The organism is Streptomyces flavovariabilis, assembly GCF_000725785.1.
Taxonomy (GTDB): Bacteria; Actinomycetota; Actinomycetes; order Streptomycetales; family Streptomycetaceae; genus Streptomyces; species Streptomyces hawaiiensis.
On sequence record NZ_JNXD01000006.1, the window covers coordinates 1 to 228,467 of the forward strand.

Genomic DNA, 228,467 nt, shown 5'->3' on the forward strand with positions numbered 1-228,467 from the left:
ATGGCGATCATCAGCGACAGGCCGATCGCGGAGTCGTAGGAGTAGCGGCCGCCGACCCAGTCCCAGAACTCGAACATGTTGGCCGTGTCGATGCCGAACCCGGCGACCTTCTCCGCATTGGTCGACAGGGCCACGAAGTGCTTGGCCACCGCCTTTTCGTCGTCCCCGAGACCCTTCAGCAGCCAGGAGCGCGCCGAGGTCGCGTTGGTGATCGTCTCGATCGTGGTGAAGGTCTTGGACGCGACGATGAACAGCGTCTCCGCCGGGTCCAGGTCGCGCACCGCCTCGTGCAGGTCGGAGCCATCCACGTTCGACACGAAGCGGAACGTCAGCTCCCGCGCGCTGAAGGGCCGCAGCGCCTCGTAGGCCATCGCCGGGCCGAGGTCGGAGCCGCCGATGCCGATGTTGACGACGTTGCGGATGCGCTTGCCGGTGTGGCCGGTCCACTCACCGGAGCGCACCCGGTCCGCGAAGTCAGCCATCCTGTCGAGCACGGCGTGCACGCCCGGGACGACGTTCTCGCCGTCGACCTCGATCACGGCGTCCCGCGGGGCGCGCAGCGCGGTGTGCAGCACGGCCCGGTTCTCGGTGATGTTGATCCGCTCGCCGCGGAACATGGCGTCCCGCAGTCCGGACACGCCGGTCGCGGCGGCCAGCTCCTGGAGCAGGGCCAGCGTCTCGTCGGTGACGAGGTGCTTGGAGTAGTCGATGCGCAGGTCGCCCACGCGCACGACGTAGCGCTCGGCGCGCCCCGGGTCCGCCGCGAACAGTTCACGCAGGTCCGGCTGCGGCAGGGCGTCCGTGCGGTGGTTCTCCAGGGCGGTCCACTCGGGACGCCGGGTGAGCTTCGGGGAACCGGTGGGGGAGTCAGGCATGAGCAGGGGTCTCCTCGGTTGCCTCGCCGTTCAGGGCGATGGCGTACATCTCGTCCGCGTCGAGGCGCCGCAGCTCCTCGGCGATGAGTTCGGAGGTGGCACGGACCTTCAGCGCGAGGGTCCGGGAGGGCTGGCCGGGCAGGGTCAGCGTGGCCAGCGGGCCCTCGGGGCGGTCGATGACGATCTCGCCGTTCTCGGTGCCCAGGCGTACGGCGGTGACGACCGGCCCGGCGGTGACCACCCGGTCGACCCGCACGTGCAGCCGCGCCTCCAGCCAGCGGGCCAGCAGCTCGGCTGCCGGGTTCTCGGCCTCGGCCTCCACCGCCGCCGAGACGATCCGCGCCCGGGCCTGGTCCAGCGCCGCGGCCAGCATCGAACGCCAGGGCGTCAGCCGGGTCCAGGCGAGGTCGGTGTCACCGGGTGCGTAGGCGCGGACCCGGGCCTGGAGCGTCTCCAGGGGATCCTCGACGGCGTACAGGTCGGTGATCCGCCGCTGGGCGAGTGCCCCGAGCGGGTCCTTGGAGGGGACCTCGGGGGCGTCGACCGGCCACCACACCACCACCGGCGCGTCCGGCAGCAGCAGTGGCAGCACCACCGAGTCGGCGTGGTCGGACACCTCGCCGTAGGTCCGCAGGATCACCGTCTCGCCGGTGCCCGCGTCCGCGCCCACCCGGACCTCGGCGTCCAGCCGGGAGGACTGGCGGTCGCGCGGGGTGCGGGCGTGCCGCTTGATGACGACCAGGGTGCGCGAGGGGTGCTCGTGCGAGGCCTCCTCGGCCGCCTTGATCGCGTCGTAGGCGTTCTCCTCGTCCGTGACGATCACCATCGTCAGGACCATGCCCACGGCGGGCGTGCCGATCGCGCGGCGCCCCTGTACCAGCGCCTTGTTGATCTTGCTTGCCGTGGTGTCGGTCAGGTCGATCTTCATGGCCTGCGCCAGCTCCGTCCGTCTCGTGCGAGCATCTCGTCGGCTTCCTCGGGTCCCCAGCTGCCCGAGGCGTACTGCGCGGGCCGGCCGTGCGTGGCCCAGTACTGCTCGATCGGGTCGAGGATCTTCCAGGACTCTTCCACTTCCTGGTGACGGGGGAACAGGTTGGCGTCGCCCAGCAGGACGTCGAGGATCAGCCGTTCGTACGCCTCGGGGCTCGATTCGGTGAACGACTCGCCGTAGGCGAAGTCCATCGTGACGTCCCGGATCTCCATCGATGTGCCCGGCACCTTGGAGCCGAAGCGGACCGTCATGCCCTCGTCGGGCTGGACGCGGATGACGATCGCGTTGGAGCCCAGCTCCTCCGTCGCGGTGGAGTCGAAGGGGGAGTGCGGCGCCCGCTGGAACACCACGGCGATCTCCGTCACGCGGCGGCCCAGCCGCTTGCCGGTGCGCAGGTAGAACGGGACGCCGGCCCAGCGGCGGTTGTCCACCTGGAGCCGGACCGCGGCGTACGTGTCCGTCGTGGAGGACTGGGCGATGCCGTCCTCCTCCAGATAGCCGCGCACCTTCGTGCCGCCCTGCCAGGCCGCCGCGTACTGCCCGCGCACGGTGCCCTGCCCCAGGTCCTGGGGCAGCCGCACGGCCTTGAGGACCTTCAGCTTCTCGGTGAGCAGCGAGGCGGCGTCGAAGGCGGCCGGTTCCTCCATCGCGGTGAGCGCCATGAGCTGGAGCAGGTGGTTCTGGATGACGTCACGGGCGGCGCCGATGCCGTCGTAGTAGCCGGCCCGGCCGCCGATGCCGATGTCCTCGGCCATGAAGGTTCTGGACGGTCTCCTTGCCCAGGTAGTGGTCGATCCGGAAGACCTGCTCCGGGTCGAACACGTCGTGCACGATCCGGTTGAGCTCCTCGGCCGACGTCAGATCGTGCCCGAACGGCTTCTCGATGACCGCCCGGCGCCAGGCTCCCTCGGGAGCACTGGCCAGCTTGTGCTTCTTCAGCTGCTGGACGACCTTCGGGAAGAACTTCGGCGGCACCGAGAGGTAGAAGGCGTAGTTGCCGCTGGTGCCCCGGGAGGCGTCCAGCTCCTCGACGGCGGACCGCAGCTGCTTGAACGCCGTGTCGTCGTCGAAGTCGCCGGGGATGAACCGCATGCCCTCGGCGAGCTGCTGCCAGACCTCCTCGCGGAACGGGGTCCTGGCGTGCTCACGGACCGCGTCGTGCACCACCTGCGCGAAGTCCTGGTCCTCCCAGTCCCGGCGGGCGAAGCCCACCAGGGAGAAGCCCGGCGGCAGCAGGCCGCGGTTGGCCAGGTCGTACACGGCCGGCATCAGCTTCTTGCGGGACAGGTCGCCGGTCACGCCGAAGATGACGAGCCCGGACGGCCCCGCGATCCTGGGCAGACGGCGGTCGCGCGCGTCGCGCAGCGGGTTGCTGAAATCGGGGTCGGCGAGGTCCGTGCGCGGGGCGGCCTGCGTCTCGCCGCTCACCCCGGTCTGTTCGACCCCGGCCGCCTCCTGGGCCGCCCGGGCCTCCTTGTCCTCCTTGGTCCCCTTCGTCTCCTGTTCGGCCGTCTGGGGGATGCCCTCGCTCATTCCGCGTCAACTCCCTCGCTGTTCAAGGACTTGGTGACCGCGTCCAGCAGGTCCTGCCAGGCCACCTCGAACTTGGCCACTCCCTCGTCCTCCAGTTGCCGCACCACCTCGTCGTATGCAATGCCGAGCCGTTCGACGGCCGCCAGATCCGCGCGGGCCCGGTCGTAGCCGCCGGTGACGGTGTCGCCCCGGACGTCGCCGTGGTCGGCGACGGCGTTCAGCGTGGCCTCCGGCATGGTGTTGACCGTGCCGGAGGCGACCAGCTCGTCCACGTACAGGGTGTCCTTGTAGGCGGGGTCCTTCACACCGGTGGAGGCCCAAAGGGGGCGCTGCCGGTTGGCTCCGGCGCCTTCCAGGACCTGCCAGCGCTCCCCGTCGAAGACGTGTTCGTACGTCTCGTAGGCGAGCCGCGCGTTGGCCAGGGCCGCCCGGCCCTTCAGGGCGAGGGCCTCGTCCGTGCCCAGCAGCGTCAGCCGCTTGTCGATCTCGGCGTCCACGCGGGAGACGAAGAAGGACGCGACCGAGTGAATGCCCGACAGGTCGAGGCCGGCCGCCCGCGCCCGCTCCAGGCCGGCGAGGTAGGCGTCCATCACCTCGCGGTAGCGCTCCAGCGAGAAGATCAGCGTCACATTGACACTGATGCCCGCGCCGATCACCTCGGTGATCGCCGGCAGGCCCGCCTTCGTCGCCGGGATCTTGATCATGACGTTGGGGCGGTCCACCAGCCAGGCCAGCTGCCGGGCCTCGGCGACGGTCGCCCTGGTGTCGTGGGCCAGCCGGGGGTCCACCTCGATGGAGACCCGGCCGTCCCGGCCGCCGGTGGCGTCGAACACGGGCCGCAGGACGTCGGCGGCGGCCCGGACGTCGGCCGTCGTCATCATCCGGACGGCCTCGTCGACGCTCACACCGCGCACCGCCAGGTCGGCGAGCTGCTCCTCGTAGCCCGCGCCGGAGCCGATGGCGGCCTGGAAGATGGACGGGTTGGTGGTGACGCCGACGACGTTCCTCGTGGCGACGAGCTCGGCCAGGTTGCCGGACTCGATCCGCCGTCGCGACAGGTCGTCCAGCCAGATCGCCACGCCTTCGCCGGACAGGCGCTGGAGTGCTCCCGCGGTCGCGGTCGCTTGGGTCACGGTGATCATCTTCTTTCGTGCGGTCGGATCAGACACGGGCGGCGGTGAGTGATTCCCGCGCGGCGGCGACGACGTTCTCGGGGGTGAAGCCGTACTCGGCGAACAGCGTCTTGGCGTCGGCGGAGGCACCGAAGTGCTCCAGGGAGACGATGCGTCCCGCGTCCCCCACGAACCGGTGCCAGGTCAGGCCGATCCCGGCCTCGACGGCGACACGGGCCTTCACGGCCGGCGGAAGCACGCTGTCGCGGTAGGAGCGCGGCTGCTCCTCGAACCACTCCACGGACGGCATCGACACGACGCGGGTGGGCACACCGGCGGCCTGGAGGCGCTCGCGCGCCCCGGCGGCGACGTGCACCTCGGAACCGGTGGCGATCAGGATCACCTGAGGTGCGCCGCCCTCCGCCTCGAAGCGCACGTAACCGCCGCGCGCCGCGTCCGGGTCCGCTTCGTACGTGGGCACGCCCTGCCGGGTGAGCGCGAGGCCGTGCGGCGCCGGGGCGGTGGAGTGCCGCTTCAGGATCTCGGCCCAGACGATCGCGGTCTCGTTGGCGTCCGCCGGGCGTACGACGTTCAGGCCGGGGATGGCCCGCAGCGCGGCCAGGTGCTCCACCGGCTGGTGGGTCGGGCCGTCCTCGCCGAGGCCGATGGAGTCGTGCGTCCACACGTACGTCACCGGCAGCTGCATCAGGGCCGACATCCGCACGGCGTTGCGCATGTAGTCGGAGAACACCAGGAAGGTGCCGCCGTAGACGCGGGTGTTGCCGTGCAGGGCGATGCCGTTCATCTCCGCGGCCATGGAGAACTCGCGGATGCCGAAGTGGACGGTGCGGCCGTACGGGTCGGCCTCCGGCAGCGGGTTGCCCTTCGGCAGGAAGGACGACGTCTTGTCGATGGTGGTGTTGTTGGAGCCGGCCAGGTCGGCCGAGCCGCCCCACAGCTCGGGGAGGACCGGGCCGAGTGCCTGGAGGACCTTGCCGGAGGCGGCCCGGGTGGCGACCGCCCGGCCCGGCTCGAACACCGGCAGGGCGTCCTCCCAGCCCTCGGGCAGCTCTCCCTTGCTGACGCGGTCGAACGTGGCGGCCCGCTCCGGGTTCTCGCCCCGCCAGGCGGCGATCCGCTTGTCCCAGGCGGTGTGCGCCTCGGCGCCCCGGTCCAGCGCTCGGCGGGTGTGGGCCAGTACCTCGTCGGCGACCTCGAAGGACTGCTCCGGGTCGAAGCCGAGGAGGCGCTTGGTGGCCGCGACCTCGTCGTCGCCGAGCGCCGAGCCGTGGGAGGCCTCGGTGTTCTGCGCGTTCGGGGCGGGCCAGGCGATGATCGTGCGCATCGCGATGATCGACGGCCGCCCGGTCTCGGCCTGAGCCGCCTTCAGCGCCGCGTACAGCGCGTGCACGTCGACGTCGCCGTCGTCCTGCGGCGCGATCCGCTGCACGTGCCAGCCATAGGCCTCGTAGCGCTTCAGCACGTCCTCGGAGAAGGCGGTCGCGGTGTCGCCCTCGATGGAGATGTGGTTGTCGTCGTAGAGGAAGACCAGGTTGCCGAGCTTCTGGTGGCCGGCGAGCGAGGAGGCCTCGGCGGAGACGCCCTCCTGGAGGTCGCCGTCGGAGACGATCGCCCAGATCGTGTGGTCGAAGGGTGAGTCGCCCTCGGGGGCGTCCGGGTCGAACAGGCCGCGCTCGTAGCGGGCGGCCATCGCCATGCCGACCGCGTTCGCCACGCCCTGGCCGAGCGGGCCCGTGGTGGTCTCCACGCCCGCGGTGTGCCCGTACTCGGGGTGGCCGGGCGTCTTGGAGCCGTGCGTGCGGAACGCCTTCAGGTCGTCCAGCCCCAGCTCGTAGCCCGCGAGGTAGAGCTGCGTGTAGAGGGTCAGCGAGGTGTGGCCGGGGGACAGGACGAAGCGGTCACGGCCGGTCCATTCGGGATCGGCGGGATCGTGCCGCATCACCTTCTGAAAGATGGTGTAGGCGGCCGGTGCCAGGCTCATCGCGGTACCGGGATGGCCGTTGCCGACCCGCTGGACGGCATCCGCCGCCAGGAGACGGGCGGTGTCGACGGCACGCCGGTCGAGTTCGGTCCATGCGAAGCGGTCCGCTGTCTGCGTGCTCATCTTCAAGAAGTCCTCGATAGGAGCGAAGTTGCTGGTCTGACGTGTTCAAAACTAAAAGTCTGACTTTTTCGAGGGAAGGTCGTCGTGTGCCAGCCTGTGGTGAAAGTGGGACACCCCACGGCAGCAGCGCACGCGAGCGGGGCGGTACGAGGCGGACATGGCGGACAGAAGCATCCAAGGTGGCGACGGGATCGATACGTTCCCCTTCCCGGTCGAACTCAGCGTCGGCGGCGTCGGCATGCAGGTCGGCCCGATGAGCACCGGCCGTACCTGGCACGCCGACGCGCCGCTGGAGCGCGTGCACCGCATCGACTTCCACATCGTCCTGCTGTTCGGCGCGGGCCCGGTCCGGCACATGATCGACTTCACCGAGTACGAGGCCATGGCCGGGGACCTGCTGTGGATCCGCCCCGGGCAGGTCCACCGCTTCTCACGCACCAGTGAGTACCGCGGAACCGTGCTGACCATGCAACCCGGCTTCCTGCCCCGCTCGACCGTGGAGGCCACCGGCCTCTACCGCTACGACCTGCCACCGCTGTTGCGCCCCGACGCGGTCCAACTCGCCGGCCTGGAAGCCGCGCTCGCCCAGCTGCGACGCGAGTACGAGGACACGGTGACGCTCCCGCTGAGCCTGCACACCGCCGTCCTGCGCCACTCGCTGACGGCGTTCCTGCTGCGGCTCGCCCACCTCGCGGCGAGTTCGGCGGCGGCCCTGCGGCAGCGGTCCGACTCCACCTTCACCCTCTTCCGGGACGCCGTGGAACGGGACTTCGCCACCAACCACAGCGTCAGCGCCTACGCCGACGCGCTCGGCTACTCCCGCCGCACCCTGGTCCGGGCGGTGCGCTCGGCCACCGGCGAGACCCCCAAGGCCTTCATCGACAAGCGCGTGGTCCTCGAGGCCAAACGGCTCCTCGCCCACACCGACCTGCCGATCGGCCGGGTCGGCGTGGCGGTCGGCTTCCCCGACGCCGCGAACTTCTCCAAGTTCTTCCACCAGCACACGGACCAGACCCCGGCGGCGTTCCGGGCGGAACTGCGCTGACGGCGGCTCGGCGCAGCGAAGAGGGACCCCACGCGCGCGTGGAGCCCCTCTTCGCGCGTCCTCGGTGCCCGGACTCGCGCGTTCTCAGCGCCCGAAGGTGAACCAGTTGACGTTCACGAAGTCCGCCGGCTGACCGCTGGAGAAGGTCAGATACACGTCGTGCGTGCCCGTCACGCCGCTGATGTTCGCCGGGACGGTCCGCCACGACTGCCAGCCCCCGGTGCCGCCCACCGCGAAACTCCCGACCGGCGCGTTGCTCCGGCTGTCCAGCCGCACCTCGACCAGCCCGCTGACACCGCCGGCCGCGCCGCTCGCCACCCGGGCGCTGAACTGCCGGGCCGCAGTGGAGCCGAAGTCGACGCCCTTGAAGTGCAGCCAGTCGCCGTTGGCGAGCGCCCCGACGTTCCGGCCGCCGCCGGAGTCGGACGTCGCCTCGGTGATCACGCCGGACTGACCGTCGTAGGACTCGGCCTGGATGGTGCCGTAGGCGTCGCGGCCGCCGGTCGGGGGAGGCGTGGTGCCGCCGCCGGAGGACAGTACCTGCACGTAGTCGACGACCATCGCGTGGCCCGGCTGGGTCCCGGCGTCCGGGCCGCCGCCGAACGCGTCGGGGAAGCCGCCGCCCATCGCGACGTTCAGGATGATGAAGAAGCCGTGGTCGGTGGCGTTCTTCCAGGTCGTCGCGTCGACCTGGTTGGCGCGTACCGTGTGGAAGTTGACGCCGTCGAGGTAGAAGCGGATCTCCTCGACGCTCGTCGAGCGGTCCCACTCCATCCGGTACGTGTGGAAGCCTGCCTGGCAGGAGGTGCCCTGGCAGGTCGTCGAACTGCCGATGCCGCTGGTCTCGTTGCAGGGGCCGCCCGGCGAGGTGCCGCAGTGCATGGTCGCGAACACCGTGTTCATGCCCTGGGTGTTCTCCATGATGTCCAGCTCGCCGACCGCGGGCCAGTTCCAGTAGTTGCCGCGGTAGGGGCCGCCCAGCATCCAGAACGCGGGCCAGTAGCCCTTGGCCGCGGCGCCGGTGACGTTCGGCACCTGGATCCGGGACTCGACGCGGAGTGTGCCGCCGGCCGGGGGCTGGAAGTCGGTGCGGTTGGTCTCGATGCGGCCGGAGGTCCAGTTGCCCGCGGAGTCGCGGCGGGGCGTGATGCGGAGGTTGCCGTTGCCGTCGAGCGAGACGTTGTCCGCGCTGCTCGTCATCGTCTCGATCTCGCCGGTGCCCCAGTTGGCGGGGCCGCCCGGGTAGCCCCTGCCGGTCGCGTACTGCCACTGGGAGGTGTTGACGCCGCTGCCCGCGGGTCCGTTGAAGTCGTCCACGAACACCTGTGTCCAGCCCGGCGGAGGCGTCGGCGCGGAGGCGGTCGCGGACGGAGTGGCGACCGCGGAGGCGGCCACCGCGAGGCCGAGCGTGCTGACGACGGCGACGAACGCCCGCCGCAGGGGACGGCGTGTGTGGGGGGTGCCGGTGGTGTCGCTCATGTGGGGATGCCTCTCGGATCGGAAACGGGAGGGTGAGAGCGCTCTCAAAGTGCCGTCAATGTGCTCCACGCCGTCCGGGGCGTCAAGAGGTAAAGCCGGGAAAAGTGCGGGGCGATTGATGAGTACACCTCTTGAACGGGCCAGGGAGGAGACTCTGAGAGCGCTCTCGCGACCGTTGCCGGTCCTCCGAAATGTCGCTGTTGAACCAGGGCTCCCGGGGGCACTCGGGGTGGACGACGGACTACCGGTCGAGGCAGCAGGAGGCATTGTGGCCGTACGCCATCACCTCATCCGAGTCGGCCCGGGCGCCGTGTGGGACGTCCTCGCCGACGGCCACCGCTACGCGGAGTGGGTGGTGGGAACCTCCGCTTCCCACCCGGTGCGCGGACAGTGGCCGCGCACGGGCTCGGCGATCCGCTACCAGGTCCGGCTCGGCCCGGTGCGGCTCGACAACGAGACGGTCGTCCGCGCCTGCGAAGAAGGCGCCCGGCTGGAGCTGGAGGCCAAGGCCGGCCCCTTGGGCACGGCACGCATCGCGATCGAGCTGCGGCCCTGGGGCGAGCACTGCCTGGTGATCGTCGACGAGCATCCCCTGCGGGGCGCGGGCGGCCGGCTGCACAACGCCGGCTTCGAGGCGCTGATCCAGCTGCGCCACCGCGCCATGCTGGCCCGGCTGGCCCGGCTGTGCGAGGGCGAGGCAGGGCGGCCAGGAGGTACCGGGCGCGCCCTGGGCCAGGTGACCACGGGATCCAGCGCCGGCGGAGCAGGTCATGCCTGACGCCGTGGTGATCGGCGCGGGCCCCAACGGGCTGGTCGCCGCCAACGTTCTCGCGGACGCCGGATGGAGCGTCGAGGTGCTGGAGGAACAGCCCGAACCGGGTGGCGCGGTGCGCCACGACCGGGGCGTCGACCCCGCCTTCGTCAACGACCTGTTCAGCTCCTTCTACCCCCTCGCGGCCGCCTCGCCCGTCCTGGCCGCGCTCCACCCCGAGGAGCACGGACTGCGCTGGAGCCACGCGCCCAGCGTGCTGGCCCACCCCCTCACCGATGGCAGCTGCGCCGTCCTGGACCGCGACGTCGCCACCACCGCCGCGTCCCTCGACACCTTCGAGCCGGGCGACGGAGCCGCCTGGCGGCGGCTGCACGACGTGTGGCAGAGCCTGCGCCCCGACCTCCTGGGCGCCCTGTTCACCCCGTTCCCGCCCGTCCGGTCGACGGCACGGCTGGCGTTGCGGCTGCGGGCGGCGGGCGGACTGCGCATGGCCCGCTCCCTGGTGCTGCCGGTGCGGCGCCTGGGGGAGGAGGAGTTCCGCGGCCAGGGCGGGCGCCTGCTGCTGGCCGGCAACGCCCTGCACGCCGACCTCGCCCCCGAGACGGCGGGCAGCGGCGGCTTCGGCTGGCTGATGACCATGCTGGGCCAGACCTACGGTTTCCCGGTGCCGGTCGGCGGCTCGGGCGCGCTGACCTCGGCCCTGGTCCGGCGTCTGGAGACCCTGGGCGGACGGGTGCGCTGCGGGCAGCGCGTCGAGCAGGTCGTCGTCCGAGGCGGGCGGGCCGTCGGCGTGCGCACCTCGAGCGGGGACGCGGTCCCGGCCCGCCGGGCGGTGCTGGCGGACGTGTCGGTGCCCGCCCTGTACGGCGAGCTGGTCGACGCCGCTCACCTGCCCGCGCAGCTCCTCGACGACCTGCGGCGCTTCCAGTGGGACTTCGCTACGTTCAAGGTCGACTGGGCGCTCGACGGCCCGGTGCCCTGGCAGGCCGAGCAGGCGTCCCGGGCCGGTACCGTGCACCTCGCCGACGGCATGGACGAGCTCACCCGCTTCGCCGCCCAGATCGCCATGCGGCAGGTCCCGGACCGGCCGTTCCTGATCTTCGGCCAGATGACCACCTCCGACGCCTCCCGCTCTCCGCAGGGCACCGAATCGGCCTGGGCCTACACGCACATCCCCCACGAGATCCGGGCCGACGCCGCCGACGAGGGCATCACCGGCCGCTGGGACACCAAGGACCAGGAGCTCATGGCCGACCGGGTCGAACGCCAGGTGGAGCGCTTCGCGCCCGGCTTCCGCTCCCTGATCCGCGGCCGCCGCATCCTGGCGCCGCCGACCCTGGAGGCGCTCGACGGCAATCTCGCGGGCGGCGCCATCAACGGCGGCACCACCGCGATACACCAGCAGCTCGTCTTCCGCCCCCTGCCCGGCACCGGCCGTTCCGAGACCCCGGTGCCGGGCCTGTACCTCGCCTCCTCCGGAGCCCATCCCGGCGGCGGGGTGCACGGCGCGCCCGGAGCCAACGCCGCCCGGGCCGCCCTGCGCCGCAACCGGCCTCCCGGCCTCGCCGGCGCCCAGCGGCTCCTCGCCCGCCGCGACCGCACCGGAGCCAGGCGCTGACCGCGGCCCCTCGGGGCCGGGGCGGAGCCGTAAGGAAGGGCAGCCCATGGCAAGCAGCCCGCTCGCCGAGCGCACGATCGTCGTCACCGGAGCCGCCCGCGGCGTGGGCGCGGCGCTGGCCCGCGAACTCGCGCGCCGCGGTGCCCGGGTGGCGCTCATCGGCCATGAGAAGGCCGCCCTGGAGGCGGTGGCCGCCTCTCTGCCGGGCCCGGCCCTCGCCCTGGAGGCCGACGTCACCGACCTCTCCGCACTGGAGGCCGCGGCGGCCACCGTGCGGGACCGCCTCGGCCGTCCCTCGGCCGTGGTCGCGAACGCCGGCATCGCCGAGGGCGGCGCGCTCCTCGCCTCGGATCCGGCCGCCTGGCGGCGCGTGATCGACGTCAACCTCACCGGCAGCGCGCAGACGGCCCGGGCGTTCCTGCCGGACCTGCTCGACACGGCGGGCTACCTCCTCCAGGTCGCCTCCCTGGCCTCGATCGGCGCCGCCCCGCTGATGAGTGCCTACTGCGCGTCCAAAGCGGGGGTCGAGGCCTTCGCCCACTCCCTGCGGGCGGAGGTTGCGCACCGCGGGGTCGCCGTGGGCATCGCCTACCTCAACTGGACGGACACCGACATGATCCGCGACGCCGACCGGTACGACGTCCTGCGGGAACTGCGCCTGCACATGCCGCCGCCGGCCCGCCGCGTGTACCCCGTGGACGTGGTCGCCGCCCGCCTGGTCAGGGGCATGGAGCGCCGCCGTACGGCCGTGTACGCACCGGCGTGGCTGCGGCTGGCCCAGCCGATACGCCCGGCCATGCCCTCTGTGGTCCTGCGCGTGGCGCGCCGCGAACTGCCCCGCCTGGAGGCCACCGGCCCGGTCCGCTACACCGGGCCGCTCGGTGCCGGCGGCGATGCCGACCGTGCGGCCCGGCCGGGTTCCTGACGAGGGCGGTCCGGCCCGCCCGGACGGCCACGTCATGCCGGACACTGGTCAGCAGGGGAAGGGAGGCCGACCGTGCTGACCGGAGTCCGTGAACAACTGGGCCAGGCCCTGTTCCGCCGCGTCGCGGGCCCGAGCGGACCCGCGACCCGTGCCCGTATCCACCACACCCCCGGCCCGCGCTGGTTCGGGCCGGACCGGCCGATCCGCACGGTCCACGGTGACGCCTCGATGTTCATCGGCGGGCTGACCGCCCTCCTCCTGCAGTCGCTGCATCCGCTGGCGATGGCGGCGGTCGCCGGCCACTCCGGCTTCCGCGGCGACCCGTGGGGCCGGTTGCAGCGCACCAGCACCTTCCTGGCCGTGACGACGTACGGCACCGCCGCGGACGCCCAGCAGGCGGTCGACCACGTGCGCGGCATCCACGAACGGATCCGCGGCACGACGGCCGGGGGCGTGCCGTACCACGCGGCCGACCCTCATCTGCTCGGCTGGGTGCACGCCGCCGAGGCGGACAGCTTCCTGCGCGCCCACGAGCGCTACGGGGCCCGGCCGCTGGACGCCGCCGGCTACGACGCCTACGTCGCCGACACCGCGCGCGTCGCCGAGGCGCTGGGGGTGGTCGACCCGCCGCGGGACCGCCGTGAACTGGCCGAGCGCCTGGCCGCCTACCGGCCCGAGTTGCGGGCCACGCCCGAGGCCCGGGCAGCCGCCCGTTTCCTGCTGTTCCAGCCCCCTCTGCCCCTGGTCGTGCGGCCGTTCTACGGCGGCCTGGTCGCCAACGCCGTCACCCTGCTCCCGTCCTGGGCGCGCGGCATGCTGTGGCTGCCCCGGGTGCCGGTCGTCGAGGACCTCGCCGTACGCCCCACCGGCCGGGCCCTGACCCGGACCATCCGCTGGGCCATGACGCCACCCCGGCAGGCCTGACCATCGGAGCATGCGGTTCAGCAGCCGGTCCCGGCCGATGAGCCGGTGCTTCGGCACGAGTCCGACGTGCACCGCGAACGCCGTGCAGAGGAGGACCTGAGCCGCGAAGGAGGCCGTTTACAGGGTGGTTCTCCGTGTGGTCGGCCGCCGGACCGGACGGACGTCACCGAGCAGCAGCACGGTGACGCCCAGCACCACGTACAGGGTGAGCGGCGCGTCGTCGCCGAAGGGGTCGTAGGCGTCCTCCCCGCCCCGGCCGCGGCCCCGCCCCCGGCCGCTGTCGTCCACGTCGAGCAGGTATTCCACGGCGACTGCACGGCCAGGGCCGTGAACACCAGCCGGTGGAGCGTCTTCGTCACCAGGCCGTAGCCGTGCGGACCGTTGCGCAGGTGGGAGCCCATATCTCTCCAGATGCCCCATGGCGGGGTCCGGGCGAACCCTTGCCACGGTTCAGGGCTGCCACCCCAGCGCCCGCGAGATCCCACGCGCCGCCACCCGCACCGCCGGGACCAGGACCGGCACCTGGGCGTCCGCGTGGGGCACCACGATCGACACGGCGGCGGTCACCGTGCCGTCCGCACCGCGGACCGGCGCGGCCACCGACAGGGCGTCCTGCGTGACCTGACGGTCGCTCACCGCGATCCCCGACCTGCGCACCTCGGCGAGCGCCCGCCGCAGCCGCTCCGGTTCCGTGATCGTGTACGGGGTGAAGGACGCGAGGTCGCCCTCGCAGTACTCCTTCTGGAACACCGGGTCGCCGTGGGCCAGCAGGGCGAGTCCGACGCCCGTGGCGTGCAGCGGCCAGCGGGCGCCGACGCGGATGTGCACGCCGACCGCCGACCGCCCCGACAGCCACTCGGTGTAGACGACGTCCCGGCCGTCCCGCACGGCCAGCTGCACATTCTGGTGCGTCGCCTCGTACAGGTCCTCCAGGTACGGCAGCGCGATCTGCCGCAGGGCGAGGCCGCGCGGGGCCAGCGCGGCGAGCTCCCACAGCCGCAGCCCGACGTGGTAGACGCCGGACTCGTCCCGCTCCAGGGCACCCCACTCGGTGAGCGCGCCCACCAGGCGGTGCGCGGTGGTCAGGCTCAGCCCGGCCCGCCGGCTGATGTCCGTCAGGCACAGCGCCGGATGCTCGTGGTCGAAGGCCGCGAGCACGGACAGCAGCCGGTCGGGCGCGGTGGGGGCGGTCATGGCCGGGCGTCTCCCGGATGCGCGAGGTCGTAGGGGCGGGGGTAGGCCGTCGGGCGGTACGGAAGGTAGCGGGGCTCGGCCGCCGGGTCCTGCGCCCGCGCGCGGGAGTTGAGGGCGTCGGGCGACGCGTCCCAGCGGCCGGTGTCCAGGCGCTTCTCCAAGGTGTGCAGGGCGGCCAGTGTCTCGCCCGGGGTGAAGGTGCAGTGGCCCGGGGCGTCGACGTACGCCTGGCGAAGGAGCCCCGCGGAGCCCGCCGCGGTGGCGGCCCGCCGGTAGGCGCTCTCCGACTGCACCGGGATCAGGGCGTCACCGGTCGTGTGGATGGTGAGCTGGGGGTCGGTGAGCCGGCCGGAGAGCACGCTGGTGTTCCGCATCCACCGCAGCGCCGACGGGTCGGCGGAGATCCGGGGCGCCCGGCCCAGGGCCGAGAGGTCGGTGCGCAAGGACAGTCCCGCCTCCTTGTAGAGCTCTGTCACCTCTTTGTACAGCGGGGACCGTACGAGCATCGAGCGGTAGTCGACGCCCGTGTTCCACGACGGGTTGCCGCCCGCCCGGCTCTCGGCCTCCTGCCGCCAGCTGAACGCGGGCAGTTGGAGCAGGCCCCGGACGGCCGTGTACTGGTTGGACTGCGCGGTCGCCCAGTCGGTGGGGCCCGGCTCGGTCTGCGCTGCGTCGTTGTGGCCGGGAATGTTGTGCAGGGCGGCGGCCAGGGCGATCCGGGCCCGGCCCTCGGGGGTCCGCTGGGCCGCGTCCACCTTGGAGGTGAGCGCCTTGCCGGCGGCGACCGCCTCGGCCTGGTCCGCGAAGCCCGCGAGCCGGACACCGGAGTCCGGGGCGAGCAGCGTGCGCAGCGCGAACACCGGGTCCAGGGTGCTGTTCCAGTTGGCGACGCCGCCCTGCACCAGCCCGCACATGGACAGCGATCCGTCGAACCGGCCGGCGTGCCGCTCGGCGAGCATGCCGGTGACGAAGCCGCCGTACGAGGTACCCCAGGCAATGGCCCGCCGGGCCGCGCCGAACCTCTCGGTGAACAGGTCCAGCGTGGCGAGCTGGTCGGGCACCGCCTCGGTGACCGCCCAGCCGTTCGTCGCGTACGAGGAGCCGATCAGGGCGTAGCCCTCGGCCAGCAGCTTGTCGCGGGCGGCGGAACCCGGCGTGTTCTGGGCCGGGTTGGGGGCTCCGGCGGGCGTGTAGCCGTGACTGTAGAGCAGGACCGTGCCGTTCCACGAGGCCGGTACGTCCATCACGTACGCGGCTCCGGAAGGGAGCCGGCCCTCCAGGTGGGTGCCGGTGGCGGCGGCTCGCGCGGGCAGAGCGGTCACCGCCAGGGACAGGCAGACGGTCAGTAGAGCGAGGCGGATCCTCAACGCGGGGTTCCTTCCAGGGCGGGGGTGGCGGCGGGGGAGTCCAGCGCGTCCGTGTGCGTCTCGCGCAGCCGCCACACGGTGACCGCGGTGATGGCCGCGCCCGCGCACAGCAGCAGCGACACCGGGGTGCTGCCGCCCCCGAAGGAGGCCAGCAGGCTGCCCGCGATCAGCGGGGAGAACCCGGCGCCGATCAGGGTGGCGCCCTGGTAGCCGAGGGAGGCGCCGGTGTAGCGGACGCGGGTGCCGAACATCTCGGTGAGCAGGGCGCCGAGCGGGCCGTACATCGTGGACTGGGCGACGCCATGGCCGAGGGCCAGGGCCAGGATCAGCAGGCCGGGGGAGCCGGAGTCGACCAGGGCCAGCACCGGGAAGGCGAGCGCCGCCGAGGCGACGGCGCCGGCGAGGACGACGGGCCGGCGGCCGACCCGGTCCGACAGCACGGACGCCGCGGGCAGCACGACGAGGGCCACGCAGGAGGCGACCGTGACCGCGGTCAGCACCTGAGGGCGGGTGTACCCCTCGTCGACGGCGTAGGAGATCATGAAGCTCGTCAGCAGGGACTGGGCGGTGAACGCGCCGATGCCGACGCAGGCGGCCAGCAGCACGGGCTTCGGGCGGCGCAGCAGCTCCACGATCGGCGGCTTGTCCACCGGCTCCCGCTTGACCTGGGCGAACAGCGGGCTCTCGGCGACCTTCAGACGCACGAACAGTCCGACGGCGAGCAGCACGATGCTGAGCAGGAACGGCACCCGCCAGCCCCAGGAACGGAAGTCGTCGTCCGGCAGGGCGGCGACGAGGGTGACCACACCGGCCGACAGCACGGAACCCAGCGGGGCGCCGAGCTGGGTGAAGCTGGACCACAGCCCGCGCCGGGAGCCCTGCGTCTGCTCGGCGTGCTCGACGACCATCAGCATCGCGCCGCCCCACTCGCCGCCGATCGCGATGCCCTGCACCACACGCAGGGCGACGAGCAGCACCGGGGCCCAGACGCCGATGGCGTCGTAGGTCGGCAGCAGGCCGATGAGGAAGCTGCCCAGGCCCATCAGGACCATGGTCAGCAGCATCATCGACTTGCGCCCGATCCGGTCGCCGAAGTGGCCGAAGACGATGCCGCCGAGCGGGCGGGCGAGATAGCCCGCGGCGAAGGTCCCGAACGCCGCGATGGTGCCGACCGCCGGGTCGGCCTGGGGGAAGAACAGGTCGCCGAAGACGAGCGCGGCGACCGTGCCGTAGACGAGGAAGTCGTAGAACTCGACGGTCGTGCCGAGCAGGCCGGAGACGGCGACACGGCGCAACTGCCGGGAATCCGGGGATGGCTGAGCGGCTGACGGGGATGGCTGCACGGGGAGCTCCCTGGGGACGGGTCGCGGTTGGTCCGTGAAGTTATGCATCTATCGTGCAGCCGTCAATCATTTGCACAACATCAGTTCAGGCCGTCCTCCGCGATCCGCAGCAGCAGCGCGTGCAGGGCCTCCCGCTCGGCCTCCTCCAGCGGGCCCAGCAGTTCGTTGGTCACCCGCAGCCCGGCCTCGTCGGTGTCGCGCAGGAACGCGCGGCCGCTCTCGGTCAGGACGACGATCCGGCTGCGGCGGTCGTCGGGGGAGGGGCGGCGCTCGGCGAAACCCTGCTTCTCCAGGTCGTCGACCAGGCCGACGATCGCGCTCGGGTCGTAGCCGAGCCGGGTGCTCAGCTCGCGCTGGAGGGCGCCCTCGGCGGTGGCGAGGAAGCGCAGCACCGCGTAGTGACGCAGGCGCAGGCCCGACTCCTGGAGGCAGGCGTTGAAGAGCTGCCCCGAGCGCAGGCCCAGGCGGTACAGCAGGTAGCCCGTGTCCGCGTGCAGCCCGCGCATCCACGGCTCGTGGGCGTCGATGGGCTTCGGGGTGACGTTCTGGCGAGTGATGGCGGGCTCCCTGTGCTCGGCGCTTCCTGGAGATTCCAGCATCTCGCACCCGTAGGTCGCCAACAACTATTGACGTCAACAATTATTGCTCTTAGCTTCGATCTCGAAGTCGAACCCGTGTGAAGGGACCCACCCGTGCCCAGCATCGATCTCTCCGGCAAGGCCGCCGTCGTCACCGGCAGCGGCCGAGGCCTCGGCCTCGCCTACGCGCAAGCCCTGGCCGCCCACGGCGCCTCCGTGGTGGTCAACGACGTCGACGAGGCCGTGGCCGAGGCGGCCGTGAAGTCCATCGAGGAAGCGGGCGGCAGGGCCGTCGCCGAGGTCGTCCCGGTCGGCACCTCCGAGGCCGCCGAGCGGCTGGTGAACCGCGCGGTCGAGGAGTTCGGCCGGCTGGACGTCCTCGTCACCAACGCGGGCATCCTGCGCGACAAGGTGCTGTGGAAGATGACCGACGAGGACTTCGACGCGGTGATCACCACCCACCTCAAGGGCACCTTCACCTGCGCCCGCGCCGCCGCCGTCCGGATGCGCGAGCAGGGCGAGGGCGGCTCGCTGATCCTGGTCGGTTCCCCGGCCGGCCAGCGCGGCAACTTCGGCCAGACGAACTACGCCGCCGCCAAGGCAGGCATCGCCGCCATGGCCCGAACCTGGTCCATGGAGCTGGGGCGCGCGAACATCACCGTCAACGCGATCGTGCCGGTCGCCGCCACCGCGATGACCGAGACCATCCCGGCCTTCGCCCCGTACATCGAGGCCATGAAGAACGGTGAGCCCCTGCCGGACTTCCTGCGCAAGGGCGAGGGCTTCGGCACGCCCGAGGACTGCGCGGCCCTGGTCCCGTTCCTCGCCTCCGAGGCCGCCCGGGGCGTCACCGGTCAGGCCATCGGCATCGGCGGCGACAAGGTGGCACTCTGGTCGCATCCGCAGGAGATCAGGGCGGCCTACGCCGACGGCGGCTGGACCCCCGGCGCGCTGGCCGACGCCTGGCCCACCTCGGTCGGTGCCGAGCTCCAGTCGGTCGGCATCCCGGCGCCGAAGTCCCCGGAGGCGTGATGGACCTGGAGCACCTGGTCGCGATCGACGTCCACACCCACGCGGAGGTGTCGTCCAAGGGACACTCCTCGCTGGACGACGACCTGCACGACGCCTCCTCCGCCTACTTCAAGGTCGAGGGCAAGCGGAAGCCGACCCTGGAGGAGACCGCCGCCTACTACCGCGAGCGGAACATGGCCGCCGTGATCTTCACGGTCGACGCCGAGTCCGCCACCGGCACGGCGCCCGTCCCGAACGAGGAGGTCGCCGAGGCGGCCGCCGCCAACGCCGACGTCCTCATCCCCTTCGCCTCCATCGACCCCTTCCGGGGGAAGGCGGGCGTCAAGCAGGCCCGCCGCCTGGTCGAGGAGTACGGGGTGAAGGGCTTCAAGTTCCACCCCAGCATCCAGGGCTTCTTCCCCAACGACCGCTCGGTGGCGTACGACCTGTACGAGGTGATCGAGGAGACGGGCGCGATCGCCCTCTTCCACACCGGCCAGACGGGCATCGGCGCCGGAGTCCCCGGCGGGGGCGGGATCAGGCTGAAGTACTCCAACCCGCTCCACGTGGACGACGTGGCGGCCGACTTCCCGCACCTGAAGATCATCCTGGCGCACCCGTCCTTCCCCTGGCAGGACGAGGCCCTGGCCGTCGCCACGCACAAGCCGGGCGTGCACATCGACCTGTCCGGCTGGTCGCCGAAGTACTTCCCGCCGCAGCTCGTGCAGTACGCGAACACGCTGCTGAAGGACAAGGTCCTCTTCGGCTCCGACTTCCCCGTCCTCACCCCCGACCGCTGGCTCGCCGACTTCGCCAAGCTGACGATCAAGGACGAGGTCCGGCCGAAGATCCTCAAGGAGAACGCGGCCCGCCTGCTCGGGCTGACGAAACCGTAAGGGGCGTGACATGCGCAACGAGGGACTGGGGTCATGGCCCGCACGCCGGGCCCGCAAGACCCCGCACCGCACCGCCCTGATCCACGGCGACACCACCCGCACCTATGCCGGCCTGCACGACCGCACCACCCGCCTGGCGCACGCCCTTCGCGCCCGGGGCGTGCGCCGTGGCGACCGCATCGCCTACCTCGGCCCGAACCACCCCTCCTACCTGGAGACCCTGTTCGCGGCCGGCACGCTCGGCGCGGTCTTCGTCCCGCTCAACATCCGCCTCGCCGGCCCCGAGATCGCCTACCAGCTCGCCGACTCCGGTGCGAGAGCCCTCGTCTACGGCCCGTCCTACGCCGGTCTGGTCGCGGGCCTGCCCGGCAGCACGGACGTCCGCGTCTATCTGGAGGTCGGCGGCGAGTACGAGGCGGCCGTCGCCGAGGCGCCCGGGGAGCCGATCGACGAACCGGTCGGCGCCGACGACACCTGCATCATCATGTACACCTCGGGCACGACCGGCCGCCCGAAGGGCGCCATGCTCACCCACGGCAACCTCACCTGGAACGCGATCAACGTCCTCATCGACCACGATCTGGTCGCCGACGAGCGAGCCCTGGTCTCCGCCCCGCTGTTCCACACCGCAGGCCTGAACATGCTGACGCTCCCCGTCCTGCTGAAGGGCGGCACCTGCGTCCTGGTCGAGGCCTTCGACCCGGACGCCACCTTCGACCTCGTCGAACGGCACCGGATCACCTTCATGTTCGGCGTGCCCACGATGTTCGACCAGGTAGCCCGCCACCCGCGCTGGCCGGACGCGGACCTGTCGTCGCTCCGCATCCTCACCTGTGGCGGCTCCCCGGTCCCCACCCCGCTGATCGCCGCGTACCAGGAGCGCGGCCTGACCTTCCTCCAGGGCTACGGCATGACCGAGGCCGCTCCCGGCACGCTCTTCCTCGACGCCGAACACGCCGTCGCCAAGGCGGGTTCGGCGGGCGTGCCCCACTTCTTCAGCGACGTACGCGTCGTCCGGCCCGACCTGTCCCCGGTCGGCACCGGCGAGGTGGGCGAGATCGTGGTGCGCGGCCCGCACGTCATGCCCGGCTACTGGGGGCTGCCCGAGGAGACGGCCGCCTCCTTCGCGGACGGCTGGTTCCGCAGCGGGGACGCCGCCCAGGTCGACGAGGACGGCTACGTCCACATCGTCGACCGCATCAAGGACATGATCATCTCGGGCGGCGAGAACATCTACCCCGCCGAGATCGAGGACCAGCTCCTCGCCCACCCCGACATCGTCGAGTGCGCGGTGATCGGGGTGCCGGACGACAAGTGGGGCGAGGTGCCGCGCGCGGTCGTCGTGCCCCGTGAGGGCGCCGTCCTCGACCCCGACGAGGTGCTCGCGTCGCTCGCGGGCCGCCTCGCCAAGTACAAGATCCCGAAGTCGGTGGTGGTCGCGGACGGACTCCCGCGCACCGCCTCCGGAAAACTCCTCAAGTCCCGTGTCCGTACGCGCTACGGCAACCAGTAAGGATCCGCATGAGCATCACCGTCAACGGCCTCGACGAACTCAAGAAGCTCGCCGGCAGCGACCTCGGCACCAGCGAGTGGATCGAGGTGACGCAGGAGCGCATCGACACCTTCGCCGACGCCACGGGCGACCACCAGTGGATCCACGTGGACCCCGAGCGCGCCAAGGAGGGCCCCTTCGGCGCACCCATCGCGCACGGCTACCTCACGCTCTCCCTCTTCATCCCCCTGTTCACCGAGCTGCTCGACGTCCAGGGCGTGACGACGAAGGTCAACTACGGCCTCAACAAGGTGCGTTTCCCCTCCCCCGTGAAGGTCGGCTCCCGCATCCGGCTGGTGGCGAAGCTCGCCGAGGTCGAGGAGGTGCCGGGCGGCGTGCAGATCACCGTCGAGGGCGCCATCGAGATCGAGGGCGGCAGCAAGCCGGCCGCGGTGCTGCAGAGCCTGTCGCGGTTCTACGCCTGAGGCCGCGCGGGCACCAGGTCCAGAAGGCGTTCCGAGGCGTCGCGGGCGAGCGGTGAGAGCCGTTCGTGCACGGCCCGGAACGTCTTCTCGGCCTGTTCGGCCGGCCAGTCGTCCGGCAGGTGCTTGACGGGCAGCCGCGGATCGCACCGGACGATCTGCAGCCACTCCGTCTGGAGGCGCAGGCGCAGCACGAGGGCGTCGTCGGCGTCCGGCAGCTCGTCCTCCCAGGGCTGCCAGCGCCGCACGAAGCCCTCGTAGCGCCCGGCCAGGTCGGACAGCTCCCAGGTCTCCTCGATCATCTGGCCGATGTCCATGCCGGTGTCCGCGTGCGCCCGGAAGACCTTCACGTGGGCGGACAGGCCGAGCTCGGCCACCAGGGCCGACACATCGACCTCGCCGGGGGCGATCCACAGGCCGTTGAAGAGCGCGCCGAAGCCGCTCCAGGTCAGCTGGGAGCGCAGATCGTGGCGCTGGCGCTGCCACGACTCGGGCAGGGAGAAGCCGAGCAGCGTCCAGGTGCCGTCCCACCGCCGGTTGACGGCACCCGTCTGCCAGATCCGCTGCTCGCCGTCGCGCAGCACCGCCTCCGAGCGCTCGGTCAGCCCGAAGTACATACGACGGCCCTCGCGCTGGCGGCGCAGCAGGTCACGGCCCGCCATGCGGGTCAGCGTGGAGCGGGTGGCCTGCTCGCCGATCCCGGCGCGGGCGAACACGTCGATGACGCTGCCCGAGTACACGCACACGTCACGCCCGAGCACCTGGTCACCCAGGAACGTCAGCATGAGGGACTGGGGCCGCAGCGACTCTTCACCGGTCACGCGGCCCACCGTACCTCCGCGGATCAGTCCGTGACCTGCTGGTACCCGGGGTCAGGAACCCTCGACGTCGACGAACACGGGGTTCGAGTAGAACCACGTGTCCGCCCACGGGTCACCGTCCCCGGGCGGATGCGGCACCGGCCCGTGCGGGTCGACCGAGGCACCGAGCAGGCCGGTGCCGTGCCGGTTGCCGTCGCTGCCGCGCAGCCGGACGTAGAAGGACTCCCTGCCGGCGGTCAGCGGGATGCGCAGGGTGTAGGTGCCCTCGCGGCCCGAGACGTCCGCCGTCCGGACGACCCGGGTGTCCGGGGCCTTCCAGGTGTCACGGTCGGCGACCGGCCCGCGCACCGCGCCGCGGATGACGTCCACATGCGCCAACTCGGGCAGTACGCCCTGCGGGTTGGGCCGGGAGGCGGTCGTCACCGTGACGTTCAGCGTGAGCTTCTCGCCCTTGCGCACCCGGAGCCGGCCGCCGAGCGTCACGCCCCGGCCCCGCTCGCAGTCCCGGGTCAGGCGGACGTCGAGCCCGTCGAGCAGATGCCCGTGGTCCAGCCAGACCCGGCCCGCGCGCATCCCCGCCATGACCGCGCGGTAGCCGTAGCCGGTCACGCCCACGTGCGTACGGCTGAACTGGCCGGGCCAGAAGTCGCTGCCCGGCTGCGGGGTGTCCGTGTTCACCGGGTCGGGCAGCCTGCCGGTGTTGTCGAAGGTCCGGCCGGGCTGCCAGTCGCCGTTCTTCCAGGTGTCGAAGACGATCCGGTGGGCGTCGGAGTTGGTGGTGACCGAGAACAGCCGGCCCTCGGCCAGCATCGAGTCCCACAGACCGCCGACGGTCGCCGTCGCCCAGTCGAAGCCGCCGTACGTCAGGTAGGCGTCCGCCGGGTAGCCGGGCCAGGACTGCGCGGACGGCTTGTTCTCGTACTCGCCGCGGATCGAGGTGGCCCCCCGCCAGCCGGGGACGGCCGCGCCCTGGGCACCGGGAGCACCCTCCATGCCGATCATGATGTCCGGCGCCGCGTCCCGCCAGTTGCGCATCTCGTGCGGGGAGTCGATGCCCAGGCGCATGGGGTGGTTGGCGAGGACCAGGACGTCGTCGACGTAGCCCGAACGGCGTTGCTCGGCCAGCCACTTGAGGGCCTCGAGGGCATGCGCCTCGTTGCGGGCGGTGTCCGCGTCGGCGGGTCCGCCCTTGTCGTAGCCGAGGAGCTTGCCGTCGTAGGCGCTCTCGAAGCGGGTCAGTACGTCGACCTCGTGCGGGCCGGGCGCGGTGAACACCGTGCAGTGCTCGGCCGCCGGGATGTACCACTCCAGGCCCTGGAAGATCAGCTGACGCGGGTTCTCGGCACGCGCCCTGAGGATCTCCTCGTGCTCCAGCGCGGCGCCGAAGTCGGCGTGCCCGACGTTGGAGTGCTCGGTGAACACCATCCAGTCCAGGCCGTACTTCGCGCCCGCGGCGGCCAGTTGGGAGAAGGTGTACTTGGCGTCGTGGCTGTAGACGGAGTGGATGTGGTGGTCGCCGACGAGGTAGGCGAGGCGGGGATCCTCGCCGCCCAGCCGCCTGCCTCCGGCGGCCAGGGCCGGGGTCGCCGCCGGGCCGAGGGCGAACGCGGCACCGAACAGGCCCGCGCGGCGCAGGAGCCCGCGGCGGGACACGCCCTGCGGATCGAGGGCGGCGGGGGAGACGGACGGATCGGCCCAGGAGGGCAGTTGCTGCTCGGTCATGACGGATCTCGCGGGTTCTGTGAGGTCAGTGGTTCATGAAGGAGGTGACGGGCAGCGCCCGGGCGACGATCCGGACATCGCCGAGCCGGCCGTGGAGGATCTGGTCGATCTTGCCGCCGTACTCGTAGCCGCCGAGCAGCCACGGCAGTCCCACGGAAGTGATGCCGACCGAGGACGCCTTGGGGTTGCGGACCACCGGGCAGCCCTCGACGTACAGCGTGGTGTGCCTGCCGTCGTTGACGACCGCGAGGTGCCACCAGGTCTCCAGGGGCGTCTCCTGACCCCAGTTGGTGGCGATGCCCTGCTGGTCGAGCGGGCGCATCGCCCACTGCGGCTCACGGTCGTTGGACAGCGACAGCGTGGCCAGCGGTTCGTCGGGGTCGTCGGCGGTCTTCCCGGCGGCGCCGCCCGTGCCCGTGCGGGAGACCAGGCCCGACCAGGCGTGGTGGGCGGGGTCCCAGTCGGCGGGCAGCCGGTAGAACGCCTCGATGGTGTAACCGTCCTCGAAGGTGGCCTTGTTCAGCGGGGCGCCGTCGACGGTGCGCAGGTAGGCGCCCTTCAGGGGGGATGTGAAGCCCTGGAACTCCAGGCTGCCGTGGCCCGGCTGGTCGGGGTGGTGGTCGGCCGACCAGCCCAGCGTGCCGCCGCCGACGGTGACGGGGGAGAGGTCGTTGCCGCGCCCGGACAGGTCACGGACCGTGCCGACCGTGCCGTCGGCGGGCTTGTCGAAGCGCCAGTACGCCATCGTGCCCGGCACCAGCAGCTTCGAGGCGGGCCGCGCCGGACGGGCGGGCACGGGCGCGAAGCCGGAGAACCGCTGCTCGAAGTCGATCGCGACGGAGAACCGGTCGGCGTCGCCGCTCAGTTCCATCTCCTGCCGCTCCAGCTCGTTGATCCCCTTCCTGGCCCGGCCCAGGATCCAGGGGGAGACCGTCTCCACGTCGATGACGTCGCGGTCCAGGTCGAAGCGGTACAGGCGGATCATCGCCGCACCGCCGAAGTAGCGGTTCTGGTAATTCGTCAGATGCAGATGGACGTCGTGCCCGGCCGCGTTCTTCCGCGTCGCGCGGGCCGCCGGCCAGTAGTGGCCGTTGAGGGTGAGGAAGATCTGGTCGTGGTCCTCGATCAGCCGGTCCCACAACTGCTGCCCGTAGTCCGACAACGTGTCGTCCTCGACGACCAGTTCGTGCGTCGTGAGGATCACCGGCGTCCTCGGGTGCTTCGCCAGGACGTCCTCCGCCCACGTGTAGCCCTGCGGCGACAGCCGCCAGTCCAGCGCCAGCACCAGCCACTCCCGGCCGCCCGCGGTGAACAGGTGGAAGGAGTTGTAGCCGTCGGCGGAGGCCCCGCCGAACGTCCGCTGCCCCGTGAACCGCTGCGGCCCGAAGGCGTCCAGATAGGGGGTGGTGCCGCGCTGGTCGGTCGTCGACGACTTCACGTCGTGGTTGCCGGCCAGGACGCTGTAGCCGACGCTCCGCCGGTCCAGCAGCCGGAACGCCTCCCCGATTGCGGCGAACTCCTCCTTCGCACCGTTCTGCGTGAGGTCGCCGAGGTGGGACAGGAAGACGAGGTTCTCCTCCCCGCCGTGCTCCAGCAGATAGCGCAGCGAGGCCTCGACCGGCGCCTTGTCGATGCTCGGCCCGTCGAAGAGGTACTGCGTGTCCGGCATCACGGCGAGCGTGAACCGGCGGCTGTCCGGGTCGGGGCGCCAGGCCGCGGTCGCCGCCTCGGCGCGGGCGGCCGGCAGCGCGGTCATCGCCGCCGCACTCGCGCCGAGCAGCGCCGTCGCACGAAGGAAACTGCGTCTTGCGGCACCGGCCTGGGCCGCCTCGCCCAGGTCGTGGCTGTGCGAAGTACACACGGGTGCTCCATGAGGTGACTGAGAGGGGAGGAAGTCAGAGAACGCGCAGCGTCCAGCTCCAGCGATGGACTCCGGCCGCGACGAGATAGGAGGCGAAGGTGTCGGGTCCGCACGAGGCCGTGCCCAGCCCGCGGTGCGCCGCGTCGATGTGCACCACGCACCCGGCCCGCGGCACCAGTTCGTCGTGATGCGCGACGGCGGCGAGGCCGGCCGCGCGATGCCGGGTCACGGAGACCTGCCGGGGCCGGTCCAGCCGCACCGCGAGGCCGGTGGCGTCCGGCGCGGACAGCGTGAACCGCCGTACGCCGTGCCGTCCGCCGCTCTCCTGCGGCCGCAGATACGGCGTGAACAGCTCGTCCACCGGCAGACAGTGGTGGCCGACGGGCGCGCCCGCGGCCCGGTCCGGATACGACTCCCAAGGGCCCTGACCGAACCACTCCAGCAGGTTCAGCCCGGCGACCGTCTCGAACACCGACCCGACCCGGGCCACGTCGTGCAGCGCCTCGGGCAGCTCGGCGCACTCCTCGACGAGCAGCCCGCCCTCCACGGCCGTCAGCACCTGTTCGTGCCGGACGGTCCCGCCCTCGCAGAGGTGGTCGGACACCACGGCCACCCGGCCCGGGTCACGCCGTACGGAGACGACCTCGCGGGTGGGTGCGTGCAGTCCCCAGTCACGCCAGCGGGCCGCCATGCCGCCCAGTTCGTCGTTGTCGGTCGGCGCCCGCCACAGTGACAGCGTGGGAGCGGCCGTCAGCAGTGGATGGACCAGCAGCCCGTCCTCGTCGACCTCGACCGCGCGGCCGGCTGCCGGGGTGTGCAGCACCGCGGGTGCCGCCCGCAGCCGCACCTGCGGCAGGCACACGACCGTGCCGCGGGGCGCCCAGGGCTCGTCGCGGGCCGTCGTGACCCGCAGCGTCAGCCACGCCTCGCCGCCGTCCTCCGGCAACGCGAACGGCAGCGGCACCACGGCCGTCTCGCCCGGCCGCAGAGCGGGCAGTCCGGCGGGAGCCGTCAGAGAAGCGCCGTCGGCGAGGGACAGCTCCCACTCGCCGGACAGCCAGTCCAGGCCCCGGAAGTGCTGGTGGTTGCTCAGCACGACGCCCTCGTGCCGGAAGCACTCGATCCGCACCGGCGCGGCGATCTCCCGGTGCTCGAACATCACCGGCTTGGGGGTGCGGTCGGGGAAGACGACACCGTCGGCGACGAAGGCGCCGTCGTGGTCCGTCTCGCCGAAGTCACCGCCGTACGCCCAGCGATGGCCGGGCGCGGCGACACCGTTGCCGTAGAGCCCGGCGCCCCCGCGCCCGGCCGGTCTGCCGTCGTTCACACGCTGGAGGATGCCGTGGTCCCAGAACTCCCAGATGAACCCGCCCTGAAGACCCGGGGTGGCCTCGATGGCCGCCCAATGGTCCGCCAGCGTGCCGTTGCTGTTGCCCATGGCGTGCGAGTACTCGCACTGGATGAGCGGCTTGGTCTGCCGCCCGGACATGGCGTGCGCCAGGCAGTCCTGGAGCGGCGCGTACATCGGGCAGGCGATGTCGGAGGCCAGGTCCGGATCGGCCCAGCCGCGCTTGGCCGCGCCCTCGTACTGCACCGGCCGGGTCGGGTCGTGCCGGCGCACCCAGCCCGCGGCCGCGTCGTGGTTCGCGCCGTAGTCGGACTCGTTGCCCAGCGACCAGATGATGACGGACGGGTGGTTCTTGTCGCGCAGCACCATCCGCGCGACCCGGTCGACGAAGGCGCCCAGGTAGCGCGGGTCGTCGGCGATCTCGTGCGCGTGGTCGTGGGACTCGATGTCGGCCTCGTCGACGACGTAGAAGCCGATCTCGTCCGCCAGGTCGTACAAGGCCGGGTCGTTCGGGTAGTGCGCCGTGCGGATCGCGTTGAAGCCGAACCGCTTCAGCAGCACGAGGTCCGCGCGCATGTCGTCGTACGACACCGTCCGCCCGGTCAGCGGATGGAAGTCGTGCCGGTTGACGCCCCGGATGAACACGCGCTCGCCGTTGACCAGCAAATCCCGGCCGGTGATCTCGACGTCGCGGAAGCCGATCCGGTGGCGGGAGGTGTCGGCGACCGTGCCGTCGGCGCGGTGCAGGCGGACGGTCAGGCCGTACAGCTCGGGCGTCTCGGCGTTCCAGGTGCGTACCTCCGGCACGGCGGCCCGCAGCAGGGCCTCGCCGAGGAAGCAGGAGACGCGCTCGTCCTCGGCGTTGGCCCGGTCGAACTCCGCGTCCTGCGTGAGCAGCTGCCCGTCCAGCTCCCCGCTGACGTACCAGCCCTCGGGCAGCGCCCCGCCCGCGTCCCGCACCCGGCACTCCACCCGCAGGTCGCCGTCGCGGCGGGCCCGCACGGTCACGTCCGCGAGATGCAGCGGGTCGACGGCGTACAGCAGCACCGAGCGGGTGATGCCGCCGTGCCACCACTGGTCCTGGTCCTCGATGTGCGAGGCGTCCGACCACTTCACCACGGTCAGGCGCACGGTGGCCCGCTCCCCGGGGCGCACCAGGCCCGTCAGGTCGAACTCGGCGGCCAGGTGCGAGTCCTTGGAGATCCCGACGGGCCGCCCGTCCACATGCACCAGCAGCACGCTCTCGGCGGCCCCGACCTGGAGCACGATCCGCTGCCCGGCCCATTCCGCCGGAACGTCCACCGCTCGCTCGTACACGCCCGTCGGGTCGGCGGCGGGCACGCCCGGCGGGAACGCGGCGAACGGCATACGGACGTTGAGGTACCGCGGAAGGTCGTCCGTGCCCTGCATGGTCCACACACCGGGCACGTACGACGACGACCAGACCTCCCCGAGCGGGGCGTCCGGCGCGGGCAGCAGCTGGAAACGCCAGTCGCCGTCCAGGGAGACGGCCCCGGCCCGCCGGTCGACGGCGTTCATCGGCAGCCGCCCCCAGGAGGTCACCTCGGGAGCTTTCCAGGGGCGCAGGGCGATCAGGGGATCGGGGAGTGCGTCGGTCATGACCATTCCGAAGTCGGTGCGGGGGGCCGGGGCAGGGCGCGCCCTTGCAGACCCCAGGCGGGGTCGACGGGGATGCCGAGCCGGTCCAGGACGGTGGGGGCGATGTCGATGAGGCGGGGCGTGTCGAGCCTGGTGCCCGCGGGTGTCCCGGGCTCGGCGAGGATGACGAAGACCTCCCGCTCGGCGCGCGTGTCGCCGCCGTGGCCACCGGTGTCGAGGTGACCGTGGTCCGTGGTGACCAGCACGGTCCAGTGCTCGCCGGCGCGCCGCGCGTCGATCGCCTCCAGGAGCCGCCCGAGGTGGGCGTCCTGAGCGAGCAGGGCCCGGTCGTAGGCGGGGGAGAGCGGGCCGGTGGCGTGGCCGGCCTCGTCGGTGGCGCCGAAGTACACGAACATGACGTCCGGGTCGTCCACGGTGAGCCGGCGTAGGGCGGCGCGGGCGACGCGGCGGTCCGCGGTTTCGTAGCCCCTGGATTCGCCGTTGTGGCGCACACGTCGGCCGATGGTCCGGCCGAGGGCGCCGCGGCGGACCAGCTCCGGCCAGGACACCGCGGCCGCCGTGCGCAGACCGGGCCGGGCGAGGGCGGCGCGGGTCAGGAAGTCGGGGTAGCGGGCGTAGTCGGCACCCTCGAAGTCGTTGCCTGTGACCCCGTGGCGGTCCGGCCACACCCCGGTGAGGATGCTCGACCAGCCGGGCCCGGAGTCGGTGTAGGCCACACCGGTCGAGGGCCCGTCGTCGGCTCGGCCGTAGGGCAGCAGGCTCGTGCCGACGGAGCCTGCTGCCATCAGGGCGTGCAGCACCGGGGCGTTGGCCCGCGAGCAGGTCAGCCGGTCGTAGCGCAGGCCGTCCATGCCGACGACGAGCACCTTGGCGCGTCGGGCCTCGTCGTCGACGTCCGTCACTGGGTGTCTCCCTCGTGTGGTTTCCAAGAGCTCGGGACCACCGGCCGGTTCTTGGCCGCGCATCCGTGGTGGCTGGTCGCGCGGTTCCCCGCGCCCCTTCAGGGCGCGCCCCTGAAAGGCGTCAACTCCCCTGCACGGCCCCCTCCGTGGCGCCCGCGATGAACCCGCGGGCGAAGATCGTGAAGACCACGACCAGCGGTACGGACGCCATGAGCACACCGGCCATGACCATGCTGTAGTCGGTGGTGTGGCCGACGTGGAGCTGGGCGAGCGCCACCTGGAGGGTCAGGTGGGCGGGGTCGTTGAGAACGATGAGCGGCCAGATGTAGTCGTTCCAGGCGCCGACGAAGGCGTAGATGGCGAGGAAGGACAACGCCGGCTTGATCATCGGCAGCACGATGTTCCAGTACTGGCGGAAGAACCCCGCGCCGTCGATGCGCGCGGCGTCGAGAAGTTCGTCCGGCACACCGTTCTCGATGTACTGGCGCAGCCAGAAGATGCCGAACGCGTTGGCGAGGGCGGGCAGGATCAGCGCCTTGAGCGTGCCGACCCAGCCGATGTCGGACATGAGGATGAACTGCGGGAGGACGGCCAGCTGGAGCGGCAGCATCATGAAGCCCACCAGCATGGCGAAGAGCACCTTGCGGCCGGGGAAGTCGAACTTGGCGAAGGTGAACGCGGCAAGGGAGTCGACGAACAGGACCAGCACGGTGGTGACGGTCGCGACGACGAGCGTGTTCAGCATCGACCCGAAGAAGTCGATGGTGTCGAGGACGTGCCGGATGTTCTCCAGCAGATGGGAACCGAAGCTCAGCTTCGGCGGGCTCTTGTAGATGTCCTCGGTGGTGTTCGTCGCCATGACGATCGTCCACACGAACGGGAAGACGGAGACCAGGACGGCGAGGGCGAGGACGATGTGCGCGGTCAGGCTCTTGGGACGTCGTGACCGCCTCGGGACCACTGCGGTCATGACTTCCTCCCGCGCTGGACGACGCGCCAGTTGACGACGACCAGCACCATGATCAGTACGAAGAAGGCCCACACGATGGCCGCGCCGTAGCCGTAGTCGTTGTTGACGAAGGCCGACTGGTAGAAGTACAGCAGCGTGGTCAGGCCCGCCTGGCCGGGGCCGCCCAGGTTCGGGTTCGCGGCGTTGCTGCCGAACAGCACCTGGGGCTCGCTGAAGCTCTGCAGGCCGTTGATGGTCGAGATGATGACGGTGAACAGGATGATGGGCCGCAGGATCGGCATGGTGATCTGGAAGAACGTACGGATCGGGCCGGCGCCGTCCAGCCTGGCCGCCTCGTAGATCTGGGTGGGGATGGCCTGGAGACCGGCCAGGTAGATGATCATGTTGTAGCCGGTCCACATCCAGGTCATCAGCAGCGCGATGACCAGTTTGATCAGCCACGGATTGCTCAGCCACGGGACGGGTGAGATGCCGACCGTGCCCAGGATCGCGTTGACCAGGCCGAAGTTGTTGCTGAACACCGCGCCGAAGAAGATCGACACTGCGACGATCGAGGTGACGTTCGGTATGTAGAGGGCGATGCGGTAGAAGCCCTTGAAGCGGCGTACCGAGTGCAGCAGCGTCGCCAGCACCAGGGCGCCGAACAGCGTGGGAACGGTGGACAGCACCCAGATCACCAGGGTGTTGCGGATCGACAGCCAGAAGACCGGGTCGTCCCAGAGAAATCGGAACTGCTGCAGTCCGACGTACTGCACGGTGCCCAGCCCGTCCCAGCGCTGGAAGGCGAGGTACAGCGAGTAGAAGACCGGGAAGAACGAGAAGACGCCGAAGATCAGGAAGAAGGGCGAGATCGCGAGGTACTGCCGCCAGTGGGACAGCACACCGCGACGCGCCGGCCGCACGGTGCCCGCGGGCGGCGTGCGCCGCGGGCGGAAGCGGGCCGGGCCGGTTCCGCCATGGTGCCGGGGCACCGCGGCGGAACCGGTGACCGGAGGTGACGACACCTAGTTCACCCCCTGCCGCCGGGCGATCTGCTTGGCCTGGCTGACCGCGTCCTTCCAGGCGTCGTCGGGCTTCTTTCCCTTGGCCTCGATGCTGGACAGCTCGGTCATGAAGGGCGCCATGACGGCGGCGTCGGCGGGTGCCTCGTAGCTGGCCGGGATGGCCTTGGCGGCCGGGCCGAACACCTCGATGACCTTCTGGCCGCCGAAGAAGGGGTCGCCGCCCGTCATGGCCGGCATGGCGTACGCCGCCGGTGCGGCGGGGAAGATGGCGGCGTCGGTGAAGCCGCGGGCGTCGTTCTCCGGGCTGAGGATCCAGCTGATGATCTTGAATGCCTCTTCGGGGTTGCGGCACTGCTTGGGCAGGGCCAGATAGGAGCCGCCCTGGTTGGCCGGTCCTCCGGGCGTCGCGCAGACCCGCCACTTGCCCTTGGTCTTCGGGGCCGCCTGCTCGATGTCCAGGGCGTGCCAGGCCGCGCCGAGTTCGGTGGTCAGGCTCTTGCCGACGGCGGCGTTCCAGGTGTTGTCGTTGATCTTGGCGTCGAGGCCCAGCGTGTAGGGGCGGATCGCCGTGTCCCACGCGGTGCGGATGTGGTCCTGGTCGCCGATGAAGTGGTTGTCCTTGTCGATGAACCGCGCACTGCCCTGGCCGACCGCGATGTTGAACACCGAGCTGATGTTGTTGACCAGGTAGGTGCCCGGCACCTTCTCGCGCAGCTCGGTGCCGAGCGCGAAGTACTCCTCCCAGGTCCCGGCCCGGGCGGCGACCTTGTCGGGGTCGGTGGGCAGTCCGGCCTTGTCGAACAGGTCCGCACGGTAGAAGAGCGCGGTCGGGCCGATGTCGATGGGGAAGCCGATCTGCCTGCCGTCCTCGGTCCGGGCGAGCTTGGTCTTCCAGTCCAGGTACTGGGACGCGATCTTCTTGAAGCCGAGGTCGTTCAGGTCGAGGAAGCGGTTCGCGTTGGGCAGGAAGGACGCCATGTCCTCGCCCTTGATGCCGGTGATGTCGGGCACGGAGGCGCCCGCCGCGAGGGTGGTGGTCAGCTTCTGCTTGAAGTCGCCGCCGATGGAGGCGGCGGTGAGCTTCACCTGGCCGCTGAAGTGCGTCTTCGCCTCGGCGACCACCTTGTCGCTGAGTGCGCCGCCCCAGTACCACAAGGTGAGGTTCTTGCCGTTCTTGCTGCCGGCCGATCCCGATCCGCCGCCGCATGCGACGGTCAGGCCGGAGGCGGCCGCGGTCAGGGCGGCGGCCTGGAGGAAGCCTCTACGAGAAAGGTCCACGGGTCACTCCTGTTGTTCCTGTTCGACGTGCGGAGGGGTGGGAGGGGTCAGTGCCGCCCTGACGAGGCGCGCGGACCGACGGGGTGTGAGGACTCGGCGGGGTGACGGGGGCGTGGTGCACGGCCGGGCCGGGGTCGGCCGGAATGCGGTCGGCCAGGAAGCCGTAGGCCCGCCGCAGTTCGGGATCGGTCTGGGAGCGCCACCAGCGTTCGACGCCGTGCCAGCCGGGGGCCGCGAGGGCGCCGCCGTGGTGCCGGACGGACAGCCCGGCCGCGAGCACCGCGAACCGCAGCCGCTCCGCCAGCGGCCAGCCGCCGAGGGAGGCCGCGACGAAGCTCGCGCCGAAGACGTCCCCGGCGCCCGTCGCGTCCAGGACGTGGGTGTCCAGGGCCGGGACCTCGGCGTACTCGCCGGTGATCTGGTCGACGGCGAGGGCGCCGTCCCCGCCCCGGGTCACCACGGCGACCGGCACCAGCTCGGAGAGCGTGCCGAGCGCGGCCAACGCGCTGTCGGTGCGGGTGTAGGCCATCGCCTCGGTCTCGTTCGGGAGGAAGGCGTGGCACAGGGAAAGCTGGTCCAGGAGGGCCGTCGACCACTCCTGGGTGGGGTCCCAGCCGACGTCGGCGTAGATGTGCGTGCCGTTCGCGGCGGCCTTGGCGAGCCACTCGCGCGGCCGGGCCTCGATGTGCACCAGGGCGGCACGCGCGTCGGGCGGGTCGCCCATCAGCACGTCCTGCGAGTACGGCGGCTCCTGGCCGTGGGTGAGCAGGGCCCGGTCGTCACCGTAGGCGACGGAGACGGTGACCGGGGTCGGCCAGTGGTCCGCCGTGCGGGAGAGCGAGAGGTCGACGCCTTCCTGGCCGCCCAGGACGTCCCGGCAGTACGCGCCGTAGAAGTCGTCGCCGAACACGGTGGCCAGAGAGGTCCTGAGGCCGAAGCGGGAGGCGGCCACGGCGAGGTTCGCTATGCCGCCCGGGCCGCAGCCCATGCCCCGGGTCCAGATCTCCTCACCGGGCGTCGGCGGCTTGCCGAGCCCCGTGAGGACGAGGTCGTAGAAGAGCAGCCCGGTCAGCAGCACATCGGGCCGGTCATCGTCCACGGATGTGTCCTCTCGCTCACGGCTTCGACAGAGATCGTCAAAACTCTTCATCTCGGTGACCGGAATCGTGCGCTGCTCAGGAGAGATTGGTCAATACCCGAGCAGAACTGAGCATGGAAATGATTGAAGATGACGAGTAGTGTTCCCGCCGTGCTGGCAGAACGACGACACCAACTCATCCTGCGGGCCCTGAGGGCCGGCGGGCCCGCGGCCGTGACCGACCTCTCGGTGCAGCTGGGCGTGAGCCCTGCCACTATCAGGCGTGACCTGGTCAAACTGGAAGAAGACGGGCTGCTCACGCGCGTGCACGGCGGCGCCGTCGTGGAGGAGGGCGACCAGCCCTTCGCCGAGGTCGCCGGAGTGCGCGTCACTGAGAAGGACGCCATAGCCGAACGCGCCGCCGCCATGATCAGGGACGGCCAGTCGGTGCTGCTGGACATCGGGACGACGGCCTACCGCCTGGCCCGGCAGCTGCACGGCCGCCGGCTCACCGTGATCACCAGCAACCTGGTGGTCTACGAGGAACTCGCCGACGACGAGGGCATCGAGCTGGTCCTGCTCGGCGGCATGGTCCGCCGTGAGTACCGCTCCCTGGTCGGCTTCCTCACCGAGGACAACCTGCGCCAGTTGCACGCCGACTGGCTCTTCCTCGGTACCAGCGGGGTGCGGCCGGGCGGGCAGGTCATGGACACGACGGTCGTGGAGGTGCCGGTCAAGCGCGCCATGATCAAGGCCGGCGAGAAAGTGGTCCTCCTCGCCGACGCGGCGAAGTTCCCGGGTCACGGGATGGCGAAGGTCTGCGGTCCCGAGGACCTGGACGCGGTGGTGACGAACGATCCGGTCGACGCGGCGACGCGGGCCTCCTTCCAGGAGGCGGGCGTCGAGGTGGTCGTGGCGGGAAAGGTGCAGACGTGAAGTCTCTCCCGGCCGGGGCGGGGGGATCCCCGCTCCGGGCCGCCCCGCCATGCGGCCGGCCACGAGGCCCCGCGGCCTCACCACCGGCCGGGCCGGAACCGGCCCGGCCACGTGAAGCACGTTCAAGCAGGCGGCGCGCGCCCGACTCCCGCGACGCGCCCCACGTCGCCTGCCGAATCGGAGGAACCCGGTGAAGCTGACGATTCTGGGCGGCGGAGGATTCCGCGTGCCGCTGGTGTACGGAGCGCTCCTCCAGGACCACGCCGAGGGCCGGGTGACCCACGTCGTCCTGCACGACCTGGACGCCGGACGGCTGTCGGCGGTGACACGGGTCCTCGCCGAGCAGGCGGCCGGCGTCCCCGACGCGCCCGAGGTGACCGCCACCACCGACCTGGACGAGGCCCTGCGCGGCGCCGACTTCGTGTTCTCCGCGATCCGCGTCGGCGGCCTGGAGGGACGCGCGCACGACGAACGCGTGGCCCTGGCGGAGGGCGTGCTGGGCCAGGAGACGGTCGGCGCGGGCGGCATCGCCTACGGCCTGCGCACGGTCCCGGTCGCCGTCGGCATCGCACAGCGGGTGGCCCGGCTCGCGCCCGACGCCTGGGTCATCAACTTCACCAACCCGGCCGGACTGGTCACCGAGGCCATGTCCCGTCACCTCGGCGACCGGGTCATCGGCATCTGCGACTCCCCGGTCGGTCTCGGCCGCCGCATCGCCCGGGTGCTCGGCGTGGAGAACCCGGGCGAGGCGTGGATCGACTACGTCGGCCTCAACCACCTCGGCTGGGTGCGTGGCCTGCGCGTCGCCGGCCGCGACGAGCTCCCGCGCCTGCTCGCCGACCCCGACCTGCTCGGCTCCTTCGAGGAGGGCAAGCTCTTCGGCACCGACTGGCTGCGGTCCCTGGGCGCGATCCCGAACGAGTATCTGCACTACTACTACTTCAACCGGGAAGCCGTACGCGCCTACCAGCAGGCCGAGAAGACCCGCGGCGCCTTCCTGCACGACCAGCAGGCCCGCTTCTACGCCGAGATGCGCAACCCGGACGCCCCCGCCCTGACGGTGTGGGCCCGGACCCGCGCCGAGCGCGAGGCCACGTACATGGCCGAGAACCGCGAGAGTGCCGGGGCCGGCGAACGCGACGAGGACGACCTGTCCGGCGGCTATGAGAGGGTCGCCCTCGCGCTGATGCGGGCGATCGCCCGTGACGAGCGCACGACCCTGATCCTCAACGTCCGCAACCAGCGCACCCTGTCGGTCCTGGACGCGGAGGCCGTCATCGAGGTCCCCTGCCTCGTCGACGCCAACGGCGCCCACCCCGTCACCGTCGACCCGCTGCCCGACCACGCCACCGGACTGGTCTGCGCGGTCAAGGCCGTCGAGCGCGAAGTGCTGGCCGCCGCCGGCTCCGGCTCCCGCGCGACGGCCGTGAAGGCCTTCGCCCTGCACCCGCTCGTCGACTCCGTCAACGTGGCCCGCAGGCTGGTCGAGGGCTACACCGAGGTCCACCCCGGACTCGCGTACCTTAGGTGAACACCATTCGGTAAGCGCTTTCCCCCGCACTTCCCGCTTCCTGGAGACATCTCATGCACGACGAAAGCCGCCGCATCGAGGAGCGCGTGCAGCGCCTTCACGACCAGCGCATCAAGAACGCGGTCTACGCGGCCACCGTCCCCTTCGAGGTGGAGGCCTGGCAGGCCCCGGGGGAGCCGGTCCCGTTCGAGGAGGCCGCCGCCGCCTCCTACGAGCCGTTCGCGATGGGCACCCCCTGGGGCCCGCCCTGGGGCACCACCTGGTTCCGCATGCGCGGCCGGGTGCCGGACGAGTGGGCCGGCAAGCGCGTCGAGGCCGTCATCGACCTCGGTTTCGTCGGCGACTGGCCCGGCAACCAGGCCGAGGCCCTCGTCCACCTCACGGACGGCACCCCGCTGAAGGCCGTGAACCCGCTCAACCAGTACGTGGCGATCGCCCACCCCGCGCAGGGCGGCGAGAGCGTCGACTACCTGGTCGAGGCCGCCTCCAACCCGGACATCCTCGCGGACAACTTCTCGAAGACCACCCCGCTCGGCGACAAGCTCACCGCGGGCGACAAGCCCCTCTACACCTTCCGCGCCGCCGACATCGCCGTCCTCGACGAGGAGGTCTGGCACCTCGACCTCGACGTGCAGGTGCTGCGTGAACTGATGCTGGAGCTCGGCGAGCACGACCCGCGCCGCCACGAGATCGCGCACGCCCTCGACCGGGCGATAGACCTGCTCGACCTCGACGACGTCTCCGGCTCGGCCGCCGCGGTGCGCGAGGCGCTGAAGCCGGTGCTGTCCAAGCCCGCACACGCCAGCGCGCACACCATCTCCGGCGTCGGCCACGCCCACATCGACTCCGCCTGGCTCTGGCCGATCCGCGAGACCAAGCGCAAGACGTCCCGCACCTTCTCCAACGTCACCTCGCTCGCCGACGAGTACGACGACTTCATCTTCGCCTGCTCCCAGGCCCAGCAGTACGAGTGGGTCCGCGACAACTACCCCAGGGTCTGGGCCCGCATCCAGGAGTCGGTCAAGAACGGCCAGTGGGCGCCCGTCGGCGGCATGTGGGTCGAGTCCGACGGCAACCTGCCCGGCGGCGAGGCCGTCGCCCGCCAGTTCGTCCACGGCAAGCGGTTCTTCATGGACCACTTCGGCATCGAGACCAAGGGCGTGTGGCTGCCGGACTCCTTCGGCTACAACGCGGCCTATCCGCAGATCGCCAAGCTCGCCGGGAACGAGTGGTTCCTCACCCAGAAGATCTCCTGGAACCAGACCAACAGGTTCCCCCACCACACCTTCTGGTGGGAGGGCATCGACGGCACCCGCATCTTCACCCACTTCCCGCCGGTCGACACCTACAACGCCCGCTTCAGCGGCGAGGAGATGTCCCGCGCGGTCCGCAACTACTCCGAGAAGGGCGGCGCCTCCCGCTCCCTGGCCCCCTTCGGCTGGGGCGACGGCGGCGGCGGCCCCACCCGCGAGATCATGGAACGCGCCCGCCGGCTGGCCGACCTGGAGGGCTCCGCGAAGGTCGTCGTCGAACACCCCGACGAGTTCTTCGCCAAGGCCCGCGAGGAGTACCCGGACGCGCCCGTGTGGGTCGGCGAGCTCTACCTGGAGCTGCACCGCGCCACCTACACCTCCCAGGCCCGCACCAAGCAGGGCAACCGCCGCTCCGAGCACCTCCTGCGCGAGGCCGAACTCTGGGCGACCACGGCCGCCCTGCACGCACCGGGCTACAGCTACCCGCACGAGAAGCTGGACCGGCTCTGGAAGACGGTGCTGCTGCACCAGTTCCACGACATCCTGCCCGGCTCCTCCATCGCCTGGGTGCACCGCGAGGCCGAGGCCGAGTACGCGCGCGTCGCCCAGGAGCTGCACGCGCTGACCGCCGAGGCGGTGGCCGCGCTGGGCGGCGGAGACACCCGCGTCTTCAACACCAGCCCCTACGACCGCGCCGAAGTGGTCCGCGCCGCCGACGGCTCACCGGTGTATGTACAGGTGCCCGCGAGCGGCTCCGCGCCTCTCGCCGACACCGCGCCCCCGCAGCCCGTGACGGTGGACGGCCGGGTCCTCGACAACGGGCTCGTCCGAGTGGAGGTGGCCGAGGACGGCACCCTGTCCTCCGTCCGCGACCTGCGCGCCGGCCGCGAGGTCCTGGCCGAGCCGGGCAACCTGCTCCGTCTGCACACCGACCTGCCCAACTACTGGGACGCCTGGGACATCGACAAGCACTACAAGAACCGCTACACCGACCTCCTGGACGTCTCGTCCGTCACGGTCGTCGAGCAGGACCCGCTGATCGGCGCGATCCGTGTCGAGCGGGCCTTCGGCAAGGGCTCCACGATCACCCAGACGATCACCGTCCGCGCCGGCAGTCCCCGGATCGACTTCGAGACGGACATCGACTGGCACGAGGCCGAGAAGATCCTCAAGGCGGCCTTCCCGGTCGACATCCGCGCCCCGCACTCGTCCGCCGAGATCCAGTTCGGCCACATCCAGCGCCCCACCCACACCAACACCACCTGGGAGGCGGCCCGCTTCGAGGTCTCCGGCCACCGCTGGGTGCACCTCGCAGAACCCGGCTACGGCGTCGCCGTCATCAACGACTCGACGTACGGCCACGACGTCTCCCGCACGGTCCGCGAGGACGGCGGCACCACGACCACCGTCCGCCTCAGCCTGGTCCGGGCCCCGCGCATCCCGGACCCCGAGGCCGACCAGGGCCGCCACCGCTTCACCTACGCGCTGCTGCCCGGCGCGACCATCGAGGACGCCGTCGCCGAGGGGTACGCCCTCAACCTGCCGCTGCGGGTGGCGGAGGCGGCCGGCGCCCCCGAACCGGTCGTCTCCGCCGAGGGCGAGGGCGTCACCGTGGAGGCGGTCAAGCTCGCCGACGACGCCTCCGGCGATGTCGTCGTCCGCCTCTACGAGTCCCGCGGCGGCCGCGCGACCGGCACCCTGCGCACCGGGTTCCCGCTCGCGGGCGCACAGATCACCGACCTGCTGGAGCGACCGCTCCAGGACGCCGAGGTCACCGACGGCGCCGTGGCCGTCACGCTGCGGCCCTTCCAGATCCTCACCCTGCGCCTGCGAAGGGGCTGACCGCACGGCCGTGCAGCCGTGGGCGGGGATGCCGAGCCCGGCATCCCCGCCCACGGGAGGCAGCCACGCCGTCGGCAGCGCCGTGTGGCGCGAGGCGCCGGCGGCCGGGCCGAGGCTTTACAGGGGCAGCACCTGAGCCGCCGCCCCGACGGAGCCGACCGGCTCGGCCGACGGGCGCGCGGGGGCCGCCGGCAGCGGATCCGTCGCCTCCGGCCACTGCGGCAACGACACCGGCCGCAACGGACGCAGCCCCGACACCACCGTGTAGTCCTGGCCCAGGAACGGCGGGACCACCTCGCCCGGGTCCTCGCCGAGCGCCAGCTGCACGGCGGCCCACGGGGCGTTGACACCGCACAGGGACAGCTGGTGCAGTCCGCCGGCGGGGCGGGTGTTGACGTCCATGAGGACCGGCCGGTCGCCGAACATCCGGAACTGGATGTTGGACAGGTAGTGCAGACCGAAGCCCTCGGCGATCCGCCGGGCCGGCTCCAGCCACTGCTCGTCCAGGGTGAAGCCCCGGCGGCGGCCGTTCTTGGTGCGGCCCACCGCCAGCCGGACCCGGTTGTCCGGGCCGGTCAGGCAGTCCACCGACACCTCGGGCTGCTCCAGACGCGGCATCACCAGCCAGTCGACCGGCTCCTCGGTACCCCGCAGCGCCTCCAGCACCAGATCGAGCGGCACGTACGGGCTCGGGAACCCACTCAGATGCATCAGGGAGAAGGGCGTACGCGTGATCACGCGGAAGCCCACCCCGCCGGCCCCGGACGCAGGCTTGAAACACGCCTTGTGCCCGCCTGCCTCCAACTCCTCGACGGCGGTGACCAGTTCGTCCTCCGAGCGGACCCGGTACCACGGCGGCACCGGCACGCCGATCGCCTGGACCGCCTCGTAGGCGATCACCTTGTCGTGGAAGACGGCCACCGCCTCGGGCGGCGGCGCCAGCACCGCTGTGCCGGCCGCCTCGAACTCGGCGCGGTGCGCCACGATCGCCGCCTGGTGCAGCCGGGGCACGAACACATCGATGCCGTGCCGCGCGCACTGGTCCAGCGCGTACTCGACGTACCCGGCGGGGGAGAGGTTCTCGGGCTCCAGTTCCGCGGTGTCGGCGGCGGCCAGCACCGGCGAGTCGGGGTCGCCGTGGGTGGCGTGGATGGCGACGGCCCGGTCGCTGGGATTTCTCCGCAGCTGATCCATGAAGAACACGTTCTCCGCGTACGTGCGGTTGAGCCAGACGCGTACGCGAGAGACCATGCAGGCCGCCTTTCACGGTTTGCGGGCAGGGCTGAGCAGCCCGTGCCCGGGCAGGAGAATGGAGGGACACCAAACCGCCCCTGTGAAAGGGAAGTTCGTAGCGGTGGTGTTGGGCCAGATCATACGGCTTCGGCGGACCTCGTCGTGCAACGCGCGTGTGAAGGATTTCTCCGGCGACGGTCCCGGGGCCGCCGGGGCCGCTCTTGATCCCGGTCGCACGGATGTGATCTCTTGGAGGCGTCCGGGTGCGCGGAGGGGGCGAGGGATGACGTCGACGGCCGGTGACGCCGCACAACTGCTGGCCATCAGCGATCTGCACATCGGCCACCCGGAGAACCGCGCCCTGGTCGAGGGCATGCGGCCCGGGACGGACGACGACTGGCTGCTCGTGGCCGGGGACGTCGCGGAGACCGTGGCGGACATCCGCTGGACCCTGAAGACACTCGCGTCCCGGTTCCGCAAGGTCGTCTGGGTGCCCGGCAACCACGAGCTGTGGACCCATCCGAGCGACGCCGTCACGCTGCGCGGTGTGGCCCGGTACGAGTATCTGGTCGAGCTGTGCCGGGAACTCGGCGTGACGACACCCGAGGACCCCTACCCCGTCTGGGACGGCCCCGGCGGCCCGGTGGCCGTCGCCCCGCTGTTCCTGCTGTACGACTACTCGTTCCTGCCGGCCGGCTGCACCACCAAGGAGCAGGGCCTGGAGTACGCGCAGGGCACCGGGATCGTGTGCACCGACGAATTCCTGCTGCACCCCGACCCGTACCCGAGCAGGGAGGCCTGGTGCCGGGCCCGGGTCGCCGAGACCGAACGCAGACTCGCCGAGCTGCCCGGCGACCTGCCGGTGATCCCGGTCAACCACTACCCGCTGCACCGGCATCCGATGGACGTCCTGTGGCACCCCGAGTTCGCCATGTGGTGCGGCACGGACCTGACCGCCGACTGGCACCGCAGGTTCCGCGTGCACACCATGGTCTACGGCCATCTGCACATCCCCCGCACCACCTGGCACGAGGGCGTGCGCTTCGAGGAGGTGTCGGTGGGCTATCCGCGCGAGTGGCGCAAGAGGTCCCGGCCGCCGGGGCGGCTGCGGCGCGTCCTGCCGGGGGAGGGCGAGGAGCGGTGATCGAGGAACTGCTGCCGGAGGCCGTGGTCACCGTGGAGGCGTACGGCCACGAGGACGCGGAGACGCCGCTGTACCCCGAGGAGGCGGCGCTCCTGACACGTGCGGTCGCCAAGCGGCGCAGGGAGTTCGCCGTCGTGCGCTCCTGCGCCCGCCGCGCCATGGAGAAACTCGGTGTGCCGCCGCAGCCGATCCTGCCCGGGGAGCGGGGCGCCCCCCGTTGGCCGGCCGGGCTGGCGGGCAGCATGACCCACTGCGACGGCTACTGCGCCGCCGCCCTGGTCCGCGCCACCGACCTGGCCTCCGTCGGCATCGACGCCGAGGCCCATGGCCCGCTGCCCGAGGGCGTCCTGCCGTCCGTGTCCCTGCCGGCCGAGGCGGACCGGCTGCGCCGGCTCGCTGCCGAACGCCCCGACATCCACTGGGACCGGCTGCTGTTCAGCGCGAAGGAGTCCGTCTACAAGGCGTGGTTCCCCCTCACCGGGAAGTGGCTGGACTTCATGGAGGCCGACATCGAGCTCACCGCCGACGGCACCTTCCGCGCGACGCTGCTCGTGCCCGGCCCCTGGGTGGGCGACCGCCGCCTCGGCCACTTCGACGGCCGCTGGACGTCGGGGCGGGGCCTGGTCACGACGGCGGTATCGGTACCGCACGCCTGACCCCGCCCCGCGGAACGCGCCCCGGCTCCAGGCCAGAGGCCCGCCCCTCACATCCTGGAGTGCGCCCCCCGGAGTGCGCCCCCCGGAGTGCGCCCCCCGGACTCCGGCCCCGGCTGCCAACCCGCGGCCTGTCCATCCGCCGGGTGCCGGATCCGGTTCCGGCCCACGTCCTGGCCCACCGCCGGGCTCCGGACCCGGCGGCCCGCGGCCTGTCCATCCGCCGGGTCCGGGCCCGGCGCCTGCCCCACAGCCCGGCTTACATGCCGGGCTCAGGGCCCGGCTTCCGGCCCACGACTCGGGCGATGCGCCGGGCTTCGGGTCGGGGCTTCCTCTCCACGGCGTGGGCGATCCGCCGGGCTCAGGCCTCGGCTTCTGGTCCACGTCCTGGGCGATCTCCCGGGCTTCGGGCCCGGCTTCCGGCCCACGGCCCGGGGCATCCGCCGGGCTCAGGGCCCGGCTTCCGGCCCGCGGCTCGGGCGATGCGTCGGGCTACGGCCCCCGCTTCCGGTGCAGGGCCCCGGCCGTCCGCCGGGCTTCGGGCCCGGCTCGCGGCCCGCGACTCGGGCCGTCCGCCGGGCTCCGGGGTTCCGCATCCGGTACGTCGGGTCAGGGGCCCGGTTCCGGGCACCAGTTCTCCAGGAGGCGGAAGAACGCCTCCTCGTTGCCGGTCAGGCCGGCGCGCTTCAGGGCCTGTTCCGCCTCGGCGAGGACCACGGGCGGGACGAGCGGCGGGCCGCCCTCCAGGTCGAAGGCGGCCCGGACGGTGTGCAGCAGCCGCAGATAGGCCTGGACGGCGGTGCGTTCACGATCGGTCAGAACGGCGGTGGGCATCGGTCGGCTCTCCCCGTGTCGGCGTCGTCGGTCCCGCGCCCTCTCGGCGCGCACGCCCCGCACAGCGGTGGCGCACCTCCAGCTTGCCGCCCACCACTGACAATCCGGCCCCACCGCCCTCCGGTTCGCCCGCTCGGCGGAGGCGCACCGCACCATGGTGCCGCGGCGGGCGGGCCGTCAGCCCTGCGGTCCGCGATACCCCAGCGACGCCTCGATCCGCCCCGCCAGATGGTCCCGCTGCAACGGCCCGCGTGACGACGAACCGGCGAGCCACGCCCGGCACTTGCTGGCGAGCAGCAGGCCGAAGCTCTCGGCCTCCTTCTCGTCGTCCAGATCGAAACGAGTGCGCGCGGCGACCTTCAGGACGGTCGCCTGGAGGTCCGCCCCGTCGTCGAGCAGCCGGGCCGCGACGGCGGCGCCCTCGACGTGGTGGGAGCAGTGCCCGGCCTTCATGTGCCACAGCTCGTGGCCCAGGATCACCAACTGGTGATCGGGAGTGGTGCGTTCCTCGATCACGACGAGGTCCTGCTCGGCCATGTCGAGCCAGAGCCCGCTGGCGGTCCCGGGCGGGAACGCGGCCGTACGGAAGAGGACGGGGCGGCCGCGGCGTCTGCTCATGCCGTCGCACAGGGCGGCGTACAGCTCGTCGGGCCGTGCCGGCGCGGGGAGGGACAGCTCCGCGACCAGCTCGCCGCACAGGCGGCGCATTTCCTTACCGATGCCCACAGTTCTCCCCACGGTCACGACTCGGGCCGCTTGACGCTCTCCAGGAGCATGTCCAGCCACTCCGCGACCTTGTCGCGGTGCTGGTCGGTGGGCAGTTGCGCGGCCCGCCAGGCGATGCCGCGCACGCCGTGGTCCTGCAGCAGCCGCTCCAGCGGGTCGTCCGCCGCCGCGGCCGCTTCCCGCTCGCGGTCGGCGAGCTTCTGCAGCAGCTCCTGCTCGGTGTGCTGGAGGGCGCTCACGAGCGCCTCGGGGTCCTCGGCCGTCAGGAAGCCGGCGTGCACCCGGAAGAACCGCTGGAGGGCGTCACAGTGCTCCATGGTCGGCCGCCGGTCGCCGTTGATGAGGGCACCGGCCTGCTGGCGGGACATGCCCGCGCCGTCGGCGATCTCCTGCTGGGTGTACTTGCGCCCGTTGGGCTTGAGCCGGGTCCGGCGCAACAGGTCCAGGCGCTGCAGGAACCGGGCCTGTACATCGGGTTCGCCGGCCGGCCGGCCACAGAGCAGGGCCTTGACCACGGGGTTCGGGACCCCGGAGGCGACGGACAGCCGGCCGATGTCGAAGACTTCCGCCTGCGGTACGCCGAGCCGGTCGGCGAGCGCGCCGACACGGGAGACGACGGCCGGTAGCACGGCCGTCGGCGTGGCGCCCGGACCCTCGACGAAGCCACCCGTCACCGACAGATCTCCTACGTATCTCACAGGCTTCTCACAAGTGGATGCCGTGACCTACCCCGGCGTTAACTTCCCGGAGCGTAGCCGGTGCTTCGAACTCACATCCAGGTCTCGCCACAACTGTGGCCAATTTCAGCCGTCAACAGGCACGAAATGCCACGATAGTTGACACGCCTCAGCTCGGGGCAGCAGGATCGGGGCGCCGCGTCAAGGCCGCACAGGCAAGAGGGGTGACCTCCCGATGGCATATCAGGCAGGAGGGCAGCGGCCGGCACCGCGGCCCGTCCCCGAGACTCCCGAGGCCCAGGCCTACCTGGAGGACTACGCGGGGCTACTGGAGAGTGTCTCCTTCCCCTCGCTCGTCGTCGACCACTGCTGGGACGTGGTGCTGACCAACGGCGCCTTCCGGTCACTTTTCCGTGAGGTCGGTCCGCACCCGACGGCCATGCCGGGCGACAACTTCCTCAGGTTCGTACTGTTCCACCCCGACGCCCCCACGGTGCTCGGCGAGCACGAGGCGAGCTGGTGCCTGCCGATGCTCGCGCACTTCGCGCGGACCGTGGAGAGCCACGGCCCCGACCACGGTCTGCAGGCCATCCGCCGCGACATCGCCCAGGACCCGATCATGGAGGCCGCCTACCGGCACGGCCTGCCGCACTGGATCCGCGCGGTCGGCGAGGACGCCGTCGAGCAGGACGGTGCCGTACGGCCGCTGCTGCACCCGGATCCGCGCCGGGGCGCCACCGAGTGCCGGGTCGTCGTCGAGGCGTCCAGGACACTCGAGGAACTGGGCTGTGCCCGGGTCACCTTCGTCCTGCGCGAGACACGCCGCTCCGCGTCCCGGGAGCGCCGCACGGGCCGTACCGCCTCCCACCTGAGGGTCGTCCCCGCGGCCGACTGACCGCTCCCGCCGCGTTCGGCGGCCCTGGTCCGCACCCTTCCCAGAGCAGGTGGTGTGTGACATGGTACTGCCGTGAGCGAGTCGCTGACCTGCGATGTCGTGGTGGTCGGAGCCGGGGTGGTCGGCGCCGCCGCCGCCCTGTACGCGGCCCGCGCGGGCCTGGACACCGTCGTGGTGGACCGGGGCCCGGTGGCCGGCGGCACGACCGGAGCGGGGGAGGGGAACCTCCTCGTCTCCGACAAGGAACCCGGACCGGAGCTCGAACTGGCCCTGCTGTCGGCCCGGCTGTGGGCCGGTCTGGCCAGGGAGGCGCTCGGCGGGGCCGTCGAGTACGAGGCCAAGGGCGGTGTCGTCGTCGCCGGCACGGACCGGGCCCTGGCCGGCCTGGAGAAACTCGCCGCCGAGCAGCGCGCGGCCGGGGTCGAGGCGGTCCCGGTGCCGCCCGACCGGCTGACCGACCTGGAGCCGTACCTGGCCCCCGGCCTCGCGGGCGGCATGCACTACCCGCAGGACGCCCAGGTGATGCCCGCTCTCGCGGCGGCGCACCTGCTGCGCGCCGCGAAGGCCCGGGTGCTCACCGGCCGGGAGGCGACCGAGGTCCTGCGCGGCCCGGGCGGTGCGGTGCGCGGCGTGCGTACCGACCGGGGCGACCTGCACGCCCCCGCGGTCGTCAACGCGGCCGGCACCTGGGGCGGCGAGGTGGCGGCCCGTGCCGGAGTGTCGCTGCCGGTGCTGCCCCGGCGGGGTTTCGTCCTGGTCACCGAACCGCTGCCGCCCCGCATCCGGCACAAGGTGTACGCCGCGGACTACGTGGCCGACGTCGCCAGCGACTCGGCGGCGCTGCAGACCTCCCCGGTGGTGGAGGGCACCCCGGCCGGGCCGGTCCTCATCGGCGCCAGCCGCGAACGGGTCGGCTTCGACCGGTCGCTGTCGCTTCCGGTGCTGCGCGCGCTGGCGGCCGGGGCGACCGGGCTCTTCCCGTTCCTCGCCGGAGTCCGGGCCCTGCGGACCTACGCCGGCTTCCGGCCGTATCTGCCGGACCACCTGCCCGCGATCGGCGCCGACCCGCGGGCGCCCGGGCTCTTCCACGCCTGCGGGCACGAGGGCGCGGGCATCGGACTCGCCACCGGCACCGGGCACCTCATCGCGCAGCTCCTGACCGGGCGGACACCCGACCTGGACCTCGCCCCGTTCCGGCCCGACCGCTTCACCGAGGAGGACGAGTGAACCCGCTGGAGCTCGCGGGGGCCAGGCCCGGCCCCGCCTTCACGGTCACGTTCGACGGGCGGCCGGTCGAGGCGCTGCCCGGGCAGACGGTCGCCGACGTGCTGTGGGCGGCAGGGGTGACGTCGTGGCGTTCCACCCGGGGCGAGGGCCGTCCGCGCGGGGTGTTCTGCGGGATCGGCGTCTGCTTCGACTGCCTGGTGACCGTCAACGGCCGCCCCGGCCGACGGGCCTGCCTGGTGCCGGTGCGGCCGGGGGACGTGATCGGCACACAGAACGGCACGGGCCATGAGGAGGCGCGGCATGCGGACTGACCTCGCCGTGATCGGCGCCGGACCGGCCGGGCTCGCCGCCGCCCTGGCGGCCTCCGCGCGCGGCGCACGCGTCACGCTCGTCGACGCCGCGGATCGGACCGGCGGGCAGTTCTACCGGCAGCCCGCCACCGGACTCGGCGCCGGTCGCCCCGAGGCGCTGCACCACCGGTGGCGGACCTGGGAGCGGCTGCGGGACGGACTCGCGGCCAGTGCCGTACGCGTCCTGACGGAACACCATGTGTGGTGCGTGGAGCGGACCCCGGAGGGCTTCACCGTGCACGCGTTGCTCGGGCCCGCGCAGGAGGAGCCGGCCGAGGTCCGCGCCCGCGCCGTGCTCCTGGCCACCGGCGGCTACGAGCGGGTGCTGCCCTTCCCCGGCTGGACCCTTCCGGGCGTCGTCACGGCCGGGGGAGCCCAGGCCATGCTCAAGGGCGGCCTCGTGGTGCCGGGGCGCCGAGCGGTCGTGGCCGGGACCGGGCCGCTGCTGCTGCCCGTGGCGACCGGGCTCGCGGCAGCCGGCGTCGAGGTCGCCGCGCTCGTCGAGTCGGCCGCCCCGGGGCGCCTCGCCCGCCACGCCCCGGCCCTCGCCGGAAAGCTCCCCGAGGGCGCCGGATACGCCGCCCGGCTGCTGCGCCACCGCGTCCCGGTCCGCACCCGGCACACCGTCGTCGACGCGCACGGCGACGACCGGCTGACCGGCGTCACCGTCGCCGCACTCGACGCCGACGGGCGCGTCCGGCCCGGCACCGAACGGCATCTGCCCTGCGACACCCTCGCCATCGGCCACGGCATGCTCCCGCACACCGACCTCGCAGAGAGCCTCGGCTGCCGTCTCGACGGGCTCGCCGTGGCCGTCGACACCGAGCAGCGCACCGACGTTCCCGGCGTGTGGGCGGCCGGCGAGGCCACCGGCGTCGGCGGCGCCGCGCTCGCCCTCGCCGAGGGGCACATCGCCGGCTGCTCCGCCGCCGCCCGCCTGCACGGCACCGCCCCCGCCCCGGCCCCCGCCGCCCTCAAGGCCCGTACGGCGCTCGAGCGATCCGCGGCCGCCCTCGACTCCGCCTACGCGCCGCCCGCGCACTGGCCCGAGCAGATCACCGACGACACCGTGGTCTGCCGCTGCGAGGAGGTCACCGCCGGGGCCGTGCGTGAGGCCCTGGATCTCGGAGCGGGCGACGAACGCACCGTGAAGCTGCTCACCCGGGCCGGTATGGGCTGGTGTCAGGGCCGGATGTGCGGCACCGCGGTCGCCGGTCTCGCCGGCTGTGCCCCCAGCCCGGCCAGACGCCCGTTCGCCCGGCCCGTGCCCCTCGGCGTCCTCGCCCGGCAACACCCCCAGGAGGGACTGTCATGACCGACCACCGCCCCTGGCGCGGCGTCCTCGTCGCCACCGCGCTCCCGCTGAACGACGACCTCTCGGTGAACTACGACCGCTACGCCGAGCATTGCGCCTGGCTCGTCGGGAACGGCTGCGACGGCGTCGTGCCGAACGGCTCCCTCGGCGAGTACCAGGTGCTCACGCCTGAAGAGCGGGCCCGGGTCGTCGAGACGGCCGTCGCCGCGATCGGCGGGGAGCGCGTGATGCCGGGCGTCGCCGCGTACGGATCCGCCGAGTCCCGGCGCTGGGCCGAGCAGGCCGGCGAGGCGGGCTGCCGGGCCGTGATGCTGCTGCCGCCGAACGCCTACCGCGCCGACGAGCGCTCCGTCCTCGCCCACTACGCCGAGGTCGCCAGGTCGGGGCTGCCGGTCGTCGCGTACAACAACCCGATCGACACCAAGGTCGACCTCGTGCCGGAGTTGCTCGCCCGGCTGCACGGCGAGGGGCACATCCGCGGGGTGAAGGAGTTCTCGGGTGATGTCCGCCGGGCCTACCGGATCGCCGAACTCGCCCCGGAACTCGACCTGCTGATCGGTGCGGACGACGTCCTGCTGGAGCTGGCCGTCGCGGGCGCCAAGGGCTGGGTGGCGGGCTACCCGAACGCGCTGCCCCGCGCCTCGGTCGAGCTGTACCGCGCCGCCGTCGGCGGCGACCTGGACACCGCGCTGCCCCTGTACCGGCAGCTGCATCCGCTGCTGCGCTGGGACTCGCGGGTGGAGTTCGTCCAGGCCATCAAGCTGTCCATGGACGTCGTCGGACGTCATGGCGGACCCTGCCGCCCGCCGCGCGCGGCGCTGCTGCCCGATCAGGAGGCGGCGGTCCGTGCCGCCACGGAGAAGGCCGTCGCGGCCGGATCGAGCTGAGGACCGTGCGCAGCAGACTCGTCCTGCACGCCGTCGACTCGCACACCGAGGGCATGCCGACCCGTGTGATCACCGGCGGCATCGGCATCATCCCCGGCGCCACCATGAACGAGCGGCGGCTGTGGTTCCGCGAACACCGCGACGACGTCAAGCAGTTGCTGATGAACGAGCCGCGCGGCCACGCGGCCATGAGCGGTGCGATCCTCCAGCCGCCGACCCGGCCCGACTGCGACTGGGGCGTCGTCTACATCGAGGTCTCCGGGTATCTGCCCATGTGCGGGCACGGCACCATCGGCGTGGCGACCGTGCTCGTCGAGACCGGCATGGTCGAAGTCGTCGAGCCGGTCACCACCATCCGGCTCGACACCCCGGCGGGCCCGGTCGTCGCCGAGGTGGCCGTCGAGGACGGGGCCGCCAAGGCGGTCACCCTCCGGAACGTGCCCTCCTTCGCCGTCGGCCTCGACCGCAAGGCCACCCTCGCCGACGGCCGGACGGTGACGTACGACCTCGCGTTCGGCGGCAACTTCTACGCGATCCTGCCGCTGGAGCGGTTCGGCCTGCCCTTCGACCGGTCCCGCAAGGACGAGATCCTCGCGGACGGCCTGTCCCTCATGGCCGCCGTCAACGCCGAGGATCCGCCCGTCCACCCGGAGGACCCGTCCATCCAGGGCCTCCACCACGTCTACCTGGCCGCGCCCGGCTCGACCGCCCGCCACTCCCGGCACGCCATGGCCATCCACCCCGGCTGGTTCGACCGCTCGCCGTGCGGCACCGGCACCAGCGCCCGCATGGCACAGCTGCACGCGCGCGGCGAACTCCCGCTGCACACCGAGTTCGTGAACGAGTCCTTCATCGGCACCCGCTTCACCGGGCGCCTGCTCGGCACGACCGAGGTCGCCGGCCGCCCGGCCGTGCTGCCCAGCTTCACCGGCCGCGCCTGGATCACCGCCACCGCGCAGTACCTGCTGGACCCCGAGGACCCGTTCCCGGCGGGATTCGTCCTGTGAGCCGGCCCCCGCACCGCGACCCCGAGAGGAACCCCGACCGTCATGGCCCCGCAGCACACCCCCGCCCTGCCCGTGCTCGGCAGCAGGAAGCCCAGCCACCGGGAGCGGGTCGCGGACGCGCTGCGGGCCGCCCTGATCGCCGGTGAGCTGCGGCCCGGCGAGGTCTATTCGGCTCCCGGCCTCGCCACCCGCTTCGGAGTCTCCGCAACCCCCGTGCGCGAGGCCATGCTGGACCTGGCCAAGGAGGGCCTGGTCGACACCGTGCCCAACAAGGGCTTCCGCGTCACGGCCGTCTCCGAGCGGCAGCTCGACGAGTACACCCACATCCGGGCGCTGATCGAGATCCCCACCACGGCGGAGCTGGCCCGCACGGCCGACCCGGTGGCCCTGGAGGCGCTCCGCCCGGTCGCCCGGGAGATCGTCACCTCCGCGGCGGCCGGCGACCTCATCGCCTACGTCGAGGCCGACCTGCGCTTCCACCTCGGCCTGCTGGCCCTCGCCGGCAACGACCACCTCGTCGACGTCGTACGTGACCTCAGGCGCCGTTCGCGGCTCTACGGTCTGACGGCCCTGGTGGAACAGGGGCGGCTGGAGGCGTCGGCCGAGGAGCACCTGGAGATCCTGGACGCGCTGCTCGCCCGGGACGAGGAGGCCGTACGGGCCGTGATGGCACGGCATCTCGGGCACGTCCGGGGCCTGTGGGCGGCACCCTGACAACCAGGGCGACGGCCCGCCCACCGAGCGGTCGCCTCGTCGGCCTGCCGGGTCACAGGTCCAGCACGAGCCGCGTCCCGCGGCAGCGGGACACGCAGATGAGCATGGTCTCGCCCGCCGCGCGTTCATCCTCCGTCAGCACCGAGTCCCGGTGGTCCGGCTCACCGTCGAGGACGTCGGTCTCACACGTGCCGCAGGTGCCCTCGGTGCAGGAGTACAGCACCTCTACTCCGGCGGCGCGCACGGCGTCGAGCACGGACACGTCCGGCGCGACGGTGAGCGTCCTGCCGCTGCGCGCCAGTTCCACTTCGAACTCCGAGTGCCCGCCGCTCTCCCGCTCCTTCGGCTGGAACCGCTCGACGCGCAGGACCCCGGACGGGCACCGGGCCTCGACGGCGTCCAGCAGCGGCCCCGGGCCACAGCAGTAGACGAGCGTGCCCTCGGGCACGTCGTCCAGCACGCAGGACAGGTCCAGCAGGCCCGTCTCGTCCTCGGGTGCGATCGTCACACGGTCCCCGTAGCGGCCGAGTTCCCCGCCGAACGCCATGGACGCGCGGGTGCGCCCGCCGTACAGCAGCGTCCACTCGGCGCCCGCCGCCTCGGCCGCCGCCAGCATCGGCAGGATCGGGGTGATGCCGATGCCGCCCGCGACAAAGCGGTACCGGGGAGCCGGCTCCAGGGCGAAGTTGTTCCTCGGGCCGCGCACCCGCACCGGGGCGCCCTCGCGCAGCTGCTCGTGCACATGGGCCGAGCCGCCCCGCCCGGCGCTCTCGCGCAGCACCGCGATCCGCCAGGCCGACCGGTCCGCCGGATCGCCGCACAGCGAGTACTGCCGCTCCAGACCGGGCTCCAGCAGGACGTCGACATGGGCGCCCGGCTCCCAGGCCGGCAGTGGCTCACCCAGCGGATGGCGCAGGGTGAGGGCGAGCACGCCGTCGGCCGCGGACTCCCGCCGGCCGACGACGAGTCGGGCTTCGTACACGCTCATGAGCTGGTTCCTCGTGGCTCGTCGACGGAGTGCCCCTGCGGATGGGCGAGCATCCACTCCCACATCTCGACCGGGTCCTGCGCGGTGTGCTCACGGCCGCAGTGGCACGTGCCGTGCAGGGTGTCGGTGCCGGGCAGCCAGGCGATGCGGTAGATCTCGCCGGTCGGAGCCGTCACTGGACCTCCTCCACGGGCTTCTCGCCCTGCTCCACCAGCCGGGCGAGGATGCGGCGGGCGGCCAGGCCGCCGGTGTCGATGTTGATGCTCAACTCCTGGTAACCGGTGCGTTCGGTGCCGAGCGTCTTCTGCAGCAGGTTGAGCGCGGTGACGTCCTGCATCACGACCGTGTGGTTGTTGCCCCGCAGGAACTCGGTGACCTCGGTGTCGTCCGTCGCCCAGTCCCGGGAAACCGCCCAGAAGTCGTACACCTTGCCGTCGCCGGACGGCGTGATCGCGTAGGTGATCTCGGTGTGGAAGCCGTTCGGGTCGCTGCCGTCCTCCTCGGGCAGCACCCCGACCGGGGCGATACGGCTGTGCAGCAGATAGAGACAGGGGGCGTGGTACTCGATGTCCTGCCAGCGGGTGATCCGGCCCTCGATACCGGTCGACCTGGCGTAGAACGGCGGGCACTCGGCGTCGTCCATGTGCCGGCTCACCCGGACGATCCCGGCGCCCTCGTCGACCTCGGTGGTGATCGGCGTCTCGGCGACCTCGGGGGTGCCGATGTAGCCGCCGTGCAGATACGTCTCGTGGGACAGGTCCAGGAGGTTGTCGACGAGCAGGCCGTAGTCGCAGTCGATGGGTTCCATGCCGCGCACGGTGACCCAGCCGGGGGAGTCGAGGTGCCGGGCCCGGGGGAGGGACTGCGGGTCGGCGAGCGCCGGGTCGCCGATCCAGACCCAGATCAGCGAGTCCTGCTCGACGACCGGATAGGAGGCGACCCGGGCCGTGCGCGGCACCCGTTTCTGCCCCGGCACGTACACGCACGCACCGGACGTGTCGTACGTGAACCCGTGGTAGCCGCACACGATCCGGTCCCCGTCCAGGCGCGTCGGCGCCTCCGACAGCGGATAACGGCGGTGCACGCACCGGTCGTGCAGGACGACCGGCCTGCCGTCCTCCTCCGTCCGGTACAGCACGAGCGTCTCACCGAGGATCGTCCGGCCGAGCAACTCCCGTCCGACCTCGTGACTGTAGGCGGCGACGTACCACTGGTTCCTGGCGAAGGCGGTCATGTGAGGCATGGGCGTTCCCGTCCCTGTCGGCGGGGCGCCGTCGCCCCGCGTGCCGTGGTTGGGATCAGGGTCCTGACGGCTGTGGTCGCCGCGCAAGGCGGCTTCTGCCAGACGGAAGCGTCTGTGCGAAGGAGCTGTTCAGGGCCTTGCCGTCCACGCGGCTCGACCGGTGTGGCGGCGCCGCCCGCGCCCTGCTGCGGATGCCCGTACCGGGCGAGCCTGCTCCGCTGTGCCGGCCGCCCCCTCCGTGATCGGTACCGTGGTGCCGGGACGACGAGAGGGGCGGCGCGGCCGTGGGACCAGCTTCCCGCGCCGGTCGTCGGGAGACTCCGCGCGCGTCACGCTTCTACTTCGGCGCCGAAGTGATCGCCGACGCCTTCCCCGACGCGACCTTCGTCGCCACCCCGATCGTCATCGAGCACATCAAGCACTCCTACGAGGGCAAGCTGAAGGCCTGGGCGGCGCTCGGCCCGAACCTCCCCACCCGCCTGGTCGACCTCGAGCCGCTGACCGGCGACCTCACTCCTGGGAGGGGCTTCACATACCCGCCGTCTTCGAGTGAGCGGCATCGCGCCGGGCCCCGGCGGTGCGTCCGCTCACCGCCGCAGCGGGGTGTGAGCCGTCTCCGGCAACCGCAGGTACACCAACGACGACACCAGACAGAGCACCGCGACGTACCAGGGGAACAACCCCGAGTGCCCCAGCTCCTTGAACAGGGTGCCGACATACGGGGCCGTGCCGCCGAAGAGGGCCACCGTCAGGGAGTAGGGGAAACCGATGCCCGCCGCGCGGACCCGGGGCGGGAAGATCTCCGCGTTCACGGCCGCGCTGATCGAGGTGAACCCGGTCAGCAGCACCATCCCCGCGCACTGCACGAGCAGCAGCACGGCGAACGAGTCGCGCAGGGTGTGCAGCAGGGGCACCGTCAGCAGGGCGAAGCCCAGGCCGAAGAAGAGCAGCAGGGGGCGGCGGCCGAAGCGGTCCGAGAGCAGCCCGCCGAGCGGTTGCAGCAGCGCGAAGAACGCCAGTGAGATCGTGCCCGCGAGCAACGCGTCCGACTTCTCGATACCCGCGTTGAGTTCCGCGTACGTCGGCAGGTACGACGTCCACGTGTAGTAGGCGATGGTGCCGCCGGCCGTGATGCCGCCGATGAGGAGCGACTCGCGCGGGTGCCTGCGCAGCGCCTCGAACAGGCCGGGCCGCGGGGCCTGCTGCTGCTCGGCGCTGCGGGTCTCCTGCGCCCCCTGCCGGATCCAGAAGCCGACCAGACTCAGCACGGCCCCGAGCACGAACGGCACCCGCCAGCCCCAGCCGTTCATCTGGCCGTCGTTCAGCGTGTCCACCAGCAGCGCGGCGATGCCGGAGGCGACGAGCTGCCCCACCGTCGTCGACACGTACTGGAAGCTGGAGAACAGCCCGCGCCGGCCGGGGCCCGCCGACTCCACCAGGAACGTCGTCGAGGCCGCGAACTCGCCGCCCACGGACAACCCTTGGAGCAGCCGCGCGAGTACGAGGATCACCGGTGCGAGCACACCCACCGTGGCGTACGTCGGGGTCAGCCCGACCAGCAGGCTGCTGCCGCCCATCAGCAGGATGGTGACCGTCAGCGCGGCCCGCCGCCCGTGCCGGTCCGCGACCGCGCCCATGAGCAGTCCGCCGACCGGCCGCATGAAGAAGCCCACCGCGAACACCGCGAACGTGGACAGCAGCGGTACCAGCGAGTTGTCCGCGCTCTTCGGGAAGACCTGGTCGGCGATGTAGGTGGCCAGAAACGTGTAGGCGTACCAGTCGTACCACTCCACCGCGTTGCCCACGGAGGCGGCGAGGAGCTGGCGAACGGGCCGTTTCGTCGGCGGGGAAACCGTCTGCGTCTCTGTCACGCCCCTCACCCTCCCCCCGCGGCGCCCCGGCACACCCGGCGTACCGACGACTTTCACACGAGTGTCACGCGCCCCTTTCTTGTCGTTTGGTGTCCCTGAAACACTCCTTCCGCGCAGATTCCGTCACGTTCCGGCCATCCCGTACCTCAGGATGAGAGGTCTGTCCTACATGTCCGAAGTCAACCGGCGCCGCTTTCTCCAGCTCGCGGGTGCCACCACGGCCTTCAGCGCGCTGTCGGCCAGCATCCAGCGCGCCGCCGCCCTTCCGGCGAACCACCGCACCGGGTCGATCGAGGACGTCGAGCACATCGTCGTCCTCATGCAGGAGAACCGTTCCTTCGACCATTACTTCGGCACCCTGAGAGGCGTCCGCGGCTTCGGCGACCCCCGCCCGGTCACCCTCGACAACGGCAAGCCGGTCTGGCACCAGGAGAAGGACGGCAAGGAGATCCTGCCGTTCCACCCGGACGCCGACGACCTCGGCATGCAGTTCCTGGAAGGCCTGCCGCACTCCTGGCCCGACGGCCACCAGGCCTACAACGGCGCCAAATACGACCGGTGGGTGCCCGCGAAGGGCACCACGACCATGGCGTACCTGACCCGCGAGGACATCCCGTTCCACTACGCCCTCGCCGACTCCTTCACCGTCTGCGACGCCTACCACTGCTCGTTCATCGGCTCCACCGACCCGAACCGCTACTACATGTGGTCCGGGTACACGGGCAACGACGGCACCGGCGGCGGCCCGGTCCTCGGCAACGACGAACTCGGATACGGCTGGACGACCTACCCCGAGCGCCTGGAGCAGGCCGGCATCTCCTGGAAGATCTACCAGGACATCGGCGACGGCCTGGACGCCAAGGGCTCCTGGGGCTGGATCGAGGACGCCTACCGGGGCAATTACGGCGACAACTCGCTGCTCTACTTCGACAAGTACCGCAACGCCCAGCCCGGCGACCCCTGGTACGACAAGGCCCGCACCGGCACGAACGCCAAGGCCGGGGACGGCTACTTCGACCGGCTGCGCGCCGACGTCAAGGCCGGCAAGCTGCCGCAGATCTCCTGGATCGCTGCCCCCGAGGCCTTCTCCGAGCACTCCAACTGGCCGTCCAACTACGGCGCCTGGTACATCGCCCAGGTCCTCGACGCCCTCACCTCCAACCCGGAGGTCTGGTCGAAGACGGCCCTGTTCATCACCTACGACGAGAACGACGGCTTCTTCGACCACGTGGTGCCGCCGCTGCCCCCGAAGGACGCCTCCCGCGGCCTGTCCACCGTCGACGTCTCCCTCGACCTCTTCCCGGGCGACAGCAAGAACACCGCAGGCCCGTACGGCCTCGGGCCCCGGGTGCCGATGCTGGTCGTCTCGCCGTGGAGCAAGGGCGGCTACGTCTGCTCCGAGACCCTCGACCACACCTCGATCCTGCGGTTCATGGAGCGCCGCTTCGGCGTGCGCGAGACCAACATCTCGCCCTGGCGCAGGGCCGTCTGCGGTGACCTGACGGCGGCGTTCGACTTCTCCCGCAAGGACACGCGCCCCGCCCCGCTGCCCGGCACCGACGAGTACGAGCCGCAGGACCGCGAACGCCATCCCGACTACAGGCCGGCCCCGCCCGCCGATCCCCGCATGCCCCGGCAGGAGCGCGGTCTGCGCCGCACCCGGCCGCTGAAGTACGCCCCGTACGTGGACGCCTCGGTCGACGCGGCCGCCGGGAAGCTCACCCTCTCCTTCGCCACCGGAGCGAAGGCGGGCGGCGCCTTCCACGTCACCTCCGGCAACCGCACCGACGGCCCCTGGATGTACACCACCGAGGCCGGCAAGACACTCTCCGACACCTGGAACTCGGTGTACTCGGCGGGCGCGTACGACCTGACCGTGCACGGCCCGAACGGCTTCGTGCGCGTCTTCAAGGGCTCGAACGGGACGGCCGGCTGCGAGGTCACCGCCCGCCACACCGGCGACGACATCGAACTGACCTTCACCAACCAGGGCTCCGGCACGGCCCGGCTGAAGCTCTCCAGCGGCTACGGCGGCCGTCCCTCGGCCGTCACCGTCCGCCCGGGCGCGAAGGTGCGCCGGACGGTGGAGCTCGCCGCCGGCCGCCGCTGGTACGACCTGACCGTCACCGCCGACGGCGACAAGGCGTTCCTGCGGCGGTTCGCGGGTCACGTCGAGAACGGGCGGCCGGGGGTGAGCGACCCGGCGATCGTCACCGCGTAGCGGGAGTGAGGTGCCCCGGATCGTGCGGCCGGGGCACCAGCGCCGGTTCGGGCGCGGCAGAACCGGGTTCCAGCGCCAGGACGACGGCGACCGGATGATCGTCGTCCGCCGGGGCGGCCGCAGGTGCCGTCCGGCTGAGCAGCACCACACCCCAGGACGCCAGGCCCGCCCCGGCGAGCGCGAGCAGCACGCCCGCCGGGCCGCCCTGAAGGCGTTCGCCCAGCAGTGCCAGGCCGATCGCCGCGGCGGCCAGCGGGTTGGCGAGGGTCACCATCGCGAGCGGGCCGCCCAGACCACCCCGGTACGCCGTCTGCGACAGCAGCAGCCCACCGGCCGCGAAGGCCGCCACGAGCAGTGCCACGCCGACCACCTGGACGCTCAGCACCGGTCCGGTCCGGTCCGTCGCGGCCACCGTCACGGTCTGTGTGAGGGCCGAGGCGACCCCGGAGGCGAGGCCGGAGGCGGTCGCGTGCCGCAGCCCGGGGCGGGCGCCCGGCCGGGACAGCACCCCGACGAGCGCCGCGGTGGCGCCCGCCACCGCAAGCGCCTCGGGAACGCTCAGCACATCGTCCGGAGCCGGGCCGGACGCCGTGACCAGGATCGCGCCCAGGCCCAGCAGCGTCAGCGCGGTGCCCTTCCACTCGACGGCGCTCACCCGCCGCCCCGCGAGCCGCGCCCCCATGGGCACCGCCGCGACCAGGGTCAGCGCGCCGAGCGGCTGGACGACGGTCAGCGGACCGTACCGGAGCGCGACGATGTGCAGCAGCGCGGCGGACGCGTTCAGCCCGACCGACCACCACCAGGCGCCGCTGCCGAGCAGCCGCAGCGTGCCCGAGCCGGGGGAGCGGGAGGCGAGCCGCTCCTGGGCGACCGCGGCGGACGCGTAGGCGACGGCGGAGACGAGGGACAGGGCGACGGCGATCAGGACGGCGTTCATCGCCCGGCCCCCACGAGTGCCTGCTCGTCCCGCTGCGCCGGTACGAGGCCGCCCCGCGCCCGGCCGGCCGTGGTCGCCGTGCGGTGCGGCGAGCGAACCGGGAGGGGGGTCCCCTCGGACGAATTCCGGGGGAGGGTCACCGCGAGCGCGAGGCCCAGCAGGGCCGCCGCCGCCATCGCGTCCAGCCAGTAGTGGTTCGCGGCGCCGACGATCACCAGCAGCGTCAGCATCGGATGCGCCGGCCACAGCCAGCGCCACCGCGAGCGGGTCGCGGCGATCAGGCCGATCGCCACCATCAGCGCCCAGCCGAAGTGCAGCGACGGCATCGCCGCGAACTGGTTCGACAGGGAGTCGGCCGCGGGATCGCCGTACACCGACGGCCCGTACACCCGTGCCGTGTCGACCAGGCCGGTCGCCGCGAGCATGCGCGGTGGGGCGAGCGGGAACAGCAGGTGCAGCACCAGAGCGGCGGCGGTGACCGCGGCCAGCACCCGGCGGGCCCAGACGTAGTGCGCCGGGCGGCGCAGGTACAGCCAGACCAGGAAGGCGCCGGTGGCGGGGAAGTGGACGGCCGCGTAGTACGTGTTCGCGAGGTGTGCGAGTCCGTCCCCGTGCAGCAGCAGGGACTGCACCGCCCCCTCGCCCGGCAGATGGACCGCTCGCTCGAAGTCCCACACACGCTGCGCGTTGTGGAAGGCCTCGCCGGTGTGGCCCGTGGCCAGCTGCCGACCGAACTTGTAGACGAGGAAGAGCCCTGCGACGAGCAGGAGCTCCCGGACGAGCGGCGGTCGCGCTATCGCGTCGGACCCCGCCGGCGCAGGCTCGGTGCGGGCATTCATCCCCCGGCCCCTTCGGTGACGGTGGTGCTGTTATCGGTACGAGAGCGTACCGATACGCCAGTGTACCGATACGGTCGCGTACCGGTACACTGGCGTATCGATAGACGGAGAACACACCGCCGGCCGGGAATTTTCCGGCCGCCCGACGAAAGCCAGGAGCCCCGCCCATGACGTCGCAGGCCGCGGACCGGCCCGAGCCGGCCGGTGTCACGCGCCGCTCCAAGATCACGCCCGAGCGTGAGCAGGAGTTCTACGACGCCGTGCTGGAGCAACTGGGCGAGTGCGGCTACGCCTCCGTCACCATGGAGGGGATCGCCGCCAGCACCCGGTGCAGCAAGTCCACGCTCTACCGCCAGTGGAAGACCAAGCCTCAGTTCGTGGCGGCGGCGCTGCGTTCCCATCGGCGGACGCGCTGCATCGACACCGGCTCGCTCGCCGAGGACCTGCGGGAGGCGGCCCGGGCGGCGGGCGAGTTGTCCGGCCGGGACACCAAACTGCTCCAGGCGCTCGCCCATGCCGCCGGCCAGGACCCGGAGCTCCAGCGCGCGTTGCGCGAGGCGCTGGTCGAGCCGGAGATCGCCGCGCTGAAGGAGATCATCCGGCGCGGGGTCGAACGCGGAGAGGTGCCCGCCGACCATCCGGCGCTGGAGTACGTCCCGGCCCAGCTGCTCGGCGTCCTGCGGGTGCGGCCCGTCCTGGAGGGCGAGTGGGCCGACCCGGAGTACATGGTGCGGTTCGTGGAGGCCGCCGTGCTGCCGGCACTGGGCCTGACCTGAGACCCGGGCCGCCGTCCACCGGATGACCGGACGGTGACCCGATCGCGCCGACCCGTGGGGACGGGGGCGGCGCGCACCCCCCGGCCGGGTGGGGTTCCCCTGTGAGCGGCAGGGGCGCCCCACCCGGCCGACCGGGGTGTGCGGGAGTCTTTTCCCGGTCAGACGTCCTGACCGTTGCCGCTGCCCGTCGACGCCTTGATGCCCTTGGCGATCTCGTCGAGCACGGTCTCCTTCTGGTCCGCGTCGACCCCGAACCGTACGACGACCATCTGCTTCGCGTTCGCGGGGGAGGGGAACGCGAGTGACTCCACGATGCCGTCGGCGCCCTTGCTCGTGACGGCCTTCCAGCGGACCAGATAGCCCTTCTGCCCGGCCACGGTCACGGCCTTGGAATCCAGCACGTCGTGCGAGGTGATCCCGCCGTAGGACTTGCCGCCGTAGGACTCCTCGGCGTTCGCCGCGATGTCCGCCTTCGCGATCTCCTCGGCGGTATCGCCCTTGGTGCCGAGGGCCAGGGCCGGGGCCGAGTAGGCGCCGCCCTTCGTGCAGGTCGAGGAGGTGTCGCCGGGGCACTTGTAGGAGTCGTCGGACGTTACCTGCGCGCCGGCGTTGGCCTGCTGGCCGTACCAGCCCTTCGGAATCGGCAGACTGATCCCGCTGACCGCGTCGGTCACGGACCCGCTCCTGATCTTCGGCGGCTCGGACTGCTCGGGCCGCGGACTCTGCCCACCGGACCCGCCGCCGTCGCCGCCGCCGGACCCACCCGAGCCTCCGGACCCGCCCGGTCCGCCGAACGGCCCGCCCTGGCCCCCGGGGGCGCCCGGCCCCTGGGAGGTGGGCGAACCGCCCCCGCCGCCGCTGTCCGTCAGGGCGTACACGCCCACGCCGATGCAGGTGAGCACGACCACGGCCGCCGCGACGGCCGCGCCTATCCGCAGCCGCCGCCCCTTTCCGCCCGGAGGCGCGGCGGGATACGCGGGGTAGGCGGGATACCCGGCAGCCCCCGGGTACGCGCCACCGCCCGGCTGCCCGGCAGCACCTGAATACCCGACGACTCCGGAACCCCAGGCGCCGGCAGGCTGCCCTGTCCCGGGCGGCCCGGCGGCTCCCGGACCCCGGACGTCTGCGGGCTGCCCCGCTCCCGGCTGCCCGGCGCCCCCCGGCTGCCCGGCGGCTCCCGGGCCACCGGCGCCGGCGATCTGCTGCCCGTGTCCCGGCCCCTCGGAGGCAGCCGGTACTCCGTTTGCGCCGGTCGGCCCGGTTCCCGGCGCCGCGGCGGCAGCCGGTGCCCCGGTTCCCGGCGTTTCGCTTCCCGTTGGCTGTCCGGCTGCCGGTGTCCCGGTCCCAGCCGGCGCCCCGGCGGCAGCCGGACGGTCCGCCACTTCCGGGTTCACCGAGGGCGCCGTGTCGTCCGGGGCCGTCGACGCACCGCCGGGGGGCGTCTGGTCCGTCGATGCTGCGCCGGTGGCCGCCGGCCCTGTCGGGGGACCCCAGGTCGCGGGCGGCTGTGCCGGGCGGATGCGGTCCGTCCAGGCCTTGCCGTCCCACCAGCGCTCGGTGGCGGGCCCGTCACTTGTCTGTCCGGGATCGGCGTACCACCCGGGAGGAGTCTCCTGCGTCATGCCCCCACCGTATGAGGCGTCGGTGAAAGAGGCATGAGAGGAGTCGGAATCGGCTATTCCAGGAGCAGCCGCGTCGGCTGCCGAGCCGCCCGTGGCGGAAGCCGCAACCCGCCCCGGCCCGGGGTCACCGACCCCAGCACAGTGGGATGCCGGGCCCCCGTGCTCGCCGGTTCCGTGCCCGGCAGGCCGTGCAAAGTCAGAAACCCCAGCACCGCGAAGGCATACGCCTCCTTGGCGTCCGACGGCAGATTGAGGTCGTCCGAGGTCCGCAGGGCCACTCCCCGCAACAGCTCCGCGAGCATCGACATCAGGACCGGGTTGCGCGTCCCGCCACCCGAGGCGATCACCTCCGTCGCGCACACCCGCCCCACCGCGTCCGCCACCGTCCGGGCCGTCAGCATGGTCAGCGTCGCGACGACGTCCTCGGCCGGCAGCGTCCCGAACCCGGCCAGCGCGTCCCTCAGATGACCGAGGTGGAACAGCTCCTTGCCCGTCGTCTTCGGCGCGGGCAGCGCGTAGTACGGCTCCTCCAGCAGCCGGTCCAGCAGCGGCCCGTGCACCCGGCCCCGCGCGGCCAGCGCCCCGTCCGTGTCGTAGACCAGTGCTCCGCCGCTGAACCCCCGGGCCGCCGCGTCGATCAGCGCGCAGCCCGGCCCCGTGTCGAAGGCCGTCCCGTCCGGCGCGGTGAGGTTGGCGATCCCGCCGATGTTGAGCGCGACGGGCCTGCCCGGGCGGCCGCGCAGCCACAGCAGGTCGACCAGGCTGACCAGCGGCGCGCCCTGCCCGCCGGCGGCGATGTCACGCGGCCGGAAGTCGGCCACCACGGGCAGCCCGGTCGCCTCGGCGATCCAGGCCGGCTGCCCGAGCTGGAGGGTGCCGTGGACCTCGGCGCCGGCGACCCAGTGGTAGACGGTCTGCCCGTGCGAGGCCACCAGCTCGGCGCGCCCCTCGCACAGTTCGCGGTCGGCCCGGACCGCGGTCGCCGCGAAGGCCTGCCCGATCCGGGTGTCGAGCCGGCACACCTCGCCCAGCGTGGTGGTTCCCGGCGGCAGCGCGGCGGCCAGGACCTTACGCAGTTCGCCGTCGTACGGTTCGCTCACCGTGCCCAGTGGCTTCAGTACCAGACTGTCGCCGACGAGATCCAGCTCGGCCACCGCCGCGTCGATCGCGTCGTACGACGTGCCGGACATGAGACCGATCACCCGCATCCGATCACGTCTCCGATCACCCGCATCCCTTCAACCAGCCCTCTCCTCCGCCGCCTTGGCCACCGCGACGCGCCGCGTCGGCGGCAGCGTCAGAAGGGCCGGCACGCTCACCGCGCACGCCGCCGCCGCATAGTACGCGGGGATGTCCACGCTCCCCGTGCGCTCGATGGTCTCCGTGATGATGAGCCCGGCACACCCGGAGAACACCGCATTGGACAGCGCGTAGGCGAGTCCCAGGCCCGTGTATCGCACGCGCGTCGGGAACATCTCCGACAGCATCGCCGGGCCCGGCCCCGCCATCAGCCCCACCACCCCGCCCGCGCCGCACACCGCCACCCCCTTCACGGTGTTCGAAACGCCGGGCTCCTGAAGAAGGTTGAGCAACGGCACCGCGAGGACCGCCACCAGCACCGCCCCCGTCAGCATCACCGCCCGCCGCCCGAGCCGGTCGCTGAGCAGCCCCGCCGGCACGATGGTGGCCGCGAAACCCAGGTTGGCCAGCACGGTCGCCACCAGCGCCTGCTGGAACGTCGCGCCCAGCGAGCTCTGCAGATACGACGGCAGCACGACGAGGAACGTGTAACCGGCCGCGGCCCAGCCCGTGATCCGTCCCGCGCCCAGCACGACGGCTCTCACCACCTCGCGCCGGGGAGGGGTCTCCTGCGCCCGCTCCGCCACGAACGCCGGCGTCTCGTCCAGCCGCAGTCTCAGCCACAAGGCGCCCAGCCCCAGCGTGAGCAGGAACGGCAGCCGCCAGCCCCACGCGCCCAACTGCTGTTCCGTCAGCACGGTGGCGAACAGCGCCGCCGCACCCGCACCGGCCAGCAGCCCCAGCGCCACCGTGAACGACTGCCACGACCCGTACAGACCGCGCCGGCCCGGCGGAGCGAACTCCGTCATCACCGACACCGCCCCGCCGAACTCCCCACCCGCCGACAGCCCTTGGAGCACCCGCAGGAACGTCAGCAGCCAGGGCGCCAGGGCACCCGCCTGCGCGTACGTCGGCAGCACACCGATCAGCGCCGTCGCCACCGTCATCAGCGTGATCACGAGGACCAGTACCGGACGCCGCCCTACCCGGTCGCCCAGTCGGCCGAAAAGCGCCGCCCCGACGGGCCGGAAGAAGAACGCGAGCGCGAAGGACGCGTACGTCCTGACCAGAGCCTCGGCCTCGCTGCCGCCCTCCGGAGTGAAGAACCGCGCCGCGATGATCGTCGCGAAGTAGCCGTAGACGCCGAACTCGTACCACTCGATGAGGTTGCCCACCGACCCCGCGACCAGCGCACGCCGGCCGCGCCGTGTGTCCCGATGCTGCTGAATGAACGTCACATTCCGTGATTTCGCCCGCCGTTGACCCGAGCAGGGCTGGTGACGGGCCGGATGCGTCGCCCGGCCGCACCCGGTGTCACCCGTCACGGCAAGAGGTGCCCCGACCACCCTGCACTCAGGCAATCGGACGGCTACGCTCGACGTCTGTACGTCGTTCGGGCGACTTGGGGAGGTAGCGGGATGACGGAGGTACGGCCCACGGCCGCCGCCTCGGCTTCCCTGTGGGAGCGCGACGAGGAGGTCGCCGCCGTGGAGCGGGCGGTCGACAGCCTGTGCGCGGACCGTTCCTCGTCCGGCGGACTGCTGGTCTTCCGCGGCGAGGCCGGACTCGGCAAGACCGCGCTGCTGGCCGAAACCCGCCGCATCGCCGAGGCCCGCGGCTGCGCGGTCTGGTCGGCACGCGGCGGCGAGACCCTCAGGTCGGTTCCCTTCAACGTGGTACGCCAGTTGCTGCAGCCGGCCCTGGTGTCGATGCTGCCGGAGGAGGCCCGTGAGTACCTCGGTGACTGGTACGACATCGCCGGCCCCGCCCTCGGCATAGCGGACCCCGGCGACCGGCAGGCCGATCCGCAGGGCGTGTGCGACGGCCTGGTCGCCGCCGTACGCCGGCTCGCCCGCCGGGACTGGCCGCTGGTGCTGCTGATCGACGACGCCCACTGGGCGGACCAGGAGACCCTGCACTGGCTCGCGGGACTCGCCGGGCGCCTCGACGAGATGTCCGTCCTGGTCGTCGTCGCCCGCCGCCCCGGGGAGGCCTCCGGTGCGAGCGCCCGCCACCTCGACACCGTCGTCGCCGCCGCTGACGGCCCCGTCGCGAACCTGAGCGCCCTCACCCCGGACGCCACGGCCGGACTCACCCGCGCCACCCTGGGCGACCACGCCGACGCCGCGTTCTGCCGCGAGGTCTGGGCCGTCACCGCCGGCAACCCCTACGAGACCGTCGAGTCTCCTCGCCAAGGTGCAGGACAGCGAACTCGAACCGGTCGAGGCCCGGGCCGGCGAACTGCGCGAACTGAACCGCTCGGCCCGCGGCGGCGGTCTCGTCGCCCGCCTGGAGGAACTCGGCATCGACGCCACCAGGTTCGCCTGGGCCGCCGCCATCCTCGGCACCGGCATCTCCACCGACCTGGTCGCCAAGCTCGCCACCCTGCGCCCGGACGACGCCCGCCGCTGCGCCGAACTGCTGCGCAGCGCCCGCATCCTCACCGCGCCCGACCCCGCGACCGGCCGCAGCGCCGCCGGTGACCTGGAGTTCGTCCACCCGCTGATCGCGACCGCCGTCTACCACTCCATCCCCGACGCCCTGCGCACCGCCATGCACGGCATCGCCGCCCGGATCGTCTCCGACGAGGGACACGGTGCCGCGGCCGCCGCCCGCCACCTCCTGGAGGTCCACCCGGACGACGACGAGGAACTCGTCGGACAGCTGCGCGAGGCCGCCCGCGAGCACCTCGCCGTCGGCGCCCCGGACGCCGCCCGCCGCTGCCTGGAGCGGGCCCTGGAGGAACCGCCCCGGCCCGAGTCCCAGCCGCACGTGCTGTACGAACTGGCCGAGGCGACCTTCCTCACCGCGCCGGCCCGCACCATCGGCCATCTGCGGACCGCGCTCGGTATGCCCGGCCTCGCCGGCGACCAGCGGGTCGACGCCGTCTTCCGGCTCTCCCAGGCGCTCCTCCACAACGACCAGCTGGAGGAGGCCGTCCGCACGGTCGAGGCCGAGGCCGCCCGGCTCCGGCCGGGTCCCGCCCGGATGCGGCTGCAGGCCGCGCAGTTCATGTGGGAGGGGCTGCACGCCGGCGAGGCCACCTCGCCCGGCCGTTCCCAGCGGCTCGCCGACCTCGCCCGCCCCTGCACCGGCCGGGACAACTCCGAACGCGCCCTGCTCATCCTGCGCGGCTTCGACGCCCTCATGCACGGCGAGAACGCCGAGGAGGTCGCCGAGCTGTGCGACCGCGCCCTCGTCAACGGCCGGCTGGCCCCCGGACTCGGCTGGACGGACACCGAGTGGGGCATCGAACTGCTGCTGATGCTGGCCAACGCGTACGCCTTCACCGACCGCCTCGACCGCGCCGAGACCCTCTACAACGAAGCGCTGCGCGCCTACGAGACAGCCGGCTGGAGCGGTGGCCACCTCGCCCTGGCCCACGCCTACGTCGGGATCGGCCACCGCAGGCGGGGCCGGCTGAAGGAAGCGGAGGCGTCCCTGCGCGAGTCGCTGCGTCTCGCCGAGCGCGTCGGCCGCGGCCTGCCCCTGTACTGGTCCGCGACCTGCAGCCTGGTCGACACCCTGCTCGCCCGCGGCCATGTCGAGCCTGCCTGGGAGGTCGCCGAGCGGCACGGCTTCGCCCCGCCCTACCCGTCCACCATCGTCCTGCCCGACCCGCGCTCGGTGCGCGGCCGGCTGCTGCTGGCCGTCGGCCGCACCAAGGACGGCATCAACGAACTGGAGGCCGCGGAGAAGGCGGCGGCGGCCCGCGGCCACCACAACCCCGTGCTCGTCCCCTGGGCGGCCGACCTCGCCCGCGCCCTCAGCACCGAGGACCCGGCCCGGGCCGCCCGGCTCGCCGTCGACGTCCGGCGCCAGGCGGAGCGCTTCGGCACGGACACGGCGATAGGGGAAGCCCTGCGCTGCGCCGCGGATCTGGAGACCGGCCAGCGAGCGGTCCGGCTCTACGCCCAGGCGGTCATGTACCTGGAGGCCTCGCCCTGCCAGTACGAGCACGCGGCGGCCCGGATCGAGTACGGCATCGCCGCTCGCTCGGCGACCGACCTGCACCGCGGCCTGGACCTGGCGGTCTCGTGCGGGGCCGACGGACTGGAGGAGCGGGCACGCGCGGCGCTCCGGGCCGGTGTCGGCCCGGCGTAGTTCAGGCGCGGAGCAACCGGCCGGTCCCGGCCGCCAGGCGGCTGCGCACCTCGGGGTCGTACGCCGCCTCGTCCGCCCGCGCGGCACGGGTGCCGTCGAAGTAGCGGCCCGTACCCGGATCCCGGGTGGCCGGCGCGATCAGTCCCGGTGCGCCGTCGGCGACCGTGTGCCGGGGCGTGAAGCCGCCCTCGCGGACCATCGCGGTGTCCATGCGGGTCGCGGGGTGCAGCACGTTCACGGCGACACCGCTGCCGTCGAGCTCTCTCGGCGAGGGTGACCGTAGGCACGCGGAGCAGGACGGTGCGAGACCTGGCCGGGCCTACGACCGGCAGGGTCACCCTCCGGTCCTCATGAGGCGCCGTCCTCCTCCGCCAGCACCCGCTGGGCCGTCGCGAACGCCGAGTTCGCCGCCGGCACCCCGCAGTACACCGCCGTCTGGAGCAGGACCGCGCCGATCTCCTCCGGGGTGAGCCCGTTGCGGCGGGCCGCTCGGACGTGCATGGCCAGCTCGTCGTAGTGGCCGTGCGCGACCAGCGCGGTGAGGGTGATCATGCTGCGCTCGCGGCGCGACAGGGTCGGATCGGTCCAGATCTCGCCCCAGGCGTAGCGCGAGATGAAGTCCTGGAAGCGGGCCGTGAACGGGGTCTGCCGGGTCTGCGCCCGGTCGACGTGCGCGTCGCCGAGCACTTCGCGCCGTACGGCCATGCCCCGGAGGGCTGTCTGACCGAAGTGGGCGCGCAGCGCGGTCAGCACGGCCTCCGGGCACTGCGCGGGCGCCAGGTGCGAGGCGCCCGGCAGCTCCACGAGCGTCGCGCCCGGCACCGCGTCGGCGATCTCCCGCAGATGCGCGGGCGGTGTCGCGGGATCCTCGCGGCCGGCGATCAGCAGCGTCGGCACGGCGATCTCCGTCAGCCGGTCCCGCAGATCGAACGCCGCGAGCGCGTCACAGCAGGCGGCGTACGCGTCCGGGTCGGCATCCCGGTGGTCCTGGACCAGGCGCGGCACGGTGAAGCCGCCGGCGAACCAGCGTGCGTCGGCGCTGTCCGCCAGACCGGCCGGCCCCTCCCGGCGCACCAGCGCGGCCCGCTCCTCCCACGGCTTGGACCCGTTGAAGTGCGCCGACGAGCAGATCACGGCGAGCGACGACAGCCGCTCCGGATGGTGCACCGCGAGATGCAGCCCCACGGCCCCGCCCAGCGACACACCCGCGTACGCGAAACGCTCGACGCCGAGCGAGTCGGCGAGCGCCAGCACCAGTCCGGCGAGGTCACCGACCGTCGCGCCCCCTTCGATGAGACCGGCCGCCGAACCGCCGTGCCCCGGCAGGTCCCAGCGCACCACGCGGTGGGTGACCGACAGCTCGGGCGCCACCCGGTCCCACAGGGCGTACGACGTGCCGAGCGAGGGGCCGAGCAGCAGCGGGGGAGCGGAAGCGGGTCCTTCGGCGTGGTAATTCAGGAGGGTCAACGTCGCTCCAGAGCACGGTCGGTGAGAGTCCTGGCGGACCCCGTGTAGTGGGTGGGATCGAGGTCGGCGTCCGCCAACTCCGGTGCGTCGGCGAGCGGTTGTTCCTCGGAGGCAAGCCGGGTGAGGAGTTCCCTGGCGCGGGCGCGGCCCAGCACCGGGGCCAGCTCGGCGGACAGCCGCTCGGAGACGATCAACCCGTGCGTGAGATCCAGGTGTTCGCGCATGGCCTCGGGCCTGACCCGCAGTCCCTCCGCCAGTTCGGCGGCGTCCCTGACGGCCCCGCCGACCAGCCGCAGGAGGTCCCGCAGCGGCTCCCACTCGGCGTGCCAGGCCCCGGCCGGACGCTCGTCCTCCGCGGCCATGGCCCCGTAGAGCGTGGCCGCGAGCTGTGGTGCGCGCCGCGCGGCGGCGGCGATCAGGGTGGACCGTACGGGGTTGGACTTGTGCGGCATGGCGGACGAACCCCCGCCACCGCCCTCCACGACCTCGGCGATCTCGGTGCGCGACAGGGTGAGGACGTCCGCGGCGATCTTGCCGAGCGCGCCCGCCGCGAAGGCCAGACACCCGGCGAGATCGCCGATCGGCGTCCGCAGGGCGTGCCAGGGCAGCTCGGGCGCACGGAGGCCGAGTTCCCGGGCGTACGCCTCCGGCAGCCCGGCCGGATCGCTCGCGCCGTACGCCCCGAAGGCCGCCAGTGTCCCCGCCGCACCGCCGAGCTGGGCGGGCAGGGACTCCCGGACGGCCCGCAGCCGGTCCCGGGTGTCCAGCACCAGCGACCGCCATCCGGCGGCCTTCAGCCCGAACGTGGTCGGCACGGCGTGCTGGGTGAGCGTCCGCCCCGGCATCGCGGTGTCGCGGTGCTCGGCGGCGAGCCGGGCCAGGGCCTGTTCGGTACGGCCGAGGTCGGCGAGGACCAGGTCGAGGGTCCGCGCGGTGACCAGCATCGTCGCCGTGTCCAAGATGTCCTGGCTGGTCGCGCCCCGGTGGACATAGGGGCCGTAGGCCTCGCCCACGGCCTCGGTCAGATCCGCGACCAGGGGGATGACGGGGTTGCCGCCCGCGCGGGCCCGCCTGGCGAGGGACTCCACGTCGAAGGCGCCGGTATCGGCCGCCCCGGTCACCGCCGTCGCCGCCTCGGCCGGGGCGAGCCCCTTCGCGGCCTGGGCGCGGGTCAGTGCGGCCTCCGCGTCGAGCAGCGCCCGCAGATACGCCTCGTCGCCGGTGGCCGCCGCGGCCGCCGAGCCAGCCCATCCGGGGGCGAGCAGGCCGGTGTCGCCGGAGGGAGCTGTCACTGGAACTCCAGGAAGACCGTCTCGCCCTCACCCTGAAGGCGGATGTCGAAACGGTACGTGCCGCTCCCCTCCTCAGCGGCGATCAGCGTGTCGCGGCGGGCGTCCTCCAGCTTGGACAGCAGCGGATCGGCGGCGAGCGCCGCCGCGTCGCCCGGCAGGTAGATCCGGGTGTACAGGTGCACGAGCAGCCCGCGCGCGAAGACGCACACGCTGAGGTACGGGGCGTTCCGCCCCCGTGCGCCGGGCCGCAGCGTCCGGACGTACCAGTGGCCGTTCGCGTCGGTCTGGATCCGCCCCCAGCCCGTGAACTCCACGCCGTTGCGCCCGAGGAAGCCGCCCGAGGCCGGGTCACGCCGCATCGAGCCGTCGGCCGTCGGCAGGTTGCCCTCGGGGTCCGGCCCCCACAGCTCGATCAGGGCGTCCGGCAGCGGCTTGCCCTCGCCGTCGGTGACGTAACCGTGCACTGTGACCGTTTCCGGGTGCCCGAGGGGCGCGATGTCCTCGCCGCCGCGGAACGGCAGGGCGTGACCGTAGAACGGGCCGACGGTGTGCGAGGGGGTGGGCAGCACGCTCTCCGGCCGGCTGGTGTCGATCTTCGTCATGGCTGGTCAGCGCCCTTCTTCGATCCAGGTGGCGTGCGGGCCGTCCAGCACGATGTCCCAGTGGTAGCCCATCGAGAACTCCGGCACCGACAGGCTGTGGTCGTAGGTCGCGACCAGCCGCTGACGGGCCGCGTCGTCGGTGACCGACTGGATGATCGGGTCGTAGGGGAACAGCGGGTCGCTCGGGAAGTACATCTGCGTCACGAGCCGCTGGGTGAACGCCGTGCCGAAGAGCGAGAAGTGGATGTGCGCCGGCCGCCAGGCGTTGACGTGCTGGCGCCACGGGTACGGGCCCGGCTGGACGGTGGTGAAGCGGTAGTGGCCGTCGTCGTCGGTGAGGGTGCGGCCCACACCGGTGAAGTTGGGGTCGAGCGGAGCGTCGTGCTGCTCGCGCTGGTGGGCGTAGCGGCCCGCCGAGTTGGCCTGCCAGATCTCCACGAGCTGGCCGCGCACCGGGCGGCCGTCGCGGTCCAGGAGCCGTCCGGAGACGGTGATGCGCTCACCGATCGGCTCGCCGTCGTGCTGCCGGGTGAGGTCGTTGTCGATCTCGGTGATGTCCCGCTCCCCGAAGGCGGGGGAGGACAGCTCCACCAGCTCCGGGTCCTTGCTGACGTCGATGGTGACCGGCGGCTGCTTGGGGTGCCGGAGCACCGAGGACCGGTACGGCGCGTAGTCACGCCGCGGCTGGTGTTCGACGGGCTCCCCGTCGGCGAGCCGCTTCTCGTACGCGGCGTGCTGAGCCGCGATCTCCTGGTCGATGTCCTGCTGAGTGAGAGTCATGGGGGTCCTAGAGGAGGTTCGTACCGTTCTCGTCGGCGGGGCGAGGAGCGCGCCGCTGAGGGGCGCGGGGAACTGCGCGACCGGCCACAGGCGGCCCGCAGCCGAAAGGAGGGCTACCGTTCGAGGACCAGGGCGAGGCCTTGGCCCACCCCGATACAAAGCGTCGCGACCCCTACGCCGCCGCCCCGCCGGGCGAGTTGATGGGCCACCGTCCCGGCCAGCCGGGCCCCGGACGCTCCCAGCGGGTGTCCCAGGGCGATCGCCCCGCCCTGCGGATTGAGGATCGCGGGATCGAACTCGGGCCACTCGGCCACACACCCCAGCACCTGCGCGGCGAACGCCTCGTTCAGCTCCAGCACGGACAGGTCGCCGAACCCCCGGCCCGCCTTGGCCAACGCCCGGTTGACCGCCTCCACGGGCGCCAGCCCGAAGTAGTGCGGGTCGGTCGCGCAGACGCCCGTCGCGCGGACGCGGGCGAGCGGTTCGCGGCCCGTCGCCTTCAGCCCCTCGTCGTCGACGAGCAGCAGCGCCGCCGCACCGTCGTTCAACGGGGACGCGTTGCCCGCCGTCACCGTGCCGCCCACCTCGCGGAACGACGGCTTCAGCTTGGCCATCGCCGCCAGGGAGGCGTCCGGCCGGACGCACTCGTCGGCGGCGAAGTCCACCGGCTCGCCCTTGCGCTGCGCAATCGCCACGGACACCAGCTCACCGTCGAACAGGCCCTCGGCCCGCGCCCGCGCGGCCTTCTCGTGGCTGCGCAGCGCGAACTCGTCCTGCTGCTCCCGGCCGATCTTGTGCTTGTCGGCGATGAGTTCGGCCGACTCGCCCAGCGGGATCGTCCACTGTGGCTCCATCCGCGGGTTGACCATCCGCCAGCCGAGCGTCGTCGAGTACAGCCCGGTGTGCCCGGCCGGGAAGGGCTTGTCGCTCTTCGGCAGCACGTACGGCGCCCGGGTCATGGACTCCACGCCCCCGGCCAGCGCGATGGACGCGTCGCCGAGCGCGATGGCCCGGGCCGCCTGGATCACGGCCTCCAGGCCGGACGCGCACAGCCGGTTGACCGTCACGCCCGGCACGGACGTGGGCAGACCCGCGAGCAGCGCGGCCATCCGGCCGACGTTGCGGTTCTCCTCACCGGCCCCGTTCGCGTTGCCGAAGTACACGTCCTCGACCCGGGCCGGGTCCAGCTGCGGCGTGCGGCCGAGGAGTTCGCGGACGGCATGCGCGGCCAGGTCGTCCGGGCGCACGCTCGCGAGGCCCCCGTTGTAGCGGCCGATCGGCGTGCGGACCGCGTCGACGATGTAGACGTCCTTCACTTCAGGCCCTCCGGCACGGTCAGTTCGGCGTCGGTCCTGGCGACGATCTCCCCGGCGGTCACACCCGGCGCGGTCTCGACCAGGACGAGCCCGTCGTCGGTGACGTCGAGGACGCCGAGGTCGGTGATGATCCGGTTCACACACCCCTTGCCGGTCAGCGGCAGGGCGCACTCGGTGAGGATCTTGGGCGAGCCGTCCTTGGCGGTGTGCGTCATGACGACCACGACCGTACGGGCGCCGTGCACCAGGTCCATCGCCCCGCCGATGCCGGTGATCAGCTTGCCGGGGACGGCCCAGTTCGCCAGGTCGCCCCGCTCGGACACCTGCATGGCACCGAGCACGGCGACGTCGATGTGCCCGCCCCGGATCATCGAGAAGGACAGCGCCGAGTCGAAGAAGGAGGCGCCCGGCAGAACCGTCACCGTCTCCTTCCCGGCGTTGATCAGGTCCGGGTCGACGGCGTCCTCGGTGGGGTAGGGGCCGGTGCCCAGGATGCCGTTCTCCGACTCCAGGACGACCTCGACGCCCTCGGGGAGGTAGTTCGGGATGAGGGTGGGCAGGCCGATGCCGAGGTTGACGTACTGCCCGTCCCGCAGCTCCCCGGCCGCCCGTGCGGCCATCTCCGCGCGCGTCCAGACCATCAGGACCTCACCGTCCGCTGCTCGATCTTCTTGTCCGCCGCCTGCTCCGGGGTGAGCGCGAGCACCCGCTGCACGAAGACGCCCGGCAGGTGAACGGCGTCCGGGTCGATCTCGCCGGGCTCCACGAGTTCCTCGACCTCGGCGATCGTGATCCGCCCGGCCATCGCGGAGAGGGGGTTGAAGTTCCGGGAGGACTTGTTGAAGACGAGGTTGCCGTGCCGGTCGCCGCGGGCGGCGCGGACCAGGGCGAAGTCGGTGCGGATGCCCCGCTCCAGCACGTACTCCGTGCCGTCGAACTCCCGGACCTCCTTCGGCGGCGAGGCGAGCGCGACCCCGCCCTCACCGTCGTAGCGCCAGGGCAGCCCGCCGTCGGCGACCTGTGTGCCGACGCCGGCCGGGGTGTAGAAGGCGGGGATCCCGGCGCCGCCCGCCCGCAGCCGCTCGGCCAGCGTGCCCTGCGGGATCAGCTCGACCTCCAGCTCCCCGGCCAGGTACTGCCGGGCGAACTCCTTGTTGGCGCCGATGTAGGAGCCCGTGACCCGGGCGATCCGGCCGGCGGCGAGCAGGACCGCCAGGCCCGACTCCATCGCCCCGCAATTGTTGGAGACCACCGACAGCCCGGCCACGCCGCGCTCGTACAGCGCCCCGATCAGCACGTTCGGCACACCGCTCAGCCCGAAACCGCCCACCGCGAGCGACGCGCCGTCCGGCACGTCGGCCACCGCCTCCAGGGCCGTGGCGACCACCTTGTCCATCCGAGAAGCCCCATCTCTTCCGAGCGACCCGACCAGATTAATCAGGGCACTGAGTATTTATGCGAGCTGTCTCTCACGCTGCCATCGGGACACCGGGGCGTCAAGACCTCGGAGAATACGCTTGCCGTCCTTTGCGCACGCAGCAGACAGCGTGCTGCTCCCTGAGTATTGTTCAGTGCACCGACGAAAACGACCGAGGGGTGCACATGGCGGCCGCGGACCTCACCACCCACCCCGGGCACCTGGCCCGGCGGCTCCAGCAGGCGCACTACCTGCTGTGGAACACGATGGTCTCCGAGGAGATCACCTCGCCACAGTTCGCGGTCCTCAACGCCCTCGTCGCCGAGCCCGGCCTGGACCAGCGCACGGTGGGGGAGCGGGTGGGGCTCGACCGGTCCACCATCGCCGAGGTGATCAGCCGGCTCAGCCGGCGCGGGCTGCTCGACAAGGTCCGCGACCCCCAGGACGGCCGCCGCTCCCTGCTGCGTCTCACGGACGAGGGGGTGCGCACGCATCGCAAGCTGACCGTGCGCACCGCCCGGATGAACCAGGTGTTCCTCGCCCCGCTGACCGCCGACGAGCGGACGGTGTTCTTCGATCTCATCCGGCGCGTCGCCGACGCTGCCGAGGGGCTCCGCAACCCCGAGGAACCCCTGGTGGCGCCCCGCTGACGGACGCTGCCCGGGCGGGCCGGTCAGGGCGTCCTGGCGAACACCACCCACACCTGGCCCTTCGCGAAGTTCACCGGCGTGCCGTCGCCGGTGGTGAACGAGGTGCCGTCCGCGGCCTTCTCCCGCTTCCAGTTCACGTCCCAGGCCCGTCCGTCGCGCAGCACCGTCGCCCTCCCCGAGCCGACCGTCTCGGTGTACGGCGTGTTGTTGCCGAGGAAGTCCCGGAAGGCGGACTCGCGCACCTTCACGTACTGCACGACGACCGTCGCGGCCGCCGTCCGCCCGCCGTCGGCCGTCGTCGCCGGCGAGCCGTCCATGCCGACCAGCCACCGGTCGCGGGAGTCCGACCAGGTGAAGGTGAAACGGGCCGCCGGGTAGCGCACCGTCCGGGAGTCCGTCGCCGTGCCGCCCGCGGGCGCCGGACCGTAGCGGAAACCGGTGGTCAGGGCGGCCTGCCCCGGGGCCTCGGGCGCGATCCGCTCGGGGCGCAGGTAGAGGTTGTGCGGGGCGGGCTTGCCCGAGTCGCGGAAGTAGGCGTCGGCGGCGCTGCCCGGCGTCTCCGCCCGGAGCGGCGCCTCGTCGATCAGCGGCAGGAGCTTGCTCTGCGCGCCGGAGAAGGCGAGCGTGGGCCGGTCGAACTGGCGCAGCAGTTCCAGATCCGACTCGCGGGCGCTGCGCACCGGCCCGACCGTCTTCGGCAGCCGGGTCGCGTACACCGCCATCAGCCGGCTCAGCCCGCCCTCGACCTGCTCGGCGTAGACCACGTCCGCGGCGTCGACGCCCGTGTGGGGACGGGCCGAGGCGGCGTTGTCGATCTTGACGGCGAGGGCGGAGGGCCCGGTCGTCGATTCCCCCTGCTTCGACTGCTTCGGTGCTCCCCGTCCGTCGTCGCCCGGCGCGCCCCCGCTCGTGCAGCCCGCCGCCAGGGCGGCTGCCACCGTGGCGGCCAGCAGCGCCATCGTCGTCGCGGCGCGTCGTCCGCGCGCTCCTCGTCCCATGCCCACCGTCGCCACCGCGCCTTATGTCATCGATCTGCCTTGATTGTGCGCTTATCTGAACATCAATGGCCATAGTCGATCGTTCTCGGCAGGGAAGTGTCTCCGTGGCGTCCGTCGATCGGCTCAGTCGATCAGCTCAGTTGATCAGCTCAGTCGATCAGCTCGGTCGTTCGGCTCAGGGGGCGGCTCAAGGTTCAGCGTGGAGCGCCCGGGTACTCGAGCCCCGCCGTACGACCGACGTGCACGCTGACGGAGGGAGCGCGAGGCGATGAGGGCAGTGACCTGGCAGGGCAAGCGGGACGTGCGCGTGGAGAACGTGCCCGATCCGACGATCCAGGAGCCGACGGACGCGGTCATCCGCATCACCTCCAGCGGGCTGTGCGGATCCGACCTGCACCTGTACGAAGTGCTCACCCCGTTCATGACCCCCGGCGACATCCTCGGCCATGAACCCATGGGCATCGTCGAGGAGGTCGGCGCCGGCGTCCCGGACCTCCAGGTGGGGGACCGGGTCGTGGTGCCGTTCCAGATCGCCTGCGGCAACTGCTGGATGTGCCTCACCGGCCTGCCCACCCAGTGCGAGACCACCCAGGTGCAGGGCGAGGGCATGGGCGCCGCCCTGTTCGGCTACACCCGCCTGTACGGAGCGGTGCCGGGCGCCCAGGCCGAGTACCTGCGGGTTCCGCAGGCGCAGTTCGGCCCGATCAAGGTCCCCGAGGGCCCGCCCGACGACCGTTTCGTCTACCTCTCCGACGTCCTGCCCACCGCCTGGCAGGCGGTCGCCTACGCCGACGTCCCGCAGGGCGGCAGCGTCGCCGTACTGGGCCTCGGCCCCATCGGCGACATGGCCTGCCGCGTCGCCCAGGTAAAGGGTGCCGGACGGGTGTTCGGCGTCGACCTGGTCCCGGAGCGGCTGCGCCGGGCGAAGGCGCGGGGCGTGGAGACCTTCGACCTGCGGTCCTTCGACGACGAGAAGGAGCTCGTCGAGGCGATCCGCGACCAGACCGACGGCCGCGGCCCCGACGCCGTGATCGACGCCGTCGGCACCGAGGCCCACGGCAGCGCGGCCGCGCGCATGGTGCAGAACGCCGCGGCGATCCTGCCCCGCAAGCTGGGCGGCCCCATCGCCGAGCGCTTCAGCGTCGACCGCCTCGCCGCGCTCTACACCGCCATCGACCTGGTGCGCCGCGGCGGCACCATCTCGCTGTCCGGTGTCTACGGCGGTATGGCCGACCCGCTGCCGCTGCTCACCCTGTTCGACAAGCAGATCCAGATGCGGATGGGCCAGGCCAACGTCCGCCGCTGGAGCGACGACATCATCCCGTACCTGACCGACGAGGACCCCCTCGGCGTGGACGACTTCGCCACCCACCGGGTGCCGCTGTCGGAGGCCCCGCACGCGTACGAGATGTTCCAGCGCAAGCAGGACGGCGCGGTCAAGGTCCTGATGCAGCCCTGAGCCTAGACGCCGAGGATCCCCGCCAGGTCGTAACGGACCGGCTCCTCCAGCTGGGCGTACGTGCAGCTCTCGGGAGTGCGGTCCGGGCGCCAGCGGCGGAAACGGGCAGTGTGCCGGAAGCGCTGCCCGTTCTCCATGTGGTCGTACGCCACCTCGGCCACCCGGTCCGGGCTGAGCGGCACCCACGACAGGTCCTTGCGGCCCGACCAGCGGCTCGGTGCCCCCGGCAGCCGGGCCTTCTCGTGCGCGGCCTCCTCGGCCCAGGCCGCCCACGGATGCCCCGTCACGTCGTCCAGGCGCAGCGGCTCCAGCTCCTCCACGAGTTCGGCTCGCCGCTTCATCGTGAAGGCGGCGGACACGCCCACGTGCTGGAGGGTTCCCCCGTCGTCGTACAGGCCGAGCAGCAGCGAGCCCACGACCGGGCCGCTCTTGTGCAGGCGGTACCCGGCGACCACGACGTCCGCCGTCCGCTCGTGCTTGATCTTGAACATGGCGCGTTCGTCCGGCCGGTAGCGCACGCTCAGCGGCTTGGCGATGACCCCGTCGAGACCGGCCCCCTCGTACTCCTCGAACCACTGCCGCGCCACCTCGATGTCGGTGGTAGCCGGGGCCAGATGCACCGGCGCCCGCACCCCGGACAACTTCCCGGCCAGCCGCTCCCGCCGCTCGGTCAGCGGGACGTCCATCAGCGACTCGTCGCCCAGCGCCAGCAGATCGAACACGACGAGCGAGGCCGGCGTCCGCTCGGCCAGCGTCCGCACCCGCGAGTCCGCCGGGTGGATCCGCTCCGTCAGCGCGTCGAAGTCCAGATGCCCCTCCCGCGCGATCACGATCTCCCCGTCCACCACGCACCGCTCCGGCAACCGCTCCCGCACGGCCGTCACCAGCTCGGGAAAGTACCTGGTCAAGGGCTTGCCGGTACGGCTGCCCAGCTCGACCTCGTCCCCGTCGCGGAACACGATCGCCCGGAACCCGTCCCACTTCGCCTCGTACTGCATGCCCGACGGGATCACCGCCACGGACTTGGCGAGCATCGGCAGGACAGGGGGCATCACCGGCAGATCCATGGATCGATTCTGCGCCGATGTGCCAGCAGGTGCCCGATGTGCGAGGTATGCGGGCTACGCCTACCGTGGCGGGCATGGGTGACGCGGTGGAACTGGAGGTGGGCGGCCGGACCGTGCGGCTGTCCAGTCCGGACAAGATGTTCTTCCCGGAGCGCGGCTTCACCAAGCTGGACCTCGCCCGCTACTACATCGCCGTCGGCCCCGGCATCCTGCGCGCCCTGCGCGACCGGCCGACCACCCTCGAGCGGTACCCCGAGGGCGTCACCGGCGAGAACTTCTTCCAGAAGCGGGCGCCGAAGAACATGCCCGACTGGATCCCGACCGCGCACATCACCTTCCCCAGCGGTCGCAGCGCCGACGAGATGTGCCCCACCGAGGTCGGTGCCGTGGTGTGGGCCGCCCAGTTCGGCACCCTCACCTTCCACCCCTGGCCGGTGCGCCGCGACGACGTCGACCACCCGGACGAACTCCGCATCGACCTCGACCCGCAGCCCGGCACCGACTACGACGACGCCGCCCGCGCCGCCCACGAACTCAGGGCGGTGCTCGACGAGTTCGGCGGACTGCGGGGCTTTCCCAAGACGTCGGGCGGCCGGGGTCTGCACGTCTTCGTGCCCATCGAACCGCGCTGGACCTTCACCCAGGTCCGGCGCGCCGCCATCGCCGTCGGCCGGGAGATGGAACGGCGGATGCCCGAGCACCTGACCATCAAGTGGTGGAAGGAGGAGCGGGGCGAGCGCATCTTCATCGACTACAACCAGACGGCCCGCGACCGCACCATCGCCTCCGCCTACTCCGTGCGCCCCCGCCCGCACGCCCCCGTCTCCGCGCCCCTGCGCTGGGACGAGGTGGGGGTCGCGCACCCCCAGGACTTCGACCTCGCGACCATGCCCGCGCGCTTCGCCGAACTCGGCGACGTGCACGCGGACATGGACGAGAAGCGCTACTCCCTGGAAGCACTGCTCGACCTCGCCCGCCGTGACGAGCACGACCACGGACTGGGCGACCTGCCGTACCCGCCCGAGTATCCGAAGATGCCGGGGGAACCCAGACGGGTACAGCCGAGCAGGGCCCGCAGGGAGAAGGAGCCGCCTACAGCTCCTTGATCCGGATGTCGCGGTACGAGACCACATCCGTCGTGCCGTGCACCTGGAGCCCGACGTAGCCGGAGGCGAACCGCCGCCCGTCCGTGCCGGGGTCGTCCGAGCGGGGCGGGCTGAACTCCTGGCCGCCGGTGTTGTCGAACTCGTTGATCAGCACACCGTTGCGGAACACCGAGTAGTGCTGGCCCTCCACACGGATCTCGTAGTCGTTCCAGGTGCCCTTCTGCGTCACCCCCGCTCCGGCGAGACCGACCCGGTCGAAGCCGTAGACCGACCCGGTCTTGTACATGTCGCCGTCGGGCCGGTCGAGCACCTGCACCTCGTGCCCGTACTTGATGGCGACCCACTCCGGCCGGGACTCCTCCGGGTGGTCGTGGACCCACGGAAAGCGCACGAACACACCGGAGTTGGCGTTGCCCGTGCCCGGGGCGTCGTCACGCCACTGGAGCTTCAGTGAGAAGTCGCCGTACTTGCGCTGCGGAAACCACAGCATGCCCATGCCGGGCGTCGTGGTGCTGGAGGTGATCGTCCCGTCGGGGTTCAGCCCGAACGAACCGCCGCCGACCTGCTGCCACTTGGCGAGGGACTCCGCGGTGCCGTCGAAGAGCGCACGGTAGCCGTCGGTCTGCCCCGGCTTGCCGATGCCCGACTCACGGGCCGCCTTCCGGATCGCCCTGGACTCCCGCTGGTCGATGACCCCTTCCTTCACCAGGGCGTCGAGAACGGACGTCACGTGCTTGAGGAACAGCGCCTGGGACGTCCACTCCTTCTCGTCCTCGATCAGCTCGCCGATCCGGCACCGGTTGTCCGTGACCCGGTTGCGCACCCCGGAGTCGACCTCGCCGACGATCACCGTCAGCCGTTCGTCGTACTCGGGGCAGTCCGGTGCCGGGACCTGCCCGGAGACGACCGTGAAGGTCACCGTGCGGGCCGCCGCGGTGTTGCCCGCCTTGTCCGTCGCCCGGTATGCCACGGTGTGCGCACCCGCCCGGTCCACCACCACCGGCGCCGTGTAGGCCAGGTACGGTCCGCCGTCGAGCGAGTACTCGATCTTCTCGACGCCCGAGCCGTGCGCGTCCGTCGCCGTGACCGTCACCCGGGCGCTGTTGACGTACGCCCCGGCGGAGTTCCTCGTGCCCTCCACGGTCACGCCCGTCACCGGCGGGTTGGTGTCCTGCGGCGGCGCCGCGACGACCGTGAACTGCACGCTCTTCTCCGCCGCCACGTTGCCGGCCTTGTCGGTGGCGCGGTAGCGGACGGTGTGCGCGCCCACCTGGTGCACCATCACGGGCGCGGTGTACGGCTGCCAGGCGCCGGAGCCGATGGCGTACTCGATCGTGTTGACCCCGGAGCCCGTGTCGGAGGCCGAGACGGTGACCGTCGCCATGTCGATGTACGCCCCGTCCGCGTCGCGTTCACCGCTCACCGCCGCCGAGGTCTCCGGCGCGGTGGTGTCGTCCGACTGGGGCGCCACGACCGTGAACTCGGCGCTCTTCTCGGCGGAGACGTTCCCCGCTTTGTCGAACGCGCGATAGCGGACCTTGTGACCGCCGACCTGGTCGACGACGACCGGCGCGGTGTACGGCTGCCAGGCACCCGCGTCGCCGATCGCGTACTCGATCCTCTCGACGCCGGAGCCGCCCTCGTCGGTGGCGTGCAGCGCCACGCTCGCCGAACCGACGTACTGGCCCTGCGTGTTCTGCGTGCCGCTCACGTGCGCCGACGCCTCGGGCGCCGTGGTGTCCTCGCCGGTCCCCTCGGTCACCGTCAGGATGCCCTGCATCTGGCCGTGGCCCGGGATCGTGCAGTGGTAGAAGTACCGGCCGGGCGTGAGCGTGACCTGGGCGGTGTGCTTGCCGCCCTGGGCGTCGTTCGGATTGGCCAGGATGTTGAGCTGCACGTCGCTGTTGAACTCGGGATCACTGGTCACGAATGTCAGCGTGTGCGGCATGCCCGTGGTGTTGCCGGTGGCCTCGCTGTTCTCGAAGACGATCGTGGCCGTGCCGGCGACCGCGGTCTTCGGCGCGGAGAGGTACGTGTCGATGTCGTTGCCCGCCGTCCAGGTGAGCACCTGGTCGGCGGCCTCCTTGTCGGGCTGCCCGGCGGCGGGCAGCGCCTGCACGCCGAGCATCATCAGCAGGGCGGCCAGCAGGGCGGCCCAGATTCTTCGTTGCCGGATCACTCGCTCCCCCTCGCCAGCTGACCGGCGGCCGGGGTCGGTCCGCCGCCCTTGTAGGTGACCCGCCACAGGGCCGACTTGGAGTCCGAGGTGAAGAAGCCGCGCCCGTAGTCGAGGACGTACAGCGCGCCGTCCGGACCGAACTTCCAGTCCATGAGGTTCTTGATGCCGTCGTTGCCGACCGGCACGATCTTCTTCAGCGACTCCGAGTGCACCGGCAGACCGCCGTCGCCTTGCGTCTTCGGGTCCATGAGCACCGCGTTGCGCGGCTGGTCGGCGTCGTAGAAGTCACCGACGAACCACTTGCCGTCCCAGTAGGCCGGCCACTTGACGGTGCTGTCGGCCGCGGTCGTGCCGTACCGGTAGACCGGCCCGTTCATCGCGGCCTGCCCGCCGCCCTTCAGCCAGGGCAACCGGTACGTGGCCTCCGCCGGCTTGTACGACGGGACACCGTTCGCGTCCCGCGGGTAGTCCGGGCCGCCGCCCGACGGCGAGTACCAGATGTTGTTGCCGGTCACCGGCGGCAGATTGACCAGGCCGTCGTTGTTCGGCGACTCGTTCTTCGGGCGGTCGCAGTCGTACCAGCCCAGCGGCTTGGACGGATCCGGCAGATTGCGGTCCCGGTAGGGCTGCTTGTTGCCCATGCAGTACGGCCAGCCGCGGTTGCCCGCCTTCGTGATGGCGGCGAACGTGTCGTACTTGGCCGGGCCCCAGGTCGTCGACGGCGCGCTCGCGTCCGGGCCGACCCAGCCCGCGTAGAGCACGTCGGTCGACTTGTCGACGGAGATGCGCGCCGGGTTGCGGACGCCCATCACATAGATCTCGCCGCGCGTCTTGCCGCCGCCCTCGTCGGTCTCCTTCCCGGTGAACAGATTGCCCTCGGGGAGGGTGTATGTGCCGTCCGGCTCCGGGTGGATGCGCAGGATCTTGCCGTTCAGGTTGTTGGTGTTGCCCGCGGTGCGGCGTGCGTCCGCGAAGGAGACGCCCTTGTAGTTCGGCTGCGGGTTGTTGCCCGAGTAGCCGTCGCTGAAGCCGCTGGAGTTGTTGTCACCCGTGGCGATGTACAGGTTGCCCTTGGAGTCCCAGGCCATCCCGCCACCCGCGTGACAGCAACTGTGGATCTGCACCGGCCACTTGAGGAGGACCTTCTCACTGGCGAGGTCCAGCTTGTTCGTGGCCCGGTCGAGCGTGAACCGGGAGACCCGCCGCTCGGCCATCCGCGTCTCACGGTTGATCCGCTCGTGCGGCGTGTAGTGCAGGTACACCCAGCCGTTCTGCGCGAACCCCGGGTCCAGTTCGATGCCGAGCAGCCCCTCCTCGACCTTGACCAGTTCGTCGCCGCCGCCCTTGTTGCCGAAGACGGTGAGCGCACCGGCCAGGGTGACCTGCTTGGTCTTCGGGTCGTAGACGTGGATCTCGCCCTTGCCCTTGCCGATGCCGGGGTTGTTCCAGTCCGTGATCACGGGCTGTGAGGAGTCGGCGCCGCCCCGGCCGATGTAGAAGACCCGGCCGTCGGGCGCGGTGACCATCCCGTGCGGCTCGCCGATCTGGTCGTTCTGCCCGGGCTGGTTGGGCTTGGTCAGCCGCTCCGCCGCGTAGTGGGCGTTGATGGTCGCCTTGCAGTCGGCCTGCTCCAGCCGGGTCGTCCACATCAGCGCACCGCGCAGATGATCGCGGAAGTCGGACTCGTCGTACGACGACACCGTGCCGCCCATGCCCGTGTAGAAGGAACGGCCGCCGTCATAGTCACGGCACCAACTGACGGGATGGTCCCAGCCGTTGGCGCCCGTGCCCGGCTGATAGGTCGACTCGCGCACGCGGGCCACCGTATGCACGTCGCCCGAGGGGTTCTTCACCCAGTTCAGCCACTGGTCCGGGCGCTTCCACTGCACCGGCAGATTCTTGGTGGCGGGATGCCCGCGGTCGCCGACCTCGACGGTGGCCCGCTGCACGGCCGTGGGGCTCGACGCGGCCGGACGGGCACCCACCAGTCCGGTGAACCAGTCCGAGTACGGCTCCGCGCGCGCCGCGTCATGAATGCCGACGAACCCGCCGCCGGCCTCCATATAGGCCTCCAGGCCCGCCTCCTGCTCCGCGTCGAGGACATCGCCCCCGCCGGTCAGGAACACGATCGCGTTGAAGCGGCCGAGTCTCGTCTCGTCGGTGAACACCGAGGCGTCGCCGGTGGCCTGCACCTTGAAACGGCGGTTCGACGGGCCCGACAGGCCGATGTCCTCGATGGCCTCGATCCCGGCGTTCACCACCGGCGACTCCTCCCCGGCCGCCGCGGACCCGTGGAAGATCAGCACCCGTACATTCGCGCCGCCGGGCGGCGACTTGATCGACATCGTTGTCGGCGTGGGTTCGGGATAAGGGCGCGCGGTCGCGGCGGGGCCCGACAGCAGCCCCGCCGTCACGACCCCGGCGGCGACGGACGCCGCCCAGACGCGTCTTCTCGTGCTCAACCCTCGTAAGTGCATGGGCACCTCCTCGGTCACAGCAACACCGCCAAGGAAGCTAAACCCCTTTGCTTGTCGCGCCAATACCTATGACCGGGATGGCACCAACTTTGTCTTGAGTGTGGATAAACGGGAGGGCGACCGGTACCGTCGCACAGGTTCATCACAGGTACGCCTCCGTAAAAGCCTTACCAGGGTGGGGAGTTCCGCATGGACAGACGCAGCTTCAACCGGCGGGTCCTGCTGGGCGGCGCGGCCGTCGCGACATCGTTGTCCGTGGCGCCGGAGGCCGTGAGCGCGGCCGGACCGGCGAAGACGGCACCCGCCGGAGGCGAGGTGAAGCGCATCAAGCTGTACGCCGAGAAGCTCCCCGACGGACAGATGGGCTACGGCCTGGAGAAGGGCAAGGCGAGCATCCCGGGCCCGCTGATCGAACTCAATGAGGGCGACACGCTCCACGTCGAGTTCGAGAACACCATGGATGTGGCGGTGAGCCTGCACGTCCACGGCCTGGACTACGAGATCACCAGCGACGGCACGAAACTGAACCGCAGTCATGTCGAGCCGGGCGGCACCCGCACCTACACCTGGCGCACCCACGCCCCCGGCCGCCGCAAGGACGGCACCTGGCGCTCGGGCAGCGCGGGCTACTGGCATTACCACGACCACGTCGTCGGCACCGAGCACGGTACGCAGGGTCTGCAGAAGGGCCTCTTCGGCCCGGTCATCGTCCGCCGCAAAGGCGACGTCCTGCCGGACCGGACGCACACGGTCGTCTTCAACGACATGCGCATCAACAACAAGCCGCCGCACTCCGGGCCGAACTTCGAGGCCACGGTGGGGGATCGCGTCGAGTTCGTCGTGATCACGCACGGCGAGTTCTACCACACGTTCCACATGCACGGTCATCGCTGGGCGGACAACCGCACCGGCATGCTGACCGGCCCCGAGGACCCCAGCCAGGTCATCGACAACAAGATCACGGGGCCCGCCGACTCCTTCGGCTTCCAGGTGATCGCGGGGGAGGGGGTCGGCGCCGGCGCGTGGATGTACCACTGCCACGTCCAGAGCCACTCCGACATGGGGATGGTCGGACTGTTCCTGGTGAAGAAGCCGGACGGGACCATTCCGGGGTACGAGCCGCACGAGCACGGGCAGGAGCCGCCGGGCGACGGCCACGAGCACTGACGGGCGGCCGCTCCCCGAAGCAGGCGAGAGCGCTCTCACCGCGCCGCGGCCCAGGGCTATCCTGATCCGCAGCCGCAGGTGAGGAGCCCCGAAGTGACCGACACAGCGCCGCGTCCCACCCTGGAGGCCGTGGCCGCCCGGGCCGGTGTCTCGCGGGCCACCGTGTCCCGCGTGGTCAACGGCGGGGACGGGGTGCGGGACATCCTCGTGGAGCGGGTCCGCAAGGCCGTGGACGAGCTCGGATACGTGCCCAACCAGGCCGCCCGGTCCCTGGTGACCCGGCGGCACGACGCGGTCGCGGTCGTCGTCGCCGAACCGGAGACCCGGGTCTTCGCCGACCCGTTCTTCGCGCTCCAGCTGCGCGGCATCAGCAAGGAGCTCACCGCCCACGACAACCAGCTCGTGCTGCTGCTCACAGAGGGCCGGGACGACCACGCCCGGGTCGGCCGGTACCTCGCCGGCGGCCATGTCGACGGCGCCCTCGTCTTCTCCCTGCACCTCGACGACCCGCTGCCGGAACTGATCCAGCGGGCCGGAATTCCCACCGTCTTCGGCGGGCGGCCCGGCTGGAGCGGAGAGAGGCGCGCGGTGGTCTACGTCGACAGCGACAACCGCGGCGGCGCCCGCGACGCCGTCCGCCACCTGGCCGGCCTCGGCCGCACCCGGATCGCGCACATCACCGGCGCCCTCGACCAGACCTCCGCCGCGGACCGCCTCGACGGCTACCGGGACGTCATGGTGGACGCCGATCCGCGGCTGATCGCCGAGGCCGACTTCACGCCGGCCGGCGGCGAGCGGGCGATGCGCGAGCTCCTCGACCGCTGCCCGGACGTGGACGCGGTGTTCGCCGCCAACGACCTCATGGCCTCCGGTGCGCTGCGCGTCCTGCGCGACTCCGGCCGCCGGGTCCCCGGCGACGTGGCCGTGATCGGCTTCGACGACATGCGGCCCGTCGCGGAACAGACCGACCCGCCGCTCACCACGGTCCGCCAGGACATCGAGGAGATGGGCCGCCTGATGGCCCGCCTGCTGCTGCGCGGCCTCGACCGGGACGCTCCGCGTGAGGGCGTCGGGGCGACACCGTCCAGCGTGGTGCTCCCGACGACGCTGGTACGACGCGGCTCCGCCTAGCGGTGCTGCGTCACATCAGGTGATCTTGCCTGATGGCCGGCAGGGAAAGGGGCGTCGTCGCGCGGAGGGCCGCGCGGTGTCCGGTGTGGGCTCTCGGCCTGCCGCCCGCAAGCCCACCTGCTGGATGGGCCCGCGGGCGGTGCGGCGAGCGGGCGTGCCGGGCGTCGCGCGGCAGGCGCCGCCTCCGTAACAGGCCGCGGCCGGTCTCAGCCCGGCTGCGGCTCGCTGCGGATCACCGCGAAGCGGGCGCCGTGCGGATCGGCGAGTTTGGCCAGGCGGCCGACGGACGGGACGTCCATGGCGGGGAGGCGGACCGCGCCGCCCAGCTCCTCGGCTCTGGCGACGGTGGCGTCCGTGTCGGCGACCTCGAAGTACGGCAGCCAGTACGCCTCCTCCTCACCCGGATCGTCGGCCAGCGGGACGACACCGCCGAACATGGCGTCCTCGCTCTCCCCGGCGGGGTTGAACGTCGTGTACGTGCCGCCGGCGAAGTCGGCGCCGAAGGTCTCCAGGCCGAGCACGGAGTGGTAGAAGGCCGCCGCGGCCGGGACGTCCGCCGTGTACAGCTCGACCCAGCACAGCGAGCCGGGCTCCTGGACCACCTCCAGGCCCTTGTTGCGGCCCGGCTGCCACAGGCCGAAGGGCACCCCGGCCTGGTCGGCGAGGATCGCCATCCGGCCCAGGTCCTGGACGTCCATCGGCTGCACCGCCACCGAGCCGCGCGCCTGCTCGGCCGCCCGCCCCGTGGCGTCCGCGTCCGGCGTCCGGAAGTACACCGTCCAGGACGGCGGGCCCTGCTCCGGCGTGGTCTGCATCCCCCCGGCGGCCGTCCTGCCGCCGAGCTGGAACAGGCCGTACCCTCCGACCTCCGGGCCGCCCGGCTGGAACCGCCAGTCGAACAGCCCGCCGTAGAAGGCGGCGGCGGTGTCGATGTCGGGGGTGCCGAGATCGATCCAGTTCGGAGCGCCGGTGACATAACGGGTGGTGAGCATCGTCGCCCTCCTCGCACAGGGGCCCGTCGTCTGCTCTGCCGAGTCTCGCACCGCCCGGAGACAACCGCCGCCGGAGCACCGCCGGGGCGTGGTCTCCGGTGGTTCCGCGCGCCGCCGTGCACCGGCCGCGCCGGCGGGCGACCATCGAAGCGGCCGGAGGCCTGTGAACGCGGTGTTGATCTCGCGTTGATCGAACGTTTTTCGCCGCCCGCGACGCTTCCGGTCATGCACATCGACACGATCACCTCGCCCGAACTCGACTGGCAGCACGAGGCGTTGTGCGCGCAGACGGGTGCGGACTTCTTCTTCCCCGAGCCGGGCAGTTCGGTACGGGAGGCGAAGCGGATCTGCGGCATGTGCCCGATCCGCGCGGCCTGCCTCGAATACGCGCTGGACAACGACGAGCGCTTCGGTGTCTGGGGCGGTCTCTCGGAGAAGGAGCGGCTGGACCTGCGGCGGGTGTCGCGGTAGCCGCCACCGGGGGAGCGGGGCCTCCCTTCGGGGGGATACCCGCTGCCGGTACGGCACGAGGCCCCGGCCGCTCGTGGCGGGCGGGGCCTCGTGGCCGTGTGTACGAGTCGTGTCAGGCGCCGGCCCGGGCCGCCATGCGGGCCTTGCGGGCGGCCAGCTTCTCGTCGAACTTCGACGCCTCGGAGTCCAGCCCGCCCAGGAACAGAGCCAGCTCCTCCTGCGCCTTGCGGCCCTCGGGGCCCAGGCCGTCGATCTCCAGGATCTTCAGGAAGCGCAGCACGGGCTGGAGCACGTCGTCGTGGTGGATGCGCATGTTGTAGATCTCGCCGATCGCCATCTGCGCGGCGGCCCGCTCGAAGCCGGGCATGCCGTGGCCGGGCATCCGGAAGTTCACGATGACGTCGCGCACCGCCATCATCGTCAGGTCGGGCGCCAGCTCGAAGGCAGCCTTCAGCAGGTTCCGGTAGAAGACCATGTGCAGGTTCTCGTCGGTGGCGATGCGCGCCAGCATGCGGTCGCAGACGGGGTCCCCGGACTGGTGGCCGGTGTTGCGGTGCGAGACGCGGGTCGCGAGCTCCTGGAAGGCCACGTAGGCGACCGAGTGCAGCATCGAGTGCCGGTTGTCCGACTCGAAGCCCTCGCTCATGTGGGACATCCGGAACTCTTCGAGCTTGTCCGGGTCCACCGCGCGCGAGGCGAGCAGGTAGTCGCGCATCACGATGCCGTGCCGGCCCTCCTCCGCGGTCCAGCGGTGCACCCAGGTGCCCCAGGCGCCGTCACGGCCGAACAGCGAGGCGATCTCATGGTGGTAGCTGGGCAGGTTGTCCTCGGTCAGAAGGTTGACGACGAGCGCGATGCGGCCGATCTCGGTGACCTTGGACTGCTCCTTCTCCCAGGCCTCGCCGTCCTCGAAGAGACCGGGGAAGTTGCGCCCGTCGCTCCACGGCACGTACTCGTGCGGCATCCAGTCCTTGGCGACCGTCAGATGCCGGTTGAGTTCTTTCTCGACCACTTCCTCCAGGGCGTACAGCAGCTGAGCGTCGGTCCAGGCGCCGGCCGGGCTGCCGAGGTGGGGAGTGGTGATCGTCATGGACTCTCCAGGGGGACAAGCGTATGAGCGGTGTGCGGTAAACCTACGTAATCGTAGGCTACGTATCCGTAGGTTACGATGCCGTAGGTTAAGGGTGTCGTAAAGACCGCTGATCAGCAGGGTCGCTCGCCCGCGCGTCAGCGCGCCGGTCCCGCAGGTCGGGAGGCCTGACCGGGACCTGCGCCTCCGGTCAGGCGTACAGCTCCCGCAGCCGCACCGAGAGGCACGTCACACATCCCTCGAGCTTCTCGAACTCGCTGATGTCCACGACGACCGGTTCGTACCCGAGGTCGGCGAACAGCTCGGCGGTCTTCGGTGCGCTCGCCGCCATCAGCAGCTTGGCGCCGCCGAGCAGGACCACGTGCGACCCGGACTCCTCCGGGACCGGCAGGAAGCGCGCGAACAGCGAGGGCGTGTCCATCTTGGGGATGTGTCCGATGACCGTACCGTCGGGCAGCGCCGTGACCGCCGACTTCAGGTGCAGCACCTTGCTCACCGGGGCGGAGACGACCCGCGCGCCGAGCGGCTCGAACGCGGCACGCAGCTGCTGGACGCCGGCGGCGTTGGTGCGGCCGCCCCGGCCCACGTAGACGGTGTCGCCGATCTTCAGGACGTCTCCGCCGTCCAGCGTGCCCGGCTCCCAGATCCAGTTCACCGAGCAGCCCAGGCCGGCCACGGCCTCCTCGACCCCGGCGGTCTCCGCACGCCGGGATTCGGCGCCGGGGCGGGCGATCAGCGCGACGTTCCGGTACATCACCACCGTGTCCTCGACGAACACCGAGTCGGGGCAGTCGTCGGCGGGGTCCACCTCGATGGTCTCCCAGCCGTGTGTGCGCAGGGCCTCCACGTAGGCCTCCCACTGCTCGACGGCGAGGTCGGCGTCGGCTTTCTCCCGCTCGATGTGCGTCACGAGCCCTTCGGCGAGACGCGGGCTGGGGCGGCGGACGAGGGCCTTCTTGCTGGGCACGAGCGTGACTCCGTATCGGATGGGACGTGTCTGGACCGCACCGACAGGACCCTCCGGGATCGACCGGAACCCATCGGGTGTCGGCCGACCATCATGCAGGGCGAACGGGGGAGAGGACAGCCCTGGGGAGCGTCTGAGGGGCGGAGAGGCCGAGGGGCTCCGCGGCCGCCGGACGAGGAACAGCCGAGAGGACGGCCCAATCGCCCAGCCGTCAGCCGCCGGCCGTCCCTCGTCCCACTCGCGCCGCCCCCTGCGACTCAGCCCACCTTTCCGGCATCCTCCAGGCCCCGCCGTTGCGCCGGCGTCACCGCGCCGGCGGCTGCCTCCTGCTCGTCCGGACGCAGGCACTCGATCAGGTAGTCACCCGTGTCGGGGTCACGGGTCACCCCGTGGGTCTCGCTGCCGAAGCCGGGGAAGCGGCGGTCGAAGGACTCCAGGGCACCGAGGTAGCGCAGGAGGGCGCCGTCCGCCGCTCCCGTGCTCTCGCCCGGCATGAGGACCGGGATGCCGGGCGGCGTCACCGTGACCATCGCCGCGGCGACCCGGCCCGGCGCCTCCGACAGGCGGACCCGTTCCGTGCCGCCGCGGATCAGGCGCTGGTAGCACAGCTGGGGCGGGGCGACAGGCTCGGGCAGGTGCTGGAAGGCCGCGTCGAGGAGTTCGACCAGGCGGGCTTCCCGCAGATGGTCGTGCATCTCCTGGCACAGCTCGCGCAGCGTCAGCCCGGCGTAGCGCCGCGGGTGCTCCCCGACCAGCGCGGGCAGCACCCTGTCGAGCGGGGCGTCACCGTCGTAGAGGTCCTTGAAGTCCATCAGGGCGTCCAGCAGCGTGCCCCACTTGCCCTTCGTGATGCCCATGGAGAACAGCACCAGCGTGGTGTAACTGTCGGTCTTCTCCACGACGATGCCGCGCGTCGTCAGATAGGCGGTGAGAACCCGCGCCGGGATGCCCCGGTCGGACATCACCCCCGTCGCGTCGAGCCCCGGGCAGGTCAGCGTGACCTTGATCGGGTCGAGCATGCAGTACCCGTCGGTCAGCCCGGGGAAGCCGTGCCAGTCCGCGTCGGGCGCGAGGTGCCAGCAGGACGGCTCGCTCCGCAGCAGATCCGCCGGCGCCTCGTCGAAGGGCATACGTTCCCCGCTCGCGGGGTCGGTCACCTCGTCCGGCTGCCACACCCCGAAGAACCACGGCGGCCGGTCACCCGCCGCCTCGATGCGCCGCCCGATCCGCACCATCTCCTGGCGGAACCGGATCGCCTCGGTCACCGCCTCGTCGATCAGCCACTGCCCCTGCGGGCCGTCCATCATCGCCGTCGCCACGTCCAGCGAGGCGATCATCGGGTACAGCGGCGACGTCGTGCCGTGCATCATCAGCGCCTCGTTGAACCGGTCGTGCTCCACCGGCGCCCGCGGCGCGGGCCGGACGTGCACCATGGCACCCTGCGACAGCGCCGCCAGCAGTTTGTGCGTGGACTGGGTCGCGAAGACAGTCGGCCGGTCGGGGCCGGGGAAGACCTTCTCGTCCACCGACATGCCGTAGCGCCCGGCGTAGAGCGGATGGAAGCGGGCGTACGCGAACCACGCCTCGTCGAAGTGCAGCCGGGGTGTGCCGGCGGCGAACGCCCGGGCCGCCGCCACCGCGTCGTAACACAGCCCGTCGTACGTGGAGTTGGTGAACACCGCGTACTGGGCACGGGACGACACGGCGCCCGCCGTCAGCGGGCTCGCCGCGATCCGCGCCGCCACCGACTCCGCCGCGATCTCGGCCGGCGGCAAGGGACCGGCGAGGCCGTATCCGTTGCGGGTGGGGACCAGGTACACCGGCCGTGCGCCGGAGACGACCAGGCCGTGCAGGACCGACTTGTGGCAGTTGCGGTCCACCAGGGCGATCTCGTCGCGGGTCACGCTGAAGTGGCCGACCAGGCGGTTGCAGGTGGAGTCGCCGTGCAGGACGAAGTACGTGTGCGCGGAGCCGAAGACCCGCGCGGCGTTGCGCTCCGCCTCGCCGATCGGCCCGGTGTGCTCGAACAGCGAGCCGAGCTCCTCCACCGAGATCGACAGGTCGCTGCGCAGCAGCCGCTCCCCGAAGTACTCGTGGAACGCCCGGCCCACGGGCGACTTGAGGAAGGCGACACCCCCGGAGTGCGCGGGCGTGTGCCACGAGTACTCGTGCGCGTCGTCGAAGCGCCGCAGGGCCTTGAAGAACGGCGGGAGCAGCGCGTCCTGGTAGGCGCGTGCGGCGGTGGTGATCCGGCCGGCGATGAACGCCGGTGTGTCCTCCAGCGGCCACACATAGCCCACGACCGACTGTGACACCCACAGCGGCAGCTCACGCAGCCCCTCGTCCGCCATGACGAGGAACACCGGCAGGTTCTGGAACCGGCGCCCGATCCGGCGCAGCACCGTCGCCCCGCCCGGTCCGTCCCCGTCCCCGGCTGCGGGCGGAAGGTCCCAGGCGACCACCGCGGCGGCCAGCCCGGCCTCGGTCCTGAGCACCGCCTCGGCGTCGGTGACGCTCACCACCCACCGCACCTGTAAGCCGCGCGCCCGGATCCCCTCGGCGATGCGCGTCAACTGCCCCGCGGTGGCGCCCCCGTCCTCCGGATGCTCCGTCACCGCCACCAGAACCGTGCCGTCGGCCATGCCGCTCCCCTCCCCGGTGGCCCGCGCCACCCCCCTCCAGTGTTCGCGGGCCCCGCACGCGTGATCGGCCGGCGGCGGGCCAAACCACCCCTTCGGTTCAATGGGCGGACCACGCTTTGACGTCGGCATGCCCGGGCTCACGGGCCTTGCCGCACCGCCCGCCGCAGATGCTCCCCGGTGAACGACCCCTTCGCCTCCAGGAGCTGTCGAGGCGTCCCCTCGAAGACGATCTCGCCGCCGTCCCGGCCGCCGTCCGGGCCGAGGTCGATCACCCAGTCGGCCCGGGCGATCACCTCCAGGTTGTGCTCGACGACGACGACCGTGTTGCCCGTGTCGACCAGCCGGTCCAGCAGGGCGATCAGCCCCTCTACGTCCGCCATGTGCAGACCGGTCGTCGGCTCGTCCAGCACGTAGACCGCGCCCGTCCGGTGCAGCCGGGTGGCCAGCTTGATGCGCTGCCGCTCACCGCCGGAGAGCGTGGACAAGGGCTGGCCGAGCGTCAGATAGGTCAGTCCGACGTCCCGCAGGGCGCGCAGCCGGCGCCGTACGCCCGTGTCGTCGAAGAAGCCGAGTGCCTGCTCGGCCGTCATCTCCAGCACGTCCGCGATGGAACTGCCCCGCACGGTCAGCCGCAGCACCTCCTCCTTGAAGCGCCGCCCCTCGCAGTCGTGGCAGGTCGTCGTCACCGGGTCCATGAAGGCGAGGTCGGTGTAGATGATGCCCCGGCCCTCGCAGGTGCCGCAGGCGCCGCTGGAGTTGAAGCTGAAGAAGCCCGCCTCGGCTCCCGTCCCGCGGGCGAAGATCTTCCGGACCGTGTCCATGATCCCCAGGTACGTCGCCGGGGTGGAGCGGCCCGAGATGCCGATCGACGACTGGTCGACGACCACGGCTTCGTCGTGCGCGGCGGTGAACGCCCCGACCAGGGTGCTCTTGCCGGACCCGGCCACCCCGGTCACCGCCGTGAGCACACCGGCCGGGAACCGCACGGTCACGTCCCGCAGGTTGTGCCGGTCCGCGCCCTTGACCCACAGCTCACCGCTGGGCCGGCGCACCTCGCCCTTGACCGCCGAACGGGTGCGCAGGCAGCGCCCGGTGAGCGTGCCGGACGCGGCCAGCTCCTGCGGCGTCCCCTCGAACACCACCGTGCCGCCCCCGGCACCGGCACCCGGCCCCATGTCGACGACGTGGTCGGCCAGCGCGATGACGTCCGGGTCGTGCTCGACGACCAGCACCGTGTTGCCCTTGTCGCGCAGCCGCAGCAGCAGGTCGCCGAGGCGGCCCACGTCCCGCGGGTGCAGGCCGACGCTCGGCTCGTCGAAGACGTACGTCATGCCGGTCAGGCTGGAGCCGAGGTGCCGCACCGTCTTCAGCCGCTGCCCCTCCCCGCCGCTGAGCGTGGCCGTCTCCCGGTCGAGGCTGAGATAGCCGAGGCCGATCGCCTCGATGCGCTCCAGCGCGGCGACGGCGGCCGAGGCGACCGGCGAGGCCACCGGGTCGTCGATCTCCTTCAGTACGGCGATCAGGTCGGTGACCTGCATGCGGGTGCAGTCGGCGATCGACCGGCCGTTGATCCGGGTCGCGAGCGCCGCCGCGTTCAGACGTGCTCCACGGCAGTCCGGGCAGGTGCCCTCGACCGTGAACTCCCGGACCAGGTCGCGGGTCTTCCGGCTCATGGCCGACAGGTCCCGCTTCAGGTACAGCCGCTCGAAGCGGACGGCCAGCCCCTCGTACCCGGTGGTCCAGGTGCCGCCGCTGCCCTTGACGGTGACCTTGCTGCCGGGCCGTCCGCGCATCAGGAACTCCCGCTCGGCGGCGGTGAACCGCCCCACCGGCTTGTGCGGGTCCAGGTCGGCGCTGTTCGTGTACGCCTGCCCCTGCCAGGTCCCGGCGGCGAACGGCGGGAAGCGGACCGCCCCGTCCGCGAGGGAGCGGTCCGGATCCAGGATGCGGTCCCAGTCGGGCCGAACCGTCCGGCCGAGGCCGTCGCACCCGGGGCACATGCCCGACGGGTCGTTGAACGAGTAGGCCGTCGCCGGTCCGGCGCTCGGTGTGCCGTGCCGGGAGAACAGCACCCGGATCACCGAATAGACGTCGGTCATGGTGCCGACCGTCGACCGGGAGTGGCCGCCGACCTGCCGCTGGTCGACGACGATGGCGGGCGTGAGGTGCTCCAGGCCGTCCGCGTGCGGCCGCTCGAACTTGGGCAGCCGGTTGCGGACGAACCAGGGATACGTCTCGTTCAGCTGGCGCTGCGACTCCACCGCGATCGTGTCGAAGACGACGGACGACTTCCCCGACCCCGAAACGCCGGTGAACACGGTCAGCCGGCCTTTCGGGATGCGCAGGGTGACGTCCTTGAGGTTGTTCTCGCGTGCTCCGGTCAGAGTGATGGCATCGTGCGTGAAGTCGGTCATGCCACCGACGCTAGAAGGAAAACCCGACAGCCTCTGGCGTGATTTCCTTCAGTTCTCCTTCCTCCAGCAGCAGCCAGCGCGTGATGCCGACCGACTCCAGGAACGGCAGGTCGTGACTGGCCACGACCAGCGCTCCCTCGTACGACTCCAGGGCCGTGGTGAGCTGCCGGACGCTCGCCATGTCGAGGTTGTTGGTCGGCTCGTCCAGCATGAGCAGCTGCGGCGCGGGCTCGGCCAGCATCAGCGCGGCCAGCGCGGCCCGGAAGCGTTCGCCGCCGGACAGCGTCGCCGCCTTCTGGTCGGCGCGGGCGCCCCGGAACAGGAAGCGCGCCAGCCGCGCCCGGACCCGGTTGTTGGTGGCGCCCGGCGCGAACCGGGCCACGTTCTCGGCGACGGAAAGCTCCCCGTCGAGGACGTCGAGCCGCTGCGGCAGGAACCGCAGCGGGACATGCGCCCGCACCTCGCCCGACTCCGGGGCGAGCTCGCCGGTGATCGTCCGCAGCAGCGTGGTCTTGCCCGCGCCGTTGCGCCCGATCAACGCGACCCGCTCGGGACCGCGCAGGTCGAAGCCGCCCTCCACCCGGGCGCCGTACCGGAGCCCGAGATCCTGGAGGGTGAGCACGGTCCGCCCGGGCGGGACGGCCGTGTACGGCAGGTCGACGCGGATCTCGTCGTCGTCCCGTACGGCCTCCACCGCCTCGTCGAGCCGCTCCTTGGCCTCGGCGAGCTTCTCCTCGTGCATGATGCGGTGCTTGCCCGCGGACTCCTGCGCCGCGCGCTTGCGCGCACCCATGACGATCTTCGGTTCGCGCTTCTGGTCCCACATCTTCTGCCCGTACCGCTTGCGGCGGGCCAGCTTGACCTGCGCGTCGGCCAGTTCGCGCTTCTGCTTGCGGAAGTCGGACTCGGCGACGCGCACCATGCGCTCGGCCGCCTCCTGCTCGGTCTCCAGGGCCTCCTCGTAGTCGGAGTAGTTGCCGCCGTACCAGGTGATCCCACCGGAGCGCAGGTCGGCGATCTGGTCGACGAGGTCCAGCAGTTCACGGTCGTGGCTGACGACGACCATCACGCCCGGCCAGGACTGGACGGCCGTGTACAGCCGCCTGCGGGCGTACAGGTCGAGGTTGTTGGTCGGCTCGTCCAGCAGCAGCACGTCGGGACGGCGCAGCAGCAGGGCGGCAAGCCGCAGCAGGACGGATTCGCCGCCGGACACCTCGCCGACGGTGCGGTCCAGCTCGACGTGTCCGAGTCCGAGTTCGCCGAGGGTGGCGAGGGCGCGCTCCTCCACGTCCCAGTCGTCGCCGACGGTCTCGAAGTGCGCCTCGCAGACGTCGCCGGCCTCGATGGCGTGCAGGGCGGCGCGCTGTCCGGCGATGCCCAGGGCCTCGTCGACCCGCAGGGTGGTGTCGAGCGTGACGTTCTGCGGGAGGTAGCCGACCTCGCCGGCCACGCGGACGGTGCCGTCAGCCGGTGCGAGCTCACCGGCGATCAGCTTCAACAGAGTTGATTTTCCGGACCCGTTGACACCGACCAGGCCGGTCCGGCCGGGGCCGAACGCGACGTCCATTCCCTCGAAGACGGGACTGCCGTCGGGCCAGGTGAACGCAAGGGACGTAACGGTGATGGAAGTAGACATGGGGCCTCACTCGCGGTTGCACGAAGCGGTCAGGGGCAAACGCGTGTCGAGACACCTGCGACCAGGGGGAGGCTCCATGGGCACGTCACGGACGTGAAAAAACCCTGCACCAGGAGGACGGCTCGAACGCCGAGGTCGCACGCAGCGCACACCGGACGGGTGTGACGCGGTGTCTCAGGACCTCAGACGAGCAACGTCCTTCTCCAATCGGCGGCAACAGGGACGCTTCACACCGTACGAAGGCGCTCTGAGCCTGTCAACGGATTAACGTGCAACTCGATCTTCCCGCCTTGAGGAGGCCCCGTGCCCAACGGCCCGCTCTCGCTGCCGGCCCGGCTCTGCCTGCTGGCCTGGGACGCCGCGCGACCGGCGGCCGGCGGTACCGCCCACCGGCCCGGCCCGGTGCGGGCCGGTGCCCTCGTCGAGCTGGCCCGGCGCGGCCTGCTCACCGACGAGGACGGCATCGCCACACCGGTCGACCTGGATGCTAGCTCGGGTGACGCGGTCCTCGACGGGCTGCTCGAACTCGTCCGCGAGTCGTGCCCGCACCCGTGGCGGACCTGGGTGACGCTGCGGTCGCGGGTGACCTTCGACGCGGTGCGGGAGCAGCTGGTGGCCGAGGGGTATCTGCGGGCGGAGAAGAGACGGGTCCTCGGCGTGTTCCCGTCCGTGGAGTACGCGGTGGAGCGTGGAGCTGTCGTGGAGGCGCTGCGGGAGGAGACACGGCAGGTCCTCCGCGGGCCGCTGCCGGTCGCCGAGATCTCCGAGCGGGACGCGGCGGTCGCCGTCCTCGCCGCCGCGGCCGGCCTCCTCGGCGACAGCACTCCCGGACAGCGCGCCGCGGAACTGACCGAACGGGCCGGAGCGGCGACGCCCGGGCTGGACACCATCGTGCGCGAGGTGACCAGGGCGGTGACCGCGGGAACCGCGGTGGCGACCTCTCCATGACACCGGCCGTGTGGGCTCCGTCGACCGGTGCGGCCTCGGCCGGCCACCCTGTCGGATTCCTGGCGGCTGAGCGTCACGGCAGGCCCCGGCGCACCCCCGGTCGCCGAGCCGGCCGCCCTGGGCGTCGCGGATTTCAGCGGCGGCCCGGGCCGCCCACGCTCTGGTCCGCCGGGCCGCCCGGGAGCTGCTGGGCCGGGGGACCTACGGGGCGCCGGACGCGCTCGGCCACGGCGAGGTCAACGCCCACCTGGTGCGGTCCCGTCGGCTCAGCACGCGTCTCGCATCAGCTCGGCGAGACCGTGGTCCAGATCCAGCTGCAGGTGCTCCAGCCCGACCGGCACGAGTTCGCTCGTGGCCTCGAGGAACCGGCGGATCTCGCTCGAGCGGACGTGGACCACTGCGGTGCCCTCGGGCGCGTGGAACTCCAGTACGGTGCGGTCGTAGCCGTAGGGCCGCACGCGCACGTCGCCGTGCCCCTCGGCGTTCTTCTGGCCCGCGGCGAGCAGCTCGCGGGAGAAGGTCCAGCAGACCTCGACGCCCTCCAGCGTGGCCGGGGCGGGGAAGGTCATGCGGACGGCGAAAGGATCACGCCGGTCGTAGTGCAGCGTCGCGGGAATGCTCGGCATACGCGGCGCGGCGGCGACGAGGCGGGCCTCCACAGGCTGCTCGATGACGATGGACAACGCCTTGCTCCCTTGTGACGGCTGGACGGACACGTCCGGGCGGATGAGGCCGGGCATGGGAAGAGACGACGGAATCAGCCAATCCGTGCACACGAAGTGCGAGTGACCTCCGTCACCGCGTTCATGCATCAGAGTGACGTGGCTCTCCTCGTGTGCCCCGCAGGGCACATGTGGCGCCCACCGGCCCAACCCGAGCACGGGAGAGGCCATCTGGACGCCACCCGGGGGGTCGGCTAATTTCCCCCGCCATGAGGCGCTTGGGGAGCACGCGACGGACGGGACGGACAGGCAGCGGGGCGACCGCGATGGCGGCCTGCGCGGCGGTACTGGCGGCCCTGACCGCCGTACCGGCACAGGCACACGAACCGGAGCGCCGGCTGCCGCACTGGGAACTCAAGGACACCGGCACCCCGGAGGCGCGGTTCCGGGGTCTCGCGGCCGTCAGCCGGGACACCGCCTGGACCGCGGGGACCGGCGGCACCGTGCTGCGCACCACGGACGGCGGGGCGACCTGGCGGAACGTCTCGCCGTCCGGCGCGGGGGAGTTGCAGTTCCGGGACGTCGAGGCGTTCGACGCGCGCCGGGCCGTGGTCCTGGCCATCGGCGAGGGCGAGGCGTCCCGCGTCTACCGCACCGACGACGGCGGAGTGACCTGGACGGAGTCCTTCCGCAACACCGACCCCCGGGCGTTCTACGACTGCATGGCCTTCTTCGACCACCGCCGCGGACTCGCGATGAGTGACCCGGTGGACGGGAAGTTCCGCATCCTGTCGACCGGCGACGGCGGCCGTACCTGGAAGGTGCTGCCGAGCGAGGGCATGCCGGCCGCGCAGCAGGGCGAGGCCGGATTCGCGGCGAGTGGCCAGTGCCTGGTGACGTCCGGGCCGAAGGACGTCTGGCTCGCCACCGGCGGGGCCGCACGCGCGCGTGTGCTGCACTCCGCCGACCGCGGACGCACCTGGACGGCCACCGACACGCCCCTCCCGGCGGGCGACCCGGCCCGCGGCGTCTTCGCGCTCGCCTTCCGCGACCGCACCCACGGCCTCGCCGCCGGCGGCGACTTCCGCCCCGGCCAGCCCTCACCGCAGGCCGCCGCACGCACCTCCGACGGCGGCCGCACCTGGCGCCCCGCTGCCACGCCTCCGCCCGCCTACCGCTCCGGCATCGCCTGGCTCCCGCACAGCCGCACCGCCGCCCTCGCCGTCGGCCCCACCGGCACGGACCTCACCACGGACGCCGGCCGCACCTGGCGGACCGTCGACACGGGCTCCTACGACACCGTCGACTGCACCCCGGACCACGGGTGCTGGGCCGCCGGTGAGAAGGGCCGCGTTGCCCGCCTGGAGCACTGAGCATGCGGGGTGCCCTGATCGTTGGCAGGGTGGGTACTCGTTCACTGATCGTGAAAGGAAGTGAGCGAGAATGCCACGCGGTTCGAGCTCCAAGCGGGAGCGCCAGTACGAGCACATCAAGGACAGTGCGCAGGACCGGGGCGAGAGCACCGGCCGCGCCAAGGAGATCGCCGCGCGGACGGTGAACAAGGAACGCGCCCGCTCCGGCGAGTCGAAGACGGCCAGCCGCACCTCCACCAAGGACATGTCGTCCGGCAAGCGCGGCGGCCAGCGGTCGGGGCAGGGCTCCCAGGGGCCCACCTACGACCAGCTGTACCAGGAGGCCAAGCGCAAGGGCGTCGAGGGCCGTTCCAGCATGAACAAGGGCCAGCTGCAGCGCGCGCTGGGCAAGTGAGGCGAACGCTTCCCGAGGCCGGCAGGACTCCCTGGTCCTGCCGGTCTTCGCACGGCCCGTAGGCTCGGGGCCACCATGACGACCGTACGCATCCCCGAGAACTGGCCCACGGCCGCGGAACAGGCCCGCGCCGTCCAGGACGAACTGCGCGAGCGAGTGATCCTCGACCAGCCGGGGCCGCCGCCCGGAACGGGGCACGTGACCGGGGTCGACGTCGCGTACGACGACGAGCGGGATGTCGTCGCGGCGGCCGCGGTCGTGCTGGACGCGTCGAGTCTCGAGGTCGTCGCCGAGGCCACGGCGGTAGGCCGGGTCTCCTTTCCCTACGTGCCCGGGCTGCTGGCCTTCCGCGAGCTCCCCACGGTGCTCGCCGCCCTCGACGCCCTGCCCTGCCCTCCCGGCCTGGTCGTCTGCGACGGCTACGGCCTCGCCCACCCCCGCCGCTTCGGCCTCGCCAGCCACCTCGGTGTCCTGACCGGCCTGCCCACGATCGGCGTCGCCAAGAACCCGTTCACCTTCACCCACGACGACCCGGGCACCCCGCGCGGCAGCGCCTCCGCGCTGCTCGCCGGCTCCGAGGAGGTCGGCCGGGCCCTGCGCACCCGGGACGCCGTCAAGCCGGTCTTCGTCTCGGTCGGCCACCGGACGACGCTGGACAACGCCTGCGCGCACACCCTCGCGCTGACTCCCGCCTACCGCCTCCCCGAGACCACGCGCAGGGCGGACGCGCTGTGCCGGAAGGCCCTGCGCGAGACCGGATCGGCCTGACCGGCGGCACGGCGCGGCACGATCCGGGTGCCGGTTCTGAGTACGGGTTCCGGGTGGCGGTTCTGAGTACCGGTTCTGAGTACCCGTACGGATGTCCGCCCGCACCGTGCGTCGGCAGGCTGGGGCGCATGACAACGCACCGTGCTCCCAAGCCTGTTGCCGGCCCGACCCAGACCGTCGAGCGGGCCGTCACCATAGGGCTGATCCTCGCCGTGCTGGCGGGGCTCGGCTGGATCGCCGGGATGATCTACACCATCACCGAGTGGCCGCTGTAGGACTTCAGCGGGCCGATGCGACGCGGAAGCGGATGCCCGCCGCGCGTAGCCGGTCGATGAGCGCGTTGCCCATCGCCACCGCGGTGGTGACCTGACCCGCCGTCTTCGGAAGATCGTCGAAGGCCAGGCAGAGCGCCGACTCGGCGAACATCTTGGCCGTCTCGTCGTAGCCGGGATCGCCGCCCGCGACCTCCGTGTACACCCGCTTGCCGCCGCCTTCGCCCACGAAGCGCACCGAGAACCAGCTCTTCGCCCGCTTCTCGGGGCTCGGCCCGTCGCCGGGCTTCAGCCGGTCCGACAACCAGCGCCGCGCGGACGGCACCTGGGCCGCCGCGACCAGCGCGCCGACCGCCGCGACCCCGCCCACGGCGACCGGCAGATGCCGGACGGCCGCGTACTGCCGGTAGGTGAAGTCGGGCCCGTACCGGTCGAGGGCCGACGCCGAGCGCCGCACGATCTGCGGGTCGATGGTCGGCATCGGCAGCGCCCACGCGCCGACCTCCTTGGCGAACCGGGGCGCACCGAGCGGCGCCGACGCCCGCCGGCCCACCAGCCGCGGCTCGTGCCGCCGCCGGTCCCGCACGGCCGCCGCCATCTCCCGCTGCCGCGCGAACTGGTTGAGCGCGGAGGCGAAGGTCCCGCCCGAGAACGCCCCGTCGGCGGTCACGAAGCCCTCGATGCTCAGCGGCACGTCCTGCGGCAGCTGCTGCACGGTGAAGTACACGCCCAGGTCGTGCGGGATCGAGTCGAACCCGGCGGCGTGCACCAGTCGCGCCCCGGTCTCCCGCGCGCGTGCGTCGTGCCGGACGTACGTCAGGTCGACGAACTCCGGCTCGCCGCAGAGGTCCAGGTAGTCGGTCCCGGCGTCCGCGCAGGCGGCGACGAGCTCCTCGCCGTAACTCACGTACGGGCCGACGGTCGTGGCCACCACGCGCGCCTGCCCGGCGAGGTCGCGGAGCGAGGCCGGGTCGGAGACGTCCGCCCGCACCACCCCCACCTCGGTGTCCGCGGGCAGTCGCTCCCGCAGCCGCTCCAGCTTCTCGGCGTTGCGGCCCGCGATGGCCCAGCGCAGCCCCTCGGGGGCATGGGCGGCCAGATACTCCGCGGCGAGCGCCCCGGCGAAACTGGTCGCTCCGAAGAGCACGATGTCGTACGGACGGTCCGTCCTGTTTTGCCTGCTCATGACACCCCTCGGTCGTGCAGCCCGTGCCGCTGTCGGTGGCCGAAGCTAGCGTGAGGAGTGCGGAGCCCGACGACGAGCCCGGAGGACGACGATGGCCGTGCCCAGGAATGCCCTGAAGAAGTGGGAGAAAGTGCGCGCGTTCGCGCTGGGGCTGCCGGGTGCCGTCGAGGAATTCCCCTGGGGCGAGTCCGTCGCGAAGGTCGACAAGAAGGTGTTCGTCTTCCTCGGCGTCGAGGACGGCAGTTACCCCCTGGGGGTGACGGTGAAGCTCAAGGACGAGACGGCCCACGCCCACGCCCTGGCCAGCCCCGGCGCCGAACCCGCCGGATACGGCCTGGGCAAGGCCGGCTGGGTGAGCATCCCCCTGGAACAGCAGGACGCCCCCGCCGCGGAGGTGCTCTGCGACTGGGTGGAGGAGAGCTACCGGGTGATCGCACCGAAGCGGCTGATAGCGGAGCTGGACGGGAGCTGACCCCGTCCGGCAGATTGCTAAGCGCTTGCTCGTTCAGGTCTTGTGCCGAGTGGAACGCGTTCTTAGCATCACTGGTGTTACATCAGATGTGTCACAGCACTGGGGGCTGGATGACCACGGCAAGGACGCCAGGACACGGCCCGCTCTCCGGCGTGCGCGTCGTCGAGCTGGCCGGCATCGGACCCGGCCCGTTCGCCGCCATGCTCCTGGCCGACCTCGGCGCCGACGTCGTGCGCGTGGACCGTCCCGGCGGCCCCGGACTCGCGATCGACCCGGCCTGCGACGTCACCAACCGCAACAAGCGCTCGGTGGTCGTCGACCTGAAGGCCCCGGGCGGCCCGGAGCAGGTGCTCGACCTCGCGGCCCGCGCGGACATCCTCGTCGAGGGCAACCGGCCCGGCGTCGCGGAGCGCCTCGGCGTCGGCCCCGAGCCCTGCCACGCCCGCAATCCGCGTCTCGTCTACGGCAGGATGACCGGCTGGGGCCAGGACGGCCCGCTCGCGCAGCGCGCCGGGCACGACATCGCCTACATCGCCCCCACCGGCACCCTCGGCATGATCGGCCGTCCGGACGAACCGCCGGCGGTTCCGGCCAACCTGCTCGGCGACTACGCGGGCGGCTCCCTCTATCTCGTCGTCGGCGTCCTCGCCGCCCTGAACCACGCGCGCGCGACCGGCACCGGCCAGGTCGTGGACGCCGCCATCGTCGACGGCACCGCCCATCTCGCCACGATGATCCACGGCATGCTCGCCGCCGGCGGCTGGCAGGACCGTCGCGGCGCCAACCTCCTGGACGGGGGCTGTCCGTACTACGGCACGTACGAGACGGCGGACGGCCGGTACATGGCCGTCGGCGCCCTGGAGCCGCAGTTCTACGCGGAGTTCCTCGCCCTCCTCGGCGTCGAGGACCAGGCCGCCGCGCGCAAGGACATCGCCCGCTGGGACGAACTGCGCGAGGAAGTCGCCGCCCGCTTCAAGAGCCGTACCAGGGACGAGTGGACGGCCGTCTTCGACGGCTCCGACGCCTGCGTGGCGCCCGTGCTGTCGCTGCGCGAGGCTCCGCACCACCCGCACCTGGCCGCCCGCGGCACCTTCACCGATCACGGCGGCATCACCCAGCCCGCCCCGGCCCCCCGCTTCTCCGCGACCCCGACCTCCGTCCGCACCGGCCCGGCCCGGCCGGGCGCCGACACCGCGGACGTCGCCCGGGACTGGGACGTCCCCGGGCTGCTCCCGTCGTCCCGAAACCCTCAGTGAAAGGCCTCCTCGTGAGCACCGAAGCGTATGTGTACGACGCGATCCGCACCCCGCGCGGGCGCGGCAAGGCGAACGGCGCCCTGCACGGCACCAAGCCCATCGACCTGGTCGTCGGACTCATCCACGAGATCCGCGCCCGCTTCCCGGACCTCGACCCGGCCGCCGTCGACGACATCGTCCTCGGCGTGGTCGGCCCGGTCGGCGACCAGGGCTCCGACATCGCCCGGATCGCCGCCATCGCCGCGGGCCTGCCCGACACCGTCGCCGGCGTGCAGGAGAACCGCTTCTGTGCCTCGGGCCTGGAGGCCGTCAACCTGGCCGCCGCGAAGGTCCGTTCCGGCTGGGAGGACCTCGTCCTCGCCGGCGGCGTCGAGTCGATGTCCCGCGTGCCGATGGCCTCCGACGGCGGCGCCTGGTTCAACGACCCGATGACCAACCTCGACGTCAACTTCGTGCCGCAGGGCATCGGCGCCGACCTCATCGCCACCATCGAGGGCTTCTCCCGGCGCGACGTCGACGAGTACGCCGCCCTCTCCCAGGAGCGGGCCGCCACCGCCATGAAGGACGGCCGCTTCGACAGGTCCGTCGTCCCGGTCAAGGACCGCAGCGGCCTCGTCGTCCTCGACCACGACGAGCACCCGCGCCCCGGCACCACCGCCGACTCCCTCGCGAAGCTGAAGCCGTCCTTCGCGGACATCGGCGAACTCGGCGGCTTCGACGCGGTGGCGCTCCAGCAGTACCACTGGGTGGAGAAGATCGACCACGTCCACCACGCGGGCAACTCCAGCGGCATCGTCGACGGCGCCTCGCTCGTCGCGATCGGCTCCAGGGAGGTCGGCGAGCGCTACGGCCTCACGCCCCGCGCGCGGATCGTCTCCGCCGCCGTCTCCGGCTCCGAGCCCACCATCATGCTCACCGGCCCCGCCCCGGCCACCCGCAAGGCCCTCGCCAAGGCCGGACTGACCATCGACGACATCGACCTCGTCGAGATCAACGAGGCGTTCGCGGCGGTCGTGCTGCGCTTCGTGAAGGACATGGGCCTGTCCCTGGACAAGGTCAACGTCAACGGCGGCGCCATCGCCCTCGGCCACCCCCTCGGCGCGACCGGCGCGATGATCCTCGGCACCCTCGTCGACGAACTCGAGCGCCAGGACAAGCGCTACGGCCTCGCCACGCTGTGCGTCGGCGGCGGCATGGGCGTCGCCACGATCGTCGAGCGCATCTGACCCCCTCCCGACGGATCACACGGAGCACCTCCACATGAGCACTGAGTCCACCACCATCCGCTGGGAACAGGACCGCACCGGCCTCGTCACCCTGGTCATCGACGACCCGAACCAGTCCGCGAACACCATGAACCAGGCGTTCCGCGACTCCCTCGCCGTCGTCACCGACCGCCTGGAGGCCGAGAAGGACTCCATCCGGGGCGTCATCATCACCTCCGCGAAGAAGACCTTCTTCGCCGGCGGCGACCTGCGCGACCTGATCCGCGTCACGCCCGAGACGGCCCAGGAGCTGTTCGACGGCGGCATGGCGATCAAGCGGAACCTGCGCCGCATCGAGACCCTCGGCAAGCCGGTCGTTGCCGCCCTCAACGGCGCGGCCCTCGGCGGCGGTTACGAGATCGCCCTGGCCTGCCACCACCGCGTCGCCCTCGAAGCGCCCGGCTCCAAGATCGGCTGCCCCGAGGTCACCCTCGGCCTGCTCCCCGGAGGTGGCGGCGTCGTCCGCACCGTCCGCATGCTCGGTATCGCCGACGCGCTGCTGAAGGTCCTCCTCCAGGGCACCCAGTACACCCCCCGCCGCGCCCTGGAGAACGGCCTCGTCGACGAGGTGGCCGACAGCCCGGAGGACATGCTGGCCAAGGCCCGCGCCTTCATCGACGCCCACCCCGATTCCCAGCAGCCCTGGGACAAGCCGGGCTACCGCATCCCGGGCGGCACACCGGCCAGCCCCAAGTTCGCCGCGAACCTGCCCGCCTTCCCGGCCGGCCTGCGCAAGCAGACGAACGGTGCCCCCTACCCGGCGCCGCGCAACATCCTGGCCGCCGCCGTCGAAGGTTCCCAGGTCGACTTCGAGACCGCGCAGGTCATCGAGGCCCGCTACTTCGTGGACCTCGCGGCCGGCCAGACCTCGAAGAACATGATCCAGGCGTTCTTCTTCGACCTCCAGGCCGTCAACTCCGGGGCCAACCGCCCCCAGGGCGTCGAGCCCCGCAAGGTCCGCAAGGTCGCCGTCCTCGGCGCCGGGATGATGGGCGCGGGCATCGCCTACTCCTGCGCCCGCGCCGGCATCGACGTCGTCCTGAAGGACGTCTCCCTGGAGGCGGCTCTCAAGGGCAAGGGCTACTCCGAGAAGCTGTGCGCCAAGGCCGTCGCCAAGGGCCGTACGACCCAGGACAAGGCCGACGTGCTGCTCGCCCGCATCACCCCCACCGCCGAGGTCCAGGACCTGGCCGGCTGCGACGCCGTCATCGAGGCCGTCTTCGAGGACACGTCGCTCAAGCACAAGGTGTTCCAGGAGATCCAGCACGTCGTGGAGCCCGACGCGCTGCTGTGCTCCAACACCTCCACCCTGCCCATCACCACCCTCGCCGAAGGCGTCGAGCGCCAGGGCGACTTCATCGGCCTGCACTTCTTCTCGCCCGTGGACAAGATGCCGCTCGTCGAGATCATCAAGGGCGAGCGCAGCGGCGAGGAGGCCCTGGCGCGCGCCTTCGACCTGGTCCGGCAGATCAACAAGACGCCGATCGTCGTCAACGACTCGCGCGGCTTCTTCACCTCCCGCGTCATCGGCCACTTCATCAACGAGGGCGTCGCCATGGTCGGCGAGGGCATCGAGCCGGCCTCGGTCGAGCAGGCCGCCGCCCAGGCCGGCTACCCGGCCAAGGTGCTGTCCCTGATGGACGAACTGACGCTGACCCTGCCCCGCAAGATCCGGGCCGAGTCGAAGCGGGCGGTCGAGGAGGCCGGCGGCACCTGGACGGCCCACCCCGCCGAGGCCGTCGTCGACCGCATGGTCGACGAGTTCGGCCGCACCGGCCGCAGCGGCGGCGCCGGCTTCTACGACTACGGCGACGACGGCAAGCGCGCCGGGCTCTGGCCCGGACTGCGCGAGCACTACACCAAGCCCGGGTACCGGATCCCGTTCCGGGACATGCAGGAGCGGATGCTGTTCTCCGAGGCGCTGGACACCGTCCGGCTGCTGGAGGAGGGCGTGCTGACCTCCGTCGCCGACGCCAACATCGGCTCCATCTTCGGCATCGGCTTCCCGGGCTGGACCGGCGGCGTGCTCCAGTACATCAACGGCTACGAGGGCGGCCTGCCCGGATTCGTGGCACGCGCGCGTGAACTCGCCGAGCAGTACGGGGAGCGCTTCACGCCGCCCGCGCTGCTGGTGGAGAAGGCGGAGAAGGGGGAGCGGTTCAGCGACTCAGTCCGCGCCTGATCCGCCGGAGCCCGAAGGCCCGGTGAGCCACTCGCCCAGCTCTTCCTTCAGCGACCGCTGAAAAGCGGTGAGGAGCGCCTGCACCACCAGGGGGTGCATGTGCGCCGACAAGGAGCGCACGTCCCGTGCGTCACGCTCCGCCACCTCACCGCGGAAGAGCTGGGACAGCTCCCGGGCCGCGGCGCGCGTGTGTTCGACGAGGACCTTGCGCGCCGCGAAGATCGCCTCCTGGGAGAGCGGCACGTCCAGCAGCCCGGCGCCGAGCCGGAGCAGACCGAGGTCGGCCTCGTACGCGCCGTCCGCGGGCCGGACCACGCCCATGGCGACGAGCCGTTCGACGTCCTCGTCGCCCAGCGGCAGTCCGGCCCGACGCTCCAGCTCCGCGCGCGTCACCGTCTCGACGCTCTCCGGCGCCCAGGAGGCCACCACGGCCCGGTGGATGGCGAGGTCGTGCGCGCTCAGGTCCGGCGGCAGCTGCCGGAGGTAGCGCTCGATGCCGGCCAGCGTCATGCCCTGCTGCTGCAACTCCTCGATCAGCGCGAGCCGCGCCAGATGATCGCGCCCGTAGTGCCCGACGCGCCGCGGACCGAGCACCGGCGGCGCCAGCAGACCCTTCGTGCAGTAGAAGCGGACCGTGCGCACCGTGACACCGGCCCGGGCGGCCAGCTCGTCGATCGTGAGGGTCGGCTCCTCGGCGTCGGTCGTCATGTGCAGCAGTATCGCTGTCTCACCAGTGCTGTGAAACCTCCGGCCACCGGGGGGACGACTGTGTGAGAAGGAGCGCTCTGTGACGTATGCCACCGCGTGAGCCGCGCAGCGTGGGGGAAGGTGGCCCCTTGGTCTGCGCCTTTACCGAGGGCGCAGACCTTATGTACGTCCGGAAGCCGAGCGCGACCCGCTCGGGCGCACCAGAGAGTGGATCCACCGTGAGCAAGGACGCCGTGAACACGGCTGCGGCCACGCCGCGTACCGATGCGGCCGCAGTGCCCGCGGACGCGGGTGACGCCGGCTACAGCAAGGACCTCAAGGCCCGCCACGTCAACATGATCGCCATCGGAGGCGCGATCGGCACCGGGCTCTTCCTGGGCGCGGGCGGCCGCCTCCACAACGCGGGACCGGCGCTGGCGATCGCCTACCTGGTCTGCGGCATCTTCGCCTTCTTCGTGGTCCGGGCCCTCGGTGAGCTCGTGCTCTACCGCCCGTCCTCGGGCTCCTTCGTGTCGTACGCGCGCGAGTTCCTCGGCGAGAAGGGCGCGTACGTCGCCGGCTGGATGTACTTCCTGAACTGGTCGACCACCGGCATCGCCGACATCACCGCGATCGCGCTCTACACGCACTACTGGAGCCTGTTCACCGACATCCCGCAGTGGGTGCTCGCGCTGGTCGCCCTCGCGGTGGTGCTGGCCGTGAACCTGATCTCGGTGAAGTACTTCGGCGAGATGGAGTTCTGGTTCGCGATCATCAAGGTCGCCACGCTGATCGGCTTCATGTTCATCGGCATCTTCCTGCTCGCCACCCAGCACGAGGTGGGCGGCCAGACGCCGGGCCTGAGCGTCATCACCGACAACGGAGGAGTCTTCCCGCACGGCATGATGCCGGTCGTCCTGGTCATGCAGGGCGTGATCTTCGCGTACGCCGCGCTGGAGCTGGTCGGTGTCGCCGCGGGTGAGACCGCCGAGCCGCAGAAGGTCGTCCCGCGCGCGGTGAACTCGATCATGTGGCGGGTGGGCCTCTTCTACGTCGGCTCCGTCGTCCTGCTCGCCCTGCTCCTGCCGGGTTCGGTCTACTCGGCCGACCAGAGCCCCTTCGTCACGGTGCTGTCGAAGATCGGCATCCCGGCCGCGGGCGACGTGATGAACCTGGTGGTCCTGACCGCCGCCATGTCCTCCCTCAACTCCGGCCTGTACTCCACGGGCCGCATCCTGCGCTCCATGGCGATGGCGGGCTCCGCCCCCAAGTTCACCGCCCGCATGAACCGCAGCCAGGTCCCCTACGGCGGCATCCTGCTGACCTGCGCGGTGTGCGTGCTCGGCGTCGGCCTGAACTTCCTCGTGCCCGCCCAGGCCTTCGAGATCGTGCTGAACGTGGCCTCCCTCGGCATCATCAGCACCTGGGTGATCATCATGGTCTGCCACCTGGTCTTCGTCCGCCGCGCCAAGGCCGGCCAGGTCACCCGCCCCTCCTTCCGCCTCCCCGCCAGCCCGGTCACGGAGATCACCACGATCGTCTTCCTGCTGGCCTGCCTCGGCATGATGTGGAACGACCCCGAGGTCGGCCGCAAGACCCTCCTGCTCATCCCGGCGATCGCGGTCATGCTGGTCGCCGGCTGGTTCGGCGTCCGCCGCCGGGTCTCGCAGACGGCGGACCAGGAGCTGTCGCAGCTGACGAAGTAGCGGGTCAGGGCCACACGGTGGCGTCATCTCGGGGGACGCGCATGCCCGGGTGACGCCACCGTAGCGTCGGCGCAGGGCGGCGAGGTGCTCGCCCGTGTCCGCAACGGCATCGGAACTCAGCCCTGGCTGTCGAAGGCCCGCACCAGGCAACCGCACAGGTCCCGCGCGAGGGTGCCGCCGGGATCCAACCGGGGGTTGAAGATCGTGACGGTCAGGCCGACGGCACCGCCGCCGGACAGGGCCGTGCGCAGCACGGTCTCCAGCTCCTGCCAGGTCAGACCGTCCGGCTGCCGGTAGTCGACGGCCGGCATGACCGCGTCGTCCAGGACGTCGACGTCGAGATGGATCCAGTACCCGGCGTCCGCGCCGCCGGTCAGCAGCCCGACGGCGCGCCGGGCCGCCTCGGCCGCGCCCAGGGCGCGCGCCGTGTCCAGTTCCAGCGCGTGCAGCGCGGTCGGCAGCGGCTGCATCCCGCACGCCGCGGATTCCTCCGCGTCCCGGAACCCCAGGGCGACCACGTCCTCGTCCCGCACGAGCGGGCCCCGGCCCTCCAGGTCGGCCAGCACGCGGGGGCCGCGCCCGGTGGCCAGGGCGAGTTCCATGGAGGCGACCTCGCCGGCCGGCTCCGCCGACGGCTGGTAGAAGTCGCTGTGCCCGTCCAGGAAGAGCAGCCCGTGCCGGTCGCGGCGGCGCAGCGCGAGCAGGTTGCCGAGCAGCACGCTGCAGTCGCCGCCGAGCACGACGGGGAACCGGCCCCGGTCGAGGACCTCGCCCACGACGTCGGCCAGCGCCACGGAGTACGCGGCGATGCCGCCCGGGTTCAGAACTCCCGTCCCCGGATCCCGCTCCGGGTCGTACGGGGGTGGCTCGACCCGGCCCCCGTGCACCGCCCCGAGCCCCTCGGCCAGCCCGGCCCCGAGGAGCGCCGCCGGCAGGTCCTCGACACCGGTGGGGCGCAGCCCGAGCACGGACGGTGCCTCCACGATCGCCAGGTTCCGCAACGCCGGCTCCTCGATCGGCCCGACAACGCCGCCGGACCGACGCGCCCGGCGCACTGATCCACCGTAGTGCGAGGCGCAGGAGGAAGCGCGCCCGTGCGTGCGATCGAGCAGAGGGGACAGGTGCTGGGCTCGGCATACCTGGCGCCCGGGGCCGCCCGGTGCAGCGGGGTGCCGCTGCACCCACCCGTGTCGCCACAGCGGCACGACCGCCCGCAGCCGAGCGGCCCGGGGCGCCTGCGGCAGTGAGCCGCACCCCCGGCAGCCCGGAGGATCGGGCTGCCGGACGCAAGCGGGCCCGGCCCCGTGCACCGAGCGAGGCGGCCCCCGGCGCCGGCGCCAAGTGCGGCCGGGCAGCCCGGACCCGGGCAGTTCCGGTGTCACCCGCTGCCAGGTTGTCCGGGGCCGAGCCGCACCGCCCGTCGCCCGCTGCCAGGCGCCGCCGCCCGGGGCCGGGCAGTACCGCCGTCACCCGCTGCCAGGTTGTCCGGATCCGAGCACTACCGCCTTCGCCCGTTGCCCGCCTCCGGCGACCGAAGTCCCGTGCAGGACAGGTCCGTCAGCGCTCCTGTTCGCGCTCCCCGTGCCCGTGCTCCCCGTGCTCGTGCACCCCGTTCGTCGCCGCGATCTTCTTCCACGACCTGGGCTGCTCGACCACCCCCGGCGCCTTCGCCACGGCGGCGGCCCGGGCCGCCGGCACCCCCGGCTTCGACGGCTGGAACAGCCACGTGTCGAAGAGGGCGGCCAGCGGCTTGCCCGAGACCTCCTCCGCGTACCGCTGGAAGTCCGCCACCGACGCGTTGCCGTGGGCGTACTTGGACGGCCAGCCCTTCAGGATGGTGAAGAACGCCTCGTCGCCGATCTTGTTGCGCAGCGCCTGCACGGCCAGTGCGCCACGGTCGTAGACCGCGATGTCGAACTGGTTCTCCGGGCCGGGATCCCCGGGCTTCACCGTCCAGAACGGGTCGTCGGCCGGATGCGAGGCGTACACGTAGTCGGCGAGTTCCTGCGCCGTGCCCTCGCCCTCGTGCTCGGACCACAGCCACTGCGCGTACCGCGCGAACCCCTCGTTGATCCAGATGTCCTTCCAGCCGTTGAGCGACACGTCGTCGCCATACCACTGGTGGGCCAGCTCATGGACGACGACGGACACGTTCGAGCCGTTGGCGAACTGCCGCGGGCTGTAGAACGGCCGGGTCTGGGTCTCCAGCGCGTACCCGGTGTTCGTGTTCGGCACGTACCCGCCGAGCGCGTTGTACGGGTACGGCCCGAAGTACTCGGCCAGCCAGTCCGCGATCTCCCCGGTCCGTTCGATGCTCGCCCGCGCCGCCCCGGCATGGGCGCCGAGATCCTTGCTGTAGGCGTTGAGGACCGGAATGCCGCCCTCCGTCGTGCCGGTCGTGATGTCGAACTTCCCGACCGCGAGCGTGGCGAGGTACGTGGCCTGCGGCTTGCTGGAACGCCAGTTCCACCGGGTCCAGCCGAGCCGTGAACTCGTCGACTGGAGCGTGCCGTTGGAGATGGCCTGGGTGCCGTCCGGGACCAGCACGGACACGTCGTAGGTGGCCTTGTCGAGCGGGTGGTCGTTGCTCGGGAACCACCACGCCGCCGCCTCGGGCTCGTTCGCCGCGACGCCCCCGTCCGCAGTGCGGTGCCAGCTGGTGAAGCCGTAGGCCTTCTTCGACGACGGCACCCCGCGGTAGCGCACGACGACCGTGACGGACGCGCCCTTGGACAGCGTGCTCTTCGGCGTGATCTCCAGCTCGTGTTCGCCCGAAGTCCGGAACGACGCCTTCGCGCCGTTGACGCGCACCTCGCCGACGTCCAGCAGGAAGTCCAGGTTGAAGCTCGACAGGTCCTGCGTGGCGCGGGCCACCAGGGTCGCCGTGCCCTCCAGCTCGTCCGTGGCCGGCTGGTACTTCAGCCGGAGGTCGTAGTGGGAGACGTCGTATCCGCCGTTGCCGTAAGCCGGGTAGTAGGGGTCGCCAATACCCGGCGCGCCGGGGGAGCGGGGGGCGGCCGATGCCGGGATCGCCAGCAGGAGAACGGCCGCTGCCAGGGCTCCCGGCGCGATGATTCTGCGGTGCACGCAAGGCTCCAAGTCGTAGGGTCCCGAGGTCGTTCGAACTCTGTCCGGAGCCTATTGACTCCCTGTGCCCCTGATCATGTCCATGGCCCCTGCTGTCACACGATCGCCATTCGGCCGACATGAGACACCCGCCCCGGAGGTCCCTCCGGACACGCCGGTCCGTCAGCTGCCCTCTTCTGAACAGGAGTTCACCGATGTAGCGTCCGGCGCATGCCGAAACGCACGCGCTTCACGACCTGGAGACCGCTCGCGACGGCGGCCACGGCCGCCCTCTTGGCCACACTGCTCACCCCGGCGGCCGCACAGGCCGCCCCGCGCGGGAGCGAGCCCGTCTACTCCTACGAGAACGCCATCCGCGAGGCCGTCTGGGTGGACACCGGACTCGACGGCGACCGCGACGGCAGGACCGACCGGGTCGCCGTCGACATCGTCCGCCCCCGCGAAACCGCCCGTCAGGGCCGCAAGGTCCCCGTCATCATGGACGCCAGCCCGTACTACTCCTGCTGCGGGCGCGGCAACGAGAGCCAGAAGAAGACGTACGACGCGCAGGGCCGTGTCGCACAGATGCCGCTGTACTACGACAACTACTTCGTCCCGCGCGGCTACGCCTTCGTCGGCGTGGACCTGGCCGGAACCAACCGCTCCGACGGCTGCGTCGACGTCGGCGGCCGCTCCGACATCCGGTCCGCGAAGGCCGTCGTCGACTGGCTGAACGGCCGCGCCAAGGCCTACACGAGCCGCACCGGCACCACCCGTGCCCAGGCCGGCTGGACCAACGGCCGCACCGGCATGATCGGCAAGAGCTGGGACGGCACCATCGCCAACGGCGTCGCCGCCACCGGCGTCAAAGGCCTCAAGACCATCGTCCCGATCAGCGCCATCTCCTCCTGGTACGACTACTACTTCCAGCAGGGCGCCCCCCTCTACGACTCCGGCCCCGAGTGGCTGTCCGACTACGTCGACAGCCCCGACGCCCGCGCCAAGTGCGGAGCCGTCCAGCAGAAACTCGTCGACGGCGCCCCGCGCACCGGCGACTGGACCCCGCTGTGGACCGAGCGCGACTACGTGAAGGCCGCGCGCAAGGTCAAGGCCAGCGTCTTCCTCATCCACGGCATGCAGGACCTCAACGTCCGCATGAAGCACGTCGGCCAGTGGTGGGACGCCCTCGCGAAGAACGGCGTCGAGCGCAAGATCTGGCTGTCGCAGACCGGCCACGTCGACCCCTTCGACTTCCGGCGCGGGCCATGGGTCGAGACGCTGCACCGCTGGTTCGACCACGAACTCATGGGCTACGACAACGGCATCGACCGCGAACCCATGGCCGACATCGAACGCGGGCCCGACCGGTGGACCACCTCCGAGGTCTGGCCGCCGAGCGGCACCCGGGCCGCCACCCTGCGCCCCGACCGGGGCGACCAGGCCGGCGTCGGCACCCTCGGCCTGCACCGCGGCCACGGCACCGAGAGCATCACCGACGACCCGAAGCTGAGCGAGACCGACTGGGCCGCGCACCTCGACAAGCCGACACCGGAGAAGGCCGGGTTCGCCACCGGGCCGCTCACCCGCGACCTGCGCCTGTCCGGCTCCTCCGAGGTCACCGTCACCGCGACGCCCTCCACCCCGACGGCCCACCTCTCCGCCGTCCTCGTGGACATCGGCCCCGCCCGCATCCGCGACTACGCCGACGCCGGCGAAGGCATCACCACCCTCACCGACCGCACCTGCTGGGGCGCGAGCACCACCGGCGACAGCTCCTGCTTCAAGGAGACCAAGGCGAAGACCGCAGACGTCGACTACACGGTCGTCAGCCGCGGCTGGGCCGACCTCGGCAACCACGCCTCGGACCACAGGGGCACCCCGCTCACTCCGGGCAAGCGGTACACGATCACCCTCGACCTGGCGGCGACCGACCACGTCGTGCCCAAGGGCCACCGCCTGGCGCTGATCGTCGCGGGCACCGACCAGGGCCTCATCGACCCTCCCTCCGACAGGCCGGCACTCACGCTCGACCTCTCCCGCACCTCTGCGCGCGTCCCCTTCGTCGGCGGAGCCGCCGCCTTCGCCCGCGCCACCACCGATGCCGCGTCCGCCACCCCCGACGCCACGGTCCTGGACGGCGTACGGGAACCGCGCACCACGCACCGCGTCCCGGAGGCGAACCAGTGACCCGAGACACCACCCGCGTCCCCGCCCTGATCCTGGCCGGCGCGGCCCTCACGGCCTCCCTGGTCGCCGCACCGGCCCAGGCGGCCACCGACTCCCCGCCGCGCACCGGCTTCGAGCAGTCGGACGGCGCCCGCTGGACCACCCAGCCCGAGGAGCAGGACTTCCTCAAGGCCGTCGACCGGTCCGGTGCCCGCGTCTCCCTGACCCGCTTCGGCACCACGAAGCAGGACCGCCCGCTCCAACTGGTGCGGATCGGCAACCGCCCGAGCTCCAACAAGGTGCTGCTCGTCTGCAGCCAGCACGGCGACGAACCCTCCGGCCGCGAGGCCTGCCTGACCACCGTCCGCGACCTCGCGTACGCCCGCGACAGCCGCACCCGGCGCTTCCTGGACCGCACCACGGTCCTGGTCGTGCCCACCGCCAACCCCGACGGCCGGGCCGCGAACACCCGCGGCAACAGCGACGGCGTCGACATCAACCGCGACCACCTCGCCCTGAAGACCGCCGAGGGCCGCGCCCTGGCCGCCCTCATCCGCGACCAGCGCCCCGACATCGTCTACGACCTGCACGAGTACGGAGCCACCCCGCCGTACTACGACAAGGACCTCTTCGACCTGTGGCCGCGCAACCTCAACACCCACGAGGCGGTCCACGACGAGGCCCAGACCCTGTCCGAGTCGTACGTCCGGCCCACCGCCGGGCGGGCCGGCCACTCCACCGGCACCTACGGCATCTGGACGGACCCCGAGACCGGTGAGCCGGTCAAGCAGGTCGCCGGGGACGGACAGGAGCGCATTCTGCGCAACATGTCCGGTGTGAAGCACTCTGTCGGGCTGCTCATCGAGAGCCGCGTGGACCCGCTCACCGAGGCGGAGAAGGCGGACGAGGCCCTGAACAACCGCCGCCGGGTCACCTCCCAACTCGACGCCCTCAAGGGTCTGTTCGGATACACCGACCAGCGCCGCGGCCGGATCGAGACCGCGACGGCCAGGGCCCGGCTCGCCGGCCACGCCACCACCGGCCCCGTCTACGTCGGCGGCGCCGACAACGACCCGCCCGAACCGGCTGAAATCATCCAGAACCCGCCCTGCGGCTACCGGCTCACCGCAGCTCAGTACGCCGAGGTGGGCGACGAGCTCGCGCTGCACGGTGTGCGTGTACGCAAGGACGGCAAGGGGGTGCTCGTGCCCCTGCGACAGCCCCTGCGGGCACTCGTGCCGCTGCTGCTCGACGACCGGGCCGAGTACCGCCTGACCGGAGGTTCATCCGAAACCGCATGTTGAGAGGGGTGAAATTGCGCCACACGTGGTAGCAGCGTTACGGAGGACCTACGTCCTCCCCTGCATTTCCCGATGAAAGGTGCCGCCAGTGACGCAAGAACGACCAAGCGACAAGGACTCCCCCGAGGGAGCCGCGCTTCCGGGGTCGGAAGCGGGCCTGCCCGGTCAGGACCGGCCGCAGACCGACCGCATCGTCTTCGGCGTCACGGCGGCGCTCACCCTCGCCTTCGTGGTCTGGGGCGCGGCAGCGACCGACTCGCTCACGGACGTCTCAACCACCATGCTCGGCGGGCTGATGCACAACGGCGGCTGGGCGTTCATGCTCGCCGCCTCCGGCTTCGTCGTCTTCGCCCTCTGGCTCGCGATCAGCCGCTACGGCCGTATCCATCTCGGCACGGAGGGCGAGGAGCCCGAGTTCCGCACGGTGTCCTGGGTCGCGATGATGTTCAGCGCGGGCATGGGCATCGGTCTGATGTTCTACGGCGTGAGCGAGCCGCTGTCGCACTACGGCACGCCCCCGCCGGGCACCAACCCGGCCGACTCCGGCGATCGCATGGAGACGGCCATGGCCACCACCCTGTTCCACTGGACGCTCCACCCCTGGGCGATCTACGCGGTGGTCGGCCTCGCCATCGCCTACAGCACCTTCCGCAGGCGGCGCCGGCAGACCATCAGCGCCGTCTTCACCCCGCTCATCGGCAGGAAGAACGCCAACGGCGGGATCGGCCGGGCCATCGACATCCTCGCGATCATCGCGACCGTGTTCGGCTCCGCCGCCTCCCTGGGTCTCGGCGCGCTTCAGATCGGCTCCGGTGTGCAGGAGCTGAAGTGGATGGACAAGGTGAGCACCGGGCTGCTCGTCACGATCATCGCGGTGCTGACCCTGGCCTTCGTCGCGTCGGCGATCTCCGGTGTGGAGAAGGGCATCCAGTGGCTGTCCAACACGAACATGGTGCTGGCGCTGGTGCTCGCCCTGTTCGTGTTCGTGGCGGGCCCGACCATCATCGTCCTCGACCTGCTGCCCACGTCCGTCTTCGCCTACCTCGGCGACCTGCCCCAGCTGGCCGGCCGGACCGAGGCGAGCGGCGGCGAGGGTGTCGCCGACTGGCTGAGCAGCTGGACGGTCTTCTACTGGGCGTGGTGGATCTCCTGGACGCCGTTCGTCGGCATGTTCATCGCCCGCATCAGCCGGGGCCGCACGATCCGCCAGTTCGTCGGCGGTGTCATCCTCGTGCCCAGCACGGTCAGCCTGGTCTGGTTCGCGATCTTCGGCGGCTCGGCGATGAAGATGCAGGAGGACGGGCAGCTCAGCAAGGAGGCGACCCCGGAGGGCCAGCTCTTCGGCGTGCTCCAGCAGTTCCCCATCGCCACCGCCACGAGCCTGCTGGTGATGATCCTCGTCGGCATCTTCTTCGTCTCGGGCGCCGACGCCGCCTCGATCGTCATGGGCACCCTGTCGCAGAAGGGCGCGCTCGAACCCGGCCGCTTCGTGGTGGTGTTCTGGGGCGTGCTCACCGGTGCGGTGGCCGCCATCATGCTGCTCGTCGGCAGCGGACAGGGCGACGCGCTGACCGGCCTGCAGAACCTCACGATCCTCGCGGCGGCGCCGTTCGTCATCGTGATGATCTTCATGTGCGTCGCCCTCATGCGCGACCTTCGCCGCGACCCGGTGATCGTGCGTGAGCAGATGGGCTCCGAAGCCGTCGAAATGGCGGTCATGGCAGGCCACGAGAAGTACGACGGCGACTTCGAGTTCCGCGTCGGCCCGGGCCGCGGCCCGGATGTGGAGGGAGACCCGATCGGCAAGCACTGATCCGCACGGCAGCGGGCGGCCCGGGTTCTGCGACCCGGGCCGCCCTTGCCGCGTGAGGACGGTGTCGCGCGCCCCTCAGCCGGAGACCAGCCGGGCCGCTTCCTGTGCACACCCCCACGCCACGGTGACGCCCGCGCCCCCGTGGCCGTAGTTGTGCACCAGGAGCCGCCCGTCCGGCAGGGCGTCGCGCTCCAGCCGGACCGACGGTCGGGTGGGCCGCAGCCCGACCCGGTGCTCCAGCACGCGGGCCCCGGCGATCTCCGGCCTGAGCACCGTACAGCGGCGGATGATCGCCTCGGCCGCCGCGGGGTCGGGCTCCAGCGACCACACGTCCTCCTCGGAGGTACCGCCGAGGACGAGCCCGCCCGGCTGCGGGAACAGGTACGCGTGCTCCCCGGCGGCGTCGGTGGTGACCAGCCAGGTGTCGATCCCCGGGTTCTCCACGACGACCAGCTGCCCGCGCACGGGCCGCACGGAGGGATCCGGCACCAGCTCCCGCGCCGCAAGCCCCGCGCAGTTGACCACCACCGGCGCGTCCACCTCGGCGAAGTCGGACACCGTACGCGTCTCGACCACGCCGCCCGCCGCCACGAACCGCTCCCGCAGCCACGGCAGATGAGCGGGCATGTCGATGAGCGGCAGCCGTGCCCGGACGCCCGTCCCGGCGTACTCCCCGGCCGTGGACGCCCTCAGCCCCGGCACCCGGCCCCTCAGCCACCCGTCGGCCTCGTCGAGGCGGGTCTCGCCCAGTACCCCTTCGGCCATGCGTACGCCGGTCCGCCCGGCCCCCGCCGCCAGCTCCTCGTACACCTCGAGCGACCGCAGCGCCCACACGCGCGCCGTCGCGACCGGCTCGATCCGGTACGGCCACCACAGCGCACCCGCAACGGCGGAGGTGGTCGCCTCGACGGCGTCCCGCGTCCACACCCTTACCCGCCGCCCCTGCTCCGCGAGAACCAGGGCGGTCGTCAGCCCGACCACCCCGCCCCCGACCACTACGATCTCGCCACTCAACGCGCTCGTCATGCCGGGACCGTAGCGGAATGTGTCATGCCGTGCTCATATCACGCGCAGTGTGGGGATACTCACAGCATGTGTGCCGAGTACGCGACCTTCGGCCTGGCACCCGCCATGCGGGCCGGGGGAGTCCTCAACGACGGTGGTTACCAGGTCCACCGGGACTTCGTGGACTTCATCGTCGACGGACGCCCGCTGCTGTTCCAGCTCTCCGACCTCGACGCGGTCTCCCCGCTCGCCTCCGACGTCCCACCGTCGATCTTCACCGCGCAGGTCCGCAGCCTGCTCCTGGAGAGCGCGGCCCCGCTGCCCGGCGGCCGCTACGTCGTCTACGGCTGCCCCGAGTGCGAGGACCTCGCCTGCGGAGCCGTCACCGCCGTCATCCAGAGCGACGGCGAGGACTTCATCTGGCGGGACTTCGCCTGGCAGACCGACGAACACGCCGATCTGGAGCGCAACGGCTACCACGGCATCGGCCCGTTCCGCTTCCGCGGCGCCGAGTACCGGACGGCGCTCGGCGCCCTGCTGAACGGCTCCGCGCCCGATCCCCGGCGCCGCGTCCTGCTGATCGGCGCCCGCGTCGCCGTCCTCGCCAAGCTGGCCGCGGCCTTACGCACCATCGGCGTCGGCGCCGACATCGCCCAGCACGCCGACGGCGTATCCCCCGACGAACTCCGCGGTTACGGCGCCGTCGCCTTCGGCCACGCGACCGGCGAGCAGGAACGTGCCGCCGTCCGCCGCGCCTTCGAACGCGCCGGGGTCCCCGTCGCCCACGTCGACGGCCTCGCCCCGATCGTCCCGCTCCTCGTCGCGCAGATCGAACACGCCCTGGACCGCAGCCCGGCCGGCCGGCGCCGCCTCATCGGCCTCACCGCCGCCGACGGCAGCGCGGACGTCGAGGTCACCTCCGCCTGCCGCGTCACCCTCACCGCCTACCGCCTCGACCGGCTCTCCCGCCCCCACACCCACGCGATCTTCGACGGCGTCCTCGAACCGGGCCGCCACCGCGTCGCCCTCGACGCGAAAGCCGTCAGGGGGCGGGCGTTCGTCGTGGCGCGCACCTCCGGAAGCGTCCTGGTGGCGGCCGTGAACCCCTGAGCGGCCCGGCCGTTAAAATCGGCGCTCTGATGACTGCCACCCTCGTCGCCAAGAACCTCGCCGCCGGCCACGGCGACCGCCCCCTGTTCACCGAACTCGACCTCGTCGTCGCGCCCGGCGACGTGATCGGCCTGGTCGGGGCCAACGGGGCGGGCAAGTCCACCCTGCTCCGGATGCTCGCGGGACTCACCGCACCCGAGCAGGGCGAAGTGCGCCTGTCCCCGCCGGCCGCCACCGTCGGACACCTCCCGCAGGAGCCGGACCGCCGGCCCGGCGAGACCGTACGGGCGTTCCTGGCCCGCCGCACCGGCGTCACCGAGGCCCAGCGCACCATGGACGAGGCGACCCAGGCCCTGGTCGACGGGGCACCCGGCGCCGACGACGCCTACGCCACGAGCCTGGAGCGCTGGCTCGGCCTCGGCGGCGCGGACCTCGACGAACGCGCCGAGGAGGTCGCCGACTCCCTCGGCCTCGCGGTCGACCTGGACCAGCCGATGACGTCCCTGTCCGGCGGCCAGGCGGCCCGGGCCGGCCTCGCCTCCCTGCTGCTGTCCCGCTACGACGTCTTCCTCCTGGACGAGCCGACCAACGACCTCGACCTGGACGGCCTGGAGCGCCTCGAACGCTTCGTGGCCGGCCTGCGCGCCGGGACGGTGGTCGTCAGCCACGACCGCGAGTTCCTCACCCGCACGGTCACCAAGGTCCTCGAACTCGACCTCGCCCAGCGGCAGATCAACCTCTTCGGGGGCGGTTACGAGGCCTACCTGGAGGAGCGGGAGGTCGCCCGCCGGCACGCCCGCGACGAGTTCGAGGAGTACGCCGACAAGAAGGCGGCCCTCCAGGACCGGGCCCAGACGCAGCGCTCCTGGATGGACAAGGGCGTGAAGAACGCGCGCCGCAAGGCGGGCAACGACAACGACAAGATCGGCCGCAAGTTCCGCAGCGAGGCCAGCGAGAAGCAGGCCGCGAAGGCCCGCCAGACCCAGCGCATGATCGAGCGACTGGACGTCGTCGAGGAGCCCCGCAAGGAGTGGGACCTGCGCATGGAGATCGCGTCGGCCCCACGCTCGGGCGCCGTCGTCGCGACCCTGCGGGACGCCGAGGTGCGCCGCGGCGGCTTCGTCCTCGGCCCGGTGTCCCTGCAGATCGACTGGGCGGACCGGGTGGCGGTGACCGGCGCGAACGGCGCAGGCAAGTCCACGCTGCTCGCCGCCCTCCTCGGCCGTGTCCCGCTGGACGCCGGGCACGCCGCGCTCGGCTCGGGCGTCCAGCTCGGCGAGGTCGACCAGGCCCGCAAGCTGTTCCACGGCGAGGAGTCCCTGCTCGACGCCTTCCGCCCGGCCGTCCCGGACACCGAACCGGCCGAGATCCGCACCCTGCTGGCCAAGTTCGGCCTCAAGAGGGACCACGTCCTGCGCCCCGCGGCGGGTCTCTCCCCGGGCGAGCGCACCCGGGCCGCCCTGGCGCTGCTCCAGGGCCGGGGCGTCAACCTCCTGGTCCTCGACGAGCCGACCAACCACCTCGACCTGCCGGCCATCGAGCAGCTGGAGTCCGCCCTCGACGCCTACGAGGGCACGCTCCTGCTGGTCACCCACGACCGCCGCATGCTGGACGCGGTACACGTCACACGCCGCCTGGAGGTGGCGGACGGCAAGGTGACCGAGCGCTAACGGCCGGTCAGGCGCGAGGCCAGCCGGGGGTAGTCGACGACGTACCCCTCCTCGTCGAACTCCAGGTCGCTGCGGAAGTCGCCGGAGGAGTAGCGGACGCGCCCGGGTCCCAGATGCCTGTACGTCTGCGGGGACGGCCGCACCGTCAGGTCCGGCACCGACACCCAGGTCATGAGGAACTGCCGCTCGCCGGGCGCCCGGTGCAGCCCGTGCCGGAGCACCGGCATGGTGTTGGTGAGCGGGCACAGGCCGAGATCACAGTCCAGTGCCCCGTCGACGTCCGGGAGCGGCTCGCCGTTGGCGGTCCAGCCGCCCTCACCGTCGTGGAGCAGATCGAGCGCGCGGGTCCCGGCCTCGGCCTCCGCCGTGACAGTCAACCGCTTGGTCACGAATCCTTCTGCGGTCTCCAGCTCGTACGAGATCCAGTACGGCTCCGGAACGGTACCGACGGCCCTCCCGCGCGCCCGCAGCACGCGTTCTGCGAGCTGGACCCAGGCGGTCTCGAACCCATGGCTCCCGGACACTTCCCAGGTGATGGCACGCATTCAGCAACCCTAGAACGGAAAGGGCGCGAAGCGCCTCTTTCCCAGGGGCGCGGGGAACTGCGCGACCAGCCACAACGGGCCCGCAGCTCCCCACGGTCTCCCCGACGGAACAGTCAGCGCTTGCCGCCCTTGGGATCCGCCAGCCCCGCGCGGCGCAGCGCATCGGCCATCGCGCTGTTGGCGGGCGGCGGCGCCTGACGCGAACCGCCACCACCGCCACGGCCACCACGCCCACCCTGCCGCTGCTGCGGCGGACGCCCACCCCGCTGCCGGCGCTCACTGGAGCCCCCGCCCTGGCCCTGCGAAGCAGCCGCTTCGTCCTCCAGGCGCAGCGTCAGCGAGATCCGCTTGCGCGGGATGTCGACGTCGAGGACCTTCACCTTGACGATGTCCCCGGGCTTCACCACGTCCCGCGGGTCCTTGACGAACGTCTTCGACATCGCGGAGACGTGCACCAGACCGTCCTGGTGGACACCGACGTCCACGAACGCGCCGAACGCGGCGACGTTCGTCACGACGCCCTCCAGGACCATCCCGGACGACAGGTCGGAGATCTTCTCCACACCGTCCTTGAAGGCGGCCGTCTTGAAGGCCGGGCGCGGGTCGCGGCCGGGCTTCTCGAGCTCCTTGAGGATGTCGGTGACCGTCGGCAGACCGAACGTCTCGTCCACGAAGTCCTGCGGCCTCAGCGAGCGCAGCACCCCCGTGTTGCCGACGAGTGACGCGACCTCCTGCCCGGCGGTCTTCACCATGCGCCGGACCACCGGGTACGCCTCGGGGTGCACGCTCGACGCGTCCAGCGGGTCGTCACCGCCGCGGATCCGCAGGAAGCCCGCGCACTGCTCGTACGCCTTCGGGCCGAGCCGCGTCACCTTCTTCAGCTCACCGCGGGCCTTGAACGGCCCGTTCTGGTCCCGGTGCGCCACGATGTTCTCGGCGAGCCCGGAGGTGATGCCGGAGACCCGGGCGAGCAGCGGGGCGGACGCCGTGTTGACGTCCACGCCCACGCCGTTCACACAGTCCTCCACCACCGCGTCCAGCGAACGCGACAGCTTCACCTCGGACAGGTCGTGCTGGTACTGGCCGACGCCGATCGATTTCGGGTCGATCTTCACCAGCTCGGCCAGCGGGTCCTGGAGGCGGCGGGCGATCGACACGGCGCCGCGCAGCGACACGTCCATGTCGGGCAGCTCCTGCGAGGCGAAGGCGGACGCCGAGTACACGGACGCGCCGGCCTCGGACACCATCACCTTCGTGAGATTCAGCTCCGGGTGCTTGGTGATCAGTTCCCCGGCGAGTTTGTCGGTCTCGCGGGACGCCGTGCCGTTGCCGATGGCGACCAGCTCGACCGCGTGCTCCTTCGCGAGCCGGGCCAGCTTGGCGATCGCCTCGTCCCACCGGTTGGCCGGGACGTGCGGGTGGATGACGTCCGTGGCGACGACCTTGCCGGTCGCGTCGACCACGGCGACCTTCACACCCGTACGGAAACCGGGGTCCAGGCCGAGCGTCGCGCGGGTGCCCGCGGGCGCGGCGAGCAGCAGGTCGCGCAGGTTCGCCGCGAAGACCCGCACCGCCTCGTCCTCTGCGGCCGTGCGCAGCCGCAGCCTCAGGTCGATGCCGAGGTGGACGAGGATGCGGGTGCGCCACGCCCAGCGGACCGTGTCCTTCAGCCACTTGTCGCCGGGGCGGCCCCGGTCGGCGATCCCGAACTTGTGGGCGACGATCCCCTCGTACGAGGAGGGGCCGTCCGTCTGCTCCTCGGGCTCCAGGACGAGGTCGAGGACCTCCTCCTTCTCGCCGCGCAGCATCGCGAGGATGCGGTGCGAGGGCAGCTCGGTGAACGGCTCGGCGAAGTCGAAGTAGTCGGCGAACTTCGCCCCCGCCTCCTCCTTGCCGTCGCGCACCTTGGCGGCCAGCCGCCCGCGCACCCACATGCGCTCGCGCAGCTCGCCGATCAGGTCGGCGTCCTCCGAGAACCGCTCGGTCAGGATGGCCCGGGCGCCGTCGAGGGCGGCCTGCGGATCGGCCACGCCCTTGTCGGCGTCGACGAACGCGGCGGCCGCGGCGAGGGGCTCGACGGCCGGATCGCCGAGAAGCCCCTCCGCCAGCGGCTCCAGACCGGCCTCGCGGGCGATCTGTGCCTTGGTGCGCCGCTTGGGCTTGTACGGGAGGTAGATGTCCTCCAGGCGCGCCTTCGTCTCGGCGCCCCGGATGCTCGCCTCCAGTTCCGCGGTGAGCTTGCCCTGCTCACGCACGGACTCCAGGATCGCCGTCCGCCGCTCCTCCAGCTCCCGCAGATAGCGAAGCCGCTCCTCGACGGTGCGCAACTGCGCGTCGTCGAGCATCTCGGTCGCTTCCTTGCGGTAGCGGGCGATGAAGGGCACCGTAGAACCGCCGTCGAGCAGTTCCACGGCGGCCCTGACCTGCCGCTCCCGTACGCCGAGTTCCTCGGCGATCCTGCCTTCGATGGACCCTACGCTGATGGACCCGTTGGACCCGGGTGTCGTCACGATCCCGTACCGCCTTCTCCACTGAGGTTGCGCGGCAATTGTGGCAGGTGACACGGACACTCGGGATCAGGCAGCACCAGGAAGGCGGGAATCCCGGTCAGGCCCTGCGGCTGCGGGTGGAGGACGAGGCTCCACCGAAGAGCCGGGCGAGCGCCCGGAAGGGCAGCGTCACGACGGTGGCGATGGCCCCGCCGATCTGGCGCAGCACGTCTGCGATAGCACGGAACACGGAATTCCCCTTTCTCACTCCCGGCCGCGCCGGCCGGTGGAGAGCGGGTACCTCATAGACGCGTCACTATGCGTCACCCTTGCCGATCAGGTCCGCCGGGAACGCTCCGGCCACGAGCGCCGCGTGCGCGAACACGCCGCCCAGCTCGGTCAGCCGGGCCACGCCCTGGGGGCCCAGGTGCTCGTACGGGGCGCGGTCCAGGCGGTCCGTCTCGTGCTCGATCTCCCGGCGCAGGGCGACGCCCTGCTCGGTGAGGTCGCCGGACGCCGTCAGCAGCCCGCGCTCCCGCAGCCGGTCCGTGGCCGCGTCCCACTCACCCTGGCTCCACCCCCGGGTGCTCAAGATCCACTTCGGGTTCGTCCCCTTGCCCGTCGCCGTGTGGGTCACCATCGCTTCCAGCCCGTCGAGACCCGCGGACATCAGGACGGCCAGGTGCCCGTCACCCCGGTGCTCGCGCAGCAGGGTCGCCGCGTGCCAGTAGGCGAGGTGCGGCTCCTCGGGGACGGGCAGATCGGCGTGGGCGGCGTACAGCGGACGCGCTTCGCGCGAGCAGGCCTCGGCTGCGTTCAGCGCGAGCCGCGCGGCCTCGGCCATCTCCGCCGATGCCAGGGTCTCCGCGCCGAGCAGGCGGCGCAGGGTCGCGTCGACCGCACGCGCGCGCGCCGCCAGGACCTGCGCGGGTGCGGCGGTCTCCCACACCGCGGGCACGTGCCGGGCCACGAGCTCGTACTTGTAGTTGTAGAAGGTCGCCGTCACGGTTCCGGCGCCGACCGGTCCGAGGGCGGCGGCCCGCACGGCGAAGTTCACGGCACGCGGGTCGGTGATCCCGACGGTGCCCAGCTCCCGCCCGAGATCGGGCGAGAAGTAGTGCGTCGCGTGCAGGGAGTTGAGTATGTTGTGGCAGCGTCGGCCGGCGCGCGGCTCCAGGGCGGCAGTTGTCATGCCCGGCAGGTTACCAACCGCTTGGTATGTCCTCCGTGGCCGTGTCCGGAGTCCCCGGCCGCCGAGCACCACGCCCGCAGCCGCCCTGCGGCGCCGGATCGCTCGGAGAAGACCCCCGCGCACCTGGCCGAACCGGTCCGCGCGCGCTCCCGCGTCATCCTGACGCAGGCACGCTCCAGCCGAACCGCGGCTGCCGGCGCTCCAGGAACGCGGCGACACCCTCCGCGGTGTCGCCGCTCCCGCGCGCCTGCCCGGCCCAGTGCGCGTCCCGGTCGGTACGCCCGTCCGCGAACTCCTTGGCCGCCGCCTGCGTCAGCTGCGAACGGGACGCCAGGACCCGGGTGAACTCGGCGACCCGCTTGCCGAGTTCACCCTCGGACAGCACCTCGTCCACCAGTCCGGTGCGCAGCGCCCGCTGCGCGTCGACCAGCTCGCCGGAGAACAGCAGGTACTTGGCGGTGGCCGGCCCGACCAGGGACACCAGCCGCCTGGTCGAGGACGCCGGGTACACGATGCCGAGCTTCGCGGGCGTCACGCCGAACAGCGCCCCCTCCTCGGCGAACCGCAGATCACAGGCCGCCGCCAGTTGCGCCCCGCCGCCCACACAGTGCCCCCGGATCGCGGCCAGCGTCGGCTTCGGGAACGCGGCCAGCGCCTCCTCGGCCCGCACCGCCAGCCCCTGCGCCTCCTCGGGCGAGCCCTGCAGCGTAGAGATGTCGGCCCCGGCGCAGAACGTGCCGCCCTCACCGGTCAGCACCAGCGCCCGCACGGCCGGAGCCCCCGCGAGCTCGTCCAGCAGTGGGGGAAGAGACCGCCACATCGCGGCCGTCATGGCGTTGCGCTTCTCGGGATGGCGGATGACGACCGTCGCGACCGAGTCGGTCACGCGGTGCTGCAGCTGGGGCTCCATGCGCCGGATGCTATCCGGATGCCAAACCCGTACAACCCGAATAGTTCGCCGAGATGGCACAACAGGGACAGGACCAGTCCCACAACTGACCGTGTCATACGCCAACGGTCAGAAGTGCTCGATACTTGCTGACTTCTGTTCAGTCCCGGGGGGCGAGGCGCATCGTTACCAACACTCGAGGTGTGGTGACAATCGAGCGCGAGGGTGGCGACCGGACGATGGACAACGACGGGCGTGGGTTCGGCCCGCGCCCAGAGGGCGGCGCGGCGCCCCTCAACCCCGGGCCCGCGGATCCGCTGCCGTACGAAGGGGTCTGGCGGTTCACCGCACCGGCGGTCGACGCCTCCGTCCCCCAGGCACGACACGCCGTGCGGGACCTGCTGCTGCGTCAGGGGGTACCGGTCTCCGACGACCTGGCCCAGGGACTGCTGCTGATCGTCTCGGAACTGGTGACCAACGCGGTGAAGCACGCGGCGGTGCTGTCGCCGACGGTCGCCGTCGAGCTGGCCGTCGGTGCCGAGTGGCTCCGGGTGTCCGTGGAGGACAACCACCCGTACCGGCCCACCGCCCTGGAGACCGACCACGGCCGGACCGGTGGGCGCGGACTGCTCCTGGTGCGCGAGATCACCCGGGAGGCGGGCGGTCTGTGCGAGGTCGAGTACACGGCGAGCGGCGGCAAGGTGATCTGGGCCGCCCTGCCGCTCAAACCCGCGCGCTTCGCCTGAGGCCCCTCGCCGGGGCCCCGGTCACCAACCGGCCGACGGGCCCGTCAGCTCCCTGATCGCCGGCCGGGCCGCGTCCAGGACGGTCATGAACCAGGACGAGAAGGGGTCCTTGGCATGCCGCTCCGCCAGCTCCGGCGGGGTCACGAACACCGTCGACGCCACCTCCTCCTGGTCCGGCCGCACCACGGCCTGGACCATGCCGACGAAGAGGTGGTTGTACTCCTGCTCCACCAGACCCGACTCCGGGTCCGGGTGGTTGTAGCGGACCGTGCCCGCCTCGGCCAGCAGGGACGGGGAGGCGCCGAGCTCCTCGAACGTGCGCCGCGCCGCCGCCGCGAAGGGCGCCTCGCCGGGGTAGGGGTGGCCGCAGCACGTGTTGGACCACACACCGGGGGAGTGGTACTTGCCCAGCGCGCGCTGCTGGAGCAGCAGCCGGCCGTACTCGTCGAAGAGGAACACGGAGAACGCGCGGTGCAGCTGTCCGGGCGGCTGGTGGGCGGCGAGCTTCTCCGCGGTGCCGATCGTCACGCCGTCCTCGTCGACCAGTTCCAGCAAAATCGCGTCTGCGGTGCCGTTCGACGGGGTGTGCGTCGCGGTGGCAGGTGTGATCGGCATACCCATCCTTCACATCGGTCTTCGCGTCCCAAGTCTGCCGTACGAATCCGGCGCTCACGGCACTTCGCGGTACGCCCGCATGTCCTGTGCGGCGGCGCGGACCGCGGCCGGCACCGGTCGGATGCCGGGAGAGGGACCCGGTAGGTGATCGTGCCCGGCCAGGCAGACGGGAAATCGTCCATGCCGGAGCTGTGGGGCTCAGGACGCGGGCGCGTGGCGGAAGGTTGCGTTCCCCGGCGCACTCGTAGCGGAGTGCGCCCCTGCCTGTCTCTCACGTCCCGGGCACCACCGGGTCAGTGACAGAGCCGCGCCTCGTGCTCCGCGTGCCCGCTCGGCTCCAGCTGGAAGGTGCAGTGCTCCACGTCGAAGTGGTCGCCGAGGCAGCCCTGGAGCTCGTGGAGCATCTTCTCGTGGCCTATTGCGTTCAGGATCTCCGAGCTGACGACGACGTGCGCCGACAGCACCGGCATGCCGGAGGTGATCGTCCAGGCGTGCAGGTCGTGAACGTCCTCCACTCCGTCCGTGGCGAGTATGTGCGACCGCACCTCCGCCATGTCGACGCCCTTGGGGGCGGCCTCCAGCAGCACGGAGAGCGTCTCGCTGAGCAGCTTCCACGTCCGGGGCGCGATCATCAGCGCGATGACGAGCGAGGCGATCGGGTCGGCGGGCTGCCAGCCCGTGAGCATGATCACCACGGACGAGACGATCACCGTGACCGAACCGAGGGCGTCGGCCGCGACCTCCAGGAACGCGCCGCGCACGTTCAGGCTCTCCTTCTGCCCGCGCATCAGCAGCGACAGCGACACCAGGTTGGCGACCAGGCCGATCACACCGAACAGCAGAGCCAGCCGGCCCTCGGTCTGAGCCGGCGTGATGAAGCGCTGGACCGACTCGTACACGACGTACCCGCCGGCCCCGAGCAGCAGCAGGCAGTTGGCCAGGGCGGCGAGGATCTCGGCCCGGGCGTAGCCGAAGGTGGCCCGCTCGCTGGGCGGGCGGTTCGCGAAGTGGATCGCCAGCAGCGCCATGCCGAGGCCCAGGGCGTCCGTCGCCATGTGCGCCGAGTCCGCGACGAGCGCGAGCGAGTTGGCGAGGGCACCGCCGACGATCTGCACGACCACGATACCGAGCGTGATCGCCAGCGCGATGCGCAGCCTGCCGCGGTACGCCGAGGTCGCCGTACCGCCGGCCGCCGCGCCGTGCGCGTGCCCGTGATCGTGCCCAGCCCCCATGAGAAGTCAGCCTCCCTGTGTCCGCCTGATCGTGCTCGGGCACCCCAGTGAACTACGGGGTGGGGGTATGTGCAACGCGGCACTGAACACCGTTGTCATGTGCCCTGACCTGCGGAAACGACGTGCAGGTCAGGATGCCTCCAGGAGGTCAGGAGCCGTGGTGCAACTGCCAGCCGCGCCAGGCCGACTCGGTCATCTCGTGGACGGTGCGCCGGGCCGTCCAGCCGAGCTCCGCGGCTGCCCGGGCGGCCGAGGCCACCGCCCGTGGGGCGTCGCCGGGACGGCGACCCTCGACGAGGGGTGGCCGGAGGTCGCCGGTGACCTCGCCGATGACCGTGATGAGTTCGCGGACCGAGACGCCCTCGCCGCGGCCGATGTTGACCGTCAGGTCGCCCGTGCCGCCGCCCACGGCCAGCCGCCGTGCCGCCGCCAGATGGGCCTCGGCCAGGTCGGCGACGTGAATGTAGTCACGGACGCAGGTGCCGTCCGGGGTCGGGTAGTCGTCGCCGAAGATCCGGGGCGCCTCGTCACGCGTCAGCCGGTCGAAGACCATCGGGACGATGTTGAAGACACCCGTGTCCGCCAGCTCCGGCGCGGCCGCACCCGCCACGTTGAAATAACGCAGACACACGGTGGAGATCCCGTGTGCCTGTCCCGCCGCCCGCACCAGCCACTCCCCGGCGAGCTTGGTCTCGCCGTACGGGTTCACCGGCGCGCACGGGGTGTCCTCCGTGATGAGGTCCGCACCCGGGTCGCCGTAGACGGCGGCCGACGAGGAGAACACGAAGCGCTCGATCCCGGCCCCGGCGACCGCGTCCAGCAGGGTCACCAGGCCGCCGACGTTCTCCCGGTAGTACCGCGTCGGCTGCGCGACGGACTCGGCGACCTGCTTGCGCGCCGCGAGATGCACCACACCCGTCACACCGTGCTCGGCGAAGACCCGCTTCAGCAGCTCCCCGTCCAGCGAGGAGCCCCGCACGAGCGGGACCTCGGCCGGGAGCCGGGCGGGCACCCCGGCCGAGAGGTCGTCCAGGGCGAGGACGCGCTCCCCGGCCTCGGTCATGGCCCTGGCCACATGTGCTCCGATATAGCCGGCACCGCCGGTGATCAGCCAAGTCATGGTCGCCCACCCTATGCGGCCACCCGGCATGCCTGTGCAATGTCCCCGATGTCCGCTTAGGGGGGCACGGTTTGTGGGCCGGGCCCGGGATCCCCGATGATGATCGCGGCAAGGGCTTGCGCGAACCACGTCGATCCAGCTGCCCAACGGGCGGTGAACGTGGCCTTCCCGGCATCCGATAGCCTCTGCCGACATGCCGCCCGGGAGCCACCGGAGAGGGCGCCCCCACCATGTACATCACTGGCGCGGACGCGTCGGTACGCAGGGAGTGAATTCGGTTGTCGACCGCCATCCTCACCGGCCAGCCGGTCCCCGGATCGTCGATCGAGGCCGACCTGCGGTCCCTCGGGTTCGACCTCCGGATCGCGACCGACGCCGCCGAGGCCGAGACCCTCCTCGCCGAGGTACCGGGCGACGAACGGGTCGCCCTGGTCGACGCCCGGTTCGTGGGGCACGTGCACGCGCTGCGCCTTGGTCTCACCGACCCCCGTTTCCCGCTCGCCGCGATCCCCGGCGCCGTCACCGCCCAGCCCGCCGGCCGCCAGGCCCTCACCCGGGCCATGGCCCGCGAGAACTCCGCCGGCGGCGGCACCACGCTGGTCGACAGTCTCGCCGACCGCATCCTCAGCGCCCTCGACACCGACGGCACCGACGTGCACCGCCCCGAGCTGGGCAGCCTCGTCGCCGCCGTCCCCGCCGACCCGCAGGCCCGCAACGAGGCCCGGCAGGCGGTGGCGGACGTGGACGACGAGGCCGTACGCCTGAAGTCGGCGGTGAAGTCCCGCGACGGCTTCTTCACCACCTACTGCATCAGCCCGTACTCCCGCTACATCGCCCGCTGGTGCGCCCGCCGCGGCCTGACCCCGAACCAGGTCACCACCGCCTCCCTGCTCACCGCCCTCATAGCGGCGGCCTGCGCGGCCACCGGCACCCGCGGCGGCTTCGTCGCGGCCGGCGTCCTGCTGATCGCGTCCTTCGTACTGGACTGCACCGACGGCCAGCTCGCCCGCTACTCCCTGCAGTACTCCACGCTCGGCGCCTGGCTGGACGCCACCTTCGACCGGGCCAAGGAGTACGCCTACTACGCCGGCCTCGCGCTAGGAGCCGCCCGAAGCGGCGGCCATGACGATGTATGGGCCCTGGCCCTCGGCGCGATGGTCCTGCAGACCTGCCGGCACGTCGTGGACTTCTCCTTCAACGAGGCCAACCACGACGCCACCGCCAACACCAGCCCCACCGCCGCGCTCTCCGACAAGCTCGACAGCGTCGGCTGGACGGTCTGGGTACGGCGGATGATCGTGCTGCCCATCGGCGAGCGCTGGGCGATGATCGCGGTCCTGACGGCGGCCACGACTCCCCGCATCACCCTCTATGCGCTGCTCATCGGCTGCGCCTTCGCCGCGACGTACACCACGGCGGGCCGGGTGCTGCGCTCCCTGACGCGCAGGGCGGAGCGGACCGACCGGGCGGCAGGCGCCCTGGCCGACCTCGCGGACAGCGGCCCGCTCGCGCAGGGCCTCGCGGAGGCGCTCAAGAAGGCGGCCCGCAAGCTGCCGGGCTTCACCGCGCCCGTCGTCGCCCTGCTCGGCGGCCTCGCCGTCGTCCTCACCGCGGCGCTGACGGACTTCGCAGGCCCCTGGCCGATCGTCGCGGCCCTCGCCTACGCCCTCACCTCCGGCCTCGCCGTCGCCCGCCCCCTCAAGGGCGCGCTCGACTGGCTGGTCCCCCCGTTCCTGCGCGCCGCCGAGTACGGCACCGTCCTGGTCCTGGCGGCGAAAGCGGACGTGAACGGAGCCCTTCCTGCGGCTTTCGGGCTGGTGGCCGCGGTCGCCTACCATCACTACGACACGGTCTACCGCATCCGCGGCGACGCCGGAGCGCCCCCGGCCTGGCTGGTGCGCTCCATCGGGGGGCACGAAGGGCGGACGCTGCTCGTCACCGTCCTCGCCGCGCTGCTCACCGCCTCGCAGTTCACGGTCGCGCTCACGGCACTGGCCGTGGCCGTGGCCCTGGTGGTGCTCGTCGAGAGCATCCGCTTCTGGGTCGCCGCCCACCAGGGCGGCGCACCCGCCGTACACGATGAAGGAGAAACCGCATGATCGGCCTCGTGCTCGCGGCCGGCGCCGGACGGCGTCTGCGCCCCTACACCGACAGCCTTCCCAAGGCGCTGGTGCCGGTGGGCCCCGCGGGCATAGAAGGCGAACCCACGGTTCTCGACCTGACCCTCGGCAACTTCGCCGAGATCGGGCTCACCGAGGTCGCGATCATCGTCGGCTACCGCAAGGAGGCCGTGTACGCGCGCAAGGAAGCCCTCGAGCAGAAGTACGGCCTCAAGCTCACCCTCATCGACAACGACAAGGCCGAGGAGTGGAACAACGCCTACTCCCTGTGGTGCGGGCGTGACGCCCTCAAGGACGGGGTGATCCTCGCCAACGGCGACACCGTCCACCCGGTCTCCGTCGAGAAGACGCTGCTAGCCGCCCGCGGCGACGGCAAGAGGATCATCCTCGCCCTGGACACGGTGAAGGACCTGGCCGACGAGGAGATGAAGGTCGTCGTCGACCCCGCCAAGGGCATGACGAAGATCACCAAGCTGATGGACCCCGCCGAGGCCACCGGCGAGTACATCGGCGTCACGCTGATCGAGGGCGACGCCGCCCCCGAGCTGGCCGACGCGCTGAAGGCCGTGTGGGAGACCGACCCGCAGCAGTTCTACGAGCACGGCTACCAGGAGCTGGTCAACCGCGGCTTCCGCATCGACGTGGCGCCGATCGGCGACGTCAAGTGGGTGGAGATCGACAATCACGACGATCTCGCCCGCGGACGGGAGATCGCGTGCCAGTACTGACCCGGCTCATCCCCTCACCGCTCGTCGTCGACATCCGCCCGGGTGCCCTCGACGACCTGGCGTGCGTCCTCGCCGACGAGCGCATCTCGCACTCCGGCCGCCTCGCCGTCGCCGTCAGCGGCGGCTCCGGCGCCAGGCTGCGCGAGCGCATCTCGCCGAGCATGCCCGGCGCCACCTGGTACGAGGTCGGCGGCGGCACCCTCGACGACGCGGTCCGGCTGGCGAGCGACATAAAGGCCGGCCACTTCGACGCGGTCGTCGGCCTCGGCGGCGGCAAGATCATCGACTGCGCCAAGTTCGCCGCGGCACGCGTCGGCCTGCCCCTGGTCGCCGTCCCGACGAACCTCGCGCACGACGGCCTGTGCTCGCCGGTCGCCACCCTCGACAACGACGCGGGCCGCGGCTCCTACGGTGTGCCGAACCCCATCGCGGTCGTCATCGACCTGGACGTCATCCGTGAGGCCCCGGTCCGGTACGTCCGTGCCGGCATCGGCGACGCCGTCTCCAACATCTCCGCGATCGCGGACTGGGAGCTGGCCAACCGCGTCAAGGGCGAACGGATCGACGGCCTCGCCGCGGCCATGGCCCGCCAGGCCGGCGAGGCCGTGCTGCGGCACCCCGGCGGCATCGGGGACAACGACTTCCTCCAGGTGCTCGCCGAGGCGCTGGTCCTCAGCGGCATCGCCATGTCGGTGTCGGGCGACTCACGGCCGTCCTCCGGGGCGTGCCACGAGATCAACCACGCCTTCGACCTGCTCTACCCGAAGCGGGCCGCCGCCCACGGCGAGCAGTGCGGACTCGGCGCGGCCTTCGCGATGTGGCTGCGCGGGGCGCACGAGCAGTCGGCGTACATGGCCGAGGTGCTGCGCCGGCACGGCCTGCCCGTGCTGCCCGACGAGATCGGCTTCACCACGGACGAGTTCGTCAAGGCCGTCGAGTTCGCCCCGGAGACCCGCCCCGGCCGCTACACCATCCTCGAACACCTCGACCTGAACACCGAACAGATCAAGGACACCTACGCCGACTATGTCAAGGCCATCGGTAGCTGAACTCCGCCCCGTCGTTCACCCCCCAGGGGTGAAGGACCGGCGCAGCGGTGAGCACTGGATGGGACGCCTCTACATGCGTGAGGTGTCCCTGCGGGTCGACCGCTACCTGGTGAACACCAGGGTCACGCCCAACCAGCTCACCTACCTGATGACCGTCTTCGGTGTGCTCGCGGCCCCGGCACTGCTCGTGCCGGGGATCGCGGGCGCCGTGCTCGGCGTGGTCATGGTCCAGCTGTACCTGCTGCTGGACTGCGTCGACGGCGAGATCGCGCGCTGGAAGAAGCAGTACTCCCTCAACGGCGTCTACCTGGACCGGGTCGGCGCCTACCTCACCGACGCCGCCGTGCTCGTCGGCTTCGGCCTGCGCGCCGCCGACCCGTGGGGCAGCGGCCGTATCGACTGGCTGTGGGCCTTCCTCGGCACCCTTGCCGCCCTCGGCGCCATCCTCATCAAGGCCGAGACCGACCTCGTGGGCGTCGCCCGCCACCAGGCCGGGAAGCCTCCCGTCAAGGAGGCCGCCGCCGAGATGCGCTCCTCCGGCATGGCCCTGGCCCGCAAGGCCGCCGCCGCCCTGAACTTCCACCGGCTGATCCTCGGCATCGAGGCGACCCTGCTGATCCTCGTGCTGGCGATCGTCGACCAGGTCCGCGGCGACCTGTTCTTCTCCCGGCTCGGCGTCGCGGTGCTGGCCGGCATCGCGCTGGTGCAGACCCTGCTGCACCTCGTGTCCATCCTCGCCTCGAGCAGGCTGAAGTGAGCGGCATGAAGGTCGGCGCCGTCATCATCACCATGGGCAACCGGCCCGAGGAGCTGCGCGCCCTGCTCGACTCCGTCGCCAAGCAGGACGGCGACCGGGTCGAGGTGGTCGTCGTCGGCAACGGCTCGCCCGTCCCGGACGTCCCCGAGGGCGTCCGCACGATCGAGCTGCCCGAGAACCTCGGCATCCCCGGCGGCCGCAACGTCGGCATCGAGGCCTTCGGCCCCGCCGGCCGCGACGTCGACATCCTGCTCTTCCTGGACGACGACGGGCTGCTCGCGAGCCACGACACCGCCGAGCTGTGCCGCACGGCGTTCGAGGCCGACCCGAAGCTCGGCATCGTGAGTTTCCGCATAGCCGACCCGGAGACCGGCGTCACCCAGCGCCGCCACGTCCCCCGGCTGCGCGCGTCCGACCCGATGCGCTCCTCGCGCGTGACGACCTTCCTCGGCGGCGCCAACGCCGTCCGCACCCGCGTCTTCGCCGACGTCGGCGGACTCCCGGACGCGTTCTTCTACGCCCACGAGGAAACCGACCTGGCATGGCGGGCCCTCGACGCGGGCTGGATGATCGACTACCGGTCCGACATGGTGCTGTACCACCCGACGACCGCTCCCTCGCGGCACGCGGTCTACCACCGCATGGTCGCCCGCAACCGCGTCTGGCTGGCCCGCCGCAACCTCCCCGCGCCGCTCGTCCCGGTCTACCTCGGCGTGTGGCTGCTGCTCACCCTCCTGCGGCGTCCCTCCCGCAGTGCGCTGCGGGCCTGGTTCGGAGGATTCCGCGAAGGCTGGACCACCTCGTGCGGGCCCCGCCGGCCCATGAAGTGGCGTACGGTGTGGCGGCTGACCCGGCTGGGCCGGCCCCCCGTCATCTGACAAGCTCGTATCCGGGAACACCCGGGGAGCCCCCGGGCCGTACCCTGGCCCCGGCTCATGCCAGACCGGCACAGGCCGAGCATCTCGAAGACGAAAGTTTCCACTAGTGAGTGAGACAACGCACGACGCCACGGTCGCGGTGAGCGCGCCCGCGGCGCCCGACGAGGGCCTCACGGCGGGGGAACTCGCCGCCAAGCACGGGCTGACCGTGAGCGGCGCCCGGCCGTCCCTCATCGAGTACGTCCGTCAGCTCTGGGACCGGCGGCACTTCATCCTCGCCTTCTCCCGGGCGAAGCTGACCGCGCAGTACAGCCAGGCCAAGCTCGGCCAGCTGTGGCAGGTGGCCACGCCCCTGCTGAACGCCGCGGTGTACTTCTTCATCTTCGGTCTCCTGCTGGAGGCCGACCGGGGCATGTCCCGGGAGGTGTACATCCCGTTCCTGGTCACGGGTGTGTTCGTGTTCACCTTCACGCAGAGCTCGGTGATGGCGGGTGTGCGCGCGATCTCCGGCAACCTCGGCCTGGTGCGCGCCCTGCACTTCCCCCGCGCCTCGCTGCCGATCTCCTTCGCGCTCCAGCAGCTCCAGCAGCTGCTGTTCTCGATGATCGTGCTGTTCGCCGTCACGGTGGGCTTCGGCCACTACCCGGACCTGTCCTGGGTGCTGATCGTGCCGGTGCTCGTCCTGCAGTTCTGCTTCAACACCGGACTCGCGCTGATCATGGCCCGGGCGGGCGCCAAGACCCCCGACCTCGCGCAGCTGATGCCGTTCGTGATGCGGACCTGGATGTACGCGTCGGGGGTGATGTTCTCCATCCCGATCTTCCTGGCGGACAAGCCGGGCTGGATCGCGAACGTCCTCCAGTGGAACCCGGCTGCGATCTACATGGACCTGATGCGCTTCGCCCTCATCGACGACTACAGCTCGAAGTTCCTTCCCGACCACGTGTGGGCGGCCGCGGGCGGCTGGGCCGTGCTGTTCGCCGTCGGCGGCTTCGTGTACTTCTGGAAGGCGGAGGAGAGGTACGGCCGTGGCTGAGCAGAAGCAGGACGCACGCATCCCCACCGTCGTCGCGGACGACCTGCACATCGTCTACCGCGTCAACGGCGCCAAGGCCGGCAAGGGCAGCGCCACCGCCGCCCTCAGCCGCATCGTCAAGCGCGGCGAGGAGCGGGGCGTGCGCAAGGTGCACGCCGTGCGCGGCGTCTCCTTCGTGGCGTACCGCGGCGAGGCCATCGGCCTGATCGGCTCCAACGGCTCCGGCAAGTCGACGCTGCTGCGGGCCATCGCCGGACTGCTGCCCGCCGAGCAGGGCAAGGTCTACACCGACGGCCAGCCCTCGCTGCTCGGCGTCAACGCGGCCCTGATGAACGACCTCACCGGCGAACGGAACGTCATATTGGGCGGGCTCGCCATGGGTATGTCCCGTGAGGAGATCAAGGAGCGCTACCAGGACATCGTCGACTTCTCCGGCATCAACGAGAAGGGTGATTTCATCACCCTGCCCATGCGCACCTACTCCTCCGGCATGGCGGCCCGGCTCCGCTTCTCCATCGCCGCGGCCAAGGACCACGACGTCCTGATGATCGACGAGGCTCTGGCGACCGGCGACCGGAAGTTCCAGAAGCGCTCCGAGGACCGCATCCGGGAGCTGCGCAAGGAAGCCGGCACGGTGTTCCTGGTCAGTCACAACAACAAGTCCATCCGCGACACCTGCAACCGCGTCCTGTGGCTGGAACGCGGCGAGCTGCGCATGGACGGCCCCACGGACGAGGTGCTCAAGGAGTACGAGAAGTTCACGGGCAAGTAGCCGGATTCGGACAGGGCCCCGACGGAACTGCTCCGGCGGGGCCCCGCGTCTGCAAAGGAAACGTCAACTCCGGCCCATCTCAGGAATCTTGGGGCCAATCGGTGTGTTCTCGTAAGGTGCGGGACACCCTGACGAACCGTGTCGCGTTGTACAACGTAAGCTGTACCGGTCCCGAAACACGGCAATCAGGGCAATAATGCGCGACACCGCCCGTCGGGCCACCGTGCGGACGGCCGGGCGGCGTGTCCGAAATAGTGTGTATTGGGTCGGCAGTGTAGAACGGGAGATGTGACGGCGATGGCTTCGGAAACTCCCCAGCTCCACGCAGCACGTGCCGTCCCCGCGCCGGGCAGCCGGCGGTGACGGGAACCGGCACGGCCCGCCCCGTCGATCCGGAGCGCGGCACGCTCGACAAGGCCGCCGGCGAGAACTTCCCGGTGGCCCCCTTCTTCCTGCCCCGGGCCTGGCGCACCGACCTCATGGCCGTCTACGGCTTCGCCCGCCTGGTCGACGACATCGGCGACGGTGACCTGGCCCCCGGCGGCGCCGACGCCCGCCTGCTCGGTGTGTCCGCGCGAGAGGCCGAGGACCGGCTGGTCCTGCTGGACGCCTTCGAGGCCGACCTGCGCCGGGTCTTCGGCTCGACCCCGCGCCATCCCCTGCTGCGCCGCCTCCAGCCGACGGTGCGCCGCTGCTCGCTGACCCCCGAGCCGTTCCTGGGCCTGATCGCCGCCAACCGCCAGGACCAGCTGGTCGGCCGCTACGAGACCTACGACGACCTGCTCGCCTACTGCGAGCTGTCCGCCAATCCCGTCGGCCGTCTCGTCCTCGCCGTCACCGGCACCTCGACACCCGAGCGGATCCGCCGCTCCGACATGATCTGCACGGCCCTCCAGATCGTCGAGCACCTCCAGGACGTGGCCGAGGACCTCGCACGCGACCGCGTCTATCTGCCCGCAGCCGACATGAAACGCTTTCACGTCCAGGAAGCGGATCTCGCCCGGCAAACCGCCGGAGCGTCGGTCCGTGCGTTGATCGCGTACGAAGCGCAAAGGGCCCGGGATCTTTTGAATGAAGGCGCCCCCCTGGTGGGTAGCGTCCACGGCAGGTTGAAGCTGCTGCTCGCAGGGTTCGTGGCGGGGGGAAGGGCGGCCGTCCACGCGATCGCCGCCGCCGGATACGACGTACTTCCCGGCCCGCCCAAGCCCGGCAAGGTCCGGTTGCTGCGTGAGGTGGGCGTGACTCTGCGAGGAGAGGGGTGATCCGGACCGTGGAGTCGGAACCACACGCGTCCCCACCGGTACTCGCCGCCTACAGCTACTGCGAGGCCGTCACCGGGCGGCAGGCCCGCAACTTCGCCTACGGCATCCGGTTGCTGCCGACGCCCCAGCGCCGTGCGATGTCGGCCCTGTACGCGTTCTCGCGGCGGGTCGACGACATCGGCGACGGCGCGCTCGCCCAGGACGTCAAGGTGGCCAGGCTGGAGGAGACCCGGGCGGTGCTCACCCGTATCCGCGAGGACGGAATCGACGACGACGACACCGACCCGGTCGCCGTCGCCCTCTCGCACGCCGCCGGGCACTTCCCGATTCCGCTCGGCGGCCTGGACGAGCTCATCGACGGCGTCCTGATGGACGTCCACGGCGAGACCTACGAGACCTGGGACGACCTGAAGGTGTACTGCCGTTGCGTGGCGGGCGCGATCGGGCGGCTCTCGCTCGGCGTGTTCGGTACGGAACCGGGGGCGCGCGGCGTGGACCGCGCGCCGGAGTATGCCGACACGCTCGGTCTCGCGCTTCAGCTCACCAACATCCTCAGAGACGTCCGCGAGGACGCCGTGGGCGGGCGCACCTACCTGCCCGCCGACGATCTCGCCAAGTTCGGCTGCTCGGCCGGTTTCAGCGGGCCGCGGCCGCCGGAGGGCTCGGACTTCGTAGGCCTCGTGCACTTCGAAGTGCGACGGGCCCGCGCCCTGTTCGCCGAGGGCTACCGGCTGCTCCCCATGCTCGACCGGCGCAGCGGCGCCTGTGTCGCCGCCATGGCCGGCATCTACCGCCGCCTCCTCGACCGCATCGAGCGCGACCCGGAGGCCGTGCTGCGCGGCCGGGTCTCCCTGCCCGGCCGGGAGAAGGCGTACGTCGCCGTGCGCGGCCTGTCCGGTCTGGACGCCCGGTATGTGACCCGGCGGACCGTCAGGAGGCGTGCGTGACCCACGGACCGGTCCAGCGAGACACCACCGGCGACCGGACTCACCCCGGCCGCGCGGCAGCGTCGGAGGGCGCCGTGCCGCGCGCCCCGCGGACGTGCGACGAGGCCGAGCCGGTGCTCTCCCCGGTCGTCGGCGCCGTGCCGGGTGCTTCCGTCCACGTGGCCCGGGCGGCCGAGCGCGGGCAGGACGCCCCGCGGGCCCGCCACGAGTTCGAACCGGTGCTCTCCCCGGCCCGTCGGCGGGGACGCGTGGAGGCCGTCGGCGCCGGGCCGGACGGTCCCGTCCACGTGGCCCGGACGGCCGGGCGGGACCAGGGCGCCCCTCACGGCCGAGCCGTCGGAGACAACCGGCGGGCAACCCTCCGGTGCGGGGCGGCGTCACTGACGGAGACGGCCGGTCGTGCACCGTTCGAGCAGCACGCCAAGGCCGCGGGGGAGGATGCGCGATGACCCACGGCACACGGTCCCGAGGACCGGTCGCACAGGGGCGGCACGCCGTCGTGGTGGGCGGCGGGCTCGCCGGTGTCACCACCGCGCTCGCGCTCGCCGACGCCGGGGTGCGCGTCACCCTGCTGGAGGGCAGGCCGCGACTGGGCGGTCTGGCCTTCTCCTTCCAGCGCGGCGATCTCACCGTCGACAACGGCCAGCACGTCTACCTGCGCTGCTGCACCGCCTACCGCTGGTTCCTCGACCGCATTGAGGGCGCCGCGCTCGCCCCGCTCCAGGACCGGCTCGACGTACCCGTGCTGGACCTCGCCCGGCCCGAGGGGCGCAGGCTGGGCAGGCTGCGGCGGGACGCCCTGCCCGTGCCGCTGCACCTGGGCCGCAGCCTGGCCACCTATCCGCACCTGTCGCTCGCCGACCGCGCCAAGGTGGGCCGGGCCGCGCTCGCGCTCAAGGGACTCGACCTCACCGACCCGGCGCTGGACGACCGGGACTTCGGCAGCTGGCTGGCCGCGCACGGCCAGTCGGCGCGCGCCGTCGAGGCCCTGTGGGACCTGGTCGGGGTCGCCACCCTCAACGCGGTCGCGGGCGACGCCTCCCTGGGGCTCGCCGCGATGGTGTTCAAGACGGGCCTGCTGTCCGACCCGGGCGCGGCCGACATCGGCTGGGCGCGTGTCCCGCTGGGCGAGCTGCACGACCGGCTGGCCCGCAAGGCGCTCGACTCCGCGGGCGTGCGCACCGAGGTCCGTACCCGCGTCACCTCCGTCTCCTCGAACGGCAACGGGCAGTGGACTGTCGCCGTTCCCGGCGAGACGCTGGAGGCCGACGCGGTGGTCCTCGCCGTGCCGCAGCGCGAGGCGCACGACCTGCTGCCCGCGGGCGCCCTCGACGCGCCCGAACGGCTCCTGGAGATCGGCACCGCGCCCATCCTCAACGTCCATGTGGTGTACGACCGGAAGGTCCTCGGCCGGCCGTTCTTCACCGCCCTCGGCAGCCCCGTGCAGTGGGTCTTCGACCGGACCGACGCATCGGGACTGCGCGAGGGGCAGTACCTCGCCGTGTCGCAGTCGGCGGCGCAGGACGAGATCGACGAGCCCGTGGCCGTGCTGCGCGAGCGGTACCTGCCTGAGCTGGAGCGACTGCTGCCGCTGACCCGCGGCGCCGAAGTGAGGGACTTCTTCGTCACCCGGGAGCGCACCGCGACGTTCGCTCCCACCCCCGGCGTCGGGCGCCTCAGGCCCGGCGCCCGCACCAAGGCATCCGGCCTGTACCTGGCCGGATCGTGGACCGCCACCGGGTGGCCCGCGACCATGGAGAGTGCGGTCCGCAGTGGTGTGAGCGCGGCGGACGCCGTGCTGGGCGCCCTGGGCCGGCCCCGTCCGCAAGCCCTCTTCGAGTTCGAGGAGGCGGCATGATGCCGGCTCAGGCCTCAGCGGCAGGCGGCCCCCGCACCCCCGGTACCGCGACAAGAGGAGAGACTGTGCCCACTGTGCCCCCGGCCTCTGAGACTGCCGAGGCGGTGGACGTGACCGCGCTGCTGGAGCGCGGCCGAACCCTGGCCACACCGGTACTGCGGGCGGCCGTCGACCGCCTGGCACCTCCCATGGACACTGTTGCCGCCTACCACTTCGGCTGGATCGACGCCCAGGGCAGGCCCGCCGAGGGGGACGGCGGCAAGGCCGTGCGCCCCGCCCTCGCGGTGCTGTCCGCCGAGGTGATGTCGGCCGCCCCGGAGACCGGCGTCCCCGGCGCTGTCGCCGTGGAACTCGTCCACAACTTCTCCCTCCTCCACGACGACCTCATGGACGGTGACGAGCAGCGCCGCCACCGCGACACGGTCTGGAAGGTGCACGGCCCCGCCCAGGCCATCCTGGTCGGCGACGCCCTGTTCGCCCTCGCCAACGAGGTGCTCCTCGAACTCGGCACCGTCGAGGCGGGCCGCGCCACCCGCCGTCTGACCACCGCCACCCGCGCCCTGATCGACGGCCAGGCCCAGGACATCGCCTACGAGCACCGCGACCGCGTCAGCGTCGAGGAATGCCTGGAGATGGAGGGCAACAAGACCGGCGCCCTGCTGGCCTGCGCCAGCTCCGTCGGTGCGGTCCTCGGCGGCGCCGACGACCGCACCGCCGACACCCTCGAGAAGTACGGCTACCACCTGGGCCTCGCCTTCCAGGCCGTCGACGACCTCCTCGGCATCTGGGGCGACCCGGTCTCCACCGGCAAGCAGACCTGGAGCGACCTGCGCCAGCGCAAGAAGTCACTGCCGGTCGTCGCGGCCCTCGCGGCGGGGGGCTCCGCCTCCGAGCGGCTCGGCGAGATCCTCGCCGCCGACGCCAAGAGCAGCGACGCCGAGGATTTCTCCGAGGAGGAGTTCGCGGCCCGCGCCGCCCTCATCGAGGAGGCCGGCGGCCGCGAGTGGACCGCCGGCGAAGCGCGCCGTCAGCACACCATCGCCATCGAGGCCCTCGACGCCGTCGACATGCCCGACCGGGTGCGGGCACAGTTCACGGCCCTCGCGGACTTCGTCGTCGTACGGAAGAGATGATCACTATCGGCCGAATAGCCCTCGCGTAGTCGCCGGCCGGTGCCCGCGAGTCATCACGGAGCACCGGCCGACGGCGGACCCACAGCAGCTGCACACCTTGCACCACTGCACGAAGGGGAAGCCATGACAGCGACGACCGACGGAAGCACCGGGGCCCTGCCACCCCGCGCCGCCGCGGCCAGCGACACCGACACGCACACCCCCGGGGCGGCCGGGGTACCGGAAGCCGCCGCACGTGCCGCCCGGCGCGCCACCGACTTCCTGCTCTCCCGCCAGGACGCCCAGGGCTGGTGGAAGGGCGACCTCGAGACCAACGTCACGATGGACGCGGAGGACCTGCTGCTCCGTCAGTTCCTCGGCATCCGCGACGAGAAGACCACCCAGGCCGCCGCGCTCTTCATCCGCGGAGAGCAGGGCGAGGACGGCACCTGGGCCACCTTCTACGGCGGGCCGAGCGAACTGTCCGCCACCGTCGAGGCGTACGTCGCCCTGCGTCTGGCCGGTGACGCGCCAGACGACCCGCACATGGCGAAGGCCTCCGCCTGGATCCGCGCGCGGGGCGGCATCGCCGCCGCCCGGGTCTTCACCCGGATCTGGCTGGCCCTGTTCGGCTGGTGGAAGTGGGAGGACCTGCCCGAACTCCCCCCGGAGCTCGTCTTCTTCCCGAAGTGGGTACCGCTCAACATCTACGACTTCGGCTGCTGGGCCCGGCAGACCATCGTCCCGCTGACGATCGTATCCGCGAAGCGTCCGGTACGTCCCGCGCCCTTCCCGCTCGACGAGCTGCACACCGACCCGGACCACCCGAACCCGGTCAAGCCCCTCGCCCCAACGTTCAGTTGGGACGGGGCCTTCCAGCGGATGGACAGAGGCCTGCACGCCCTGCGGAAGATCGCCCCACGCCGACTGCGCAGGGCCGCCATGAACAGCGCGGCCCGCTGGATCATCGAACGGCAGGAGAACGACGGCTGCTGGGGTGGCATCCAGCCCCCCGCCGTGTACTCGATCATCGCCCTGCATCTGCTCGGTTACGACCTCGAACACCCCGTGATGCGCGAGGGGCTGGCGTCTTTGGACCGGTTCGCCGTGTGGCGCGAGGACGGGGCCCGGATGATCGAGGCCTGCCAGTCGCCGGTGTGGGACACCTGCCTGGCGGCCATCGCCCTCGTCGACGCCGGACTGCCCGCCGATCACCCGCAGTTGGTGAAGGCGGCCGACTGGATGCTGGGCGAGGAGATCGTCCGGCCCGGTGACTGGTCCGTGAAGCGGCCCGGACTGCCGCCCGGGGGCTGGGCGTTCGAGTTCCACAACGACAACTACCCCGACATCGACGACACCGCCGAGGTGATCCTCGCGCTGCGCCGGATCACCCACCACGACCCGGAGCGCGTCGACCGGGCCATCGGGCGCGGCATCCGCTGGACGCTCGGCATGCAGTCGAAGAACGGCGCCTGGGCCGCCTTCGACGTCGACAACACCAGCCCCTTCCCGAACCGGCTGCCGTTCTGCGACTTCGGCGAGGTCATCGACCCGCCCTCCGCGGACGTCACCGCGCACGTCGTCGAGATGCTCGCGGTGGAGGGCCTCGCCCACGACCCGCGTACCCGGCGCGGCATCGAGTGGCTGCTGGCCGAGCAGGAACCGGACGGCTCATGGTTCGGACGCTGGGGCGTCAACTACGTCTACGGCACCGGGTCCGTCGTCCCCGCCCTGACCGCCGCCGGCCTCCCCGTCGCGCACCCGGCGATCCGGCGGGCCGTCACCTGGCTGGAGTCGGTCCAGAACGACGACGGCGGCTGGGGCGAGGACCTGCGCTCCTACAAGGACGTCAGGGAGTGGAGCGGCCGGGGCGCCTCGACCGCCTCGCAGACGGCGTGGGCGCTGATGGCCCTGCTCGCGGCCGGGAAGCGGGACTCCAAGGCCGTCGAACGCGGTGTCGCGTGGCTCGCCGCCACCCAGCGGGAGGACGGCTCCTGGGACGAGCCGTACTTCACGGGGACGGGCTTCCCGTGGGACTTCTCGATCAACTACCACCTCTACCGGCAGGTGTTCCCGCTCACCGCCCTCGGCCGCTATCTGCACGGAGAGCCCTTCGCCGAGCAGCTCCGGGGCAGCGGGAAGGCCGAGGGGCTCCGGGGGAGCCTGGCCGGGAAGCCGCTCGCCGAGGCCAAGGGGAGCGGATGAGCGTACAGCCCGCCCCGGTCCCGCTGCTGATCGCGTGCGCGCTCGGCATCGAGCAGTTCGCCCTGCGCGCGGGCGGCCGGGGCGGGGCCGACGGGCCGGTCACGGTGCTGCGGACGGGCATGGGGCCGGCGGCCGCCGAGCGGGCCGTCACGCGCATGCTGGCCGACCCGGCCCTGTGCGACGCCGCCGTCCTGGCCACCGGCTTCTGCGCGGGCCTCGCGCCGGGCATGCACCCCGGCGATCTGGTCGTCGCCGAGGAGACCCGCGACCCGCGCGGCACGACCCCCTGCGTGGGGGCCGAGCTGCTGGTCAAGGAGCTGGCCCGGGCGCTGCCCGGGCGGACCGTGCACACCGGGCCGCTCACCGGGTCCGACCATGTCGTGCGCGGCCCCGAACGGTCCGCTCTGCGCGCGACCGGCGCGATCGCGGTCGACATGGAGTCCGCCGTCACGCTCCTGAGCGCCGTGCGCGCGGGCGAGCGCCCGGTTGCGGCCGTCCGGGTGGTCGTGGACGCTCCTGAGCATGAGCTCGTCCGGATCGGCACGGTGCGCGGTGGAATATCAGCTTTCCGTGTCCTTCGCTCCGTCCTTCCCGCTTTCTTCGAATGGCACCGTTCCTTGCTGCTCCCCAGGAGGTGAGCCAGATGGCCATGCCGCTCCGACAGTCCATCAAGGTCGCTACGTACTTGGCTGAACAGAAGATCCGCCGACGGGACAAGTTTCCGCTGATCGTCGAGTTGGAGCCGCTGTTCGCCTGCAACCTCAAATGCGAGGGGTGCGGCAAGATCCAGCATCCGGCCGGGGTGCTCAAGCAGCGCATGCCGGTCGCCCAGGCCGTGGGCGCGGTCATGGAGTCCGGCGCCCCCATGGTGTCCATCGCCGGTGGCGAGCCGCTGATGCACCCGCAGATCGACGAGATCGTGCGTCAGCTGGTGGCCAAGCGGAAGTACGTCTTCCTGTGCACCAACGCGATGCTGCTGCGCAAGAAGATGGACAACTTCAAGCCCTCCCCCTACTTCGCCTTCGCGGTGCACATCGACGGGCTGCGCGAACGGCACGACGAGTCGGTGGCCAAGGAGGGAGTGTTCGACGAGGCCGTGGAGGCGATCAAGGAGGCCAAGCGGCGCGGCTTCCGGGTCACCACCAACTCGACCTTCTTCAACACCGACACCCCGCAGACCATCATCGAGGTGCTGAACTTCCTCAACGACGACCTCCGGGTCGACGAGATGATGATCTCGCCCGCCTACGCCTACGAGAAGGCCCCCGACCAGGAGCACTTCCTCGGTGTGGAGCAGACCCGCGAGCTGTTCAAGAAGGCCTTCTCCGGCGGCAACCGGCGGCGCTGGCGGCTCAACCACTCGCCGCTCTTCCTGGACTTCCTCGAGGGCAAGGTCGACTTCCCCTGCACCGCGTGGGCGATCCCGAACTACTCGCTCTTCGGCTGGCAGCGCCCCTGCTACCTGATGAGCGACGGGTACGTGCCGACGTACCGGGAGCTGGTCGAGGACACCGACTGGGACAAGTACGGCCGCGGCAAGGACCCGCGCTGCGCCAACTGCATGGCGCACTGCGGCTACGAGCCCACCGCCGTGCTCGCCACCATGGGATCGCTGAAGGAGTCCCTGCGCGCCCTGCGCGAGACGGTCTCCGGAAACCGGGAGTGAGCACATGACCGCTGTTTCGCTGGGTGTCCCCGAGGTGCCGGTCCGGCCGGTCGCCGAGCGCCGCGCGTCGCGCCGGATCCAGGTCGGACCGGTGCCGGTCGGGGGCGGGGCCCCGGTGTCGGTGCAGTCGATGACGACGACCCGTACGTCGGACATCGGCGCCACCTTGCAGCAGATCGCCGAACTGACGGCGTCCGGCTGCCAGATCGTCCGGGTCGCCTGCCCCACGCAGGACGACGCGGACGCGCTCGCGACCATCGCCCGCAAGTCGCAGATCCCGGTGATCGCGGACATCCACTTCCAGCCCAAGTACGTCTTCGCGGCCATCGAGGCGGGCTGCGCGGCCGTCCGCGTCAACCCCGGCAACATCAAGCAGTTCGACGACCGGGTCAAGGAGATCGCCCAGGCGGCGAAGGACCACGGCACGCCGATCCGGATCGGCGTCAACGCCGGGTCGCTGGACCGGCGTCTGCTCCAGAAGTACGGCAGGGCGACCCCGGAGGCGCTCGTGGAGAGCGCGCTGTGGGAGGCGTCCCTGTTCGAGGAGCACGGCTTCCGCGACATCAAGATCTCCGTCAAGCACAACGACCCGGTCGTGATGATCGAGGCGTACCGGCAGCTGGCCGAGCAGTGCGACTACCCGCTGCACCTGGGCGTGACGGAGGCGGGCCCGGCCTTCCAGGGCACGATCAAGTCTGCGGTGGCGTTCGGGGCGCTGCTGTCCCGGGGCATCGGCGACACGATCCGGGTGTCGCTGTCCGCGCCGCCGGCCGAGGAGGTCAAGGTCGGCATTCAGATCCTCCAGTCCCTCGGGCTCAAGGAGCGCCGGCTGGAGATCGTGTCGTGCCCGTCCTGCGGGCGCGCCCAGGTCGACGTCTACAAGCTGGCCGAGGAGGTCACGGCCGGGCTCGACGGCATGGAGGTGCCGCTGCGGGTGGCCGTCATGGGGTGTGTGGTCAACGGGCCCGGCGAGGCGCGGGAGGCTGATCTGGGAGTGGCCTCCGGCAACGGCAAGGGACAGATCTTCGTCAAGGGCGAGGTCGTCAAGACCGTACCCGAGTCGAAGATCGTCGAGACGCTGATCGAAGAGGCGATGAAGATCGCCGAGCAGATGGAGCAGGACGGCGTGGGGCCGGGGGAGCCGGCCGTCACCGTGAGCTGAACAGCACGGAACCGAAGGGGGCTTGAGCGTGACGATGCTGGAGAACATCCGGGGACCACGCGACCTGAAGGCGCTGTCCGAGGCGGAACTGGGGGAACTGTCCGAAGAGATCCGGGAGTTCCTGGTGCACGCGGTCGCCAGGACCGGCGGCCATCTGGGACCCAACCTGGGCGTGGTGGAGCTGACCATCGCCCTGCACCGGGTCTTCGAGTCGCCGGTCGACCGCATCCTGTGGGACACCGGCCACCAGAGCTACGTCCACAAACTGCTGACCGGACGCCAGGACTTCTCCAAGCTGCGCGGCAAGGGCGGCCTGTCCGGCTACCCCTCACGTGCAGAGTCCGAGCACGACGTCATCGAGAACAGCCACGCCTCCACGGCGCTCGGCTGGGCCGACGGCCTCGCCAAGGCCCGCCAGGTGCAGGGGGAGAAGGGCCATGTCGTCGCGGTCATCGGCGACGGGGCGCTCACCGGCGGCATGGCCTGGGAGGCCCTGAACAACATCGCGGCCGCCAGGAACCGCCCGCTGATCATCGTCGTCAACGACAACGAACGTTCCTACGCCCCCACCATCGGCGGCCTCGCCGACCACCTCGCCACCCTGCGCACGACGGACGGCTACGAGCGGGTTCTGGCCTGGGGCAAGGACGTGCTGCAGGGCACGCCCCTGGTCGGCAACACCCTCTACGAGGCCCTGCACGGCGCGAAGAAGGGCTTCAAGGACGCGTTCGCCCCGCAGGGCCTCTTCGAGGACCTGGGCCTGAAGTACCTGGGGCCGATCGACGGCCACGACACCGCAGCCGTGGAGTCCGCGCTGCGGCGCGCGAAACGCTTCCACGGGCCGGTGCTCGTCCACTGCCTCACGGAGAAGGGCCGCGGCTACGAGCCCGCCCTCGCCCACGAGGAGGACCACTTCCACACCGTCGGCGTGATGGACCCGCTGACCTGCGCACCGCTCTCCCCGTCGGGCCGCCCCTCCTGGACCTCGGTGTTCGGTGAGGAGATCGTCCGGATCGGGGAGGAGCGCCAGGACGTGGTGGCGATAACCGCCGCGATGCTGCATCCGGTCGGTCTCGGCGCCTTCGCCGAGCGATTCCCCGACCGGGTGTGGGACGTCGGCATCGCCGAGCAGCACGCGGCCGTGTCCGCGGCCGGCCTGGCGACGGGCGGCCTGCACCCGGTCGTCGCCGTCTACGCCACCTTCCTCAACCGCGCCTTCGACCAGCTCCTCATGGACGTCGCCCTGCACCGCTGCGGGGTGACCTTCGTCCTGGACCGGGCCGGGGTGACGGGCGTCGACGGGGCCTCCCACAACGGCATGTGGGACCTGTCCGTCCTCCAGGTCGTGCCCGGGCTCAGGATCGCCGCGCCGCGGGACGCCGACCAGCTGCGCGCACAGCTGCGCGAGGCCGTGGCCGTCGACGACGCGCCGACGCTGCTGCGGTTCCCGAAGGAGTCCGTGGGCCCGGCGATCCCGGCCGTGGACCGGGTGGGCGGACTGGACGTGCTGCACCGTTCCTCCGAGCCGCAGGCGCTCCTGGTGGCCGTCGGCGTGATGGCGCCGGTCTGCCTTCAGGCAGCCGAGCTGCTCGAAGCGCGCGGCATCGGCTGCACCGTGGTCGACCCCCGCTGGGTCAAACCCGTCGACCCGGCGCTCCCCGGCCTCGCCGCCGAGCACCGCCTGGTCGCCGTCGTCGAGGACAACAGCCGCGCGGCCGGGGTCGGTTCGGCCGTGGCGCTGGCCCTCGGCGACGCCGACGTCGACGTGCCGGTGCGGCGGTTCGGCATCCCCGAGCAGTTCCTCGCGCACGCCAAGCGCGGTGAAGTGCTCGCCGACATCGGCCTGACGCCCGTCGAGGTCGCCGGACGGATCAGCGCGAGCCTGGCCGTCAAGCAAGAGCAGTCCAAGGAGCCACAGGAATGACAACCGCCGAGTCCGCGTCGGAGCCGTCGCAGGCCGGGGAGTTCGACCTCGGCAAGCTGCTGGCCGAGCGCGGAGCCGAGCGCTACGAGCTGCACACCCGGTACCTCAACCACCAGCTCCCGCGCATGCTGCACACCATCGGCTTCGACAAGGTCTACGAGCGCGCCGAGGGCGCCTACTTCCACGACGCGGACGGCAACGACTACCTGGACATGCTCGCCGGGTTCGGGGTGATGGGCCTCGGCCGCCACCACCCCGTCGTACGCAAGGCCCTGCACGATGTGCTGGACGCCTCTCTCGCCGATCTCACCCGGTTCGACTGCCAGCCGCTGCCGGGCCTGCTGGCCGAGAAGCTGCTCGCGCACAGCCCGCACCTGGACCGGGTGTTCTTCGGCAACAGCGGCACCGAGGCGGTGGAGGCAGCGCTGAAGTTCGCCCGGTTCGTCACCGGCAGGCCCAGGGTCCTGTACTGCGCGCACGCCTTCCACGGCCTGACCACCGGCTCCCTCTCCGTGAACGGCGAGTCCGGCTTCCGGGACGGCTTCGCCCCGCTGCTGCCCGACACGGCCGTTCCCCTGGGCGACCTCGACGCACTCGAACGGCAGCTGAAGAAGGGCGACGTCGCCGCGCTGATCGTCGAGCCGATCCAGGGCAAGGGCGTCCTGCAGGGCCCGCCCGGCTGGCTGCGGGCGGCGCAGGAGCTGCTGCACCGGCACAAGGCGCTGCTCATCGCCGACGAGGTGCAGACGGGCCTGGGCCGGACCGGCGACTTCTACGCCTACCAGCACGAGGACGGCGTGGAACCCGACCTGGTGTGCGTGGCCAAGGCGCTCTCCGGCGGCTACGTGCCGGTCGGCGCCACGATCGGCAAGGACTGGATCTTCAAGAAGGTCTACTCGTCCATGGACCGGGTGCTGGTCCACTCGGCGAGCTTCGGGTCCAACGCGCAGGCCATGGCGGCGGGCCTCGCGGTGCTGTCGGTGATGGAGAACGAGCAGATCATCGCGAAGGTCCGGGCCACCGGGGAGCAGCTCAGATCCCGGCTCGCGGCGCTGACGGACACCTACGAGATGCTCGCCGAGGTCCGCGGCCGGGGCCTGATGATCGGCATTGAGTTCGGCCGGCCCAGGTCGCTGAAGCTGCGCAGTCGCTGGGCCATGCTCCAGGCCGCCCGCAAGGGGCTTTTCGCGCAGATGGTCGTCGTCCCGCTGCTGCAGCGGCACCGGATCCTCACCCAGGTCTCCGGCGACCACATGGAGGTGATCAAGCTGATCCCGCCGCTGATCATCGGCGAGCGGGAGGTGGACCGGTTCGTCGACGCCTTCACGGCCGTGATGGACGACGCGCACAACGGCGGGCTGGTGTGGGACTTCGGCAAGACGCTCGTCAAGCAGGCGGTCGCCAACCGCTGAGACTCCGATCGGTCGCCCACGCTCGGACTCCGCGTCGGTCGCACACGCTGAGACTCCCCTGGCTTTTTGCCTGTGAGGCAAGAAAGTTGCCGCTGAGGCAAGGCTCCGGCTGAATGGAGGCATGAGCTCCTCCGAGACCGAGCGGCCCTCCGGGGCCGACTCACCGGCCGAACCGGCGGCCGGTGCGCTGACCGCCGTCGCGCCCCAGCTGCGGGCGCTGCGGCGCCAGGCCTCCCTGACGCTGGAGGCCGCGGCCCGCGCCGCCGGCCTGTCGCCCGCCCACCTCTCCCGACTGGAGACCGGGCAGCGCCAGCCCTCGCTGCCGATGCTGCTCGCACTCGCCCGCGTCTACGGTACGACGGTCTCCGAACTGCTCGGCGAGACGGTCGCCGAACGGGACTCCGTCATCCGCGCGGCCGACATGGAACCCACGGCGGCGGGCGGCTGGACCTACTGGCAGGCCGGCGCCCCCGGCCGCGGGATGCAGGCCCTGCGCGTCCACGTCCCCCATGGCTCTCAGGGCGACATCGTGCGCGTCCACCCCGGCGAGGAGTGGCTCCATGTGCTGCGCGGCCGGCTGCGGCTGCGCCTCGGAGACACCACGCACCGGCTCGCGGCCGGCGACAGCGCCCACTTCGACTCGCTCACTCCGCACCGGATCGCCGCCGAGGATCACGACGGCGTCGAGCTGCTCTTCGTCCACACCCTGCTGCAGAGTCCCACGGCCGCCCTGTGCCTGGGCCCCACCCCGGGAGGCGGGTCATGAGGGACATGGAAGAGAAGTTCTCCCGCGGCCTGTGGGTGAGGCTGCTCATCTATCTCGTCCTCGGGCACGTCTTCGCCGCGTTCGTGTACCTGCTGTTCGAGGTCGGCGCGAAATAGCTCCGCCCGGGCGCCTCAGTCGAGGAGCCGCTCGCGCAGCCGTTCCCGGGTCTGCGGGGTGAGCTTCAGCCCCTTCTCCAGGTAGGTGTCGACGCCGCCCCAGGTCTCCTCGATGGTGTCGAAGGCCGCCGTCAGGTACTCGGCGCGCGCGTCGAAGAGGGGGCTGAGCAGCTCCATGACCTCGGGGGAGTAGGCCGAGGCGGCGGAGCTGCTGCGATGCACCTTGTAACGGCGGTGCTTGGCGTTCGACTTCAGGTAGTCGTCGACGATCGCCTCGCGCTCGACGCCCACCGCGAGCAGTGTCACCGCGACGGACAGACCGGCGCGGTCCTTGCCCGCCGCGCAGTGCATCAGCGCGGGGACGCTGTCTTCCGCGAGCGCGTGCAGCACCTGGGAGTGCTCACCCGTGCGGTCCCTGATGATCATGCGGTACGAGGCGATCATCCGGTCCGCGCCCTTGCCGTCGGCGAGGATCGCGCGGAGCTGGTCCAGGTCCCCGTCGCGGACCATCTTCCAGAATTCGGCGCCGTCGGCGGGGTCGCTCAGCGGCAGGTTCACATTGCGCACGCCGGGCAGCGCGACGTCCGGCCCCTCGAGCTTCTGGTCGGCCGCGTTGCGGAAGTCGAAGATCGTGTGCAGGCCCAGGGTGGTCAGGAACGCGGCGTCCTCCCCGGTCACGTGGGCCAGGTGACCGCTGCGGAACAGCACTCCCTGGCGCAGCCGCCGTCCGTCCACGGTCGGAAGTCCGCCCACGTCACGGAAGTTGCGCACTCCGGCCAGCTCGGGCTCGGTCGACGGGACCTGCTGTGTCACGAGGGCTCCTCCCCTTCGGCGCCGCCGGCGCGGCTCGTCGGCGGGCGTCACTCGACGATACGACATGCCTGCCTGGGGCAATGAGTTGTCCACAGGCGTTGCCCGGAGCCCCCGCGGCCCTTGATGATGTTGCCGCCTGGTCGCACCTGGTCGGGCTTGTTCGAATCTGTGAGGGCATGATGCTGGACATCTCCGAAGACGGTCGTACGTGGGTGCTCTCCGGCCCGGCCAGCAGCTACGCCGTCCATGTCACCGAACGGGGCGAGCTGCTGCACCTGCACTGGGGTCCCCGGATCGGCCTCGCCGACGCCGAGGCCCTCGCCGTCCGGCCGCTGCCGGACTACTGGCCCTTCGAGTCCCCGCTCGACGGACGCGAGGAGTACCCGGTCGAGGGCGGCCCCCGTTTCGTCCGCCCCGCCCTGTCCGTGCGCACGGCCGAGCGGCGCGGCACCGAGTGGATCTTCGAGGGGCACGACACCGAGGACGACGAGCTGCGGCTCCGGTTCCGCGACGGCGACCTGGCCGTCACGCTGCACTACCGGATGCGCCCCTCGACGGACGTCGTCGAGCGCTGGGTCACCCTGGACAACCGGGGTCCGGCCGTCGAGCTGCTGCGCGCCGACTCCGCGACCTGGACCCTGCCCGACCGTGACGCCTGGCGGCTGTCCCAGCTGCACGGCCGCTGGGGCGCCGAGTCCCGACTGACGCGCTCTGCCCTCACCCACGGCGAGAAGGTCATCGGCAGCCGCCGCGGCCACACCTCCCACCAGCACCTGCCGTGGGTCGCCCTGGACACCGACGCCACCGAGGAGCACGGCGAGGTCTACGGCTGCGCCCTCGGCTGGTCCGGGTCCTGGCGCATCGCCGTGGCCCAGCTCCCGGACGCGCGCGTGCAGATCACCGGCGGAGCCGGCTACGACGACTCGGGCCTGCTCACGCTGGGCACGGGGGAGTCGTACACGACCCCCCTCTTCGCCGGGCTCTGGAGCGACGGCGGCTTCGGCGGGGCGAGCCGCGCCTGGCACGCCTACCAGCGGGCGTACGTGATCCCGGACGCCGGGCAGGACCGGCCGGTGCTGTTCAACTCCTGGGAGGCCACCGAGTTCGACATCTCCGAGGAGCAGCAGCGGGCGCTCGCCGAGCGGGCCGCCGCCATGGGCGTGGAGCTGTTCGTGGTCGACGACGGCTGGTTCGGGGCGCGCATCAGCGACCGGGCCGGGCTCGGCGACTGGAGCCCCAACCCCGACCGCTTCCCGGGCGGGCTGAAGCCGCTCGCCGATCACGTGCACGGCCTCGGCATGCAGTTCGGGATCTGGGTCGAGCCCGAGATGGTGAACCCGGACAGCGACCTGTACCGCGCACACCCCGACTGGGTGCAGTACCAACCAGGACGAAAGCGGACGGAGTTCCGCAATCAGCTCGTACTGAACCTCGCCCGCGAGGATGTCCGGGAGTACCTGTGGGAGCAGCTCGACGGGCTCCTCGCCGGCGCGCCGATCGACTACGTCAAGTGGGACTTCAACCGCTGCTTCACCGACGCCGGCTGGCCGGACGACCCCTACCCGCAGCGGTTGTGGATCGACCACGTGCGCGGCCTGTACGCCCTGCTGGACCGGCTGCGGGCGGCCCATCCGGGCGTGGCCTTCGAGTCCTGCTCGGGCGGCGGCGGCCGGATCGATCTGGGTGTGCTGAGCCGCACGGACCAGGTGTGGACCTCCGACAACACCGACCCGCTCGACCGGCTCGCCATCCAGCACGGCTTCAGCCAGATCCATCCGGCCCGGGTCATGGCCGCCTGGGTCACCGACAGCCCGAACGCCATGCTCAACCACCGGGCCAGCTCCCTGAAGTTCCGGTTCGTCAGCGCCATGGCCGGGGTGCTCGGGGTCGGCGGCGACCTCACGAAGTGGACGCAGGGGGAGCTCGCCGAGGCGGGGGAGTGGGTGGCTCTCTACAAGGAGATCCGGCCCGTGGTGCAGCGCGGCGACCTGTACCGGCTGCGGCCCCCGGAGGGCGGACCGAGCGCCGTGCAGTACACCCTCGGCGACGAGACCGTCGTCCTCGCCTGGCTCCAGGCGCAGCGCTACGGCGAGCCCGTGCCGGCACTCCGGTTGCGCGCCCTCGACCCGACCGCATCGTACGAATGCCTCGAAACGGGCGAAGTTCACCGAGGGGCCGTGCTGCTTCATCACGGACTGCGGGTCGGCCTGAGCGGGGATCTGGACGCCGCGGTCGTCCGCCTTAAGCGGAAGTAGCCGTTCTGTCCGAATAAAGCGCTTCGGTCGCTAAGGGATAACGTGCCCCGATCGTAAAGGAGATGAGGTCGGGGTGCGTGACCATCGTCATATTCGTGACGATGCGTTGTCGCCATGCTCACGTAATTCCGGCATTGTGCAGGGCCATTGAGGAAAGCGGGAGATCGGTAATCCACGCTCGGTGACGGCGCAGGTGCCGGCGCGTCAAGAAAAACACCGTCACGGGCAACCGCAAGCTTGTCCCATTGCGTCTTGGTCGCTTACGTTCCACACCAATCCGGACGGACGCCTAATCCTGCCGCCGCCCGGAGCCCCACACACTGACCCGACGTACGGCAGGAGCGGGGGACCCACAGGTAAGACGCCTGTTCCGGTTCCCGGAACGGCTTGGGGTTAAGCCGCGCCCCGGCGCGGCCGGGCATCTCCAGCCCGCACCCGACAGCTCACCTCGCAGGCGACGGAGAGGAATTCGCCATGCCCGCGAAGGGTAAGCACCGCCGCCCCAAAACCCAGCGTTTCACCCGCTCCATCGCCGTCGCCGGAACCGGCGGGGCCGCCCTCGCCCTGCCGCTCATGGGGGCCGCCGGCGCCCACGCCGCCACCCCGCAGTCGGCTCCGGAGAAGGCCGCCCAGTCCGCTCCGGCGGCCGAGAAGAAGGCCGCCGAAAAGGCCACCGGTGCCCGCACGTACAGCGTGCGGGCCGGCGACTACCTCGCCAAGATCGCCGACGACCAGAACGTCAGCGGCGGCTGGAAGAAGCTCTACGCGGACAACCGTGACGCCGTCGGCTCCGACCCGTCGCTGATCCACCCGGGCCTCAAGCTGTCGATCGGCAAGAAGGCGGCGAGCGCGCCGAAGCCCTCGGCCCCGTCCGCGCCGAAGGCCTCGGCCCCGAAGCAGTCCGCCGCCGAGTCGGCCCCGAAGGCGGAGACCGCCGCGAAGCCGGCTGCCGCCGCCAAGCCGGCCGCCGAGAGCAACTCCAGTGGCTATGCCCTCCCGGTGGACGGTGCCACCGTCGGCACGCCTTACCGCATGTCCGGCAGCATGTGGTCCAGCGGTTACCACACCGGTGTCGACTTCGTCGTCCCGACCGGCACCTCCCTCAAGGCGGTCGGCGCGGGCACGGTCGTCTCCGCCGGCTGGGGCGGCGCCTACGGCAACCAGGTCGTCATCAAGCTCGACGACGGCCACTACGCCCAGTACGCCCACCTGTCCCAGCTCTCCGTCTCGGCCGGCCAGAGCGTGACCGCCGGGCAGCAGGTCGGCCTGTCGGGCGCGACCGGCAACGTGACCGGACCGCACCTGCACTTCGAGATCCGCACCACGCCGGACTACGGCTCGGACGTGGACCCGGTCGCCTTCCTGCGCTCGCACGGCGTCTCCGTCGGCTGACCGGCCGCACGACCGCCTGCCTGACACGCGACCGAAGGCCGGACCCCGATCCCCGGGTCCGGCCTTCGGTGTGTGCGTGCCGCTGACCGCCCCAAGGGATCGACAGGCGGCGGCAGTTGGGACAGAGTGACCCCGTCCGGAGTGCAAGCGCTTTCCCGAGCCTTCCCGGCGGATCCCGAGGAGTTGTGTCACCGTGCCGACCACCCGCAGAGCCTTCGGAGCCCTGGCCGCCGGGGCCGCCCTGGCGGCCCTCGCCCCCACGTCCGCCGCGCACGCCGCGCCCCGTCACCGCCGCCTCATCGCCCACGACGACTTCTGTCACGGCCTCGGGCAGTGGGTCACCGAACTCCAGGACGGCGGCACCGTCACCGCCTCCCGCGGCATCCTGGAGATCGACGTACCGAGCGGCGCGACCGTGTGGTTCAGGCGGCGGCTCGCAGGGCCGTACCTCCTCGAGTACACCGCCACTCCCGTCTCCGAGGGCGGGGTCAACGACCGGGTCTCGGACCTCAACAACTTCTGGAACGCGACCGACGTCCGCTCCCCGGGTGACCTCTTCGCGACGCCGCGTGGCGGCGCCCTCGACGAGTACGATCACCTCACGACGTACTACGCGGGCTACGGCGCCAACCACAACACCACGACCCGGCTGCGCCGTTACGTCGGCGAGCCCGGCGTCCGCCCGCTGGTCTTCGACTACACCGAGCCGTTGCTGGTCCCGGGCGAGCCGAACCGGGTCCGGATCGTCTCCGACGGCTCGACGGTCCAATGGTGGAACAACGGACGGCTCGTCTTCGACCACACCGATCCGCAGCCCTACACGAGCGGGCACTTCGCCTTCCGGACCGTCTGGAGCCATTTCCGGATCAGTGGATTCCGGGTCTGGCGGCTCACTCCGAAACATCCATGACAAGCGGTGTATTCCGGAGTTGGCGAACACTTTAGGAGTGGCTTATCTCACCGCCCGTCAACCCTTTCCTACGGTCGCGTAGGTCACATTCGAAGGTGAATCATGAGCTGTTGTGGCAGACGATTCGAAGAGTGACAGCAGAGCAGTGATCGGGTCGTACGTGGCGGTGGGGGACAGCTTCACCGAGGGCGTCGGTGATCCCGGCCCCGACGGGGCGTTCGTCGGCTGGGCCGACCGGTTCGCCGTGCTTCTCGCCGACCGCAGGCCCGAGGGCGACTTCCGGTACACCAATCTCGCCGTACGCGGAAGGCTCCTCGACCAGATCGTGGCGGACCAGGTTCCGCGGGCCGTCGACATGGCCCCGGACCTCGTCTCGTTCTGCGCGGGGGGCAACGACATCATCCGGCCCGGCACCGACCCGGACGAAGTGGCCGAGCGCTTCGAGCGGGCCCTGGCCCGGCTCACCGCCGTGTCCGGCACAGTCATGGTGACGACCGGGTTCGACACCCGTGGCGTGCCCGTGCTCAAGCACCTGCGCGGCAAGATCGCCACGTACAACGGACATGTCCGGGCCATCGCCGACCGGTACGGCTGCCCGGTGCTCGACCTGTGGTCCCTGCGCAGTGTGCGGGACCGCAGGGCCTGGGACGCCGACCGGCTGCACCTGTCGCCCGAGGGGCACACGCGCGTGGCGCTCCGCGCGGGCCAGGTCCTCGGCCTCGACGTGCCGGCCGACCCCGAGCAGGAGTGGCCTCCGCTGCCCCCGCGCGGCGCGCTCCACGTGCGGCGGGACAACGTCGCCTGGGCGCGCGAGTTCCTGGTGCCGTGGATCGGGCGCCGGCTGCGCGGGGAGTCGTCGGGCGACCATGTGACGGCCAAGGGGGCGCTGTCGCCGGACGACATCAGGATGCGGATCGCACCGGTGGCGTGAGAGCGGCTCCCGCGCCTGCGGGCCGTGCCGGACACCGGCACGGCCCGCAGGCGTCGCAGCCGTGGCCTCCAGGAGCCGTCGGAAACCCCCTAGGTGGCCAGCCGCTCTTCCTCCAGGCCCAGTTCACGGACGAGCGTTTCCTCCACCCACTCCTGGGCCCGCGCTCGCGGCACCGCCCCGGCGTAGGACGTCAGCTGGACGGCGAGGCCGTCGAGGAGGGCGGTGAGACGGAGGGCCGTGCCCTGTGGGTCCGGACAGCGGAACTCGCCGGCGGCCACGCCCTCCGCGATGACCTCGGCGAGGGCCGCCTTCCACTGCCGGTCGAGGTCCTGGGCCACCCCCCGCAGCGTGGGGTCGCGCAGCGCCGCCGCCCAGCCCTCGATCCACAGCCGCCAGCCCTTGGCCTGCCCGGTCGGGGCGTACCACCGTACGGCCGACCGCAGCCGGCGCAGCGCCGGTGCACGGCGGCCGAGCAGCTTGCGCAGATGCGCCAGGTCGCCCTCCGCCGCGTGCCGGAACGCGGCGGCGACCAACTGCTCCTTCGTCGAGAAGTGGTAGAGGACCAGCGCGTTGCTCACGCCCAGCGCGGAGGCCACGTCGGCGATTCTGACCGCCGCCACACCCCTCGCCTCGATCTGCTCGATGGCGGCCCGCAGCAGATCCCCGCGCCGCTCGGCCACACTCAACCGGACTCTCGTCACGCCGTCACCCTACCCACCCGCCTCCCACCCCCTGACGGGGCGTTTCAGCCTGTCCGGCACGGTCCGCGACGGCAGTCGGTGAGGCGGTGGGCGCCTCACCGGAACCAGCCGAACCGCTCCGCGATCAGCGGCAGCCGGTCCGCCGCGATCGCGTGGGCGGCGGCCCTCGGTGTCGTCCCGTCGGCCTGCGCGCGGGCCAGCATCCGCTCGACCAGGACCCGCATCGAGCGGCGGGTGTACGCGAACGCCTCCTCGGCGTCGGCGCCGATGTCCCCGAACAGCGTCCACCACCACCAGGCGTTCGTCCCGGAGTTGACCACGACGTCCGGCAGCACGGTCACCCCGCGCGCGGCCAGCAGCAGCTCCGCCTCCGGCCGTACGGGCATGTTGGCGGCCTCCACGACCCAGCGGGCGGTGATCCGCTCCTGGTTCCCGGCGTCGACCGCGTACGACACGGCGGCCGGCACCAGCACGTCCGCGTCGGCCGCCAGCCAGGCGTCGCCCGGCAGTTCGCGGTCGCCGGGGCGCAGCGCGCAGCGGTCCACCGTGCCGTGGGCGTCCCGCGCGGCGAGCAGCGCCTCGACGTCGAGCCCCGCCCGGTTGACGATCGTGCCCTTGAGATCGGCGACGGCCACGACCGTCAGCCCCGCGCGCGTGAGGAAGCGCGCGGTGGCTCCGCCCATGGTGCCCAGCCCCTGGAGGGCGACCCGCGTCCCGGCGTACGGCACACCGGCCCGGTCCAGTGCGGCCAGGGCCGCCTCGGCCACCCCGCAGCCGCCGACCAGCTCGTCCAGACCGATGCCGTCGACCTCGACCGCGAACGCGTCCCGGAGCCGCCGCCGGGCCTCGGCCTCGTCGTCCAGCAGCGGATACACGGCCTGGATCGAGGAGACCAGCCCCGCCTCGGCGGCGGCCCGGTCCACCAGGTCCTGGGTGAGCCCCAGGTCCTCGCCCGTCGTCCAGCAGCTCTCTATGTACGGCCGCATCGCGCGCAGGTAGCGCACCAGGAGCGGGTACGCCTCCGGGTCCCGGGGGTCGCAGTCGATGCCGCCCTTGGCGCCACCGAGCGGGACATAGCGGTTCGCCGGGTCGTAGTGCAGGGCCTCCTTCACGGTCATGCCGCGGGCCAGGCCGGTGACCTCGTCCAGCGTGCAGCCCGCGCGCATCCGCAGACCACCGCTGGCGACCCCGCGCACCAGTCGGTCGACGACCAGGAAGCCCTGCCGTCCCGTGAGGTGATCGGTCCAGGTCAGGGACAGCAGGGGGGTGGCCATACGGGCTCCTTCGCCGCCGGGATACTGAATCATCGGTCAGTATCCATCTCTGGTGGGGTCCCTGTACGCCAGTGTTGTCGGAGGGGCCGCCCATAATGGAAAGCCTGACCGACTCCACCTGGAGGTACCGTGGCCGGTTTCCGTACCCTGAGCTCCGGGCTCCGCGCGCTCCGGCCCGGGGCGTTCGGCGCGGACCCGAGCGGTGAGCGCATGGCGCGCATCCGCAGATCGCCCCACTTCAAGGACGGGGTCTTCCAGAACCCCGGCGGCCCCGCGCGGACCCGGCCCTCGGGGTCGGCCCTGGACTTCGCGAAGGTCTTCTTCGACAAGGACACCCGGCCCCGCCGCGCCCCGAAAAGCACCGTTCCGGTGCACGCCACCACCCTCGCCGACATCGCCCGGCCCCCGGCCACCGGGCTGCGGCTGACCTGGATGGGGCACTCCAGTGTCCTCGCCGAGATCGACGGCCGACGCGTGCTGTTCGACCCGGTGTGGGGCGAGCGCTGCTCCCCCTTCCCCTTCGCCGGGCCCAAGCGGCTGCATCCCGTGCCCCTGCCGCTGGCCGCCCTCGGCCCGGTCGACGTCGTGGTCATCTCGCATGACCACTACGACCACCTGGACATGCCCACCATCAAGGCGCTCGCGGGCACCGACACGCTGTTCGCCGTGCCCCTCGGAGTGGGCGCGCACCTGGAGCGCTGGGGCGTGTCCGCCGGCCGGCTGCGCGAGCTGGACTGGCACGAGACCACCGAGATCGGCGGGCTCAGCCTCACCGCCACCCCGGCCCGGCACTTCTGCGGCCGCGGGCTGCGCAACACCCAGCACACCCTGTGGGCCTCCTGGGTCGTCGCCGGTGCGGAGCACCGGATCTACCACAGTGGAGACACCGGCTACTTCGACGGCTTCAAGGAGATCGGCGCCGCGCACGGGCCGTTCGACGCCACGATGATTCAGATCGGCGCCTACTCCGACTTCTGGCCCGACATCCACATGACCCCCGAGGAGGGCATGCGCGCCCACCTCGACCTCCAGGGCGGCCCGGAGCACGGCCCGATGCTGCCGATCCACTGGGGCACCTTCAACCTGGCGACGCACCCGTGGGCGGAGCCGGGGGAGTGGACGCTGGCCGCAGCCGGCGCGGTCGGACAGGCAGTCGCCGTCCCGGTTCCGGGCCAGCCTTTCGAGCCCGCCGGAGACCTCCCTGCACGCCCCTGGTGGCGGGATGTGTCCCTGCCCCTGAACCGCGAGTGGCCCGTCCAGGAGAAATCCCCCGAGGTGTCCTGCGGCGACGTCGATCTCGTGGGCGATCGCTGACCTACGACGCGGCCGGTCGTCCGCGCCGCCGCACTGCGCCCCTCGACCCGGGCACGGGCGACGGTCCTGGGCGCACGCGCTCCACTACACCGTGGTGTGGGCAGAGTTGAGCAGACATCCGCTGGGCGGGATCCGCTGGGGTCGGGGGCCAGGGGTGGCGGTGGATTCGTGGGTGGCGGCCGAGCCGAACCAGGCATGTGACCTGCTGATCCGGAGGGGTTGACACAACGTCCGGGTACCGCGCCCCGGCTGGACAGATCACGTGTTGGCGCCGTCCCGGGTCATCGAGATGCTCAGGAGATCGCAGCAGACCGACGACGCAGGCCAGGAGACGAGTCCCACCCCACTGTCGCCGCGCCATCCCCCTGGCGGCCCGAGGCCAGGGCGCCCTGCCTGTGCCCGCTGAGACGGTCGCCGACCTGCTGTGCCCCGAAGCCGTGGCCGGCAGGTGAGAAGGAGACCCGACCGTTGATCGATCTGCGCCGTCGCCGGGCTGGGCCCGATCCGATCGAGTCCTCGACCGGTGGCGCGGCGACCGACTTCTCAAGCCCGTAGAAAAGGAACACCATGTCGCTCCTGAAGACCATCGACACCGACCCCTCCTTCGCTCCGCAGGAGTCCGGGCCGCTCCCGGAACGCCTGATCTCCGGCAACCCGACTCACAAGACCTGGGCCCAGGACGTGGCCCGCGGGGAGACGATCAATACGGGCATCTGGGAAGCGACCCCCGGCGAGACCCGCTCGATCAAGGGCGAACTCTTCGAGTTCTGCCACATCCTCTCCGGCGTCGTCGAACTCACGCCGGAAGGTGGCGAGCCGGTGATCTACAAGGCAGGCGACAGCTTCGTCATGAAGCCTGGCTACGTCGGTGTCTGGAAGACCATCGAAACCGTGCGGAAGATCTACGTGACCGTGAAGTGATGCCGATGCCGCGCGAGTCGGCCGTCTTCGAGGACACTCGCGGGAGTACGTGCGTGGTCCGGTGAGTCCGCGGCACGAAGGACGGGGCCCCGATCGTGGACGACACCGGTTTCCTTGGAGGGGCAGCGCGTCTGCCGGCCGAAACCGCCCCGTCCGAGCCATGGTGGCGTGGGGTGGCGCTTGCCCCGGCGGGTGGACTTCCCGCCGGAAGCCCTCGCCGGAGCCGGGATCAAGACCGCGTCGGACGCTGTAGCCATGGCCCAGGCCGACACGGTGAGTGACGGCTACCGTCAGGCGGAAGAGGGCAGCCAAGACCCCGAGACGCCCCCGGCGGGCTGGCCCGGGGCGTACGGCAGACCAGCGGCGAGGGCCGGGGAGCGAGAGGCTCCCCGGCCCTCGCCGTCTGCGTGTGACCGCATCTGACCAGGTCGGATCGATCTCTTGTGATTCGTGACCGGAGACACCGGGGTGTTATCGGTCTGTCGTGCGAGACCTCATACCAGAGCGGGACGCTCACCGTATGAGTTTGTCAACTGCCCACCGCACATGATGGCCTGGTGACTACTGTCAGTGGCCATTGGGAAACAGGGCGGATCAGGGAGCGGGGGCCGGCACGTGCAGGCGCAGGGCGGACGAGGGAGTCGACGCGACGGGGATCCCCGCTGCCCGCGCGCCACCGACGCCGGCACAGGCGCGGTCGACGACACGGAGGCCGGCGTCGAGGGCGCGGGCACCGCGGTCGGTGCCGCCGGGGCCGGCTCGGGAGGCACCGGGGCCTCCGGCCCAGGACGGCACACCGGGCCCCGCGGCGTCGGTGGAGTGCGGAAGCGGGGAGAGTCCGGGCGGGCGGGTGGGGGTGCGCGCAAGAGGCCGCGCGAACCCGGCCGCACCCCCGCAAGCTCCCCAGGCACCCAGGCCCGACGGACCAGTACGAGGACACCGATGTCTCACCTCCGCGCCCCGGCCGCACGCGCAGACCGCCGTGAGGGCGGGCGGCACGGGCGGCCTGCCGTCCGCACCGCACCCGCGCTGCCCGAGACCCATATACGGCCCCAGCTGCTGCGCCTCGCGGTGCTGCCGCCCGTCGCCGTCGCCCTCAGCGGCTGCGCCGCCGTCCTCTTCACCGTCCGGTCAACCGGGACGCGTCCGGGCCTCACCCTGTGGGCCGTGCTCGGCGGCGCGGTCTTCGTGGCCCTCGTCGGCATCGTCGTCGCCGCGGTCGCCGCCAACCGGGCCGCCCGGTCCGTACACGACCGCATCGGCGTGCTGCGCCGCAGCACCGCACGGCGCGAGGCCGACCTGCGCACCCTCGTCGAGTCGCTGCGCCGTGGCGACGGCCCGCCGCAGCTCGCACCGCAGAGCCGGCACGCGGGCCCCGCCGAGGACGCCGACGACTTCGACCTCCTCACCGCCGACCTGTCCCGCGCGCACGACGGCGCCGTCACCGCCGTCGTGCAGGCCTCCCAGCTCTCCAGCCAGGCCGGCAGCGAACAGAAGCTCGAGGTGTTCGTCAACCTCGCCCGGCGCCTGCAGTCCCTGGTGCACCGGGAGATCTCCATCCTCGACGAGCTGGAGAACGAGATGGAGGACCCCGATCTGCTCAAGGGGCTCTTCCACGTCGACCACCTCGCCACCCGCATCCGACGTCACGCCGAGAACCTCGCCGTGCTCGGCGGGGCCGTCTCCCGCCGCCAGTGGAGCAACCCGGTCTCCATGACCGAGGTGCTGCGCTCCGCCATCGCCGAGGTCGAGCAGTACTCGCGGGTCAAGCTCGTGCCACCGATCGACGGGCAGCTGCGCGGCCACGCCGTCGCCGACGTCATCCATCTCCTGGCCGAACTCGTCGAGAACGCCACGGTGTTCTCCGCCCCGCACACCCAGGTCCTGCTGCGCGCCAACCTCGTCACCTCCGGCCTCGCCGTCGAGGTCGAGGACCGTGGACTCGGCATGCCCCTGGAGGAGCAGACGCGGATGAACGCGCTGCTCGCCGACCCCGACCAGGTGAACGTCGCCCGGCTCCTCGCGGACGGCCGCATCGGCCTGTTCGTCGTCTCTCAGCTCGCCCGGCGGCACGGCATCACCGTCCGCCTCCAGAGCAACATCTACGGCGGAGTGCAGGCGGTGCTGGTCGTACCGCAGGCGCTGCTGGGAGCGGAGGCGGGGGCGGGGACGCCCGGGGGAGCGGGGCAGCCGGAGGGCGCGGCGGACGGTACCGCCCGGCCGGCTGCGCCGGGACGGCCCGACGGGCAGACCGGTCGGGGCGGGCAGGGCGGGCAGACGGCGCGGCATGGGCAGAACGGGCAGGCCGATCCTGCCGGTGCCGGTGGCGCGTCCAGGGGGCTGTCCCCGGTCGGGGATGCTGACTTCGGCGTCTCGTCCGTGCCGCTGCCCGCGGCCGGATCAGGGCCGTCGGTCCCGCTCCCCGCATCGGCCGCACCCCGCGGGCACGAGCAGGGAGCCGAACCTGCCCCGGGCGGGGGCGCGCAGAGCGGCCGGCCCGCGCCCCTGCCCATGCGGGGGGCACGACGGGAGCGTCCCACCCCGGCCGAGGCACGGCCCGGTATCAGTCCCGACGACCGGCGCGTCCTCGCCGAGAACGTCACCGCGCCTCCCACCCCGCGCAACGGCCCTGTGCGCGGCACCATGGGCAAGCCCCAACTGCCCCGGCGCCGCGCCCAGGAGCACATCGCACCCCAGCTGCGTGACGGCCCGACGCCACGCCAGGACCCCGAGTACCTCGTGGGTCACGACCCCGGTCTGATGGCGGCCTTCCAGCGCGGCATCAGCCTCGCCGAGGCCCAGCAGAGCATGGAGGCCGGGCACAGGGACCGGGGCGACATGGACGCGGGCCACACGGATTCCGCCCACATGGACCCCGCCCACACGGACCCGGCACCCACAGGGCCCGACCACAGGGTCCCGATGCCCGTCCGGCCGGTTCACCTCGAGGCGCTCCCCTCGGAGCTGTCCCCCTCGAGCAGGCCGATGCCCGGCTCCCGTTCCGACCACCGCACGACCACCACCCGGCAGGACGGGAGCGCACCGGCCGGATGACCACCCCCCTTCACACCCCCACCCCCAGCGCTCCCGCAGACCTTCGTACCCCAAGGAGTCGATCCACCATGGCGAGCGATGCGCCGACCGCCCATGTTTCCGATCTCGACTGGCTGATGAGCGGCCTCGTGCAGCGCGTACCGCACACGAGCGCCGCGGTGCTCCTGTCCTGCGACGGGCTCGTGAAGTCCGTGCACGGCCTTGACCCGGACAGCGCCGACCACATGGCCGCCCTGGCCTCCGGCCTGTACTCCCTCGGCCGCAGCGCCGGGGTCCGCTTCGGCGACGGCGGTGACGTCCGGCAGGTCGTCGTCGAACTCGCCTCGACCCTGCTGTTCGTCACCACCGCCGGCTCCGGCACGTGCCTGGCCGTGCTCGCCGGCCGCGAGGCCGACGCGGCCGTGCTGGGCTACGAGATGGCCATGCTGGTCAAGAGTGTCCGCCCCTACCTGGTGACCGCTCCCCGGCAGTCCGTCGAATCCCCGGCGATGAGGCCTTGAGCGTGACGGCGGCCGGTGACGGGCCCTGGCTCGACGACGCGGCCGGGCGGCTGGTGCGGCCGTTCACGGTCAGCAACGGCCGCACCCGTCCGACCGTCGCGCTCGACCTCGTGTCGCAGGTGATGGCCACCGGGGCGACCCCCCTCGGCTATCTCGGACCCGAACACGCGCAGGCGCTCGAGCGGTGCCGGGTGCCCGTCGCCGTCGCCGAGGTCGCCGCCCATCTCCGACTGCCGGTGGCCGTCACCAAGGTGCTGCTGGCGGACCTCGTCGACTGCGGGGCGCTGACCACCAAACCCCCCGCGTTCCACCACAACCCGACGGACCGGGCCCTTCTGGAGGCAGTGCTCGATGGACTACGACGACAGCTCTGACTACACCGACGGACCGGGCTACGGCGCCGACCCGTTCCCCACCGCGCTGAAGATCCTGGTGGCGGGCGGGTTCGGCGTGGGCAAGACGACCTTCGTCGGCGCGGTCAGCGAGATCGCGCCGCTCAGCACGGAGGAGCTGCTCACCACCGTCAGTGCCGCGACCGACAACCTCGACGGCATCGAGAACAAGGTCGAGACGACCGTGGCCATGGATTTCGGTCGCATCACCCTCGACCCCGAACATGTGCTGTACCTGTTCGGCACGCCCGGACAGGAGCGATTCTGGTTCATGTGGGACGAGTTGTGCGAGGGCGCGCTCGGCGCGGTCATCCTCGCCGACACCCGCCGGCTGCAGGAGTGCTTCGCCGCCGTCGACTTCTTCGAACAGCGTGGCCTCGGATTCATCATCGCCGTCAACGAGTTCGACGGCGCCTACCGCTACGACCCCGACGAGGTGCGCGGTGCCCTGGACCTGTCCGACGACGTCCCGGTCGTCTGCTGCGACGCGCGAATCTCCAGCTCCGGGGTCCAGACCCTGCTGACCCTGGTGCGCCATCTCATCGCCCACACGCCCGCCCCCGCTACGGGGTATGGCGCCCACATGTGACCCCCTCACACCGCCACGGAGTTCATATATGACGCAAGCCCACAGCTCAGGAGCTCGCCCATGACCTACGACCCGCCGCGCCCGGCCGGTCGTCTGCTGCTCACACCCGAGGACAAGGAGGCCCCCGCCCGCACCCGCCGACTGCGCCGACTGGGCCTGGGGGAGCGCCCCGAACCCGCACTCGACGCCTTCGCGCACCGCCTCGCCGAGCTCACCGGGGTGCCGTACGCCATGGTCAACCTCCCCGACGAACAAGGGCAGTTCTACGCCGGCCTTTATGTGCCGGCTGTCGCGCCGGTGGTGCGCAGCGACGGCACCAGCCCGCGTCTCAGCCGCGCCCTGCCCCGCGATCACGGCTTCTGCCCCCATGTGGTGGCACGCCGCAAAGCCCTCGTCCTGGAGGACGTCGGCGACTATCCGCGGTTCGCGGGCAATCCTGTGGTCGACGAGTTCGGCATCCGTTCCTACCTGGGGGCACCGCTCATCGACGGCACGGGCCTGGTGCTGGGCACGGTCAGCGTCGCGGACGTCGAGCCGCGGCCATGGGGCAAGCCGGGCCTGACGGCGATCAAGGACCACGCCGCACAGCTCGTCGTGGAGCTGGAGAGCCGGGGCGGCCTGCCGCCCTACTGAGGCCCAGGGTTGCCGTGGGCCCACCGAGGGCGTGAAGGAAAGCTGAGGCGGCGCTTAAGAAAACCTCGATGGACCGGCGTGGCCGCCGTACGGCAGATTGCTGTGCGATCCCACTCCTCTCCCGGTCCAGGGGTTCCTTCGGCATGCCCGGAGCCGGGACTCACCCTCAGGAGCCGTAGCGGTGAAGGCGCTGGTCAAGCAGAAGGCGGAACCCGGGCTGTGGCTCGCGGACGTCCCCGAGCCCGCCGTCGGGCCCGGCGACGTACTCATCAAGGTGCTGCGCACCGGCATCTGCGGCACCGACCTGCACATCCGGGCCTGGGACGGCTGGGCCCAGCAGGCGATCAGCGCCCCGCTGGTGGTCGGGCACGAGTTCGTCGGGGAGGTCGTTCAGACCGGGCGGGACGTCACCGACATCGGCATCGGAGACCGGGTCAGCGGCGAAGGCCACCTGGTGTGCGGCAAGTGCCGCAACTGCCTGGCCGGCCGCCGCCACCTGTGCCGGGCCACCGTGGGGCTGGGTGTGGGCCGGGACGGGGCCTTCGCCGAGTACGTCGCGCTGCCCGCCGCCAACGTCTGGGTGCACCGGGTGCCCGTCGACCTCGACGTGGCCGCGATCTTCGACCCGTTCGGCAACGCCGTGCACACCGCGCTGTCGTTCCCGCTCGTCGGCGAGGACGTGCTGATCACCGGCGCGGGCCCCATCGGCCTGATGGCCGCCGCCGTGGCCAAGCACGCCGGGGCCCGCAACGTCGTGATCACCGACGTCAGCGAGGAGAGGCTGGAGCTGGCCCGCAAGATCGGCGTCAGCCTCGCGCTCGACGTCTCCGGTGCCACCATCGCCGACGGACAGCGCACGCTCGGCCTGCGCGAGGGCTTCGACATCGGACTGGAGATGTCCGGCCGCCCCGAGGCCATGCGCGACATGATCGCCAACATGACGCACGGCGGCCGGATCGCGATGCTCGGCCTGCCCGCCCAGGAGTTCCCCGTCGACTGGGCCCGCATCGTCACCTCGATGATCACCATCAAGGGCATCTACGGCCGCGAGATGTTCGAGACCTGGTACGCCATGTCGGTCCTGCTGGAGGCCGGCCTGGACCTCGCGCCCGTCATCACCGGCCGCTACGGCCACCGTGACCACGAGGCGGCGTTCGAGGACGCGGCGAGCGGCCGCGGCGGCAAGGTCATCCTCGACTGGACCGCGTAACCCCCCTACTTGGCAAGCACTTCAGGAGCCCTTCCATGTTCGACTCCGTACGCGACGACCTGCGCGTCACCCTTGACGAGATCCGCGCCGCCGGCCTGCACAAGCCCGAGCGCGTGATCGGCACCCCGCAGTCCGCCACCGTGAACGTCACCGCGGGCGGCCGCCCCGGCGAGGTCCTCAACTTCTGCGCCAACAACTACCTCGGCCTCGCCGACCACCCCGAAGTCGTCGCCGCCGCCCACGAGGCCCTGGACCGCTGGGGCTACGGCATGGCCTCCGTCCGCTTCATCTGCGGCACCCAGGAGGTGCACAAGGAACTCGAGGCACGGCTCTCGGCGTTCCTCGGCCAGGAGGACACGATCCTCTACTCCTCCTGCTTCGACGCCAACGGCGGCGTGTTCGAGACGCTGCTCGGCCCGGAGGACGCGGTCATCTCCGACGCGCTCAACCACGCCTCCATCATCGACGGCATCCGCCTGTCCAAGGCCCGCCGCCTGCGCTACGCCAACCGCGACCTCGCCGAGCTGGAGGCCCGCCTCAAGGAGGCGTCCGACGCACGCCGCCGCCTGATCGTCACCGACGGCGTCTTCTCCATGGACGGCTACGTCGCCCCGCTGCGCGAGATCTGCGACCTCGCCGACCGCTACGACGCGATGGTCATGGTCGACGACTCCCACGCGGTCGGCTTCGTCGGCCCCGGCGGCCGCGGCACGCCCGAGCTGCACGGCGTCATGGACCGTGTGGACATCATCACCGGCACCCTCGGCAAGGCCCTCGGCGGTGCCTCCGGCGGCTACGTCGCGGCCCGCGCCGAGATCGTCGCGCTGCTGCGCCAGCGCTCCCGGCCGTACCTGTTCTCCAACACGCTCGCCCCGGTGATCGCGGCGGCCTCGCTCAAGGTCCTCGACCTGCTGGAGTCGGCGGACGACCTGCGCGTCCGGCTCGCCGAGAACACGGCCCTCTTCCGCAGCCGTATGACCGAGGAGGGCTTCGACGTCCTCCCCGGCGACCACGCCATCGCCCCGGTGATGATCGGCGACGCGGCGGTCGCCGGGCGTATGGCGGAGCTGCTGCTGGAGCGCGGCGTCTACGTCATCGGCTTCTCGTACCCGGTGGTGCCGCAGGGCCAGGCCCGCATCCGCGTCCAGCTGTCGGCCGCGCACTCCACGGACGACGTCAACCGCGCGGTCGACGCCTTCGCCGCGGCACGGGCGGAGCTGGAGGGCTGACCGCCGGAACAGGGCGGATTTGAGACAATCGATCGCATGATCGAAGCGCGGCGGCTCCACATCCTCCGTGCGGTGGCCGACCACCGCACGGTGACGGCGGCTGCCGCCGCGCTGTACCTCACGCCGTCGGCCGTCTCCCAGCAGCTCGCCGCCCTCGAGCAGGAGACCGGCCACCGGCTCGTCGAGCGCGGCGCCAAGGGAGTACGGCTCACCCCCGCCGGCGAGATCCTGCTCAACCACACCAACGCCGTCCTCGCCCAGCTGGAGCGGGCCGAGGCCGAGCTGGCCGCGTACAGCTCGGGGGCGGCCGGTACCGTCACGGTCGCCTCCTTCGCCACCGGCATCGCCCTGGTCGTCGCGCCCGCCGTGGCCTGTCTCGCCCGGTCGGCGCCCGGGATCCGCATCCGCGTCCAGGACGCCGAGGGCGACGCCAGCCTGCCGATGGTGCTGGACCGGCAGGTCGATGTCGCCGTCGCCGTCGAGTACCGCGGGGCGCCGCCCGCCGACGACCCGCGACTGGCCCACGTACCGCTGTACGCCGAGCCCTTCGACGCGGTCGTCCCGGTCACCCACCGCCTGGCCGACGCGGCCGAGGTACCCCTCGCCGAACTGGCCAAGGATCCGTGGATCGGCCAGTACCCCGGCAACCCCTGCCACGACGTGGTGATCCTGGCCTGCGAGAACGCCGGTTTCCAGCCGCGCATGGAGCATTCCTCGGACGACTTCCGCGCGGTCGTCGCCCTCGCCTCGGCCGACGCGGGTGTCGCGCTGGTGCCGCGCTCGGCGCTGCGCGGCATGGACCTCACCGGGGTGGTGGTACGCCCCGTCGACGGGACGGCCCCCACCCGCAGGGTCTTCGCCGCCGTACGCAGGGGAGCCGAGGAGCACCCCCTGATCAGCCCGGTGCTGGACGCGCTCGGCGCGGCGGCCCGGCTGTGAGCGGTCTGTAACCCGGCCGTCTCGTATCCGGGATAGCGTCCCGGATGTGAGAAGTGACGAGGTGGACCCCGTCGACGCCCGGCTGGGCGCACGCCTGGCCGAGCTGCGGGCCGAACACGGCTGGTCCCTGGGTGAGTTGGCGGACCGCAGCGGGGTGAGCCGGTCGACCCTGTCCCGGGCCGAACGGGCGGAGACCAGCCCCACGGCCGCACTGCTGAACCGCCTGTGCGCCGTCTACGGGCGCACGATGTCCCAGCTGCTCAGCGAGGTCGAGGCCGAACCGGAGGCCGTCGTCCGCTCCACCGGGCAGCCGGTCTGGCAGGACCGGGCCTCCGGCTTCGTACGGCGGTCCGTGTCACCCCCGCATTCCGCCCTGCGCGGCGAACTCGTCGAAGCCCGCCTCTCGCCCGGCGCCGACATCGCCTACGACCGCCCGCCCGTCGCCGGACTGGAGCAGCACATCTGGATCCTGGAGGGGGCCCTCGACGTGACCGCGCAGGAGACCGAACACCACCTCGGTGCCGGCGACTGCCTGCGGATGCGGGTGTGGGGCCCGACCCGGTTCCGGTGCGCCGCCCCCGAAGGCGTCCGGTACCTGCTGGCGGTGGTGCGGCCGTGAACCGACTGGACGAAGCTCAACTGCTGCGACACGCGGGGAAGCTGGCGGACCTGCTGGTCGACACCGTGAACGGTGGCGCCTCGGTCGGCTTCCTCGCCCCGCTCCGTCATGCGGAGGCTCTGGCCTGGTGGGAGGGGCGGGCCGGCGACGTGGCCGCGGGCCGGGTCGCCGTATGGGCGGCGCACGACGGGGAACGGCTGCTCGGCACCGTGAGCCTGGCCTTCCCCGACAAGGCCAACAGCCGTCACCGCGCCGAGCTCGTGAAGTTGATGGTGCACCCGGACGCCCGGGGGCGCGGCCTCGGCCGCGGGCTCCTGGCCGCGGCGGAGGGCGCGGCCGCGGCGGCCGGTGTCACCCTCCTGCACCTGGACACCGAGACCGGCAGCCCCGCCGAGCGTCTGTACCGGTCCGCCGGCTGGACCGCGATCGGCGCGATCCCCGATTACGCGGCCGGCCCCGGCGGAGTGCTGCGCCCGACGACGATCTACTACAAGCGCCTACCGGCAACCGCTCCCACCAGGTGATTGTCAGTGGGAGCCGATACGGTGCCTGCCATGCCGGATGCCGAAGACGTACGACGGATCGCCCTGTCCCTGCCGGACACGACGGAGAAGATCGCCTGGAGCATGCCCACGTTCCGGGTCGCGGGGAAGATGTTCGCCACGCTGCCGGAGGACGAGACCTCCATCGCCGTCCGCTGTCCCAAGGAGGAGCGCGACGAACTGGTGCTCGCCGAGCCGGGAAAGTTCTGGATCGCCGGCCACGAGTCCCAGTTCGCCTGGGTGCGGGCCCGGCTCGACGCCATCGAGGACGAGTCCGAGCTGCGGGACATCCTCGCCGACTCCTGGCGCCAGGCGGCCCCGACCGGACTGCTGGAGGCCCATCCCCGGCTCGGCCTGCCGGCGGGGTGACGTCCTGCCGGCCTCACACCCGGACCGCCGCCCCGAGGAAGCTCCCGATGCGCTCCCGCAGCGACCGGGCGTCGAGACCGTGGGCGGCGACATGCTCCTCGGGCTGCCCGTACCGGCGCAGTTCGCGACGGCCCACGCCCAGCCCGAGGATCCGATGCGGCGCATCCGACAGCGCGTCGCTCGCGGCGGCCGTCGACGTCCCCGCCAGGTAGGGCTCGACGAGGACGACGTCCGTACCGGCCGCCTCGGTGGCCCGGCGCAGGGCGGGCGCGTCGAAGGGGCGGACGGTGGTGGCGTACAGGACGGTGACGTCCAGACCCTCGGTGGCGTCGAGCACGGCGTCGAGCATCGGCCCCACGGTGACCACCACACCGGAGCGTCCCTCGCGGACCGTGCGGAAGCGCTCCCCGTCGACCGGCATGGCTCGCCCGTTGGACTGGAGGGACAGCCGGACGTACACCTTGTCGTCCCCCGCGGCGACCGCGTGCCGCAGCAGCGTCTCGGCCTCGTCCGGATGCCCCGGCACATGGACGGTCCAGCCGTCCAGGGTGTCGAGCAGCGCCACGTCGCCCGGCGCCATGTGGGTGTAGCCCCCGGCCGGCCAGTCGAAGGAGGCGGCGGCGCTCACCAGCACCGCGCCCACGTCCTGGTGCCCGAGATCCAGCTTGACCTGCTCGAAGGGGCGCTCGACGAGAAAACTGGCGAACGTGTGCACGACGGGCCGCAGCCCGGTCAGGGCCAGCCCGGCCGCCGCACCGACCAGCAGCTGCTCGCGGATGCCGACGTCGACGACCCGGCCGGGATGGCGGCGGGCGGCCCCGGTGAAGCCGTCCGTGCCGATCGCGGCCAGGACCACGGCGAGGCGGGGATCCTCGTCGAGCAGCCGGGAGGCGACAGGGGCGAAACGGTCACGCATGGTGTCCATGGAGATGAGGTCCCTTCCGGTGCGGGGGTTCAGGCGGACTTCGGCTCGACCCGGGCCACGACCACGTGCGGGCGGCCCGGGTGCGGCGCGGTGAAGGCGGCGTGCAGCGCCTCGTGGTCACGGCCGTCGACGGTCAGCGCGGACCAGCCCGCCGCCTCGAAGCGGGCGGCGATCCCGCCGGGCCGCGCGTATGCCGCGGAGGAGTTGTCGACGACGACGGTGTGCAGCCGGTCGAGTCCCGCGGGCCCGGCGAAGGCGATCGCCTCGTGGTTGCTGCCCTCGTCCAGCTCGGCGTCCCCGATCAGCGCCCACACCCGCGGCTCGTCGAGCCCCTGGGCGCGCAGCCCCAGCGCCGTGCCGACGGCGATCGGCAGCCCGTGTCCCAGCGATCCGCTGCCGATCTCGGCCCCCGGCACGAGCGTCCGGTCGGGGTGGTGGCCGAGCGGGGAGTCGTACGAGCCGAAGCCCGGCAGCCACTCCACCGGCACGAAGCCCTTGGCGGCCAGCACGGCGTAGTACGCCATCGGCCCGTGCCCCTTCGACAGCAGGAACCGGTCCCGCCCCGGGTCGTTCCTGTCCTCCGGGCTCACCCGCAGCACCCGGTCGTAGAGCACCCACAGCACGTCCAGGGTGGACGTGGCGGCCGGGCCGTGCTTCTCGTCGCCGGTCATCAGGCCCATCAGCCCGGGCAGGTCGGCATACGTGTACGTGTATGTCTGCGTCGCTTCGGTCATGACGACGAGCGTGCAACCTCAACCAAACTTGAGGTCAAGCGGCGGCGTCGCGGAAACGGATGCGCGATCACCGGCGCGAGTGCGGTATTGTTTCCCTGCGCGTTCGGCCGGGGGAATCCCCAGGTCAGACGGGCAACGGGACGTGGCGCAGCTTGGTAGCGCACTTGACTGGGGGTCAAGGGGTCGCAGGTTCAAATCCTGTCGTCCCGACAGAATCGACCAGCGGGTCTGCCGATATCCGGCAGACCCGCTGGTCGCGTTCGGGGGAGTCGCCGAGAGGGCGGGGTCAGCCGCCGCCGTCCAGGTCCTCACGACGCCGCACGATCTCCAGCTCGTGCCCGGCGAACCGCATCTCGTACAGCTTGCCGCGGGCGTCCTCGAAGGGCCGGTGGAGGATCATCATCAGCCTGCCGTCGAAGGTGTGGAAGAGCATGCCGTGGCCGCTGTCGTCGCGGACCAGCGGACGGCGCTGCTCCCACGGTCCCGCCAGGTCCCCTGATCCGGACACGGCGTAGGTCTGCACATAGCCGCCGCTGACCGTGCCGTCCTGACCAACCACGTTCTTCTCGTAGGTCGACCACAGCATGAGCAGGGAGCCGTCGGGGGTGCGGTACAGCTGGGGGCCGTCGGTGATGTAGGGCGGGAGCTGGTGCGGAACGCCGGCGGGGATCTGCTCGGTGGTCCACGGCGCGTCCGAGGCCTTGAAGAGGAACACCGGGTCGCCGGCCGTCCGGGACAGGTCGGGGGCCAGGCGGACCGCCTCCATCGTTCCGTCGATGGTCTGCAGCCACTCGTGCGCGTACACCATCCACGGCTGCCCGGACGGGTCGACGTACAGCGTGCCGTCCAGGGTCATCAGGTGCTCGGGCGGGACGGGCCGGGACGGGTCGAGCACCGTGAAGGGGCCGAGCAGCGAGTCGGAGACCGCCGTGACCGTGCCACGCATGTGGGCCGGGGTCCGGAAGGGCACACCCCACTGGTTCGGCGGCGGCGGGGCCGGAAGCGGCCGGTCCGCGTTGTGCAGAGTCGTGAACAGGTAGTACCTGCCGCCCCACGCGTGCACCTCCGGTGCCCACGCCCCGTCCGTCGCCCAGATGCCCTCCTGCCCGGCGGTCCGGAAGACCACCACGGGCGGCGTCCAGTCGCGCAGGTCGCGGCTGCGGTAGACCATCGTGCCGGTGCCGTCCACGCCCGACACGGAAGGGACGTTGGACGTGTACAGGTGGTAGGTGCGGGTCGTGTCGTCGGCGACGACGAACGGGTCGTGCAGCGGCATGTCGGGAAGCTGCATCGGCGGAAGTCCCTTCGTGACCGCCCGGGACGGTCAGATCACGCAGCCCGCATGCGCCAGCGCCTGCTTCAGCAGCACTCCGTGCCCGCCCGGCATCTCGCTCTGCACGGCCTCCGAGACGGCCTCCTGCGGGCTGAACCACACCAGGTCGAGCGCGTCCTGCCGGGGCCGGCAGTCGCCCGTCACGGGCACGATGTAGGCGAGGGACACCGCGTGCTGGCGGGGGTCGTGATACGGCGTGATGCCCTGGGTCGGGAAGTACTCCGCGACCGTGAACGGCTGGAGCGACGTGGGGACGCGGGGCAGCGCGACGGGGCCGAGGTCCTTCTCCAGGTGGCGCAGGAGGGCATCGCGGACGCGTTCGTGGTGCAGCACGCGGCCGGAGACCAGTGTCCGGCTGACCGTACCCTCGGGTCCCATGCGCAGCAGCACGCCGACACTGGTGACTTCGCCGCTGTCGTCGACGCGGACCGGGACGGCCTCGACGTACAGGATCGGCATGCGGGCACGTGTCATCTCCAGTTCGTCGGAGGACAGCCAGCCGGGCGTGGTTTCGGTCATGTCAGACATTGTTTGATCATACTTTCAGCCGTTCGGGCTCCGTGGGTAGCCGCTCCCTGAGAACTGTGACCGGCCACACGCCTGTTCAATCGTCCTCCGGCCCTTCGACCTGCGGCCGGTAGACCCGCAGGGCGTTGTCCCGCCCGGCCCACCGCGCGATCCGCAGCGCCCGCCGCGCGTCAGGGCTTCACGGCCACCGCGCCGTACTGCGGCACGAGTACGGCCGATCCGGGCTCGGCCCGCCACTGTCCGCACGACACCATGCCCGGTTCGAGCATCTCCAGTCCCTCGAAGAACGCGGCGATGTCCGCGCCGCTGCGGGCGGTGATCGGGGGAGTGGCGTTCTCGTTCCAGAACTTCATGGCCGGGACCTGGCCCGCGCCGCCGAGCTCGTCGTCGAAGGTCGGGTGGGTGAGGACCAGGAAGCTGCCGGACGGCATCGCGGCCATCACACGGCGCACGATGTCCCGGGCCTTGTCGACGTCCAGGACGAAGTTGAGGATGCCCAGCATCATCACGGCGACGGGCCGCGTGAAGTCCAGAGTGTGCCCGGCCCGTTCGAGGATGGCGTCCGGGTCGTGCACATCGGCGTCGATGTAGGCGGTGACGCCGTCGTGGGTGCCGGTCAGCAGGGTACGGGCGTGCACCAGCACGATCGGGTCGTTGTCGACGTAGACGATGCGCGAGTCGGGAGCGAGGCGCTGGGCGATCTCGTGGGTGTTGTCGGCCGTCGGCAGTCCTGTGCCGATGTCGAGGAACTGCCGCACTCCGTGCTCACCGGCGAGGAACGACACGGCCCGGCCGAGAAAGTCCCGGTCCGCCCGGGCGATGTCCCGGATGACCGGGAACATGCCGGCGACGTGCTCGCCGATCCGCTGGTCGACCTCGTAGTTGTCCTTGCCGCCGATCCAGTAGTTCCACACGCGCGCGTTGTGCGCCACACCGGTGTTCAGCCTCGCCGACCCTCCCGAAGGGGTGTGGCCATCGCTCACGTCTCGTCCTCTCCTCGCACTCGCACGAACGACCGAAACCGGTCATCGCCGCCATTGTGCCGCTCCGGTGATCACGCTGTCCCGGGAATCGGCGGAGCGGGCACGGAGGGGCAGGGGGAGGAGCTGCTCGCCGTGCGGGCCGGTCTAGTTGGGGCTCGCGGCGGGCGACTTCCCGGCCAGGACGTCCTTCAGGCGCTGGGCGCCCTCCCGCACCGCCTGCTCGACCGAGTCGTTCTCGTCCCCGTCGAGCCCGCCCGCCGTGACGGTGATCGCGTCGTCCCCGACCCGTACGGCGGCGACGTCGAGGGTCAGCGTGGCGGCGTCGCCGCCGGCCGAGCCCTGCACCGTCACGCGCAGACCCTGACGGGCGTCGCCCGCCTTGGGCAGTGGGATCCCGATGACCTGGACGGTCCGCTGCTCGTTTCCGTCGGTCACGGTGAACTGGTCGCACTTGTCCGGCAGCGTGCCCATCCAGTTCAGGGAGTCCTGCGGGTCGGTCCGGTCGTAGGAGGCGACCTGGTACAGCAGGCGGGAGTCGCCCTCCTCGAAGCCGCGCAGTTCGGAAGCGCCCGAGGGCCTGCCCAGCAGATCGTCGTCGAACAGCGAGTCGAGGAGCCGCTGGCAGTCGGACGCCTGGGCCTTGGCGGTGAGGAAGTCGGAGACGTCGACGGTGCCGATGAGCAGGCTGTCGTGCCAGTTCTCGGCCTCCGTGTCCTTGACCTGCGTCCAGTCGTCCTCGATGTCGGCCTCGGTGATCAGCGCGGTCCGTGCGCCGTCCGTGGAGAGGGTGGCGGTGGGAGAGGGGGTCTGCCGCTTCCCGGCGACCTGGGACGCGGTGACGCCCGAGACGCGCGTGCCGTCCGTGCCGCCGTCGTCCGAGCAGGCGGCGGTGGAGAGCAGCGTGCCCGCCGTCAGGGCGGAGGAGACAACACGGACGAGCCGGGACGGACGACGGGTCATCGGGAGCGCCTCCTGGGAACGTGATGCGTGCCGCCAGCGCACCACCGCCGCCGACGGCCCACCACCGGCACCGGACCGTTCGGGTGAGCGCCGCCGGGGGTGCGGGGGCTGCCCGACTCCTGGCGTCAGGGCTCATGCCCGCTGTTCAATGAGACTGCACAAGATGCACCAGCCGGCCGAGCAGAGGAGCCGCCCGTGTCACCCGCCGTCGTGCCGCCCGTCGGCGCGCGCATCCGGCAGGCCCGCCTGGAGCGCGGTACGAGCCTGCGCGCGCTGGCCCGGGAGATCGGTGTGTCGGCGAGCCTCGTGTCGCAGATCGAGACCGGCAAGAGCCAGCCGTCGGTCAGCACGCTGTACGCGATCACGTCGGCCCTGGGGATCTCTGTCGAGGTTCTCTTCGACGTCCGGGAGAGTGCCGTCGCGAGCCCGCCCGGCGCGTCCCCCGCCACCGTGCCGCACGCCCTCGCCGCCCTCGCCGCCGATCAGGGGCGGCGGATCGGGCCGCTGGTCGCCGCCGGCGGGCGCGAGACGCTGGAGCTGGACTCGGGGGTCGTGTGGGAGCGCCTGGGCCGGGTGCCGGGCGCGGAGGCCGACTTCCTGCTGGTGACCTACCGGCCCGGCGGCTCGTCCTCCGGCTCCGGCGGGCTGATGCGGCACCCCGGCACCGAGTACGGCTATCTGACCTCCGGCGAGCTGATCCTCACCCTCGGTTTCAAGGAGTACACGCTGCGGCCGGGCGACTCCGTCTGCTTCGAGTCGACGACACCCCACCGCTACCGCAACGATGGAGAGGTACCGGCTGTGGGCGTCTGGTTCGTGTCCGGCGGTGTTCAGTGACACTTGACACCCACTGCACTCGGGCGTTCACTCCGGAGTGGGGGTGGTCGCCATGGCGATCCACACATATGGACCCAACGCCGTCGACTGGGAAGAGCGCATCGACCTGGACCGGCTGCGCGGGCAGCGGCCGGCCCGGCTGCACGAATTCCTGAACCGCTCCGAGCTGGGCGCGGTGCTCAGCTTCGACTTCGCCAACATCCGCTACATGACCGCCACTCACATCGGCACCTGGGCGATGGACAAGCTGATCCGCTTCGCCCTGCTGGTGCGCGACGGCCAACCGGTCGTCTGGGACTTCGGCTCCGCCGCCCGCCACCACCAGCTGTACAACCCGTGGCTCGACTACGGCGACGGCAGGGGCGGCCCGCCCACCGGCGCCCGGGCCGGCATCTCCACTCTGCGCGGTGCCTTCCACCCCGACGCCGGGATCGCCGAGGACGTTGCCGCCAAGATCGCCGCCGAACTGCGCGACCACGGGCTGGCGAACGAACCGCTCGGCGTCGACGTCGCCGAGATGCCCGTTCTCGCCGCCCTGCGCGCCGAGGGCATCGATGTCGTCGACGGACAGCAGGTCTTCCTGGAGGCCCGCCGCATCAAGACCGGCGACGAGATCGCCCTGCTCACCCAGGCCTGCGCCATGGTCGACGCGGCCTACGAGGAGCTGTACGGCCACCTCCGCCCGGGGGTGCGCGAGAACGAGTGCGTCGGCGTGGTCAGCAAGGTGCTGTACGACCTCGGCAGCGAGTACGTCGAGGGCGTCAACGCCATCTCGGGCGAGCGCTGTTCCCCGCATCCCCACGTCTACAGCGACCGGCTGATCCGCCCCGGCGACCCGGCCTTCTTCGACATCCTGCACAGCCATCTCGGCTACCGCACCTGCTACTACCGCACGTTCGCCGTGGGCAGCGCCTCACGGGCGCAGCGGGACGCGTACGTGCGCTGCCGGGAGTACATGGACGAGGCGATCGCCCTGGTCCGGCCGGGCGCCACCACCGCCGACATCGTGCGGGTCTGGCCGCGCGCCGAGGAGTTCGGCTTCGCCGACGAGACCGCCGCCTTCGCCCTCCAGTACGGCCACGGCGTCGGCCTGTCCATCTGGGAGAAGCCGATCTTCAGCCGCCTGGTCTCCCTCGACCACCCCGAAGTCCTGGAAGAGGGCATGGTGTTCGCCCTGGAGACGTACTGGCCGGCCGCCGACGGCTGGTCCGCCGCCCGCATCGAGGAGGAACTGGTCGTCACCGCCGACGGCTGCGAGGTCATCACCAAGTTCCCCGCCGAGGAACTGCTGGTGGCCGGGCGCAAGTACTGGACGGTGGGCGGCGAGCTGAACACCCGCCGCGAGGCGCAGTCCCACCTCAACACCGGGGACCGCTGATGGACACCGGCCCGCTCCTCGACCGGTACGAGCGGATGAACGTCATCCGCCGGACCGAGAAGGCCGCCCACGACCTGTTCCTGCGGGGCCTGGTGAAGGGCACCACGCACCTGGCCGCCGGGCAGGAGGCGATCGCCGTGGGCGCGAGCGCCGCCCTGCGCCCGGACGACTATGTGTTCGCCACCTACAGGGGACACCACCATGCCCTCGCCCGCGGTGCCACCCCCGAGGAGTGCCTCGCCGAGCTGATGAGCCGGGCGACCGGGCTGTGCCGGGCCAAGGGCGGCTCCATGCACCTGACCAAGGCGGCCACCGGCATGCTCGGTTCGTACGCCATCGTCGGCGCCCACCTCCCGATGGCGGTGGGCGCGGCCTGGTCGGCCCGGCTGCGCGGCACCGAGCAGCTCGCGGTCGCCTTCTTCGGCGACGGCGCGACCAACATCGGCGCCTTCCACGAATCCCTCAATCTGGCCGCCGTGTGGAAGCTGCCGGTGCTGTTCGTGTGCGAGAACAACCTGTACATGGAGTACACGCCGATCGCAGACGTCACGGCCGTGCCCCGGCCCGCCGCCGACCGGGCCCCGGCCTACGGCATCCCGGGCGAGGTCGTCGACGGCAACGACGTGGTGGCGGTCGAGGAGGCGGTGGGGCGGCTCGCCCGGCGTGCCCGGGCCGGAGACGGGCCCGCCGTGCTGGAGGCCGAGACCTACCGGCACTTCGGGCACAGCCGCGCCGACCCGGCGGCCTACCGCCCGGCCGAGGAGGTCGAACGCTGGCTGAAGCACGACCCGTTGGACCTGGCGCGGGGACGCCTGGCCGAACTGGGGGTGGGCGAGGAGACGGTGGCCGAGGCCGACGAGCGGGCCCGGACCGTCGTGGAGCGGGCCGTGGCGGCGGCGAAGGCCGCGCCGCCGCCCGATCCGCGCGAGGCACTGACCGACGTGTGGGCGGACGGAGGTGCCGCATGGCGGACGTGATCACCTACCGGGAGGCGGTCGCCGAGGGCATCGCCCGCGAGATGCGGCGGGACGCGTCGGTGGTGTGCCTCGGTGAGGACATCGCCGCGGCCGGCGGGGTGTTCAAGACGAGCACAGGGCTGCTGAAGGAGTTCGGGCCGGGGCGGGTGTGGGACACGCCCATCTCCGAACAGGCCATCGTGGGCGCGGCGATGGGCGCCGCCATGACCGGGATGCGTCCCGTCGCGGAGGTCATGTTCTCCGACTTCCTGGCCTGCTGCTGGGACTACCTCGCCAACGAGATCCCCAAGGTCCGTTACATGACCGGCGGCCAGGTGACCGTGCCCCTCGTCGTGCGCACCGCCAACGGCGGCGGGCTCGGCTTCGGCGCCCAGCACTCCCAGGCCACCGAGAACTGGGCCCTGACCGTCCCCGGGCTGAAGATCGCGGCACCGGCGACACCGGCCGACGTCATCGGCATGCTGGCGGCTGCGATCCGCAGCGACGACCCGGTGGTCTTCTTCGAGCACAAGGGGCTGCTCGCGACCAAGGGCCCGCCGCCCCCGCCCGATCACGTCGTCGAGCTGGGCCGGGCCGCGGTCGTGCGGGAGGGCGGCGACATCACGCTGGTCGCGCTCGCCTCCATGGTTCCCCTGGCCCTGAAGGCCGCCGGCGTACTGGCCGGGGAGGGCATCGACGCCGAAGTGGTCGACCTGCGCTGCCTGGTCCCGCTGGACGCCGCGACCGTCCTCGCCTCGCTGGAGAAGACCTCCCGGCTCCTCACCGTGGAGGAGAACCCGTACCAGGGCGGCTGGGGCGCCACCGTCGTCTCGGTCGTCGCCGACGAGGGATTCGGCCTGCTGGACGCGCCCGTGCGGCGGGTGGCGGGGGAGTGCGTCCCGCTGCCGTTCGCCGACGCGCTGGAGGAACAGGTCATCCCCACCGTCGACAAGGTCGTCACGGAGGTCCGCAGGCTCGCAGCGTACTGAGCCGCACACCCGCCACCGCACACCCCATGGGAGGAAGCGCGATGACCACCAGGACACTGCTGCGCTCCGGTCACGTGATCTCGATGGATCCGGACATCGGGGACCTGCCCCAGGGGGACGTCCTCGTCGAGGACGGCAGGATCGCGGCCGTCGAGCCCGAGATCAGCGCCGACGCCGACGTCCTCGACATGACCGGCCACCTCGTGATCCCCGGCTTCGTCGACACCCACCGCCACACCTGGGAGGCGCCCATCCGCGGCGTCGCCCCCGACGCCACCCTCGACGACTACTTCGTCGACATCCTCGACACCTTCGCACCCCTGTACACCCCGGAGGACGTCTACGCCGGCAACCTCGCGGGCGCGCTGGAGTGCATCAACGCCGGCATCACCACGCTCGTCGACTGGTCGCACATCAACAACACCCCCGAGCACCCGGACGCGGCGATCCAGGGCCTGGCCGAATCCGGCATCCGGGCGCGGTACGCGTACGGCAGCGCCAACACCTCGCTCGCGGAGTACTGGTTCGAGAGCAGGATCGCGATCCCGGCGGACGACGTACGGCGGATCCGGTCGACGCACTTCGCCTCCGACGGCGGGCTGCTGACCATGGGCCTCGCCACCCGCGGCCCCGGCTTCTGCCTCGACGAGGTCGTCACCGCCGAGTGGGCCATGGCACGTGAGCTGGGCCTCCCGATCACCGTGCACGTGGCCATGGGGCGGCTGGCCGGCCGCTTCGGCATGGTCAAGCAGCTGCACGGCCTGGGACTGCTCGGCCCGGACACCACCTACGTCCACAGCTGCTACCTCAGCGGGGAGGAGTGGCGGATGGTCGCCGACAGCGGCGGCACGGTGTCGGTCGCTCCGCAGGTGGAGCTCCAGATGGGGCACGGCTGGCCGCCCGTGATGCAGGCCATCGAGCACGGTCTGCGGCCGTCGCTCAGCATCGACGTCGTCACCACCGTGCCCGGCGACATGTTCACCCAGATCCGCGCGGCCTTCGGCGCCGAACGCGCCCGTGTCAACGCCGACTGCTGGCAGGCCAACATGCCGGTCCCCGACACCATGCTGACCGCACGTCAGATGCTGGAGATCGCCACGGTCAACGGCGCCCACGTCGCCGGGCTGGAGGACCGTACCGGCTCCCTGACCCCCGGCAAGCGCGCCGACATCGTCGCGATCGACGCCACCGCCCTGAACGTCGCCCCCGTGCACGACGCGGTGGCCGCGGTGACGCTGTGCGCCGACGTCTCCAACGTGGACACCGTCCTCGTCGACGGCGTGATCCACAAGCGCGACGGCAGACTCCTCGGCGACACGGCACGCGCCCTGCGGCTCGTCGGCGAGTCCCGCGACCGGCTCCTCGCGGCGAAGGAGGCCAAGGGGGCGAAGGCACCGGCATGACCAATCACCTGGTGCGCCACGCCGCCGACCTGACCGAGCCGTCCTACGACCGGCACGGTCACCGGCGCAGGGCGCTGGTCGGCGAGGAGGACGGCAGCGTCCACACCGGCTTCGGCCTGTGCGAACTGCTCCCGGACGGCCGGGTGCCCGCCCATGTGCACTCGTACGAGGAGACCTTCCACGTCCTCGACGGGGCCGTGGTCCTCGACGTGCCGGACGGCTCGTACCTGCTTCAGGCGGGCGACTACGGCCTGCTGCCGACCGGCGTTCCGCACGCCTGGCGGGGGGCCGGGGGCGCCGGAGGCCGCTGGGCGGACATGCTGGCCCCGGTGCCGCGCGCCCGCTACGGGCACGACACCCAGGCCGTACCGGACCTGCCCGCGCGCGAGCCGGCCCGGGTGGACGTCCGCGACCCGCGTACCCGATCCTTCGGCCACTTCGAGCCCGGCCAGATGGATCCGGGCAGGCAGTCACAGGATCTGCTGGCCGTCACGGCGAGCATGCGGACCGCGCTGCTGGTCTACAGCGGGATCACGGTGAAGATGATGATCGACGGCGATCTGGGCGCGGTCGCCTCGACGATGTTCATGGTGCAGTACGCGTCCGACGGGGTCATCGGCACCCACGACCACCCTTTCGAGGAGACGTATCTGATCCTGGAAGGCGTCGCCGAGACCACCCTCGACGGCGAGCGGTACCGGCTGGAGCCCGGCGATCTGGCCTGGGCGGGCGCCGGATGTGTGCACGGTTTCGTCAACGCGGGGCCCGGGCCGCTGCGCTGGCTGGAGACACAGGCGCCGCAACCGCCGTCGCGGCACTCGTACCGGTTCACGCGGGACTGGGACTACCTGCGCGCGGCACTGGAGGAGACATCATGAGCAGTGTGCTCGTCGTCGGCGGAACGTCCGGGATCGGGCTCGAGTTCGCCCGCACACGGGCCGGGCAAGGAGACGACGTCGTTCTCACCAGCCGCGACACCCAGCGGGCCGAAGCGGTCGCGAAGGAGGTCGGCGCCCGCGGACTCGCCCTCGACCTGGCCCGGCCGCTGGAGATCGCGGCGGCCCTGGCCGGCATGGGGCGCGTCGACCATCTGGTGATCGCGGGCATCACCCGGGACGACAACAAGGTGACCGAGTACGACATCGACGCCGCCCTGCGCCTGGTCACCCTGAAGCTGGTCGGCTACACGGAGGTGGTGCACACGCTGCGCGGCCGGCTGCACGAGGACAGCGCCATCGTGCTGTTCGGCGGCCAGGCCAAGGAGCGCCCCTACCCGGGCGCGACGACGGTGGCGACGGTCAACGCGGGGGTGCGGGGCCTGATGAACTCCCTCGCCGTGGAGCTGGCTCCCGTCCGGGTCAACGCCGTGCATCCCGGTGTCGTGGGCGACAGCCCGTACTGGCAGGCCAAACCGGAGAAGGTGCTCGCCGCGCTGCGCACCGAGACACCCACGGGGCGGCTCGCCGCGATGGCGGACGTGGTGGACGCGGTGGACTTCCTGCTGCGCAACCGGTCGGTCAACGCGGTCGAACTGACCGTGGACGGGGGCTGGCTGCTCGGGTGAGGTGAGGCGGGTCATCCGGCGCGGGTGAGCGTGTCCTGTGCGACCTTCTTGTCCACCGCCGCCCGCACCAGCGCGGCGGCGAGGACGGCCGGATCGGTGTTCCCGGCCAGTGCGGTGAGGCGCTCGGGGTCCCGTGGCAGGTGCAGCCGCTCGGCGCCTTGGAGTGCCTTGGCGTCCAGGAAGGGGGCCGCCTCCGGCCAGACGCCTTGCGCCTCGCGCAGGAAGATGCCGGCTCCGGCAGGGCCCATTCCGGGGAACTCCTGGAGGAGGCTGCGCAGTTCGGAGACCTTGCCGTCCGCTTCCCGGCGCAGCCGCCGCAGATCGCCGCCCCACCGTTCGTTCAGGCGCTCGGCGGCGTCGCCGAGCTGGGTGGCCGTGCGCTCGTCGTAGCGCCGGTAGCCGCCCCGGCCCAGGGCGTCGACCCGCTCCCGCCAGGCGGCTTCCGCCATACGCCGCGGATCGCGCAGCCCCGCCTCGTGCAGGGCACGGGCGGTGGCCAGCGCGATCGAGCCGCGGATGCGGGCACTGAGCAGATGGGACAGCACCAGCAGCCGGTACAGCGGCTGCGGGGTGTCCTTCAGTGCGATACCCGCCTCCTCGGCGTACGTCCGGCCGTGCGCGCCGACGAGTTCCCGTACGACGCGCTCCGGGCGGTCCACCGTCTACCCCTTCAGCGGGTCGTGCCCGACCGTCATCAGCCGGTGCCGGCGTCGGGTGTCCTCGGCCGTCACCTCTGGCTCGGGCTCGTTCTCCAGGTCCACCTGGCCGGTGACCGTGTCCACGACCTTCCGCATCACGCGCAGGTCGTCCTCGGTCAGGTCGGTGCGCCGCTTCTGGAGGATCGCCAGGACGTGCTGCCCGGTCGCCGAGCCCGCCTGGTCCGGCAGCGGCTCGGTGGCCTCGTCGGCGTCGCGGACCCGCAGCCAGGCCGCGAGTTCCTGCGAGGTCATGTTCACCACGCGGTGGAAGTCCTCCCACAGCGCGTCGAGTTCGAGGGCGTCGGTCATCGCCTGCCCCTTCCGTACGTACGTCGGATGCTCTGCGCCGTCCTCCCGCCGGTCAGCGGGGGAAGTTCTCCGCGTCGAACATCCACCGCTGCTTCTCCAGCTCCGCGGTGATGCCGATCAGCAGGTCCTGGGTGACCGGGTCCGCCTTCTCTGTCGCGTCGATGCGCTCGCGCAGCCGGCCCACCGCTTCCTGCAGCGCGTCCACCATCACCTGTACGGCGTCCGAGTCGCGGACCCAGCCCTCCTGCGGGGCGGGCAGCGTGAAGGCCTTGGCGATGGTCTCCGGCCGTCCGTCCGGCGGGACACCGAGCGCCGCGGACCGCTCCGCGACCGTGTCGGCGAAGTCCCGCGCCGCCGTGACCACCTCGTCGAGCTGGAGGTGGATGGACCGGAACCGGGGCCCGACGACGTTCCAGTGTGCCTGCTTCCCGACCAGCGAGAGCCCGAGCAGATCCACCAGGGTGTCCTGGAGCGCCTCGCAGGAGACCTTGCGGGCGTCGTCGGGCAGTGTGCTCCTCACAGCCGTCATAGGGCACTTCTCCTTCTCGCGTCGTTCCTGGTCGTCCGGAGCAGTGCGTCGCGCTCCTCCTCGCCGGTGCCGCCCCACACACCCGAGGCCTGACCGCTGCCCAGCGCGAAGCTCAGGCACTGGTCGGTCACCGGGCAGCGAGCGCAGACCCGCTTCGCGGCGCTCGCGTCACGCAAGGCGGGGCCGGCGGTGCCGACGGGAAAGAACAGCTCGGGGTCCTCGTCCACGCAGGCGGCGCTCCGCAACCACTCCATGAACGCGCGGGTGCCCTGGGCGCACTGGTGCAAACGCGCCGTATGAGGGTCGTCCGGCCTGCGATATGACCTGTGGGGAGTCCCGGAAGGCGCACAATCTTCACAGGCGGCGCGGCGAGGGTCTATAGTCCGAAACTAGCAGTGCTAATTATGCGCGGTGTGAGGAGCCTCTCGTGCGTCCCGTCCACTTCGCGGCCGCCCGCCGCACCCCCCTCGGCAAACTGCGGGGATCCCTCTCCTCGATACGGCCCGACGACCTCGCGGCGACCGTCGTCCGCGCCCTGGTCACCGGTGTGCCCGCCCTGGACCCGGCCCGGATCGACGACGTCTACTGGGGCGCCGCCAACCAGGCCGGCGAGGACAACCGCAACGTCGCCCGCATGGCCGCGCTGCTCGCCGGCCTCCCCGACTCGGTGCCCGGCGCCACCGTCAACCGCCTCTGCGCCTCCGGCCTGGAGGCCGTGACCACCGCCGCCCGCACCATCGCCTCCGGCGAGGCCGACATCGTGATCGCGGGCGGCTCCGAGTCGATGAGCCGCGCCCCCTTCGTTCTGCCCCGCCCCGACGAGGCCCTGCCGCACCGCATGGAGACCGCCGACACCCGCCTCGGCTGGCGCCTGGTCAACCCGGCCATGCGCGAGCTGCACGGCCTGCTGGCCATGGGCGAGACGGCCGAGGAGGTCGCCGCACGGTACGGCATCCCGCGCGAACGCCAGGACGACTTCGCCCTGCGCAGCCACCAGCGCGCCGCCCTGGCCCGCAAGAACGGCCACTTCGACGACGAACTCCTGCCCGTGGAGCGCCCCGACGGCGTGGTCGTCGACACCGACGAATGCGTCCGTGAGGACACCTCGTACGAGAAGCTGTCCCGGCTGAAGCCGGTCTTCCGCGACGGCGGCACGGTCACCGCGGGCAACGCCTCGCCGATGAACGACGGCGCCGCCGGCCTCCTCCTCGTCAGCGAGGAGGCGCTGAACGACCTGGGCCTGGAGTCGCTGGGCCGCTACGTCGCCGGAGCCTCCGCCGGTGTCCACCCCGACGTCATGGGCATCGGTCCCGTCCCCGCCACCCGCAAGGTGCTGACCCGCGCCGGCTGGAGCGTCGGCGACCTGGAGGAGGCCGAGTTCAACGAGGCCTTCGCCGCCCAGGCCCTGGCCTGCGTGGACCAGCTCGGCATCGACCCCGACTTGGTCAACCCCAGCGGCGGCGCCATCGCCCTCGGCCACCCCCTGGGCTGCTCCGGCGCCCGCATCCTGACCACGCTGCTCCACCGGATGCGGCGCACGGGGGCCGGGCGGGGGCTCGCCACGATGTGCGTCGGGGTGGGGCAGGGAAGCGCGGTCCTCGTCGAACGGCCCTGACGGACGGCCGGCCCGGCGGCATCGGCGGAGCCCGCCAGGCGAGACAGCGCTTACGGGCACCCGTTCGTTGCGCATAGCATCAGTGTTCGCATGAACACCATGACGCTCTGGCACATCACCGGCTGGGAGTTCGCCGCCCTCGCCTTCGCGGCCCTGCTCGTCGGTTTCTCGAAGACCGCCGTGAGCGGGGCCAACACCGTCAGCCTCGCCGTCTTCGCGGCGGTGCTGCCCGCCCGCGCCTCCACCGGCGTGCTGCTGCCGATCCTGATCGCCGGAGACCTCCTGGCCGTCGCCACCTACCGGCGGCACGCCCACTGGCCCACGCTCTGGCGGCTGTTCCCGGCGGTCGCCGCGGGCGTCGTCGTCGGCACGGTGTTCCTGCTCTGGGCGGACGACGCGATCGTACGGACCTCGATCGGTGCGATCCTGCTGCTGATGGCGGCCGTGACGGTGTGGCGCCGGCGCACGGCCGACGCGGAGGAGGAGCCGGAGTCGGTCACCACGCGCTCGGGCCGCCTCAAGGCCCGCTCCTACGGCGTCCTCGGCGGCTTCACCACCATGGTCGCCAACGCGGGCGGCCCCGTGATGTCGATGTACCTGCTGTCCGCGGGCTTCCGCAAGCTCGGCTTCCTCGGAACCTCGGCCTTCTTCTTCCTGATCGTCAACGTCTCCAAGCTGCCCTTCAGCGCCGGCCTCGGCCTGATCGACGGCCACTCGCTGCTCCTCGACCTGGCGCTCGTGGCGTTCGTCGTGCCCGGCGCGCTGTTCGGCAAGTGGGCCGTGCACAGGATCAACCAGCGGCTCTTCGAGCAGCTCGTCATCGCGGCGACCGTCGTGGGCGGCCTGCAGCTACTGCTGCGCTGACTCCCGCAGCAGCGCCGGCAGGTCCGCGAACGAGTCGATCACATGGTCGGGCGTGCCCTCGGCGGCCCGCAGCGTCTCCGGCTGGAACTTCCCGGTCCGCACGAGCACCCCGGTGACCCCGGCCCGTTGCGCCGCCAGCACGTCGGACTCGATGTCGTCCCCGACCATCACCGTCTCCGCCGCGCCGACGCCCAGCCGGGCGAGCGCCGACGCGAAGAACGCCCGCGACGGCTTGCCGGTGATCTCGGCCTCCACCCGCGCCGCCCGCTCCAGCCCGGCCAGGAACGCCCCCGAGTCCAGCCGCAGCCCCTCGGCCGTACGCCAGTACAGGTTGCGGTGCATCGCCACCAGCCTGGCCCCGCGCTGCAGATGCCCGAAGACCCGGTCGAGCGCCGCGTAGCCGAACTCGGGACCGGCCCCGCCGACCAGCACGACATCCGGCACGCGCCCGGTGCCGCCCGCCTCCACGACGGTGACACCGTCGAGGTCCTCCGCGATGTCGCCGCTGTTCAGCAGGGCGCACCGGGCTCCGGGGCAGTGCTCGGCGAGGTACGCGGCGGTGGCGGCGGGCGCGGTCAGGATGTCCTCGGCGGACACCGGAAACCCCTCCTCCGCCAGCGTCCCGGCGATCGACGCCCGGGTGCGGGAGGTGGTGTTGGTGACCAGCAGGACGGCGAGCCCGGCCTCCCGGACCTCCCGCAACGCCTCGACGGCCCCGGGCAACGGCCGCCACGAGACGGTGAGCACCCCGTCGATGTCCACGAGCACGGCACGCACGGACTCCATGCCAGGACGATAGCCACCGCGAGCGGCGCTCGCCGCTCGGCAACCGTCCCCGCGACGGCCGCAGGGAGCCCGGGGAGGCGCGCTGGCCGCTCGTACCCGTCCTGGCGTCGGTCGTAGGGGAGTCGGTCGTACCGGAGCCGCACTGGCCGGTCGGTACCCGTCCCGTGGCGCGCCGCAGGGACCTCGTACGCTCGACGCCGTGTCCCCTCATGTCCTGATCCTCGGCGGCACGACCGAGGCCCGTGCCCTGGCCGCCGCGCTGTCCGGGCGCCCCGGTGTCCGCGTCACGACGTCCCTCGCGGGCCGCGTGGCCAGGCCCGGGGCGCTCGACGGGGACGTGCGCGTCGGGGGCTTCGGCGGCGCCGGGGGGCTGGCCCGGTGGCTGCGGGAGGAGGGCGTGGACGCGCTCGTCGACGCCACACACCCCTTCGCCGAGTCGATCACGGCCAACGCGGCCCGCGCCGCGACCGAGACCGGCGTACCCGCGGTGGTACTCCGCCGCCCCGGGTGGCGGCCCGGCCCCGGGGACCGGTGGCACCCGGTCCCCTCACTGGGCGCGGCCGCCGATCTGCTGCCGCGTCTCGGCCGCCGGGTGCTCCTCACCACCGGGCGCCTCGGCCTGGCCTCCTTCGCCCACCTGACGCGCCTCCACTTCGTCGTGCGGTCGGTGGATCCCCCCGAGCCGCCGATGCCGCCCGACACTGAGGTGCTGCTCTCCCGCGGCCCGTTCACCCTCCCCGGCGAGACGGCCCTGCTGCGCGAGCACCGCGTCGACGTCCTGGTGACCAAGGACAGCGGGGGAGCGGCGACGGCAGCCAAACTGACAGCGGCCCGGGACCTGGGACTGCCGGTCGTGGTCGTACGACGGCCGCCGCTGCCGGACGGTGTGACGGCCGTGCCCGATGTGGCAGGCGTGCTGGAACGGCTGGGGCTGGACTAGGGCGTTCACAGCGAACCGGAGGCAACCGCCGCGGCGCGGCGATCGGCGGACGATCCGCCGCGTCGTGTCCAGATCCGTGTGCCCGGCGATGTGCCCGCCGGTCCCGTCAGTCGCGGGGGTGCCGGCGCAGCAGATACGTGTCCATGATCCAGCCCTTGCGCTCGCGGGCCTCGGCCCGCAACCGCTCGATGCGGGGGGCGGCGTCGGCGATCGGGCCGGAGACGAGGATCTCGTCGGGGGTGCCGATGTAGGCGCCCCAGTAGATGTCGACATCCTCATGTACGTACTGCCGGAACGTCTGATGGGCGTCGAGCATCACCACCACGTCGTCCACGCCCTCCGGGAAGCCCTCCGCCAGCCGCCGGCCGGTGGTGATCTGCACCGGCCGGGCGACACGGTTGAGGCCCGTGCGGTGCCGGGCGACGAGCGCCGAGACACTGCTGATGCCGGGCACGACGTCGTACTCGAACGCCACGGCGCCCCGCTCCAGCACCTCCTCCAGGATCCCCAGGGTGCTGTCGTACAGCGACGGGTCGCCCCACACCAGGAACGCGCCGGTCTGCTCCTCGCCGAGTTCCTCCGCGATCAGCCGCTCGTAGATCTCGGCCCGGGCGCTGCGCCAGTCCCCGACGGCGGGGGAGTAGGCCGCACCGCCGGCCTTCCGGTCCCGCTCCGGGTCACGCGCCTCGACGACGCGGTACGTCCCCTGCGGCACGTGCGCGTCGAGCATGTCCCGGCGCAGCCCGGTGAGGTCCGCCTTCACCTCGCCCTTCTCCAGGATGAAGAACACGTCCGTGCTCCGCAGCGCCCTGACCGCCTGGAGGGTGAGCTGGTCGGGGTCGCCCGCGCCGATACCGATGACATGAATCTTTCGCACGCCCCGAGTCTGCCGCACGGCAGCCGGGGCGGGTTCACCGCGGTCGGGTGGGGGAGCGGTGGCCGCGTTCGCGGCGGCGCCGGGTCCCGGCTCAGCGCCCCGTCGCCGCACCCCGCAGCCGCGGTGCCCGCGCCCCCGCGTCCACCGGCCGGCCGCTTCGCTCCACTTCTCCGGCCAGCTCCCGCGCCCACGCGGACACGCCCGCGATGTCGATCCCGTGCGGCAGTGCCCGCCCGGTGCCGGACACCCAGGCCTCGGCCGCGCCCGCCCCGCGCCGGAGGAGGCGGGCCCCGCCCGCCAGGTTGCCGCGGGCGGCGTGCGTGAGCCCCACGGCGAGCTGCGCGAGGCCGCGCCACAGCTCGCGCTCCTGGTCGGGCCCCGACTTCCACGCGTCCTCGAAGACCTCGTGCGCGTGGAACGGCTTGCCCTCGTCCAGCAGCCGCTGCGCCTCCGCGACGGTATCCTCCGGGGTACGGACGACGCCCTCGGGCTGCCGCGGCACACCGTCCGCCCCGTACGGCAGGGGCCGCCCGAGGCCGTCCCGGGGCCGGGCGTTGCGCGCCCGCCCCTCACTGTCGCGGTCCCGTGCGTCGCCCGGCCGGCCCGGGTAGGTCTCTCCTGTGCTGCCCATACGCCGATTGTCCCGCCCGGCCCGCTTTCGGCGCGGCCAGGGGTGTGGGGTAAGGTGCTGTTCGCGCGATCACGCGGTTCGCCGTGAGTGGCGCGCACCGGGACGTGGCGCAGCTTGGTAGCGCACTTGACTGGGGGTCAAGGGGTCGCAGGTTCAAATCCTGTCGTCCCGACTCGTAAGAGTCGCAGGTCAGAGGTCGTATCGGAGACATCCGGCACGACCTTTTGATCGTTTTCGGGGCCAATCGGAGACCAGCGCACTTGACCCCTCGCGGTCCGACCCGCGCCGAACGGCCGTGATCACGCCGGAAGGAACGGCTCCGTCAGATGCGGCGTCGCCAGGTGCAGCGTGGTGGCGGTTTCGCGGCCGAGCATGCGCTCCCTTGAGCGCCTGGCCGCCTCGGGGTCGATCTCGTGCGCGTAGGCGAGCTCGGGGTGGAGCAGCTGGAGCGCGTGCACCAGGAGGTCGCCGGTGACGAGCGCCAGCTCGCGCCCGTCGGCGACCAGCACGCTCTGGTGCCCGGGCGTATGACCGGGCGTGGCGACCGCGCGCCCGGCGCGCAGCGGCGTGTCCCCGTCGAGGAGCCGGAGTCGGCCGGCGGCCGCGAGTGGGTCGGTGAGGGTCTCGCGAAGCTGCGGGTTGAGCGCGTCGAGGGCGTCGAACTCGGCCCGCTGGAGCAGGTATTCGGCGTTCGGGAAATAGGGGCGGCGGCCGCTGGTCGCACCGTCGGTCGAAGCGTCGCCGTCCACCGCGCCGCCCGCTGGCGGGACGGCCGCCTCGGTGACGACCGCCCACCCGACGTGGTCGGTGTGCAGATGTGTGAGCACCACGGTGTCGACCTCGGCCGGGTCGATGCCCGCGGCGGCGAGCGACTCGGGGAGTGCACCGGGCACGGGCGCCCACGAGCCGGCCGGGCTGTCCGCCGGACCGATCCCTGCGTCCACGACGGTGAGGCCCTTGGTGCCGCGGATCGCGTATGCGCGGAACTGGAGCCGCCAGCGGCCCTCGGCGTCGACCGCGCCCGGGTCGTAGCGGTCTGCCTCGGCCCACTGAGCGGCCGTGGCCTCGGGGAAGGCCTCGGCGCGCGGGGAGAAGAACGGGCCCTCGCCGTCGGCGAGGGCGATGATCTCGGTCGAGCCGATCCGCAGGCGGGGAACGCTGAGGGACATGGCCGCGATCCTTCCATGGCGGGTAGTTGCTGCCTGTTGCAGGGCGCAGACCGAGCGGGAGCTCCCGGCTGCCGAGTTCGCGCAGGTCGACGCCGCCGAGGGCGACCGAGCCGTGGGTCGGGTCGAAGAACCGCGGCAACAACTGCACCAGCGTGGACTTCCCGCTTCCCGACGGTCCGACGATCGCGGTGACCGTCCCCGGTTCCAGCACCAGGTCGATCCCGCGCAGCACCTCGTGACCGGCTTCGTAGCCGAATCGGACGTCACGCAACTCCACCCGGTGCCCCCGGGGCGTGGCCGGGTGCGTGGGCTCCGGTAGCGGCCGCACCTCGAGCACGTCCCGGATCCGGCCGATCGCGCGCCGGGCGGCCTGCACGTCGTCGAAGCCGTGGCCCAGGGCCGCGGAGTGCTGGCGACGGGCCTCGGCGACATCGGCGACGTGGCGGTGGACGGGGCGGGCACGGCCTACACCACGGACTTCGCCGGTGCGCGCCTCCTCGCCGTCGACCTGTCCAGCGGCTCCTCCCGCCCGGTCGCCGGCGTCCCGGGCGCGTACGGAGTCGCGCTGGACGGCGCGGGCACGGCGTACGTCGTCAACTGGAGCGGCGGGCAGCTGTTCGCGGTCGATCTGCGTACCGGAGAGAAGAAGACGGTCGCCACCGGCCTCCCGGGCGGTATCTCCGGGGCGACCCTGGACGGCACGGGCAAGGCGTACGTCGGCCAGCGGGAAGGCAGCGGCAAGGTGTTCGAGGTCGATCTCGCCGACGGAAACCACCGCGTCGTGGCCGATCTCGCCGGGGCGAGCACCGCACCCCTCGAACTCGACGGCACCGGCAAGGCGTACACCGTCGACCACTCGGGCGGGCGCCTGTACGAGGTCACCCTGGCCGACGGCGCGCAGCGCGTCGTGGCCACCGGCCTCGGGACCTGCGAGGGCCTCGCGCTGGACCTCGCCAACGGCCAGATCTACGTCAGCGACCGTCAGGGACAGCTCTGGCGCATCTCCCACCGGGCTGCCCGGGCGCTGGGAGGAGTCGGCATGGTGGTGGCGTCCGAGGCGCAGGGAGCCTGACCGCAGGGGAGTGCCCTTGACCTCGAGAGCACTCCAAGCTGAAGACTCCCTCCGTACCCCGAACGCCGGGGCGCCCGCCGGAGGGAGCGACCCATGAAGTACCGCACGATCGGCACAGACCCCACGACCCGCCGCGAGGTGAGTGTCCTCGCGCTCGGCGCGATGCTGTTCGGCTCGGTGACGGACGAGGCGACGTCCTTCGCCCTGCTCGACCGCTACGTCGAAGCCGGCGGGAACTTCATCGACACCTCCGACAACTACGCCTTCTGGGCCGACGGCGGCCAGGGCGGCCAGAGCGAGGAACTCCTCGGCCGCTGGCGGCGCAGCCGCGGCATCGGCGATGAGATCGTCATCGCGACCAAGCTCGGCGCCCGCCCCCTTGCCCCCGGCACCAGCTACGTCGACAACGCCGAGGGCCTGTCCGCGAAGGTGATCCGAGAGTCCGCCGAACGCAGCCGCGAACGGCTCGGCCTGGCGAAACTGGACCTGCTGTACGCGCACATCGAGGACCGCACCGTCCCGCTCCAGGAGACCGTCGAGGCCTTCGCCGCCCTGGTCGCCGAGGGCACCGTCGGACTGCTCGGCGTGAGCAACCACGCCGTCTGGCGGGTGGAGCGCGCCCGGGCCCTCGCCGCCGCGGCCGGACTGCCCGGCTACGAGGTCCTCCAGTACGCGCACACCCACCTGCGCCCCCGCACCGACGTCCCCGACGAGCTGTTCCCGGACGGCAGCCTCGGCCACGCCGGCCCCGACCTGCTCGGCTACCTGAGGGCCGAGCCCGGCCTGACCCTGGTCGCGTACTCCCCGCTGCTGAAGGGTGCCTACAGCCGTCCGGAGCGGCTGCCCGCCGACTTCGACCACCCCGGCAGCCCGGCCAGGCTGGCGGTGCTGCGGGACGTGGCCCGGGAGACCGGCGCGACCGTCAACCAGGTCGTCCTCGCCTGGCAGATCGGCGGCGAACTGCCCGTCCTGCCGCTGGCCGGGGTCTCCTCACCGGCCCAGCTGGAGGAGAACCTGGCCGCGGTGGACCTGGAACTGACGCCGGAGCAGCGCGCCCGGCTGGACGCGGCGCACTGACACCACACCGTAGGACGGCGGAGGGGAACGGCATCCGGACCTTCAGCGAGGCCGGCGACATCACGCCGGACGGCGAGCGCTCAGGGCGGGCCGGGTCAAGGCCGGACCAGCAACTGGAAGTCGAACGTGTAGAGCGAGGCCCGGTAGATGTGCGTTCCGTACTCGACCGGACGCCCGGTGTCGTCGTACGCCGTGCGCTGCATGGTGAGCAGCGCCGCCCCCTCCCGCTCGTCCAGGCGGGACGCCTCCCCGGCGGTCGCCGCGCGGGCGCCGATGGTCTGGCGGGCACTGTGCAGGGCGATACCCGCCGAGCGCATCACGCGGTACAGGCCGGTCGACTCCAGGCGGGCGCTGTCCACGTCCAGCAGTGACACCGGCAGGTAGTTGCAGAGCAGCGCCACCGGCCGGCCGTGGGTGCGGCGCAGCCGGTCCAGGACGGTCACCTCGCTGCCCTCCGGAACGCCGAGGGCGGCGGCCACGTCGCAGGCCGCCGGGACGACCTCGTGGCGCACGACCTCGGTGGCCGGCGCCTGCCCCGCCGCCTCCAGGTCGTCGTAGAGGCTGCTCAGTTCCAGCGGGCGTTTCACCTGGCTGTGCACCACCTGCGTGCCCACCCCGCGCCGCCGGACCAGCAACCCCTTCTCGACGAGGGACTGGATGGCCTGGCGGACGGTGGGGCGGGACAGGCCGAGGCGCACGGACAGGTCGACCTCGTTGCCCAGGAGGTCCCCCGGGGCGAGGACGCTGTGCCCGATCGCCGCCTCCAGCTGCTGTGCGAGCTGGTGGTACAGCGGCACGGGACTGCCCCGGTCCAGGGTGAAGTCCAGCGAGCCGAGCGCGGAGGCGGCCGTGGTACGGGCCCGGCCACCGGTCTTCGCCATGGATGGACCCCCTCCGGGTGTCAGGAGTTGCTCGGGAAACCGAGGTTGATGCCGCCGTCGGCCGGGTCCGGCCAGCGCGTGGTGATGACCTTGCCCTGCGTGTAGAAGGCGATGCCGTCGTTGCCGTAGATGTGCAGGTCGCCGAAGAGGGAGTCCTTCCAGCCGCCGAAGGAGTGATAGCCGACGGGGACCGGGATCGGCACGTTGACGCCCACCATGCCCGCCTTGACCTCCAGCTGGAAGCGGCGGGCCGCGCCGCCGTCCCGGGTGAAGATCGCGGTGCCGTTGCCCCAGCGGGAGGAGTTGATCAGCTGGATGGCCTCCTCGTACGTCTCCGTCCGTACGACCGCCAGCACAGGGCCGAAGATCTCGTCCCGGTAGGCGTCCGCCGTCAGCGGCACCCGGTCCAGCAGGGAGACGCCGAGGAAGAAGCCCTTCTCGTGGCCGTCGACCGAGAAGCCCGTGCCGTCGACGACGACCTCGGCGCCCTGCTCGGCGGCCGAGGACACGTACGACGCCACCTTGTCGCGGTGCTCGCGGGTGATCAGCGGGCCCATCTCGGACGCCGGGTCGTCGCCGGGGCCGATCTTCAGGTTCTTCGCGCGCTCGGCGATCTTGCCGACCAGCTCGTCACCGATGTCACCGACGGCCACGACCACCGACACGGCCATGCAGCGCTCGCCCGCCGAGCCGTACGCGGCGTTGATGGCCTGGTCGGCGGCGAGTTCCAGGTCGGCGTCGGGCAGCACCAGCATGTGGTTCTTGGCGCCGCCCAGGGCCTGCACCCGCTTGCCGTGCTCGACGGCCTTCAGCTGGATGTACTTGGCGATCGGCGTCGAGCCGACGAAGGACACCGCCTCGATGTCCGGGTGCTCCAGGATGCGGTCCACGGCCGTCTTGTCGCCCTGCACGATGTTCAGGACGCCCTCCGGCAGGCCCGCCTCGGTGGCCAGCTCGGCCAGACGGAGGGAGGCCGACGGGTCCTTCTCCGACGGCTTCAGCACGAACGTGTTCCCGCAGGCGATGGCCAGCGGGAACATCCACATCGGCACCATCGCCGGGAAGTTGAACGGCGTGATGCCCGCGACCACGCCCAGCGGCTGGCGGATCGAGGCCACGTCCACCCGGGTGGAGACCTGGGTGGACAGCTCGCCCTTGAGCTGGACGGAGATCCCACAGGCGAGTTCCACGATCTCCATGCCGCGCGCGACCTCGCCGAGCGCGTCGGAGTGCACCTTGCCGTGCTCGGCGGTGATCAGCTCGGCGATCTCGTCGCGGTGGGCGTCCAGCAGTTCGCGGTACTTGAACAGGATCGCCGTGCGCTTGGCCAGGGAGGACTCGCCCCAGCTCTCGAAGGCGGCCCTGGCGGAGGCGACCGCGGCATCGACCTCGTCGACGGACGCGAACGCGACCTGCTTCTCCTGGGCGCCGGTCGCCGGGTTGTAGACGGGGCCGAACCGGCCGGAGGTGCCCTCGACGGGCTTGCCGTCGATCCAGTGGGTGATGGTCTTCATGGTGCGCAAGGGCCTTTCGTGAAGCCTGAGTTCGGCAGCAGCGGGGAGGGTCAGAGGTGGCGGCGGCGCCCGGCCGCCTGGCGGTCGTAGCGCTCACGGGCCGCGACGGCCGCCTCGCGGGAGGCGGTCTCGGCCACGGGTACGTCCCACCAGGCCTCGGCCGGGGGAGCGGTCGGGGCCGGGTCGGTCTCGACGTACACGCACGTCGGACGGTCGGAGGCGCGGGCCGCGGCCAGGGCCTCGCGCAGCTCCCGCACGGTCTTAGCGCGCAGGACGTGCATGCCGAGGCTGGCCGCGTTGGCGGCGAGGTCGACCGGGAGCGGAGCGCCGGTGAACGTGCCGTCGGCGGCGCGGAAGCGGTAGGCGGTGCCGAACCGCTCGCCGCCGGTCTCCTCCGACAGACCGCCGATGGAGGCGTAGCCGTGGTTCTGGAGGAGGACGATGTTGACCGGCAGGCCCTCCTGGACGGCGGTGACGATCTCCGTCGGCATCATCAGGTAGGTGCCGTCACCGACCAGCGCCCACACCGGGGTGCCCGGGGCGGCCTGCTGGACGCCGATGCCGGCCGGGATCTCGTAGCCCATGCAGGAGTAGCCGTACTCCAGGTGGTACTGGCGCGGGCTGCGGGAGCGCCACAGCTTGTGCAGGTCGCCGGGGAGCGAGCCGGCCGCGTTGATCACCACGTCGTCGTCGCCGACGGCGGCGTCCAGCGCGCCGAGCACCTGCGTCTGGGTCGGGACCGCGTTCTCGTCGGCGGCCCGGTAGGCGGCCTCGACGACCTCGTCCCAGCGCGCCTTGCCGGCGCGGGACTCGGCCTCGTACGCCTCGGACACGCGGTGCCCGGACAGCCCCTCGGCCAGCTTCTCCAGCCCCGTCCGCGCGTCGCAGACCAGCGTGCGCGCGGCCAGCTTGTGCGCGTCGAAGCCGGTGATGTTGAGGTTGAGGAACCGTACGTCCGGGTTCTGGAAGAGGGTGCCGGAGGCGGTGGTGAAGTCCGTGTAGCGGGTGCCGACGCCGATCACCAGGTCGGCGGTGCGGGCGAGCGCGTCACTGACCGCCGTGCCGGTGTGGCCGATGCCGCCGAGGTCGGCGGGGTGGTCGTGGCGCAGCGAGCCCTTGCCGGCCTGGGTGGAGGCGACCGGGATGCGGGTGGCCTCCACGAACGCCTTCAGCGCGTCCTCGGCCTCGCTGTGGTGGACGCCGCCGCCCGCCACGATCAGCGGCCGCTCGGCCGACCGGATCGCCTCGATCGCGGTGCTCAGCTCGACCGGGTCGGGCGCGGGGCGCCGTACGTACCAGACGCGCTCGGCGAAGAACTCCTCCGGCCAGTCGTACGCCTCCGCCTGCACGTCCTGCGGCAGGGCGAGGGTGACGGCGCCGGTCTCGGCCGGGTCGGCCAGTACCCGCATCGCCTGGAGCGCCGAGGGGATCAGCGCCTCGGGGCGGGTGATCCGGTCGAAGTACCGCGACACCGGGCGCAGGGTGTCGTTGACCGACACGTCGGCCTCGACCGGGTGTTCCAACTGCTGGAGCAGCGGGTCGGGGGCGTGCGAGGCGAAGTAGTCGCCGGGCAGGAGCAGCACCGGCAGCCGGTTGATCGTCGCCAGGGCCGCACCCGTGACCAGGTTGGTGGCGCCCGGGCCGATCGAGGTCGTCACCGCCTGCGCGGACAGGCGGTTCAGCTGCCGGGCGTAGCCGACCGCCGCATGCACCATGGACTGCTCGTTGCGGCCCTGGTGGAACGGCATCACATCGGCGTACTCGACCAGCGCCTGGCCGACCCCGGCAACGTTGCCATGCCCGAAGATGCCCCAGGTCCCGGCGATCAGCCGGCGGCGCACGCCGTCCCGCTCGGTGTACTGGGCGGACAGGAACCGCACCAGGGCCTGGGCGGTCGTCAGTCGGCGGGTGGGGGCGCTCATACGGAGGTCTCCGGGGCGGTGTAGAGGGGGAGCCGGGGATCGACCGGCTGGTCCGGCCAGGTGTCGCGGATCCAGGCGTGGTCGGGGTGGTCGCAGATCAGCCAGGCGCGCTCGGCCTCCGGGCCCGCCATGACGTTGAGGTAGTACATGTGGTGGCCGGGTGTGGCCATCGACGGCCCGTGCCAGCCGTCCGGGATCAGGACGACGTCCCCGTCGCGGACCTCGGCCAGGACGTCGGTGTCCCGGCCCGGCCCGGACGGGGAGACCCGCTGGTAGCCGAGCCCGGGGATCCCGTCGTGGCCGGCGAACTCGAAGTAGTAGATCTCCTCCAGCACGGACTCCTCGCCCGGCCGGTGCTCGTCGTGCTTGTGCGGGGGGAACGACGACCAGTTGCCGCCCGGGGTGATCACCTCGACCGCGATGAGCTTGTCGCACTCGAAGACCCCGGCCGCGCCGAAGTTGTTGACCTGCCGGGAGCAGTTCCCGGTGCCCCGCAGCTCCACCGGGACCTCGGAGGCCGGGCCGTAGCGGGCGGGCAGCCGGCGGGTGCAGCGCGCGCCGGTCAGCGCGAACCGGCCGCCCCCGGCGGACGTCACGCTCGCGCGGGCGTCGCGCGGGACGTACGCGAAGTCGCTGACGCCGCTGAAGACGTCGGCTCGACCCCGGAGTTCGAAAGTCTCCTGGCCGAAGTCGTCCGCCGCGGCGACCGTGCAGCCGCCGCTCAGCGGTACGACGATCCACTCGCTGTCACCGGTGTCGAAGGAGTGCGCGCCGCCCGGCGGCAGCTCCAGGATCCGCAGGCTGGAATGGCCCCAGCCGGCCTTCTCGGGTGTCACGTCGACGGCGTAGGGGCCGCCGAGGGCCTTGCCGGCGGGAAGGTGGTACGTCATTGCATCCTCCGGATCACAGCAGACCGACGGCCGTGTCCACGGCCTCTTCCACGCTGCCCCCGGCCGGGTAGAGCAGCGACCGTCCGACGACCATGCCCTGGACGGTGGGCAGCCGCAGGGCCTTGCGCCAGCGTTCGTAGGCGCCCTCCTGGTCGTCCCCGACCTCGCCGCCGAGCAGGACGACGGGCAGCGTGGAGGTCTCCAGGACCTCGGCCATGTCGTCCGGGTCGTCGGTGACGGGCAGCTTCAGCCAGGTGTAGGCGGAGGTGCCGCCCAGGCCCGAGGCGATCGCGATGGACCGGGTGACGGCCTCGGCGGACAGGTCGTTGCGGACCCTGCCGTCGACCCGCCGGGAGATGAACGGCTCGACGAACAGGGGCAGCCGGTGGGCCGCCATGGCGTCGATCGCCCGCGCGGTGGACTCCAGGGTGGTCAGCGAGCCCGGGTCGTCGTAGTCGATGCGGACCAGGAGCTTGCCCGCGTCGAAGCGGAGCCGGGCGATGTCCTCGGCGCGGTGGCCGGTGAAGCGGTCGTCCATCTCGAAGGCGGCGCCGGCGAGGCCCCCGCGGTTCATCGAGCCCATGACGACCTTGTTCTCCAGCACCCCGAGCAGGAGCAGGTCCTCCAGGATGTCGGCGGTGGCGAGCACCCCGTCGACACCGGGCCGCGACAGCGCGGTGCACAGCCGTTCCAGCAGATCGGCACGGTTGGCCATGGCCAGGCGCCGGTCGCCCACCCCGAGGGCGCCGCGCGCCGGGTGGTCGGCGGCCACGATCATCAGCCGACCGCTGTCGCCGATCAGCGGCCGACGCCCACGGCGGGCCGCCGTCTCGGCGACGGCCTCGGGGTTGCGGGCTCGGACGGTGGCGAGGTCGGGGATGCCGATGTTCAAGGGAGGCTCCATTTTCAGTGGCTCGTGCTCGGCGACGGCACCCCGGCGAGGAGGTTCTCGACCTCGGACTTGGTGGGCATCGCGGACGAGCAGGCGAGGCGCGAGGCGACGAGGGCACCGGCGGCGTTGGCGTGGCGCATGGTGCGCTCCAGGTCCCAGCCGGCGAGCAGACCGTGGCAGAGCGAGCCGCCGAAGGCGTCGCCCGCGCCGAGACCGTTGACCACCTCGACGGGCACCGGCGGCACCTCGGCCCGGGTGCCGTCGCGGTGCACGGCCAGGACGCCCTTGGGGCCCTGCTTGACGACGGCCAGCTCCACGCCCGCCTCCAGGAGCGCCTGCGCGCAGGCCTGCGGCTCGCGCACGCCGGTGGCGATCTCGCACTCGTCGAGGTTGCCGACGGCGACCGTGGCGTGCCGCAGGGCCTCGCGGTAGTACGGGCGGGCCTCCTCGGGGTCGCGCCAGAACATCGGGCGCCAGTCGAGGTCGAAGACGGTGGTGCCCGCCTTGTCGCGGGCCTTGAGGGCGGCGAGCGTGGCGGAGCGGCTGGGCTCCTCGCTCAGGCCGGTGCCGGTGATCCAGAAGATGCGGGCCTCGCGGATGCCGAAGAAGTCCAGCTCGTCGGTGTGGATCTCCAGGTCCGGCGCCTTGGGGCGGCGGTAGAAGTACAGCGGGAAGTCGTCCGGCGGGAAGATCTCGCAGAACGTGACCGGCGTCGGGTACGCGGCGACCGGGGTGACCCAGCGGTCGTCGACGCCGAAGTTCTTCAGCTCCTCGTGCAGGTACGTGCCGAAGGGGTCGTCGCCGGTGCGCGTGATCACCGCCGTGCGGCGTCCCAGGCGGGCCGCGGCGACCGCCACATTGGCCGCGGAACCTCCCAGGAATTTCCCGAACGTCTCCACTCGCTCCAGGGGGACGCCGGTCTGCAGGGGGTAGAGGTCGACCCCGATGCGGCCCATCGTGATCACATCGAAATACTGGGCTGGCTCGGCCATGCGCGACCTCCTCGGGAAGCTGGGGATGCGGGTCCTGGGGCGCCCTGCCACGGTGGGGGCGTGGATCCACGGGACCTGCCGCCTCACAGGTGTAGGTCTCGGAGGGCGGCTGTGTCAATAGTTTGTACTTACATTCGGACCTGCTCGTGAAATGATGTCTTAACAAAGTATTGACAGCGGGCGCGGCAGGGACTTGTATCCCGTGGCATCGCAACAGTCTGTTTGCGGCATCATGATCCGGACTCCGTAAGGCTCCGGGACCACGGATCCCTCGTGATCCCCTCCTTTCCCCCGCAGTAGCACAGTGAGGTGCCAGGAAAGATGGACCGCTCTTCTCACCCCCGCTCCCGCAGAATCGCGCCGGTTGTCGCCGTGGCCGCGGCAGCGGCCCTGACCCTCGCCGGCTGTTCCAGCAGTTCCGGGGGCAAGAAGTCCGAGGAAGGCGCCGCGAACGCCTCCGCCGGCAAGGCGACCACGCCCCGCATGACCGTCGCCCTCGTCACCCACCAGGCGCCCGGCGACACGTTCTGGGACACCGTCCGCAAGGGCGCCGAGGCCGCCGCCGCCAAGGACAACATCAAGCTCATCTACTCGGCCGACCCGAACGCGGGCAACCAGGCCAACCTGGTCCAGAACGCGATCGACCAGAAGGTCGACGGCATCGCCGTCACCCTCGCCAAGCCGGACGCCCTCAAGGGCGTCATAGGCAAGGCCGAGAAGTCCGGCATACCCGTCGTCGGCCTCAACTCCGGTCTGAGCGACTGGAAGAAGCTCAACATGCTGGAGTTCTTCGGCCAGGACGAGTCCGTCGCGGGTGAGGCCTTCGGCAAGAAGCTCAACGAGGTCGGCGCCAAGCACGCCCTCTGCGTCGTGCAGGAGCAGGGCAACGTGGGCCTCACCCAGCGCTGCGACGGTGTGGAGAAGACCTTCGACGGCAAGCTCGACACCCAGAACGTCAACGGCACCGACATGCCGTCCGTGAAGTCGACGATCACCGCCAAGCTGAAGCAGGACCCGTCCATCGACTATGTCGTCACGCTCGGCGCGCCCTTCGCGCTGACCGCCGTGCAGTCGATCGGCGACGCCGGCAGCAAGGCGAAGGTCGCCACCTTCGACCTCAACAAGGACCTCATCAAGGCCGTCAAGAGCGGCGACATCCAGTTCGCGGTGGACCAGCAGCCCTACCTCCAGGGCTACCTGGCCGTCGACGGCCTGTGGCTCTACAAGAACAACGGCAACTACAGCGGCGGCGGCGAGCAGCCCGTGCTGACCGGCCCGGCCTTCGTCGACAAGTCCAACGTCGACAAGATCGGGGAGTTCGCCGCGAAGGGCACCCGGTGATGAGCATGACCCAGCAGGCCACGCCGGCGGTGGGAACACCGCCGGCCCCCGGCCCGAAGCAGTCCGACGGCCGGACGCGGCAGCGCCCGCTGGCACTGCGGCTGCTGGCCCGGCCCGAGGTCGGTGTGTTCCTCGGGGCCGTCGCCGTGCTCGTGTTCTTCCTGTTCGCCGCGCCGCCGGTGCGCGACGGCAGCTCGATGGCGAACATCCTGTACCAGTCGTCGACCATCGGGATCATGGCGCTGCCCGTGGCCCTGCTGATGATCGGCGGCGAGTTCGACCTGTCCGCCGGTGTCGCCGTGATCACCTCGGCGCTGACCGCGTCCATGCTCAGCTACCAGCTGACCATGAACATCTGGGTCGGCGTGATCGTCGCCCTGCTCGTGTCGCTCGCGATCGGCGCCTTCAACGGCTGGCTGCTGGTCAAGACCGGCCTGCCGAGCTTCCTGGTCACCCTGGGCACCTTCCTGATCCTCCAGGGCGTGAACCTCGCGATCACGAAGCTGGTCACGGGGAACGTGGCCACCGACGACATCAGCGACATGGACGGCTTCACCCAGGCGCAGAAGCTCTTCGCCTCGACCTTCACCGTCGGCGGGGTCAACGTCAAGATCACCGTCGTGTGGTGGCTGGCCTTCGCGGCCCTGGCCACCTGGGTGCTGCTGCGCACCAAGTACGGCAACTGGATCTTCGCCGTCGGTGGCAACAAGGACTCCGCGCGGGCCGTCGGCGTGCCCGTGACCTTCACCAAGATCTCCCTGTTCATGCTGGTCGGCTTCGGCGCCTGGTTCGTCGGCATGCACCAGCTGTTCTCCTTCAACACCGTGCAGTCCGGCGAGGGCGTGGGCCAGGAGCTCATCTACATCGCCGCGGCCGTCATCGGCGGCTGTCTGCTCACCGGTGGCTACGGCTCCGCGATCGGCCCGGTCTTCGGCGCCTTCATGTTCGGCATGGTGCAGCAGGGCATCGTCTACGCCGGCTGGAACCCCGACTGGTTCAAGGCCTTCCTCGGCGTGATGCTCCTCGGCGCCGTTCTCATCAATCTGTGGGTCCAGCGCACGGCGACCCGGAGGTGACCGCGATGACCAGCAAAGAAACCGGCACCCACGGTGCCGTCCTCGAAGACACCCCGCCCGCCGGCGAGCGTCCCCTCGTCGAACTCCGCGGCGCCGGCAAGTCCTACGGCAACATCCGCGCCCTGCACGGTGTCAGCCTCGAAGTCCACCCGGGCAAGGTGACCTGCGTCCTCGGCGACAACGGCGCCGGCAAGTCCACCCTCATCAAGATCATCTCGGGGCTGCACCAGCACACCGAGGGCGAGTTCCTCGTCGACGGCGAACCGGTGCGGTTCTCCACCCCGCGCGAAGCCCTCGACAAGGGCATCGCCACGGTCTACCAGGACCTCGCGGTCGTCCCGCTGATGCCGGTGTGGCGCAACTTCTTCCTCGGCTCCGAGCTGACCAAGGGCCCCTGGCCCGTACGCCGCCTCGACATCGAGAACATGAAGAAGACCGCGGACCAGGAACTGCGCAACATGGGCATCGTCCTGGACGACATGGAGCAGCCCATCGGCACGCTCTCCGGCGGCCAGCGCCAGTGCGTCGCCATCGCCCGCGCCGTCTACTTCGGCGCCCGCGTCCTCATCCTGGACGAGCCGACCGCCGCCCTCGGCGTCAAGCAGTCCGGTGTGGTGCTGAAGTACATCGCCGCCGCCCGCGAGAAGGGCCTGGGCGTCATCTTCATCACCCACAACCCGCACCACGCCTACATGGTCGGCGACCACTTCAGCGTGCTGCGCCTGGGCACCATGGAACTGTCCGCCTCCCGCAGCGACGTCAGCCTCGAGGAGCTGACCAACCACATGGCCGGCGGCGCCGAACTCGCCTCCCTCAAGCACGAGTTGGCGCAGGTCCGCGGCGTCGACGTCGAGGGCCTCCCCGAGGAGGGCGACCTCACCGCTCCCGTAGCCACGTCTTCGGAAGGAAAGTCCTGACATGGCCTTCGCGCTCGACCGCATCCGGGTCGGCTCCGCCCCCGACTCCTGGGGCGTCTGGTTCCCCGACGACCCCCAGCAGGTGCCCTGGGAACGCTTCCTCGACGAGGTCACCGAGGCCGGTTACAGCTGGATAGAACTCGGCCCGTACGGCTACCTGCCCACCGACCCGGCCCGGCTCACCGACGAGGTGACCAAGCGGAACCTCAAGGTCTCCGCCGGGACGATCTTCTGCGGACTGCACCGCGGCCCCTCCGAGTGGGACTCCACCTGGGAGCAGGTCAGCCGGGTCGCCGCCCTCACCCAGGCCATGGACGCCAAGCACCTGGTCGTCATCCCGTCCTTCTGGCGGGACGACAAGACCGCCGAGATCCTGGAGCCCCCGGAGCTCACCACCGAGCAGTGGCGCAACCTCACCACGGGCATGGAGCGCCTCGGCCGCGAGGTGAAGGACACCTACGGCCTGGACATCGTCGTCCACCCGCACGCCGACACCCACATCGACACCGAGGAGCACGTCGAGCAGTTCCTCGACTCGACCGACTCCGACCACGTCAACCTCTGCCTGGACACCGGGCACTACGCCTACTGCGGTGGCGACAGCGTGAAGCTGATCGAGACGTACGGCGAGCGCATCGGCTACCTCCACCTCAAGCAGGTCGACCCGGAGATCCTCGCCGACGTGGTCAAGAACGAGATGCCGTTCGGCCCCGCCGTGGCCCGCGGAGTCATGTGCGAACCGCCCGCCGGTGTACCCGAGTTGGGTCCGGTGCTTACGGCCGCCCAGAAGCTGGGCGTGGACCTCTTCGCCATCGTCGAGCAGGACATGTACCCCTGCGAGCCGGACAAGCCGCTGCCGATCGCGGTGCGGACCCGCAAGTTCCTGAGGTCCTGCGGCGCCTGACGACCCGAAAGGACGGCCATGGCTGAGCGCGCCACACTCGGAGTCGCGGTCATCGGTACCGGAAGGATGGGCGCCGACCATGTGCGCCGCATTCACGAAGTCACCAGCGGGGCACGGGTGGCAGCCGTCGTGGACGTCGACGCGGAGCGCGCGAAGGCCGTCGCCGCCCGTGTCGACGGCTGCACCGCCTACACCGACCCGGCGGCCGCGATGGCGGCGGCCGACGTCGACGCCGTCCTGATCGCCTCACCGGGCCCGGCCCACGAGGCCACGCTCCTCGCCGCCTTCGAGCACGATCTGCCCGTCCTGTGCGAGAAGCCGCTCACCCCCGACGCGGCCTCCGCCCTGCGCGTCCTCGAAGCCGAACTGCGCCTCGGCCACCGCCGGGTCCAGGTCGGCTTCATGCGCCGCTACGACCCCGAGTACGCGAAGCTGAAGGCCCTGCTGACGACGGGCCAGCTGGGCCGTCCGCTGATGCTGCACAACCGGCACCGCAACGTCGCCAGCCCGCCCTTCTTCACCAGCTCCATGCTCATCAGCGACTCCGTCGCCCACGAGGCCGACGCGACCCGCTGGCTGCTGGGCCACGAGATCACGGCGGTCACGGTGCTGCGCCCCACCCCGTCGGCCAGCGCCCCGGACGCCTTGCAGGACCCCCAGTTCGTCGTCTTCGAGACCGACGGCGGCGCCCTCAGCGATGTCGAGATCTTCGTCAACTGCGGTTTCGGCTACCAGGTCCAGGCCGAAGTCGTCTGCGAACGCGGCACCGCCCGCATCGGCGACGGCCACGCCCTGGTCACCAACATGGCCGGCCGCTGGGGCGGCACCATCGCCCAGGACTGGACCGAACGCTTCGAGACGGCCTACGACCACGAGATCCAGACCTGGATCGACGCCACCCGCCGCGGCGAGACCACCGGCCCGAGCACCTGGGACGGCTACGCGGCGGCGGCGGTGTGCGAGGCGGGGGTCCGGGCACTGGAGGACGGCGGGCGGGTGGAAGTCGAACTGGTGGAGAAGCCGGCGCTGTACGCGTGAGACAGGGCCCGGGGCAGGTCCCCGGGCCCTGTCTGTCCGGCCGTGTGGTCACATCGCGGTACGTGGCCGCGGCTCGAACCCGGCCTTCCGGTAACACGCGTCGATGAGCTCCATCGTCGTCACCGCGTCGTCCGCGTCCAGCGGCAGCGGCGCGCCCTCCCGGACCCGGGCCGCGAACGCCTCCAGCTGGTACGTGTACGACGAGCGCGTGCCGAGAAGTTCCGTGCGCTCGCCCTGCGGTGTGCGGATCACGATGCGGTCGTCCAGCTGGGGCAGGACGAAGTTCGGGGCCGTCGCCTCGCCCCGAGAGCCGATGATCCTGATGCTCATGTCCAGGCCGTCGTGGGCCATGTGGCAACGGGCGGAGCCCGTCGCGCCACCGGGATACTCCAGGTCGGCGTCGAGCCATTCGTCGACACCGGGCGCGCCCGCGCGTTCACCGGCCCGGGCCGCGGCCGGGCGCGGGGCGCCGCCCGCCCAGGGGGCGAGCATCCGCAGCGCGTGCACGCTGTAGCAGCCGAGGTCCATCAGGGCGCCGCCGGCCAGCGGCAGTGACCAGCGCGGGTCCGTGTCCGGCGGCGCGGCGATGGCGACCATCGCCTCGACGTGCCGCAGTTCGCCCAGCTCGCCCGAGGCGAGCAGCTCGTGCAGGCGCCGGGTGACGGGGTGGAAGAGGTAGTGGAAGGCCTCCATGAAGACCGTCCCCGACCTCCCGGCGGCCTGCCGTACCTCCGCCGCCTCCTGCGCGTTGCTCGCCGACGGCTTCTCCGACAGCACGTGCTTGCCGGCCGCGAGGGCGGCCAGGTTCCACGGGCCGTGCAGGCCGTTGGCGAGCGGGTTGTAGACGACGTCGACCTCGGGATCGGCGATCAGCTCGGCGTACGTGCCCGCCACCCGCTCCACGCCGTGCCGGGCGGCGAACGTCTCGGCGCGGGCGCGGTCGCGGGCGGCCACCGCGACGAGGCGGTGGCCGGTCGCCCGGGCCGGGTCGATCAGGGAGCGTTCGGTGATCCGCGCGGCTCCCAGCACACCTATGCGCAGGGGTTCCCGGCCCTTCTCGCTCATGCCTGCCGTACCTCCTGGACCGTCACGGGACGGTGCTCGCGCAGGGACAGGGTGCACGCGTCGGCGATCCAGCCCGCCTCCAGGGCGTCCTCGATCGTGCAGGGGGAGGGGCGGGTGCCGGCGACGACCTCGGTGAACGCGGTCAGTTCGGCGCGGTAGGCGGCGGTGAAGCGGTCCATGAAGAAGTCGTGCGGGGTGCCGGCCGGGAAGGTCACCCCGGGCTCGACCGAGCGCAGCGGCAGCTTGTCCTCCAGGCCGACGGCGATGGAGTCCTGGAAGCCGTGGATCTCCATGCGGACGTCGTAACCGCGGGCGTTGTGACGGGAGTTGGAGACCACCGCGATGGTGCCGTCGTCGAGGGTGAGGATCGCGCCGGTGGTGTCGGCGTCGCCCGCCTCCTTGATGAAGTCGGCGCCGCGGTTGCCGCCCACGGCGTACACCTCGGTCACCTCGCGGCCGGTCACCCAGCGGATGATGTCGAAGTCGTGCACCGAGCAGTCGCGGAAGATGCCGCCGGAGGCGGCGATGTACGCGGCCGGCGGCGGCGCCGGGTCCAGCGTGGTCGAGCGGACCGTGTGCAGCGTGCCGAGCTCACCGCTGAGCACGGCGGCACGGGCGTTGACGAACCCGGCGTCGAAGCGGCGGTTGTAGCCGATCTGGATCGGCACGTCCCGGCCGCGGACGGCCTTGAGCACCTCGACACCCTCGGCCATGGTCCTGGCGACGGGCTTCTCGCAGAAGACCGGGATCCCGGCCTCGACGCCGGCGAGGATCAGCGCGGGGTGGGCGTCGGTGGCGGCCGCGACGACGATCCCGTCGACTCCGGCGGCCAGCAGCGCCTCCGGCGAGTCCACGACATCGGCCCCGAACCGTTCGGCTGCGGCCTTGGCGGCGTCCGCGAACGGGTCGGTGACGACGAGGGAGTCGACGGCGTCGAGTGCGGAGAGGGTCTCGGCGTGGAAGGCGCCGATGCGGCCGAGGCCGAGGATTCCGATACGCATGGGGTGTTGCTCCTTGTTGCAGGGTTGGTGCGCCCCTCAGGGGCGCGGGGCTGTGCTCATATACGGCTCCGCCGCGTGGGCGCGACCAGCCACCGCGGCGCCGCACACGACCACTACGCGGCACATCCTCAGTCGAGTCCGCCGAGCACGTTCTGATCCCAGTCGATGACCGACCCGGTGACCACCCCGGACCGCTCCGACAGCAGGAAGACCACGAAGTCGGCGATCTCGTCCGGCTGGCCCAGCTTGCCCATGGGCAACTTCGCGGCGGCCTCCTCACGCCAGTCGTCCCCGGCCCCGTGGAAGGCTTTCTGCGTGGCGTCCTCGCCCTCGGTCGCCGTCCAGCCGATGTTGAGGCCGTTGATCCGGATCCGGTCCCAGCGGTGGGCGTGCGCGGCGTTGCGGGTCAGGCCGATCAGCCCCGCCTTGGCGGCGACGTACGGGGCCAGGAACGGCTGCCCGCCGTGCGCCGACGACGTGATGATGTTGACGATCGTGCCCGGCGCCTCGCGCTCCACCATGTCCGCAACCGCCGCCTGCATCGCGAAGAACGGGCCTTTGAGGTTGATCCCGATGTGCTGGTCGAACAGCTCGGGCGTGGTGTCGAGCAGCGTCCCCCGGGAGGTCAGCCCGGCCGAGTTCACCAGGCAGTCGACCCGGCCGTACGCCTGCACGACCCGGGCCACGGAGGCCTTGGCCTGCCCGGCGTCCGACAGGTCGGCCCGTACGTACAGGGCCTTGCCGCCGACGGCGGTCAGCTCCCGCACCAGGGCCTCGCCCGGCTCGGGGCGCCGCCCGGTGACGGCGACGACCGCACCCTCGCGGACCGCGGCCCGCGCGATGGCCGCGCCGACCCCCTGGCTGCCTCCGTTGACCAGGACGACCTTGTCGTCGAGAAGTCCCATCGGGTTCCTCAGCTCTCTCGTCGTTCGGCACTGGCCCGCAGCTCCGCCCGGAGCGCTTCCGGCGTCCACTCCTCGCGCAGCGCCCGCCGCATCAGATCCGCCTGGGAGGGCGGGGCCAGCCCGTCGACCGGCGGGTCGCTGTCGAGGTTGGTGGGGAAGGGGTAGCCCTCGGCGCTCGCCGCGACCACGTGATCCAGCCACGCCTGGTCGGCACCTTCGGCCTTGCGCTTGAGGAGAACCGGGTACACGGCGTTGCACACCGCCTCCCGGTCCACCGTCTCCATCGCCCGGCCGAACGCGGACGACACCTGGAGCAGGTTGGCCATGCGCCGGATGTCCGCCGAGCGGTTGGTGCCGGCCGCGTGGAACAGGGCCGGGTTGAAGAACACGGCGTCGCCCTTGGCGAGCGGCAGCTGCACCTGGTGCGCGTCGAAGTACGCCCGGAACTCCGGCAGCCGCCAGGCGAGATAGCCCGGCTGATACTTCTGCGAGTGCGGCAGGTACATCGTCGGGCCGGACTCCACGGGCATGTCGCAGTGCGCTACCGCGCCCTGGAGCGTCAGCACGGGGGAGAGGCGGTGCACGTGCGCCGGGTAGGCGGCGGCGACCTCGTTCGTCAGGAAGCCCAGGTGGTAGTCGCGGTGCACGCTCTGCGCGGCGCCGCCCGGGTTGACCACGTTGAGCTGGGAGGTGACCTGGTGGCCGGGGCCCAGCCAGGCGGTGGCCACCAGGGCCAGGATCTCGTTCGCGTAGTAGTCGGCGAACGCCTCCGGGTCGTGGAGGGCCGCCTTCTCCAGCGCGTTCCACACCCGGTCGTTGGCCCCCGGCGCGGCGAAGTGGTCACCGGCCGCCGCACCCGATGCGCGCTGCTCGGCGATCAGCGCCTCGAACACGTCGGTGGCCCGGTCCACGACCTGGGGGTCGGGAAAGGCGCCACGGAAGACCACGATGCCGGGCCCGTCGGCCAGCGCCCGCACCAGCTCCGCCTGGACCACCCGGTCGCCTTCGAGCAGGCCGCAGTCGTAGACGGGCACGTTCCGCTCCACCGCGGAGGCGTGCGGAAAGTCGGCGGGGTCGGTGGCCTGCTCGACCAGCGCGCGGAACGCGTCGAGATCGCAGTCCTGCTCGGACAGCCAGGCACGGTGATGGACGGAAGTGAAGGACATCGTCGTCCCCTCGGGGTCACGGAGCGGCGCAGCCCTGTCATTCTTGTCAGTACAAACCCCTCGAACAACCAGCAGCGAGCCATCAAAAACCCCTCAAGGAGCCGGCGCATGGGTCACCCGTTCCCGATCCGGGAGATCGCACGTCAGGCGGGCCTGAGCGAGGCGACCGTCGACCGGGTGCTCAACGGCAGGGGCGGCGTGCGCGAGAGCACCGCACGGGAGGTCCGTCAGGCCATCGCCGATCTCGACCGGCAGCGCACACAGGTCCGGCTCGTCGGCCGGACGTTCATGGTCGACATCGTGATGCAGGCGCCCGAGCGGTTCACCACCGCGATCCGCGCCGCCCTGGAGGCCGAGCTGCCGTCCCTGCATCCGGCGGTGCTGCGCTCCCGTTTCCACTTCCGCGAGACCGGCCCGGCCGGGGAACTGGTGCGGATCCTGGACCGGATCGCCCGGCGCGGCTCGCAGGGCGTGATCCTCAAGGCCCCGGACGTCCCCGAGGTCACCGCCGCGGTCGGCCGCCTCGAAGCCGCCGGCGTCCCGGTCGTGACGCTGGTGACCGATCTGCCCGCCAGCGCCCGCCGCGCCTACGTCGGCATAGACGACCGGGCGGCGGGCGCGACGGCCGCCTATCTGACGGGCCAGTGGCTGGGGGAGCGCCCGGGCAACATCCTCACCAGCCTCAGCAGCGGATTCTTCCGCAACGAGGAGGAGCGCGAGATGGGTTTCCGCAGCGCGATGCGCGCCCGGCACCCCGAGCGCACGCTGGTCGAGATCGCCGAGGGGCAGGGCCTGGACGCCACCCAGTACGACCTCGTCCGGGCCGCCCTGGAACGCGACCCGGACATCCGCGCGGTGTACTCGATCGGCGGCGGCAACATCGCCACGCTGCGGGCCTTCGACGACCTCGGCCGCGACTGCGCGGTGTTCGTCGCGCACGACCTCGACCACGACAACACCCGCCTGCTGCGCGAGCACCGCCTGTCCGCCGTGCTCCACCACGACCTCCGCCGGGACGTGCGCGAGGCCTGCCACACCGTCATGCGCGCCCACGACGCGCTGCCGCCGGCGGGACCGACCCTGCCGTCGGCGATCCAGGTGGTGACGCCGTACAACATGCCGCCCCAGGCGGCCGTGTGATCCGGGCGGCACGACCGGGCGTGGATCCGGAGGTGCTGCTTCCTATGCCCCTACCGTCGGGCCCATGTGGACATCACGCCCGGACGGCGGGCCGGACCGGTTGCTGACGCTCGCCGACGGCGTGTTCGCCATCGCCATCACGCTGCTCGTCCTGGATCTCTACGTGCCGCGGGGCCTGGAGCCCGAGCAGTACCGGGAGGCCCTGCGCCGGGTGCTCCCCGACCTCGGGGCCTACGCGCTCAGCGTCGCGGTGCTCGGCAGTTACTGGCGCGACCACCGCAGGATCTTCCGCGGGGTGCGGGAGGTCGACGGACAGGTGATCAGTCTGTCCGTCCTCGGCTTCGGCGTGGCGGCGCTGGTGCCGTTCCCGACCCGGCTGCTCGCCGAGTACGGCGATCGGTCCGTGTCGGTCGCCGTCTACGCGGGGGCGGTCGCCGCGCTCGGCGCCTGCCATCTGGCGGTGGCCGCCGTCCTGGCCAAACGCCCCTGGCTGCGCCACGACACGCCCACCGAGGCGACGGCCCCGCTCTACCTGCTCGACAGCGCCACGATCGTGGTGGTCTTCCTCGTCACCGTCCCGCTCGTCTTCGTGACCGGCCCCTGGATCATGTGGCTGTGGCTCGTCCTCGTCCCGACGAAGGTCTACCTGGGGCGGCGGCTCCAGACCACGAGCTGAGGGAGCCGCCTCACGCCGGCCCGGACACCTCCGCCCACGTACCGCTCCGCGCCGACCGCGCCATGGCGTCCAGCGCGGCCGCGCTGTGCACGGCATCCGTGAGCGTCGCTCCGTGTGCGGTGCCCTCGGCGACCGACCTCAGGAAACGGTAGGCCTCGATGACCTTCAGGTCGTCGTACCCCATGGCGTTCGCGGCGCCCGGCTGGAACGCGGCGAACTCTCCGTGGCCCGGGCCGACGTAGACCGTGGTGACGGCCTGGTCCTGGTACGTCGTGCCGCGGCTGATCCCCAGCTCGTTCATGCGGCGGAAGTCCCAGAACACGGCGCCCTTGGTGCCGTGCACCTCGAAGCCGTAGTTGTTCTGCTCGCCGACCGAGACCCGGCAGGCCTCCAGGGCGCCGCGTGCCCCCGAGGCGAAGCGCAGCAGGCAGCCGACGTAGTCCTCGTTCTCGACCGGGCCGAGTTCACCTCCGGTGGCGCGGCTGTGGCCGGCCGTGGCGCCGGCCGGGCGGGCCCGCTCCGGGAGGAAGATCGCCGTGTCGGCGACCAGTGCCGTGATGTCACCGAGCAGATGACGGGCCAGGTCCACGCCGTGCGAGGCCAGGTCGCCCAGTACCCCGCTGCCGCCCCGCTCCCGCTCGTAGCGCCATGTCAGCGCGCCCTCGGGGTGGGCCGCGTAGTCGCTGAACAGCCGGACGCGGACATGCGTGACCGCGCCGATCTCGCCGGAGGCGATCAGCTCGCGGGCCGCCTCGACGGCGGGTGCGTTGCGGTAGTTGAAGCCCACGGTGCCCTGCACGCCCGCCTCGGCCACCGCGTCCGCGACCGCCCCGGCGTCCTCGGCGGTCAGACCCACCGGCTTCTCGATCCAGATGTGCTTGCCCGCCTCGGCCATGGCGACGCCGATCTCGCGGTGCAGAAAGTTGGGCGCGGTGATGCTGACCGCCCGCACCCGGGGGTCGGCGGCCACCTCGCGCCAGTCGCGGGTCGTCGAGGCGAACCCGAACTGCGCGGCCGCCTCCTCGGCCCGGCCCGGCACCTCCTCCGCCACCGTCACCAGCTCCGGAACGAGGGGCAGCTGCGGATAGTGGTGCCGCACGCGCGCGTACGCCTGGGTGTGCACCCGTCCCATCCAGCCGAATCCGATGACGGCGACGCCGAGCGTGTCCACCATGAGAGCCCCTCTTTGGACCGTTCCAGAACCTGTCCAGGCCACCCTGAGCGGGGTCTGTCGACGCTGTCAACCCTTTGACAAGCCGCGGCACCCCATGGAACGGTCCATCCCATGAGACCGCCGACGATCCGGGACGTGGCCGAACGGGCCGGTGTCTCCAAGTCCCTGGTCTCCCTCGCGCTGCGCGGCTCCGACCAGGTACGCCCCGAGAAGCGGGACGCCGTCCTCCGGGCCGCCCGGGAACTCGGCTACCGGCCCAACGCCGCCGCCCGCAGCCTCAGCGAGCAGCGCACCCGCACCGTCGGCGTCCTCCTCAACGACCTGCGCAACCCTTGGTTCGTCGATCTCCTCGACGGCCTGAACTCCCTGCTGCACGCCAACGGCCTGCACATGCTGCTCGCCGACGCCCGCCTCAACCGCCGCACCGGCCAGGACCCGGCCGACCCCCTGCTGGAGCTGCGCGTCGACGGCCTGGTCGTGGTCGGCACCCTGCCCGACCCGGCGGCCCTCGGGGCGGTGGCGGAGCGCATCCCGGTCGTCCTGGCAGGCTCCCGTGAACCGGCGCCGCCGGGCGTCGACGTGGTGGCGGGCGACGACGAGCGGGGCGCCCGGCTGGTCGCCGAGCACCTGATCGGCCTCGGGCACCGCCGCATCGCGCACATCGCGGGCTACGGCGCCGTGGGCGAGCTGCGGCGCCGGAGCTTCGAGGCGGCCATGCGCCGGCACGGGCTCGCGGAGCAGGCGGTGGTCGAGCCGAGCGACATGACCGAGGAGGGCGGCTACCGCACGACCGTCCGGCTGCTCAGCCGCCCCGAGCGGCCCACGGCCGTCTTCGCCGTCAACGACATCGCCGCCATCGGTGTGCTCTCGGCCGCCGAGGAGCTGGGGCTGCGCGTTCCGCGCGACCTGTCCGTCGTCGGCTACGACAACACGAGCATCGCCCGGCTGCGGCACGTGTGGCTCACGACGGTCGACAACACGAGCCACGAGGTCGGCCGCCGGGCGGCCCGCTGCCTCCTGGAGCGCTTCGAAGGCGCGGGTGGCGAGGGCCGGGTCCAACTCGCCACGCCCACCCTGGAGATCCGGGGTTCGACGGCGCCCGCGCCCTGATCGCCTGCCTCGCTCAGAGGTTGACGGCGTAGGCCTTGCGCAAGGTCTCGTGCACCGTCCACGTCGTACGGTCGCCCTCGCGCAGTACGGCCAGGTCGCCGGGGCCGACCGTGAGCGTCGGCCCGCCCTCGACCTCGATCGTCGCCGACCCGCTGATCACGACGAACAGTTCGTCGGCCTCCGTGTCGGTGACGACGCCCGGCGTGATCTGCCAGACGCCCCGCACCTGACGGCCGTCCTCCGACTCCCAGACCACCTTCCCGGTCACCTCGGGCGTCCCGGAGACGATCTGATCGGGCGCGAGGGGCTCGGGTTCGAGCTCGGCGTCGGGGATGTGGACTACGAAGCTGTGCGTCATGCGGCGACCCTAGCCCCGACGAGCGGGGGAGCGGCCTGGACAGAGTGTGGGTGCCGGCCGGGCGGGGCGGACACTTCGTCGCCGAGGCGGTGACCTGTGCGACCGTCTCGATGCGATCGGCCCTCGACAGCCGTGTCACCGCCCCGGCCGGCCCTCCGGCATGGGCCGCTGACCGGAGCGCACCGGCCGGGCTCCCGATGTCCGTCTCAACCCCTGTGCCCTGGTCGGGAGTTCTCGCCGTTTCGCGTATTGTTTGCGGCATATGCCCGGGAGTCGAGGTGTCCGAGGCGCGCGAGTGTGCGGATGAAAGGGGGAGCAGGACGTGGACGAGACGAGGCGACGACCCGGTCGGCGGGCCGGGCTGCCCGGAGGCGTCGGCACGGCACTCCTGGCCGTGGCGGCCTGCGGCGGCCACGCGACCAAGGCGGGGCTGCCCTGGTGGGCCGTGCTCGCTGTCGCCGTCTCGACGGTGGGTCTCGCGGGCTGGACGCGGCGCCCGGAGCGGCCGACGGCCCGGGCCGGGGGGCGAGTTCCCATGCGGTAGGGTTGACCTGCGTGATCACGCGGTTCACCCGCGCGAGACGCATCGGGACGTGGCGCAGCTTGGTAGCGCACTTGACTGGGGGTCAAGGGGTCGCAGGTTCAAATCCTGTCGTCCCGACCAGCGAAGTAGCAGGTCGGAGGTCATTTCCGGTTGACGGAAGTGGCCTCTTTGCTGTTCTCACCGCATCTGCCCCAGATCCGACCAATGGGTCATTCGATGCCATATGTCCTTGATGTCGCCTTGAGTGGTCCTTAGGGTTCGCCGGGAGGTAAACACTGCGAGGCCCGAGCCCGTGCCACCGTCCGGAAGCGAGGTGTGGAGCGCGTGCACGCGAGGGGACATCCCAGAGGGCCGCGATGGCTGCGGGCGTTCGCCGTACTGCCGTTGCTGGCGTCGGCGCTCGCCGCCTGTGGCAGTGACGAAGGCTCCGGCAGGCCCACCCTCAACTGGTACAACTTCCCCGACGACTCCGGTGCGCTCCAGAAAGCCGCCGACCGGTGCAGCCAGGCGTCGGGCGGCCGCTACAGGATCAGCTACAACAAGCTCCCGCGCGCCGCCGACGGCCAGCGTCAGCAGATGGTCCGCAGGCTCGCCGCCGAGGACGACTCGCTCGACATCCTGGGCCTGGACGTCACCTGGGCGGCGGAGTTCGCCGAGGCGCGCTGGATCCGGGAATGGACGGGAGCGGCGAAGCGGCAGGCCATCGAGGGCACTCTGCGTGTACCGCTGCAGACCTCGACCTGGAAGGGCAAGCTGTACGCCGTCCCGTACAACACCAACACCCAGCTCCTGTGGTATCGCAAGGACCTGGTGCCCACACCGCCCAGGACCTGGGCCGAGATGCTGGACATGGCAGGCGCCCTCGCCCGGCAGGGCAAACCGCACTTCGTCGAGATCCAGGGCGCCCAGTACGAGGGCCTGACCGCCTGGTTCAACACTCTCATCAACAGTGCGGGCGGCTCCATCCTCAACGCGAGCGCGACCGAGCCTTCCCTCGGTCCTCCCGCTGTGCGGGCCGCGGGGATCATGCGTGAGCTGGCGACGTCCCCGGCCGCGGACCCCTCCCTGCCCAACCAGATGGAGGACCAGAACCGCCTCGCCATGGAGTCGGGGGTGGCGGCGTTCGAGCTCAACTACCCGTTCGTCTATCCGTCGATGAAGGCGAACAACCCCGAGCTGTTCAAGAACTTCCGCTGGGCGCCGTACCCCCGGGTCGACGCGAACCGCCCGGCACGGCCCACCATCGGCGGCATCGACCTGGCGGTGAGCGCCTACTCGCGCCACCCCGACCTGGCCTTCGAGGCGGCGCTGTGCCTGCGCAACCGGGAGAACCAGCTCACCGCCGCGCTCGAGGGCGGCCTGCCGCCCACCCTGCGCGCCCTGTACGACGAGCCCGCGTTCATGAAGGAGTACCCCTTCTCCGCGGAGGTGCTGGCCGCCCTGGAGTCGGCGAGCGTGCGCCCGATCACACCGGTCTACCAGAACGTGTCGATCGCGGTCTCCCACACGCTGTCTCCGCCGTCCGGGATCAAACCGGAGAGCTCCGTCAACACCATCAGGGAGCAGATCGACGATGCCCTGCGATCCGAGGGTGTGATCCCGTGAACCACCACCTCCCGCACCACGTCGTCGCCCGGCGCAGCAGCGCGCGGGCCTCGTCCCCGGGCGGCCCGAGATGAGCACACGGGCGCAACCCGCCGGAACCCCACCGCCCCCCGAAGCGGAGACGGAGCAGAAGGGGCCGGACCGGGCGGCACTGTCGGCGGGCGCCCGGCAGGAGCGGCGGCTCGGCTGGCTACTCTGCGCGCCCGCCGTCGTCGTCATGATCGCCGTGACCGCCTACCCCATCGGGTACGCCGTCTATCTGTCCCTCCAGCGGTACGACCTGCGCTTTCCCGGACGGGCGGAGTTCGTGGGCCTGAGTAACTACGGGGCGGTGCTGTCCTCCCCGTTCTGGTGGGACGCCTTCTGGGTCACGCTGTTCATCACCGCGGTGTCCGTGGCCATCGAACTGGTCCTCGGAATGGGGCTCGCCCTGGTGATGCACCGCACGATCTTCTGGCGCGGCGTCGTCCGCACGTCGGTCCTCGTCCCCTATGGGATCGTCACCGTGGTCGCCGCCTTCTCCTGGCAGTACGCCTGGACCCCGGACCTCGGATACCTCGCCGAGTTGCTGCCCAGCGGGGAGGCTCCACTGACCGAGCAGTGGCCCGCCCTCTGGCTGATCATCCTCGCCGAGGTGTGGAAGACGACGCCGTTCATGGCCCTGCTGCTGCTCGCGGGCCTCGCGCTGGTCCCCGAGGAGACCCTGAAGGCGGCCATGGTGGACGGTGCCACCGCCTGGCAGCGCTTCACCAAGATCCTGCTGCCGCTGATGAAGCCGGCCATCCTGGTGGCCCTGCTCTTCCGCACACTGGACGCGTTCCGGATCTTCGACAACATCTACATCCTGACCGCGGGCGCCCAGGGGACCGGCTCTCTGTCGATCCTCGGGTACGACAACCTGTTCACCGCGCTGAACCTGGGCATCGGGTCGGCGATCTCGGTCCTGATCTTCATCTGCGTCGGGATCATCGCCTTCACCTTCGTCAGACTGTTCGGCGCCGCCGCACCCGGCGCGGAGGTGAAGCGCTGATGGCCGCCGTGGGAAAGACACATGCCACCCGATGGGGCGTCCTGAACGTCGTGGTGGTGCTGTACGCCCTGTTCCCTGTCTGGTGGATCGCCGCGCTGTCGTTCAAGGACCCCGGCACCCTGACGGACGGTGACTACATCCCCAGGGACTGGACCTGGGAGAACTACCGGGGCATCTTCGAGACCGCCGAGTTCACCCGTGCGCTGATCAACTCGATCGGCATCGCCCTGATCGCCACGGTGATCGCCGTGGCACTGGGCACCATGGCCGCCTACGCGGTGGCCCGGCTGCGGTTCCCCGGCAAGCGGGTACTCATCGGCATGTCATTGCTGATCGCCATGTTCCCGCCGATCTCCCTGGTGTCACCGCTGTTCAACATCGAGCGGATCATCGGGATCTTCGACACCTGGATCGGGCTGATCATCCCGTACATGACCTTCTCCCTGCCGCTCGCGATCTACACCCTGTCGGCGTTCTTCCGGGAGATCCCCTGGGATCTGGACAAGGCCGCCAAGGTCGACGGGGCGACGCCCGCGCAGGCCTTTCGGCTGGTCATCGCGCCGCTGGCCGCGCCGGGCGTGTTCACCACGGCCATTCTCGTGTTCATCTTCTGCTGGAACGACTTCCTGTTCGCGATCTCGCTGACGTCCACCGAGTCCGCGCGCACCGTGCCCGCCGCGATCGCGTTCTTCACCGGAAGTTCCCAGTTCCAGCAGCCCACAGGGTCGATCGCCGCTGCCGCTGTGGTCATCACCATCCCGATCATCGTTTTCGTCCTGCTCTTCCAGCGGCGGATCGTCGCCGGACTGACCTCCGGGGCAGTCAAGGGCTGAACGGGGAAGGCAAGGAGGCACCATCCATGGCCGAGATCATCCTTGAGGGAGTCACCAAGCGCTTTCCCGACGGGTCCCTCGCCGTGAAGGACGTGGACCTCGAGATCGCCGACGGCGAGTTCGTGATCCTGGTCGGTCCGTCGGGATGCGGTAAGTCCACCACCCTGAACATGATCGCCGGACTCGAGGACATCACGGAGGGCACCCTGCGCATCGGAGACCGCGTCGTCAACGACCTGGCTCCCAAGGAACGCGACGTCGCCATGGTGTTCCAGAGCTACGCCCTGTATCCGCACATGAGCGTCCGGGAGAACATGGGCTTCCCGCTGCGCCTGGCCAAGGTGGACAAGGACACCATCGACGCCAAGGTGACGAACGCCGCCCGGATCCTCGACCTCACCGAGCATCTGGACCGCAAGCCCGCCAACCTCTCGGGCGGTCAGCGCCAGCGGGTGGCCATGGGGCGGGCGATCGTCCGTGATCCCAAGGCGTTCCTGATGGACGAGCCACTGTCCAACCTGGACGCCAAGCTCCGGGTCCAGATGCGCACCCAGATCTCCCGGCTGCAGCGGAGCCTCGGCACGACCACCGTGTACGTCACCCACGACCAGACCGAGGCGATGACGCTGGGCGACCGCGTCGTGGTCATGAGACAGGGCCTGGTCCAGCAGATCGGCACACCTGCCGAGCTGTACGACCTGCCGCGCAACATCTTCGTCGCGGGCTTCATCGGCTCCCCGGCGATGAACTTCCTGAACGCCACTCTGGAGGGCGGTGCCCTGCGCTCACCCCTGGGCGACCTGACCCTCGACGACCGTACGAGGCAGGCGCTGGAACGCCAGAACGCGCCCCGTGAGGTCATCGTCGGGCTGCGACCGGAGGCATTCGAGGACGTGGCCCTGTCACACGACCGGGGCCGGACGGGCCCGGTCTTCACCGCCACCGTGGAGGTACTGGAGTCGCTGGGCTCCGACGCGTATGTCTACTTCGCCGCGGAGGGCGGGCCCGCGACGACCACCGAATTGGAGGAGCTCGCCAAGGACTCGGGCCTGCGCGACACCGGCGCCGACACCAGTCACCTCGTGGCCCGCCTGGACGCCGCCACGCGTGCCCGCGAAGGAGAATCGGTAGACCTGCGGGTCGACATGGCCAAGGCCCACGTGTTCGACCCGGCGACCGGAGCGAACCTCACGCATCCGGTGCGGGCGGACTGACGAGGCACCACGCGGCCGAGCCGGGCCACCACCGTGATGTAGGCCACCCGCGTGCATCCGCATCGTGTGGGTTTGCCGTCGCGTCGGCTGGAAAGTGGCCTTGTAGTCACCGGACGCGAATCCGGTGGACAGTGACCGAAAGCCGGAAAGAGGAGGTTCGATGTCCTCGAAGCGACGTCGCAAGAAGAAGGCCCGCCGCAAGAACGGCGCGAACCACGGCAGCCGTCCGCAGTCCTGAGAAGCTTCGCGGGCGCGCCGACGTATCGGGTGGGTGGCAGGTGCCACCCACCCGTTCGCGTTCGCGGGCACGGTACGGCCTCTCGATCGCTCGGTGGTGTCACAGGCGGAAGACCCGCCCGAGTGCGTCGGCCAGTGCGGGCTCTGACGATGCGGCTCACGACCCCGTCCTCGTCCCGCGTGAACCCCTGCAGCTCGGTGCCCCGCTCGATCCCGGTGCCGAAGCGGGCGAGGTGCTCCTCGATGATCCGCTCCGTCTCGTACTGCCGCGAAGGCGTACGGGACCCCCGGCGGCAGCTGCAGCTCGAAGTGCGCCTGCTCGACGCCGTCGGCGTACATCAGCTGCCGGCGCATCGGCACGGCGGCCTCCAGCGCGGCGCGCACCATGCCCATCCGGTCCCAGACCTCCAGCGTCCGCGGCTGGACGCCCACCGGCTTGACGTACGGCAGTCGGGCCGGCAGCTTGTCGATGATCCGGCAGGTGGCCCGCTGCCGCCGCAGCTCCGCCGCCGCAGTCAGCCCGACCGGTCCCGCGCCCACGATCAGCACGTCTGTGTCCACCATCGGCGTCTCCTGCGAGAGGCCCCCTGCTGCTCTGCCTCCATGGTCCACCGCCGGGGGACGATCAGCGACTCAACGGCCGGCGGCCGGGCCTCGGCGCGTTCAGATCAACAGGGCCAGCGGCACGCCGTTCCTGAGGACCCACTCCGCGCGGTGCTCGGCGGCCAGGGCCAGGCCCCGGCGGCGGGCCTCGGCCGGGAGCGGAAGCCGGCACAGGCCGTAGAGCGTGCTCAGCATCGTCTGCGCGAAGTGCTGCCCGAGGGCGGTGAGGCGGCCGGACGCCAGCAGGACCTCCATGGCCTCCCGGGCGCGCGCCCGCCAGCGCGCCAACTGAGCCTGGGCCAGGGCGAGTTCCGCGGGATCCTGCTCCACGGTGCGTAGTAGCGCTCCCTCGCCGCGCGGCTCGAACAGGTCGAACAGGTGCAGTACGGCGGCGAACTTGCTGTGCTGCATCTCGTGGGCCATGGACAGGGCGAGACCGCGCGCGGAGCGCGGCCGGGACAGCGCCATGGCCCCGAACGCCTCCGCGCTGCTGCCGCTGAAACTGCCCGGGCGGTCGACGGGGACCAACGTGCGCGGCCCGGCGACGAGTTCGGCGTAGGTCCCAGGGTGGTGGGCCCGCAGCAGTCGGCAGGCCTCCCGGGCCGTGGCCTCCCACCAGCGCACGTCGACCGCCGTGAGCCCCAGCGGCCTGGCGGAGGCGGCCCGCGAGAGCCTGTGGTAGCCCGGCACATTGGTCGAGGACGTCACCCACCCCCATGGGCGACGTCCTCGACCGTTCCCCCGGCGCCGGACAGTGGTTCAGGTGTCCGCGTGGCGGATCCGTGCCGTCACCAGCACATCACCGCCGTCCCGCCGGACCCCCAGGCGGAGTACAGGCGTACGCGGACCGGATAGCGGCGGCCCTTGACGAGCCGGGCGCCGAGTGTGGCGTTGTGCGGAGTTCCCCCGTCGTCCCGTCCGGCGAGGTAGCGGGGTTCCCCGTCCCGCTCCTCGAAGAGCACCACGACGGCGTCGCAGTCGCCGAAGGTGCCCAGCGTGTACGTGCGGGTCTCCGGCGGGTCGATCACGAAGTCCGCCTGCTCGCCCGGCCCGAGGCCGAGCGGCACCGAGCGGAACGGCACCAGCGCCGGCGAACCCTGCGGATGCGCCGGCGGATACCAGCGCAGCACGCACTCCTTGTCGGCGGCGGACAGCGTGCCGGGCGGGTTCAGGCCCCCGCGGTACTGCTCCGGCTCCAGGATCAGCCCCGGCGGGAACGGGAACTCCATGATCGACTGCGGGTCCCAGACGGAGCCGTCGACCTCGTCCGGGCCGAGCTTGCGCAGGATGTTGTAGTGCGTCCGCTCCCGGCTCCAGTGGTGCGGCGCGCCCGCCAGTTCGGCGTACACGGCCTCGTCGTCCCAGTGGATGCCCGCGAACGGGCTCTGGTGCTCGTGCAGCATGCCGAGCGCGTGCCCGATCTGGTGCAGGACCGTCCCGCGCTCCCCGGGCGCGGTCAGGTCCCAGCCGAAGTTCATGGTGCGTTCCTGCCGGCCGGCCAGCAGCGCGTCCCGGCCCACCGTCGACCAGGAGCCGTCGCCCGCCTGGAAACCGATGCGCAGTTCGGCCTCCGAGCGGTCGCCGACCTCGGTGAAGGTGATCCCGATGCCGAGGTCCTGCCACTCCCGGAAGCCCGCGCGCACCACGTCCCGCTGTTCCTCGGCGCCGGCCCACGAGACCCGTCGCGTCATCCCCCTCCCCGGCACGGGGATGACGGACGCGTCGGTGTCGCCGTCGAAGAACCAGTAGTGCACGACTGTGCCGTTGACCCACCTGAGCCGCCCGCTCGCGAGTGCGCTCAGCCGCTCGGCCGCCAGCCCCGGTGTGAAGGCGGGCGCCGGCGCCTGTGCCAGCGAGCAGTACCGTGCGGTCATGGGCCACAGCCTGCCCTGCGGCCCGCCCCGGGCGCCTGAGTCGGGGGCTACTCAAGTCGCCCTGTATCAAAGGTGAGTAGTCGCGCTCATGTCTGTGTGATGACTTACGAGAGGGACGCGACGACGCTGGAGCTGCCCTGGCCGTTCGCCGGGCGGGAGGACGAACGGGAACTGGTCCGCCGGTCCCTGACCGGCGTACGGCGCGGCATCGTGGTGACGGGCCCGGCGGGCTGCGGGAAGACCCGCCTCGTCACCGAGGCGGTCCGCGGCACCGACTGCGCCCGGGCGGCCGGCACGCCCGAGAGCCGGACCATCCCGTTCGCCGCGTTCGCCCATCTGCTGCCCGAGTCGGTCACGCTGCACCGTGCGGTCCAGTCGCTGTCCGGCATCCGCACGCTGCTGGTGGACGACGCGCACCTTCTCGACGACGCCTCCGCCGCCCTGGTCCATCAGCTCGCCGTGCACGGGCGCACCCGGCTGCTGGTCGTCGCCACGGACGGCGCCCCCGTGCCCTACGCGATCTCCCGGCTGTGGACCGGTGAACTCCTGCCGCGCCTCGCGCTGGAGCCGCTGCCCGAGGAGGAGACCGCCCGGCTCCTCACGGCCGGCGCCGGCCCTCTCGACGCGCTCACCGTGAACCGGCTGCGCCGCCTGAGCCAGGGTGACCTGCGGCTGCTGCGCGACCTTCTGGGGTCGGTGCGCGGGCTGCTGGCCCCCGTCCCGGACACCGGCGAACGGGCATGGCGGGGCCCGGTGCCGCTGACCGCGGCCATACGTGAACGCACCGCCTCCGTGCTCGGCCGGTCCTGCCCTCTCGAACGCGAGACCCTCGACCGGCTCGCCTTCGCGGAGCCCCTGCCGTCGGACCCGGACGACCTGGACCTCGGCGCTCTCGAAGTGCTGGAGTCCGACGGCCTGGTCGAGGTCGACGACCGCGGTGCCGTCCGTCTCGCCCACCCTCTGTACGGGCCGGTGCTCCGGGCCGCGGCAGGCCGGCTGCGGGCGCGCCGGCTGGCCCGGACGCCTCAGGTGTACGCCGCCGCCCTCGACGCCGAGTCGGCGGCTCTGGCCCGCCGGATCGACCAGGCCGACGTACGGGCGGTGGCCACGCCGGTGGGGGAGTGGCTGGTCGCCGAGGGGGGCCCGCTGCCGGGCCGGTACGCCGCGGTGCGCGCCCGGTTCGCGCGGCTGCGCGGGGAGGTGCGGGAGGCGGCGGCCTGGGCGCGGGAAGGCTTGCGGAGCGATCCCGGGGACGCGTCCTGCCGGACGGAACTCGACCGCGCCCGCGCGACGGTGGACAGTCTGGGCGAGCTGGACCCGGACCTGGACCCGGAGGCGCTCACCGACCCCTACGAGGCCGTCCGCCTCGGCGCCCCCGAGAAGGTCGCCGACCGGCTCGGCGGCGTCTTCGCCCGGCACGCCGACGCGCTCGCCCGTGCCGACGGCCCGGACCTGGACGAGGTGGCCGGGGAACTGGAGCGGCGGGGCTACCTGCTGTTCGCCGCCGAAGCACACGCCCAGGCCGTACGCGCCCACCGCGATCCGCGCGCCGCCAGGCACTCCCGCACCCGGGCCGTCGCCCTGGCCCGGCGCTGCCAGGGCGCCCGCACCCCCGCGCTGTCCGGGCTGGTCCTCGGCGAACTCACCACCCGGCAGAGGCAGATCGTCACGCTCGCCGCGGCGGGTCTGACCAACCGGCAGATCGCCGAACGCCTCACCCTGTCGGTCCGCACCGTCGGCAACCACCTCTACAGCGCCTACGCCCGGCTCGGCGCGAGCGACCGCGGCGCCCTGCCGTGGCTGGCCCAGGCGCCGGAGGCCCAACCGGCCTGAGCCGGTACAAAGACCGGCGGCCTGACCCGAACAGGGGACGGGTCAGGCCGCCCCGAACGCCGAGAACGCCCACCCCGTGGCCTGGTGCAGCGTGTCACCCGGCTGAGCGGCCCGGGCATCGCGCAGCGCCTCCGCCAGGGACAGGCCGGCATCGAGGCCCTTGTGCAGCGCGAGCATCAGCGGCACCACCGCGGCGTCGTTGACGGGCGCGCTGCACGCCACCACCCCGGCCGTGCCGAGCGGCAGCAACGCCGTGACCAGGCCGAGCAGTTCGTCGGCACCGACCGAGGCGAGGCGGGCGGTGTCGCAGCAGGACAGGATGATCCGGTAGGGGCTGCGGTCCAGCCGCTCGAAGTCGTGCACGACGATCGGCCCGTCGGCCATCCGCAGGGAGGAGAACAGCGGGCTGTCCGCGCGGAACGTGCCGTGCGCGGCGATGTGCGCCAGCGCGGCCCCGTCCAGTTCCTCCAGCACGCGCGGCACCCGCGCCTCGTCGTCCTCCAGCACCGTCGCACAGCCGTACCGGCCGGCCAGCTCGGGCACCTCGGCGCCACCCGTCGCCAGGCCCGGGCCGCGCACCAGCACATGGCAGCCGTCCGGCGGCGGCACGGTCTCCCGGGCCCGCAGCCAGCTGCCCGCCGAGGGCGAGACGCTGAGCACCCGTTCCCGCAGCGAGGGCAGCACCGCCCACGGCACCCGGTGCAGCCGCCCCGGCGGCACGATCACCACCGGGCCGCCGCCCAGATGCGCCGCGGCCGGTCCCAGGAGCAGTTCCTCCAGCCGCCGCCCCGCCGCCTCCACCACCGGCAGCCGGGCCTCCGCCCCGGGGTGGGCCAGCCGCCGCAGCCCGGCCTGTACGTGCTCGGCCTCGGTCTCCGCCGCGGCGAGCAGCCCGGCCTCGAACCGGCGCACCCGCCCCCGCCCGCACAGCAGTACCTGCACCCGGCCGTCGAGCACGGCGAGTTCCACCAGCAGGACCTCGTCGCCCAGTCGCTCCAGCAGCCGGCCGACGTCGAACCGGTGCCCGCCCCCTGGCACCTCGCCCCTCATGTGCAGGGTCCGGGAGCGGATCTCCCGCTCCAGGCGCCGCTGTTCGCGCTCCAGCGCCGGGACAGGCCGGCCCTCCATCCGGGCGGCTTCCGCACGTGAGGCGATCTCGCGAAAGGCGGTCATGCCGCTGAGCAGCTCCGGGTCGGCGGGCGGCCTGGTCGGCGGTGTGGACAGCACGGTGGCCCGCAAGCGCTCGCTCCACACCAGCAGCCGCCGCGGCCCGCCGGA

General features: G+C 72.0%; 204 protein-coding genes, 3 tRNA genes, 7 pseudogenes and 1 riboswitch (1 of these 215 running past the window's edge). Of the genes and pseudogenes, 114 read left to right on the forward strand and 100 right to left on the reverse strand.

Annotation, left to right across the window (positions count from 1 at the left end; all coding sequences use genetic code 11):
* From IO24_RS0112240 to tkt, 5 genes and pseudogenes are all read right to left on the reverse strand, one after another.
* The coding region (locus IO24_RS0112240; RefSeq protein ID WP_031134930.1) for a glucose-6-phosphate isomerase at positions 1-875 on the reverse strand (875 nt) is incomplete at its 3' end.
* Positions 868-1,803, reverse strand: a complete 936-nt coding sequence (gene opcA / locus IO24_RS0112245; protein WP_031134932.1) for a glucose-6-phosphate dehydrogenase assembly protein OpcA — start codon at positions 1,801-1,803, stop codon at positions 868-870. The genes opcA and IO24_RS0112240, both read right to left, overlap by 8 nt.
* A pseudogene (locus IO24_RS40585) lies at positions 1,800-3,399 on the reverse strand (glucose-6-phosphate dehydrogenase). The gene opcA and the pseudogene IO24_RS40585 overlap by 4 nt, the downstream one beginning before the upstream one ends.
* On the reverse strand, positions 3,396-4,541 hold the full coding sequence (gene tal / locus IO24_RS0112255) for a transaldolase (RefSeq protein WP_031134934.1): 1,146 nt from the start codon (positions 4,539-4,541) through the stop codon (positions 3,396-3,398). Before tal ends, IO24_RS40585 begins: the two are co-directional and overlap by 4 nt.
* Before the next feature lie 19 nt (positions 4,542-4,560).
* Complete coding sequence (tkt, locus tag IO24_RS0112260) at positions 4,561-6,636, reverse strand: transketolase (protein WP_031134936.1); 2,076 nt, start codon at positions 6,634-6,636, stop codon at positions 4,561-4,563.
* A gap of 157 nt (positions 6,637-6,793) precedes the next feature.
* Between tkt and IO24_RS0112265 the strand changes: the two genes are divergently transcribed.
* Positions 6,794-7,681: a helix-turn-helix transcriptional regulator gene (locus tag IO24_RS0112265; protein ID WP_031134938.1), complete on the forward strand. Its 888-nt coding sequence runs from the start codon at positions 6,794-6,796 to the stop codon at positions 7,679-7,681.
* Positions 7,682-7,765: 84 nt separating this feature from the next.
* Here IO24_RS0112265 and IO24_RS0112270 read toward each other — a convergent pair whose 3' ends face one another.
* Entirely contained in the window at positions 7,766-9,160 is a 1,395-nt protein-coding gene (locus IO24_RS0112270; protein WP_031134940.1) for a glycoside hydrolase family 16 protein, read from the reverse strand.
* A 268-nt stretch (positions 9,161-9,428) separates the two neighbouring features.
* Here IO24_RS0112270 and IO24_RS0112275 point away from each other — a divergent pair, with 268 nt between their 5' ends.
* The 4 genes from IO24_RS0112275 to IO24_RS0112290 all read left to right on the forward strand — a co-directional run bounded on the left by IO24_RS0112275 (position 9,429) and on the right by IO24_RS0112290 (position 13,399).
* Positions 9,429-9,938 (forward strand): SRPBCC family protein, encoded by a 510-nt coding sequence (locus tag IO24_RS0112275; RefSeq protein WP_031134942.1) that lies wholly within the window; start codon positions 9,429-9,431, stop codon positions 9,936-9,938.
* Positions 9,931-11,550 carry a phytoene desaturase family protein gene (locus tag IO24_RS0112280; protein WP_031134944.1) on the forward strand — a complete coding sequence of 540 codons (1,620 nt, stop codon included), beginning with the start codon at positions 9,931-9,933 and terminating at the stop codon, positions 11,548-11,550. The genes IO24_RS0112275 and IO24_RS0112280 overlap by 8 nt, the downstream gene beginning before the upstream one ends.
* A gap of 46 nt (positions 11,551-11,596) precedes the next feature.
* On the forward strand, positions 11,597-12,475 hold the full coding sequence (locus tag IO24_RS0112285; RefSeq protein WP_031134947.1) for an SDR family oxidoreductase: 879 nt from the start codon (positions 11,597-11,599) through the stop codon (positions 12,473-12,475).
* Positions 12,476-12,547: 72 nt separating this feature from the next.
* The gene (locus tag IO24_RS0112290) at positions 12,548-13,399 is read left to right on the forward strand and encodes an oxygenase MpaB family protein (RefSeq protein WP_031134948.1); all 852 of its coding nucleotides are present in this window, start codon (positions 12,548-12,550) and stop codon (positions 13,397-13,399) included.
* A gap of 117 nt (positions 13,400-13,516) precedes the next feature.
* On the opposite strand, the gene IO24_RS0112295 is transcribed toward IO24_RS0112290, so the two are convergent.
* The 5 genes from IO24_RS0112295 to IO24_RS0112315 all read right to left on the reverse strand — a co-directional run bounded on the left by IO24_RS0112295 (position 13,517) and on the right by IO24_RS0112315 (position 17,809).
* A complete protein-coding gene (locus IO24_RS0112295) occupies positions 13,517-13,705 on the reverse strand; it encodes a hypothetical protein (protein ID WP_031134950.1) in 189 nt (62 codons plus the stop codon).
* A 144-nt stretch (positions 13,706-13,849) separates the two neighbouring features.
* On the reverse strand, positions 13,850-14,593 hold the full coding sequence (locus IO24_RS0112300; protein ID WP_031134952.1) for an IclR family transcriptional regulator: 744 nt from the start codon (positions 14,591-14,593) through the stop codon (positions 13,850-13,852).
* Positions 14,590-15,960 (reverse strand): DUF6351 family protein, encoded by a 1,371-nt coding sequence (locus tag IO24_RS0112305; RefSeq protein ID WP_037667802.1) that lies wholly within the window; start codon positions 15,958-15,960, stop codon positions 14,590-14,592. The genes IO24_RS0112300 and IO24_RS0112305 overlap by 4 nt, the downstream gene beginning before the upstream one ends.
* On the reverse strand, positions 15,957-17,303 hold the full coding sequence (locus IO24_RS0112310) for an MFS transporter (RefSeq protein WP_031134956.1): 1,347 nt from the start codon (positions 17,301-17,303) through the stop codon (positions 15,957-15,959). The genes IO24_RS0112305 and IO24_RS0112310 overlap by 4 nt, the downstream gene beginning before the upstream one ends.
* 80 nt (positions 17,304-17,383) lie before the next feature.
* A complete protein-coding gene (locus tag IO24_RS0112315) occupies positions 17,384-17,809 on the reverse strand; it encodes a MarR family winged helix-turn-helix transcriptional regulator (RefSeq protein WP_031134958.1) in 426 nt (141 codons plus the stop codon).
* Between the two features lie 186 nt (positions 17,810-17,995).
* On the opposite strand from IO24_RS0112315, the gene IO24_RS0112320 reads away from it, so the two are divergent.
* The 4 genes from IO24_RS0112320 to IO24_RS0112335 are packed head-to-tail and all read left to right on the forward strand — an operon-like array spanning position 17,996 to position 21,765.
* Positions 17,996-18,913 (forward strand): SDR family NAD(P)-dependent oxidoreductase, encoded by a 918-nt coding sequence (locus IO24_RS0112320; protein WP_031134960.1) that lies wholly within the window; start codon positions 17,996-17,998, stop codon positions 18,911-18,913.
* Complete coding sequence (locus IO24_RS0112325; RefSeq protein ID WP_031134962.1) at positions 18,913-19,788, forward strand: amidohydrolase family protein; 876 nt, start codon at positions 18,913-18,915, stop codon at positions 19,786-19,788. Before IO24_RS0112320 ends, IO24_RS0112325 begins: the two co-directional genes overlap by 1 nt.
* A gap of 10 nt (positions 19,789-19,798) precedes the next feature.
* Positions 19,799-21,301 carry an acyl-CoA synthetase gene (locus IO24_RS0112330; protein WP_031134964.1) on the forward strand — a complete coding sequence of 501 codons (1,503 nt, stop codon included), beginning with the start codon at positions 19,799-19,801 and terminating at the stop codon, positions 21,299-21,301.
* 8 nt (positions 21,302-21,309) lie between these two features.
* Positions 21,310-21,765 (forward strand): MaoC family dehydratase, encoded by a 456-nt coding sequence (locus IO24_RS0112335; protein ID WP_031134965.1) that lies wholly within the window; start codon positions 21,310-21,312, stop codon positions 21,763-21,765.
* Here IO24_RS0112335 and IO24_RS0112340 read toward each other — a convergent pair.
* The 9 genes from IO24_RS0112340 to IO24_RS0112380 all read right to left on the reverse strand — a co-directional run bounded on the left by IO24_RS0112340 (position 21,756) and on the right by IO24_RS0112380 (position 34,387).
* Positions 21,756-22,583: a PaaX family transcriptional regulator gene (locus IO24_RS0112340; protein ID WP_031134966.1), complete on the reverse strand. Its 828-nt coding sequence runs from the start codon at positions 22,581-22,583 to the stop codon at positions 21,756-21,758. The two genes, IO24_RS0112335 and IO24_RS0112340, sit on opposite strands and share 10 nt — an antisense overlap.
* Before the next feature lie 51 nt (positions 22,584-22,634).
* On the reverse strand, positions 22,635-24,305 hold the full coding sequence (locus tag IO24_RS0112345; protein ID WP_031134969.1) for a PHP domain-containing protein: 1,671 nt from the start codon (positions 24,303-24,305) through the stop codon (positions 22,635-22,637).
* A gap of 25 nt (positions 24,306-24,330) precedes the next feature.
* Positions 24,331-26,166, reverse strand: coding sequence for a LamG-like jellyroll fold domain-containing protein (locus tag IO24_RS0112350; RefSeq protein ID WP_031134970.1), 1,836 nt, complete (start codon positions 26,164-26,166; stop codon positions 24,331-24,333).
* A 34-nt stretch (positions 26,167-26,200) separates the two neighbouring features.
* Positions 26,201-29,134 carry a glycoside hydrolase family 2 TIM barrel-domain containing protein gene (locus IO24_RS0112355; RefSeq protein WP_031134972.1) on the reverse strand — a complete coding sequence of 978 codons (2,934 nt, stop codon included), beginning with the start codon at positions 29,132-29,134 and terminating at the stop codon, positions 26,201-26,203.
* Positions 29,131-29,985: an alkaline phosphatase family protein gene (locus IO24_RS0112360; protein ID WP_045296136.1), complete on the reverse strand. Its 855-nt coding sequence runs from the start codon at positions 29,983-29,985 to the stop codon at positions 29,131-29,133. The genes IO24_RS0112355 and IO24_RS0112360 overlap by 4 nt, the downstream gene beginning before the upstream one ends.
* Before the next feature lie 172 nt (positions 29,986-30,157).
* On the reverse strand, positions 30,158-31,006 hold the full coding sequence (locus IO24_RS0112365; RefSeq protein WP_031134976.1) for a carbohydrate ABC transporter permease: 849 nt from the start codon (positions 31,004-31,006) through the stop codon (positions 30,158-30,160).
* Positions 31,003-31,887: a carbohydrate ABC transporter permease gene (locus tag IO24_RS0112370; RefSeq protein ID WP_031134978.1), complete on the reverse strand. Its 885-nt coding sequence runs from the start codon at positions 31,885-31,887 to the stop codon at positions 31,003-31,005. The genes IO24_RS0112365 and IO24_RS0112370 overlap by 4 nt, the downstream gene beginning before the upstream one ends.
* 123 nt (positions 31,888-32,010) lie before the next feature.
* Positions 32,011-33,288 carry an ABC transporter substrate-binding protein gene (locus tag IO24_RS0112375; RefSeq protein ID WP_031134980.1) on the reverse strand — a complete coding sequence of 426 codons (1,278 nt, stop codon included), beginning with the start codon at positions 33,286-33,288 and terminating at the stop codon, positions 32,011-32,013.
* Positions 33,272-34,387 carry a carbohydrate kinase family protein gene (locus tag IO24_RS0112380; RefSeq protein WP_078899238.1) on the reverse strand — a complete coding sequence of 372 codons (1,116 nt, stop codon included), beginning with the start codon at positions 34,385-34,387 and terminating at the stop codon, positions 33,272-33,274. Before IO24_RS0112380 ends, IO24_RS0112375 begins: the two co-directional genes overlap by 17 nt.
* Positions 34,388-34,537: 150 nt before the next feature.
* Here IO24_RS0112380 and IO24_RS0112385 point away from each other — a divergent pair, with 150 nt between their 5' ends.
* From IO24_RS0112385 to IO24_RS0112395, 3 genes are all read left to right on the forward strand, one after another.
* On the forward strand, positions 34,538-35,302 hold the full coding sequence (locus tag IO24_RS0112385) for a DeoR/GlpR family DNA-binding transcription regulator (protein ID WP_031134983.1): 765 nt from the start codon (positions 34,538-34,540) through the stop codon (positions 35,300-35,302).
* Between the two features lie 190 nt (positions 35,303-35,492).
* Positions 35,493-36,833, forward strand: coding sequence for a 6-phospho-beta-glucosidase (locus IO24_RS0112390; protein ID WP_031134984.1), 1,341 nt, complete (start codon positions 35,493-35,495; stop codon positions 36,831-36,833).
* 53 nt (positions 36,834-36,886) lie between these two features.
* Positions 36,887-39,928 carry an alpha-mannosidase gene (locus tag IO24_RS0112395; protein ID WP_031134985.1) on the forward strand — a complete coding sequence of 1,014 codons (3,042 nt, stop codon included), beginning with the start codon at positions 36,887-36,889 and terminating at the stop codon, positions 39,926-39,928.
* 117 nt (positions 39,929-40,045) lie between these two features.
* On the opposite strand, the gene IO24_RS0112400 is transcribed toward IO24_RS0112395, so the two are convergent.
* A complete protein-coding gene (locus IO24_RS0112400; protein WP_031134989.1) occupies positions 40,046-41,179 on the reverse strand; it encodes an ATP-grasp domain-containing protein in 1,134 nt (377 codons plus the stop codon).
* Positions 41,180-41,444: 265 nt separating this feature from the next.
* On the opposite strand from IO24_RS0112400, the gene IO24_RS0112405 reads away from it, so the two are divergent.
* Both IO24_RS0112405 and IO24_RS0112410 read left to right on the forward strand, forming a co-directional pair.
* Positions 41,445-42,305, forward strand: a complete 861-nt coding sequence (locus IO24_RS0112405) for a metallophosphoesterase family protein (protein ID WP_031134990.1) — start codon at positions 41,445-41,447, stop codon at positions 42,303-42,305.
* Positions 42,302-42,961: a 4'-phosphopantetheinyl transferase family protein gene (locus tag IO24_RS0112410; protein WP_031134991.1), complete on the forward strand. Its 660-nt coding sequence runs from the start codon at positions 42,302-42,304 to the stop codon at positions 42,959-42,961. Before IO24_RS0112405 ends, IO24_RS0112410 begins: the two co-directional genes overlap by 4 nt.
* 606 nt (positions 42,962-43,567) lie before the next feature.
* On the opposite strand, the gene IO24_RS0112415 is transcribed toward IO24_RS0112410, so the two are convergent.
* The 3 genes from IO24_RS0112415 to IO24_RS0112425 all read right to left on the reverse strand — a co-directional run bounded on the left by IO24_RS0112415 (position 43,568) and on the right by IO24_RS0112425 (position 45,192).
* Positions 43,568-43,792: a hypothetical protein gene (locus IO24_RS0112415; RefSeq protein WP_031134992.1), complete on the reverse strand. Its 225-nt coding sequence runs from the start codon at positions 43,790-43,792 to the stop codon at positions 43,568-43,570.
* A 177-nt stretch (positions 43,793-43,969) separates the two neighbouring features.
* Positions 43,970-44,500: a hypothetical protein gene (locus IO24_RS0112420; RefSeq protein WP_031134993.1), complete on the reverse strand. Its 531-nt coding sequence runs from the start codon at positions 44,498-44,500 to the stop codon at positions 43,970-43,972.
* Positions 44,501-44,532: 32 nt separating this feature from the next.
* Positions 44,533-45,192 carry a helix-turn-helix domain-containing protein gene (locus IO24_RS0112425; protein ID WP_031134995.1) on the reverse strand — a complete coding sequence of 220 codons (660 nt, stop codon included), beginning with the start codon at positions 45,190-45,192 and terminating at the stop codon, positions 44,533-44,535.
* Positions 45,193-45,430: 238 nt separating this feature from the next.
* Here IO24_RS0112425 and IO24_RS0112430 point away from each other — a divergent pair, with 238 nt between their 5' ends.
* The 7 genes from IO24_RS0112430 to IO24_RS0112460 all read left to right on the forward strand — a co-directional run bounded on the left by IO24_RS0112430 (position 45,431) and on the right by IO24_RS0112460 (position 51,590).
* A complete protein-coding gene (locus IO24_RS0112430; protein ID WP_031134997.1) occupies positions 45,431-46,090 on the forward strand; it encodes an MmyB family transcriptional regulator in 660 nt (219 codons plus the stop codon).
* A gap of 72 nt (positions 46,091-46,162) precedes the next feature.
* Entirely contained in the window at positions 46,163-47,317 is a 1,155-nt protein-coding gene (locus IO24_RS0112435) for an NAD(P)/FAD-dependent oxidoreductase (RefSeq protein WP_031134999.1), read from the forward strand.
* On the forward strand, positions 47,314-47,628 hold the full coding sequence (locus tag IO24_RS0112440) for a (2Fe-2S)-binding protein (RefSeq protein WP_031135001.1): 315 nt from the start codon (positions 47,314-47,316) through the stop codon (positions 47,626-47,628). Before IO24_RS0112435 ends, IO24_RS0112440 begins: the two co-directional genes overlap by 4 nt.
* Positions 47,618-48,982: an FAD/NAD(P)-dependent oxidoreductase gene (locus tag IO24_RS0112445; RefSeq protein ID WP_031135003.1), complete on the forward strand. Its 1,365-nt coding sequence runs from the start codon at positions 47,618-47,620 to the stop codon at positions 48,980-48,982. Before IO24_RS0112440 ends, IO24_RS0112445 begins: the two co-directional genes overlap by 11 nt.
* Complete coding sequence (locus tag IO24_RS0112450; protein ID WP_031135005.1) at positions 48,979-49,869, forward strand: dihydrodipicolinate synthase family protein; 891 nt, start codon at positions 48,979-48,981, stop codon at positions 49,867-49,869. The genes IO24_RS0112445 and IO24_RS0112450 overlap by 4 nt, the downstream gene beginning before the upstream one ends.
* 5 nt (positions 49,870-49,874) lie before the next feature.
* Positions 49,875-50,876 carry a proline racemase family protein gene (locus tag IO24_RS0112455; protein ID WP_031135006.1) on the forward strand — a complete coding sequence of 334 codons (1,002 nt, stop codon included), beginning with the start codon at positions 49,875-49,877 and terminating at the stop codon, positions 50,874-50,876.
* A gap of 42 nt (positions 50,877-50,918) precedes the next feature.
* Positions 50,919-51,590, forward strand: coding sequence for a GntR family transcriptional regulator (locus IO24_RS0112460; protein ID WP_031135008.1), 672 nt, complete (start codon positions 50,919-50,921; stop codon positions 51,588-51,590).
* A 52-nt stretch (positions 51,591-51,642) separates the two neighbouring features.
* Here IO24_RS0112460 and IO24_RS0112465 read toward each other — a convergent pair whose 3' ends face one another.
* From IO24_RS0112465 to IO24_RS0112475, 3 genes are read right to left on the reverse strand one after another with little or no spacing between them, the layout of a single operon-like run.
* Positions 51,643-52,578, reverse strand: a complete 936-nt coding sequence (locus IO24_RS0112465) for a PDR/VanB family oxidoreductase (RefSeq protein ID WP_031135010.1) — start codon at positions 52,576-52,578, stop codon at positions 51,643-51,645.
* A complete protein-coding gene (locus tag IO24_RS0112470) occupies positions 52,575-52,754 on the reverse strand; it encodes a hypothetical protein (protein ID WP_031135012.1) in 180 nt (59 codons plus the stop codon). Before IO24_RS0112470 ends, IO24_RS0112465 begins: the two co-directional genes overlap by 4 nt.
* Complete coding sequence (locus IO24_RS0112475) at positions 52,751-53,821, reverse strand: aromatic ring-hydroxylating dioxygenase subunit alpha (protein WP_031135014.1); 1,071 nt, start codon at positions 53,819-53,821, stop codon at positions 52,751-52,753. Before IO24_RS0112475 ends, IO24_RS0112470 begins: the two co-directional genes overlap by 4 nt.
* 335 nt (positions 53,822-54,156) lie before the next feature.
* Here IO24_RS0112475 and IO24_RS47350 point away from each other — a divergent pair.
* A pseudogene (locus tag IO24_RS47350) lies at positions 54,157-54,336 on the forward strand (MBL fold metallo-hydrolase); the annotation flags it as partial.
* Between the two features lie 72 nt (positions 54,337-54,408).
* On the opposite strand, the gene IO24_RS0112480 reads toward IO24_RS47350, so the two are convergent.
* Entirely contained in the window at positions 54,409-55,692 is a 1,284-nt protein-coding gene (locus tag IO24_RS0112480) for an MFS transporter (RefSeq protein ID WP_031135016.1), read from the reverse strand.
* Positions 55,693-55,861: 169 nt separating this feature from the next.
* On the opposite strand from IO24_RS0112480, the gene IO24_RS0112485 reads away from it, so the two are divergent.
* Positions 55,862-57,913 carry a phosphocholine-specific phospholipase C gene (locus IO24_RS0112485; RefSeq protein WP_031135018.1) on the forward strand — a complete coding sequence of 684 codons (2,052 nt, stop codon included), beginning with the start codon at positions 55,862-55,864 and terminating at the stop codon, positions 57,911-57,913.
* On the opposite strand, the gene IO24_RS0112490 is transcribed toward IO24_RS0112485, so the two are convergent.
* Positions 57,903-58,850, reverse strand: a complete 948-nt coding sequence (locus IO24_RS0112490; RefSeq protein ID WP_031135020.1) for a DMT family protein — start codon at positions 58,848-58,850, stop codon at positions 57,903-57,905. The two genes, IO24_RS0112485 and IO24_RS0112490, sit on opposite strands and share 11 nt — an antisense overlap.
* Complete coding sequence (locus IO24_RS0112495; protein ID WP_031135022.1) at positions 58,847-59,689, reverse strand: phosphatase PAP2 family protein; 843 nt, start codon at positions 59,687-59,689, stop codon at positions 58,847-58,849. The genes IO24_RS0112490 and IO24_RS0112495 overlap by 4 nt, the downstream gene beginning before the upstream one ends.
* Positions 59,690-59,856: 167 nt before the next feature.
* Between IO24_RS0112495 and IO24_RS0112500 the strand changes: the two genes are divergently transcribed.
* Complete coding sequence (locus IO24_RS0112500) at positions 59,857-60,465, forward strand: TetR/AcrR family transcriptional regulator (protein WP_031135024.1); 609 nt, start codon at positions 59,857-59,859, stop codon at positions 60,463-60,465.
* A 158-nt stretch (positions 60,466-60,623) separates the two neighbouring features.
* Here the strand turns inward: IO24_RS0112500 and IO24_RS46320 are convergent, their stop codons facing one another.
* From IO24_RS46320 to IO24_RS0112515, 4 genes and pseudogenes are all read right to left on the reverse strand, one after another.
* Positions 60,624-61,664 (reverse strand): hypothetical protein, encoded by a 1,041-nt coding sequence (locus IO24_RS46320; RefSeq protein WP_420823209.1) that lies wholly within the window; start codon positions 61,662-61,664, stop codon positions 60,624-60,626.
* A gap of 342 nt (positions 61,665-62,006) precedes the next feature.
* A pseudogene (locus tag IO24_RS46325) lies at positions 62,007-62,087 on the reverse strand (DUF2510 domain-containing protein); the annotation flags it as partial.
* A gap of 53 nt (positions 62,088-62,140) precedes the next feature.
* Positions 62,141-63,295 carry an anhydro-N-acetylmuramic acid kinase gene (locus IO24_RS0112510; protein ID WP_031135026.1) on the reverse strand — a complete coding sequence of 385 codons (1,155 nt, stop codon included), beginning with the start codon at positions 63,293-63,295 and terminating at the stop codon, positions 62,141-62,143.
* A gap of 30 nt (positions 63,296-63,325) precedes the next feature.
* Positions 63,326-64,624 carry an MFS transporter gene (locus tag IO24_RS0112515; protein ID WP_031135028.1) on the reverse strand — a complete coding sequence of 433 codons (1,299 nt, stop codon included), beginning with the start codon at positions 64,622-64,624 and terminating at the stop codon, positions 63,326-63,328.
* Between the two features lie 180 nt (positions 64,625-64,804).
* Between IO24_RS0112515 and IO24_RS40590 the strand changes: the two are divergent.
* Positions 64,805-67,490, forward strand: a pseudogene (locus IO24_RS40590) (ATP-binding protein).
* Position 67,491: 1 nt separating this feature from the next.
* Here IO24_RS40590 and IO24_RS0112525 read toward each other — a convergent pair.
* The 8 genes and pseudogenes from IO24_RS0112525 to IO24_RS0112560 form a co-directional block, all read right to left on the reverse strand.
* Positions 67,492-67,752 (reverse strand): annotated as a pseudogene (locus tag IO24_RS0112525) (3-oxoacyl-ACP reductase); the annotation flags it as partial.
* Positions 67,753-67,838: 86 nt separating this feature from the next.
* Positions 67,839-68,957, reverse strand: a complete 1,119-nt coding sequence (gene pcaDC / locus IO24_RS0112530) for a bifunctional 3-oxoadipate enol-lactonase/4-carboxymuconolactone decarboxylase PcaDC (protein ID WP_031135032.1) — start codon at positions 68,955-68,957, stop codon at positions 67,839-67,841.
* The gene (gene pcaB / locus IO24_RS0112535) at positions 68,954-70,249 is read right to left on the reverse strand and encodes a 3-carboxy-cis,cis-muconate cycloisomerase (RefSeq protein WP_031135034.1); all 1,296 of its coding nucleotides are present in this window, start codon (positions 70,247-70,249) and stop codon (positions 68,954-68,956) included. The genes pcaDC and pcaB overlap by 4 nt, the downstream gene beginning before the upstream one ends.
* Entirely contained in the window at positions 70,246-70,851 is a 606-nt protein-coding gene (pcaG, locus tag IO24_RS0112540; RefSeq protein WP_031135036.1) for a protocatechuate 3,4-dioxygenase subunit alpha, read from the reverse strand. The genes pcaB and pcaG overlap by 4 nt, the downstream gene beginning before the upstream one ends.
* Positions 70,852-70,857: 6 nt before the next feature.
* Entirely contained in the window at positions 70,858-71,631 is a 774-nt protein-coding gene (gene pcaH, locus IO24_RS0112545; RefSeq protein ID WP_031135038.1) for a protocatechuate 3,4-dioxygenase subunit beta, read from the reverse strand.
* Between the two features lie 113 nt (positions 71,632-71,744).
* Positions 71,745-72,947 (reverse strand): thiolase family protein, encoded by a 1,203-nt coding sequence (locus IO24_RS0112550; protein WP_031135040.1) that lies wholly within the window; start codon positions 72,945-72,947, stop codon positions 71,745-71,747.
* Positions 72,944-73,588, reverse strand: coding sequence for a CoA transferase subunit B (locus IO24_RS0112555; RefSeq protein WP_031135041.1), 645 nt, complete (start codon positions 73,586-73,588; stop codon positions 72,944-72,946). Before IO24_RS0112555 ends, IO24_RS0112550 begins: the two co-directional genes overlap by 4 nt.
* Entirely contained in the window at positions 73,588-74,343 is a 756-nt protein-coding gene (locus tag IO24_RS0112560; RefSeq protein ID WP_031135042.1) for a CoA transferase subunit A, read from the reverse strand. The genes IO24_RS0112555 and IO24_RS0112560 overlap by 1 nt, the downstream gene beginning before the upstream one ends.
* A gap of 206 nt (positions 74,344-74,549) precedes the next feature.
* Between IO24_RS0112560 and IO24_RS0112565 the strand changes: the two genes are divergently transcribed.
* Positions 74,550-75,014 carry a MarR family winged helix-turn-helix transcriptional regulator gene (locus IO24_RS0112565; RefSeq protein WP_031135044.1) on the forward strand — a complete coding sequence of 155 codons (465 nt, stop codon included), beginning with the start codon at positions 74,550-74,552 and terminating at the stop codon, positions 75,012-75,014.
* A gap of 23 nt (positions 75,015-75,037) precedes the next feature.
* Here the strand turns inward: IO24_RS0112565 and IO24_RS0112570 are convergent, their stop codons facing one another.
* Positions 75,038-76,012 (reverse strand): DUF3048 domain-containing protein, encoded by a 975-nt coding sequence (locus IO24_RS0112570; protein WP_031135046.1) that lies wholly within the window; start codon positions 76,010-76,012, stop codon positions 75,038-75,040.
* Between the two features lie 268 nt (positions 76,013-76,280).
* Here IO24_RS0112570 and IO24_RS0112575 point away from each other — a divergent pair, with 268 nt between their 5' ends.
* Complete coding sequence (locus IO24_RS0112575) at positions 76,281-77,471, forward strand: zinc-dependent alcohol dehydrogenase (protein WP_031135048.1); 1,191 nt, start codon at positions 76,281-76,283, stop codon at positions 77,469-77,471.
* Positions 77,472-77,473: 2 nt separating this feature from the next.
* Here IO24_RS0112575 and IO24_RS0112580 read toward each other — a convergent pair whose 3' ends face one another.
* Positions 77,474-78,538, reverse strand: coding sequence for an ATP-dependent DNA ligase (locus IO24_RS0112580; RefSeq protein ID WP_031135050.1), 1,065 nt, complete (start codon positions 78,536-78,538; stop codon positions 77,474-77,476).
* A 74-nt stretch (positions 78,539-78,612) separates the two neighbouring features.
* Here IO24_RS0112580 and ligD point away from each other — a divergent pair, with 74 nt between their 5' ends.
* Positions 78,613-79,644 (forward strand): non-homologous end-joining DNA ligase, encoded by a 1,032-nt coding sequence (gene ligD, locus IO24_RS0112585; protein ID WP_031135051.1) that lies wholly within the window; start codon positions 78,613-78,615, stop codon positions 79,642-79,644.
* Here the strand turns inward: ligD and IO24_RS0112590 are convergent.
* Positions 79,631-81,775: an OmpL47-type beta-barrel domain-containing protein gene (locus IO24_RS0112590; RefSeq protein WP_234335208.1), complete on the reverse strand. Its 2,145-nt coding sequence runs from the start codon at positions 81,773-81,775 to the stop codon at positions 79,631-79,633. The two genes, ligD and IO24_RS0112590, sit on opposite strands and share 14 nt — an antisense overlap.
* A gap of 44 nt (positions 81,776-81,819) precedes the next feature.
* Positions 81,820-84,300 carry a ThuA domain-containing protein gene (locus IO24_RS0112595; RefSeq protein WP_031135055.1) on the reverse strand — a complete coding sequence of 827 codons (2,481 nt, stop codon included), beginning with the start codon at positions 84,298-84,300 and terminating at the stop codon, positions 81,820-81,822.
* Between the two features lie 189 nt (positions 84,301-84,489).
* Between IO24_RS0112595 and IO24_RS0112600 the strand changes: the two genes are divergently transcribed.
* Positions 84,490-85,467, forward strand: coding sequence for a multicopper oxidase domain-containing protein (locus IO24_RS0112600; protein ID WP_031135057.1), 978 nt, complete (start codon positions 84,490-84,492; stop codon positions 85,465-85,467).
* 93 nt (positions 85,468-85,560) lie between these two features.
* Positions 85,561-86,598 carry a LacI family DNA-binding transcriptional regulator gene (locus tag IO24_RS0112605; RefSeq protein WP_031135058.1) on the forward strand — a complete coding sequence of 346 codons (1,038 nt, stop codon included), beginning with the start codon at positions 85,561-85,563 and terminating at the stop codon, positions 86,596-86,598.
* Positions 86,599-86,804: 206 nt separating this feature from the next.
* On the opposite strand, the gene IO24_RS0112610 is transcribed toward IO24_RS0112605, so the two are convergent.
* A complete protein-coding gene (locus IO24_RS0112610) occupies positions 86,805-87,590 on the reverse strand; it encodes a VOC family protein (protein WP_031135059.1) in 786 nt (261 codons plus the stop codon).
* 225 nt (positions 87,591-87,815) lie between these two features.
* Between IO24_RS0112610 and IO24_RS0112615 the strand changes: the two genes are divergently transcribed.
* Positions 87,816-88,061 (forward strand): WhiB family transcriptional regulator, encoded by a 246-nt coding sequence (locus IO24_RS0112615; RefSeq protein ID WP_031135061.1) that lies wholly within the window; start codon positions 87,816-87,818, stop codon positions 88,059-88,061.
* Positions 88,062-88,173: 112 nt separating this feature from the next.
* Here the strand turns inward: IO24_RS0112615 and IO24_RS0112620 are convergent, their stop codons facing one another.
* The 5 genes from IO24_RS0112620 to IO24_RS0112640 all read right to left on the reverse strand — a co-directional run bounded on the left by IO24_RS0112620 (position 88,174) and on the right by IO24_RS0112640 (position 96,810).
* Positions 88,174-89,151, reverse strand: coding sequence for an acyl-ACP desaturase (locus IO24_RS0112620; protein ID WP_031135063.1), 978 nt, complete (start codon positions 89,149-89,151; stop codon positions 88,174-88,176).
* A gap of 190 nt (positions 89,152-89,341) precedes the next feature.
* Positions 89,342-90,118 (reverse strand): dimethylargininase, encoded by a 777-nt coding sequence (gene ddaH / locus IO24_RS0112625; protein WP_031135065.1) that lies wholly within the window; start codon positions 90,116-90,118, stop codon positions 89,342-89,344.
* A gap of 257 nt (positions 90,119-90,375) precedes the next feature.
* Positions 90,376-92,760 (reverse strand): Orn/Lys/Arg family decarboxylase, encoded by a 2,385-nt coding sequence (locus IO24_RS0112630; RefSeq protein ID WP_031135067.1) that lies wholly within the window; start codon positions 92,758-92,760, stop codon positions 90,376-90,378.
* A 137-nt stretch (positions 92,761-92,897) separates the two neighbouring features.
* On the reverse strand, positions 92,898-95,174 hold the full coding sequence (locus IO24_RS0112635; protein WP_031135069.1) for an ATP-binding cassette domain-containing protein: 2,277 nt from the start codon (positions 95,172-95,174) through the stop codon (positions 92,898-92,900).
* 10 nt (positions 95,175-95,184) lie between these two features.
* Positions 95,185-96,810, reverse strand: coding sequence for an ABC-F family ATP-binding cassette domain-containing protein (locus IO24_RS0112640; RefSeq protein ID WP_031135071.1), 1,626 nt, complete (start codon positions 96,808-96,810; stop codon positions 95,185-95,187).
* A 303-nt stretch (positions 96,811-97,113) separates the two neighbouring features.
* Here IO24_RS0112640 and IO24_RS0112645 point away from each other — a divergent pair, with 303 nt between their 5' ends.
* Positions 97,114-97,758, forward strand: coding sequence for a GOLPH3/VPS74 family protein (locus tag IO24_RS0112645; RefSeq protein ID WP_037667809.1), 645 nt, complete (start codon positions 97,114-97,116; stop codon positions 97,756-97,758).
* A gap of 266 nt (positions 97,759-98,024) precedes the next feature.
* On the opposite strand, the gene ssgD is transcribed toward IO24_RS0112645, so the two are convergent.
* On the reverse strand, positions 98,025-98,441 hold the full coding sequence (gene ssgD, locus IO24_RS0112650) for a spore wall synthesis regulator SsgD (protein WP_031135075.1): 417 nt from the start codon (positions 98,439-98,441) through the stop codon (positions 98,025-98,027).
* Between the two features lie 305 nt (positions 98,442-98,746).
* Between ssgD and IO24_RS0112655 the strand changes: the two genes are divergently transcribed.
* From IO24_RS0112655 to mmpA, 4 genes are all read left to right on the forward strand, one after another.
* Positions 98,747-99,793: a WD40/YVTN/BNR-like repeat-containing protein gene (locus IO24_RS0112655; RefSeq protein ID WP_031135076.1), complete on the forward strand. Its 1,047-nt coding sequence runs from the start codon at positions 98,747-98,749 to the stop codon at positions 99,791-99,793.
* A 70-nt stretch (positions 99,794-99,863) separates the two neighbouring features.
* The gene (locus tag IO24_RS0112660; protein WP_031135077.1) at positions 99,864-100,187 is read left to right on the forward strand and encodes a hypothetical protein; all 324 of its coding nucleotides are present in this window, start codon (positions 99,864-99,866) and stop codon (positions 100,185-100,187) included.
* Positions 100,188-100,262: 75 nt separating this feature from the next.
* Positions 100,263-100,955, forward strand: coding sequence for an endonuclease V (locus tag IO24_RS0112665; RefSeq protein WP_031135079.1), 693 nt, complete (start codon positions 100,263-100,265; stop codon positions 100,953-100,955).
* Between the two features lie 128 nt (positions 100,956-101,083).
* On the forward strand, positions 101,084-101,230 hold the full coding sequence (gene mmpA, locus IO24_RS45625; protein WP_167551606.1) for a morphogenic membrane protein MmpA: 147 nt from the start codon (positions 101,084-101,086) through the stop codon (positions 101,228-101,230).
* 4 nt (positions 101,231-101,234) lie between these two features.
* On the opposite strand, the gene IO24_RS0112675 is transcribed toward mmpA, so the two are convergent.
* Positions 101,235-102,413, reverse strand: a complete 1,179-nt coding sequence (locus IO24_RS0112675; RefSeq protein WP_031135081.1) for a saccharopine dehydrogenase family protein — start codon at positions 102,411-102,413, stop codon at positions 101,235-101,237.
* Positions 102,414-102,504: 91 nt separating this feature from the next.
* Between IO24_RS0112675 and IO24_RS0112680 the strand changes: the two genes are divergently transcribed.
* The 4 genes from IO24_RS0112680 (at position 102,505) to IO24_RS0112695 (ending at position 107,588) form a co-directional block, all read left to right on the forward strand.
* Entirely contained in the window at positions 102,505-102,885 is a 381-nt protein-coding gene (locus IO24_RS0112680; RefSeq protein WP_031135083.1) for an MmcQ/YjbR family DNA-binding protein, read from the forward strand.
* Between the two features lie 110 nt (positions 102,886-102,995).
* Positions 102,996-104,141, forward strand: coding sequence for a CaiB/BaiF CoA transferase family protein (locus tag IO24_RS0112685; RefSeq protein ID WP_031135085.1), 1,146 nt, complete (start codon positions 102,996-102,998; stop codon positions 104,139-104,141).
* Between the two features lie 11 nt (positions 104,142-104,152).
* Positions 104,153-105,367, forward strand: a complete 1,215-nt coding sequence (locus IO24_RS0112690; protein ID WP_031135087.1) for an acetyl-CoA C-acetyltransferase — start codon at positions 104,153-104,155, stop codon at positions 105,365-105,367.
* 34 nt (positions 105,368-105,401) lie between these two features.
* Positions 105,402-107,588 carry a 3-hydroxyacyl-CoA dehydrogenase NAD-binding domain-containing protein gene (locus IO24_RS0112695; protein ID WP_031135089.1) on the forward strand — a complete coding sequence of 729 codons (2,187 nt, stop codon included), beginning with the start codon at positions 105,402-105,404 and terminating at the stop codon, positions 107,586-107,588.
* On the opposite strand, the gene IO24_RS0112700 is transcribed toward IO24_RS0112695, so the two are convergent.
* Complete coding sequence (locus IO24_RS0112700) at positions 107,574-108,296, reverse strand: MerR family transcriptional regulator (protein WP_031135092.1); 723 nt, start codon at positions 108,294-108,296, stop codon at positions 107,574-107,576. The two genes, IO24_RS0112695 and IO24_RS0112700, sit on opposite strands and share 15 nt — an antisense overlap.
* 218 nt (positions 108,297-108,514) lie before the next feature.
* Between IO24_RS0112700 and IO24_RS0112705 the strand changes: the two genes are divergently transcribed.
* Entirely contained in the window at positions 108,515-109,981 is a 1,467-nt protein-coding gene (locus tag IO24_RS0112705) for an amino acid permease (protein ID WP_031135093.1), read from the forward strand.
* Between the two features lie 116 nt (positions 109,982-110,097).
* On the opposite strand, the gene IO24_RS0112710 is transcribed toward IO24_RS0112705, so the two are convergent.
* Both IO24_RS0112710 and IO24_RS0112715 read right to left on the reverse strand, forming a co-directional pair.
* Entirely contained in the window at positions 110,098-110,982 is an 885-nt protein-coding gene (locus IO24_RS0112710; RefSeq protein WP_031135095.1) for an arginase family protein, read from the reverse strand.
* Between the two features lie 556 nt (positions 110,983-111,538).
* A complete protein-coding gene (locus IO24_RS0112715) occupies positions 111,539-113,068 on the reverse strand; it encodes a M1 family metallopeptidase (protein WP_031135096.1) in 1,530 nt (509 codons plus the stop codon).
* A 210-nt stretch (positions 113,069-113,278) separates the two neighbouring features.
* Here IO24_RS0112715 and IO24_RS0112720 point away from each other — a divergent pair, with 210 nt between their 5' ends.
* The 3 genes from IO24_RS0112720 (at position 113,279) to IO24_RS0112730 (ending at position 118,327) form a co-directional block, all read left to right on the forward strand.
* On the forward strand, positions 113,279-115,234 hold the full coding sequence (locus IO24_RS0112720) for a Xaa-Pro dipeptidyl-peptidase (RefSeq protein WP_031135097.1): 1,956 nt from the start codon (positions 113,279-113,281) through the stop codon (positions 115,232-115,234).
* Positions 115,231-116,517 carry a M14 family metallopeptidase gene (locus IO24_RS0112725; protein ID WP_031135099.1) on the forward strand — a complete coding sequence of 429 codons (1,287 nt, stop codon included), beginning with the start codon at positions 115,231-115,233 and terminating at the stop codon, positions 116,515-116,517. The genes IO24_RS0112720 and IO24_RS0112725 overlap by 4 nt, the downstream gene beginning before the upstream one ends.
* Before the next feature lie 85 nt (positions 116,518-116,602).
* Positions 116,603-118,327: a BCCT family transporter gene (locus IO24_RS0112730; RefSeq protein ID WP_031135101.1), complete on the forward strand. Its 1,725-nt coding sequence runs from the start codon at positions 116,603-116,605 to the stop codon at positions 118,325-118,327.
* A gap of 75 nt (positions 118,328-118,402) precedes the next feature.
* Here IO24_RS0112730 and IO24_RS0112735 read toward each other — a convergent pair whose 3' ends face one another.
* Positions 118,403-119,353, reverse strand: coding sequence for an NAD(P)/FAD-dependent oxidoreductase (locus IO24_RS0112735; protein ID WP_031135103.1), 951 nt, complete (start codon positions 119,351-119,353; stop codon positions 118,403-118,405).
* 66 nt (positions 119,354-119,419) lie between these two features.
* Here IO24_RS0112735 and IO24_RS0112740 point away from each other — a divergent pair, with 66 nt between their 5' ends.
* Both IO24_RS0112740 and IO24_RS0112745 read left to right on the forward strand, forming a co-directional pair.
* Positions 119,420-120,442, forward strand: coding sequence for a hypothetical protein (locus tag IO24_RS0112740; protein WP_031135105.1), 1,023 nt, complete (start codon positions 119,420-119,422; stop codon positions 120,440-120,442).
* Between the two features lie 29 nt (positions 120,443-120,471).
* Positions 120,472-122,112, forward strand: coding sequence for an ABC-F family ATP-binding cassette domain-containing protein (locus tag IO24_RS0112745; protein WP_031135107.1), 1,641 nt, complete (start codon positions 120,472-120,474; stop codon positions 122,110-122,112).
* Here the strand turns inward: IO24_RS0112745 and IO24_RS0112750 are convergent.
* The 5 genes from IO24_RS0112750 to IO24_RS0112770 all read right to left on the reverse strand — a co-directional run bounded on the left by IO24_RS0112750 (position 122,109) and on the right by IO24_RS0112770 (position 127,248).
* The gene (locus tag IO24_RS0112750) at positions 122,109-122,657 is read right to left on the reverse strand and encodes a putative glycolipid-binding domain-containing protein (RefSeq protein WP_031135109.1); all 549 of its coding nucleotides are present in this window, start codon (positions 122,655-122,657) and stop codon (positions 122,109-122,111) included. The genes IO24_RS0112745 and IO24_RS0112750 overlap by 4 nt on opposite strands.
* 113 nt (positions 122,658-122,770) lie before the next feature.
* A complete protein-coding gene (locus IO24_RS0112755; protein ID WP_031135110.1) occupies positions 122,771-125,167 on the reverse strand; it encodes a Tex family protein in 2,397 nt (798 codons plus the stop codon).
* 97 nt (positions 125,168-125,264) lie between these two features.
* A complete protein-coding gene (locus IO24_RS47140; protein WP_252100478.1) occupies positions 125,265-125,396 on the reverse strand; it encodes an LPFR motif small protein in 132 nt (43 codons plus the stop codon).
* Positions 125,397-125,462: 66 nt separating this feature from the next.
* Complete coding sequence (locus IO24_RS0112765; RefSeq protein ID WP_031135111.1) at positions 125,463-126,338, reverse strand: SCO6745 family protein; 876 nt, start codon at positions 126,336-126,338, stop codon at positions 125,463-125,465.
* Between the two features lie 154 nt (positions 126,339-126,492).
* Positions 126,493-127,248, reverse strand: a complete 756-nt coding sequence (locus IO24_RS0112770; RefSeq protein ID WP_031135113.1) for an enoyl-CoA hydratase/isomerase family protein — start codon at positions 127,246-127,248, stop codon at positions 126,493-126,495.
* Positions 127,249-127,466: 218 nt separating this feature from the next.
* On the opposite strand from IO24_RS0112770, the gene IO24_RS0112775 reads away from it, so the two are divergent.
* On the forward strand, positions 127,467-127,973 hold the full coding sequence (locus tag IO24_RS0112775) for an ATP-binding protein (protein WP_045296145.1): 507 nt from the start codon (positions 127,467-127,469) through the stop codon (positions 127,971-127,973).
* 21 nt (positions 127,974-127,994) lie between these two features.
* On the opposite strand, the gene idi is transcribed toward IO24_RS0112775, so the two are convergent.
* The 3 genes from idi to galE all read right to left on the reverse strand — a co-directional run bounded on the left by idi (position 127,995) and on the right by galE (position 130,940).
* Positions 127,995-128,588 (reverse strand): isopentenyl-diphosphate Delta-isomerase, encoded by a 594-nt coding sequence (gene idi / locus IO24_RS0112780; protein WP_031135117.1) that lies wholly within the window; start codon positions 128,586-128,588, stop codon positions 127,995-127,997.
* Positions 128,589-128,881: 293 nt separating this feature from the next.
* A complete protein-coding gene (locus tag IO24_RS0112785) occupies positions 128,882-129,820 on the reverse strand; it encodes a cation diffusion facilitator family transporter (protein ID WP_031135119.1) in 939 nt (312 codons plus the stop codon).
* A 148-nt stretch (positions 129,821-129,968) separates the two neighbouring features.
* A complete protein-coding gene (gene galE, locus IO24_RS0112790) occupies positions 129,969-130,940 on the reverse strand; it encodes a UDP-glucose 4-epimerase GalE (RefSeq protein ID WP_031135121.1) in 972 nt (323 codons plus the stop codon).
* Positions 130,941-131,218: 278 nt separating this feature from the next.
* Between galE and IO24_RS0112795 the strand changes: the two genes are divergently transcribed.
* The 20 genes from IO24_RS0112795 to IO24_RS40600 all read left to right on the forward strand — a co-directional run bounded on the left by IO24_RS0112795 (position 131,219) and on the right by IO24_RS40600 (position 152,710).
* Positions 131,219-133,039, forward strand: coding sequence for a DUF5941 domain-containing protein (locus IO24_RS0112795; RefSeq protein ID WP_031135122.1), 1,821 nt, complete (start codon positions 131,219-131,221; stop codon positions 133,037-133,039).
* Complete coding sequence (locus IO24_RS0112800; RefSeq protein ID WP_031135124.1) at positions 133,036-133,788, forward strand: phosphocholine cytidylyltransferase family protein; 753 nt, start codon at positions 133,036-133,038, stop codon at positions 133,786-133,788. Before IO24_RS0112795 ends, IO24_RS0112800 begins: the two co-directional genes overlap by 4 nt.
* Complete coding sequence (locus tag IO24_RS0112805; RefSeq protein ID WP_031135126.1) at positions 133,776-134,837, forward strand: iron-containing alcohol dehydrogenase family protein; 1,062 nt, start codon at positions 133,776-133,778, stop codon at positions 134,835-134,837. The genes IO24_RS0112800 and IO24_RS0112805 overlap by 13 nt, the downstream gene beginning before the upstream one ends.
* Positions 134,815-135,594, forward strand: coding sequence for a CDP-alcohol phosphatidyltransferase family protein (locus IO24_RS0112810; RefSeq protein ID WP_078899270.1), 780 nt, complete (start codon positions 134,815-134,817; stop codon positions 135,592-135,594). Before IO24_RS0112805 ends, IO24_RS0112810 begins: the two co-directional genes overlap by 23 nt.
* Before the next feature lie 5 nt (positions 135,595-135,599).
* Entirely contained in the window at positions 135,600-136,472 is an 873-nt protein-coding gene (locus tag IO24_RS0112815) for a glycosyltransferase family 2 protein (RefSeq protein ID WP_031135130.1), read from the forward strand.
* Between the two features lie 106 nt (positions 136,473-136,578).
* Entirely contained in the window at positions 136,579-137,508 is a 930-nt protein-coding gene (locus tag IO24_RS0112820; RefSeq protein ID WP_031135132.1) for an ABC transporter permease, read from the forward strand.
* Complete coding sequence (locus tag IO24_RS0112825) at positions 137,501-138,280, forward strand: ABC transporter ATP-binding protein (protein ID WP_031135134.1); 780 nt, start codon at positions 137,501-137,503, stop codon at positions 138,278-138,280. The genes IO24_RS0112820 and IO24_RS0112825 overlap by 8 nt, the downstream gene beginning before the upstream one ends.
* Before the next feature lie 359 nt (positions 138,281-138,639).
* Positions 138,640-139,542 carry a squalene synthase HpnC gene (gene hpnC, locus IO24_RS0112830; RefSeq protein WP_031135136.1) on the forward strand — a complete coding sequence of 301 codons (903 nt, stop codon included), beginning with the start codon at positions 138,640-138,642 and terminating at the stop codon, positions 139,540-139,542.
* Entirely contained in the window at positions 139,539-140,489 is a 951-nt protein-coding gene (hpnD, locus tag IO24_RS0112835) for a presqualene diphosphate synthase HpnD (RefSeq protein WP_031135138.1), read from the forward strand. The genes hpnC and hpnD overlap by 4 nt, the downstream gene beginning before the upstream one ends.
* Positions 140,486-140,938: a DUF6380 family protein gene (locus tag IO24_RS42015; protein WP_031135140.1), complete on the forward strand. Its 453-nt coding sequence runs from the start codon at positions 140,486-140,488 to the stop codon at positions 140,936-140,938. Before hpnD ends, IO24_RS42015 begins: the two co-directional genes overlap by 4 nt.
* Positions 140,935-142,347, forward strand: coding sequence for a hydroxysqualene dehydroxylase HpnE (gene hpnE, locus IO24_RS0112845; protein ID WP_031135142.1), 1,413 nt, complete (start codon positions 140,935-140,937; stop codon positions 142,345-142,347). Before IO24_RS42015 ends, hpnE begins: the two co-directional genes overlap by 4 nt.
* A gap of 65 nt (positions 142,348-142,412) precedes the next feature.
* Positions 142,413-143,480, forward strand: a complete 1,068-nt coding sequence (locus IO24_RS0112850) for a polyprenyl synthetase family protein (RefSeq protein ID WP_037667812.1) — start codon at positions 142,413-142,415, stop codon at positions 143,478-143,480.
* Positions 143,481-143,603: 123 nt separating this feature from the next.
* Entirely contained in the window at positions 143,604-145,664 is a 2,061-nt protein-coding gene (gene shc, locus IO24_RS0112855; protein WP_037667813.1) for a squalene--hopene cyclase, read from the forward strand.
* Complete coding sequence (locus IO24_RS0112860; protein WP_031135148.1) at positions 145,661-146,302, forward strand: phosphorylase family protein; 642 nt, start codon at positions 145,661-145,663, stop codon at positions 146,300-146,302. Before shc ends, IO24_RS0112860 begins: the two co-directional genes overlap by 4 nt.
* A gap of 5 nt (positions 146,303-146,307) precedes the next feature.
* Complete coding sequence (hpnH, locus tag IO24_RS0112865) at positions 146,308-147,330, forward strand: adenosyl-hopene transferase HpnH (RefSeq protein ID WP_031135150.1); 1,023 nt, start codon at positions 146,308-146,310, stop codon at positions 147,328-147,330.
* Between the two features lie 4 nt (positions 147,331-147,334).
* Positions 147,335-148,492: a flavodoxin-dependent (E)-4-hydroxy-3-methylbut-2-enyl-diphosphate synthase gene (gene ispG / locus IO24_RS0112870; RefSeq protein WP_031135152.1), complete on the forward strand. Its 1,158-nt coding sequence runs from the start codon at positions 147,335-147,337 to the stop codon at positions 148,490-148,492.
* A 28-nt stretch (positions 148,493-148,520) separates the two neighbouring features.
* On the forward strand, positions 148,521-150,416 hold the full coding sequence (gene dxs, locus IO24_RS0112875) for a 1-deoxy-D-xylulose-5-phosphate synthase (protein ID WP_031135154.1): 1,896 nt from the start codon (positions 148,521-148,523) through the stop codon (positions 150,414-150,416).
* Positions 150,413-151,828: an aspartate aminotransferase family protein gene (locus IO24_RS0112880; RefSeq protein ID WP_031135155.1), complete on the forward strand. Its 1,416-nt coding sequence runs from the start codon at positions 150,413-150,415 to the stop codon at positions 151,826-151,828. Before dxs ends, IO24_RS0112880 begins: the two co-directional genes overlap by 4 nt.
* Positions 151,829-151,949: 121 nt before the next feature.
* A complete protein-coding gene (locus IO24_RS0112885) occupies positions 151,950-152,594 on the forward strand; it encodes a helix-turn-helix domain-containing protein (protein WP_031135156.1) in 645 nt (214 codons plus the stop codon).
* Positions 152,591-152,710, forward strand: a complete 120-nt coding sequence (locus tag IO24_RS40600; RefSeq protein ID WP_037667814.1) for a DUF6126 family protein — start codon at positions 152,591-152,593, stop codon at positions 152,708-152,710. The genes IO24_RS0112885 and IO24_RS40600 overlap by 4 nt, the downstream gene beginning before the upstream one ends.
* Before the next feature lie 15 nt (positions 152,711-152,725).
* On the opposite strand, the gene IO24_RS0112895 is transcribed toward IO24_RS40600, so the two are convergent.
* On the reverse strand, positions 152,726-153,523 hold the full coding sequence (locus tag IO24_RS0112895) for a tyrosine-protein phosphatase (protein ID WP_031135158.1): 798 nt from the start codon (positions 153,521-153,523) through the stop codon (positions 152,726-152,728).
* A 179-nt stretch (positions 153,524-153,702) separates the two neighbouring features.
* Here IO24_RS0112895 and IO24_RS0112900 point away from each other — a divergent pair, with 179 nt between their 5' ends.
* The 4 genes from IO24_RS0112900 to IO24_RS0112915 all read left to right on the forward strand — a co-directional run bounded on the left by IO24_RS0112900 (position 153,703) and on the right by IO24_RS0112915 (position 159,011).
* Positions 153,703-155,778, forward strand: a complete 2,076-nt coding sequence (locus IO24_RS0112900; protein WP_031135160.1) for an alpha-galactosidase — start codon at positions 153,703-153,705, stop codon at positions 155,776-155,778.
* A 315-nt stretch (positions 155,779-156,093) separates the two neighbouring features.
* Positions 156,094-156,248: riboswitch (cyclic di-AMP (ydaO/yuaA leader) on the forward strand.
* Between the two features lie 4 nt (positions 156,249-156,252).
* Entirely contained in the window at positions 156,253-157,170 is a 918-nt protein-coding gene (locus IO24_RS0112905) for a M23 family metallopeptidase (RefSeq protein ID WP_031135162.1), read from the forward strand.
* Between the two features lie 193 nt (positions 157,171-157,363).
* On the forward strand, positions 157,364-158,080 hold the full coding sequence (locus IO24_RS0112910; protein ID WP_031135165.1) for a DUF6250 domain-containing protein: 717 nt from the start codon (positions 157,364-157,366) through the stop codon (positions 158,078-158,080).
* A 145-nt stretch (positions 158,081-158,225) separates the two neighbouring features.
* The gene (locus IO24_RS0112915) at positions 158,226-159,011 is read left to right on the forward strand and encodes an SGNH/GDSL hydrolase family protein (protein ID WP_031135167.1); all 786 of its coding nucleotides are present in this window, start codon (positions 158,226-158,228) and stop codon (positions 159,009-159,011) included.
* An 89-nt stretch (positions 159,012-159,100) separates the two neighbouring features.
* Here IO24_RS0112915 and IO24_RS0112920 read toward each other — a convergent pair whose 3' ends face one another.
* Together IO24_RS0112920 and IO24_RS0112925 are read right to left on the reverse strand one after the other, a co-directional pair.
* Complete coding sequence (locus tag IO24_RS0112920; protein WP_078899245.1) at positions 159,101-159,712, reverse strand: TetR/AcrR family transcriptional regulator; 612 nt, start codon at positions 159,710-159,712, stop codon at positions 159,101-159,103.
* Positions 159,713-159,807: 95 nt separating this feature from the next.
* Entirely contained in the window at positions 159,808-160,986 is a 1,179-nt protein-coding gene (locus tag IO24_RS0112925; RefSeq protein ID WP_031135170.1) for a Glu/Leu/Phe/Val dehydrogenase dimerization domain-containing protein, read from the reverse strand.
* A 129-nt stretch (positions 160,987-161,115) separates the two neighbouring features.
* Between IO24_RS0112925 and IO24_RS0112930 the strand changes: the two genes are divergently transcribed.
* The 13 genes from IO24_RS0112930 to IO24_RS0112995 all read left to right on the forward strand — a co-directional run bounded on the left by IO24_RS0112930 (position 161,116) and on the right by IO24_RS0112995 (position 173,297).
* Positions 161,116-162,300 (forward strand): MBL fold metallo-hydrolase, encoded by a 1,185-nt coding sequence (locus tag IO24_RS0112930; RefSeq protein ID WP_031135172.1) that lies wholly within the window; start codon positions 161,116-161,118, stop codon positions 162,298-162,300.
* A gap of 567 nt (positions 162,301-162,867) precedes the next feature.
* Complete coding sequence (locus IO24_RS0112935; RefSeq protein WP_031135174.1) at positions 162,868-163,221, forward strand: cupin domain-containing protein; 354 nt, start codon at positions 162,868-162,870, stop codon at positions 163,219-163,221.
* A gap of 942 nt (positions 163,222-164,163) precedes the next feature.
* Complete coding sequence (locus tag IO24_RS0112945; RefSeq protein ID WP_037667815.1) at positions 164,164-166,275, forward strand: sensor histidine kinase; 2,112 nt, start codon at positions 164,164-164,166, stop codon at positions 166,273-166,275.
* Positions 166,276-166,343: 68 nt separating this feature from the next.
* Entirely contained in the window at positions 166,344-166,775 is a 432-nt protein-coding gene (locus tag IO24_RS0112950) for a roadblock/LC7 domain-containing protein (protein WP_031135180.1), read from the forward strand.
* A 2-nt stretch (positions 166,776-166,777) separates the two neighbouring features.
* Positions 166,778-167,149 carry a DUF742 domain-containing protein gene (locus IO24_RS0112955; RefSeq protein WP_031135182.1) on the forward strand — a complete coding sequence of 124 codons (372 nt, stop codon included), beginning with the start codon at positions 166,778-166,780 and terminating at the stop codon, positions 167,147-167,149.
* Complete coding sequence (locus tag IO24_RS0112960; protein ID WP_031135185.1) at positions 167,127-167,756, forward strand: GTP-binding protein; 630 nt, start codon at positions 167,127-167,129, stop codon at positions 167,754-167,756. Before IO24_RS0112955 ends, IO24_RS0112960 begins: the two co-directional genes overlap by 23 nt.
* Before the next feature lie 60 nt (positions 167,757-167,816).
* Positions 167,817-168,389, forward strand: a complete 573-nt coding sequence (locus tag IO24_RS0112965) for a GAF domain-containing protein (RefSeq protein WP_031135186.1) — start codon at positions 167,817-167,819, stop codon at positions 168,387-168,389.
* Positions 168,390-168,570: 181 nt separating this feature from the next.
* Positions 168,571-169,599 (forward strand): L-threonine 3-dehydrogenase, encoded by a 1,029-nt coding sequence (gene tdh / locus IO24_RS0112970; RefSeq protein WP_031135188.1) that lies wholly within the window; start codon positions 168,571-168,573, stop codon positions 169,597-169,599.
* A gap of 35 nt (positions 169,600-169,634) precedes the next feature.
* Positions 169,635-170,828, forward strand: a complete 1,194-nt coding sequence (locus IO24_RS0112975) for a glycine C-acetyltransferase (RefSeq protein WP_031135190.1) — start codon at positions 169,635-169,637, stop codon at positions 170,826-170,828.
* A 36-nt stretch (positions 170,829-170,864) separates the two neighbouring features.
* Positions 170,865-171,767, forward strand: coding sequence for a LysR family transcriptional regulator (locus tag IO24_RS0112980; protein ID WP_031135192.1), 903 nt, complete (start codon positions 170,865-170,867; stop codon positions 171,765-171,767).
* Between the two features lie 46 nt (positions 171,768-171,813).
* Entirely contained in the window at positions 171,814-172,386 is a 573-nt protein-coding gene (locus IO24_RS0112985) for a helix-turn-helix domain-containing protein (protein ID WP_031135194.1), read from the forward strand.
* Positions 172,383-172,910: a GNAT family N-acetyltransferase gene (locus tag IO24_RS0112990; RefSeq protein WP_031135196.1), complete on the forward strand. Its 528-nt coding sequence runs from the start codon at positions 172,383-172,385 to the stop codon at positions 172,908-172,910. The genes IO24_RS0112985 and IO24_RS0112990 overlap by 4 nt, the downstream gene beginning before the upstream one ends.
* A 30-nt stretch (positions 172,911-172,940) precedes the next feature.
* A complete protein-coding gene (locus IO24_RS0112995; protein ID WP_031135198.1) occupies positions 172,941-173,297 on the forward strand; it encodes an MmcQ/YjbR family DNA-binding protein in 357 nt (118 codons plus the stop codon).
* A 13-nt stretch (positions 173,298-173,310) separates the two neighbouring features.
* Here the strand turns inward: IO24_RS0112995 and IO24_RS0113000 are convergent, their stop codons facing one another.
* Entirely contained in the window at positions 173,311-174,222 is a 912-nt protein-coding gene (locus tag IO24_RS0113000) for a transketolase family protein (protein WP_031135201.1), read from the reverse strand.
* A 29-nt stretch (positions 174,223-174,251) separates the two neighbouring features.
* Complete coding sequence (locus tag IO24_RS0113005; RefSeq protein WP_031135203.1) at positions 174,252-174,956, reverse strand: thiamine pyrophosphate-dependent enzyme; 705 nt, start codon at positions 174,954-174,956, stop codon at positions 174,252-174,254.
* A gap of 136 nt (positions 174,957-175,092) precedes the next feature.
* Here IO24_RS0113005 and IO24_RS0113010 point away from each other — a divergent pair.
* Positions 175,093-175,166, forward strand: a tRNA-Pro gene (locus IO24_RS0113010).
* A gap of 76 nt (positions 175,167-175,242) precedes the next feature.
* On the opposite strand, the gene IO24_RS0113020 is transcribed toward IO24_RS0113010, so the two are convergent.
* The 4 genes from IO24_RS0113020 to IO24_RS0113035 form a co-directional block, all read right to left on the reverse strand.
* Positions 175,243-176,247, reverse strand: coding sequence for a glycoside hydrolase family 43 protein (locus tag IO24_RS0113020; protein WP_031135205.1), 1,005 nt, complete (start codon positions 176,245-176,247; stop codon positions 175,243-175,245).
* Positions 176,248-176,280: 33 nt separating this feature from the next.
* Complete coding sequence (locus IO24_RS0113025) at positions 176,281-176,808, reverse strand: NUDIX hydrolase family protein (RefSeq protein WP_031135207.1); 528 nt, start codon at positions 176,806-176,808, stop codon at positions 176,281-176,283.
* A 179-nt stretch (positions 176,809-176,987) separates the two neighbouring features.
* Positions 176,988-177,800: an SAM-dependent methyltransferase gene (locus IO24_RS0113030; RefSeq protein WP_031135209.1), complete on the reverse strand. Its 813-nt coding sequence runs from the start codon at positions 177,798-177,800 to the stop codon at positions 176,988-176,990.
* 144 nt (positions 177,801-177,944) lie between these two features.
* Positions 177,945-178,760, reverse strand: a complete 816-nt coding sequence (locus IO24_RS0113035; protein WP_031135211.1) for a hypothetical protein — start codon at positions 178,758-178,760, stop codon at positions 177,945-177,947.
* Between the two features lie 195 nt (positions 178,761-178,955).
* Here IO24_RS0113035 and IO24_RS0113040 point away from each other — a divergent pair, with 195 nt between their 5' ends.
* Genes IO24_RS0113040 through IO24_RS0113070 form a run of 7 tightly spaced genes read left to right on the forward strand, consistent with a single transcriptional unit; the run spans position 178,956 to position 185,887 of the window.
* The gene (locus IO24_RS0113040; RefSeq protein WP_045296123.1) at positions 178,956-179,597 is read left to right on the forward strand and encodes a helix-turn-helix domain-containing protein; all 642 of its coding nucleotides are present in this window, start codon (positions 178,956-178,958) and stop codon (positions 179,595-179,597) included.
* 52 nt (positions 179,598-179,649) lie between these two features.
* Positions 179,650-180,975, forward strand: a complete 1,326-nt coding sequence (locus tag IO24_RS0113045) for a M24 family metallopeptidase (protein ID WP_031135214.1) — start codon at positions 179,650-179,652, stop codon at positions 180,973-180,975.
* Positions 180,975-181,952, forward strand: a complete 978-nt coding sequence (locus IO24_RS0113050; protein WP_031135215.1) for a thiamine pyrophosphate-dependent dehydrogenase E1 component subunit alpha — start codon at positions 180,975-180,977, stop codon at positions 181,950-181,952. Before IO24_RS0113045 ends, IO24_RS0113050 begins: the two co-directional genes overlap by 1 nt.
* Positions 181,940-182,920 carry an alpha-ketoacid dehydrogenase subunit beta gene (locus IO24_RS0113055; protein ID WP_031135217.1) on the forward strand — a complete coding sequence of 327 codons (981 nt, stop codon included), beginning with the start codon at positions 181,940-181,942 and terminating at the stop codon, positions 182,918-182,920. The genes IO24_RS0113050 and IO24_RS0113055 overlap by 13 nt, the downstream gene beginning before the upstream one ends.
* A gap of 41 nt (positions 182,921-182,961) precedes the next feature.
* Entirely contained in the window at positions 182,962-184,323 is a 1,362-nt protein-coding gene (locus tag IO24_RS0113060) for an amidohydrolase family protein (RefSeq protein WP_031135219.1), read from the forward strand.
* The gene (locus IO24_RS0113065; protein ID WP_031135220.1) at positions 184,320-185,201 is read left to right on the forward strand and encodes a cupin domain-containing protein; all 882 of its coding nucleotides are present in this window, start codon (positions 184,320-184,322) and stop codon (positions 185,199-185,201) included. Before IO24_RS0113060 ends, IO24_RS0113065 begins: the two co-directional genes overlap by 4 nt.
* Positions 185,198-185,887 carry an SDR family oxidoreductase gene (locus tag IO24_RS0113070; RefSeq protein WP_031135222.1) on the forward strand — a complete coding sequence of 230 codons (690 nt, stop codon included), beginning with the start codon at positions 185,198-185,200 and terminating at the stop codon, positions 185,885-185,887. Before IO24_RS0113065 ends, IO24_RS0113070 begins: the two co-directional genes overlap by 4 nt.
* An 11-nt stretch (positions 185,888-185,898) precedes the next feature.
* Here IO24_RS0113070 and IO24_RS0113075 read toward each other — a convergent pair whose 3' ends face one another.
* From IO24_RS0113075 to IO24_RS0113090, 4 genes are read right to left on the reverse strand one after another with little or no spacing between them, the layout of a single operon-like run.
* A complete protein-coding gene (locus IO24_RS0113075) occupies positions 185,899-186,546 on the reverse strand; it encodes an HhH-GDP family DNA glycosylase (RefSeq protein WP_031135224.1) in 648 nt (215 codons plus the stop codon).
* Between the two features lie 3 nt (positions 186,547-186,549).
* A complete protein-coding gene (locus IO24_RS0113080) occupies positions 186,550-186,894 on the reverse strand; it encodes a DUF3140 domain-containing protein (protein ID WP_031135226.1) in 345 nt (114 codons plus the stop codon).
* A gap of 52 nt (positions 186,895-186,946) precedes the next feature.
* A complete protein-coding gene (locus IO24_RS0113085; RefSeq protein ID WP_031135228.1) occupies positions 186,947-187,423 on the reverse strand; it encodes a Dps family protein in 477 nt (158 codons plus the stop codon).
* Positions 187,420-187,677, reverse strand: coding sequence for a WhiB family transcriptional regulator (locus tag IO24_RS0113090; RefSeq protein WP_031135230.1), 258 nt, complete (start codon positions 187,675-187,677; stop codon positions 187,420-187,422). Before IO24_RS0113090 ends, IO24_RS0113085 begins: the two co-directional genes overlap by 4 nt.
* A 173-nt stretch (positions 187,678-187,850) precedes the next feature.
* On the opposite strand from IO24_RS0113090, the gene IO24_RS0113095 reads away from it, so the two are divergent.
* On the forward strand, positions 187,851-189,038 hold the full coding sequence (locus tag IO24_RS0113095; protein WP_031135232.1) for a thiolase family protein: 1,188 nt from the start codon (positions 187,851-187,853) through the stop codon (positions 189,036-189,038).
* Positions 189,039-189,128: 90 nt separating this feature from the next.
* Positions 189,129-189,902, forward strand: coding sequence for a sulfite exporter TauE/SafE family protein (locus IO24_RS0113100; RefSeq protein WP_031135234.1), 774 nt, complete (start codon positions 189,129-189,131; stop codon positions 189,900-189,902).
* Here IO24_RS0113100 and IO24_RS0113105 read toward each other — a convergent pair.
* Positions 189,888-190,688, reverse strand: coding sequence for an HAD-IIA family hydrolase (locus IO24_RS0113105; protein ID WP_031135236.1), 801 nt, complete (start codon positions 190,686-190,688; stop codon positions 189,888-189,890). The genes IO24_RS0113100 and IO24_RS0113105 overlap by 15 nt on opposite strands.
* 199 nt (positions 190,689-190,887) lie before the next feature.
* Here IO24_RS0113105 and IO24_RS0113110 point away from each other — a divergent pair, with 199 nt between their 5' ends.
* Complete coding sequence (locus IO24_RS0113110) at positions 190,888-191,628, forward strand: cobalt-precorrin-6A reductase (protein WP_031135238.1); 741 nt, start codon at positions 190,888-190,890, stop codon at positions 191,626-191,628.
* Positions 191,629-191,734: 106 nt separating this feature from the next.
* Here the strand turns inward: IO24_RS0113110 and cobF are convergent, their stop codons facing one another.
* Positions 191,735-192,505, reverse strand: a complete 771-nt coding sequence (gene cobF, locus IO24_RS0113115; protein WP_031135240.1) for a precorrin-6A synthase (deacetylating) — start codon at positions 192,503-192,505, stop codon at positions 191,735-191,737.
* A gap of 91 nt (positions 192,506-192,596) precedes the next feature.
* Complete coding sequence (locus IO24_RS0113120) at positions 192,597-193,136, reverse strand: DUF309 domain-containing protein (RefSeq protein WP_031135242.1); 540 nt, start codon at positions 193,134-193,136, stop codon at positions 192,597-192,599.
* 98 nt (positions 193,137-193,234) lie between these two features.
* Between IO24_RS0113120 and IO24_RS0113125 the strand changes: the two genes are divergently transcribed.
* Positions 193,235-193,308, forward strand: a tRNA-Pro gene (locus IO24_RS0113125).
* Positions 193,309-193,435: 127 nt separating this feature from the next.
* Here the strand turns inward: IO24_RS0113125 and IO24_RS0113130 are convergent.
* Both IO24_RS0113130 and IO24_RS47145 read right to left on the reverse strand, forming a co-directional pair.
* Positions 193,436-194,305, reverse strand: coding sequence for an MBL fold metallo-hydrolase (locus IO24_RS0113130; RefSeq protein ID WP_031135243.1), 870 nt, complete (start codon positions 194,303-194,305; stop codon positions 193,436-193,438).
* Positions 194,306-194,363: 58 nt separating this feature from the next.
* A pseudogene (locus IO24_RS47145) lies at positions 194,364-194,708 on the reverse strand (ATP-binding cassette domain-containing protein); the annotation flags it as partial.
* Between IO24_RS47145 and IO24_RS0113135 the strand changes: the two are divergent.
* Both IO24_RS0113135 and IO24_RS0113140 read left to right on the forward strand, forming a co-directional pair.
* Positions 194,694-195,377: an NHL repeat-containing protein gene (locus tag IO24_RS0113135; protein ID WP_199808831.1), complete on the forward strand. Its 684-nt coding sequence runs from the start codon at positions 194,694-194,696 to the stop codon at positions 195,375-195,377. The pseudogene IO24_RS47145 and the gene IO24_RS0113135 overlap by 15 nt on opposite strands.
* Before the next feature lie 93 nt (positions 195,378-195,470).
* On the forward strand, positions 195,471-196,454 hold the full coding sequence (locus IO24_RS0113140) for an aldo/keto reductase (RefSeq protein WP_031135247.1): 984 nt from the start codon (positions 195,471-195,473) through the stop codon (positions 196,452-196,454).
* Between the two features lie 95 nt (positions 196,455-196,549).
* Here IO24_RS0113140 and IO24_RS0113145 read toward each other — a convergent pair whose 3' ends face one another.
* The 6 genes from IO24_RS0113145 to iolC are packed head-to-tail and all read right to left on the reverse strand — an operon-like array spanning position 196,550 to position 203,545.
* Positions 196,550-197,335 (reverse strand): GntR family transcriptional regulator, encoded by a 786-nt coding sequence (locus IO24_RS0113145; RefSeq protein WP_031135249.1) that lies wholly within the window; start codon positions 197,333-197,335, stop codon positions 196,550-196,552.
* 20 nt (positions 197,336-197,355) lie between these two features.
* On the reverse strand, positions 197,356-198,849 hold the full coding sequence (locus IO24_RS0113150) for a CoA-acylating methylmalonate-semialdehyde dehydrogenase (RefSeq protein WP_031135251.1): 1,494 nt from the start codon (positions 198,847-198,849) through the stop codon (positions 197,356-197,358).
* Positions 198,850-198,899: 50 nt separating this feature from the next.
* Positions 198,900-200,771: a 3D-(3,5/4)-trihydroxycyclohexane-1,2-dione acylhydrolase (decyclizing) gene (gene iolD / locus IO24_RS0113155; RefSeq protein WP_031135253.1), complete on the reverse strand. Its 1,872-nt coding sequence runs from the start codon at positions 200,769-200,771 to the stop codon at positions 198,900-198,902.
* Positions 200,768-201,661, reverse strand: coding sequence for a 5-deoxy-glucuronate isomerase (gene iolB, locus IO24_RS0113160; RefSeq protein WP_031135255.1), 894 nt, complete (start codon positions 201,659-201,661; stop codon positions 200,768-200,770). Before iolB ends, iolD begins: the two co-directional genes overlap by 4 nt.
* A 13-nt stretch (positions 201,662-201,674) precedes the next feature.
* A complete protein-coding gene (locus IO24_RS0113165) occupies positions 201,675-202,553 on the reverse strand; it encodes a Cgl0159 family (beta/alpha)8-fold protein (RefSeq protein ID WP_031135256.1) in 879 nt (292 codons plus the stop codon).
* A 14-nt stretch (positions 202,554-202,567) separates the two neighbouring features.
* The gene (gene iolC / locus IO24_RS0113170; RefSeq protein WP_031135257.1) at positions 202,568-203,545 is read right to left on the reverse strand and encodes a 5-dehydro-2-deoxygluconokinase; all 978 of its coding nucleotides are present in this window, start codon (positions 203,543-203,545) and stop codon (positions 202,568-202,570) included.
* 321 nt (positions 203,546-203,866) lie between these two features.
* Here iolC and IO24_RS0113175 point away from each other — a divergent pair, with 321 nt between their 5' ends.
* From IO24_RS0113175 to IO24_RS0113195, 5 genes are read left to right on the forward strand one after another with little or no spacing between them, the layout of a single operon-like run.
* Positions 203,867-204,886, forward strand: coding sequence for a sugar ABC transporter substrate-binding protein (locus IO24_RS0113175; RefSeq protein WP_031135259.1), 1,020 nt, complete (start codon positions 203,867-203,869; stop codon positions 204,884-204,886).
* A complete protein-coding gene (locus IO24_RS0113180; protein WP_031135261.1) occupies positions 204,886-205,962 on the forward strand; it encodes an ABC transporter permease in 1,077 nt (358 codons plus the stop codon). Before IO24_RS0113175 ends, IO24_RS0113180 begins: the two co-directional genes overlap by 1 nt.
* Positions 205,963-205,967: 5 nt before the next feature.
* The gene (locus IO24_RS0113185) at positions 205,968-206,879 is read left to right on the forward strand and encodes an ATP-binding cassette domain-containing protein (protein ID WP_031135263.1); all 912 of its coding nucleotides are present in this window, start codon (positions 205,968-205,970) and stop codon (positions 206,877-206,879) included.
* A gap of 1 nt (position 206,880) precedes the next feature.
* A complete protein-coding gene (locus tag IO24_RS0113190; protein WP_031135265.1) occupies positions 206,881-207,783 on the forward strand; it encodes a sugar phosphate isomerase/epimerase family protein in 903 nt (300 codons plus the stop codon).
* An 18-nt stretch (positions 207,784-207,801) separates the two neighbouring features.
* The gene (locus IO24_RS0113195; protein WP_031135267.1) at positions 207,802-208,821 is read left to right on the forward strand and encodes a Gfo/Idh/MocA family protein; all 1,020 of its coding nucleotides are present in this window, start codon (positions 207,802-207,804) and stop codon (positions 208,819-208,821) included.
* Positions 208,822-208,869: 48 nt separating this feature from the next.
* On the opposite strand, the gene IO24_RS0113200 is transcribed toward IO24_RS0113195, so the two are convergent.
* From IO24_RS0113200 to IO24_RS0113215, 4 genes are all read right to left on the reverse strand, one after another.
* On the reverse strand, positions 208,870-209,886 hold the full coding sequence (locus IO24_RS0113200) for a Gfo/Idh/MocA family protein (protein ID WP_031135269.1): 1,017 nt from the start codon (positions 209,884-209,886) through the stop codon (positions 208,870-208,872).
* Complete coding sequence (locus tag IO24_RS0113205) at positions 209,883-210,887, reverse strand: Gfo/Idh/MocA family protein (protein WP_031135271.1); 1,005 nt, start codon at positions 210,885-210,887, stop codon at positions 209,883-209,885. Before IO24_RS0113205 ends, IO24_RS0113200 begins: the two co-directional genes overlap by 4 nt.
* A gap of 128 nt (positions 210,888-211,015) precedes the next feature.
* The gene (locus tag IO24_RS0113210; RefSeq protein ID WP_031135273.1) at positions 211,016-211,792 is read right to left on the reverse strand and encodes an SDR family oxidoreductase; all 777 of its coding nucleotides are present in this window, start codon (positions 211,790-211,792) and stop codon (positions 211,016-211,018) included.
* A gap of 8 nt (positions 211,793-211,800) precedes the next feature.
* Positions 211,801-212,958, reverse strand: coding sequence for a phytanoyl-CoA dioxygenase family protein (locus IO24_RS0113215; RefSeq protein WP_031135275.1), 1,158 nt, complete (start codon positions 212,956-212,958; stop codon positions 211,801-211,803).
* 108 nt (positions 212,959-213,066) lie between these two features.
* On the opposite strand from IO24_RS0113215, the gene IO24_RS0113220 reads away from it, so the two are divergent.
* Positions 213,067-214,098, forward strand: coding sequence for a LacI family DNA-binding transcriptional regulator (locus IO24_RS0113220; protein WP_031135277.1), 1,032 nt, complete (start codon positions 213,067-213,069; stop codon positions 214,096-214,098).
* 64 nt (positions 214,099-214,162) lie between these two features.
* Positions 214,163-214,774: a TMEM175 family protein gene (locus tag IO24_RS0113225; RefSeq protein WP_078899247.1), complete on the forward strand. Its 612-nt coding sequence runs from the start codon at positions 214,163-214,165 to the stop codon at positions 214,772-214,774.
* 10 nt (positions 214,775-214,784) lie between these two features.
* Here IO24_RS0113225 and IO24_RS0113230 read toward each other — a convergent pair whose 3' ends face one another.
* Complete coding sequence (locus tag IO24_RS0113230; protein WP_031135279.1) at positions 214,785-215,948, reverse strand: Gfo/Idh/MocA family protein; 1,164 nt, start codon at positions 215,946-215,948, stop codon at positions 214,785-214,787.
* A gap of 111 nt (positions 215,949-216,059) precedes the next feature.
* On the opposite strand from IO24_RS0113230, the gene IO24_RS0113235 reads away from it, so the two are divergent.
* A complete protein-coding gene (locus tag IO24_RS0113235; protein WP_031135281.1) occupies positions 216,060-217,058 on the forward strand; it encodes a LacI family DNA-binding transcriptional regulator in 999 nt (332 codons plus the stop codon).
* A gap of 13 nt (positions 217,059-217,071) precedes the next feature.
* Here IO24_RS0113235 and IO24_RS0113240 read toward each other — a convergent pair whose 3' ends face one another.
* Positions 217,072-217,416, reverse strand: coding sequence for a cupin domain-containing protein (locus IO24_RS0113240; protein ID WP_031135283.1), 345 nt, complete (start codon positions 217,414-217,416; stop codon positions 217,072-217,074).
* Between the two features lie 322 nt (positions 217,417-217,738).
* On the opposite strand from IO24_RS0113240, the gene IO24_RS45150 reads away from it, so the two are divergent.
* The 7 genes from IO24_RS45150 (at position 217,739) to IO24_RS47550 (ending at position 222,880) form a co-directional block, all read left to right on the forward strand.
* Positions 217,739-217,960: a hypothetical protein gene (locus IO24_RS45150; RefSeq protein WP_157851250.1), complete on the forward strand. Its 222-nt coding sequence runs from the start codon at positions 217,739-217,741 to the stop codon at positions 217,958-217,960.
* A 43-nt stretch (positions 217,961-218,003) separates the two neighbouring features.
* Positions 218,004-218,080: transfer RNA gene (locus IO24_RS0113245), tRNA-Pro, on the forward strand.
* A 204-nt stretch (positions 218,081-218,284) separates the two neighbouring features.
* Positions 218,285-219,565 (forward strand): ABC transporter substrate-binding protein, encoded by a 1,281-nt coding sequence (locus IO24_RS0113250; protein WP_234335204.1) that lies wholly within the window; start codon positions 218,285-218,287, stop codon positions 219,563-219,565.
* 70 nt (positions 219,566-219,635) lie between these two features.
* Positions 219,636-220,595: a carbohydrate ABC transporter permease gene (locus IO24_RS0113255; protein ID WP_031135287.1), complete on the forward strand. Its 960-nt coding sequence runs from the start codon at positions 219,636-219,638 to the stop codon at positions 220,593-220,595.
* Positions 220,595-221,428: a carbohydrate ABC transporter permease gene (locus IO24_RS0113260; RefSeq protein WP_031135289.1), complete on the forward strand. Its 834-nt coding sequence runs from the start codon at positions 220,595-220,597 to the stop codon at positions 221,426-221,428. The genes IO24_RS0113255 and IO24_RS0113260 overlap by 1 nt, the downstream gene beginning before the upstream one ends.
* Positions 221,429-221,454: 26 nt before the next feature.
* Positions 221,455-222,642 carry an ABC transporter ATP-binding protein gene (locus tag IO24_RS0113265; RefSeq protein WP_031135291.1) on the forward strand — a complete coding sequence of 396 codons (1,188 nt, stop codon included), beginning with the start codon at positions 221,455-221,457 and terminating at the stop codon, positions 222,640-222,642.
* A gap of 160 nt (positions 222,643-222,802) precedes the next feature.
* Positions 222,803-222,880, forward strand: coding sequence for a 50S ribosomal protein bL37 (locus IO24_RS47550; RefSeq protein ID WP_370443954.1), 78 nt, complete (start codon positions 222,803-222,805; stop codon positions 222,878-222,880).
* Positions 222,881-223,025: 145 nt separating this feature from the next.
* On the opposite strand, the pseudogene IO24_RS42880 reads toward IO24_RS47550, so the two are convergent.
* From IO24_RS42880 to absR1, 3 genes and pseudogenes are all read right to left on the reverse strand, one after another.
* Positions 223,026-223,443: pseudogene (locus tag IO24_RS42880) on the reverse strand (FAD-dependent monooxygenase); the annotation flags it as partial.
* A 99-nt stretch (positions 223,444-223,542) separates the two neighbouring features.
* Positions 223,543-224,190 (reverse strand): HEXXH motif domain-containing protein, encoded by a 648-nt coding sequence (locus IO24_RS0113270; protein WP_051905892.1) that lies wholly within the window; start codon positions 224,188-224,190, stop codon positions 223,543-223,545.
* Positions 224,191-224,270: 80 nt separating this feature from the next.
* The gene (absR1, locus tag IO24_RS0113275; RefSeq protein WP_031135294.1) at positions 224,271-225,356 is read right to left on the reverse strand and encodes a beta-glucuronidase AbsR1; all 1,086 of its coding nucleotides are present in this window, start codon (positions 225,354-225,356) and stop codon (positions 224,271-224,273) included.
* A gap of 99 nt (positions 225,357-225,455) precedes the next feature.
* Here absR1 and IO24_RS0113280 point away from each other — a divergent pair, with 99 nt between their 5' ends.
* Complete coding sequence (locus tag IO24_RS0113280) at positions 225,456-227,189, forward strand: LuxR family transcriptional regulator AbsR2 (protein ID WP_051905893.1); 1,734 nt, start codon at positions 225,456-225,458, stop codon at positions 227,187-227,189.
* A gap of 42 nt (positions 227,190-227,231) precedes the next feature.
* Here IO24_RS0113280 and IO24_RS0113285 read toward each other — a convergent pair whose 3' ends face one another.
* Positions 227,232-228,467, reverse strand: partial view of a CHAT domain-containing protein gene (locus IO24_RS0113285; protein ID WP_078899249.1) — the final stretch only. It continues 1,371 nt past the right edge of the window; only the last 1,236 of its 2,607 coding nucleotides appear in the window; its start codon lies off the right edge, out of view — the gene reads right to left on this strand; its stop codon occupies positions 227,232-227,234.

Coding starts and splice junctions, on each gene's coding strand:
- opcA (WP_031134932.1), bottom strand. CDS start 1,803: ATGAAGATCGACCTGACCGACACCACGGCAAGCAAGATCAACAAGGCG.
- tal (WP_031134934.1), bottom strand. CDS start 4,541: ATGATCACCGTGACCCAAGCGACCGCGACCGCGGGAGCACTCCAGCGC.
- tkt (WP_031134936.1), bottom strand. CDS start 6,636: ATGAGCACGCAGACAGCGGACCGCTTCGCATGGACCGAACTCGACCGG.
- IO24_RS0112265 (WP_031134938.1), top strand. CDS start 6,794: ATGGCGGACAGAAGCATCCAAGGTGGCGACGGGATCGATACGTTCCCC.
- IO24_RS0112270 (WP_031134940.1), bottom strand. CDS start 9,160: ATGAGCGACACCACCGGCACCCCCCACACACGCCGTCCCCTGCGGCGG.
- IO24_RS0112280 (WP_031134944.1), top strand. CDS start 9,931: ATGCCTGACGCCGTGGTGATCGGCGCGGGCCCCAACGGGCTGGTCGCC.
- IO24_RS0112285 (WP_031134947.1), top strand. CDS start 11,597: ATGGCAAGCAGCCCGCTCGCCGAGCGCACGATCGTCGTCACCGGAGCC.
- IO24_RS0112300 (WP_031134952.1), bottom strand. CDS start 14,593: ATGACCGCCCCCACCGCGCCCGACCGGCTGCTGTCCGTGCTCGCGGCC.
- IO24_RS0112315 (WP_031134958.1), bottom strand. CDS start 17,809: ATGCGCGGGCTGCACGCGGACACGGGCTACCTGCTGTACCGCCTGGGC.
- IO24_RS0112325 (WP_031134962.1), top strand. CDS start 18,913: ATGGACCTGGAGCACCTGGTCGCGATCGACGTCCACACCCACGCGGAG.
- IO24_RS0112330 (WP_031134964.1), top strand. CDS start 19,799: ATGCGCAACGAGGGACTGGGGTCATGGCCCGCACGCCGGGCCCGCAAG.
- IO24_RS0112335 (WP_031134965.1), top strand. CDS start 21,310: ATGAGCATCACCGTCAACGGCCTCGACGAACTCAAGAAGCTCGCCGGC.
- IO24_RS0112345 (WP_031134969.1), bottom strand. CDS start 24,305: ATGACCGAGCAGCAACTGCCCTCCTGGGCCGATCCGTCCGTCTCCCCC.
- IO24_RS0112355 (WP_031134972.1), bottom strand. CDS start 29,134: ATGACCGACGCACTCCCCGATCCCCTGATCGCCCTGCGCCCCTGGAAA.
- IO24_RS0112360 (WP_045296136.1), bottom strand. CDS start 29,985: ATGGACGGCCTGCGCTACGACCGGCTGACCTGCTCGCGGGCCAACGCC.
- IO24_RS0112365 (WP_031134976.1), bottom strand. CDS start 31,006: ATGACCGCAGTGGTCCCGAGGCGGTCACGACGTCCCAAGAGCCTGACC.
- IO24_RS0112395 (WP_031134985.1), top strand. CDS start 36,887: ATGCACGACGAAAGCCGCCGCATCGAGGAGCGCGTGCAGCGCCTTCAC.
- IO24_RS0112400 (WP_031134989.1), bottom strand. CDS start 41,179: ATGGTCTCTCGCGTACGCGTCTGGCTCAACCGCACGTACGCGGAGAAC.
- IO24_RS0112405 (WP_031134990.1), top strand. CDS start 41,445: ATGACGTCGACGGCCGGTGACGCCGCACAACTGCTGGCCATCAGCGAT.
- IO24_RS0112415 (WP_031134992.1), bottom strand. CDS start 43,792: ATGCCCACCGCCGTTCTGACCGATCGTGAACGCACCGCCGTCCAGGCC.
- IO24_RS0112420 (WP_031134993.1), bottom strand. CDS start 44,500: ATGCGCCGCCTGTGCGGCGAGCTGGTCGCGGAGCTGTCCCTCCCCGCG.
- IO24_RS0112430 (WP_031134997.1), top strand. CDS start 45,431: ATGGCATATCAGGCAGGAGGGCAGCGGCCGGCACCGCGGCCCGTCCCC.
- IO24_RS0112445 (WP_031135003.1), top strand. CDS start 47,618: ATGCGGACTGACCTCGCCGTGATCGGCGCCGGACCGGCCGGGCTCGCC.
- IO24_RS0112450 (WP_031135005.1), top strand. CDS start 48,979: ATGACCGACCACCGCCCCTGGCGCGGCGTCCTCGTCGCCACCGCGCTC.
- IO24_RS0112460 (WP_031135008.1), top strand. CDS start 50,919: ATGGCCCCGCAGCACACCCCCGCCCTGCCCGTGCTCGGCAGCAGGAAG.
- IO24_RS0112465 (WP_031135010.1), bottom strand. CDS start 52,578: ATGAGCGTGTACGAAGCCCGACTCGTCGTCGGCCGGCGGGAGTCCGCG.
- IO24_RS0112475 (WP_031135014.1), bottom strand. CDS start 53,821: ATGCCTCACATGACCGCCTTCGCCAGGAACCAGTGGTACGTCGCCGCC.
- IO24_RS0112485 (WP_031135018.1), top strand. CDS start 55,862: ATGTCCGAAGTCAACCGGCGCCGCTTTCTCCAGCTCGCGGGTGCCACC.
- IO24_RS0112490 (WP_031135020.1), bottom strand. CDS start 58,850: ATGAACGCCGTCCTGATCGCCGTCGCCCTGTCCCTCGTCTCCGCCGTC.
- IO24_RS0112495 (WP_031135022.1), bottom strand. CDS start 59,689: ATGAATGCCCGCACCGAGCCTGCGCCGGCGGGGTCCGACGCGATAGCG.
- IO24_RS0112500 (WP_031135024.1), top strand. CDS start 59,857: ATGACGTCGCAGGCCGCGGACCGGCCCGAGCCGGCCGGTGTCACGCGC.
- IO24_RS0112510 (WP_031135026.1), bottom strand. CDS start 63,295: ATGCGGGTGATCGGTCTCATGTCCGGCACGTCGTACGACGCGATCGAC.
- pcaG (WP_031135036.1), bottom strand. CDS start 70,851: ATGACGAAGATCGACACCAGCCGGCCGGAGAGCGTGCTGCCCACCCCC.
- pcaH (WP_031135038.1), bottom strand. CDS start 71,631: ATGACTCTCACTCAGCAGGACATCGACCAGGAGATCGCGGCTCAGCAC.
- IO24_RS0112555 (WP_031135041.1), bottom strand. CDS start 73,588: ATGGTCTGGACGCGCGCGGAGATGGCCGCACGGGCGGCCGGGGAGCTG.
- IO24_RS0112560 (WP_031135042.1), bottom strand. CDS start 74,343: ATGGACAAGGTGGTCGCCACGGCCCTGGAGGCGGTGGCCGACGTGCCG.
- IO24_RS0112565 (WP_031135044.1), top strand. CDS start 74,550: ATGGCGGCCGCGGACCTCACCACCCACCCCGGGCACCTGGCCCGGCGG.
- IO24_RS0112570 (WP_031135046.1), bottom strand. CDS start 76,012: ATGGGACGAGGAGCGCGCGGACGACGCGCCGCGACGACGATGGCGCTG.
- IO24_RS0112575 (WP_031135048.1), top strand. CDS start 76,281: ATGAGGGCAGTGACCTGGCAGGGCAAGCGGGACGTGCGCGTGGAGAAC.
- IO24_RS0112580 (WP_031135050.1), bottom strand. CDS start 78,538: ATGGATCTGCCGGTGATGCCCCCTGTCCTGCCGATGCTCGCCAAGTCC.
- ligD (WP_031135051.1), top strand. CDS start 78,613: ATGGGTGACGCGGTGGAACTGGAGGTGGGCGGCCGGACCGTGCGGCTG.
- IO24_RS0112590 (WP_234335208.1), bottom strand. CDS start 81,775: ATGATGCTCGGCGTGCAGGCGCTGCCCGCCGCCGGGCAGCCCGACAAG.
- IO24_RS0112595 (WP_031135055.1), bottom strand. CDS start 84,300: ATGCACTTACGAGGGTTGAGCACGAGAAGACGCGTCTGGGCGGCGTCC.
- IO24_RS0112600 (WP_031135057.1), top strand. CDS start 84,490: ATGGACAGACGCAGCTTCAACCGGCGGGTCCTGCTGGGCGGCGCGGCC.
- IO24_RS0112610 (WP_031135059.1), bottom strand. CDS start 87,590: ATGCTCACCACCCGTTATGTCACCGGCGCTCCGAACTGGATCGATCTC.
- IO24_RS0112615 (WP_031135061.1), top strand. CDS start 87,816: ATGCACATCGACACGATCACCTCGCCCGAACTCGACTGGCAGCACGAG.
- IO24_RS0112620 (WP_031135063.1), bottom strand. CDS start 89,151: ATGACGATCACCACTCCCCACCTCGGCAGCCCGGCCGGCGCCTGGACC.
- IO24_RS0112630 (WP_031135067.1), bottom strand. CDS start 92,760: ATGGCCGACGGCACGGTTCTGGTGGCGGTGACGGAGCATCCGGAGGAC.
- IO24_RS0112635 (WP_031135069.1), bottom strand. CDS start 95,174: ATGACCGACTTCACGCACGATGCCATCACTCTGACCGGAGCACGCGAG.
- IO24_RS0112640 (WP_031135071.1), bottom strand. CDS start 96,810: ATGTCTACTTCCATCACCGTTACGTCCCTTGCGTTCACCTGGCCCGAC.
- IO24_RS0112655 (WP_031135076.1), top strand. CDS start 98,747: ATGGCGGCCTGCGCGGCGGTACTGGCGGCCCTGACCGCCGTACCGGCA.
- IO24_RS0112660 (WP_031135077.1), top strand. CDS start 99,864: ATGCCACGCGGTTCGAGCTCCAAGCGGGAGCGCCAGTACGAGCACATC.
- IO24_RS0112665 (WP_031135079.1), top strand. CDS start 100,263: ATGACGACCGTACGCATCCCCGAGAACTGGCCCACGGCCGCGGAACAG.
- mmpA (WP_167551606.1), top strand. CDS start 101,084: ATGACAACGCACCGTGCTCCCAAGCCTGTTGCCGGCCCGACCCAGACC.
- IO24_RS0112675 (WP_031135081.1), bottom strand. CDS start 102,413: ATGAGCAGGCAAAACAGGACGGACCGTCCGTACGACATCGTGCTCTTC.
- IO24_RS0112680 (WP_031135083.1), top strand. CDS start 102,505: ATGGCCGTGCCCAGGAATGCCCTGAAGAAGTGGGAGAAAGTGCGCGCG.
- IO24_RS0112685 (WP_031135085.1), top strand. CDS start 102,996: ATGACCACGGCAAGGACGCCAGGACACGGCCCGCTCTCCGGCGTGCGC.
- IO24_RS0112695 (WP_031135089.1), top strand. CDS start 105,402: ATGAGCACTGAGTCCACCACCATCCGCTGGGAACAGGACCGCACCGGC.
- IO24_RS0112700 (WP_031135092.1), bottom strand. CDS start 108,296: ATGACGACCGACGCCGAGGAGCCGACCCTCACGATCGACGAGCTGGCC.
- IO24_RS0112720 (WP_031135097.1), top strand. CDS start 113,279: ATGCCGAAACGCACGCGCTTCACGACCTGGAGACCGCTCGCGACGGCG.
- IO24_RS0112735 (WP_031135103.1), bottom strand. CDS start 119,353: ATGACGAGCGCGTTGAGTGGCGAGATCGTAGTGGTCGGGGGCGGGGTG.
- IO24_RS0112740 (WP_031135105.1), top strand. CDS start 119,420: ATGTGTGCCGAGTACGCGACCTTCGGCCTGGCACCCGCCATGCGGGCC.
- IO24_RS0112745 (WP_031135107.1), top strand. CDS start 120,472: ATGACTGCCACCCTCGTCGCCAAGAACCTCGCCGCCGGCCACGGCGAC.
- IO24_RS0112750 (WP_031135109.1), bottom strand. CDS start 122,657: ATGCGTGCCATCACCTGGGAAGTGTCCGGGAGCCATGGGTTCGAGACC.
- IO24_RS0112765 (WP_031135111.1), bottom strand. CDS start 126,338: ATGACAACTGCCGCCCTGGAGCCGCGCGCCGGCCGACGCTGCCACAAC.
- IO24_RS0112770 (WP_031135113.1), bottom strand. CDS start 127,248: ATGGAGCCCCAGCTGCAGCACCGCGTGACCGACTCGGTCGCGACGGTC.
- IO24_RS0112775 (WP_045296145.1), top strand. CDS start 127,467: ATGGACAACGACGGGCGTGGGTTCGGCCCGCGCCCAGAGGGCGGCGCG.
- idi (WP_031135117.1), bottom strand. CDS start 128,588: ATGCCGATCACACCTGCCACCGCGACGCACACCCCGTCGAACGGCACC.
- IO24_RS0112785 (WP_031135119.1), bottom strand. CDS start 129,820: ATGGGGGCTGGGCACGATCACGGGCACGCGCACGGCGCGGCGGCCGGC.
- galE (WP_031135121.1), bottom strand. CDS start 130,940: ATGACTTGGCTGATCACCGGCGGTGCCGGCTATATCGGAGCACATGTG.
- IO24_RS0112800 (WP_031135124.1), top strand. CDS start 133,036: ATGATCGGCCTCGTGCTCGCGGCCGGCGCCGGACGGCGTCTGCGCCCC.
- IO24_RS0112810 (WP_078899270.1), top strand. CDS start 134,815: ATGTCAAGGCCATCGGTAGCTGAACTCCGCCCCGTCGTTCACCCCCCA.
- IO24_RS0112815 (WP_031135130.1), top strand. CDS start 135,600: ATGAAGGTCGGCGCCGTCATCATCACCATGGGCAACCGGCCCGAGGAG.
- hpnE (WP_031135142.1), top strand. CDS start 140,935: ATGACCCACGGCACACGGTCCCGAGGACCGGTCGCACAGGGGCGGCAC.
- shc (WP_037667813.1), top strand. CDS start 143,604: ATGACAGCGACGACCGACGGAAGCACCGGGGCCCTGCCACCCCGCGCC.
- IO24_RS0112860 (WP_031135148.1), top strand. CDS start 145,661: ATGAGCGTACAGCCCGCCCCGGTCCCGCTGCTGATCGCGTGCGCGCTC.
- hpnH (WP_031135150.1), top strand. CDS start 146,308: ATGGCCATGCCGCTCCGACAGTCCATCAAGGTCGCTACGTACTTGGCT.
- ispG (WP_031135152.1), top strand. CDS start 147,335: ATGACCGCTGTTTCGCTGGGTGTCCCCGAGGTGCCGGTCCGGCCGGTC.
- IO24_RS0112880 (WP_031135155.1), top strand. CDS start 150,413: ATGACAACCGCCGAGTCCGCGTCGGAGCCGTCGCAGGCCGGGGAGTTC.
- IO24_RS0112885 (WP_031135156.1), top strand. CDS start 151,950: ATGAGCTCCTCCGAGACCGAGCGGCCCTCCGGGGCCGACTCACCGGCC.
- IO24_RS40600 (WP_037667814.1), top strand. CDS start 152,591: ATGAGGGACATGGAAGAGAAGTTCTCCCGCGGCCTGTGGGTGAGGCTG.
- IO24_RS0112900 (WP_031135160.1), top strand. CDS start 153,703: ATGCTGGACATCTCCGAAGACGGTCGTACGTGGGTGCTCTCCGGCCCG.
- IO24_RS0112905 (WP_031135162.1), top strand. CDS start 156,253: ATGCCCGCGAAGGGTAAGCACCGCCGCCCCAAAACCCAGCGTTTCACC.
- IO24_RS0112925 (WP_031135170.1), bottom strand. CDS start 160,986: ATGGCCACCCCCCTGCTGTCCCTGACCTGGACCGATCACCTCACGGGA.
- IO24_RS0112935 (WP_031135174.1), top strand. CDS start 162,868: ATGTCGCTCCTGAAGACCATCGACACCGACCCCTCCTTCGCTCCGCAG.
- IO24_RS0112945 (WP_037667815.1), top strand. CDS start 164,164: ATGTCTCACCTCCGCGCCCCGGCCGCACGCGCAGACCGCCGTGAGGGC.
- IO24_RS0112950 (WP_031135180.1), top strand. CDS start 166,344: ATGGCGAGCGATGCGCCGACCGCCCATGTTTCCGATCTCGACTGGCTG.
- IO24_RS0112960 (WP_031135185.1), top strand. CDS start 167,127: ATGGACTACGACGACAGCTCTGACTACACCGACGGACCGGGCTACGGC.
- IO24_RS0112965 (WP_031135186.1), top strand. CDS start 167,817: ATGACCTACGACCCGCCGCGCCCGGCCGGTCGTCTGCTGCTCACACCC.
- IO24_RS0112975 (WP_031135190.1), top strand. CDS start 169,635: ATGTTCGACTCCGTACGCGACGACCTGCGCGTCACCCTTGACGAGATC.
- IO24_RS0112980 (WP_031135192.1), top strand. CDS start 170,865: ATGATCGAAGCGCGGCGGCTCCACATCCTCCGTGCGGTGGCCGACCAC.
- IO24_RS0112995 (WP_031135198.1), top strand. CDS start 172,941: ATGCCGGATGCCGAAGACGTACGACGGATCGCCCTGTCCCTGCCGGAC.
- IO24_RS0113000 (WP_031135201.1), bottom strand. CDS start 174,222: ATGGACACCATGCGTGACCGTTTCGCCCCTGTCGCCTCCCGGCTGCTC.
- IO24_RS0113005 (WP_031135203.1), bottom strand. CDS start 174,956: ATGACCGAAGCGACGCAGACATACACGTACACGTATGCCGACCTGCCC.
- IO24_RS0113020 (WP_031135205.1), bottom strand. CDS start 176,247: ATGCAGCTTCCCGACATGCCGCTGCACGACCCGTTCGTCGTCGCCGAC.
- IO24_RS0113025 (WP_031135207.1), bottom strand. CDS start 176,808: ATGACCGAAACCACGCCCGGCTGGCTGTCCTCCGACGAACTGGAGATG.
- IO24_RS0113035 (WP_031135211.1), bottom strand. CDS start 178,760: ATGACCCGTCGTCCGTCCCGGCTCGTCCGTGTTGTCTCCTCCGCCCTG.
- IO24_RS0113045 (WP_031135214.1), top strand. CDS start 179,650: ATGGCGATCCACACATATGGACCCAACGCCGTCGACTGGGAAGAGCGC.
- IO24_RS0113050 (WP_031135215.1), top strand. CDS start 180,975: ATGGACACCGGCCCGCTCCTCGACCGGTACGAGCGGATGAACGTCATC.
- IO24_RS0113055 (WP_031135217.1), top strand. CDS start 181,940: ATGGCGGACGTGATCACCTACCGGGAGGCGGTCGCCGAGGGCATCGCC.
- IO24_RS0113060 (WP_031135219.1), top strand. CDS start 182,962: ATGACCACCAGGACACTGCTGCGCTCCGGTCACGTGATCTCGATGGAT.
- IO24_RS0113065 (WP_031135220.1), top strand. CDS start 184,320: ATGACCAATCACCTGGTGCGCCACGCCGCCGACCTGACCGAGCCGTCC.
- IO24_RS0113070 (WP_031135222.1), top strand. CDS start 185,198: ATGAGCAGTGTGCTCGTCGTCGGCGGAACGTCCGGGATCGGGCTCGAG.
- IO24_RS0113080 (WP_031135226.1), bottom strand. CDS start 186,894: ATGACCGACGCCCTCGAACTCGACGCGCTGTGGGAGGACTTCCACCGC.
- IO24_RS0113085 (WP_031135228.1), bottom strand. CDS start 187,423: ATGACGGCTGTGAGGAGCACACTGCCCGACGACGCCCGCAAGGTCTCC.
- IO24_RS0113090 (WP_031135230.1), bottom strand. CDS start 187,677: ATGGAGTGGTTGCGGAGCGCCGCCTGCGTGGACGAGGACCCCGAGCTG.
- IO24_RS0113100 (WP_031135234.1), top strand. CDS start 189,129: ATGAACACCATGACGCTCTGGCACATCACCGGCTGGGAGTTCGCCGCC.
- IO24_RS0113105 (WP_031135236.1), bottom strand. CDS start 190,688: ATGGAGTCCGTGCGTGCCGTGCTCGTGGACATCGACGGGGTGCTCACC.
- IO24_RS0113120 (WP_031135242.1), bottom strand. CDS start 193,136: ATGGGCAGCACAGGAGAGACCTACCCGGGCCGGCCGGGCGACGCACGG.
- IO24_RS0113130 (WP_031135243.1), bottom strand. CDS start 194,305: ATGTCCCTCAGCGTTCCCCGCCTGCGGATCGGCTCGACCGAGATCATC.
- IO24_RS0113140 (WP_031135247.1), top strand. CDS start 195,471: ATGAAGTACCGCACGATCGGCACAGACCCCACGACCCGCCGCGAGGTG.
- IO24_RS0113145 (WP_031135249.1), bottom strand. CDS start 197,335: ATGGCGAAGACCGGTGGCCGGGCCCGTACCACGGCCGCCTCCGCGCTC.
- IO24_RS0113150 (WP_031135251.1), bottom strand. CDS start 198,849: ATGAAGACCATCACCCACTGGATCGACGGCAAGCCCGTCGAGGGCACC.
- iolD (WP_031135253.1), bottom strand. CDS start 200,771: ATGAGCGCCCCCACCCGCCGACTGACGACCGCCCAGGCCCTGGTGCGG.
- iolB (WP_031135255.1), bottom strand. CDS start 201,661: ATGACGTACCACCTTCCCGCCGGCAAGGCCCTCGGCGGCCCCTACGCC.
- iolC (WP_031135257.1), bottom strand. CDS start 203,545: ATGGCCGAGCCAGCCCAGTATTTCGATGTGATCACGATGGGCCGCATC.
- IO24_RS0113175 (WP_031135259.1), top strand. CDS start 203,867: ATGGACCGCTCTTCTCACCCCCGCTCCCGCAGAATCGCGCCGGTTGTC.
- IO24_RS0113180 (WP_031135261.1), top strand. CDS start 204,886: ATGAGCATGACCCAGCAGGCCACGCCGGCGGTGGGAACACCGCCGGCC.
- IO24_RS0113185 (WP_031135263.1), top strand. CDS start 205,968: ATGACCAGCAAAGAAACCGGCACCCACGGTGCCGTCCTCGAAGACACC.
- IO24_RS0113190 (WP_031135265.1), top strand. CDS start 206,881: ATGGCCTTCGCGCTCGACCGCATCCGGGTCGGCTCCGCCCCCGACTCC.
- IO24_RS0113195 (WP_031135267.1), top strand. CDS start 207,802: ATGGCTGAGCGCGCCACACTCGGAGTCGCGGTCATCGGTACCGGAAGG.
- IO24_RS0113200 (WP_031135269.1), bottom strand. CDS start 209,886: ATGAGCGAGAAGGGCCGGGAACCCCTGCGCATAGGTGTGCTGGGAGCC.
- IO24_RS0113205 (WP_031135271.1), bottom strand. CDS start 210,887: ATGCGTATCGGAATCCTCGGCCTCGGCCGCATCGGCGCCTTCCACGCC.
- IO24_RS0113210 (WP_031135273.1), bottom strand. CDS start 211,792: ATGGGACTTCTCGACGACAAGGTCGTCCTGGTCAACGGAGGCAGCCAG.
- IO24_RS0113215 (WP_031135275.1), bottom strand. CDS start 212,958: ATGTCCTTCACTTCCGTCCATCACCGTGCCTGGCTGTCCGAGCAGGAC.
- IO24_RS0113220 (WP_031135277.1), top strand. CDS start 213,067: ATGGGTCACCCGTTCCCGATCCGGGAGATCGCACGTCAGGCGGGCCTG.
- IO24_RS0113225 (WP_078899247.1), top strand. CDS start 214,163: ATGTGGACATCACGCCCGGACGGCGGGCCGGACCGGTTGCTGACGCTC.
- IO24_RS0113230 (WP_031135279.1), bottom strand. CDS start 215,948: ATGGTGGACACGCTCGGCGTCGCCGTCATCGGATTCGGCTGGATGGGA.
- IO24_RS0113235 (WP_031135281.1), top strand. CDS start 216,060: ATGAGACCGCCGACGATCCGGGACGTGGCCGAACGGGCCGGTGTCTCC.
- IO24_RS0113240 (WP_031135283.1), bottom strand. CDS start 217,416: ATGACGCACAGCTTCGTAGTCCACATCCCCGACGCCGAGCTCGAACCC.
- IO24_RS0113255 (WP_031135287.1), top strand. CDS start 219,636: ATGAGCACACGGGCGCAACCCGCCGGAACCCCACCGCCCCCCGAAGCG.
- IO24_RS0113260 (WP_031135289.1), top strand. CDS start 220,595: ATGGCCGCCGTGGGAAAGACACATGCCACCCGATGGGGCGTCCTGAAC.
- IO24_RS0113265 (WP_031135291.1), top strand. CDS start 221,455: ATGGCCGAGATCATCCTTGAGGGAGTCACCAAGCGCTTTCCCGACGGG.
- IO24_RS47550 (WP_370443954.1), top strand. CDS start 222,803: ATGTCCTCGAAGCGACGTCGCAAGAAGAAGGCCCGCCGCAAGAACGGC.
- absR1 (WP_031135294.1), bottom strand. CDS start 225,356: ATGACCGCACGGTACTGCTCGCTGGCACAGGCGCCGGCGCCCGCCTTC.
- IO24_RS0113280 (WP_051905893.1), top strand. CDS start 225,456: ATGACTTACGAGAGGGACGCGACGACGCTGGAGCTGCCCTGGCCGTTC.